This is a genomic window from Comamonadaceae bacterium OTU4NAUVB1 (assembly GCA_024372625.1).
Lineage (GTDB): Bacteria > Pseudomonadota > Gammaproteobacteria > Burkholderiales > Burkholderiaceae_C > Variovorax.
The window spans coordinates 3005001-3227556 of the sequence record CP099605.1; the positions used below are offsets into that span (position 1 = coordinate 3005001).

Sequence of the window (222556 nt, forward strand, 5' to 3'; positions counted from 1 at the left end):
GGTGCTGGAGCGATGGGACGTCCTGAGCGCCGGCCGCTGAGGCCCTGAAGCACGCGCGCCCACGAACGCCGGTCGCGCGAAACGGGTGACCGACCCGGTCGACCCGGCATGTCGCGTCCATCCGACCGCGCGGCAGACCGGGATCGCACCGGCGCGACCGGCCGGCATCGCCGTCGATCAGCCAGAGCCGACGACGGGCCGTGACCGAATTCACGTCGCGGGCAGGCGCGACAGGCGAAGCCGCACATCCCTGCGCAATGCATGGCCGGACGGGCGCCGCGCCTGACATCCTTGGCCTCCTTTTTCACCCCGGCAGCGTTCCAATGTCTCCACGTCTTTCCCTGGCCCGGTCCACTTCCGCGTTGCGTCGCCTGCTGGTGACCCTGACGCTGACTGCCGCCACCGCCGTCGTCGTCGGCTGCGCGCAGCTGCCCACCGATGTCCAGCGGCCCGTTTCAACGGCGCCGGCGCCCATGGCCGACACGCCGCTGGCCACGCTCGTGCAGGCGAAGCGGCAGGCGGCCGGGGCGCGCGTGGGATCGGGCTTCCTGCTCCTGGGCACGCCTCAGAGCGGTTACGGCAGCCGGCTGGCGCTCGTCGACATGGCACGCCGGACGCTCGATCTTCAGTATTACGCGATCCATGCCGATGCCAGTTCCTCTCGCTTGCTCGGGGCCGTGCGCGGCGCGGCGCGGCGCGGGGTGCGCGTGCGCATCCTGCTCGACGACTTCCACAGCACCGGTCGCAATGCGCTGGTGATGGGCCTGGCCTTCGAGCCGAACGTCGAGATGCGGATGTTCAACCCGCTCGCCGGGGCACGCGGCTCGGCCCTGGGACGCCTGTTCAATTCGATCAGCGACTTCGACCGCGTGCAGCAACGCATGCACAACAAGCTGTTCGTCGCCGACAACGTGATGGCCGTGACCGGCGGGCGCAACCTGGGCGACGCCTACTTCGGCATCGCGCAGAACAGCAACTTCATCGACCTGGACGTGCTCGCCGCCGGACCGGTGGTGCGCGAGCTGTCCGCGAGCTTCGACGGCTACTGGAACGATGAACGCGCCTATCCGGTGCAATCGCTGGTCTCGCAGGCGGAACTCCGCGAGATCCACGAACGCACGGTGGCCGCCGATGTCGAGCGGCGCGCGGACACGTCCCGGATGGCCGCCGGCGAGGCCGGCGCCGTGCCGGCCCAACAGGAGCCCTCCGGCGGCGCGCCCAAGCTCCCCGACGGCGAGCCGCGTCCGAGCGATGCCGGACCGACCGACGCCCAGTTCGCCGCCGCCTGGGACCAGCAGCCGATGGACCTCGCGAACGTCACGTTCACCTGGGCACCCGCCGTCGTGCTGGCCGACAAGCCAGCGAAGATCGCTGCCGAATCCGGTGGCGTCGACGGCGGCAACGGCAGCGCGACGGCGGATTCCGGGGCCACGCCGCCCGCTCCGGCCATCCCCGGCGGCGGTGGCGACACCGCCAGCGCGCCGTCGGACGGTGCCGGGGAGACCGTCGTCGACGGCCTGCTGCAGCTCATCGGCCAGGCGCGGCACGACCTGCTCGTGATCTCCCCCTACTTCGTGCCCGGCCCCGACATGAAGGCGGCGTTCTCGGCGGCCCGCGCACGCGGCGTGCGGGTTCGCGTGCTGACCAACTCGCTGGCCTCCAACGACGCGCCGGTCGCCCACGTCGGCTACGCGCGCCATCGCGAGGAACTCCTGGCGATGGGCATCGAGCTCTACGAGATGCGCAGCCGGCAGGCCGGACTCGGCAGCGTCCTCGGCGCGTCGGGCAGCGGCAGCGCGGGAAGCGAATCCGGCGGTGCCTCGCGCGCCATGCTGCACTCCAAGGCGCTGGTCCTCGACGGCCGGCTGTTCGTCATCGGCTCGATGAACCTCGACCTGCGCTCGCAGCTTCAGAACACCGAGATCGCCCTGCTGATCCGCAGCCCCGAACTCTCCACGCTCGTCACCGACCGGATCGGCACCGTGCTGCGCGAAGGCGCCTGGCGCGTCGAGCGGGAGGACGGGCGGCTCGTCTGGCGCGCGCCGCAGGGCAGCGGCCTGACCGACGCGCGCACCGAACCCGACACGAGCGCCGGCCTTCGCCTGCTGCTGAAGGTCTTCGGACCGCTGGCGCCGGACGAACTGCTGTGAGCCCGACGATGGCGACCCGCCCCGGCATGGTTCACCGGCCGAACAGCTGCGTCACGGCGTGGATCAGCAGTCCCACCAGCCCGCCCACCAGCGTGCCGTTGATGCGGATGAACTGCAGGTCGCGCCCGATGTTGCGCTCGAGCTCGCGCGTCATCTCGTCGGCGTTCCACTGGCCCACCCGCTCGACGATGTAGCGGCGGATGTCCTCGCGGTAGCGCTCGATGGCGCGCGGCGCGGCGTCCATGACCTGCTCGTTGATCCAGCGGCGCATCGCCTCGTCCTGTGCCAGGCGCTCGCCCAGCGCACCGGCCATGTCGACGATGCGCTGACGCACGCTGGAGTCGGCGCGCGCGAGGTCGTCGCCGAGCCAGTCGCGCAGCTGGCCCCAGAGCCCGTGGAGGTACTCGCCGAGCGCCGGATGCGTCTGCAGCTCGGCGCGGATGCGTTCGCCGCGCTCGCGGAACGCCGGGTCGTGCTTGAGCTTGTCGACGAACTCGACGACGAAGACGTCGAAGCGCTGGCGCAGCGGATGGCCGGGCTCGTCGGCCAGCTCGCCGATGGTGCGCGCCACCGCGGCGACGATCTTGCGCGTGGCCGCGCGCGCGGCGACCTGGTCGAGCCCCACGTAGCGCAGCGTCTTCACCTCGCGGGCGATGGCCTCGGTGATGCGCGCCTGCACCTCCTCGCCCTCGACCACGTGCGCGACCTGCGCCAGCACGTCGTCCAGGAGCGCCTGATGGCGACCGTCCGCCGTGAGCGCGTCGAGCGCCTGGCCGAGCAGGCGCGAGAGGTCGATCCGCGCCAGTCCGGCGGTCGCGGCGCGGGCCAGGAAGGCGCGCACGCGCTCGTCGTCGAAGGCGGCGAGCCCGTGGCGCGCCACCGCCACCGCGTGGTCGCCCAGCGTGGCCGCCCGCGCCGGATCGGACAGCCAGCGCGCGAGCCGCGCCGCCGGGTCGAACTGCGCGAGCTTGGCGAGCACCTGCTGGGTGCTCAGGAAGTTGTCGACGATGAAGCCGGCGAGCTTGGCGCCGATGCGGTCCTTGTTGGCCGGGATGATCGCCGTGTGCGGGATCGGCAGGCCCAGCGGATGGCGGAACAGCGCCGTCACGGCGAACCAGTCGGCGATGGCGCCGACCATCGCCGCCTCGGCGAAGGCGGCCGCGTAGCCCCAGGCCGGATGCCGCCCTTCCAGCGCGCTCGCCACGCCGTAGAGCAATGCCGCGCCGCCGAGCAGCCCGAGCGCGATGCGCTTCATGGTGGTCAGCGCGCGGACCTGGGACGCGGCGGAAGTGGAGGATTCGGGCGATGCGGACATGGGGCCGCATTGTCCGGGAAGCCCCGTGGGCGCGACGCCAGGCCTAGACTGTGCCGCATGAAACTCATCGATTCGATCCTCACCCAGGCCGCGGGCATCGCATCCATCCGCCGCGATCTGCATGCCCACCCCGAACTCTGCTTCCAGGAGGTGCGCACGGCCGACGTGGTCGCGGCGCGGCTGGCCGAATGGGGCATCCCGGTGCACCGCGGGCTGGCGACGACGGGCGTGGTCGGCATCGTGAAGAACGGCACCAGCACGCGCGCCATCGGCCTGCGCGCCGACATGGACGCGCTGCCCGTGACCGAGCTCAACACTTTCTCCCACGCCAGCACGCACCCCGGCCGGATGCACGCCTGCGGCCACGACGGCCACACCGCGATGCTGCTGGCCGCGGCCCAGCACCTGGCGAAGCACCGCGATTTCGACGGCACGGTCTACCTGATCTTCCAGCCGGCCGAGGAAGGCGGCGGCGGCGCGCGCGAGATGGTCAAGGAAGGCCTGTTCGAGCGGTTCCCGATGGACGCGGTCTTCGGCATGCACAACTGGCCGGGCATGAAGGCCGGGCAGTTCGCCGTCAGTCCGGGCCCGGCGATGGCGTCGAGCAACGAGTTCAGGCTCACGGTGCGCGGCAAGGGCGGCCACGCGGCGCTGCCCCACACGACCATCGACCCCGTCCCGGTCGCGTGCGAGATGGTGCAGGCCTTCCAGACCATCCTCACGCGCGGCAAGAAGCCGACCGACGCGGGGGTCGTCTCGGTGACGATGATCCATGCGGGCGAGGCCGTGAACGTCATCCCCGATCGCTGCGAACTGCGCGGCACGGTGCGCACCTTCTCCCTGGAAGTGCTCGACCTGATCGAGTCGCGCATGGCGACGATCGCCGAGCACGTCGCGGCCGCCCACGGCGCCCAGTGCGACTTCCAGTTCATCCGCAACTACCCCCCGACCATCAACAGCGCGGCCGAGGCGAACTTCGCGCGCGGCGTGATGGCCGGCATCGTGGGGGAGGAAAACGTGCTCGCGCAGGAGGCGGCCATGACCGCCGAGGACTTTTCCTTCATGCTCCTGGAGCGGCCCGGCGCCTACGCCTTCATCGGCAACGGCGACGGCACCCACCGCGCGCCGCTGCACGGCGGTGGTCCGTGCACGCTGCACAACGCGAGCTACGACTTCAACGACGACCTGATTCCGCTGGGCGCGACCTGCTGGGTGCGGCTGGCCGAGGAGTTCCTGAAGCCGTCGAACGGCGCGCCGGCCTGACGGGCAAGGAACGCGGCGGGCCTCAGCCCCGCGCGGCCACGGCCCGCGCCGCGGCGATCACCAGCAACCCGTCCATGACGAGCCCGTCGACCAGCTCGAACGGGGTGACCATCGAAGGCGCCATCTTCCAGCCCGCGCCACCGGTCATGTAGCAGGCCGGCTCCGCGCCACAGTGGTGCATGACGTGCTGGCGCATGCGCTCGACCGCGCCCGCGATGGCGTAGGTGCCGCCGCTGGTGAGCGCGTCGCTGGTGTTGGTGGGAAATTCGCAGACCTCGCCGGTGGGCACGTGCAGCCCGGCGGTGCCCGACTCCAGGGCGCGCAGCATGATCCCGTGACCCGGCAGGATCAGTCCGCCCAGGAATCGTCCGTCGCCGTCGATGGCCTCCACGGTGACGGCCGTGCCGATCATCACCACCACCATCGGACGCGCCGGTCCCTGCGACAGCATGCGGTGGCGCGCGCCGATCATCGCCACCCAGCGGTCCGATCCCAGCCGGGTGGGGTGGTCGTAACCGTTGACCAGCCCCGCTTCCGCCGCGCTCGGCACGACCCAGCGCGGCGTGCAGTCGAAACACTCCTCGATCTGCTCCTCGGCGCGGCGGCGCACCGCATCGCCGGCCACCACGCAGCCCAGCATCGCGTCCGGCGACGGAAATCCGGCCAGTTCGGCCCAGGGCCCTTCGGCCAGCCGCTCGACGTGATCGAGGAACTCGGCGCCCTGCGCGAGCAAGGCGGCGTCCGGGCCCGGCAGGTCGTAGAGCGCCCATTTGAGGCGTGTGTTGCCGATGTCGATGGCCAGGAAAGTCATCGCCGGATTATTGCGATGTTGTCGGTACTTTCGTTGTATTCAGACGACCGGCATTTCACGGACCCGCCACATTTCTCCGGGCTGCCCACACAGGCACACGCGCTCACAACCTACGTCGTCGGCGTCCGGCCGCCCCTAGAAATGCGGGTACCGACCCGGACCCGCAGCGGTCCTTCGGTCTTCATCAACATCATCGAAGGAGTGAATCATGGGATTGCTGAGTTTCATCAAGGAAGCGGGCGAAAAACTGTTCGGCGGCTCGTCGGCCCACGCGGCCGAAGCGGCACCCGGCGCCGCCACCGACCCGAACGCGGCCAACACCGCCGCGGCCAATGCCATCAAGACGTACATCGAGACCCAGAACCTGGGCCTGACCAACCTGCAGGTGGGCTACGTCGCATCGACCGGCGTGGTCACGTTGTCGGGCAGCGCGCCGTCGCAGGAAGCCAGCGAGAAAGCCGGCCTGGCCGCCGGCAACGTGGCCAACGTGACGAGCGTGGACAACAACCTGGAAGCACCGGCCGCCGCCGCGGCCCAGTACCACGACGTGGTCAGCGGCGACACGCTGTCGGCGATCTCCAAGAAGTACTACGGCGACGCCAACAAGTACAACGCGATCTTCGAGGCCAACAAGCCCATGCTCACGAGCCCCGACAAGATCTACCCCGGCCAGAAACTGCGCATTCCCGCGCTCTGATGCCCTCGGGGACCTCGAGCGGGACACGCCTCCATGCCTGTCCCGCCCGAAGTTCCTTGTGTCTTCTTCCGGTCAGCCCTGCGTCCAGGGCAGACCACGAAAACGCCATCCACCCGTGCGGTTGCGATGGCGTTGTGCATCGGGGTCTCCCTCGAAACCTTCGAGGATGTTGTAGGCCTCCAGGCCCAGTTCCGTCGCCCGCTTCGCCGCGGCGACCGAACGAACCCCGCTTCGGCACAGCAGCGCGACCTTCCTGCCCGGCGGCACCGCCGCCCGCAATTGCGCGTCGAACACCGGATTGAGTTCCATGCCCGGCCACTGCTTCCAGGCCACCGGGATGGCACCCGGCACACGCCCCACCCATTCGCGTTCGGCATCCGTGCGGACGTCGACCAGCACGGCCTCTTCCGTCTCCATCCATCGAAGCGCCTGCTCGGGCGTGATGTCGCCGGCATAGCCGTGGGCGCCGACGGCGTCCGGGGAGATCGGCAGCGCGGCCGAAGGGTCTGTGGACATGGCGGGTCTCCTGTCGTGAATCGATGACGGATTCTCGCGGCTTCACCGGCTCATTCTCCCTACCAGCCTGTAGACATCCAACAGCCATCCATTGACCATCCACATGGATGGTAATAAGATCTGGGCATGGAAACGAAAACCGTCACGCCCCTCGCCCGCATCAAGCCGTCGGACGCCGAGAAGATCACCATCAACCTCGGTTACGTCGACCTCGGGCAGATCGATCTGCTGGTGACCGAGAGCTTCTATTCCAATCGCACCGACTTCATCCGCACCGCCATCCGCAACCAGCTCGCCGTGCATGGCGAGGTGGTCAAGCAGGCCGTGGCCCGCAAGATGCTGGTGCTGGGCCTGCAGCAATTCACCGCCGCCGATCTCGAGGCCGTGCGCCGCGCCGGCGACCGCCTGGAGATCCGCGTGCTGGGCCTCGCCGCCATCGCCGCCGACGTGAGCGTCGAACTCGCGCTCGCGACGATCGGCTCCATCACCGTGCTGGGCGCGCTGCACGCCAGTCCGGCGGTCAAGAACGCGCTGGCCTCGCGCATCCACTAGCGCGTCGCGCCCTCTCCGACGCGCCGGTCCGCAGGCCCTGCGCGCCTCGCCCCTCCTTACCTTTTCACTCTCCTTGTCCTTGCTTCCGATTCCTTCCACGACGTCACGACGCCCCACTTCACTTCCGCCTCACCGAAAGCCCCTCATGAACTCCCTCCTCCAACGCCTGATGACCGACGCCTCCCGCATGACCCAGGACGGCCAGCTGCAGGCCGCGACCGAGGCGATCCAGCGTGCGCTGCGCGCGGCCCGTCTCGACGGCCCGGACGCCGCCGTTCCTCCGGCGATGTCGGGCACGCTCGACCCGATGGCCCAGTTCGAGTCGTTCATGCAGCGTGCCACCAGCGCGACGGGCCAGACGGGCTTCGCGCCCGGCGCCTTCCCGGCCGGCTTCCCCACGGGTTTCGCGGCCGGCGCTCCGGCAACCCCTCCGGCGTCCCCGGTCGTGATCGACGGCTGCGTGCGCGTGATCGACGAGGAGCGCGCCCAACCGCAGGCGACGCCCACCGAACCGTCCACGCCCCGCGCACCCGACGGCGCCCGCCCCGAACGCTGGACCGACGCCAGCTTCACCCACCAGGGCCGCACCCTGGCCTACAAGCTCTTCGTGCCGGCCCGCGCGGCCGATGCCCCGGCACCGCCCCTGGTGCTCATGCTCCACGGCTGCACCCAGAACCCGGCCGACTTCGCCGCCGGCACCCGCATGAACGACCTCGCGCGCCAGGCCGGTGTGGTGGTCGTCTACCCGGCACAGACGCAGCACGCCAACTCGCAGAAGTGCTGGAACTGGTTCAAGTCGCAGCACCAGCAGCGCGGCCGCGGCGAGCCGGCCCTGCTGGCGGCGCTCACGCAGTCGATCGTCGCGGCCGAGCAGGTCGATCCGGCACGCGTCTACGTGGCGGGCCTGTCGGCCGGCGGCGCGATGGCCGACATCCTGGGGCACGTCTACCCGGACGTCTTCGCGGCGGTCGGCGTGCATTCGGGCCTGCCCGCGGGCGCGGCCACCGACCTGGTGTCGGCGCTGTCGGCGATGCGCGGCGCACCCTCGGCGGCACCGGTGGCCGTGCGCGCGCCCGGCACGCGCCGCGCGCCGGTGATCGTGTTCCACGGCGATGCCGATGCCACGGTGAGTCCGTCCAACGCGGCCGCCGTCGTCAAGGCCGCGCTCGACGGCGCCGGCGCGCCGGCGAAGGCCGTCGAGGGACGCTCGCCCCAGGGGCAGTCGTTCACGCGCACCGAACACGCCGGTGCCGACGGCCGGATCGCGGTCGAATCCTGGACGCTGCGCGGTGCCGGCCACGCCTGGTCGGGCGGCAGCGCGAGCGGCACCTACACCGACCCGCGCGGCGTCGATGCCAGCGCCGAGATGCTGCGCTTCTTCCTCGCGAACCCCCGCGCCCTGTAACCGGCGAGAGACACCGCCGCACTACCATCGAACGGATCCGGAGATCCGTTCATTCTTTCCTGCAAGGGCCCATGACGACGACCTACGACTTCGACCTTTTCGTGATCGGCGGCGGCAGCGGCGGGGTGCGCGCCGCGCGCATGGCCGCCCGGCGCGGCGTGCGCGTGGCGCTGGCCGAGGCCGCCGAGCTCGGCGGCACCTGCGTCAACGTCGGCTGCATTCCCAAGAAGCTCTACAGCTACGCGGCCGGCTATGCCGAGGCCTTCGAGGAGGCGCATGGCTACGGCTGGGACCTGCCGACGGCGCCGAGCTTCGACTGGGAACGCCTGAAATCCCGGCGCGCCCACGAGATCCATCGCCTCAACGGCGTCTACCAGGGGCTGCTCGACGCCACCGGGGTGACCCTGATCCGCGGCTGGGCGCAGGTGGCCGACGCCCACACCGTCACCGTCGGCGACCGGCGCCACACCGCGCGCCACATCCTCGTGGCCACTGGCGGCATGCCGTTCGTGCCCGACGTGCCGGGCCGCGACCTCGTGGCGGTGTCGGACGACATGTTCGACCTGGCGACGTTCCCGAAGCGCCTGGTGGTGGTGGGCGGCGGCTACATCGCCTGCGAGTTCGCCTCGATCTTCAACGGCCTGGGCACGCAGGTCACCCTGCTGCAGCGCCAGGCGCACATCCTCAGCAGCTTCGACGAGAACGTGCGCGAGTTCCTCGCGCGCGAGATGGGCAAGGCGGGCGTCGACATCCGGCTCAACGCCCGGGTGGCGTCCGTGGTGGCGTCGTCCCTGGAGGACGCCGAAGCTGCGCCGCTCGAGGTCGTGCTGGAAAGCGGCACGCGCATCCCGGCCGACGTCGTGCTCTACGCCACCGGGCGCCGTCCCTGCACGCAGGGCCTGGGACTGGAGGCGGCCGGCGTCGAACTCGACGCGCAAGGGGCGGTGGTGGTCGATGCGCACTACCGCAGTTCGGTGCCGTCGATCCACGCGCTGGGCGACGTCTCCACCCGCGTGCAGCTCACGCCGGTGGCGCTGGCCGAGGCCATGGCGCTGGTCGACCGGCTGTTCGGCGACGGCCGGCGCGAGGTCGACTACGAGTTCATCCCCACGGCCGTCTTCACCCACCCGAACGTCGGCACCTGCGGTCTGACCGAGGCGGCCGCGCGCAAGAAGTTCGACGACGACGTGACGGTCTTCGCCAGCGAGTTCAAGACCCTGCGCCACACGCTCTCCGGGCGCGACGAGCGCACCTTCCTCAAACTGCTGGTCCACACGTCGAGCGACCGCGTGGTGGGCCTGCACATGGTCGGCCCGGACGCCGGCGAGGTGGTGCAGGGCTTCGCGGTGGCGATGCGCGCGGGCGCGACCAAGGCGCAGTTCGACACCACCATCGGCGTGCACCCGACCGTGGCGGAGGAATTCGTGTCGATGCGCGAAGCCCTGCCGGACTGACGACGGCCGGGGGCGCGTTGGCACAATGGCCGCATGCCCTACATGCCGCCTTTCGTCGCCCCCGCCCGCTTCAACGACGCCGCCGCGGCGCTGGAACACGTCCAGAAGATCTACCAGGATGCGATCGCGCACCTGCGCGAATCGATGCTGCGCTTCGTCGCCGGCGACACCCTGCCCGGGCGCGTGCGGGCCTGCTACCCGTTCGTGCGGGTGCACACGCACACCGTCTCGCTGTCGCGCCCGACCGCGCCCACCACCGCCGGCCTGAGCTACGGCTTCGTCGCCGGCCCGGGCCGCTACGAGACCACGCTCACGCGGCCCGACCTGTTCAGCCGCTACTACCTCGAACAGTTCCGCCTGCTGCTGGAGAACCACGGCGTCGAGCTGGAGGTCGGCATCGCCAGCCAGCCGATCCCGATCCATTTCTCCTTCGCCGAGAACGACCACATCGAGGGCACCATGAGCGCCGAGCGCCGCGCCCTGATGCGCGACGTGTTCGACCTGCCCGACCTCGCCGCCATGGACGACGGCATCGCCAACGGCACCCACGTGCCGCGCCAGGGCGACGCCGAGCCGCTGGCGCTCTTCACGGCCGCGCGCGTGGACTATTCGCTGCATCGCCTGCGCCACTACACCGGCACCGCGCCGGAGTGGTTCCAGAATTTCGTGCTGTTCACCAACTACCAGTTCTACATCGACGAGTTCATCGCGCTCGGGCGCGAGGCGATGGCCGATCCCGACAGTCCCTACGTCGCCTTCATCGAGCCGGGCAACGTGACGAACTACCGCGTCGGCTACGCGGGCCCCGAGGGCGGCGTCGCACCGCCGCGCCTGCCGCAGATGCCCGCCTACCACCTGGTGCGCGCCGACCGCACCGGCATCACCATGGTCAACATCGGCGTCGGCCCGTCCAACGCCAAGACCATCACCGACCACATCGCCGTGCTGCGCCCGCACGCCTGGATGATGCTGGGCCACTGCGCCGGTCTGCGCAACAGCCAGCAGCTGGGCGACTACGTGCTGGCCCACGCCTACGTGCGCGAGGACCACGTGCTCGACGAGGAACTGCCGCTGTGGGTGCCGATCCCTGCGTTGGCGGAAATCCAGCTGGCCCTGGAGAAGGCGGTGGCCGACGTGACCCGCCTGGACGGCACCGAACTCAAGACCATCATGCGCACCGGCACCGTCGCGAGCACCGACAACCGCAACTGGGAACTGCTGCCGCAGAACGAACCCCAGCGCCGCTTCAGCCAGAGCCGCGCCGTGGCGCTGGACATGGAGAGCGCCACCATCGCGGCCAACGGCTTCCGCTTCCGGGTGCCCTACGGCACGCTGCTGTGCGTCTCCGACAAGCCGTTGCACGGCGAGATCAAGCTGCCGGGCATGGCCAACCACTTCTACCGGGAACGCGTCGAGCAGCACCTGCGCATCGGCATGCGCGCCATCGAGATCCTGCGCGCCGAGGGCTCCAGCCGGCTGCACAGCCGCAAGCTGCGCAGCTTCGCGGAAGTCGCCTTCCAGTGAGGCGGACACGGCCGTCCGTTGAAGACGTCGGCATACGTTCCGACATCCGCAGCCGATGAATTCCGAAGACCTGCAGCGCCTGGTCACGCTGGAGATGCCCTTCGGCAAGTACAAGGGCACCCTCATCGCCGACCTGCCCGGCGCCTACCTGACGTGGTTCGCCCGCACGGGGTTTCCGAAGGGCGAGATCGGGCGACTGCTGCAGCTGATGCACGAGATCGACCACAACGGGCTCAAGGACCTGCTGGCGCCCCTGCGCCGGCGCTGACATCGGGAACGGCCGAGACCCGGCACGGCGGGCAGGAGGCGTGGCGGGCGTGACCCGCATGGACGATCCCCTCCAGGGCGCCACGGGCAAGCTGCCGGCGCGCATCGACACGCCCGACGGTCCGGGTCGGTTCCCCATGGTCGTTGACGTCCACGGCGGCGGCCGGGTCATCGTCGACGAGCAGGTCCACGACGGTGGCGCGCGCGGCATCGCCAAGGAAGCCGACGCGGTCGTCATCTCGGTCGACCATCGGCGTGCGCCGGAAGCCAAGTCCCAGGCCGCGTGGGACGACACCCCGGCCTCGTGCGAGTGCACGCTCGCCGACGCGGCGAAGCACAAGGGCGACCGCAAGCGCGTGGCACGGGCCGGCAAGGATGCCGATGGCAACCTGGCCGTCGTCGCGGCCGTCGTGGCCAAGGCCAAGGGAGCCCAGGCCTGCGCCGGCCAGCGTCTGAAGGGTGCCTTCGGTTCCTGATGCGTCCCGACGCGCTGACGTCCTGGCGCCCCGACGGTCCGCGCCCCGATCGGGTCCGGCGTTGCGGGCCCGGCGCACCGCGCCGGAAGCCGTCAGCCGCCCTGCTGCGTCTGCGCCGCGCGCAGCTTGTCCTTCTTGCTCGGCCGCCGGCCCTTCACGCCGCCCGTGCCGGCCGCCGCCTCGGCGATGGCCGCGGCCCCGACCGCCGCCCCCGTACCGGTGGCCCCCGTCCCGATCGGCTCGAAACCCGTGATCCGCTCGCGCGGCACCGGCTGCCCCTGGCGCTTCTCGATCAGGCGGAAATGCGCTTCGGTCGAAGCGTCGACGAAGCTCACCGCCAGACCACGCTCGCCCGCGCGGCCGGTGCGCCCGATGCGGTGCACATGATCGATCGCCGAGCGCGGGAGGTCGTAGTTCACCACCACCGGCAACGCGGTCACGTCGATGCCGCGCGCGGCCAGGTCGGTCGCCACGACCACCTGCACGCGTGACGCCTTGAGGTCGGCCAGCACCTGGCTGCGCTTGCCCTGGCTGAGGACGCCATGGAACGGTTCGGCCGCCAGCCCGGTCTTGCGCAGCTTGTCGGCCACGGTCTCGGCGGCATGCTTCGTGGCGACGAAGACCAGCACGCGCGTCCAACCCTCCTCCCGCACCAGCCGCGCGAGCAGTTGCGTGCGCCGAGGCGCATCGACCTCGATGGCGCGCTGAAGGATGTCGGGCGCCGTGGCCGGCACGCTTTCCACGTCGATGCGCAGCGCCTCGTGCAGCACCCGGCCGGCGAGCTTCTCGATGGCTGGCGCGAAGGTGGCCGAGAACAGCAGGGTCTGGCGCCGCGCGGGCACCAGGGCCAGGATGCGCTGGAGTTCCGCATCGAAGCCCAGGTCGAGCAGCCGGTCGGCCTCGTCGAGCACCAGCATCGACACGGTGCCCAGGTCGATCGCGTGGTGGTCCACCAGGTCGAGCAGCCGGCCGGGCGTCGCGACCATGACGTCGGCACCGCCGCGCAGCGCCATCAGCTGGGGATTGATCGACACCCCGCCGAAGGCCACGGCGATGCGCGCGGGCTCCGGCAGCGCGCGGGCGAGGTCGCGCAGCGTGTCGCCCACCTGCGCGGCGAGCTCCCGCGTGGGCACCAGCACCAGGGCCTGCAGGCTGCGACGCCCGGCTCCGGGGAGCCGGCCCGACAGACGCTGCAGCAACGGCAGCGAGAAGGCGGCGGTCTTGCCCGAGCCCGTCTGCGCCGTCGCCAGCACGTCGCGGCCCGCGAGCACGGCGGGAATCGCGTCGCGCTGGATCGCGGTGGGCGTGGCATGGCCGAGATCGGCGAAGGCTTTCGCGAGGGAAGGGATGAGACCCAGGCTGGTGAATGGCATGCGACGCTCGCTGACGGATTTGGGGTCGGGCACCGTGTCTGCGCGAGAGGACGCGAAGGCGAGCGGTGCATCGACATGGAAGGGGGAACAGGACGGGACGCGGACCGCCGCGGCCCGCCAGAACTCAGGAAATACCCTGAATCGACACGATTTCAGCACGAACGGTGAAAGCATTTCCCCCAAAGCCGCCAGAGTGGACGACAATGCGCAAGTGTTTCGGTGATCTTTCACCCGACACGAATCGGTGATCCGGTAGTTTCGCGCCACAGCGCTCTTCAAGTCAGTTGTGATTCTGGGACTCCATCGCTTTGTTATTTTGGTTTGAATTAGGAGTCCCTCCATGGGCAAGAAACTCTACGTAGGCAACCTGTCCTACTCCATCCGTGACAACGACCTCGAACAAGCCTTCGGCGAGTTCGGTGCAGTGGCCAGCGCCAAGGTCATGATGGAACGTGAAACCGGCCGCTCCAAGGGCTTCGGTTTCGTCGAAATGGGCACCGACGCTGAAGCGCAGGCTGCCATCGAAGGCCTGAATGGCCACACCCTCGACGGCCGTGCGCTCACGGTGAACGAAGCCCGCCCGATGGAACCCCGTCCGGCCGGTGGTGGCTACGGTGGTGGTGGCCGCAGCGGTGGCGGCGGCGGCTACGGTGGTGGCGGCAACAGCGGCGGTGGCGGTGGCTACGGCGGCGGTGGTGGCGGCTACGGTGGTGGTGGCGGTGGCCGCAGCGGTGGCGGCGGCGGCGGTGGTTACGGCGGTGGCGGTGGCGGCAGCCGCGGCGGCTACTAAGCCCTCGCTTCCCGCATCCAAGATGCCTTCACCAGGACTTCGACGGTCGTGGTGAAGCAGAGAAAAGCTCCTTCGGGAGCTTTTTTCGTTTCCAGCGACAGCGCGGCACCCTGCCCGGCCAGCGTTCAGTCCCGCGTGGCCTTTGCCGATGGGGCGCTCGACAGGGCCCGCCGAAGTTCGACGGCGCATAGCGCGACCGCCGTGTGTGCCTCGTCCAGCACGCGCCCCATGGTGATGAAACCGTGGATCTGCCGCTCGAAGCAGACATAACTCACGCGGTTGCCGGCCCCGGAGAGCCGTCGCGCGAGGTCCGCGCCCTCGTCCACCAGCGGGTCGTGTCCGGCCGTGATCACCAGGGCCGGCGGAAGGCCGGCGAAGTCGTCCGCCAGCAGCGGTGAGGCACGCCAGTCGAGGTCGTGCCGTGGATCGTCGATGTAATGGTCGTGGTAGTAGGCCATCGACTCGTGGGTCAGCAGATACCCCTGGCCGTTGCGCGTGTGCGAGGAATGCCCACGACGCATGTCGGTGGCCGGATAGATCAGCAGCTGGAACGCGATGGGCAGGTCCCCGGCGGCGCGCGCGGCCAGCGCCACCACGGCGGCGAGGTTGCCGCCGGCGCTGTCGCCGCCCACGGCCAAGCGCGCCGCGTCGACGCCCAGGGCGGTGGCCTCGTGGCGCACCCAGCGCGTGGCGGCCAGCGCGTCGTCGACGGCGGCGGGAAAGCGGTGCTCCGGACCCATGCGGTAGTCCACGGAGACGACCGCGCAGCCGGAACCGTTGGCGAGTTCGCGGCACAGCGTGTCGTGCGTGTCCAGATCCCCGATGGTCCAGCCGCCGCCATGGAAATACACCAGCACCGGCGTCACGGCGCCAGCGCTGCCCAGCGGACGGTAGAAGCGCAGGGCGATGGGGCCGTTCGGGCCTTGGGCCTGAAGTTCGCGCACCTCGTCGACTTCGGGCGCATCGGGTTGCGTGAAGTGGCGCCGCTCGCGGTAGACCGCGCGCGCGTCGGTCGGGCTCAGCGTGTGGGTGGCGGGCAGGCCACGCTGCTCGATCAGGTCGAGCAGCGCGCGGGCTTGGGGATGCAGCATGGATCGATCCTTCGTCTTGGGAAAAAACACGCGCCACGACGCGCCGTGCCGGACCGTCGGGCGCCTGACCGCGTCAGGCCCGACGCGGCTTCACGCGCGAGGCGGCCTCCTTGGCGTTGCGACGCGCGGTGTCGACATCGCCCGCGTGGGCCAGCGCGACGCCCATGCGACGCTTCTCGAAACTCTCGGGCTTGCCGAACAGGCGCACGTCGGTGCCCGGCACGGCCAGTGCGTTGGCAACGCCCTCGAAGACGATTCCGGCCGCGTCCACGCCGCCGTAGATCACGGCGCTCGCCCCGGCGCTCTTGAGCGTGGTGTCCACCGGCAGGCCCAGGATGGCGCGCGCGTGCAGCTCGAACTCGTTCTGCCACTGGGTCGCCATCGTGACCATGCCGGTGTCGTGCGGCCTCGGGCTCACCTCGCTGAACCAGACGTCGTCGCCCTTGACGAACAGCTCGACGCCGAAAAGCCCTTGTCCGCCCAGGTCGTCGGTGACGGTGCGGGCGATGCGTCGCGCCCGCTCCAGCGCCAGCGGTGCCATCGGCTGCGGCTGCCAGCTCTCGACATAGTCGCCGCCGACCTGCACGTGGCCGATGGGCTCGCAGAAGCAGGTCTCGACCGCGCCGCCGGCGCCGCGCGCGCGCACGGTCAGCAGCGTGATCTCGTAGTCGAAGTCGACGAAGCCCTCGACGATGACCCGGCCATGGCTCACGCGGCCGCCCGCCATGGCGTGGTCCCAGGCCGCCTGGACGTCGCCGGGCCCGTCGATGCGGCTCTGGCCCTTGCCGGAACTGCTCATCACCGGCTTGACGATGCACGGATAACCGATGCCGCCGCCGCCCGCGTCGATGGCTGTCCGCAGCGCGTCGAGCGAATCGCAGAAGACGTAGGGACTGGTCGGCAGGCCCAGCGTCTCGGCCGCGAGGCGGCGGATGCCTTCACGGTCCATGGTCAGCCGGGCCGCGCGGGCGGTGGGGACGACACGCACCAAGCCGGCGTCCTCCAGCGCCTGCAGCTCGCCGGTGGCGATGGCCTCGATCTCGGGCACGACCAGGTCGGGCCGCTCGGCCTCGATCAGCGCGCGCAGCTGCGTCGCGTCGCTCATGGCCAGGGTGCGGGCGTGGTGCGCGACCTGCTGGCCGGGCGCGTGGTCGTAGCGGTCGACGGCGAGGGTCTCCACGCCAAGGCGCTGGAGCGCGATCAGCACCTCCTTGCCGAGCTCGCCCGAGCCCAGGAGCATCACGCGGGTGGCGTGGGGTGACAGCGGGGTGCCGAGGACGGTGGTCATGGAGGCGTTCTTTCAGGGCGGGGGACGAAGCGGGCGACAAGGAACTTTAATTCACAATCTTCAGGGTGCGCGGCCGGTCGATCCTGGCTTGCGCGACCTCGTCTCGAACTTCCATTCCACCTGTCTTTCCCTTCAAGGAGCATTTCCCATGAGCATCCAGACCGTCGGCATCATTGGCGCCGGAACGATGGGCAACGGCATCGCCCAGGCCTGCGCGGTCGTCGGCGTGAACGTCGTGATGGTCGACATCTCGCAGGCGGCCGTCGACAAGGGCCTCGGCGCCGTCGGCGCCAGCCTCGACCGGCTGATCAAGAAGGAGAAACTCACCGGCGCGCAGAAGGACGCGGCGCTCGCCCTCATCAGGGGCTCGACGGACTACGACGACCTCAAGGGCGCGCAGCTGGTCATCGAGGCGGCCACCGAGAACCACGCCCTCAAGGTGAAGATCCTCCAGCAGCTCGACGCGATCCTGCCGCCGGAGGTCATCGTGGCGTCGAACACCTCGTCGATCTCCATCACGCAGCTCGCCGCGGCCACCTCGCGCCCCGACCGCTTCATCGGCATGCACTTCTTCAATCCCGTGCCGATGATGGCGCTGGTGGAGATCATCCGCGGCTACCTGACCAGCGACGCCACGCACGACGCGGTCAAGGCGCTGTCCGAGACCCTGGGCAAGTCGCCCATCACGGTGAAGAACGCGCCGGGCTTCGTGGTCAACCGCATCCTGGTGCCGATGATCAACGAAGCCTTCTTCGTGCTGTCCGAGGGCATCGCCACGGCCGAGGACATCGACGCGGGCATGAAGCTGGGCTGCAACCAGCCGATCGGCCCCCTGGCGCTGGCCGACATGATCGGCCTGGACGTGTGTCTGGCGGTGATGGAGGTCTACCTGCACGAGTTCGGCGACTCCAAGTACCGGCCCTGCCCGCTGCTGCGCGAGATGGTCGCGGCCGGGCAGCTCGGACGCAAGACGAAACGCGGCGTCTACGCCTACTGACGACGGCCACCGGACCGACGCGCCCACACGGCCCCCGGCCCTGCCGGACCGGCGCGAAAGCCCTCCGCGCCACCCGGGCAGCGGGCACCGAAACCCCAAGACCCCAAAGGTCATGGCGCAATTCAATTTTACACAATTGAATTGTTCGATAAGCTTGAGGCCATGCCTTCCAAAGCCGCTCTCGACCCGTTGCTCCATCTGGACAACCAGTTGTGTTTCGCGGTCTATTCGACCTCGCTGGCGATGACGCGGCTCTACAAGCCCCTGCTCGACCAGCTCGGCATCACCTATCCCCAGTACCTGGTCATGCTGGCCCTGTGGGAGCGCGACGGCACCACGGTGTCCGAACTGGGCGAGCGGCTCTCGCTCGATTCAGGCACCCTCACGCCGCTGCTCAAGCGCCTGGAAGCGAGCGGTTTCGTGACGCGGCTGCGCGACGCGGCCGACGAACGCCGCGTGCGCATCACCCTGACGCCGGCCGGTCGCAAGCTGCGGCTGCGCGCGGTCGACGTGCCCGCCTGCATGCTGACGGCCAGCGAATGCTCGATCGACGAACTCGTCGCCCTCACGCGGCAGCTGCAGGACCTGCGTGACCGGCTCAAGGCCGCCGCCTGACCCGCAACGCGTCCTCCTCCGACGGCCCATCCACTTTCCCCGCCGCCTTCGTCCGAAGGCATTTCCCTCCCAACCCAACCCGCAACCACCAAGGAAACACCATGGCCCACACCCTCGAAAAAGTCCTCTACACCGCCGAAGCCACCGCCGTCGGCGGCCGCGAAGGCACTGGCAAGAGCAGCGACGGCGCGCTCGACGTCACGCTGAGCGCCCCGGGTTCCAACAAGCCGGGCACCAACCCCGAGCAGCTGTTCGCCGTCGGCTACGCCGCGTGCTTCGTCGGCGCGCTGAAGGCCGTCAGCTCGAAGATCGGCGTGAAGGTGCCCGACGACGTGTCGATCGACTCCAAGGTCTCGCTCGGCCCGATCAAGGGTGGCGTCGCCTACGGCATCGCCGTCAAGCTGGCGGTGAACCTGCCGGGCCTGGACGACGCGCAGAAGAAGCAACTGGTCGACGCAGCCCATGAGGTGTGCCCGTACTCGAACGCCACGCGCGGCAACATCGACGTCGATCTGACGATCGTCTGATCGGCCGGCACGCCCTGCGCGTGCCCCGGCGCGAAAGGCGCCGTCCCCGAGGGAGGGATGGCGACAATGGCCGCATGACCTCCTCCTCCAGCGCGCCGCCCGACACCCACCCCTACGAGAGCCTCACGCCGGACGTGGTGCTCGACGCGCTGTCCGCGCTGGGCCTGCACGGCGATGGTCGCCTGACCGCCCTCAACTCCTACGAGAACCGCGTCTACCAGGTCTTCCTGGAAGACGCGCACCCGCATCCGGCGGTGGTCGTCAAGTTCTACCGGCCGGGCCGCTGGAGCGACGCGGAAATCCTCGAGGAGCACGACTTCGCACTCGAACTCGCCGCCGCCGAAGTACCCGCCGTCGCGCCCCTGAAGCTCGATGGCCGGACGCTGCACCACCACGACGGCTTCGCCTTCAGCGTGAGTCCCTACCGTGGCGGACGCGGGCCGGAACTGGAGGATTTCGAGGTGCTCGAATGGGTCGGGCGCTTCCTGGCCCGCATCCATGCCATCGGCGCCGCACGGCCTTTCACGCACCGCCCGGCGCTCGACCTGCACACCTTCGGCATCGCCTCGCGCGACTGGCTGCTGGCCAACGACAAGATCCCGCTGGACGTGCAGCGCGATTGGGAAACCGCCTGCAACGCCGCGCTCGAGCGCATCGCCGCGACGCCGCTCGACCCCGCCGCATCGGCCGGCTCGCCATTGCGGCGACTGCGCCTGCACGGCGACGTGCATCCCGGCAACATCCTGTGGACGCCCACCGACCGACCGCTCGGCGGCCCGCATTTCGTCGATCTCGACGACGCGCGCACCGGCTTCGCGGTGCAGGACCTGTGGATGCTGCTGTCGGGCGAACGCGCCCAGCGGACGGCGCAGTTGAGCGGCCTGCTCGACGGCTACGAGCAGTTCCGTGCGTTCGACCGGCGCGAACTGGCGCTCGTCGAGCCCCTGCGCACCCTGCGCCTGATCCACTACAGCGCCTGGCTGGCGCGCCGTTTCGAGGACCCGATCTTCCCGATCAACTTCCCGTGGTTCGGGTCGAGCGACTACTGGAAGGGACAGATCCTGGTGCTGCAGGACCAGTGCGAGCGGATGGAGGAAGAACCGCTGTATGCGTGAGCCGGCCTGCCATCGAAATCGATTCATCACCTTGTATCGACATGGCCCTCCGTCCGGGGGCATCGGGATCGCCTGAATAGCGAAAACGCTCTGCCAGCCAAAAACAAGTGAAAGCACATGCCAGCGTGCACAGAGCAACGCGCCGCAGAAATCGACGTTCAACAGGTTTCTTTCGCACCATCCACCAGCACACGATGTTCACGGCCTGCGCGACCACAACGGCCAGAAGTGCATAGAAGGCATATGTGACGCTAGGTCCGACCATGCGGTCCTTGTATTGGGCGAACCAGATCACGAAGATGGCGAAACGAACGCACATGACGATGACCAGCAGGTTGGTCGCGAGGATCACGATGCGCACGGGCCGTCTCATCAGCGAAGTCCTTGGTCGACGAGTTCCCGTGCCAGAGACTGCCAGCGCTGCGGACTGTCCTGCACGACGTGCGCGTAGTGGAAGTGCCCTTCGCCGAGCTTGCGATTCTGTTGACGTTGCAAATCAGGAATGGCAAGGATCAGTTCTCGCTGGGAAAGACCAGCGTAGATTGGGTCGCCGAATTTCCGCAGGTCCTTCACGATCACTTTCCTGATCGTCGATGTCGCCCGGAGCTCCGCCAGGAAATCGCCATCGATCGGCGAACCGATCAGGACCAAGTGATCGACGACATGCCGCTGTCGCGCATACCAGTATGCGGTTTGCGCGGCCAGTAGCGAACCGTATGAGTAGCCGATGAGATTGAATTGTGGCGCGCCGTCTGACATGCCACTCGAAATCGTCCATTCGGCATCGTCCTTGTATCGAATCAAGGTACCTGCGCGCGCAGCATCCAGGAGGAGTCCGGTTTCCTGGCCAAAACTCGTGACAGCCGTATTCGTCAAACCGACACGGACGTGTTCCATGCCTGCTTTACGGAATGCTTCCAACTGCGGCTGGATGTACGGCCCATCCAGCCCCGCACCACCCCAATACAGCGTGCCCCGGGGCTTCTTCACATAGACCGTCGCGGGACGCGTGTCGCTCTTCAAGGTGAGGATCGCGCTCGCCATGGCGACCGGGGCCAGCAGGGGAATGGGCATCACGCGCCCTCCCCGAAGATCTCGATGCGGATCTGGCTGCCACCCGTGCCCGTCACGCGCTCGGTGTGGCCCTGAGCGTCCGTGCGCCCCTGCAGCATGCCGCCCGGATGACGCAGGCGGTAGAGCCGGTGCGCGAGCGGCGTGCCGTCGGCTTCGTCGCGCAGCAGGAAGCGTTGATCGCAGCTGTCGGGCGCATGGCCTTCTTTCGTGACGGCTTGCGGTGGCATTCCCACGTGCCAGGCATCGGCGCTGATCGTCGGATGCATCGCGCCGCCCTCCGCCATGTCGCCTTCGACCCAGGACGTCTGCTGCGATGCGACCAGCTGCGGTGGCGGCGTGCAACGACACAGGCAGAGATCGCCGCCGAGGGCCTCCTGCCTGCCATGCGGGCCGGTGGACGAGATGCGCGTGCCGACCGCCACGATGTGCCCGGTGGTGCCGCAGGCCGGACATTCGACCTGATCGCCTTCGAAAGCCAGCGCATGGCCGTGCCAGGTCACCGTCGACAGACCGGTCGCTACCCTGCCGCCACGCGTCGTCATGTCACCGACGCGGATGTGAAAACGCCTTCCCATGGAAACTCCCTGCTATTTTTGGCGGGGATTCTAGGAAGGCGTCGAGGGAATCGATGGATGCCGGCGCGGCCATGCGCCGGGTGGTCGCCCGGACCCTGACGGACGGATCAGTAGGGACTGTCGGACTGCCCCGGCCCGCCGGATGGGCGCGCGGGCTGCGGGTAAGGCGCAGCCGGGTACGCCGAGGACGGCACGACGACCCCCCGCTCCACCCCACGGTTCGATGGGGCCGGCGGCGGCGGCGCCGACGACCGCGGCGCGTTCGGGTCGTACAGCACGGTGCCCGTGCCGACGCCAGCGCCCAGCCGCGCGCTGCCCCCGATGCCCGTGGAAGCCCCGACCCCGGCACCGCCGTAGACCTGTCCGCCACCATTGACTCCGACGCCCACGCCCAGCGGCCCGATGCCGGTGCCCAGGCCGATGCTCGGTCCGCCCGAACCGACGCCCACGCCCAGCGAGACGCCCGGCACCAGCGGAATGCCGATGCCCACGCCCGCCGCGCAACCGGCGAGCCCGCCCAGGGCCATGGCCACGGCCGCGAGGACGGCCGCGACACGCGGCGCGCGGCGCATCGGCACGGGCCTGGCGATCACACCAGCAGGGCGTTCACGCGCCGCACATAGGCCGCCGGATCGGCCGGCAGGCCGCCCTCGGCCAGCAGGGCCTGGTCGAACAGGATGTGGGCCAAGTCGTCGAAGTGCCCGGTCTCGCCTTCGAGCTTGCGCACCAGCGGATGCTCGGCGTTGACCTCCAGCACCGGCTTGAGGTCGGGCGCGGGCTGGCCGGCCTGGCGCAGCATGCGGGCGAGCTGCGTGCTCATGCCGCCGTCCTTGACCACCAGGCACGCCGGCGAGTCGACCAGGCGCGTGGTCACGCGCACGTCCTCGGCCTTGTCCTTCAGGGCGTCCTTGAGGCGCTCCAGCACCGGCTTGAAGCTCTCGGCGGCTTCCTCCGCCGCCTTCTTCTCGGCCTCGTCCTGCAGGCCGCCGAGGTCGACCGCGCCCTTGGCCACGCTCTGCAGCGGCGTGCCGTCGAACTCGTGGAGGTAGTTCAGCGCCCACTCGTCGACGCGGTCCGTCATCAGCAGCACCTCGATGCCCTTCTTGCGGAAGAGTTCGAGCTGCGGGCTGTTCTTGGCGGCGGCCAGCGTGTCGGCGGTGATGTAGTAGATGGCCTCCTGGCCCTCCTTCATGCGCGCCTTGTAGTCGGCGAAGCTCACGGCGACGGCGTCGCTGGTGGTGGAGGCGAAGCGCAGCAGCTTGGCGATGCGCTCGCTGTTGGCCATGTCCTCGCCCAGGCCTTCCTTGAGGACGGCACCGAACTCGGCATAGAAGGCCGCGTACTTGCCGGCGTCGGCGTCGGCCGCGAACTCGGCGGCCGTCTCGGCGGCGGGCGTGGCCGCCTTCTTGTCGGCCACGTCGGTGACGCCGTCGATCGGCTCGGTGGGCTCCGGGGCGGGCACCGATTCACCGGAACCGACGTCGATCTTGGCCGCGGCGCTCTCGACGGCGGCCTTCTGCTTCTTCGCCAGGTCCTCCAGCATGGACAGCACGCGCTTGGTGCTGCCCTCGCGGATCGCCTTGACGTCGCGGCTCTCCTGGAGCAGTTCGCGGCTGACGTTGAGCGGCAGGTCGGCCGAGTCGATCACGCCCTTGACGAAGCGCAGGTAGCTGGGCATCAGCGCCTCGGCGTCGTCCATGATGAAGACGCGCTTGACGTAGAGCTTCACGCCGGCGGTCTTGTCGCGGTTGAACAGGTCCATCGGCGCCTTGGACGGGATGAACAGCAGCTGCGTGTACTCGGTGCTGCCCTCGACGCGGTTGTGGCTCCAGGTCAGCGGATCGGCGTGGTCGTGCGAGATGTTCTTGTAGAACTCGGCGTACTGCTCGTCGGTGATGTCCTTCTTCGGGCGCGTCCACAGGGCGCTGGCCTTGTTCACGGGCTCCCACTCGCCGGTCTTGACCATGTCGCCGGGCTGGTCGTTCTCGCCTTCCTTCCACTCCTCCTTCTCCATCAGGATGGGCAGGGAAATGTGGTCGGAGTACTTGCCGATGACCGACTTGAGCTTCCAGGCGTTGAGGTATTCCTCGGCGTCCTCGCGCAGGTGCAGCGTGACGCTGGTGCCGCGCTGCGGACGCTCGATGTCGTCGACCTCGAAGTCGCCCGCGCCGGTGCTCGCCCAGCGCACGCCCTGGCCGGTGGGCAGGCCCGCGCGGCGCGACTCGACCACGATGCGGTCGGCCACGATGAAGCCCGAATAGAAGCCCACGCCGAACTGGCCGATGAGCTGGGCGTCGGACTTCTGGTCGCCCGAGAGCTTGCTCATGAAGTCCTTGGTGCCGCTCTTGGCGATGGTGCCCAGGTTGTCGATCGCCTCCTGGCGCGACAGGCCGATGCCGTTGTCGGTGAAGGTCAGGGTCCGCGCGGCCTTGTCGAAGGACACGCGCACCTCGAGGTTGGGCGCGTCCTCGTAGAGCGCGGCATCGTTGATGGCCTCGAAGCGCAGCTTGTCGCACGCGTCCGAAGCGTTCGAGATCAGCTCGCGCAGGAAGATCTCCTTGTTCGAGTAGAGCGAATGCGTGACGAGGTGCAGGAGCTGGGCGACTTCGGCCTGGAAGGGAAGTTTGGTCGGTGCGGGAGTGGTCATGGTGTTCGTCGGTTCGTTCGTCGTTCGTTCGCCGCGACCCGGCGATGCCGGTGCGGACGATGACGCCGGAGCCCGGAGGGCCGCCGGCGCGGTCGCGAGGGACATGGTGGCGCCCCGCGAGATTTTCAATGCCCCCCGGACGCGACCGGTGTCGGGGCGACGGCGGTGGCCGCGCGCTGCGCCGCCACCGCCGCGTCGCGCAGGTGGGCGGCCAGCAACGCCGCCGCCGGCGAGGGCCGCGCGCCACGCCGCGTGACGATGCCGAAGCCCTCGTGGCGCGCGCCGATCGACAGCGGCAGGCGGCAGGCGATGCGGTGCCGCTCGCAGAAATCCATCGTGCCCGAGGACATCAGCGCCACCAGCTGGGGGTCCTCCTGCAGCATCAGCATGGTCGCGAAGGTCGAGGCGGTCTCGCTCGGATAGGCCGGCAGCGGCAGCCCGGCCTCGCGGAACTCGCGCTCGAGCAGGTGGCGCAGCGGCATCTGGGCCGGATAGCACAGCCACCGGTAGCCCGCGAGCTGCGCCAGCGTGACGTTCGGCGCGCCGGCCAGCGGATGGCGCGTCCCCACCGCGATGGCGACCTGCTCGTCCATCAGCGGCTCGTAGTCGAACTGGTCGGGCCGGGCGGCGACGGTGGTGCGGCAGACCGCCAGGTCGAGCCGGCCTTCGTCGACGAGCGTGAGCAGCTCGATGCTGGTGGCCTCGCGCACCTCGACCGACAGCGCCGGCTGCTGCGCGCGCAGCCGCGTCAGCGCGCCCACCAGCACCGAATGCAGCGCCCCGGCGATGGCGCCCACCGCCAGGCGCGCGCCGGTGCCGCGCAGCACGCCGTCGATCTCCTCGCGCAGGTGCGCCAGGTCGGCCTCCACGAGCCGCGCGTAGCGCACCACGCAGCGCCCCAGCTCGTTGGCGTGCACGCCCTGCGGCGAGCGGGTGAACAGCTCGGCGCCGAAGGTGGTCTCGATCTCGCGCAGGGCCTTGGTCAGGCCCGGCTGGGTCATGCCCGTGCGCTCGGCCGCCCGGTGCAGCGAGCCGTGCTCGTCGAGCGCCACGAGCAGCGTCAGCTGGCGAAAGCGCAGGCGCGAGGCGATGGCGGATGAACTCGGCAGCATGGGCGGGGTTGCGGGATGGCGTGGAAAGACGGTGGCCGGAGGGCAGCGAGGGAATTCCCGGAGAGTCCGGAAAGTTATCGGCGGATCAGAAGGCCTCACTATGCAGCACCCCGGCCGGCTTCCACAATGCCGCCGCGACAGAGCGCGCCCCCCAGACACCCACCTCAGGAGACACACGGATGAAATTGCTGCGTTACGGCCCCGCGGGCCAGGAAAAACCGGGCCTCCTCGACGCCGGCGGCACGCTGCGCGACCTCTCGGCCCACGTCGCCGACATCGACGGCGCGGCGCTGTCGGCCCAGACGCTCGCCACCCTGCGCGCGCTCGACCCCGCCACGCTGCCCGCCGTCGAGGGCTCGCCGCGCCTGGGCGCCTGCGTCGGGCGCATCGGCAAGTTCATCTGCATCGGCCTGAACTACGCCGACCACGCCGCCGAGTCGGGGCTGGCCGTGCCGTCCGAGCCGGTGGTGTTCAACAAGTGGCTCTCGGCCGTGGTCGGCCCCAACGACGACGTGCGCATCCCGCGCGGCTCGAAGAAGACCGACTGGGAGGTCGAACTCGGCGTGGTGATCGGCAAGACCGCCAGCTACATCGAGGAGGCCGACGCCCTGGACCACGTGGCGGGCTACTGCGTGATCAACGACGTCTCCGAGCGCGAGTACCAGATCGAGCGCGGCGGCACCTGGGACAAGGGCAAGGGCTGCGACACCTTCGGCCCCACCGGCCCGTGGCTGGTGACCGCCGACGAGGTGCCCGACCCGCAGGCGCTGCGCCTGTGGCTGGAGGTCGACGGCCACCGCTACCAGGACGGCAACACCCGCACGATGGTCTTCGGCGTGGCGCACCTGGTGGCCTACCTCAGCCGCTTCATGACGCTGCACCCCGGCGACGTGATCTCCACCGGCACGCCGCCGGGCGTGGGGATGGGCTGCAAGCCCGAACCCATCTACCTGCGCCCCGGCCAGACCATGCGCCTGGGCATCGACGGCCTGGGCGAGCAATGCCAGCGCACGGTCGCGGCCTGAGGACGTGACCACCATGATCACGTACGACTTCGAGGGCCGCGTCGCGGTCGTCACCGGCGGTGCCCAGGGCATCGGTTTCGCGGTGGTCCGCCGGCTGCTGGCCGGCGGCGCCCGCGTCGCGATCTGGGACGCCGACACGCGCGCCCTGGACGCGGCCCGCGCCGAACTGGCCAGCGACGCCGTGCAGACGGTGCGGGTCGACATCACCTCAATCGCCGAGGTCGAGGCGGCCGTGCGGGAGACCGAGGGCGCGAGCGGGCCCATCGCCATGCTGGTCCACAGCGCCGGCATCGCGGGCGCCAACGCGCCGGTGGCCGATTACGCGCCGGCCGAATGGCAGAAGGTGCTGGACGTCAACCTCACCGGCGCCTTCCACGTCAACCGCGCGGTGGTCGCGGGCATGGTGGCGCGCGACTACGGCCGCATCGTCAACGTGGCGTCCATCGCCGGCAAGGAAGGCAATCCCAACGCCGCCGCCTACAGCGCCTCCAAGGCCGGCGTGATCGCGCTGACCAAGAGCCTGGGTAAGGAGACGGCCGGGCGCAACGTGGCCGTCAACGCCATCACGCCGGCGGCCGCGCGCACCAAGATCTTCGAGCAGATGTCGCAGCAGCACATCGACTACATGCTCTCGAAGATCCCGCGCGGGCGTTTCGTCGAGGTCGACGAGATCGCGGCGATGGTGACCTGGCTGGTGTCGGCGGAGAACTCGTTCACCACCGGGGCGGTCTTCGACCTCTCGGGCGGCCGGGCCACCTACTAGCCCGCACCCGGTCCGCGCGCGGCGCGGTGCCATCGACCGATCCGCCGGCGACACGACAACCACAACGACAACGACGAGACATCCTCAGGAGACTTCCCCATGCAGCCCAACCGCCGCCACGTCATCGCCGCCGCCTGCGCCTTCGCGCTCGCGGGCACTTCGCTCGCCAGCAGCGCGTCCGACTATCCCAGCCGGCCGATCGAGATCATCGTGCCGGTGGCCGCGGGAGGCGGCACCGACATGGTGGGCCGCGCCTTCGCCGAGGCGGCGAAGAAGTACCTGCCGCAGCAGCCGATGATCGTCAACAACAAGCCCGGCGCGAGCGGCGCCATCGGCATGGGCGAACTGATCGCGGCCAAGCCCGACGGCTACAAGATCGGCATCATCATCGTGGAGCTGACGATCATCCCGAACCTGGGCATCGCCAAGTTCACCGCCGCCGACCTGCGCCCGGTCGCCCGCCTCAACGCCGACCCGTCGGCCATCACCGTGCGCGCCGACGCGCCGTGGAAGACGGTCGAGGAATTCATGGCCGATTCCAAGGCGCGCAAGGAGCCCGTGTCCATCGGCAACGCGGGCATCGGCTCGATCTGGCACATGGCCGCCGCCGCGTTCTCCGACAAGACCGGCATCGCCTACAACCACGTGCCCTTCCTGGGCGCGGCACCGGCCGTGGTGGCGCTGCTCGGCGGCCACGTCGACGCGGTCGCCGTGAGCCCCGGGGAGGTGGCCCAGCACGTGGCCGCCGGCAAGCTGCGCACCCTGGCGGTCATGGCCGACCAGCGCGTGGCCGGACCGATCTTCGAGAAGGTGCCCACGCTCAAGGAGCGCGGCGTCGACCTGTCGGTGGCCGTCTGGCGCGGCCTGGCGGTGCCCAAGGCGACGCCCCAGGACGTGGTCGACCTCCTGGGCGACGTGGCGAGGAAGGCGGCCGACGACGCCTTCTTCCGCGAGGCCCTGGCCAAGGCCAACCTGGGCTGGTCGTACGCCGACGCGCCGACCTTCCAGGCCGTGATCGACAAGGACCGCGCGTTCTACAAGGCGCTGATCCCCAAGCTGGACATGGCGGCCAAGTAGGCCGATCCACCACCGGCCCCGGGACGTCGCCGCGACCCCTCAGAAGCGTTCGTTCTCGCCCAGGTAGCGCCACTGCCCGGCGGGCAGCGCGCCCAGCACCACGTGGCCGATGCGGATGCGCTTCAGGCCCACCACCTTCAGCCCGACCTGCTCGCACATGCGGCGGATCTGGCGCTTCTTGCCCTCGGTGAGCACGAAGCGCAGCTGCTCGGGGTTCTGCCAATCGACCCGGGCCGGCTTGAGGGGCTGCCCGTCCAGGCTCAGGCCATGGCGCAGGCGCGCGAGCATCGCCGGCGGAAAGACCGCCTGCACGTTGGTCGTGACGGGATCGTCGTCGTCGATGCGCACCAGCTGTCCCGGGGGCGCCAGGCGGCCCGGGCCGTGATAGGCCACCCGCACCAGGTATTCCTTCTCGATGCCCGAGTCCTCGCCGATCAGCTGGCGCGCCACGCGGCCATCCTGCGTCAGCACCAGCAGGCCCACCGAGTCGATGTCCAGCCGCCCCGCCGGCGCCAGGCCACGCAGTTGCGGCGGCGAGAAACGGTGCGTGCTGGTGTCCTCGCGCCAGTGGGTGCGGGGGTTGACGAGGACCACGGCGGGTTCGTGGCCGTCCTCGGCCTGCCCGCTCACGTAACCCATCGGCTTGTGCAGAAGGATGGTGACCCGCGTCGCCTGCTGGCCCTGCGCCGCCTTGTCGATCTCCACGCGGTCGGCCGGCGTCACCTTGACGCCCATCGGCGCCACCTCGCCGTTGACCTTCACCCAGCCGCGATCGATCCAGTCGTCGGCCTCGCGGCGCGAGCACAGGCCGAGTTCGGCCATGCGCTTGTTGAGCCGGACGGGACCGCCCGGCGATGCCGGCGGCGGGGACGCGGCGTTCGGCCGCCGGGCGGTGGAAGCGTCCTCGGGACGCGGTCGGGAGAAACGGGGCGGCGGCTGGTTCATCGTGGCGCGATTGTCCCCTCGCCGGCCCCCGCGTTGCCAGCCGGCCCCGGGACCGTCAGGCCTGCTGGCGCTGGACGTGTGCCGGGCGCGGCGCGGACGACCACGCGCCGGTGGCCGGCTCGGTCGCGGCGGTGTCGCCGCACAGGTACTGACGCACCGCCGGCGTCGCGTCGCCGGCCGCGCTGATGGCGCGGCGCAGCCGGGACTCGCTCACGAGCAGCGCCCGCGCCCAGTAGCGCACCTGGCTGGGCTCCTCGAGGTTGATGCGGCCCCGGTCGCGGGGGACGTGGTGGAAGGGAACGTCGGTCATCTCGGGTCTCCGTTGATTCGTCTCGCGCATGAATCTCGGAAGCCGCCGATGCGCTCCGGGCCAGTCATGTCCGACGGACACTGCAGGACCGGTCCTGCAAAAGCGTGACATCGTTCACATGCCCGGGGCCCGCCGGCGACCCCGGGGCGGTCACGGGCTCAGGGTCGCGAACACGCGCTCGCCACCGCCCGGCACGGCTCGGTCGGCAGGTGGGCGTCGCATTGCGCGAGGGCGGCTTTCATGGCGGCGTCCTTGTCGGTGCCGACGGCGGCACCCCATTCGCCGAAGCTGCCCGTCGCCAGGGCACCGCAACCGCGCTCGAACCAGACCCGGACCTCGCACGCGCGCACGGCACCCGCCAGGCCCGGTGGCGAGGACGGCACCGGCGGGCTCGCCGCGCCGCCCGGACGCTCGCACTGGGCGCGCGCCACCCGCTCGGCGGTCGCGCGCGACGGCTGGTCGAACGCGTAGCCGTAGCCGTCGGGACGCGCGGCGATCGCGCCCCACGCGCCCGTGGCCGGACGACCCGCCGGCGGCGCGGCGCCCGGTGGGGCGGCGACGCCCGTGGCGGCGACGGCGCACAGGCCGGCCAGGGCGATCGCGCGACCGGCCAGGCGCCGTCGCAGCGACGGCTTCGATGCGTCGGGGACACGCGTGGACGGGCTCATCGCCTCGACGCCGGAAGGTGCCGCAAGGGACTCATGGAAAGACGACCGCCGCCCCACCGTCGGCCTTCCACGGCGCATGACGTCGCATGACGGTGGCGAAGGCGTCGCTGGCCTGCCAGGCGGCCAGCGCCGCGCGCAGGCGTGGCCAGGGTCGGGTCGCGAACCAGGCGGGATCGACGCCGGCGAACTGGCGCACGAAGGGCAGGATGGCGGCATCGGCCAGCGTGGCGTGGTCGCCCGCCAGGTGCGGGTGGCGCGCCAGGCGCTCCTCGAGCCCCAGCAGGAAGGCGGCGCCGCGATCGCGGTAGACGTTCGTCACGTCCACGTCCACGTCCACGTCCATGTCCACGCCCCGGTCCCGCGTGGCCGGGTGGCGGTCGGGGTATTTGTAGCGGTCGAGGTCGGCCTTGAAGCCGGTGTCGCACGCGTCGATCAGCGCCAGCAGGTCGGCCAGCGTGCCGGTGCCGGGGGCCAGCCAGCCGAGCGGGTCGTGGCGGCGCAAGGTCCACCGCATGATGTCCAGGCTGTGGACGATCACCCGGCCCGGCGCGGCGGCGGTGGCGCTCAGGACCAGCACCGGCACGGTCGCCGCGGGGGACACGGCGAGCAGTTCGGGCGGCTTGTCGCGCAGCACCACCTCGCGCAGTTCGCAGCGCTGTCCGCTCGCGAGCAGCGCCAGCCGCGCCCGCATCGCGTACGGGCAGCGGCGGAACGAATAGAGCACCGGCAGCGGCGCGTCGTCGGGCATCGCGAGGGAATCGGCCACGGGCCTGGATCGCCGGGCTCAGTCGGGCACGAACTTCGACTTGAACTTCGCCTCGTCGGCGGCGTCCTCGAAGGTCGCGAGCTGGCCGGCCTTGTTGTCGGCCAGGCGATGCGCGGCGAACAGGCTGTAGCGGCCCTTGAGGTAGTAGCTCTCCATGTCGATGAGCATGTACGGATGCGGCACGAAGACCTGGTGCTCGAAGACGACGCGGTGGACGTTGCGCGGCGACGGGAAGAGCTTGTAGTCGGGGGTGGTGAGGGCTTGGGCGAGGGCCATGGATGCAGGACTGGGAAGGGATTGCGGTGGAAAGGAACGCGGAGGCGCGGAGGCGCGGGGGCGGCGGGACGGGGCGCGGATCAGGCCATGGCGCGCTGCGCGGGCGCGGGCGCGGGTCCCGCCCCGGCCGAACTGCGCAGCGCCCCCGGGTCGAGCACGCGCAGGCCGCCGTACTCGATGCGCAGGGTGCCGCTCGCCTGCAGCCGCAGCAGCGCCTGGTTCACGCGCTGGCGCGACAGGCCCACCAGGTAGGCCAGCTCCTGCTGCGTGATGCGCAGCAGGTCGCCGACGCCGGGGAACAGCACCGGGTTGAACAGCGCGGCCAGGTTGCGCGCCACGCGCACGTCGGGGTCGTTGAGGCGATCGGCCTCGCGCGCGGCGATGAACTGCGCCAGGCGCTCGTTGAGCTGGTCCATGACGAAGCGGTTGAAGCCGATCGAATGGTCGAGCAGCCAGTGGAATTCGTCGGTCGGCAGGCCGGCGACCACGCTGCGCCGCAGGGCCTGGATGTTGTAGCGGTAGGGTTCGCGCTTGAGCACCGTGCCCTCGCCGAACCAGCCGCCCGGGGGCAGGCCGCTGTAGGTCATGGAGGTGCCGTCGGCGTTGTCCTTGCTCATCTTGAGCAGCCCCTGGACCACGCCGAACCAGTAGGTCGGCGCGCGGCCCACGCGGCACACCAGGTCGCCGGGTTCCGCCTCGCCGACCACCACCACCGCCTCGGCACGGCGGCGCTCGGGCGGCTGCAGGGCATCGAGCCAGGGGATGTTGCGCAGCTCGTCGGCGGAGGCGGGTCGCACGCGATCGCGGATCGACGCGGGGCGCGGGGCGGTGGGCGTCATGGTTGGCGTGCGGGAAAGTCCGGGGGAGTGGTGTCCCTAGGATTGTCGTTGGAACGACAGATGGGCGTCAAAGCCGGTCCTAAAGTGGGCGCACCGTGACACCCGACACCGCCCGCCCTCCCCTCCACGCGACCACCGCCGCCATCGGCGATGCGCTGCCGCCGGCCCTGCGCGAGGCCACCTTCCCGCGCCTGCTGCAGGGCCACGCGGCCACTCGGCCCGACGCGCCGGCCGTGCGCGAGAAGGACCTGGGCATCTGGCAGACGTGGACCTGGCGCGACGCGGCGCGGGAGGTGCGCGAGATCGCCTGCGGGCTGGCGAGCCTGGGCTTCGCGGCCGGCGACCACCTGGCCATCGTCGGCGCCAACCGGCCGCACCTGTACTTCGCGGTGCTCGCGGCGCAGAGCCTGCGCGGCGTGCCGGTGCCGCTCTACCAGGACGCGGTGGCCGCCGAGATGGTCTTCATGCTCGACGACGCGCGCATCGGGTTCGTGATCGCCGAGGACCAGGAGCAGGTCGACAAGCTGCTCGAATGCCGCGCGCTGCAGCGCGCGCGGCCCGACGGTGCCACCGCCGTGCGCCACATCGTCTACGACGACCCGCGCGGCCTGCGCCACTACGACGCGCCGGGCCTGCTGGGCTGGGACGCGCTGCGCGAACTCGGCCGGGCCTGGGACGCGGCGCATCCGGGCGCCTTCGACGCGGACGTCGCCGCGGGCCGGCCGGAGGACGTCGGCGTGATCCTCTACACCTCCGGCACCACCGGACGGCCCAAGGGCGTGTGCCAGACGCACGCGAGCTTCGTCGCCTCGGCCCACGGCGGCGTGGCGACCGACCGGCTCGGCCCGGGCGACGACATCATGAGCTACCTGCCGATGGCCTGGGTCGGCGACCACCTGTTCTCGGTGGCGCAGTGGCTGGTGGGCGGCTTCACGCTCAACTGCCCCGAGTCGGCCGCGACGGTGATGAACGACATGCGCGAGATCGGGCCGAGCTACTACTTCGGCCCGCCGCGCACCTTCGAGGGCCTGCTGACGGCCGTGTCGATCCGCATGGAGGACGCGGCCGCGCCGAAGCGCTGGATGTACGCGCGCTGCATGGCGCTGGCCCGCCGCGTGGGCGCCGACCTGCTCAACGGCGCGCCGGTGGGCGCGCTCGACCGGCTCAAGTACCGCGTCGGCGACCTGCTGGTCTACGGGCCGCTGCGCAACGTGCTGGGCATGAGCCGCATCCGCGTGGCCTACACGGCCGGCGCGGCGATCGGGCCGGACCTGTTCCGCTTCTACCGCTCCATCGGCGTCAACCTCAAGCAGTTCTACGGCCAGACCGAGACCTGCGCCTACGTCTGCCTGCAGCGCGACGGCCAGGTCCGCCTGCAGACGGTGGGCACCGCCGCCCCGGGCATCGAACTCAAGATCGCCGCCGACGGCGAAGTGCTGGTGCGCGGCGTGTCGGTGCTCCAGGGCTATCACAACCGGCCCGACGCGACGGCCGAGGTGCTCGACGCCGAGGGCTATTTCCACACCGGCGACGCCGGCGTGCTCGACGCCGAGGGCCACCTGCGCATCATCGACCGCGCCAAGGACGTCGGGCGCATGGCCGGCGGCGCGATGTTCGCGCCCAACTACATCGAGAACAAGCTGAAGTTCTTCCCGCAGATCAAGGAGGCGGTGTGCTTCGGCGACGGCCGCGGGGAGGTCTGCGCCTTCGTCAACATCGACTTCGAGGCCGTGGGCAACTGGGCCGAGCGGCGCGGCCTGGCCTACGGCGGCTACGTGGACCTGGCGGGCAAGCCCGAGGTGCTGGCGCTGGTGGCCGAGTGCATCGGCCAGGTCAACGCCGACCTCGCCACCGAGCCCGGCATGGCCGACACGCAGGTCGCGCGCTTCATCGTGCTGCACAAGGAGCTCGACCCGGACGACGACGAGCTCACCCGCACGCGCAAGGTGCGACGCGGCTTCATCGCGCAGAAGTACGCGGTGCTGGTCGACGCCCTCTACGGCGGGCGCACCGAGCAGTTCATCGAGACGCAGGTGAAGTTCGAGGACGGTCGCACGGGCACGGTCAGCGCGACGCTGGGCGTGGTCGAGGCGAAGCGCTTTCCGGCGGCGGCGGGGGTGGCGGCATGAGCGCGCGACGCACCGGCGACGTCATCCTCGACGTGCGCAACATCTCGCTGGGCTTCGGCGGCGTCAAGGCGCTCACCGACATCAGCTTCGACGTGCGCGAGCACGAGGTGCGCGCCATCATCGGCCCGAACGGCGCGGGCAAGAGCTCGATGCTCAACTGCATCAACGGCGTCTACGCGCCGCAGCAGGGCGCGATCACCTTCCGCGGCAAGACCTTCAGGCACATGAACTCGCGCCAGGTCGCGGAGATGGGCGTGGCGCGCACGTTCCAGAACCTGGCCCTGTTCAAGGGCATGAGCGTGCTCGACAACCTGATGGCCGGGCGCAACCTGAAGATGAGGAGCGGCATCCTGGCGCAGGCCTTTCGCAACCCCTTCGGCTGGGGCGGCGCCGAGCGCGAGGAGATCGCGCAGCGCGAGGTGGTCGAGCGCATCATCGATTTCCTGGAGATCCAGCCGCAGCGCAAGACGCCCGTGGGCCAGCTGCCCTACGGCCTGCAGAAGCGCGTGGACCTCGGCCGCGCGCTGGCGATGGAGCCGCAGGTGCTGCTGCTCGACGAGCCCATGGCCGGCATGAACGTCGAGGAGAAGCAGGACATGAGCCGCTTCATCCTCGACGTCAACGACGAGTTCGGCACCACCATCGTGCTGATCGAGCACGACATGGGCGTGGTGATGGACATCTCCGACCGCATCGTCGTGCTCGACTACGGCAAGAAGATCGGCGACGGCACGCCCGACGAGGTCCGAAACAACGAAGACGTGATCCGGGCCTACCTCGGAGCGGAGCACTGACATGGGCTTTTTCCTCGAAACCGTCTTCGGCGGCCTGATGGCCGGCATGCTGTACGCGCTGGTGGCGCTGGGGTTCGTGCTGATCTTCAAGGCCTCGGGCGTCTTCAACTTCGCGCAGGGGGCGATGGTGCTGTTCGCGGCGCTGGCGATGGCGCGTTTCTCCGAATGGATCCCGCGCTGGCTGGGCTTCGACAGCCTGCTGCTGGCCAACCTGCTGGCCTTCGTCGCCGCCGGCGCGTGCATGGTGGCGGTGGCCTGGCTGGTCGAGCGTCTGGCCCTGCGCCACCTGGTCAACCAGGAGGGGATCACGCTGCTGATGGCGACCCTGGGCATCGCCCACGTGCTCGACGGCGCCGGCCAGCTGCTCTTCGGCAGCGCGACCTACAAGATCGACGTGGGCATGCCCAAGGACCCGTTCATCGTGCTGGAGAACACCTTCGAGGGCGGCCTGCTGCTGAGCAAGGAGGACCTCTACGCCGCCGTCGCCGCCGGCGCGCTGGTCGCGCTGCTGACGCTGTTCTTCCAGAAGACGCGCACCGGCCGGGCACTGCGGGCGGTGGCCGACGACCACCAGGCGGCGCAGTCGATCGGCATTCCGCTCGGACGCATCTGGGTCATCGTGTGGTCGGTCGGCGGGCTGGTGGCGCTGGTCGCGGGCGTGATCTGGGGCAGCAAGCTGGGCGTGCAGTTCTCGATCTCGTTGGTCGCGCTCAAGGCCTTCCCGGTGGTGATCCTGGGCGGCCTGACCTCGGTGCCCGGCGCGATCCTGGGCGGGCTGATCATCGGCGTGGGGGAGAAGCTCTCGGAGATCTACCTGGGGCCCTTCCTGGGCGGCGGGATCGAGAACTGGTTCGCCTACGCGCTGGCGCTGGCCGTGCTGCTGATCCGCCCTCAGGGCCTGTTCGGCGACAAGATCATCGACCGCGTCTGACGGAGCCGACACCATGTTCTATCGCGAAAACGGCCAGTTCAAGAGCAGCTACCGCGCCGACCTCGGGCTGTTCCCGATCGCGCAGGACCGCTGGGCGATGGTGGCGCTGGCGGTGGTCGCCTTCGTCGCGGTGCCCTTGCTGGCGAGCGACTACGCCTTCCGCGCCGTGCTCATCCCGTTCCTGATCCTGTCGCTGGCGGCCGTCGGGCTGAACATCCTGGTGGGCTACTGCGGACAGATCTCGCTGGGCACGGGCGCCTTCATGGCCATCGGCGCCTACGCGGCCTACAACCTGCAGGTGCGCATCGAGGGCATGCCGCTGCTGCTGTCGATCCTGGGTGGCGGCCTGGCCGCGACGGTGCTGGGCGTGCTGTTCGGCATTCCTAGCCTGCGCATCCGCGGCCTCTACCTGGCGGTGGCGACGCTGGCCGCGCAGTTCTTCACCGACTGGTTCACCAACCGCGTGAAGTGGGTCACCAACGATTCGTCCTCGGGCTCGGTGAGCGTGAATTCGCTGCAGATCCTGGGGTATTCGTTCACCTCGCCGGCCGAGCGCTACCTGCTGTGCCTGGCCCTGGTGGTGGTGTTCGGCCTGCTGGCCAAGAACCTGGTGCGCGGGGCCATCGGCCGCGAGTGGATGGCGATCCGCGACATGGACGTGGCCGCCGCCGTGATCGGCATCCGCCCGGTCTACGCCAAGCTGACGGCCTTCGCGGTCAGCAGCTTCATCGTCGGCATCGCCGGGGCGCTGTGGGGCTTCGTCCACCTGGGGGCCTGGGAGCCGGCGGCCTTCGGCATCGACAAGTCGCTGCAGTTGCTGTTCATGATCATCATCGGCGGACTGGGCTCGATCGCCGGCGCGTTCTTCGGCGCCGCCTTCATCGTGCTGCTGCCGCTCTTGCTCAACCACGTGCCGCACTGGCTGGGCCTGCCGCTGTCCACCGCCACCGCCTCGCACCTGGAGCACATGATCTTCGGCGCGCTGATCGTGTTCTTCCTGATCGTCGAGCCGCACGGCCTGGCCAAGCTGTGGTCGACCGCGCGCCAGAAGCTGCGCCTCTGGCCCTTCCCGCATTAGCCCGACCGGCTCGACGGTCGTCGTTCCTTTCCCGTGATCCGATCAACCGAAGGAGACAAGACAATGAAATTCCAGATGCAATGCGCCGCCATGGCGATGGCCGTGGCTTCCGCCGTCGGAGGCATGTCGATCGCCTCGGCCCAGACGGCCGAGCAGTTCGTGCCGCTGCTGGTCTACCGCACCGGCCAGTTCGCGCCCCTGGGCATTCCGTGGGCCGACGGCAAGCAGGACTACCTCAAGCTGGTGAACGCGCGCGACGGCGGCGTCAACGGCGTCAAGCTGACCTACGAGGAATGCGAGACCGCCTACGACGCGGCCAAGGGCGTGGAGTGCTACGAGCGCCTGAAGGGCAAGGGCTCGGGGGCCTCGGGCTTCGACACGCAGTCCACCGGCATCACCTTCGCCGTGACCGACAAGGCCTTCGTCGACAAGGTGGTGGTGGAGACGCCCGGCTATGGCCTGTCGCAGTCGGTCGACGGCACGGTGTTCGAGTGGAACTTCCCGCTGCTGGGGACCTACTGGACCGCCGCCGACGTGATGATCCAGGACATCACGAAGAAGGAGAAGGGCAGCCTCAAGGGCAAGAAGATCGCGCTGGTCTATCACGACTCGCCCTACGGCAAGGAGCCGATCCCGCTGCTGCAGAAACGCGCGGCGGCCGACGGCTTCGAGCTGTCGCTGTTCCCCGTGACGCCTCCGGGCGTCGAGCAGAAATCCACCTGGCTGCAGATCCGCCAGCAGAAGCCCGACTACGTGCTGTTCTGGTCGGCCGGCGTGATGACGCCCGCGGGCATCCGCGAGGCGCAGGCCAGCGGCTATCCGCGCGAGAAGCTCTATGCGATCTGGTGGGCCGGCTCGGACCACGACGTGAAGGACATCGGCGCCGGCGCCAAGGGCTACAACGCCATCACCATCCACAACAGCGCCGCCAAGGACAAGGTCCACGACGACCTGCGCAAGTTCGTCTACGACAAGGGCCAGGGCACCGGCGCGCCGACCGGCATCGGCTCGCTCGCGCACACGCGCGGGATGATGATCTCGATGCTGCAGGTCGAGGCCATCCGCGCCGCGCAGGACAAGTACGGCAAGGGCAAGCCGCTCACGCCCGAGCAGGTGCGCTGGGGTTTCGAGAACCTGGACCTGAGCGCCGACAAGTTGAAGGCGCTCGGCTTCGGCGAGGTCATGCGGCCGGTGAAGACCTCGTGCGCCAACCACATGGGCGACGACTGGGCGCGCATCGTGCAGTGGGACGGCGGCAAGTGGGAGGTGAAGTCCGACTGGTACCAGTCGGACAAGAAGTTCATCGACCCGCTGGTCAAGGAGTACGCGGCGAAGTACGCCAAGGACAAGAACATCAAGACCCGGGCCTGCTGAACGCCCGTCGCGAAAGCCGTCGTCCCATGAGCACGCCCAACCTCCTCCTCGAAGTCAACGGCATCGAGGTCATCTACAACCACGTCATCCTCGTGCTCAAGGGCGTCTCGCTGTCGGTGCCCGAAGGGGGCATCGTGGCGCTGCTGGGCGGCAACGGCGCGGGCAAGACGACCACGCTGCGCGCGGTGAGCAACCTGCTGGCCGGCGAGCGCGGCGCGGTCACCAAGGGCACGATCGAGCTGCGCGGGGAGCGCATCGAATCGCTCACGCCCTCGGCGCTGGTACGGCGCGGGCTGGTGCAGGTGATGGAGGGCCGCCACTGCTTCGCCCACCTGAGCATCGAGGACAACCTCATGACCGGCGCCTACACCCGCACCGACGGCAAGGCCGCCATCGCCCGCACGCTGGAGAAGGTCTACGCGTACTTCCCGCGCCTGAAGACGCGCCGGACCTCCCAGGCGGCCTACACCTCCGGCGGCGAGCAGCAGATGTGCGCCATCGGCCGCGCGCTGATGGCCAACCCGTCCATGGTGCTGCTCGACGAACCGTCGATGGGCCTGGCGCCGCAGATCGTCGAGGAGGTCTTCGCCATCGTGAAGGACCTGAACGAGAAGGAACGCGTCACCTTCCTGCTGGCCGAGCAGAACACCGCCATGGCGCTGCGCTTCGCCGACCACGGCTACATCCTGGAGAGCGGTCGCGTGGTGCTCGACGGTCCGGCCGCGAGCCTGCGGGAGAACGAGGACGTCAAGGAGTTCTACCTCGGCATGGGCGGTGCCGATCGCAAGAGCTTCCGCGACGCCAAGAGCTACAAGCGCAGGAAACGGTGGCTGGCATGAGGGACCACGACACGTCCGGCGATTTCCACGACGCCCTGGAGACACGCGATCCGGCCGCGCGCGAGGCCGCGCTGCTCGCGGCGCTGCCCGCCCAGCTGACCCATGCGATGTCGGCGACGTCGGCTTTCGCGGAAATCCTGGCGGGCGTCGATTGCGCCGCGATCACCACGCGCGCCGCGCTCGCCAGCCTGCCGGTCACGCGCAAGTCCGACCTTCTGGAGCGACAGCGCCGCCTGCGCGCGAGCGACCCGTTCGGCGGCTTCGCCGCCGTCGGGCGCGGTGCGGCGATGCCACGCGTGTTCGCGAGTCCCGGCACCATCTACGAGCCCGAGGGCGCCGGCCCCGACCCCTGGCGCACCGCGCGCGCGTTGCACGCGGCGGGATTCCGCGCCGGCGACCTGGTCCACAACGGCTTCAGCTACCACCTGACGCCCGCCGGCTCGATCATGGAGAGCGGCGCGCACGCGCTGGGCTGCAGCGTCTTCCCCGGTGGCACCGGCCAGACCGAGCAGCAACTCGAAGCCATGGCCGACCTCCATCCGGCCGGCTACATGGGCACGCCCAGCCTGCTGCGCATCCTGATCGAGAAGGCCACCGCCGCGAACCTTGCGTTGCCGGGATTCGACAAGGCGCTGGTCTCGGGCGAGGCCTTTCCGCCGAGCCTGCGCGACTGGCTCGCCGAGCGCGGCGTGGCCGCACTGCAGTGCTACGCCACGGCCGACCTGGGCCTCGTCGCCTACGAGACCCCCGCGCGCGAGGGCCTGGTGCTCGACGAAGGCGTGCTGCTGGAGATCGTGCGGCCCGGCACCGGCGACCCGGTGGCCGACGGCGAGGTCGGCGAGGTCGTCGTCACCACCTTCAATCGCGCCTATCCGCTGGTGCGCTTCGGCACCGGCGACCTGTCGGCGGTGCTGCCGGGCCCCTGCCCGACCGGGCGCACCAACGTGCGCATCCGTGGCTGGCTCGGTCGCGCCGACCAGACCACCAAGGTGCGTGGCATGTTCGTCCATCCGGGCCAGGTGGCGGCGGTGCTGCGACGCTTCCCGGGATTGGCGACATGCCGGGCACGGCTGGTGGTCGAAGGCGAGATGGCCGACGACCGCATGACCCTGAGGATCGAGACGGCGCCGGACCGGGACCTGGCGCAACGCGTGGCCGACGCCGTGCGCGAGGTGACGCGGCTGCGGTGCGCGATCGAATGCGTCGCCCCCGGCAGCCTGCCCAACGACGGACGGGTGATCGAGGACGCGCGTCGCTACGAATGAGGGGTCGCGTGCCGAAGGACCGACCGGACGGCCGTCCGGTCCGTTCGGACAGGCGCCGGCAGGCCCCATGACCCGCGGGTTCGACCTTGCGCCATCCGGGGTCTTCCTAGGGACTTATCTGGAGCTACGGCGACCGCACGGCCCACTAAGATCGCCGCCTTTTATCCCCGGAACCGTCATGAAAAAACTGCTCGCCCTCGCCATGATCGCCGCCGCTGCCGCCGGCGCCCAAGCGCAGGACTTCCCCGGCAAGGACAAGATCATCACCATCGTCGTGCCCTTCGCCGCCGGCGGTCCGACCGATCGCGTGGCACGCGACCTGGCTGAAGCGATCCGCAAGCCGCTCGGCGGCATCAGCATCGTGGTCGACAACGCGGCCGGCGCGGGCAGCACCATCGGCAACGCCAAGGTCGCGCGCGCGCGCAACGATGGCTACACCCTGCTGCTCACGCACGTCGGCATGGCCACCACGCCGGTGCTGTTCCGCAAGCTGCCCTACAACTACGAGACCGATTTCGAGTACCTCGGCATGATCAACGACGTGCCGATGACGCTCATCGGCAAGCCGACGCTCGAGGCCAAGAACATCAGCGAGCTGCGCGACTGGATCGCCAAGACCGGCAGCAAGGTCAACCTCGGCAACGCGGGCGTCGGCTCGGCCTCGCACCTGTGCGGCCTGCTCTTCCAGAGCGAACTCAAGACCGAGATGACGACCGTTCCCTACAAGGGAACGGCGCCGGCGATCGCCGACCTGCTCGGCGGCCAGATCGACCTGCTGTGCGACCAGACCACCAACACCACGAGCCAGATCGAGGGCAAGAAGGTCAAGCCCTACGCCGTCACGACGCTCAAGCGCCTGACCACGCCGGCGCTCAAGGACATCCCGACGCTGGACGAATCCGGCATGAAGAACTTCCAGGTCACGATCTGGCACGGCCTCTATGCCCCCAAGGGAACACCGCCTGCCGTGCTCAAGACCATCAACGACGCGCTCAAGGTCGCCCTGAAGGATCCGGAGTTCATCAAGAAGGAAGAAGCACTCGGTGCGGTGGTCGTGACCGACAAGCGCATGGAGCCGGCCGAGCACAAGAAATTCGTTCAATCCGAGGTCGCCCGGTTCGGTCCGGTGGTCAAGGCCGCCGGCGCCTACGCCGACTGACACGGCGCCCTGCCCTCGCGGCAAGGCTCACGAGCCGGGAGAAACGGGACACCGTTTCCCCGGCTTTTTTCTGTTTCGCCCGGCTCAGACGCCCCAGACCACGTCGCGACCTTCGGCATGCGAGCGCTTGAGCATGTCCAGAAAGGGCGTCGCGCGCTGGTGCAGGCCGACGTGCTCGCGCTCGGCGACCTCGTCGTGGTTCTCGGCGGCCATGGCGTCATGATTGTGCTTGCCGTTCTCGAGTTCCCGGTGGATGGCGGTCTCGAGGGCGGAGATGGCCGCCGGAATCTGGTCGACCGTGACGATGCCCTGCGGACTCGGGGTCTTGCCGATCACATCGAGCAACTGGCGAGCGTTGGGCTCGAGCATGACCACGTCGGCGGTCGCCTGGGACTTGAATCGGTAAAGCATGTCTGGGTTCTTCGAAGAAAAATCGAGAACCGAGGGTACACGCATTGCGCGCCTGGCCGTGCAGGCCCAGGCCGAGTCCGCCTGAAGCATTTCGGATGTCCCGGATGACGGAGGACGCAGTGGACGAGCGTCTTCGATCTCAGGCATCCAAGTTTCCGGAAGTGGCGCCAGGACGGCACCGACCTGTACTGGAAAGCCGGAGACCAAAGAAAAAGGGCCCTGTTGAAAACAGGGCCCTTCAATTGGTTGCGCGAGCAAGATTTGAACTTGCGACCTTTGGGTTATGAGCCCAACGAGCTACCAGGCTGCTCCATCGCGCGGCAAGATGGAATTATATCTTATTCTGCAGCGTCTTGCTGATTATTTTCTTCTTCCGACACTTCAGGACGATCGACCAGTTCGACGAGCGCCATCGGAGCATTGTCGCCCACACGGAAGCCCATCTTCAGAATGCGGGTGTAGCCGCCCGGACGCGCCTGGTAGCGCGGGCCGAGTTCGCCGAACAGCTTGACGACGCTGTCGCGGCTGCGCAGGCGATCGAACGCAAGACGCTTGTTGGCGAGCGTCGGATTCTTCGCCAGCGTGATCATCGGTTCGATGACGCGGCGCAGTTCCTTGGCCTTGGGGACGGTCGTCTTGATGACCTCGTGCTCGATGAGCGAGTTCATCATGTTCTGCAGCATCGCGAGGCGGTGCGAGCTGGTGCGGTTGAGTTTGCGAAGTCCGTGTCCGTGACGCATGGTGCTTTCCTTTACTTTATAAAAACAGGCAGCCGTATCAGGTACTGCCCGGTGCACTGCGGCCCTCGCGGGCCGTCAAAAAATCAACGCTTGTCGAGGCCGGCCGGCGGCCAGCTTTCGAGCTTCATGCCCAAGGTCAGGCCGCGCGAAGCAAGCACTTCCTTGATCTCGTTCAACGACTTGCGACCCAGGTTGGGGGTCTTGAGCAGTTCGTTCTCGGTGCGCTGGATCAGATCGCCGATGTAGTAGATGTTCTCGGCCTTGAGGCAGTTCGCCGAACGCACGGTGAGTTCGAGCTCGTCCACGGGACGCAGCAGGATCGGATCGAACTGCTGGGCGCTGCGCGGTGCGGGCGCATCGAATGCGGCGAGTTCGCCACCCTCGAGCTGCGCGAACACGGCGAGCTGTTCCACCAGGATCTTCGCCGAGGCACGCACCGCGTCCTCCGCGGTGATCGCACCGTTGGTCTCGATTTCGATGAGCAGCTTGTCCAGATCGGTGCGTTGTTCAACGCGCGCGCTCTCGACGGTATAGCTCACGCGCTTGACTGGCGAGAACGAGGCGTCGAGAACGATGCGACCGATCGACTTGGTCGGCTCGTCCGCATAACGGCGCATCGTGCCCGGCACATAGCCACGGCCCTTCTCGACCTTGATCTGCATGTCGAGCTTGCCGCCTTGCGACAGGTGGGCGATCACATGGTCGGGATTGATGATCTCGACGTCGTGCGGCGTCTGGATGTCGGACGCCGTGACGGCACCTTCACCGTCCTTGCGCAGGCTGAGGGTGACTTCATCGCGGTTGTGGAGCTTGAAGACCACGCCCTTGAGGTTCAGCAGGATGTTGACGACGTCTTCCTGGACGCCATCGATCGACGAGTACTCGTGGAGCACACCGGCGATGGTCACTTCGGTGGCGGAATAACCCACCATCGACGACAGCAGCACGCGACGCAGCGCATTGCCCAGCGTGTGGCCGTAGCCACGCTCGAACGGCTCCAGCGTCACCTTGGCCTTGTTGGCGGCAAGTTGCTCGACCTGGATGGTCTTGGGTTTCAGAAGGGTGGTTTGCATGCGGACTTCCTCTCAATACCCCCGGTTCGTTACACCGGTAAGGCTGGCGAAGCGCCCGACGCACGCCGTGCGTGCGCCAGGAACGAAACAGAAACAAAAACACGACGCACCGATCGGTGCGTGTTGCAGCAAATCAGCGCGAATACAGTTCGACGATCAGCGATTCATTGATGTCGGCACCGAACTCGTCGCGATCCGGGACCTTCTTGAAGGTGCCTTCGCCCTTGTCGGCATTGACCTCGACCCAGGCCGGGATGCCGACCTGCTGTGCCAGTTGCAGGGCTTCGACGATGCGGTTCTGCTTCTTCGACTTGTCGCGCACGGCAACGACGTCGCCGGTCTTGACCAAGTACGAAGGAATGTTCACCGACTGGCCATTGACCGTGATGGCCTTGTGCGAGACGAGCTGGCGCGCTTCGGCGCGGGTCGAACCGAAACCCATGCGGAAGACGACGTTGTCCAGGCGCGATTCCAGCAGGAACAGCAGATTGGCGCCGGTGTTGCCACGGCGGCGATCCGCTTCCTCGAAATAACGACGGAACTGCTTCTCCAGCACGCCGTACATGCGCTTGACCTTCTGCTTCTCGCGCAGCTGCAGGCCGTAGTCGGACGTGCGCTGACCGGAAGTGCGGCCATGCTGGCCTGGCTTCGAATCGAACTTGGCCTTGTCCTGGATGGAGCGACGAGCGCTCTTGAGGAACAGGTCCGTGCCTTCGCGGCGGGAGAGTTTGGCCTTGGGGCCGAGATAGCGTGCCACTTGATCTTCCTTCTATGTCATCTGCCGCATTGCCTGCGGGAGCCATCGGCGGCGTGCCAATGGCGGTGGGCTTGTCGTTGAAAACAAAATGCGCAGCCGCGGTGACGCGGGCTGCGCGGCACGTCAGGCGCTTAGATGCGACGACGCTTCTGCGGACGGCAACCGTTGTGCGGCACGGGCGTCACGTCAGCGATCGAATTGATGCGGATGCCGAGCGCGGCCAGCGCACGCACCGACGATTCCCGGCCCGGGCCGGGGCCCTTGATCTCGACGTCGAGGTTCTTGATGCCTTGTTCGACAGCGGCACGACCTGCGACTTCCGAAGCGACCTGGGCGGCGAAGGGCGTCGACTTGCGCGAGCCCTTGAAACCCTGACCACCCGAGGACGCCCACGACAGGGCATTGCCCTGACGGTCCGTGATCGTGATGATCGTGTTGTTGAACGAAGCGTGCACGTGGGCGATGCCGTCCGCGACGTTCTTGCGAACCTTCTTGCGAACGCGCTGTGCGGCGTTATTGGCAGGAGCTTTAGCCATGCTGTTTCAATCCTTATTTCTTCAGGGACTGCGCAGCCTTGCGCGGACCCTTGCGGGTACGGGCATTGGTGCGCGTGCGCTGGCCGCGCATCGGCAGGCCACGGCGATGACGGAACCCACGATAGCAACCGATGTCCATCAAGCGCTTGATGTTCATCGTCGTTTCGCGGCGCAGGTCGCCCTCGATCGTGAAGAGAGCGATCTGGTCGCGGATCTTCTCGAGATCGGCGTCCGTCAGATCCTTGATCTTCTTGGAATATTCGATGCCGCTCGCTTCGCAGATCTGACGGGCGCGGGTGCGACCGATGCCGAAGATGGCCGTCAGGCCGATCTCAGCGTGCTTGTGCGGCGGGATGTTGATGCCAGCAATACGTGCCATGTTCGTCCTCTAATTACGTCTCAATCAACCCTGGCGCTGTTTGTGGCGCGGGTCGGTGCAAATCACACGCACCACGCCCTTACGACGGATGACCTTGCAATTACGGCAGATGGGTTTGACCGAAGCCGAAACTCTCATTTCATTCTCCTAAAACTGTTTAACGTGACCGCCTGTCCGCAGCCTCGGAATCAATGACAACAACCGGTCCTAAGAAGGCTTGAAATTCGCCTTCTTGAGCAGCGACTCGTACTGCTGCGACATCATGTAGTTCTGCACCTGGGCCATGAAATCCATCGTGACCACCACGATGATCAACAAGGACGTCCCACCGAAATAAAACGGCACGTTGTACTTCAGTATCAGGAACTCCGGCAGCAGGCACACGAACGTGATGTACACGGCGCCCGCCAGCGTCAGCCGAACCAGGATCTTGTCGATGTAGCGTGCGGTCTGGTCACCCGGACGAATGCCCGGAATGAACGCACCGCTCTTCTTCAGGTTGTCCGCAGTCTCCTTGCTGTTGAACACGAGGGCCGTGTAGAAAAAGCAGAAGAACACGATGGCGGCCGCATAGAGCAGCACATAGATCGGCTGTCCCGGCGTCAATGCACCGGCGATGTCCTTGATCCAGCGCATGCCCTCGCCCGCGCTGAACCAGCCGACCACCGTGGCCGGCAGCAGGATGATGGACGACGCGAAGATGGGCGGGATCACGCCGGCCATGTTGAGCTTCAAGGGCAGGTGCGACGACTGGCCACCATAGACCTTGTTGCCGACCTGGCGCCGCGCGTAGTTCACGAGGATCTTGCGTTGTCCGCGTTCCACGAAAACCACGAAATAGGTCACCAGGATCACCACCGCGACGATGAAGATCGCCACGAGCACGTTCATCGCTCCCGTGCGGACCAGCTCAAGCAGCCCACCGATCGCACTGGGCAGCCCGGCCGCGATGCCCGAAAAGATCAGGATCGAGATGCCATTGCCCAAGCCGCGCTCGGTGATCTGCTCGCCCAGCCACATCAGGAAGATCGAACCGGCCGTCAGGCTGATCATCGCCGTGATGCGGAAGCCGAAGCCCGGCGAGATCACGAGGCCAGCGGAGGATTCCAATGCCACGGCGATGCTGAACGACTGGAACAGCGCCAGACCCAACGCGCCATAACGCGTGTACTGCGTGATCTTCCGGCGTCCCGACTCACCTTCCTTCTTCAATTGCTCGAAGGTGGGAAGCACATAGGTCATCAATTGCATGATGATCGATGCGGAGATGTACGGCATGATCCCCAACGCGAACACGGTGAAGCGCGACAGCGCTCCGCCCGAGAACATGTTGAACAGGCTCAGGATGCCACCTTGCTGACCCTGGAACAGCTGCGCGAGCTGATCGGGGTTGATGCCGGGCACCGGGATGTGCGCACCGATCCGGTAGACCACGAGCGCGAGCAGCAAGAAGACCAGTCGACGACGCAGGTCGCCGAACTTGCCTGTCTTCGCGAGCGTTGCTGCGTTGGTTGCCACGGAAACTTTCCTTCAGTCCAGGATCAGACGACGCTGCCGCCAGCGGCTTCGATCACCGCCTTGGCGCCGGCCGTCGCGCCGATGCCGGTCAACTTGACGGCTTTCGTCAGTTCACCGGTCTTGATGATCTTCACGACCTTCGCCATCTGACCCACCAGGCCAGCCTGCTTGAGCGCCAGCATGTCGACTTCGGCCAAGCCGAGGTTCTCCAGCGCGGTCAGGGTGACTTCGGCGTTGTACTTCAGCGTCTGCGACTTGAAGCCGCGCTTGGGCAGGCGGCGCTGCAGCGGCATCTGACCGCCTTCGAAGCCAACCTTGTGAAAGCCGCCCGAACGCGACTTCTGACCCTTGTGACCACGACCGGCGGTCTTGCCCAGACCCGAACCGATACCGCGGCCGACCCGGCGCTTGGCGTGCTTGGCGCCGGCTGCCGGCTTGATGCCATTGAGTTCCATATGCGTCTTTCCGGTGACTCTTGTCAGAGCACTTTGACCAGGTAACTGATCTTGTTGATCATGCCGCGCACGGCGGGGGTGTCCTGCAGTTCGCTCACGCTGTTGAGCTTGCGCAGACCCAGGCCGCGCACCGTCGCGCGATGCGATTCCTTGGTGCCGATCGGGCTCTTCACGAGCTGCACCTTGAGGGTTTGTTCTTGCGTCGTCATTTCGATGCTTCCGTGTACTTGATCGCCGTTCAGGCGAAGATCTCTTCGACGGTGAGGCCGCGCTTGGCAGCGACTTCGGAGGCCGTCGTGGAGTTCTTCAGGCCGTCGAGCGTGGCGCGAACCATGTTGTAGGGATTCGACGAACCATGGCTCTTGGCCACGATGTCGGTGATGCCCATGACTTCGAACACGGCGCGCATCGGGCCGCCGGCGATGATGCCGGTGCCCTTCGGGGCCGGGATCATGACGACCGAGGCGGCGCCGTGGTGACCCGTCACGCGATGGTGCAGCGTGCCGTTCTTGATGGAGATCTTCGCCAGATTGCGACGTGCCTCTTCCATCGCCTTCTGCACGGCGGCGGGCACTTCCTTGGACTTGCCCTTGCCCATGCCGACGCGACCGTCGCCGTCACCGACGACCGTCAGTGCCGCGAAACCGAGGATGCGACCGCCCTTCACCACCTTGGTGACACGGTTGATCGCGATCATCTTCTCGCGCAGACCGTCTTCGGGTCCTTCGTTCTGCGTTCTTGCCTGAATCTTTGCCATTTTGTATCTCGTGTCCGGTTAGAACTGCAGGCCGGCTTCGCGGGCCGCTTCGGCCAGGGCCTTGACACGGCCGTGGTACGCGAAACCTGCGCGGTCGAACGCCACCTTCTCGACGCCGGCCGCCTTGGCCTTCTCGGCGATGCGCTTGCCCACCGCGGTGGCGGCAGCGGCGTTGCCGCCCTTGCCCGACCCGCCCAGCGACGTGCGCAGTTCGGCTTCGGCCGTCGATGCCGTGGCGATCACCTTGGTGCCGTCGTCGGAGATGACGGTGGCATAGATGTGCAGGTTGGTGCGGTTCACCGTGAGACGGGCCACGCCCTGGGTCGCGATGCGGATGCGGGTCTGACGCGAGCGGCGCAGACGCTGTGCTTTTTTGGTCAACGTTGTCATGGCTGCCCTTACTTCTTCTTGGTCTCTTTGATCACGATCTTCTCGTCCGAGTACCGGATGCCCTTGCCCTTGTAGGGCTCGGGCGGACGGACGGCGCGAATCTCGGCGGCGATCTGACCGACACGTTGACGATCCGCGCCTTTGATCACGACTTCGGTCGCGGTCGGCGTGGTCACCGTGATGCCCTGCGGCATGTCGATGTTGACCGGGTGGGAGTACCCCACTTGCAGGTTCAGCTTGGTGCCTTGTGCAGCAGCCTTGTAGCCGACGCCCACGAGGTTGAGCTTCTTCTCGAAGCCCTTCGTGACGCCGACCACCATGTTGTTGACCAGCTGGCGCAGCGTGCCGCTCATCGCGTTCGCTTCACGCGAATCGTTGGCGGGCTCGAAGCTCAGCTTGCCGTCGTTGCTGACGACATTGACCAGGGCATTGCGGGCCAGGTTGAGCGTGCCGCCCGCACCCTTGACGCTGATCTGGTCTTCCTTGACCGACACATCCACGCCTGCGGGGATGGCGACCGGCATTTTTCCTACTCGGGACATTTCAGTTACTCCTCGATGTCTCGGTCAGGCGACGTAGCACAGGACTTCGCCGCCGACGCCATTGGCGCGGGCCTTGCGGTCCGTCATCACGCCTTGAGGGGTGGTGACGATGGCGACACCGAGTCCGTTCTGGACTTGCGGGATCGTCGTGCTGGACTTGTAGACGCGCAGGCCGGGGCGGCTCACGCGTTCGATGCGCTCGATGACGGGGCGACCGGCATAGTACTTCAGGTCGATGACGAGTTCGGACTTGCCGTCTTCGGTCTTGACCTGGAATCCGTCGATGTAGCCTTCGTCCTTCAGCACCTGTGCGATCGCGACCTTCACCTTGGAAGACGGGATCGACACGGTGGGCTTCGCCACCATCTGCGCATTGCGGATGCGCGTCAGCAGGTCGGCGATGGGATCACTCATGCTCATGTTGTTTGCTCCTGCCTGGCTTACCAGCTGGCCTTGGTGACACCGGGGATGTCGCCATTGAAAGCCAGTTCGCGGATCTTGGCGCGGGCCAGACCGAACTGACGGAACGTGCCACGCGGGCGACCGGTGATCTCGCAGCGGTTGCGCTGGCGGGTCGGGTTCGCGTTGCGGGGCAGCTTCTGCAGGCCGAGACGGGCCTGGGCGCGCTCTTCGTCGCTCTTGCTCATGTCGTTGGAGGCAGCCTTGAGCTCGGCATGCTTGGCGGCGTACTTGGCGACGAGCTTGTCGCGCTTGAGTTCGCGCTGGATCAGGGATTGTTTGGCCACGGTTCGCCTCAGTTCTTGAACGGGAAACGGAAGCCGGCGAGAAGCGCCTTGGCTTCCTCGTCGTTCTTGGCCGTCGTCGTGATGCTGATGTTGAGACCGCGCAGGGCATCGACCTTGTCGTATTCGATCTCGGGGAAAATGATCTGTTCCTTGACGCCGATGTTGTAGTTGCCACGGCCGTCGAAGGCGCGACCGGAAATACCACGGAAGTCACGCACCCGCGGCAGGGCCACGGTCACGAAACGGTCCAGGAATTCATACATCTGCACGCCGCGCAGCGTGACCATGCAGCCGATGGGCTGGTTCTCGCGGATCTTGAAACCGGCGATGGCCTTCTTCGACTTGGTGACCACGGGCTTCTGGCCGGCGATCTTGGTGAGGTCGGCGACGGCGTTGTCGAGGACCTTCTTGTCGGCGACCGCTTCGCCCACACCCATGTTGAGCGTGATCTTGGTCAGACGCGGGACCTGCATCGGCGAGGTGTAGCCGAACTTCTCGGTCAGGTCTTTCGCGATCTTCTCGCGGTAGATTTGTTGGAGACGTGCCATGTGAGTCTTTCCTTAGGCGATCTTGATTTCGTCGCCGCTGGACTTGAAAACGCGCACGCGCTTGCCGTCCGTGATCTTGATGCCCACGCGATCGGCCTTGCCGGTCGCGGCATTGAAGATCGCCACGTTCGATTGATGGATCGGCATGGTCTTCTCGACGATGCCACCGGTCGTGCCCTTGAGGGGGTTCGGCTTGGTGTGCTTCTTGACGGTATTGATGCCGTCGACGATCAGGTGCGAGTCGTCCTTGCGCAGCGAAACGGTGCCGCGCTTGCCCTTGTCGCGTCCGGTCAGCACGATGACCTGGTCGCCCTTGCGAATCTTGTTCATGACGGGGTTGTCCTTACAGAACTTCGGGTGCCAGCGACACGATCTTCATGAACTTCTCGGTGCGCAGTTCGCGCGTGACCGGTCCGAAGATGCGGGTGCCGATGGGCTCCAGCTTGGCGTTGAGCAGAACGGCGGCGTTGCCGTCGAACTTGACGAGCGAGCCGTCGGCGCGACGGATGCCCTTGGCGGTGCGAACCACCACTGCGCTGTAGATCTCGCCCTTCTTGACGCGACCCCGCGGAGCGGCTTCCTTGATGCTCACCTTGATGACGTCGCCCACGCTGGCATAGCGCCGCTTGGAACCGCCGAGCACCTTGATGCACAGGACGGATTTCGCGCCTGTGTTGTCGGCCACTTCGAGCCTGGATTCAGTTTGGATCATTTCGATTGGTTCCCAACTTGTACCGGGCGCCGCCTGCTGGCGATGATCCCGATCAGTCTTGGGCCCGTCGTCCGCACCCCAAACCACTTGGGGCGCTTCCGCTGGGCAGAAGCTTCGCCTTTTTGAAGCGAAGCCCGCGATTTTGACAGGTCCGAAACACCTTGTCAACCGCTGCTTCGCGAGTCGATCCGTGGGCCGTCGCGGCGCGGCGACAATCAAGGCTCGCTCCGTTCGCCTTCCTCGTCGCCTGCCAAGGAACCTCCGCCATGCCATCGCCCGCTCCCGCGCCAACCGCTTCGTCGACCGCTTCCCCGTCCGCCGCATCGCTGCCGCCGATCGCCTTCATCGGCGGGGGCAACATGGCCAGCGCCATCCTGGGCGGCCTGATCCGTGAGGGCCTGCCGACCGGGTCGGTCGAGGTCGTCGAACCGTTCGAGGAGGCGCGGGCGCGCCTCGCGCGCCAGTTCGGCGTCACCGCCCGGGCGTCCGCCGGTCCGGCGCTCGGACGCTGCGCGCTGGTCGTCTGGGCCGTGAAGCCCCAGAGCTTCGCCGAGGCCGCGGCCGCGGCCGGTCCCCACGCCCGGGACGCGCTGCACCTCAGCGTGGCCGCGGGCATTCCGTCGGCGAGCATCGCGCGCTGGCTGGGCACGGAGGCGATCGTGCGCGCCATGCCGAACACGCCGGCGCTGGTCGGCCAGGGCATGACCGGCCTCTTCGCGCGCGCCGACGTGCCCGCCGAGGGACGCGCGCGGGTCGAACACGTGCTGGCGCCGACGGGCGAACTCATGTGGGTCGACGCCGAACCGGCGCTCGACGCCGTGACGGCGATGTCGGGTTCGGGTCCGGCCTACGTGTTCTATTTCATCGAGGCCATGACCGAGGCCGGCGTCGAGATGGGACTGACGCCGGCGCAGGCGCGGCGTCTGGCCATCGGCACGTTCACGGGCGCGTCGGCGCTGGCGCGGTCGGCCGACGAGCCGCCCGAGGTGCTGCGCGCGCGCGTCACGTCCAAGGGCGGCACGACCTACGCGGCCCTGCAGTCCATGGAAGCGGCCGAGGTCAAGGCACGTTTCAAGACGGCGATCCGTGCCGCCGAACAACGGGCGGGCGAACTGGCGCAGGAGTTCGGCCGCGCCTGAGAAGGCCGTCGGGACGTCCTGGCGCACCCGCGCCGTTCGGTCAGCGCGACGCGAAAGCGGCCACGATGCCCGCGAACACCGCGAACCCCAGCCAGTGATTGAGGCGAAAGGCCTTGAAGCAGCCGTCGCGCGTGCGGTCGTGGATCAGCCGCCAGTGCCAGAGCGCCTGGACCGCCGCTAAGGCGATGCCGGCCCAGAACGGCATGCCCAGGCCGGCACGCAGGCCGCAGACACCCCAGAGCAGCAGGAAGGCGCCGTAGCACAGCATCACCGCCGCGACGTCGAAACGGCCGAAAGTGATGGCCGAGGTCTTCATGCCGATCCTCAGGTCGTCGTCGCGGTCGACCATGGCGTATTCGGTGTCGTAGGCCAGCACCCAGGCCAGGTTGCCGGCCAGCAGCAGCCAGCCTTGCGCCGGCACCCGGGCCAGGGCGTCGCGCATCGGCACGTCCGCGCCCCCCGCCGCGCAGAAGGCCATCGGGATGCCGATCGAGAACGCCACGCCCAGCACCGCCTGAGGCAGCGACACGAAGCGCTTGGCGAACGGATACGCCAGCGTCACCGCCAGCCCGGCGAAGGACCAAGCGATCACCGCCGCGTTCGTGGTCAGCGCGAGTCCGAAGGCTGCCAGCGCCAGCACGGCGCCCAGCCCCAGCGCCTCGCGGGTGGAGACGGCGCCACTCGTCACCGGCCGCTGCGCCGTGCGCTTGACGTGGCGATCGAAGTCGCGGTCGGCGACGTCGTTGACGCAGCAGCCGGCGCTGCGCATCAGGATCGTGCCGAGCACGAACACCACCAGCAGGTGCCAGCCCGGCCACCCACCCGCGGCGAACCACAGCGCCCCCAGCGTCGGCCACAGCAGCAGCAGCCACCCGGCCGGCCGGTTCCAGCGGATCAGATCGAGGTACAGCGCCACGCGGCCGCGAGCCATGGTCGAAGCTCCCAATGAAAAGAGCGGCATTGTGCCGCTCGTGGATCCGCCGACGTCCGCCGTGCGCGCCCTGCGGCGCGCGGCGGGACCGGGCTCACTCCTCCAGGAGGGAGCGCAGCATCCAGGCGGTCTGGTCGTGGACCGTGCAGCGCGCGGTCAGCATGTCGGCCGTCGGGTCGTCGCCGGCCTCCTCGGCCACGGGGATGAACTCGCGCGCGATGCGCGAGACGGTCTCGTGGCCCTTGACCAGGATGCGCACCATCTCCATCGCCCTGGGCGGGTTCTGGGGGACGTCGGGCACGGTGGCGATCTTGCTGAACTCGGCATACGAGCCGGGCGCGTAGTGGCCCAGGGCGCGGATGCGCTCGGCGATGACGTCGGTCGAGTTCCACAGTTCGGTGTACTGGTCCATGAACATCGCGTGGAGCGAGTTGAAGTGCGGCCCGGTGACGTTCCAGTGGAAGTTGTGGGTCGTGAGGTAGAGCGTGTAGGTGTCGGCCAGCACACGGCTCAGGCCCTCGGCGATCGCCGCGCGGTCCTGCCGCTCGATGCCGATGTTGATGATGGGCGCGTTGCGGCCACCCGATTCCTGCGCGACCGGCACCTCGCCCTTGGTGGGCACGGTGCCTTCGCCGGCGTCGGGCGCCTCGAAGGTCGACTTGATCTTCTTCACGGATTTACCATTTTCCTTGGCCATGACGGGGTCCTTTTGACTGGGTGGGTGACGTTGGGTGGGAAGGGGTCCGGATCGCCACCGGCCCTGCGGGGACGGGCGACGCTCGAGACCGGACGACCGATGGTGGCAGCTTCGACGCGCGTCGCGTGTCGGCCAATCACGAAAGCCGCATCACGCCCGGGAGTTCGCAGGCGTAGATCGCGTTGCGCAGCGCCGCGATGGCTTCGTAGCGGGTGAAGCTGCGGCGCCAGGCCAGCACCACGCGCCGGGTCGGCGGCGGGCGGTCCTTGCCGTCGTCCACGGGCAGGTAGCGCACCATCGCCGGCTCGGCATCGCCACGCCCCCCCGACGCCGGCGTCATGGCCTCGGGCGGCACCGACAGGCGTGGCACCAGCGTCACGCCCATGCCCGAGGCCACCATGTGCTTGATGGTCTCCAGCGACGACCCCTCGAAGCTCTTGCGGATGCCCTCGGCGTTGCTGGAAAAGCGCGCGAACTCGGGGCAGACCTCCAGCACGTGGTCGCGGAAGCAGTGACCGGTGCCCAGCAGCAGCATGGTCTCGCTCTTGAGTTCCTCGGAGGTGATGGACCGGCGCGCCGCCAGCGGATGACCCACCGGCACCACGGCGACGAAGGGCTCGTCGTAGAGCGGCGCGAGCGCCAGGTTGGTGTCGGGAAAGGGCTCGGCCATGATGGCGCAGTCGATCTCGCCGGCGCGCAGCATCTCCAGCAGCCGGGTGGTGAAATGCTCCTGCAGCATCAGCGGCATCTGGGGCGTGCGAGCGATGTTCTGGCGCACCAGGTCGGGCAGCAGGTAAGGACCGATGGTGTAGATGATCCCGAGGTTCAGGGGACCGGAGAGCGGGTCCTTTCCCCGCTTGGCGATCTCCCTGATGCTGGCGGCCTGTTCCAGGACGCTCTGGGCCTGCTGCACGATCTGGCCGCCCAGCGGCGTGACCGTGACCTCGGTGGCGCTGCGCTCGAACAGCTTCACCTCCAGCTCGTCCTCCAGCTTCTTGATCGCCACGGACAGCGTCGGCTGGGAGACGTGGCAGGCTTCCGCCGCCTTGCCGAAATGTCGCTCCCGCGCGACCGCGACGATGTATTTGAGTTCGGTGAGGGTCATAGGGTCGGCAGAATTATGCGCAGGCCGGCGGCACCCGCGGGGAGCGTCCCGCGATGGGCCTTCACGCTTCCCGTCTCTTCGTTCCACCGCCCCGCCATCCATCACGCCATGACCCTGTCCACCTACCTGCTCTACCTGCCGGCGTGTTTCGCGCTGAACCTGGCCTTCGGTCCCAACAACCTGCTGTCGGTCACCAATGGCGCGCGCCACGGCGTGGGCGTCGCGGTGCGGGCCGCGTCGGGCCGGCTGGCGGCCTTCGCGCTGATGATCGCCATCGCCGGCCTGGGCATGGGCGCCGTGCTGGCGGCCTCCGAGATCGCCTTCGGCGCCCTCAAGTGGCTGGGTGCGGCCTACCTGGTGTGGCTCGGCGTGCGACTGCTGCGCGCGCCGGCTCCGACCATGGGGGACGCCGCCGCGGCCGGCCCGGCGTCGCCGCCGTCGCGCCGGGCGCTGGCCCGCCAGGAATTCACCGTCGCCATGAGCAATCCGAAGGCGATCCTGATCTTCACCGCCTTCCTGCCGCAGTTCGTCGCGCCCGACGCCTACGCCACGAGCTACCTGCTACTGGGCACGACCTTCCTGGTGCTGGAGACGGTCGCGATCGCGCTCTACGCGCTCCTGGGCGCCCGGATGCGCACGCTGGCGCGCAGCGGTGGCGCGATGCGCGGGTTCAACCGCGCGAGCGGCGCGATGATGATCGGCTTCGGCCTGCTGCTGGCCTTCGCCCGCCGGCCGTCCTGAGGCCCTCACGCCTTCAGGTACTGCGACTTGCCCCCGAGCCAGCGCTCGACGTGGCGTTCGGCCAGTTCCGGGTGCCGCTCCAGCATCCTCGGCGCCAGCTCGCGCGCCCAGTCGAGCAGCAGCGCGTCCTCCTCGAGGTCGGCGAACCGCAGCAGCGGCGCGCCCGACTGCTTGGCGCCCAGGAATTCACCGGGCCCGCGGATCTCCAGGTCGCGCCGGGCGATCTCGAAGCCGTCGCCGGTCTCGGCCATCGCCTTCAGGCGCGCGCGCGCCGTCTCGCCGACCCGGCCGGCCTCGTTGGGCGCGTAGAGCAGCACGCAGGCCGACGCCGCCGCGCCGCGACCGACGCGCCCGCGCAGCTGGTGGAGCTGCGACAGGCCGAAGCGCTCGGCATGCTCGATGACCATCAGCGAAGCGTTGGGCACGTCCACGCCGACCTCGATCACGGTGGTGCTGACCAGCACCTGGACCGCGTTGGCGGTGAAGCGCGCCATGACGTCCTGCTTCTCGGGCGTGGGCATGCGCGAGTGGAGCAGGCCGACCTCGACGCCCGCTCCCAGCATCCCGGCGAGCTCGTCGCGCGTCTCGGTGGCGTTGCGCAGGTCGACGGCCTCGCTCTCCTCGATCAGCGGACAGACCCAGTAGACCTGCCGGCCCTGCGCGAGCTGGGAGCGGATGCGCCCGACGACCTCGTCGCGCCGGTGCTCGGCCACCAGCTTGGTGACGATGGGCGTGCGCCCGGGCGGCAGCTCGTCCAGCGTGGAGACGTCGAGGTCGGCGTAGTAGCTCATCGCCAGGGTGCGCGGGATGGGCGTGGCGGTCATCATCAGCAGGTGCGGCTCCAGCGCGACGGCGCCGGCGCCGGGGGCCGCGCCCGGCACGGATTCGAGGGCCGCCTTGCCACGCAGGGCCAGGCGCTGGGCGACGCCGAAGCGGTGCTGCTCGTCGATGATCGCCAGCCCCAGCCGACGGAAGCGCGTCTTCTCCGAGATCACGGCGTGCGTGCCGATCACCAGCGCCGCCTCGCCGCTCTCGACGGCGGCCGACATGTGGTCGCGCTCCTTCTTCTTCTGGCTGCCGGTGAGCCAGGCCACGCGCTGGCCGCGCGCGGCCAGCAGGGGGTCGAGCCAGCCGACGAGCTTGCCGAAGTGCTGGGCCGCGAGGATCTCGGTGGGCGCCATCAGCGCGCACTGGAAGCCCGCGTCGATGGCGCGCGCCGCCGCCAGCGCCGCCACCACCGTCTTGCCCGAGCCGACGTCGCCCTGGAGCAGCCGATGCATCGGCACCTCGCGCGCCAGGTCGGCCGTGATCTCCGCTCCCACGCGCCGCTGCGCGCCGGTCAGGCCGAACGGCAGCACGGCCAGCAGCCGCGCGTGCAGGCTGTCGCCGGCCGCCGACGGCGCCAGCACCGGGGCGCGCTGCGCCGCGCGTTCGCGCCGGGCCTGCATCTGCGAGAGCTGCTGGGCCAGCAGTTCCTCGGCCTTCAGGCGCTGCCAGGCCGGATGGCTGCGGTCCTCCAGCGCGGCGATGGAGACGTCGGGCGCCGGGTAGTGCAGGAAGTGCAGGGCCTGGCGCAGGTCCCAGGCGCCTTCCAGCGCCGCCTCGGGCGGCACCGTCTCGTCGAGGCGCGCGCGCGCCAGCCCGGCGCGCACCTCGCGCCGCAGCATCGGCTGCGCGAGGCCGGCGACGGTCGGGTAGACCGGCGTGAGCGCCTCGGGCAGTTCGGTGCCGGCCGCCTTCACGGCCGGATGCATCATCTGCCGCCCGAGGAAGCCGCCACGCACCTCCCCGCGCACCCGCACCCGGGCGCCGACGGCGAGCTGGGCCTGCATCGACGGATAGAAGTTGAAGAACCGCAGCTGGCAGGTGTCGCTGCCGTCGTCGACCATCACGACCAGCTGCCGGCGCGGCCGCCAGCCGACCTCGCTCTGGGTGACCACGGCCTCGATCTGCGCCACGTCGCCGTCATGGACGTCGGCCAGGCGGACGATGCGCGTCTCGTCCTCGTAGCGCATCGGCAGGTAGAGCGCGAAGTCGATGTCGCGCACCAGGCCGAGCTTGCGCAGGGCGCGCTGGGCGAGGCTCGGGCCGGTGCCGGGCGGCGTCGGGCGCGCGGCGGGGGCGGCCGGCGCGGGACCTGCGGCGGCGGCCGGTGACCGGGCCGCGCCGGGGGCGGTGGAAGCGGAGGCGCGTGGCACGGTCAGCGCAGGTCCTGCAAGGCGGCGCGCGCGTCGGGGAAGCGGAAGCGGAACCCGGTCGCCAGGAGGCGCGTGGGCGCGACGCGCTGGCCCTCGAGCAGGATGTCGGCCTGCTCGCCGAGCGCGAGGCGCACCGGCGCCGCCGGGGTCGGCAGCCAGAACGGCCGGTGCAGCACGTCTGCGGCCGTCCGCATGAAATCCTCCTGCGACAACGCCCCCGGCGCCGTGAAGTTCCAGGCCTGGGGCGAGGCCGCGTCGTCCGCCCGCGCGGCGGCGCGGCACCAGACGTGCGCCATGCCGCGCACGACGTCCCGCACGTGCACCCACGACAGCGTCTGGCGGCCGCTGCCCAGGCGCCCGCCCACGCCCAGGCGCACCGGCAGCAGCAGCCGGGGCAGCGAGCCCCCGTGGCCCATGACGAAACCGAAGCGCGCGAGCGCCACGTGCACGCCCAGCCGGCTCGCGGCGCCGGCGGCGGCCTCCCAGCGCTGGCACAGCCGCGACATGAAGATCGCCTGCGACGGGCTCGACTCGGTCAGCACCGCCGGATCGCCCTGGCGCTGCACGCCGTAGTAGCCGATGGCCGAGCCGGAGATCAGCAGCCAGGGCCGCTGCGCCAGCGTCCCGATCCAGGCCACCAGCGTGGTCGTCAGGCCTTCGCGGCTGCGCAGGAGCTCGGTCTTGCGCCGCTCGCTCCAGCGCGGCCCGACGATCGGCGAGCCCGCCAGGTTGACGACCACGTCGATGCCCGGCGCCGCGCCGAGGTCCTCCAGCCGCGCCACGCAGCGCACGGCCGCCTCGAAGCGCGCGGCGCCGGGGTCGCGCGTCCACACGCTGACCGCATGGCCGTCGGCGCGCAGGGCGGCGACGAGTTCGCGGCCGATGAAGCCGGTGCCGCCGGTGACCAGCACGTGCTGCGCCCGGTCGCCGAAGCGCGGCGGCGCGTCCGGATCCTGCGGCGAGAAGGCCGGCGCAAGGGCCGGACGAGGATCGGGTGACGGACTCATGGATCGATTCTGCCGCCATGGGAGAATCGCGGCCGCTTTTTCCGCCCCCGCCGACCGGCACGCCGGCCGCCCCTTCCCTTCCCTTCCGCCACCTTGGCACGGGCCCGTCCGGCCCTCAAGCACCATGCGCGCCTTCACGCTCTCCGATTTCGACTTCGTCCTGCCCCCCGACCTGGTGGCGCAGCATCCCGCCGCCGAACGCACCTCCTCACGCCTGCTCGACGGCACGCGCGACGCCCCGGTCGACCGCATCTTCCGCGACCTCCCGGACCTGCTGCGCGCGGGCGACCTGCTGGTCTTCAACGACACCCGCGTCGTCAAGGCACGGCTCTTCGGCGAGAAGCCCACCGGCGGCCGGCTCGAGCTGCTGGTCGAGCGCGTGCTCGCCGACGGCGAGGTCGTCGCCCACATGAAGGTCAGCAAGAAGCCGCCCGTGGGCACGGTGCTGGCGATGGTCGGCGGCTTCACGGCGACCCTGCTCGGGCGCTGGCCGACCGACGACGGCGCCCTGTTCCGCTTCGCCTTCGCGAGCGAGGCGGGCGAGGACGCCTACGCCCTGATGGCGCGCTGCGGTCACGTGCCGCTGCCGCCCTACATCGAGCACACCGACTCGGCCGACGACGAACGCCGCTACCAGACCGTGTTCGCGCGCGTGCCCGGCGCCGTGGCGGCGCCCACCGCCGCCCTGCACTTCGACGAGGCCCTGCTGGCGCGGCTCGAAGCCGGCGGCGTGCGGCGCGCCAGCGTCACGCTGCACGTGGGCGCGGGCACCTTCCAGCCGGTGAAGACCGAGAACATCGCCGAGCACACCATGCACGCCGAGCGCTATGACGTGCCCGAGGCCACGCAGCGCGCCATCGCCGAGTGCAAGGCGCGCGGCGGCCGCGTCGTCGCCGTGGGTACGACCACCGTGCGCACCCTGGAATCTTGGGCGGCGAGCGGCGAGGCCGCCGGCGACACCCGCATCTTCATCACGCCGGGCTTCGCCTTCCGCCACGTCGACCTGCTGCTGACCAACTTCCACCTGCCCAAGAGCACCCTGATGATGCTGGTCAGCGCCCTGGCGGGGTACGAGCGCGTGATGGCGCTCTACGCCCACGCCATCGCCCACCGCTACCGGTTCTTCAGCTATGGCGACGCCATGCTGCTGGAACGCACCTCCGGAGACGCCACATGCTGAATTTCGACCTCCTCGCCACCGACCCCACGAGCCACGCCCGGCGCGGCACGCTCACGCTCAACCACGGCGTGGTGCAGACGCCGATCTTCATGCCCGTGGGCACCTACGGCACCGTCAAGGGCGTGATGCCGCGCAGCCTGGAGGAGATGGGCGCGCAGATCATCCTGGGCAACACCTTCCACCTGTGGATGCGCCCCGGCCTCGACGTCATGGCGGGCTTCGGCGGGCTGCACGCGTTCGAGAAATGGCGCAAGCCCATCCTGACCGACTCGGGCGGCTTCCAGGTCTGGTCGCTCGGCGCGATGCGCAAGATCAGCGAGGAAGGCGTGAAGTTCGCCTCGCCCGTCAACGGCGACAAGCTCTTCCTCACGCCCGAGGTCTCGATGCAGATCCAGACCATCCTGGACAGCGACATCGTCATGCAGTTCGACGAATGCACGCCCTACGACACCGCCGGCCACATCACGACCGAGGCCGAGGCGCGCACGTCGATGGAACTGAGCCTGCGCTGGGCCAGGCGCTGCCGCACGGAGTTCGCGCGCCTCGAGAACCGCAACGCGCTCTTCGGCATCGTGCAGGGCGGCATGTTCGAGGGCCTGCGCGAGGAATCCCTGGCGCAGCTCGTCGAGATGGATTTCCCCGGCTACGCCATCGGCGGCGTGAGCGTGGGCGAGCCCAAGGACGAGATGCTGCGCATCATGGCCCACACGCCGCACAAGCTGCCCGCGCACAAGCCGCGCTACCTCATGGGCGTGGGCACGCCCGAGGACCTGGTGCAGGGCGTGGCCGACGGCGTCGACATGTTCGACTGCGTGATGCCGACGCGCAACGCGCGCAACGGCACGATGTTCACGCGCTTCGGCGACCTGAAGATGCGCAACGCCCGCCACAAGACCGATCCGCGACCGGTCGACCCGAGCTGCACCTGCCACGCCTGCGCGGGCACGTCGGGCGTCAGCTGGGACGACGGCGGCCGCGAGGGCTTCAGCCGCGCCTACCTGCACCACCTCGACCGCTGCGGCGAGATGCTCGGCCCGATGCTGTGCACCATCCACAACCTGCACTACTACCTCAACCTGATGCGCGAGGTCCGCGAGGCGCTCGACGCCGGGGGCTTCGCCGAGTTCCGCCTGCGCTTCAGGCAGGACCGGGCGCGAGGGGTCTGACGCCTGCGGCGGCGCCGCAGGCGTGGCAGAACTTCGAGAACGCGCTCTTGCGCGTGCCGCAGGCGCCGCAACGGTCGTGCAGCCCGATGCCGCAATGCGGGCAGAAGTCGATCGCCGGGTTCTTCAGGTCGACCGGGCGCTCGCAGCCCGGACACGCGCCCTGGGCCAGCCGCACCAGCGCGGTGTCGTAGCTCAGGGCCTCGCGCCGCGCCACGTCGGGCCGGGTCTCGGCCAGGCGCTGCCGCTCCAGGTAGCGGTTGAGCGCCACGATGGCGTACCGCCCGACCAGCACCGTCACCACGATGCCGACCGCGTAGCGCACGTAGCCGCCATAGCTCGGCAGGTAGGGCACCAGCTCGACGAAGAACGCGAACAGCGCGAAGAAGACGAAGCCCCAGACGAAGGGCCACCACGTGCTCCTGCGCTTCCTCGCGAACAGCCAGCCGGCGGCGACCAGCAGCGGCAGCGTCAGCGCGAGCCGGTAGCCGAACACACGCAGCTCGGCACTGCGCCCGGCGGCGTCGAGCTGCTGCTGCGCCGCCTGCTCCAGCACGTCCAGGCGCTGCCGGGCCGCCTCCCCGGCCTGCTGCGCATCGAGCGCGGCCTGGCGCGGCGCGGCGACGCGCTGCTGGGCGGCCTCCTCGGCATCCTTGAGCGCGTCGAGCGCGCGGGTGCGCTCGATCAGCTCCGCGTCCTGCCCGGGCAGCGCGGTGGCGCGTCGTGTCGCCAGCCAGTTGCCGAAGGTCTCGCGCGCGTTGGTGCTGGCCTGCGCGGCGGCGTCCTGGGCGAGCTGCGCCTGCGCCTCGTCGCGCGCCGCGCGTTGCGCGGTGGCGTCGGCCTCTCGGATCGCGGCACGCAGCGGCTCGGCGGCGTCGCGATCGAGGAAGTCGTCGAGCTGCAGCGTGCCCTCGACCTGCGGCAGGTCGCCCACCACGGTGCCGCCCAGGCCGATCAGGAAGCCGGCGAACACCACCGCCACCGCCCACAGGCCACGGCGGAACCATGTCTCCGACAGACGCAAGGACCTGCTCATCGATCGCTCCCTTCCTTCAACCTCGGACCGGCGCGCCGGCGCTTCATGGATCGCGCGGCGACAAGGCCTCCGGCGTGCCGGTGCCGCGCGTGCCGCCGCGCTCGGGACCGAACAGGTCCATGCGCTTGAACGGCCGATCGATGCCCGCCATGCGCATGGCGATGCGCTCGAGCAGCTGGTGCGTGGGCGCCGGCGCGTTCGGCCCGAAAAAGACCAGCGGCACCAGCAGGACCAGCAGCAGCGCCGGGTGCGCGCGCGGCGGCCGGGTGCTGCGCCACGCGATGGCGAGGAAGGCCGTGCTCGCGAGGGCACCGACCAGGAAGCCGGCGACGACCTCGGAGACGGAATGCGCACGCAGCGCGAGGCGCGAGATGCCGATCGCCGCGCCCAGGGCCCAGCCGGCCAGCACGGCGGCGCGGCGCAGCCGGTCGTCGCCCCGGTCCGTGCCGGGGACGCCAGTGGCGAGACGCGCCCCGACGCCCGGCGAAGCACGCCGCAGCGCCGGCGCCGCACCCACGGGCTGCGGATGACGCCGCTGCCAGGCCGTCGCCATCAGCCACAGCGCGACCGGCCACAGCGCGGTGCCGATGGCGGTGTGGCCACTGAAGCCGGTGAAGTTGAGGCGCGCGCTGCCGATGCCCCAGCCCATGAAGGCCAGCTTCGAGGCCATCACCGCGAGCCCGCACAACCCGAACACCACGCACCACGTCAATGCCGGGCGGCGCAGGCCATGGCCCACGCGCAGCAGCACCAGCGCGATGAACACCGCGACCGGCAACAGCAGACCGCTGTCGCCCAGCCACGTGAAGGTCCGCCAGGCGCTCCTGGGCAGCAGACCGAACACATTCTGTAGAGCACTTCCCAAACCATCCGTCCTTTTCTTCGTCAGGTCGCGAGCAGATCGGCCACGCGGGCCCGCAGCGATTCCGGCTGCGCGTCCCGGGCACGCACGGGCATGCCGACATGGAGTCCGACACGGCTGCACAGCCCGCGCCGGAACGGCCTGGCCATGGCGACGTGCCGGCCGCCGCGCACCTCCACGCGACTGAAATACGAGCCCCACAGGCCGATGAGCGCCATCGGCACCACGGGCACGTCCAGGCCGTCGGCGCGCGCGGCGGCCAGGATCTTCATCACGCCGCCCCTGAACGGCTGCAGCGCGCCGTCGGACGTGATGGCGCCCTCGGGAAAGATGGCCAGCAGGTCGCCCTCGCGCAGCACCTGGGCGGCCTGGACGAAGGCGCGATCGTAGGCCACTGCGTCTTCGTGCCGGGAAGCCACCGGAATGGCCTTGGCCAGCCGGAACAGCGTCCCCAGCACCGGCACGTTGAAGATGCGGTGGTCCATGACGAAGCGGATCGGCCGCGGGCTCGCCGCCATCAGCAGCACGGCGTCGACGAAGCTCACGTGGTTGCACACCAGCACCGCCGGCCCGTGGGCCGGGATGTGTTCCGCGCCGCGGATGCGGAAGCGGTAGACCCCGCGCGAGGCCACCCACGCGACGAAGCGCAGCAGGTATTCCGGCACCAGCATGAAGATGTAGAGCGCCACCACCGCGTTGGCGATGCCGGTGAACAGGAACACCTGCGCGATGCCGAAGCCCGCCGCGAGCAGCGCGCCGGCGGCGAGCGCGCTGGCGATCATGAACAGCGCGTTGAGGATGTTGTTGGCGGCGATGACCCGCGAGCGGTGCGTCGGCGGGCTGCGCAGCTGGATCAGCGCGTACATCGGCACGCTGTAGAGGCCGGCGGACAGCGACAGCAGCGCCAGGTCGGCCATCACGCGCCAGTGCGCCGGCCGGGCGACGAAGTCGAGCAGGCCGAAGGTGGCGTGCGGCGGCAGACCGCGCGCGGCGAGATACAGGTCGACCGCGAACACGCTCATGCCGATGGCGCCCAGCGGCACCAGACCGATCTCCACCTGCCTGCGGCCCAGGACCTCGCACAGCAGCGCGCCGGCGCCGACGCCCACCGAGAACAGCACCAGCAGCAGCGAGGCGACCCGCTCGTCGCCGTGCAGGACGTCCCTGGCGAAACTGGGGAACTGGCTGAGGAAGACGGCGCCGAAGAACCACATCCAGGAGATGCCCAGCAGCGAGCGGAACACCACCACGTCGCGCCGCGCGAAGGCCAGGTTGCGCCAGGTCTCGACGAAGGGGTTCCAGTTGACGACCAGTCCGGGATCGGTCGCCGGCGAGCGCGGAATCCGCTGCGCCACCGCGCGGCCGGCCAGCGCCAGCAGCACGCACGCCGCCGCCACGGCGCCATGCCCGACCCGTGGCAGCGCCACCAGCAGGCCACCGGCGACCTGGCCGAGCAGGATGGCGACGAAGGTCCCCATCTCCACCATGCCGTTGCCGCCGGTCAGCTCGCGTTCGTCGAGCACCTGCGGCAGGTAGGCGAATTTGACCGGGCCGAACAACGTCGAGTGCAGGCCCATCAGGAACACGCAGCCCAGCAGCACGGCGGCGTCGGCGCGCAGGAAGCCCCAGGCCGCCAGCACCATGATCGCGATCTCCAGGTCCTTCACGCGCCGCATCAGGCGGGTCTTGTCGTGCTTGTCGGCGAGCTGGCCGGCGGTGGCCGAGAACAGCAGGAACGGCAGGATGAACAGCGCGCCGATGGTCAGGCCCGCCATCGCCGGGGGCATCCAGGCCAGCTGGAGCTGGTAGGTCACCATCACGGTGAAGGCGAACTTGAACAGGTTGTCGTTGGCCGCGCCGGTGAACTGGGTCCAGAAGAACGGAGCGAAACGCCGCTCGCGCAGGAGCGCGAACTGGCCGGCGTGCGGCGCTGGATCGGCGGTGTCCGTGGCGACCGGCTTCGTGTGAAAAGGCCCGAGGCCGAAGCGATCGGCGGGAGCGGGGCGGGAGGAGTCGGGCGGCATCACGGGCATGTCGTTCCGGAACGAGGGCAAAGCGAAGGGAAGCACCGTCAGCGACGCCGACGGCCGCTGAATTCTGCCTGCCGCGCCAACGCCTCAATCGCCGACGAACACCGTCAGAACGCCCGTGTAGCCATAGATGTGGTGCCGCGCGATCTCGCCGGCGGCGAAGAAGCCGACCAGGGGCACGTCGCCCAGCGCGTGGCGCACGATCTGCATCTCGGCGTTGGGCGCGCCGAAGTGCGGCCCGCCACGCCCTGAACAGCTCACGTAGACCGCACCGGCGATGCGCCGTGCCGGATGGGGCGCCGCCTCGGCCTCGCCGGCGGCGACGGCGCGTGCCGTCGCCAGGGTCTGCTCCTCGGGCTCGAGTTCCTCGCGGATCTCGGCGCAGATGCGCATCAGGTCGGCGCGCGCGGCCTGCGGGCTGCGACGCACGAAGCTCAGGCGCATGCCGGCCTCCGCGACATTGGCGATGGCCACCCCGTGGCGGTTCGGATCCAGGCCGATGATGTGGCGCACCAGCACGTCGGCGCCCAGGTCGCCCGTGCGCCGGATGCCGTCGCTGCCGGCATCGACCAGGCCCACCAGCGTCGCGCGCACGGCGTCGACCGCCTGCTGCGGCTCGTCGAGGCTGACATTCAAGTCGGCCAAAAGCACATCGAGCGCGGGTTCGCCGTCGAGTCCGAGCAGCAGGTTGCCGTCGGCCTCGGTGATGGTGCGCTCGCGCGAGACCGGTTGGCAGCCCTGCGTCACGCGCGAGATCAGGCGCACCGATTCGCCGAAGACCACGCCCGAGAGACCGCCGGAGAACACCCCGCCGGCCGCGCCGTGGCCGCGGATGTTGCCGTTGCCGCCGACGGCGAACTGCAGCGTGTCGCCCCGGCCGGAGGACAGCCCGCCGAACAGGTAGCCGGTGTCGGTGCGCGCGGCCATCTCGCCGACCAGCTCGGCCAGCTCGGGCGTGGCCGGGTCGGCGTGGACCAGCGCGGTGTGCGACTCGAAGCCCGTCATCTCGGAGTTGCCCAGCGGCGCGACGCCGGAGAACACGCGGTACTGGTCGCTCGGCAGCGCGCACAGCATCAGGCTGAGGGCCGGCTCGTCGAAATACTCGGCGTTGTTGGCCGCCACGCCCACGCCCACGGTGCCCGACCAGTCGGTGACCTCGGGCAGTTCGGCGCCCAGGTGGTCGAGGATCTCCTGTGCGTCGGCGGCGTAGTGGTCGGTGATGTAGAGCAGGCCCAGCGTGGGCGCCTGGGCGTAGTCGGGCAGCACCATCTGCGCGCGCAGCTGCGCGAGGACGAGGCCGGCGGCCATGCGCCACTGGGGATGGGTGGCGTGGCCGGTGGGGAAAAGCTTCATGCGCGGGCGGTCCGTGGAGGGCGTGAGGGTCGGTCGAACGAGGAGGGGCGGCGTTTCGGCGGGGTGGTCGGTGCGAACGCGGCGCGCCCGCTGCCGGTTCAGCCGCGCGAGCGGCGCCTGGACGCGGGCGCGGCGGGCTTGGGCGCCGGCGCGGCGGACCTGCGCGGTGCGGCCTTGGGCGCGGCAGCCGTGGAGCGGGCACCCGCCGCGGGCGCGGACGCCTTCGAACGCGTGGCGCCCGCGCCGGTCCCGGCGGCCTTCTTCGCCGCCCCGGCCGTGCCCGTGGCCTTCACCCTGGCGGACCGCGTGGCCTTGGCCGGGGGCGAGGCGGACAGGCCCGGCATCTGCGGCATGACCGGCATCTGGAGCTGCGCGGCGTCCTTCATGGCCGATTCGGCGATGTGCTGGAACTGCTGCGTGAGCGAGCCCCACCATTTCAGCGGATCGACCACGCCGGCGCCCAGCGCGCCTGCGTCGCCCTGCGTGTCCTGCGTGTCCTGCGCACCGCCTGCACCGGCGTCGACCGGGGTCGCGCGCGCATCGGCGGCGGACTCGGCGGGTGCGGGCTCGGCGGCCCTGTCGCCTTCTCCGGACGCCGTCGGCTGCATCGCCTCGGCCATCCGGTTAAAGAACGACGTCATGGGCGTCCCCAGCGCCGCCGCCGCGGGCGGGGCCGACGGCGCGGGTGGTGGCGCGGCCGGCGCGGCCGCCTGGGGCATCACGGCGGCGCTGGCGGCGTTGGCGTTGCGGGTGAAGGCGTTGGCGAGGTCCTCCATGCGCACGTTCATTCCGCGCAGCGTGGACAGCGTCATCTTCTGGACCTCCAGCGCCTGGATGGTGGCCTTGAGCGCATGACCGTTCTGCTCGAGCCAGTACTGGACGGTCTTGAGCTCCTGGATGCGCTTGTCCACCTCCTCCACGCTGAGGGTGGGCGCCACCCAGCTCGACAGGCTCGGCAGGCCGGGCACCGAGCCGGCGCCCTGGCCGGGCGCGGCAGCGCCGGCCGCGAGGTTCTTCAGAAAATCGAAGCCGGGCACGAACTGGCTGAAATCGAAGGCGGGGGTGGCGTCGCTCATGGGCATGTCTCCATCGGGATTGTGTCGTCAGCTTACTCCAGGGCCGGCCGCGCCGAGGGCAAATCCGGGCCCGGGACGGGGCAGATAATCGGGCGCCATGCACAGCCTCTTCCACCTCGCCTTCCATGTCCGCGACCTCGACGTCGCCCGCCGCTTCTACGGCGACACGCTCGGTTGCGCCGAAGGGCGCAGCACCGACACCTGGGTCGACTTCGACTTCTTCGGCCACCAGATCTCGCTGCACCTGGGCGAACCCTTCGCCACCACGCGCACCGGCCGCGTCGACGACGTCATGGTGCCGATGCCGCACTTCGGCGTCGTGCTCGAACTGCCCGACTGGCAGGCACTGGCCGATCGCCTGCGCGCGGCCGGCACCGAATTCCTGTTCGCGCCCCAGGTGCGCTTCGAGGGCCGCCCCGGCGAGCAGTGGACAATGTTCTTCCTCGATCCGTTCGGCAACCCGATCGAGGTCAAGGGTCTGCGCTCCTTCGAGACCGTCTACGCGAAGCAGCCCGTCGTGCCGTGACCTACACCTTCGCCTCGGCGACCATCCTGCTGCTGCTCATCTGCGATCCGCTGGGCAACATCCCGATCTTCGCCAACGCGCTGCGCCACGTGGCGCCCGAGCGGCGCGCCCGGGTCATCCTGCGCGAGGTGTCGATCGCCTTCGGGCTGCTGCTGACCTTCATGTTCGTGGGCGACCGCTTCCTGCGCGTGATGGGTCTGTCGGGGCTTTCGCTGCAGATCGCCGGGGCGGTGGTGCTGTTCCTGATCGCGTTGCGCATGATCTTCCCGAACCGCGCGGCCGCCCCGCTCGAGGACGAACGCGAGCCGCTGATCGTGCCGCTGGCGATCCCGGCGCTGGCGGGACCGTCGGCACTGGCCACCGTGATGCTGCTGGTCTCGCAGGCCCCCGAGCGCCGCGCCGAATGGATCGCCGCGCTCAGCGTGACGATGGCCGTCTGCGCCCTGGTGCTGGTGCTGGCCGACCGCATCCAGCGCGTCATCGGCGACCGCGTGGTGCTGGCCCTGGAGCGCCTCATGGGGCTGATCCTGGTGGCGGTGTCGGTGGAGATGATGATCCGGGGAGTGAAGTCCCTCGCGCTCGAGCTGGGACGCTAGGCGCGGCGCGCCGGACCGCCGCTGACTAAACTGGACGCTTCCCGGGATGCGCGTCGAAGCGGCGCGATCGATCGCCGCGAAGTCGTCCTGCCCCGAGCCGCCATGACGCCCTCCACCGCCCTGCCCGTGACCACCGACGCGTCCGCCGGATCGACCTCCGTTGCGAAGCGCGTCCGCGCGCGCCGTGCGCCGTGGCTCGCCCTGGCGGCGCTGACGGCGGCGGTGGGGGTCGCGCACCTGCTGCTGCTCGGCGCGGTGCCCCTGACCGGCGCAGCGACGCCCTCGCCGGTGACTGCGCGCTTCGTCGTGCGGACGATCGAAGCGCCCGCCCTGCCAGCGCCGACACCGCCGTCCGTGACGCCACGCCCGGTCGCCGCGGCGACGCCGCGCGAACCGGTGCCGAAGCGGCCGGCGGTGCCACGGGTGCGCACCCCCACCCCCGCCGCACCGGCCATCCCGGCCGTGCCGGCGACGGCATCGCTTCCCGCGCCGCCCATCGCGACGCCGGCACCCACGTCCGAGCCGCCTCCCCCGGTGACCGGAGCCCCACCGGACACTCCGGTCGACGCCGTCACGGCTGAGGCAGCGCCCGCGCCGGCCGACGCGGCGGTCCCGGACCCGTCCACGCCCGACACGCCGGCGCCCGCGCCCGCGCCGGTCGCCCCCGCCCCGTCGTCCGGTCCGGTGGCGGAGACCGCGCCGCTGAACGTGCCGGCGTCGGTGCGCCTGAAATTCACCGTCATCGGCCAGCAGGGCACGGTGCCGTTGCAGGGCGTGTTCGGCGAACTCGCGTGGTCCCAGGACGGGCGCGCCTACGAGGCGGACCTCACCCTGCGCTTCCTGTTCAAGACCCTGCGCCGACAGCACAGCCAGGGCGCCATCGGCCCGACGGGGATCGAGCCGGCGCGCTTCTCCGACACCCGCAAGGTCGAGGTGGCGTCGCATTTCGTGCGCGATCGCGGCGAGGTGGTGTTCAGCAACAACGCGCCCACCGTCGCGTTGCTGCCCGGTGCCCAGGACCGCCTGAGCGTGATGCTGCAGCTCGGTGCCCTGCTCGCGGGCGATCCGGCGCGCTACCCGGAGGACGGCGCCATCGCGGTGCAGACGGTGGGCCCGCGCGACGCCGACATCTGGCTCTTCAAGGTCGGCCCCGAGGAGCGGCTGACCCTGCCGATGGGCGATGTCGTGGCTCGCCGTCTCACGCGCAATGCCCGCCAGCCGTTCGACGACACGGTCGAGCTGTGGCTGGCGCCCGCCCTGGGTCACCTGCCGGTGCGCATCCGTCTGACGCAGCCCAACGGCGACTTCGCCGACATGCAGTTGCGCGAAGCGCCGCCAAGCGCCGCCCCGCGCTGAGGTGCACGGTGGTTTCTTGCCGTTTGCTGCGCGATGTCCATCGCGCGACGGCACGGCGCCTTGAAACCGGCGCATCGACAGCCACCTACTCCGTCATGAACGCCATCGACATCCTCACCGGTCCCGCCATGAACATGCTCTACGACTCCGACTCGTACGTCGTCGTGCATGTGCAGCCCACCGAGGGCGAGGCGCCGATCGAGCCGCACCTGCCGGTGCTCGCCCGCCACGGTTTCGAGATCGTGGACAAGCGCTCCGGCAAGGAGGTCTACCTCGACGGCTCCTGGGCCGAACTCTTCCAGCAGCAGATCGCCGCCTGGCAACTCAACACGCCGACCCAGGAAGAGGTCGAGGACACGCTGGAAGGCTACGCCGAGCTGGCGCAGAACCCGGTCCTGGTCCACTGAGCTGCCGCGCGTGCCTCGCGTCGCGTGGCGACCGGCGCGAACCGGTCGCGATCCGGTCCTCCGCCTCGCCGCTTTCCTCGTGCTGCCGCTGACATTGCTTCTCAGCGGTTGCATGTCGCCGATGTTCCCGGGTGGTTCGGGCGGACCGGACGACCACGCACCGTTCGTGCGTGGCCTGTCGACCCTGCTGCCCGTCGACATCCTGCTGATCGGCGAGCAGCACGACGCGCCGGCGCACCATGTCCTGGAGCGCGACGCGGTGACGGCCCTGGCTGCCCGCTCGCAACTCGCCGCCCTCGTCCTCGAGATGGCCGAGGACGGTCGGGACACCACCGCCCTTTCGACCGACGCGACGCAAGCCCAGGTCCGCACCGCGCTGCGTTGGGACGAGGCCGCCTGGCCCTGGGAGGATTACGCCCCGGCCGTGATGGCCGCCGTGCGCGCGAGCGTGCCGGTGCTGGGCGCCAACCTGCCGCGTGCGCGCATGAAGGACGCCATGGCCGATGTTTCGCTCGACGCCCAGTTGTCCGCGGCCGCCCTGACCGCCCAGCGGACCGCCGTGCGCGACGGTCATTGCGGCTTGCTGCCGGAAACGCAGATCGTGCCGATGACGCGCATCCAGGTGGCGCGCGACCGCGCCATGGCGCAGGTCGCGTTCAAGGCCCGCCGACCCGGTCGCACGGTGCTGCTGATCGCCGGCGCCGCGCACGTCGACCGGCGCCAGGGCGTGCCGCAGCACCTGCCCAGCGATGCCAGCGTCAGGAGCCTGCGGCTGCTCGCCACGGCCGATGCCGACGACGTGATCGAGTCGCCGGTCCGCCACGACGCCACGTGGCGCACGCCGCCGCTGCCGGCGAAGGACTACTGCGCCGGGGTCCGACCACCGTCGCGCTGAGCCGTCCGGCCTTCCGCGATCCGACGGCGGCCCCCCCGCGCCACATGGCGCTCAGGCGTGCTTGCGGATCGATTCGGCCAGCGTGCCCACCAGCGTGTCGATGTGCGACTTCTCGACGATGTAGGGCGGCGCGAGGACGATCACGTCACCGGCCGGGCGCACCAGCGCGCCGCGATGGAAACAGTCCACGAAGGTGTCGTAGGCGCGCTTGCCCGGGGCGCCGGCGATCGGCGCCAGTTCCACCGCCGCCGCCAGGCCCAGGCTGCGGATGCCGATGACGTTGGGCAGTCCCGTGAGGGCGCCGTGGAAAGCGTCGCCGAGCACCGGGCCCATCTCGCCGGCGCGCGCGAAAAGCTGCTCCTTCTCGAACAGGTCGAGCGTGGCGACGGCCGCCGCGCACGCCACCGGGTGACCCGAATAGGTGTAGCCGTGGAAGAACTCGACCGCGTGCTCGGGCGCGTCGGTCTTCATCATCGCGTCGTAGAGCTTGTCGCGGCAGATCACGCCCCCCAGGGGGATCACGCCGTTGGTCACGCACTTGGCGAAGTTCAGCATGTCGGGCACCACGCCGTAGAAATCGGCGGCGAAGTTGGTGCCCATGCGGCCGAAGCCGGTGATGACCTCGTCGAAGATCAGCAGGATGCCGTGCTTGTCGCAGATCTCGCGCAGGCGCTGGAGGTAGCCCTGGGGCGGCAGGTACCAGCCGGCCGATCCCGCCACGGGCTCGACGATGATCGCCGCGACGTTGCTCGGGTCGTGCAGCGGCAGGATGCGGCGCTCCAGTTCGATCAGCGGGTCCTCGGCCCACACCGGCTCGCGGTTGTGGATGTAGGCGTGGTCGACCGGGTCGTGGATGAAGCGCATGTGGTCCACGCGCGGCAGGAAGGCCGAGCCGAACGCCTTGCGGTTGCCCGGGATGCCGCCGACCGACATGCCGCCGAAACCCACGCCGTGATAGCCGCGCTCCCGGCCGATGAAGACGTTGCGGTGGCCCTCGCCACGCGCGCGGTGGTAGGCCAGCGCCACCTTCAGGGAGGTGTCGGCGGCCTCGCTGCCGGAGTTGCAGAACAGCACCCGGTTCAGGTCGCCCGGCGCCAGCGCGGCGATGCGCGTGGCGGCTTCGAACGCGCGGTCGTTGCTGACCTGGAAGGCCGTGGCGTAGTCGAGCGTGTCGAGCTGGGCCTTGATCGCCTCGTTGATCCCTGCCCGGTTGTGACCCGCGCCCACGCACCACAGCGACGAGATGCCGTCGACGACCGTGCGGCCGTCGTGCGTGGTGAATTCCATGCCGTCGGCGGCGACGAAGACGCGCGGGTCCTTGCGGAAGGCCCGGTTGGGCGTGAAGGGCAACCACTGGTTGTCCAGGTTGAAGTCGTGGGCCATGTCGGCGCTCCTGTGCGGTTGGATGGGGTCGGGACGGTCGGACGAACGGTCATTCTGGCATCCGCGACAATCGCCCGCGCCATGACATCCGCCTACATCCTGACCCTTTCCTGCCCCGATCGCACCGGCATCGTGCACGCCGTCTCGGGCTTCCTGCTCGAACGCGGCGGCAACATCGAGGAGGCCGCGCAATACAACGACCATGGCACCGGCCTGTTCTTCATGCGCGTGCGCTTCGCCTGCGACGCCCACGACCACGCGCAGCTGAGCGCGCAGATGACCGAGCTCGGCCGCACCTTCGGCATGGACTGGAAGCTGCACGACGCCGCCCAGCCGATGAAGACGGTGATCCTGGTGAGCCGCGACGGCCATTGCCTCAACGACCTGCTGTTCCGCTGGAAGAGCGGCCTGCTGGCCATCGACGTGCGCGCCATCGTGTCCAACCACCGCGACTTCTACCAGCTCGCCGCCAGCTACAACGTGCCCTTCCACCACATCCCGGTGACGGCGCAGACCAAGCCCCAGGCCGAGGCGAAGCAGTTGGAGATCGTCGAGGCCGAGGGCGCCGAGCTGGTCGTGCTCGCGCGCTACATGCAGGTGCTGAGCAACGACCTGTGCGCGAAGCTGGCCGGGCGCGCCATCAACATCCATCACTCGTTCCTGCCCAGCTTCAAGGGCGCCAAGCCCTACTACCAGGCGCACGACCGGGGCGTGAAGCTGATCGGCGCCACGGCGCACTACGTGACGGCCGACCTCGACGAGGGTCCCATCATCGAGCAGGACGTGGCGCGCGCCGACCACACCGACACGGTCGAGGACCTCACCGCGCGCGGCCGCGACACCGAGAGCCAGGTGCTCGCCCGCGCCGTCAAGTGGCACAGCGAACGCCGCGTGCTGATGAACGGCCACAAGACGGTGATCTTCAAGTAGCACCACCCATGGCGAGGGCGCGCGGGGCGGCTTAAAGTGTCGTCACCATGAACGCCCCCGTCCCGCCCGAACAGCACGCGCTCCTGCAGCGCTCCGAACGCCAGTCGCAGGTCGTCGCGGCCCTGCGACCGCACCTGCCCGCGCATGCCCTCATCTGGCACGAGGAGGACACCACCCCTTACGAGTGCGACGGCCTGACGGCCTACCGCGCGCGGCCGCTGGTGGTCGTCCTGCCCGAGACCGAGGCGCAGGTCGCCGCCGTGCTGGCGACCTGCCACGGCCTGGGCGTTCCCGTGGTGGCGCGCGGCGCCGGCACGGGCCTGTCCGGCGGCGCGATGCCCGACCCGACGGGCGTGACGATGTCGCTGGCCAAGTTCAACCGCATCCTGAAGGTCGACCCGGTCAGCCGCACGGCGGTGGTGCAGTGCGGCGTGCGCAACCTCGCCATCAGCGAGGCGGCGGCGCCCTTCAACCTCTACTACGCGCCCGATCCGTCGAGTCAGATCGCCTGCACCATCGGGGGCAACGTGGCGGAGAACTCCGGTGGCGTGCACTGCCTGAAGTACGGCCTGACGCTGCACAACGTGATGCGCGTGCGCGGCTTCACGGCCGAGGGCGAGGCGATCGAGTTCGGCGGCGAGGCGCTCGACAGCCCCGGACTCGACCTGCTGGCGCTGGTGGTGGGCAGCGAGGGCATGCTGGCCGTCACGCTGGAGGTCACCGTGAAGCTGGTGCCCAAGCCCCAGCTCGCGCGCTGCATCATGGCCAGCTTCGACGACGTGCGGAAGGCCGGCGACGCGGTCGCCGCCGTGATCGCCGCGGGCATCATCCCGGCCGGCCTGGAGATGATGGACAAGCCCATGACCGCCGCCGTCGAGGACTTCGTGCGCGCCGGCTACGACCTCGACGCCGCGGCCATCCTGCTGTGCGAGTCCGACGGCACACCCGAGGAGGTTGAGGAGGAGATCGGCCGCATGACCGCCGTGCTGCGCGGCTGCGGCGCCACCGCCATCGCGGTCAGCCAGAGCGAGGACGAGCGCCTGAAGTTCTGGAGCGGGCGCAAGAACGCGTTCCCGGCCTCGGGCCGCATCAGCCCCGACTACATGTGCCTGGACTCGACCATCCCGCGCAAGCGCCTGGCCGACATCCTGCTGGCCATCGCCGAGATGGAGAAGAAGTACGACCTGCGCTGCTGCAACGTGTTCCACGCCGGCGACGGCAACCTGCATCCGCTGGTGCTGTTCGACGCCAACGACCCCGACGAGCTGCACCGCTGCGAGCTCTTCGGCGCGGACATCCTGGAGACCAGCGTGGCCATGGGCGGCACCGTCTCGGGCGAGCACGGCGTGGGCGTGGAGAAGCTCAACAGCATGTGCGTGCAGTTCACCGCGACCGAGAACGAGGCCATGTTCGGCGTCAAGCGCGCCTTCGACCCCGCCGGGATGCTCAATCCGGGCAAGGTGATCCCGACCCTGCAGCGCTGCGCCGAGTACGGCCGGCAGGTCTTCCGCGCCGGCGCGACGCAGCCGTTCGCCGACCTGCCGCGCTTCTGAGGCACCGGCGTCCATGAACGGCTTGCGCGGCCTGGCCTGGCTGCTGGTCTTCCAGTCGGTGGGCGAGCTGCTGTCGCGCGGCTTCTCCCTGCCCTTGCCCGGGCCGGTCCTGGGGCTGGTGCTGCTGCTGGGCGGACTGCGCTTTCGGGTCGTGCGCGACCCGGTGGGCGAGTGCGCGCAGTTCCTGCTGTCGCACCTGTCGCTGCTGTTCATCCCGGTGGGCGTGGGCGTGATGACGCACCTGTCGCTGCTGAGCGAGTACGGCGGCCGCATGCTGCTGGTGATCGTGCTGTCGACCTGGATCGGCCTGGGCGTGACGGCGCTGGTCCTGTACGGACCGGCCCGCGGCCGCGCCGGGTCCGCCACCGGCGCGGACGCCGACCCCGACGCCACCACGCCCGACCCGCGGCCCTGATGCCATGCCGCGCTTCGTCGAACTCTGGGTCTACCTCTCCGCCACGCCGCTGTTCGGGCTGACGGCGACGCTGGTGGTCTACATCGTGGCCCAGGCGCTCTACGCGCGGCTGGACAACGCGCCGTGGGCCAACCCGGTGATGTGGTCGGTGGTGGCCATCGCGGGCGGGCTGCTGGCCACCGGCGTGGACTACCCGACCTACTTCGCCGGGGCGCAGTTCATCCACTTCCTGCTCGGGCCGGCGGTGGTGGCGCTGGCCTGGCCGCTGTGGCTGCGCCGCGCGGAACTGCGCCGGCGCCTGGGACGGGTGCTGCTGGCCTCGCTGCTGGGAGGCGCGGCGGCGTCGCTGTCGGCGCTGGGACTCGCCTGGGCGCTGGGCCTGCCGCACGACGTGGTCCTGTCGCTCGCCCCGAAGTCGGTGACGGCGCCCGTGGCGATGGGCATCGCCGAGAAGATCGGCGGCATCCCGGCGCTTTCGGCGGTGTTCGCGGTGCTCACCGGGATGGTCGGCGCGCTCTCGGGCAAATACCTCTTCGACCTGCTGCGCATCGGCACCACGCCCGAGGGCTGGGCCGCGCGCGGCTTCGCGCTGGGCACGGCCGCGCACGGCATCGGCGCGGCGCGCGCGCTGCACGTGAACGCCGACGCCGGCGCCTACGCCGGGCTGGCGCTGGGCCTGCAGGTGGTCCTGGCGGCGCTGCTGATGCCGCTGGTGTTCCGGCTGTTCTGAGCCGTCCGGTGTCGGGCGCCACGCCGACCCGGGCCGTCGCGACCGGCTGTTAGGCTCATCGCATGACGATCCCGCCCTCGCCCCCGACCGCCACGAACGCCGCGACCGCGATGCCCACCACCCTCGAACTCATCGGCGCGCCGACCGACATCGGCGCCAGCGTGCGCGGCGCGGGCATGGGCCCCGACGCGCTGCGCGTGGCCGACATCGCCGGCACGCTGGCCCGGCTGGGCTTCGGGGTGGTGGACGCGGGCAACCTCGCCGGTCCGGCCACGCCCTGGGCGAAGCCGGCCGACGGCCTGCGCCACCTCGAGGAAACCGTGGCCTGGAACCGCGCGGTGCACGACGCGGTCGATGCCGCCCTGGCCGCCGGCCGCCTGCCGGTCATGATGGGTGGCGACCACTGCCTGGCGGTGGGCTCGATCAGCGCGGTGGCCCGGCATGCGCGCCAGCGCGGCCAGAAGCTGCGCGTGCTGTGGCTCGACGCCCACACCGACGTCAACACCGAGACCACCAGCCCCAGCGGCAACCTGCACGGCATGCCGGTGGCCTGCCTGCTGGGCCACGGCCCGGCCGCGCTCACCGGCTGGAGCGGTCCACGCGCCACGCTGGCGCCCGGGGACATCCGCTTCATCGGCATCCGCAGCGTCGACGCCGACGAGAAGCAGGCGATCCGGCAGCTCGGCCTGACCGTCTTCGACATGCGCCACATCGACGAGCACGGCATGCGCAACACCCTGACCGAGGCGCTGCAGGACATCGACGAGGACACCCACCTGCACGTGAGCTTCGACGTCGACTGCCTCGACCCGGCCGACGCCCCCGGGGTCGGCACCGGCGTGCGCGGCGGGCCGACCTATCGCGAGATGCAGCTGTGCATGGAGATGATCGCCGACACCGGACGGCTGCGCTCGCTCGACGTGGTGGAGGTCAACCCGGCGCTCGACGTGCGCAACCGCACCGGCGAGGTGGCGGTGGAGCTGATCGAGAGCATGCTGGGCAAGTCGACGCTGCAGCGCTGACCGCGCGCTTCCTACGCCCGCAGCGGCGCGGGCGGACAGCGCATCGCGCCCGCGGCGAGTAGATTCCGCACCATGCCAACCACGACCCTCACCCACCCGGAAGACCACGGGGACTCCTCGGCACAGGCGCTGCGCGTGCTGGTCGTCGAGGACGATCCGGCCGTGCTCGCCGCCACGGTGGACATGCTGCAGCTGCTCGGCCACTGGGCCGCGGGCGTCAGGAGCGCCGAGGTGGCGCGCGACCGCTTCATCGATGGCGCCTTCGACGTGCTCATGACCGACATCGGCCTGCCCGCCCTCTCGGGCATCGACCTCGTGGAGATCCTGCAGGCCCAGCGCAAGCTGCGCGTGATCTTCGCCACCGGCCGGCCACCCCCGAGCGAGCCGATCCCCGGCACCTTCTGGCTGCAGAAGCCTTTCGGCATCGACGAACTCAGCGAGGCGCTCCAGGGCGCCGGGCGCACCGACGACCAGCCGGCCTAGGGCGCCACGGGCCCGGTGGGCACGACCGGCGCGGCCGGGACGGCCGGCGTGGCGATCGGTACCGGATCGATCCGGGGCGGGACCGGCGGCGCCGGGGCCTCCAGCGCCTGGGTGACCGGTTCGACCGGCGCGGCGACCGGCGCGGTGACGGCCATGCCGGAGGCCGGTGCCACCGTCGGCGGCTCGCGCTGCGGCTCGACGGCTCCGACCGTGTCGGCGGTGGCGCCCCGGGTCAGGAAGCGATCGAGCAGCGCGAAGAAACGGTCGTAGAAGCGCTCGTCGGTCAGGGTCTCGCTCGCCAGCTTGACCATCGCGTCGTCGCTCGAGGAGAACGGCAGCGACACCGAACCCAGCACGCCGACGCCCAGCGTGGCCGAATTGTTGGTCTTCTTGATGCCGTAGCGGTCCTGCAGGGCGGTGACGAAGGCGATCGAGCGTGGTGCCACGCCGTTGCCGCGCGCTTCCGGCGCCGTCCTCGCCGCGCGCTCCGGGACGCCCTCGTGCGCGCAGACCACGCGGAACTCGACCTCGACGTGAACCTCGGGCGCGGGCTGGAAGCTCTTGCGCCCGGTCACGAGGTCGGCGTTGGCCGCGCTGATGAGGTAGCCCTGGCTGAGCAGGGCCCGGCGCGCGGCCTCGCAGGTCTGCGCCTCGGTCGCCGGGTAACTGCGCGCGTGGGTGGTGGTGGAGTCGAACTCCTCCGGGTCGTAGTTCACGCGCTTGGCGGTGGCGCCGCAGCCGGCGAGGACCAGGGCGACGGCGGCCCCGCAGAGCGGTGCGGCGCGCGCGGGGACGGGAAAGGAACGGGCAAGGAGAAAGGCCATCGGCGGTGAATGAGGTCCGGGTGCGACGTTGAGGGGGTCCGGCGGGAAGCCGGGTCCCTCTGCGAGCCGGCCGCCGCGCCAATGTTCCCATGCGGCGCAGGCCGCCCGCGCCGCTCGAGCGGTCCGCACCGCCCGCCCGTCCCGCGCGCGGCGCGCCGGACCGGCCTCAGGGGTACAGGCCGCGCTCGGCCCGCGCCGTCAGGATGCGCTCGCAGGCGACCGCGTAGGTGGCCGTGCGAAGGCTGATCTTGTGCTTGTCGGCCGTGTCCCAGATCTGGTTGAGGGCGTTCATCATGATGCGGTCGAGCCGCACGTTGATCTCGTCCTCGTCCCAGAAGAACGACGAGAAGTCCTGCACCCACTCGAAGTAGCTCACCGTCACGCCGCCGGCGTTGCAGATCACGTCGGGCACCACCAGCACGCCGCGCTCGGCCAGGATGTCGTCGGCCGAGGGCACGGTCGGACCGTTGGCGCCTTCGAGCACCAGGCGGGCGGTCGTGCGCTGCGCGCGCTCGGCGGTCAGCTGGCCTTCGAGCGCCGCCGGGATCAGGATGTCGCAGGCGACGTCCCAGAAATCCTCGTTGTCGATCACCTCGCCGTCGCTGAAGCCGACCACGCCGTCGGTGCGCGACAGCGGGATCAGCGTTTCCAGGTTCAGGCCGTTCTCGTTGACGATGGTGCCGGTGTGGTCCTGCACCGCGACGATCTTTGCGCCGGCCTCGGCGAAGAGTTCGGCCGCGACCGAGCCGACGTTGCCGAAGCCCTGCACCGCCACCCGCGCGCCGCGCAGGTCGAGCCCCAGGCGCCGCGCCGCCTCGCGCCCGGTGACGAACACCCCGCGCCCGGTGGCCTTCACGCGCCCGAGCGAGCCGCCCAGGTGCAGCGGCTTGCCGGTGACCACCCCGGTGGCGGTGCCGCCGACGTTCATCGAGTAGGTGTCCATCATCCAGGCCATGATCTGGCCGTTGGTGTTGACGTCGGGCGCCGGGATGTCCTGCTGCGGGCCGATGATGATGCCGATCTCGCTGGTGTAGCGGCGCGTGATCTTCTCCAGTTCCTTCTGGGAAAGCTGCTTGGGGTCGACGCGGATGCCGCCCTTGGCGCCGCCGTAGGGCAGGTTCACCGCCGCGCACTTGACGGTCATCCAGGCCGACAGCGCCATCACCTCCTCCAGCGTCACGTCCGGGTGGAAGCGCACGCCGCCCTTGCCGGGACCGCGCGAGAGGTTGTGCTGCACGCGGTAGCCCTCGTAGTGCGCGATGCGGCCGTCGTCCATCTCGATGGGCACGTCCACGATCAGGGCGCGCTTGGGACGCTTCAGCGTCTCGGCCCAGCGCGCGAGGTTGCCCAGGTAGGGGATGACCCGGTCGACCTGCGACAGGTAGGTGCCCCACGGGCTGTTGGCGGTGGGATGGACGAAGGACAGCTTCTCGCTCATGACGGTGTTCCCGTGGTGGTGATGCGCCCGACGATAGTCCCGCCCGCCGGCCGGCGCCACCCGTCATGCGCGGGACGGCGCACGTTATGCGTGCGCGGCACGGCCGGCGGCGCGGGCGCCTCAGGCGGGCGCGCCGCTCCGGTCGGCCGACCGGGCGCCGAACAGCGCCGAGCCCACCCGCACCATCGTGCTGCCCGCCGCGATGGCCGCCTCCAGGTCGGCGCTCATGCCCATCGACAGCGTGTCCAGCGCGAGGCCGTCGGCGCGCAGGCGCTCGAACACCGTCGCCGCCCGCAGGAAGAGCGCGCGCTGCGCCTCGAAGTCCGGTGCCGGCTCCGGGATCGCCATGACGCCGCGCAGCGCGAGGCGCGGCAGCGTCGCCACCGCGCGCGCCAGTGCCGGCGCCTCCTCGACGCCCACGCCCGACTTGTTCGCGCCGCCGTCGACGTCGACCTGCAGGCACACCTGCAGGGGCGGCAGGTGCGCCGGTCGCTGTTCGGACAGCCGCTGGGCGATCTTGAGCCGGTCGATGCCGTGGACCCAGTCGAAGTGCTCGGCCACGGCACGCGTCTTGTTGCTCTGCAACGGACCGATGCAGTGCCACTCGATGCGCCCGCGCAGATCGGCCAGCGCCTCGATCTTGGCCACGCCCTCCTGCACGTAGTTCTCGCCGAACGCCGTGAGGCCCGCCTCGAAAGCCGCGCGCACCGTCGGGGCGTCGAAAGTCTTGGACACTGCCAGCAGGCGCACGGCATCGCCGGGCCGGCCGGCGTCGCGCGACGCCGCGGCGATGCGAGTGCAAACTTGGTGGAGGTTGGCGGCAATCATCGTCATAATCTGTCAACTCGTATCAAAACGTCACAAGGAATCGCGTGGACATCACCCAGCTGCTGGCTTTCAGCGTGAAGAACAAGGCCTCCGACCTGCACCTGTCGGCCGGTCTGCCGCCGATGATCCGCGTCCATGGCGACGTGCGGCGCATCAACGTGGAAGCGCTGGACCACAAGGCGGTGCACGCCATGGTGTACGACATCATGAGCGACACGCACCGCAAGCACTACGAGGAGTTCCTGGAGGTCGACTTCTCCTTCGAGATCGACGGCCTGGCGCGCTTCCGCGTCAACGCCTTCAACCAGGGACGCGGCGCGGCGGCGGTGTTCCGCACCATCCCGTCGAAGATCCTGACGCTGGAGCAGCTCGGCGCGCCGCGCATCTTCGCCGACCTCGCCCTCAAGCCTCGCGGGCTGGTGCTGGTGACCGGGCCGACGGGCTCGGGCAAGTCGACCACGCTGGCGGCGATGGTCAACTACCTCAACGAGACCGAGTACGGCCACATCCTCACGGTGGAGGACCCGATCGAGTTCGTGCACGAGTCCAAGAAGTGCCTGATCAACCAGCGCGAGGTCGGGCCGATGACGCTGTCGTTCGCCGCCGCGCTGCGCTCGGCCCTGCGCGAGGACCCCGACGCCATCCTGGTGGGCGAGATGCGCGACCTGGAGACCATCCGCCTGGCCATGACGGCGGCCGAGACCGGCCACCTGGTCTTCGGCACCCTGCACACGTCCTCGGCCGCCAAGACCATCGACCGGATCATCGACGTGTTCCCGGGCGAGGAGAAGGACATGATCCGGGCCATGCTGTCCGAATCGCTGCAGGCCGTGATCTCCCAGACGCTGTGCAAGACCAAGGACGGCCAGGGCCGCGTGGCGGCGCACGAGATCATGCTGGGCACCTCCGCCATCCGCAACCTGATCCGCGAGGGCAAGGTGGCCCAGATGTACTCGACGATCCAGACCGGCCAGGGACTGGGCATGCAGACGCTCGACCAGAACCTCGCCGACCTGGTGCGCCGCGGCCTGATCTCGGCGGCCGAGGCGCGCGGCAAGGCCAAGACGCCGGAAAACTTCCCGGGCTGAGCCGCCGCCTTCCCGCCACCCCGTCACGCCACCCGCCACAGCCGGAGATCCCCGCATGGAACGCGATCAAGCCAGCCAGTTCATCAACGACCTGCTGCGCCTCATGGTGAGCCGCAAGGGCAGCGACATGTTCATCACCGCGGACTTTCCGCCGGCCATCAAGGTCGACGGCCGCATCGTGAAGGTCTCGGCCCAGTCGCTGGGCGCCAACCACACGCTGGCCCTGACGCGCTCGATCATGAACGACCGGCAGATGGCCGAGTTCGAGCGCACGAAGGAGTGCAACTTCGCCATCTCGCCCACGGGCATCGGGCGTTTCCGCGTCAACGCCTTCATGCAGCAGGGTCGCGTGGGCATGGTGCTGCGCACCATCCCGAGCACCATCCCGACGGTGGACGACATGGGCATGCCGCAGGTGCTCAAGGACGTGGCGATGACCAAGCGCGGCCTGGTCATCCTGGCCGGCGCGACCGGTTCGGGCAAGTCGACCACCCTGGCGGCGATGGTCGACTGGCGCAACCAGAACTCGTACGGCCACATCGTGACGGTCGAGGACCCGATCGAGTTCGTGCATCCGCACAAGAACTGCGTGGTGACGCAGCGCGAGGTCGGCATCGACACCGACAGCTGGGAGGCCGCGCTCAAGAACACCCTGCGCCAGGCGCCCGACGTGATCCTGATGGGCGAGATCCGCGACCGCGAGACCATGGATCACGCCGTCGCCTTCGCCGAGACCGGCCACCTGTGCATGGCCACGCTGCACGCCAACAGCGCCAACCAGGCGCTCGACCGCATCATCAACTTCTTCCCCGAGGAGCGCCGCACGCAGCTGCTGATGGACCTGTCGCTCAACCTGCGCGCCATGGTCTCCCAGCGGCTCGTCCCCACCGAGGACGGCCTGGGACGCGTGGCCGCCTACGAGGTGCTGTTGAACACGCCGCTGATCTCCGACCTGGTCATGAAGGCCGAAGTGGGCGAGATCAAGGAGATCATGAAGAAGAGCCGCAACCTGGGCATGCAGACCTTCGACCAGGCCCTGTTCGACCTGTTCGAGGCCGAGTCGATCTCGCTGGACGAGGCCGTGCGCAACGCCGATTCGGCCAACGACCTGCGCCTGCAGGTCAAGCTCAACAGCCGCCGCGCCCGTTCCAAGGACCTGTGCGCGGGCACCGAGCATTTCTCGATCGTCTAGTGCCGCCGTCTCCGACCCTCGCCGCCGACCGGTCCGTCGCGGTCCCGCGCCCCTGCCGTGCCGAGTGGGCCGGCGAGGCCGTCGACCTCCTGCCCGAGCGCGCCCTGTGGTGGCCCGCGCGCGGCCTGCTGTTCTTGGCCGACCTGCACATCGGCAAAGCCGCCACGTACCGCGCGTTGGGTCAGCCCGTGCCGGGCGGCACCACGCAGGAGAACCTGGCGCGGCTCGACACGCTGATCGCCCGCCACGCGCCGTCGGGGATCGTCTTCCTGGGCGACTTCCTGCACGCCGCGCAGGCGCGCACGCCGCAGGTGCTGGCCACGCTCGACGCCTGGCGCGCGCGGCACGCGGGCCTCGCCCTGACCCTGGTGCGCGGCAACCACGACAGCCGCGCGGGCGATCCGCCGGCCGCGCTGGGCATCGAGGTGGTCGACGAGCCGCACCGCATCGGCCCGTTCGCCTGCTGCCACCATCCGCAGACGCACCCCGGGCTGTTCGTGCTGGCCGGCCACGTGCATCCGGTGTGCGGCCTGAGCGGTCCGGGGCGCGACCGGATGCGCCTGCCGTGCTTCGTGCAGGACGGCGAACAGGCCATCCTGCCGGCGTTCGGCGAATTCACGGGCGGCTGGCACGTGCCGCCGGGCGGCGGGCGGCGTTTCCACGCCGTGGGCGGCGGCGCCGTCTGGCGGCTGCCGCCGGGCTGAGGCACCGACGGCGGCGCCCTCGGCACCCTCGGTGCCGGCCTGCCTACACCACCACGGGCGCGTCGGGCAGTTCGTTGCGTTCGGGCTCGTCCGCGGTGCGGGGGAAATGCGCGACCAGCAGGGCCGACACCTCCTCCAGTGCCTGGGTCAGGCCGTCCTCGAAGCGGCCGTCCCGGAAGGCCGCTCCCATGCGCCCGGCCATCGCGGTCCACTCGGCGGCGTCGACATGGCGGTCGATGCCGCGATCCGCGACGATCTCGATGGCGTGCTCGGCCAGCAGCAGGTAGACCAGCACGCCATTGTTGTGCTCGGTGTCCCAGACGCGCAGCTTGCCGAACATCGACAGCGCCCGCTCGCGCGCCGGCGCATCGCGCCACAGGTAGCTCGAAGGCAGGGCGGCCTCCACGCAGATGCGGACCTCGCCGTGATGGCGTCGCTCGCTGGCGCCGACGCGGCGTCCGAGCCGCTCCAGCGCGTCGTCGCTCAGCATGCGGCGCACCGCCGCTTCGTCGGTCCAGCGGTGGCGCCACAGGCGGGCGAGGCGGGCGAACAGCCCGGGATGTCGTTGCTGCATGCCTACCATCCTCCCGAGGCGCCGCCGCCGCCGAAATTGCCGCCGCCGCCGGAACCGAAGCCGCCACCGCCGCCCGACGATCCCCCGCCCCAGCCGCCGGAGCCCAGACCGCCGCCGAGCGCGCCACCCAGGCCGCCTCCCAGACCGCCGCCGAACCCGCCGCCCCGGCCACCGCCGCGCCCGCCGCCGCCTGGAAATCCGCCGGCGCCCGCGAGCAGCGTCACCACCAGCGCCACCACGCCCGCGAGCACCGCCACCACCAGCGTCGCCGTGATGGCCATCGCGATCGCGCCGGCCCCCACGCCCATCACCACCGGCGCGAGCTTGGCGCCGAAGATGCGGCGGGCGATGGGCGCGCCGACCAGCACGCCGAAGAACAGGAAGATCGCCAGGCTCTCCCAGTCGAACCCCGCGGCCCCCTGCGCGCCCCGGCTGGACCGCGGCGCCTCGACCGCCGGCAGGGCCTCGCCGTCGATGCGCGCGATCAGCTGGTCGACCGCGCCGTCGAGGCCACCGGCGTAGTCGTCGCCGCGAAAGCGCGGCTTCATGACGTCGTCGATGATGCGCGCCGCCGCCAGATCGGGCACCGCACCCTCGAGCGTCTTGGCGACCTCGATGCGCATGCGCCGGTCGTCCTTGGCGACGATCACCAGCACGCCGTCGCCCACCGCCCTGCGCCCGATCTTCCAGTCGTTGGCGACGCGGTTGGCGTACGACGCGATGTCCTCGGGCTGCGTCGTGGGCACCATCAGCACCACGATCTGGCTGCCCTTCTTCTGCTCGAAGGCGGCGAGCTTGGCCTCCAGCGCCTGGCGCCGCGCGGCGTCGAGCGTGCCGGTGGCATCGATCACGCGCGCGCTCAGGGGCGGCACGGGCAGCACGCCCTGCGCCCGCGCGCCGAATGCCAGCAAGCCGAGGCCCAGCCAAAGGCACAGCCCCGTCGCCACCCGGGCGAGGAAGCCGCGCGAAGCCCACGGCACGTTCATGGCGCGGTCATTTCTTGTTGAAGTCGACGGCCGGGGGCGTCGAGATCTGGGCTTCGTTCTGCACGCTGAAGTTGGACTTCGGCGCATAGCTGAAGACCTTGGCCGTCAGGTTGGTCGGAAAGCTGCGCGCGAGCACGTTGTATTCCTGCACCGTCTGGATGTAGCGGTTGCGCGCCACGGTGATGCGGTTCTCGGTGCCTTCGAGCGTCACGCGCAGATCGCGGAAGCCCTGGTTGGCCTGCAGCGTCGGGTAGCGCTCGGACACCGCCATCAACCGCGACAGCGCGCTGGACAGTTCGCCCTGGGCCTGCTGGAACCTGCTGAAGGCCTCGGGGTTGTTGAGCGTCTCGGGCGTGACCTGGATCGACGTCGCCTTGGCGCGCGCCTCGATCACGCGCGTCAGCGTCTCCTGCTCGAAGGCGGCTTCGCCCTTGACGGTGGCCACGATGTTGGGCACCAGGTCGGCACGGCGCTGGTACTGGTTGAGCACTTCGCTCCAGGCCGACTTGCTGGACTCGTCCAGGCGCTGGAAATCGTTGTAGCCGCAGCCGGTCAGCGCGGTCAGCGAGAAAGCGGTGAGGAGTGAGAGGAGCCAGCGTTTCATGGTGATTGTTTCCCTTGGTCGGCGGATCGCCGCCCGGCAGCATAGCCCCCGCGCCCGGGCACCGAAGAGGCAGAATCCGATTTTCGTGCCGGACATGCCCTTCCATTCCCCTGGTCCACCCCCCTCGATCGACCTGCGCTACGCCGCGCCGCGCTGGCTGCCCGGCGGGCACCTGCAGACGATCTGGCCGGCACTGTTCTCGCGCCATTCGGCCGGGGCGCCGCCGGTCTTCCTGCGCGAGCGCTGGACCGCACCGGACGGCGACTTCATCGACGTCGACTTCATGGCGCGGGTCGGCGGCGACGCCGCCGCCGGGGCCGCCGGGGCCACCGAAGCCCGTGCGCTGCTGGTGATGTTCCACGGCCTGGAGGGGTCGTCGGCCAGCCATTACGCGCAGGCGATGGCCGCCTGGGCGGCGGCGCGCGGCTGGGACTTCGCGGTGCCGCATTTCCGCGGTTGCAGCGGCGAGATCAACCTCGCGCCGCGTGCCTACCACTCGGGCGATCACGAGGAGATCGGCTGGATCCTGGAACGCTTCGCCGCCCGGCTGCCACGCCCCGACGGCGGGTCGACCGCGCCGCGCCTGCGGGCGCTGGGCGTGTCCCTCGGCGGCAACGCGCTGCTGCGCTGGGCCGAGGAGGCGGGCGCCACGGCCGGGCGCACGGTCCGCGCGCTCGCCGCGGTCTCGGCGCCGCTCGATCTTCTGGCCGGCGGCGCGGCGATGGGGCGTGGCTTCAACCGGCACGTCTACACCCGCATGTTCCTCGCCACCATGAAGCCCAAGGCGCTGGCCAAGCTGGCGCAGCACCCGGGACTGTTCGACCGCGATCGCCTGCTGGCGGCGCGCGACCTGCGCGATTTCGACAACGCCTTCACCGCGCCGCTGCATGGCTTTCGCGACACCGACGACTACTGGTCGCGTGGCTCGGCCGGACCCCACCTGCACGCCATCCGCGTGCCGACGCTGGTCGTCAACGCGACCAACGACCCCTTCGTGCCGGCGGCCAGCCTGCCGCGCCCGGCTGCGGTCGGTCCGTGCGTCACGCTGTGGCAACCGCGCCAGGGCGGACACGTCGGCTTTCCGCTGGGTCCCCCGCCGGGACACGTGCATGGCCTCCCCGAGCGTGTGGGCGACTGGCTCGCGCGCCACGGTCCCGCGCCGGACGGCGCGCACAATGGCCGCCATGGATGACATCGTCAGGAAGGCCCTCGCGAAGTGGCCCAACGTCCCGCACTGCCACGGCTGGCTCGGGCTCGACGCGCGCGGCAACTGGTACCTGCGCGACGACCGCACGCAGGCCGCCGGCCCCTTCCCGGCCGAGAAGGGCTCGCTGCTGCAGCACGACAAGCTCATCGACTTCATCCACCGCAACTACGCCGCCGACGACGAAGGCCAGTGGTTCTTCCAGAACGGTCCGCAACGGGTGTACGTCGAACTCGAGGCCGCGCCCTGGACCTGGCGCGTGGGCGAGGACTTCGGGCTCGTCTCGCACACCGGCGTGGCGGTGGGGCCGGTGACGAGCGACGCCGGCGCCACGGTGCTGCTCGACGAGGCAGGCCGGCTCTACGTCGCCGCGCCGCTCGGCCTGGGCCTCGTGCACACCCAGGACGTGGGGCTGGCCGCCGAAGCCATCGAGCAGGGCCGATGGCCCGCGCCGCAGGACGTGCGGGCGGCGGAGCTGCAGGCGCGCTTCGGTCACGTCCTGAGTCCGTCGGCGCGACGCGCCGCATCGGGCGCCTGAAACGAAAAAGCCGGCACGAAGGCCGGCTTTTCGAGGAGGTTGAATCGATCGGCGAGGGCGCATCGCCCTCCCGCGACCTGTGCGCGCCCGGCCTACTTGGCCGGAGCGGCCGCTGCGGCGGGCGTCGCGGCGGTGGTGGGCACCGATGACGTCGATGCCGCCGTCGGCGCCGTGCCGGCCGCCGCGGGAACCGGCGCGGCGGCGCCCGGCATGGCGGAGGCGGCGTCCGAACCCTGCGCGGGCGCCATCGCACCGTCGGCCGCAGCGCCAGCAGCCGGGCGCTCGGGCACCGGGAACTTGGCGCCGCCGGCGTTGGCCAGGTAGACCACCGCACGGCCGATCTCCAGGTCCTCGTAGTCGCCGCCGCCCTGCGGCGGCATCGCGCCCTTGCCCTTGAGCGCGTGCTCCAGCAGCGTCGCGTAGCCCTGGCCGATGCGCGGGCTCCAGGCGGCGGCATCGTTCAGGTGCGGCGCGCCGGGGATGCCCGGGCTGCCGTGGCAGGCGACGCACTGGGTCTTGAAGACGGTCTCGCCGGCCGCAAGGGCGCGGTTCGCATCGCGGATCTCGATGCTGCCCACGCGCTGGAGGCGGTCGGCCAGTTCGCGGTCACGGGCATCCTGCGACACGCCGTACAGCGCCATGTTGTCGCCCGTGGCCGAGCCGGCGGGCTTGTTGCCGGAGGTCACGTAGGCGACCAGGGCGACGATGACGAGGATGGGAACGATGAACGAGATGCCCACCGCGAGCAGGAGCTGCTTGGGGTTCTTGATCGGGCCGGTGTGGGCTTCTTGTGCGGCCTGGTAGTGCGGTTCTGCGCTCATGGCGTCCTCAAATCAAGCGTGGGGGCTGGGATTTTCCGGGACCAGACGCCTGGGCCGGGAAGCACCGTCGAATCGACCGGCGATTATAGGGAGCCCCCCGCCGCCTCCGGTGACGCGGCCGCGGGCCCGGCCTCCTACCGGCCCGTCCAGCCGCCGCCGAGCGCCTGGTAGAGCGTGACCTGGTTCTGCAGTTCGAGCAGCCTCACCTGCACCGCCTGTTGCTGCGCCGTGAACAGCGAGCGCTGCGCGTCGAGCAGATCGAGCGCGCTGGAGATGCCGTTGCGATAGCGCAGGTCCTGCAGCCGGAAGCGCGCCGCCTCGGCGTCGGACTGAGCCCGCTGGGCGCGCACCTGCTCGCCCAGCGTCTCGCGCCCGGCCAGCGCGTTGGCGACGTCGCGGAAGGCCGCCTGGATCGATTTCTCGTACTGCGCCACGGCGATGTCGCGACCGGCGACGGCCGAGTCGAGCGCGGCCCGGTTGGCGCCGGCGTTGAAGATCGGCAGGGCCAGCTGGGGCGCGAAAGTGAACGCGCTGGTGCCGGCCTTGAACAGGCCCGAGAGTTCGTTGCTCACCGAGCCCGCCGTCGCGGTCAGCGAGATGCGCGGGAAGAACGCCGCGCGCGCCGCGCCGATGTTGGCGTTGGCCGCGATCAACTGCTGTTCGGCGGCGCGGATGTCCGGACGCTCGATGAGCAGGTCCGAGGGCAGGCCCACCGGCAGGTCGGGCAGCGCACGGGCGTTGTCCAGGCGCCCCAGCCCCTGGGGCGCGGCCAAGGCCGAGGCCGGCACCGGCGCGCCCAGCAGCAGCGCCAGGGCGTTCTCGTCCTGCAGGCGCGTGCGCCGTTGCTGGGCGTACGACGCGCGGGCGGTCTCGGCGAGCGAGTTCGCGAGCTGGAAGTCGATCTCCGAGGACACGCCGTTCTCCAGGCGCAGCTTGGTCAGGCGGACGGAGTCGTCGCGCGTGGCGAGCGTCTGGCGCGTGATCTCCAGCAGTTCGTCGTCGGCCAGCAGCGTGTACCAGCCGGTGGCGACCGCGCCGATCAGGCTGATCTGCGCGCTGCGCTGGGCTTCCTCGGTGGCGAGGTAGCGCGCCAGGGCGACCTGCTTCAGGCTGTCGAGGCGGCCGAAGAAGTCGAGCTCCCAGGCCGTGATCCCCAGCCCCACCTGGAAGGTGTTGTAGAGCTCGCCGTTGAGCACCGACGGCTGGCGCGTGCCCGCCACGATGCCGTTGACCGCCGGGAACTGGGCCGCGCGGCTGATCCGGAACTGCGCGCGCGCCTGCTCGATGTTGAGCGCCGTGACGCGCAGGTCGCGGTTGTTGGCCAGCGCCGTCGACAACAGGCCCTGCAGCCGCGGGTCGCCGAAGAAGTCCTGCCACGGCACCGTCGCCGCCGCCGGCCCGGCGGGCTGCGCCGGGTCGCCGGGGAAGGTCGTGGGCACGGGCGCGGCGGGGCGTTCGTACGTGGGGATCAGCGAGCAGCCGGCCAGCGCGAGGCTGGCGGCCAGCGCGCCGAACGTGGCGCGAAGGGACGCGAGGGACTTCATCGATGGCTTATTGGTCATTGCTTTGCTCGATTCCGGCCGCCTCGGCATGGCGGCGGTTGACTTCCTGCTGCCGTTTGCTGCCCTTGAAGAGCCCGCGCACGACGACGAAGAACACCGGCACGAAGAACACGGCCAGCACGGTGCCCGTCACCATGCCGCCCAGCACGCCGGTGCCGATGGCGCGCTGGCTGGCCGAGCCCGCGCCCGAGGCGATCACCAGCGGCAGCACGCCCAGGCCGAAGGCCAGCGAGGTCATGACGATCGGGCGGAAGCGCAGGTGCGCCGCCTCCAGCGCCGCCTGGACGACGCCCTTGCCCTGGGCCTGCAGGTCCTTGGCGAACTCGATGATCAGGATCGCGTTCTTCGCCGACAGGCCGATGATGGTGATCAGTCCGACCTGGAAGTACACGTCGTTGGAATAGGAGCGCAGCATCGTCGCGAGCAGCACGCCCAGCACGCCGCAGGGCACGACCAGGATCACCGCCAGCGGGATCGACCAGCTCTCGTAGAGCGCGGCCAGGCACAGGAACACCGCCAGGATGGCGAAGCCGTACAGGATGATGGCCTGCGAGCCGGCGAGCTTTTCTTCGCGCGACTGGCCTGTCCACTCGAAGCCGAAGCCTGCGGGCAGCTGCGAGGCCAGCTTCTCCATCTCCGCCATCGCGGCGCCCGAACTGGAGCCCGGCGCCGCCGAGCCCGAGATGCGCACCGCGCCGTAGCCGTTGTAGCGCACCGTCTGCTGCGCGCCGGAGACCCAGCGCGTCGAGGCGAAGGCCGACAGCGGCACCGGCGTGCCCTGCGAGTTCGTGGCGTTGAGCTTGAGCAGGTCCTGCGGCTGCATGCGCGAGGGCGCATCGGCCTGCACCACCACCCGCTGCAGGCGACCCTGGTTGGGGAAGTCGTTGATGTAGCTCGAACCCAGCGCCGTCGACAGCGTCGTGTTGATGGCGTCGAAGGTCACGCCCAGGGCGCTGGCCTTCTCGCGGTCGATGTCGATGCGCAGCTGCGGCGCGTCCTCCAGGCCTTCGGGTCGCACCTGCGCGAGCAGCGGGCTCTTGGACGCCATGCCCAGGAGCTGGTTGCGCGCGGCGATGAGGGCGTCGTGCCCGGCGCCGGCACGGTCCTGCAGGCGGAAGGTGAAGCCGCTGGCGTTGCCCAGCTCGGGGATCGGCGGCGGGCTCAGCGGATAGATGAAGGCGTCGCGGATGCCCGACAGCGCGCCGAAGGCCCGGCCGGCCAGCCCCGCGGCATCGCTGCCGGCTTCCTTTCGTTCGTCCCAGTCCTTGAGCGTGACGAAGGCGAGGCCCGCGTTCTGGCCCTGGCCGGAGAAGCTGAAGCCCAGCACGCCGACCATGCTCTGCACCTCGGGCTGCTTCAGGATGAAGCCCTCGACCTGCTGCATGACCGACAGCGTGCGCTCCTGCGTGGCGCCCGGAGGCAGCTGCACGTTCACGATGATGTTGCCCTGGTCCTCCTGCGGCAGGAAGGACGTCGGCAGGCCGCGGAACAGCACCACCACCGCGGCGCAGATCGCCACGTAGATGATCAGCCAGCGCGCGGCGCGCTTGAGCATGCGCGAGACGAAGCTCTCGTAGCCCTTGGCCGTGCGCGTGAAGCGGCGGTTGAACCAGCCGAAGAAGCCGCGCTTCTCGTGGTGGCCCTCGTCCACCGGCTTGAGCAGCGTCGCGCACAGCGCCGGCGTGAGCGACAGCGCCAGGAAGGCCGAGAAGGCGATCGACGACACCATCACGGCGGAGAACTGGCGGTAGATGTTGCCGGTCGAGCCGGCGAAGAACGCCAGCGGCACGAACACCGAGATCAGCACCACGGTCACGCCGATGATGGCGCCCGAGATCTGCTTCATCGCCTTGCGCGTGGCCTCCAGCGGCGAGAGCTTCTCCTCGACCATGATGCGCTCGACGTTCTCCACCACGACGATGGCGTCGTCCACCACGATGCCGATCACCAGCACCATGCCGAACATGGTGAGCACGTTGATCGAGAAACCGAGCGCCGAGAGCACGGCGAAGGTGCCCAGCAGCGCGATGGGCACCACGATGGTCGGGATGACCGTGTAGCGCCAGTTCTGCAGGAACACGAACATCACGACGAACACCAGCGCCACAGCCTCGAACAGCGTCTTGACCACCTCGGTGATGGAGATCTTCACGAAGCGCGAGCTGTCGTAGGGGATGTCCCATTTGACGCCCTGCGGGAAGTACTTCGCGAGGTCGGTCATCTTGGCGCGGACGGCCTCTGCCGCCTGCAGCGCATTGCCCGTGGGCGAGAGCTGGACGCCGATGCCCACGGCGGGCTGGCCGTTCAGGCGCGCCGAGGTCGCGTACGACTGGCCGCCGAGCTCGATGCGCGCGACGTCCTTCAGGCGCACGGTGGAGCCGTCGACGTTGGCGCGCAGCACGATGTTGCCGAACTGCTCGACGCTGCTGAGCTGGCCCGTGACCACCACCGTGGCGGCGATGCTCTGGCCCGTGATGTTGGGCAGATCGCCGATGGAGCCGGAGGACACCTGGGCGTTCTGCGCCCGGATGGCCGCGCTCACGTCGGCCGGCGACAGGTTGTAGCCCTGCAGCTTGGTCGGGTCGATCCAGATGCGCATCGCGCTCTCCGTGCCGAACAGCTGGGCCTGGCCGATGCCGGGCACGCGCTGGAGTTCGGGCAGCACGTTGCGCGAGGCGTAGTCGCCCAGCCTGACGGTGCTGATCGACGGGTCGTCCGACGACAGGATCGCGAACAGCAGGAAGTTGTTGCGCGACTTGTCCACGCGCACGCCCTGCTGCGTCACCGCGGCCGGCAGGCGCGGGGTGGCGCGAGACAGCCGGTTCTGCACGTCGACCTGGGCCAGGTCGGGGTTGGTGCCGGTCTCGAAGGTCACCGTGATGGTGCCGGTGCCGTCGGCCTGCGCGACCGATTCGATGTAGATGAGGCCGGGCGAGCCGTTCAGCTCGCGCTCGATCACGGACAGCACGCTGTCCTCCAGCGTCTGGGCCGAGGCGCCCGGGTAGGCGGTGTTGATGACGATGGCGGGCGGCGCCACCGGCGGGTATTGCGCGATGGGCAGCTGCGTGATCGCCAGCCCCCCCATCACGATGATGAACAGCGCGATCACCCACGCGAAGATGGGTCGATCGATGAAGAACTTGGCCATGCGGGGACGCTCCTTACTTGGCGGCCGACGCGGCGGGGGCCGCCGCCGTCGTGGCCGGTGCCGAGGCGGCCGGTGCCGCCGCCGGGGCCGCGGCGGGCGCGGTGCCCGGCTTGGTCCACGGCACGGCCTTCACCGGGCTGCCCGGGGGCATCATCTGCAGCTTCTGGAAGCCGTCGACCATCACCTGCTCGCCGGCCTGCAGGCCCTCGAGCACCACCCACTGGTTGTCCTTGGCGGTGCCGACCTTGACGGTGCGCTTGCTCAGCTTGCCGTCGGCGCCCACCACCGTCACCGTGTCGCCCTGCTGCGTGCGCGTGACCGCCTGCTGCGGCAGCGCGATGGCGTTGTCGACCTGCGCCTGCTCGATGCGCACCCGCACGTACAGGCCCGGGAGCAGTTCGCCCTTGGGATTGGGTACCTCGGCGCGCAGGGTGACCTGGCCGGTGGTCGGGTCGACCGTGAGGTCGGTGAACAGCAGCTTGCCCGGCAGGGCGTATTCGCTGCCGCCTTCGAGCACCACGCGCACGCTGGCCGCGCCGGCGCCGTCGGCGCGCTTGAGCTTGCCTTCGGCCATCGCGCGGCGCAGCGCCAGCGCGTCGTTGGCCGACTGCGTGAAGTTGACGTAGAGCGGATTGATCTGCTGGATGACCGCCAGCTGCGTGACGTCGGCCTGGCCCACCAGCGCGCCTTCGGTCACGAGCGAGCGGCCGATGCGCCCGGAGATCGGCGCGGTCACGGTCGCGTAGCCGAGGTTGATGCGGGAGGTGGCGACCGAGGCGCGGCCCACGGCCACGTCGGCCTCGGCGGCCTTCTGCGCGGCCACCGCGTTGGCGTATTCCTGCTTGCTGACCGCGTTGGCCTCGACCAGCGGCTTGTAGCGCTCCGCGAGGGCCTTGGCCTGGGCGGCGTTGGCTTCGGCGCGCGCCAGGCCGGCCTGGGCGCTCTGCGCGGCGGCCGTGTAGGGCGCGGCATCGATGCGATAGAGCGGCTGTCCGGCCTTGACGTCGCTGCCCTCCTTGAACAGACGCTCCTGCAGGATGCCGGCCGCGCGGGCACGGACCTGGGCGATGCGCGAGGCTTCGAGCCGGCCGGGCAACTCGGTCACGAGGCCGATGTCGCCGGGCGTGGCGACCACCACGCCGACTTCGGGCGGCGGCGGCGCGGCGCCCGCCGGTGCGGCGGCGGCCTTGTCGGGGCCCTTGCCGCAACCCGACAGCACGGCGGCCGCCAGCACGGCGGCGAGAACGGCGCTGCCGGCGACACGGCGGGAAGCCGGCGAGCGGCCACGCGAAGAGACATGCAGTTGCGGCATGTGATTCCTTAGAAAACGACGAACTCGGAGGCCGAACCTGCGACACGGGGCACCGCCGGGGCGGCACGGTCGCAAAGGCCATTGCGAAGGCGGCTAGTTTACATACATTCGCGAATGTATAGGGGTATATTCGGATTCTCACGAAACCTGTATGGCCGCAGACACCGGCGACGACCCAAGGAGACAAGCACAGTGGCCCGTTCCACGAAACAGGAAGCGCTCGCGACGCGCAACCGGCTGCTCGACGCCGCCGAGGTGCTGTTCCAGGCGCAGGGTGTCTCGCAGACCTCGCTGCAGCAGATCGCCCAGCAGGCCGGCGCGACGCGCGGCGCCATCTACTGGCACTTCAAGGACAAGGCCGACCTCTTCAACGCCATGATGGAGCGCGTCAAGCTCCCGCTGGAAGCCGCCGGCCAGGCCGCCGGCGCCACCCCCGGCGACCCGCTCGGCGAAATCGTGCACCGGCTGGTGGCGGCGCTGAACCTCATGACCTCCGACGCGCAGGTCCGCCGCGTGCTGGAGGTGGCGACCCACCAAGTGGAATACACGTCGGAGATGGCGACGGTGCGACAGCGCCACCTGAGCGTGCGCAACGAGTGCATCCACGATTTCCAGAAGGCGTTCCGGCTCGCCGCGCGGCGCCAGCATCTGCGCCTGCCGGTACCCGCGAGCGTGGCGGCGCAGGGCATGCACGCGCTCATCACCGGCGTGATCCAGAACTGGCTGCTCGACCCGACGGCGTTCGATCTGGTGCACACCGGACGGCAAGCCTTCGGGGTGTATGTGGCGGGGCTGGGGTTCAAGGTGGACGACATGGCACAGGCAGCACCGCCAGCAATCGACATGCCCACGACCGGGAGTGCGACCGGAGGTGCGACCGGAATCACCAGCGCCCCGACGGACGGCGCGTCGGTCGCCACGGCCATCGCGGCGGTGGTGTCCTGACGGCCGCCGAATCGGTCATAATCGCGGGCTGCCGGCCTTGTCGGCACACCCTCCCTCGCTGTATTTCAACGGATAGAATTCGGCCCTCCGAAGGCTGAGATCCAGGTTCGATTCCTGGCGGCGGGACCAGTTGGCCATCTCAAGGCTGCTCACTTCGCATCAAGACCCGCACGTTTTCCAAGCGTGGCGGGTTTTTTATTGCGCCTTAGAAAGTCTTTCGCCCTGTCGCTGCGTCACGATGCTTCCCGCATCAAGGCGATCAAATCGACGTGCTGGTGCTCGGTTGCGAAATCGAGTGCGGTCTTGCCATCGGCATCTTTGAGGTTCTTTGTCGCGCCACCAGCGAGCAGGCGACGCACTGTTTCGTAATGGCCGGCACTGGCCGCAAGCATCAGCGCGGTGCGTCCACGGGCATCGCGAGCATCCGGATTCGCACCTCGGGCCAAGAAGGCCGAGACAGCGTCAGCTTGGCCGGCGCTTGCAGCCTGCGACATGGATGCGACATTCCCACCTTGGGCGTGTGCCACTGGCACTAGCAATGAGGCTGATACGCAGACCAAGGTCAGGGTGGAGCGAAGAAGAAAGTTTTTCATGGAATGTCCTTGGTGGACTTCAAACGAAAACGGACAACATCGGCAAAACGATTCGATGTGGAATTGATGGCTGTGCGATGCAGCAAAACGCGTACCAAGACAGGCTTGTCGCGGCAATCGAGTTCGGGCACGAGACTTGCGCATCTGTAAGCCTTACTCAGCTCTTGAACACATCCTTCCATGTCGGCTCGCTCTTCAATAGTGTCATCCCGTCGCCGCGTGCTGCGGTTCTCATCATCGCTTATCGCCTGCGCCGTACTGGTCGCGTGTGGCGGGGGAGGCAATGACAGCGGAAGTGGTGGAGGCATCTTTTTGCAGCCCAACCGTAAACCGTTCCCACTGGTCGAGGCCACGGTGAGTGATTTCCACGAGGCCATGCGCAAGGGTGAAGTGTCATGCCGCGACGTGGTCCAGGGCTATCTCCAGCGCATCGCTGCGTACGACGCCGATCCCGGCGCCGCCTACCCCGCCAGTCCCGCTCTGCGCAGCGTCATAACCGTCAATGCCGCAGCCTCGCTCGCAAAGGCCGACGAACTCGATCGCCAGTTCTTTTCCACAGGCACGCTGGTCGGTCCGATGCATTGCGTGACCGTACTAGCCAAAGACAATTACGACACCGCAGACATGAAGACCACTGCCGGCTCGGTGGTGCTTCGCAATAATCAGCCGCCCGACGACGCCTACACGGTGAGACGAATCCGCGAAGCGGGAGGCATCATCATTGGCAAGGCCAATCTCGACGAGTTCGCATTTGGCTTTACGGGCAGTTCGTCGGTCGGCGGCAAGACCCGCAACGCCTATGTGCCCGACAACAGCGCGGGCGGTTCATCGTCGGGCACCGGTACGTCAATCGCTGCCAGCTTGGCAATGGTCGGTTTGGGCACAGACACCGGCGGTTCGGTGCGCGTGCCGGCCGCTGTTGAGGGGTTATATGGCCTACGACCAACGCTGCGGCTGGTCAGCCAAGACGGCATCGTGCCGCTCGCACATGGTCAAGATACTGGCGGCCCACTGTGCCGCTCGCTGCCGGACTGTGCTCTGACCCTGTACGCGATGGTCGGTTTCGATGCTGCCGGTACCAGCGGCCAGCGCACGGCCAAGGCATGGGATGCGCCTCTCGTGGCGAGTGCCACGGCTTATGACGCGATGACCTCACGCCCCGCGAGCTACACAACGGCACTGACCATCGATGGTTTGAAGGGCGCACGCATTGGGGTAGTGCGCGCCATGTTTCCGGCTGCCACCCCGGCCAACCAGCTATTCCTTGACACGCTCGACACCGCGCTCGTCCGCATGCGCGCCGCCGGCGCCACGGTCGAGGACGTGACAATTCCCGATCGTGCAGCCATCCTCACCAGCTATGCGAGCCTGTCGAGTTACGAGTTTCGAGACGACCTGACGACCTATCTCAGCAGTTGGAGTTCGTCGGCTGACGGCCATCCGCGCACCACCGAAGAGGTAGGCGCGCTAATGGCCTCACTCGAGCCCACTCGCTCGGCCAATTTCAATGTCTACATCGCCACAGGCACCAATAGACTGACAAATCCGATCTATCAAAACAACCTCAAGCCACGTGACGAATTCGTGATTCCACGTGTTCAGGCAGCATTGGACAACCGGAATTTCGTAACTGGGGTATCTCAGGGCGCAGCCTACGACGTGCTGGTGTACCCGGTGCTACAGGGATTCAACAGCACCAGCGTGAACGCTGGCAGCAACAACCGGCTGAGTGCATTCACTGGCTTTCCGGCACTGGCTTTCCCAGCCGGCTTTGTGAAAGCCAGCAGTACATCGCCGTCGGTAGAACCAGTCACTCTGGAGATGATTGGCCGCGCTTTCGCGGAGCCCACGCTGCTGCGATTGGGCTTTGGCTGGCAGTCCGTCACTGCAGCGCGGGTGCCGAGCCCACTGGCACCGGAACTGGCGCGCTAGCGAGCCGGGCGCGCGCAGGCAAAGACGTCGAGATCGACCGCCGGGGTTTCGCGGTTGGCAGCAACCCCGTGTCTGCCTAGACTCGTTCGTTCGTCGCTGGCTTACCAGCCTGCCTGCCCATTCATTTAGCTCACGCCTCCGTCCGCACGCCATGACTGCCACCCCCGCCTCCATTCCCCACTTCATCGCCGGCCGCCGCGCCGACGGCGCCTCCACCCGCACGCAGGACGTCACCAACCCCGCCACCGGCGCGGTCACGGGCCGGGTGCATCTGGCGGAAGCGTCCGATGTCGAGGCCGCCGTGGCCGCCGCCAAGGCCGCCTTTCCGGCCTGGGCCGACACCCCGCCGATCCGCCGCGCGCGGGTGATGTTCAAGTTCCTGGAGCTGCTCAACCGCCACAAGGACGAGCTCGCCCACCTCATCACCGCCGAACACGGCAAGGTCTTCACCGACGCCCAGGGCGAGGTCAGCCGTGGCATCGACATCGTGGAGTTCGCCTGCGGCATCCCGCAGCTGCTCAAGGGCGACTTCACCGACCAGGTCTCCACCGGCATCGACAACTGGACGCTGCGCCAGCCCCTGGGCGTGGTCGCGGGCATCACGCCGTTCAACTTCCCCGTCATGGTGCCGATGTGGATGTTCCCGGTGGCCATCGCCGCGGGCAACGCCTTCATCCTCAAGCCCAGCCCGACCGACCCGAGCCCGTCGCTGCGCATGGCCGAGCTGCTCAAGGAGGCCGGCCTGCCCGACGGCATCTTCAACGTCGTGCAGGGCGACAAGGCGGCGGTGGACGCGCTGCTGGAGCACCCCGACGTCAAGGCGATCAGCTTCGTGGGCTCCACCCCCATCGCCAACTACATCTACGAGACGGGCGCGCGCCACGGCAAGCGCGTGCAGGCCCTGGGCGGTGCCAAGAACCACATGGTGGTCATGCCCGACGCGGACATCGACCAGGCGGTGGACGCGCTCATCGGCGCGGGCTACGGCTCGGCCGGCGAGCGCTGCATGGCGATCTCGGTGGCGGTGCTGGTGGGCGAGGCGGCCGAGCGCGTGATCCCGAAGCTGGTCGAGCGCGCCAGGACGCTCAAGGTGCTCGACGGGGAGAACCTCGCCGCCGAGATGGGCCCGATCGTCACGCGCGCCGCGCACGAGCGCATCACCGGCTACATCGCCCTGGGCGAGCAGGAGGGCGCGCAGCTGCTGGTCGACGGCCGGGGCTTCGACGCGGCGACGGCGGGCGCGGACAACGGCGCCGACACGGCCGGCGGCTTCTGGATGGGCGGCACCTTGTTCGACCACGTCACGCCGGAGATGCGCATCTACAAGGAAGAGATCTTCGGCCCGGTGCTCGGCTGCGTGCGGGTACCCGACCTGGCCGCGGCGGTGGACCTGATCAACGCGCACGAGTTCGGCAACGGCGTCTCGTGCTTCACGCGCGACGGCCACGTGGCGCGCGAGTTCGGCCGGCGCATCGAGGTCGGCATGGTGGGCATCAACGTGCCGATTCCGGTGCCCATGGCCTGGCACGGCTTCGGCGGCTGGAAGCGCTCGCTGTTCGGCGACATGCACGCCTACGGCGAGGAAGGCGTGCGCTTCTACACCAAGCAGAAGTCGATCATGCAGCGCTGGCCGGAGAGCACGCCCAAGGGCGCCGAGTTCGTGATGCCGACGGCCAAGTAGCGCCCGGAGGCGGCATGGCGACCTACCGGCTCCACTACTGGCCCACGATCCAGGGGCGCGGCGAATTCGTCCGCCTCGCGCTGGAGGCGGCCGGCGCCGACTACGTCGACGTCGCGCGCGAACCGCCCGCGCACGGCGGCGGCGAGGCGGCGCTCGTGCGCGACCTGAAGGACGCGCGCCACCCGCGCCCGCCCTTCGCCCCGCCGTTCCTGGTCGACGGCGACCTCGTCGTCGGCCAGACGGCGGCGATCCTGCTGCACCTCGGTGCGCGCCTGGACCTGGCCGGCCATGGCGAGGCCGACGCGCTGTGGACGCACCAGCTCCAGCTCACCATCGCCGACGCGGTGGCCGAGGCGCACGACACGCACCACCCGGTCTCCGTGGGCCTCGCCTACGAGGACCAGCGCGAGCCGGCCCTGGAACGCGCCCGGGCGTTCCGCGACGAGCGCATCCCGAAGTTCCTCGGCTGGTTCGAGGACGTGCTGCGGCGCAACCCGGCCGGCGACGCGCACCTGGTGGGCGACGCCCTCACCTACGCCGACCTGTCGCTGTTCCAGCTGGTCGCCGGCCTGCGCCATGCCTTCCCGAAGGCCACGGCCCGCGCCCTGGCCGACACGCCGGCGGTGGTCCGGCTGCACGCCGGCGTCGCGCGCCGCCCGCGCATCCACGACTACCTCCACGGTCCCCGCCGCATCGCCTTCAACGAGGAAGGCATCTTCCGCCACTACCCCGAGCTCGACAGCTGAGGACGCCGCCCTCAGGCGTTGCGGATGGCGAGGGCGGCGTCGTAGAGCGCGTTGCGCGAGGCACCGGTGATCTCGGCCGCCAGGCGCACGGCGCCCTTCACGGGCAGCCCCTCGGCCAGCAGCAGGCGCAGCACGCGGTCGGACTCGGCGTCGTCGTCGGCCCGCGCGGCGACCGGGTGCAACGCCAGGGCGAACTCCCCGCGCGTGCGGTCGCGCCCGGCGGCGAACCATTCGGGCAGCGCGCGGGCCTCGACGGTGGCGATCTCCTCGAACTGCTTGGTCAGTTCGCGCCCGACGGTCACGCGGCGCCCGCCCAGCACCGCCAGCGCGCGCGCCAGGGCCTCGATGCGGTGCGGGGCCTCCAGCAGCACCACGCTGCGGGGCTCGACCGCCAGGGCCTGCACGGCGGCATCGCGCTCGCCCGCCTTGCTCGGCAGGAAACCGGCGAAGACGAAGGCGCTGCCCTCGTCGCCCGGCGCCGCCACCAGCCCGGCCGCGCCCAGCAGCGTGGTGACGCTGCTCGCGCCGGGCAGTGGCAGCACGCGATGGCCGGCCTCGCGCACCGCCGCCACCAGCCGCGCGCCGGGGTCGCTGACGCCGGGCGTGCCGGCGTCGCTCACGTAGGCCACGCGCTGGCCCTGCGCCAGCCGCGCGACCACCGCCTGCGCCGCCTCGGCCTCGTTGTGCTGGTGCACCGCCATCAGCTGCGCGCCGGGACGATCGATGCCGTAGGCGCGCAGCAGGCCCTGCGTGTGGCGCGTGTCCTCGCAGGCGACGACATCGGCCAGCTGCAGCACGTGCAGCGCGCGCAGGGTGATGTCGGCCAGGTTGCCGATGGGCGTGGCCACGACATAGAGGGTGGCCTGCGGATAATGCTGCGCGCCCGCGGCATCGCGCGCGGCCGCCAGGGCGGCGCCGAAGGCCGGGGCGAGGGTGTTGGACAAGCGGGTTCTCCGGTGCGACGGACGCACAGACCAAAAGACGGGACGGACGAGGCGATGGCGACGATCACGACGACCAAGCAGCGCGGCGACGCGGCCGAGGACCTGGCGCTGGCGCACCTGGAGGCGGCGGGCCTGCGGCTGGTGACGCGCAATTATCGGACGCCCGGTCGCGGCGGCGGCGAGATCGACCTGATCGTGGAGGACCCGCGCGATCCGCGCGATCCCACGCTGGTCTTCGTCGAGGTGCGCCAGCGCGCCGGCGCCACGCACGGCGGCGCGGGCGGCAGCATCACCCACGGCAAGCAGCGCCGCGTCGTCTTCGCCGCCCGCCACTACCTGTCGGGCCTGCGCACGCTGCCGCCGTGCCGCTTCGACGTCGTGCTGATCGAGGCCGGCACCGTCGAGTGGCTGCAGGGCGCCTTCGACGCCGGTTGACAACAGGCTCGAGCCCGCTTCGACGCCGGTCGGGGCCGGCCGGACGGGACGCCGAAGCCCCTGGGGCGCGACCACCCTGGAAGGCGGGGCCGTATCATCGCCAGCCCATGCTCGAGCAACGAATCCAGCAGCACTTCATCGACAGTGCCGATCTCAAGTACCAGGCCGGCCCGGCGCTCGGCAAACCGATCTCCCAGGCCATGCAGGCGCTGCTGGCCTGCGTGACCAGCGGCGGCAAGATCCTGGCGTGCGGGGCCGGCGTGTCCGGCCTGCTGGCGCAGCAGTTCGCGGCGCAGTTCGTCGGCCGCTTCGAGCGCGAGCGCCCCGGCCTGGCCGCGCTGGCGCTGGCGGGCGGCGATGCCAGCGACCCGGCCGCCGACACGCCCGAGGCCACCGATGCCGGCCACTTCGCGCGCCAGGTCCATGCCCTGGGCCAGGCCGGCGACGTGCTGCTGGCCCTGAGCGCGAGCGGCCAGTCGGCGGGCGTGCTCGCCGCCATCGAGGCCGCCCATGCACGCGACATGACGGTCGTGGCGCTGCTCGGCGCGAGCGGCGGGGCCGCCGGACGCGCGCTGCGCGAGACCGACGTCCAGATCCGCGTGCCGCACGAGCGCGCCGCCCGCATCCATGAAGTCCACCTCGTCGCGCTGCACTGCCTGTGCGACGGCGTGGACGCCCAGCTACTCGGAGAACAGGAAGCCTTCACATGACGATCCGCACCATTTCCCCCACGTCCCTGCGCCGCTTCGCGCTGACGCTCCTCGCGGGCGCCGCGCTGGCGGGCTCGCTCACGGCCTGCGTGCCTCTGGTGGTCGGCGGCGCGGCCGCGGGCGCCGGCCTGGTCGCGACCGACCGGCGCACCTCGGGCGCGCAGCTCGACGACCAGGGCATCGAGCTGCGCGGCGCCGCCCGCATCCGCGACATCGCCAACGACCAGATGTACGTGAGCATCACCAGCTACAACCGCCAGGTGCTGCTGACCGGCACGGTGGGCGCGGAGGCCGACCGCCGGCGCGTGGAGGAGATCGCGCGCGGCCTGGACAACGTGCGCAACGTGGTCAACGAGGTCGCCGTCGGGTCGGCCAGCGGCTTCCAGCAGCGCTCCAACGACACGTTCATCACCGGCAAGGTCAAGGCCTCGCTGCTGGACGCCAAGGACATCTTCGCCACCTCGTTCAAGGTGGTGACCGAGCGCAACGTGGTCTACCTGATGGGCCTGGCGACGCGCCGCGAGACCGATCGCGCCACCGACATCACGCGCGGCGTGGCCGGCGTCGAGAAGGTGGTGCGCGTGGTGGAGATCCTCAGCGAGGCCGAGCTCGCGAGCCAGACCCGCCAGGGCGGCACCGGGCCCTCGCCCAACACCGTCAACAGCGTGGCGCCCGCGGCCCGCTCCAGCGTGCCCCTGCCGCCGATGGAGCCGCTGCCCGCCGGTGGCGCCACCGTCACCCCGGTGCGCTGAGGCACCGAGGCGCGGCGGACCCGGCGGGCGTCCCTCAGCCCAGCCGGGTGATCAGACTGGAGGTGTCCCAGCGGGCGCCGCCGGCCTGCTGCACGTCGGCGTAGAACTGGTCGACCAGCGCCGTCACCGGCAGCCGCGCGCCGTTGCGCTTGGCCTCGTCGAGCACCAGCCCCAGGTCCTTGCGCATCCAGTCGACCGCGAAGCCGAAGTCGAACTTGCCCTCGACCATCGTCTTGCCGCGGTTCTCCATCTGCCAGCTCTGCGCGGCGCCCTTGGAGATCACGCCCAGCACGGCGTTCATGTCCAGGCCGGCGCGCTGGCCGAAGGCGACCGCCTCGCTCAGCCCCTGCACCAGCCCGGCGATGCAGATCTGGTTGACCATCTTGGCGAGCTGGCCCGAGCCGCTCTCGCCCAGCAGGGTGATGGCGCGCGAGAACGCGGCGGCCACTGGACGGATCGCTTCGAAGGTGGCCGCGTCGCCGCCGCACATCACCGTCAGGGCGCCGTTCTGCGCGCCGGCCTGGCCGCCGGAGACCGGGGCGTCGATGAACTGGAAGCCGCGCTCCAGCGCCAGCGCCGACAGTTCGCGCGCCACGTCGGCCGACGCGGTCGTGTGGTCGACGAACACCGCGCCCGGGGCCATGCCGGCGAAGGCGCCGTCGTCGCCCAGCACCACGGAGCGCAGGTCGTCGTCGTTGCCGACGCAGCAGAACACGATCTCGGCGCCGGCGGCGGCCTCGCGCGGGGTCGCGGCATGGGCCGGCGTGCCGCCGCCGTCGGCGAACTCGGCCGTCCAGGCGGCCGACTTGGCCGGCGAGCGGTTGTAGACCGTGACGTGGTGGCCGGCCTTCGCCAGGTGGCCGGCCATGGGATAGCCCATCACGCCGAGGCCGAGGAAGGCCACCTTGCGGGAGGGAACGGGGTCGTAGGTGCGGGGGTTGATGCTGCTCATGGCGGGCAGCTTAAACGACACGTCCGGCGTGCCGTGTGACGATCTGCTGCAGCCCGCCCGCCCGCGCCGCGTCACAGCGGCGGCAGCGGCCGCGACGGCTTGCGGTCGCGTCGGCGCGACCGGTCGCGCGCCGCGCGGGCGGCCGCCGCGGTGCCGGGTGCCGGCGCCGGTTCGTCCGTGGCGCCGTCCGACGATGCCGCCGCCGCCCGCCGGTCGTCACCGCTTTCCTGGCCGAACGCCAGCCCGGCCTTCACGCGGTCCGCGCGGCCCACGGCGTCCAGCGCGATGGGCGCGTCCATCGCCGCGCGCGAACCCGCGTCGCCCACGCCGGCCTCGCCGCCGGCGGCCAGTTCGAGCTGGTCGACCATGCGCGCGATGCGGTCGGCCACGCTCTCGCTGGAGAGCTGTTCGCGGTAGCGCTCGATCATCAGCGGGAAGGCGAAGGGCGTCGGACGCGCCAGGGCGTGCAGCGACAGCGTCTGCGCGTTCATGCGCGCGAGGCTGGCGCGCAGGCGGCCGATCTCCAGCTCCTGCGCCAGCAGCTCCTGCTCGGCCTGCAGCAGCAACCGGTTTTCCGGGTCGTACTTGCGGAACACCTCCCAGAACAGCGAGGACGACGCCTGCAGCTGCTTGTTGCCGCGCTTCTCGCCCGGATAGCCCTGGAAGATCAGGCCGGAGACGCGCGCGATCTCGCGGAAGCGCCGCCGAGCCAGCTCGCCCGCGTTCAGGCTCTCCAGCACCTCGTGCAGCAGCGCCTGGCGCTCGCCGGCCTCGGCATCGGGCTGCGCCAGGGCCTGCCGGGCGCGCTCGTCGTGGCCGGCGTGCAGCATGCGCGGGAGCATGTCGGCCCAGTCGACCTCGGTGGCGCTCAGCAGCTCGAAGCCGTAGTCGTTGACCGCGATGGAGAAGGTGCGCGGCGCGTGCTGGGCGACGCGCCAGGCCAGCAGGCTGGCCAGCCCCAGGTGGACGTGGCGGCCGGCGAACGGGTAGAGGAAGAGGTGCCAGCCCTCGCGCGTCTTCAGCGTCTCGGCCAGCAGCGTGCGCGGCGTGGGCAGGGCCGACCAGCGCTGCTGCACGTCGAGCAGCGGGCGCACGCAGCGCAGCTCGGGCGTGTCGTAGCGGCCGGCCTCGGCCGCGGCGAGCTGGTCGAGCACGGCGGCCGCCAGGGTCACCGACAGGGGCACGCGCGTGCCGGCCCAGCGCGGCACGGCGTGGCGCCGGCCGGTCGCGCGCTTCACCCAGGCCGTCATCTCGCGGATGCGCACCAGCTCCAGCAGCCGGCCGCCGAAGAGGAAACACTCGCCCGGCTTCATGCGCGCGACGAAGCCCTCGTCGACGTGGCCCACGCGCGCCCCGCCGACGTACTGCACGCTCATGCTGGATTCGCTGACGATGGTGCCGATGTTGATGCGGTGCCGCCGCGCGAGGCGCGCATCGGGCACGCGCCAGACGCCGTGCGCGTCGGGCACGGCGCGCCGGTAGTCCGGGTACGCCTCCAGCGAGCGGCCGCCCTGGCGCACGAAGTCCAGGCACCATTCCCAGCTGTCGCGCGAGAGGTGGGCGAAGGCGGCGGTGCCGCGCACCTCGTCGTAGAGGTCGTCGGCGACGAAGCCGCCGCCCAGCGCCACCGTGACCAGGTGCTGCACCAGCACGTCGAGCGGGTGGTCGGGCGTGGCGCGCGACTCGATGTGCCCGGCCGCCACCGCCACCCGTGCCGCCGCGCCCTCGACGATCTCCAGGCTGTGCGTGGGCACCAGCGTGATGCGCGACGGCCGCCCCGGCGCGTGGCCCGAACGCCCGGCGCGCTGCAGCAGCCGCGCCACGCCCTTGGGCGAGCCGATCTGCAGCACGCGCTCCACCGGCAGGAAGTCCACGCCCAGGTCGAGGCTGGAGGTGCAGACCACCGCGCGCAGGTCGCCGCTCTTGAGTCCCGCCTCGACCCACTCGCGCGCCGCGCGGTCGAGCGAGCCGTGGTGCAGGGCGATCACGCCGGCCCATTCCGGACGCGCCTCCAGCAGGGCGCGATACCAGATCTCCGACTGGGCGCGCGTGTTGGCGAACACCAGCGTGGTCGCGCTGGTCTCGATCTCGCGCACCACCTGCGGCAGCATCGCCATGCCGAGGTGGCCGCCCCACGGAAAGCGCTCGGTGTAGGCCGGCAGCAGCGAATCGACGACCAGGTCCTTCTTCACCTGGCCCTGGACCATCGTGCCGCCGTCGTGGCCCAGCAGGGTGCGCATGCCCTCGGCCAGGTTGCCCAGCGTGGCCGACATGCCCCAGACGCACAGCGCCGGGTTCCAGCGCCGCAGCCGCGCCACGGCCAGCTGCACCTGCACGCCGCGCTTGTTGCCCATCAGCTCGTGCCACTCGTCCACCACCACCATCCGCACCGTGCCCAGCACCTCGGCCGCATCGGAGCGCGAGAGCAGCACCGACAGGCTCTCGGGCGTGGTGACCAGCACGGTGGGCAACTGGCGGTTCTGCGCGCTGCGCTCGGTCGCGGCGGTGTCGCCGCTGCGCGCCCCCGAGGTCCAGTCCGGCGCCAGCACCTCCAGCGGCTGGCGCAGGGCGCGCAACGTGTCGGCGGCGAGGGCGCGCATCGGCGTGATCCACAGCACCGTGAGCGGCGGCGCGACGAGCTTCGCGTTCGCGCGCGCGCTCGACGGCGTCGCCTTCAGCGGAAACGCGCGCAGCGCCCCCAGCCAGACCGCGTAGGTCTTGCCCGAACCGGTGGTGGCGTGCAGCAGGCCGGATTCGCCTTCGGCGATGGCCTTCCAGACCTCCTTCTGGAACTTGAAGGGCTTCCAGCCACGGTCGGTGAACCAGCCGGCGAGGTCGGCCAGCGTCAGCTTCATGGCGAGGCCGGCAGCAGCGCCGCCAGCGTCTCCAGCGAATCGGCCTCCTCCACCGGCTTGTCCTCGCGCCAGCGCAGCATGCGCGGAAAGCGCACGGCGATGCCGCTCTTGTGGCGCGTGCTGCGCGCGATGCCCTCGAAACCCAGCTCGAAGACCAGCGTCGGTTTCACGCTGCGCACCGGGCCGAAACTCTCGACGGTGGTCTTGCGCACGACGGCGTCGACGCGGCCCATCTCGGCGTCGGTGAGGCCGGAATACGCCTTGGCGAAGGGCACCAGCCGGCGCTCCGCGCTGCCGGGCGGTCCGTCCCAGACGGCGAAGGTGTAGTCGCTGTAGAGGCTCGCGCGCCGGCCGTGGCCGCGCTGGGCGTAGATCAGCACCGCGTCGATCGACAGCGGGTCGATCTTCCATTTCCACCAGGTGCCGACGTCCTTGGTGCGCCCGACGCCGTAGTGGGCGTCGCGCTGCTTGAGCATCATCCCCTCGACGCCCATCGCGCGCGCCGCCTCGCGCTGGCGCGCCAGGTCGGCCCAGTCGGTGCCGGTGAGCATCGGGCTCTCCAGCAGGCTCGGATGGCGCAGGTCGAGGATCAGCCGGTCGAGCAGCGCGCGGCGCGCGTGCTGCGGCATGGCGCGCAGGTCGCGGCCCTCCCATTCGAGCAGGTCGTAGCCCAGCAGCACCACCGGGAGTTCGCGCAGCAGCTTCGGCCCGAGCGTCTTGCGCCCGAGCCGGCGCTGCAGTTCGGCGAAGGGCTGCACGCGGCCCGCGCCGATGCCCTCCTTCATCTCCTCGTTGAATTCCGAGCTGGCCGCGTCGAGCTCGGCATCGACGCCGTCGGCCACCGGAACGTCGCCACGCCAGACGACGATCTCGCCGTCGATCACGGTGCCCTCGGGCAGCGCCTCGCCCATGGTGGCGAGTTCGGGAAAGCGGTCGGTCACCAGTTCCTCGCCACGCGACCACACCGACACCACGCCGGCGCGCCGCACGACCTGCGCGCGGATGCCGTCCCACTTCCATTCGACGATCCAGTCGGCCGGCGACCCGAGCACGGCGTCGAACTGCGCGACCGGCAACGCGAACGGATGGGCGAGGAAGAAGGGATAGGGCTGGCCGCTGGTCTTGCCGTCGCGTTCGCCCTCGCTCTCCGGCGCGATCAGCATGGCGTAGTCGGCCGCCGTGGGCTGGCCGGCGATGTGCGTGTAGCCCATGAGCCGCTGCGCCACGCGCTTGGCGTCGACCTCGCCGACCGCCGCCAGCGCCTGGGTCACCTGCAAGCGCGAGACGCCGACGCGGAAGCTGCCGGTCATCAGCTTGAAGTACACCAGGCGCTCGTCGGCGGCGAGCTGGCGCCACTGGGCGCGCAGCACCTCGGGCAAAGTCTCGGGCGCGGTTTTGCCGAGCGCGCGCAGTGGCAGCAGGTGCCGCTCGATCCAGACCGCCAGGCCCAGGTCGTGCCCCTCGGAGGGCGGCGGCAGCAGCAGCGCGAGCGTCTCGGCCAGGTCGCCGACGGCGTCGTAGCTTTCGTCGAACAGCCATTCGGGCAGGCCGGCGGCCTCCTGCGCCAGCGCGCGCAGGAGCTTGGTGGGCACCAGCTGGCGCGGCTTGCCGCCGGCGAGGAAGTACACGGCCCAGGCGGCGTCGGCCGGCGCGGCGTCGCGCAGGTACGCGCGCAGGGCCGACTGCTTGGCGAGGTTGGAGGTCGTCGAATCGAGTTCGCGGTACAGCGCGGCGAAGGCCTTCATGCGGTCGCGCCTCCCACCTCGGCGGGCAGGTCCGGCAATGGATCGGCGGCCTCGTCGGCGGCGGCCGCCGGCGCCTTCTCCGCGCCGCCGTCGGCCGGCGCCGCGGCACGATCGGCCACGTCGTCGTCGCCGTATTCGGTCTTGAAGCCCTGCGCCTCCAGTCCGTTCTCGTTGAGCCAGCGCACCAGGATCGCCACGCTGCCGTGGGTCACGAAGATGCGTTCGGCGCCGGTGCCGGCGATGGCCTTCTGCAGGCCGGGCCAGTCGGCGTGGTCGGACATCACGAAGCCCCGGTCGACGCCGCGCCGCCGGCGCGTGCCGCGCAGCTGCATCCAGCCGCTCGCGAAGGCATCGACGTAGTTGCCGAAGCGCTTCATCCACGGCGTGCCCTGCGCCGAGGGTGGCGCCAGCACCAGGGCGCGCTTGAGCATCTGCGCGTCGACGCCGGGGTCGCTGACACGGAAGGTCGGCGGCAGCGCCACGCCGGCGGCACGGTAGACGGCGTTGAGCGGCTCGACCGCGCCATGCACCACGATCGGCCCGATGGAGGCGTCGACGCCGTGCAGGATGCGCTGGGCCTTGCCGAAGGCATAGCACAGCAGCACCGAGGCGCGGCCCTCGTCGGCATTGCGCCGCCACCAGGCGTCGATGTCGACGATCAGTTCGGCCTGGGTCGGCCAGCGGTAGATGGGCAGGCCGAACGTGGATTCGGTGATGAAGGTGTCGCAGCGCACCGGCTCGAACGGCGCGCAGGTGCCGTCGGCGTCGGTCTTGTAGTCGCCCGAGGCGACCCACACGCGCCCGCCGTGTTCCAGCCGCACCTGCGCCGAGCCCAGCACGTGGCCGGCCGGATGCAGCGAGATGCGCACGCCGTTCTGCTCGATGGCCTCGCCATAGGCCAGGGTCTGCAGGTCGATGCCCGCGCCCAGGCGCGTGCGCAGGGTGCCTTCGCTGTCGGTGTGCGCGAGGTAGTGCGTGTGGCCGGTGCGCGCGTGGTCGGAGTGCGCGTGGGTGATGACGGCCCGATCGACCGGACGCCAGGGGTCGATGTAGAAGTCGCCGGCCGGGCAGTACAGGCCCTCCGGGCGGGCGACGACGAGGTCGCCGGGGCGCGACGCGGTGGAGACGGCAGGCGCTTCGGTCATGGCCGAGCATCGTAGGGCGCGGGTCGCCCCCATGCCCGATGCGGAAGCGCGAACCACTGTGGGCGACGGCCTACGGGTCTCTACGACTTAAGTATTCAGTTGGGAAATGGTTTCAGAATGCGCCCTGCCCATCGCGCCGTCCGGCGCACGACCCCGGCTCGCCGTCGCCGCGGCCGATCCTTTTTCCCCGGCCTCGAATGCACCTCCAGGACCCGTCGCCTTCCCCGTGGTCCGCGCTGTCGCGGCGGCTGCGCGACGCCGGCGGCTCGCTCAAGCTGCGCATCACGCTCGGCGGCATCGCGGCGCTGGGCCTGAGCATCGCGCTGACCTCGCTGCTGCTGGTGAGCCGGGCCGAGCGCGCCACGCTCGCGACCGAGCGCGAGCACGAGCTGACCGAGTCGGTGCGCACGGCGGCGTTGCTGTCGCGCCGCGTGATCGAGCTCCAGCGCGCGTTGGCCTCCGTCGTGCCCCAGCTCGATGCGGCCACGCTGGCGAGCGAGCCGGCGCTGGCGCGGTTCGCGAAGAACCAGCCATTCCTGCGGCGTCTCTTCGAGATGCTGTTCATCGCCGATCGCGAGGGCCGCGTCCGCATGTATGCCGACGAACAGGGCATCGGCCCCCAGAACGGCGACGTGGCCGACCGCGAATACTTCCGGCGTGCCGTGGCCGAAGGCCGCTCACAGATCTCCGGCGTGGTGCGCAACAAGCGCTCGGGCGAGCCGGTGGTCGTCTTCGCGCAGCCGGTGGTCGAGGCCGGCGTCGTGCGGGCCGTGGTCAGCGGCATCCTGCGCCTGACCGACCGCGATCTGCTCGATGGTCTGGTGGAAGTCCAGGAAGGCAACGCCGTCTCGGCCATGCTGATCGTGACCGACGCGGCGGGCCTGGTGCTGGCGCATCCCGATCGCGCGCGGGTGATGGGCAGCCTTGTGGACGAGCCAAGGTTGTCCCGGGCCTTCGCCGACTGGCAGCGCCTCGGCGCGCCGGTCGAGCCGCAAGGCCTGGCGGTCGAGCAGCCCGGCGAACTGGTCAGCGTGACCGGGGTGCCCGGACCCGACTGGCTGGTCTGGCGCGTGCGCAGCGAGGCGCTGCTGCTCGCGCCGCTGCACGAGGCGCGCCAGGACGCCCTGCGCGCGGCGGCGGGCCTCGTCGCGCTGTTCTCCGCCGGCCTGCTGCTGATGCTGGGCTGGCTGCTGCGGCCGCTCGGCCGCCTGCAGGACCGTGCGCTGCACCTCTTCGACGGCACCCTGGCCCCGCAGGACGGCTGGCCCGTGGCCGGTGGCGAGATCGGTGACCTGGCCCGCGTGCTGCGGCGCGTGGGCAGCGATCGCAACCACCTGGAACTGCGCAATGCCGAGGTGCTGGGCCAGCTGCGCTCGGTCATGCGCGCGGCACCGGCAGGCATCGCCATCGTGCGCGACGGGCGCTTCGAACTGGTGGGCACCGCCTTGCGCCGGTTGCTGGGATTCGATGCCGAGCCGTCCCCGGACCCGTCCGGGGATCCGTTGCTCGGTCATCCCGTGCAGCGCATCTTTTCGTCGCACCTCGACCATCCCCGCTTCGCCATCCTGGAGACGCAGGCCTTCGCGCGGCGCTGCGCCTACATGGGCGAATGGCGCCTGCGGCGTGACGACGGCACCCGCTTCTGGGCGCGGCTGCACAGCAAGCCGGTCGACGCCGACGATCCGTCGCGGGGAGCGATCTGGATCGTCGACGACATCGACGAGGCCCACGCGGCGCACGAGCACCTCAAGTGGACGGCCACGCACGACCCCCTGACCGGACTGGCCAATCGCGGCGTCCTCACGCAACGCGCCGAGGCGCTGATCGCGACCCTGCCGCACGCACGGCCCGCGGTCATCGTGTTCATCGACCTCGACCACTTCAAGCCGGTCAACGACCTCGCGGGCCACGGCGCGGGCGACCTCATGCTGCTGGCGGTGGCCAGGGCCATGACGACGCGCGTGCGCGGCGACGATCTGGTGGCGCGCCTGGGTGGCGACGAGTTCGCGCTGCTGCTCGAGGACTGCAGCCACGACACCGCCCTGCGCATCGCCCGGGATGTGCGCGAGGGCATCGCGCGGATCGCGATGCCCTGGGAAGGCGGAACGCTGACCGTGGGCGCCAGCCTGGGCGTGGCCAGCCTGACGGCGCGGACGCGGGACATCGCCCAATGGCTGGACGCCGCCGATGCGGCCTGCTACGCGGCCAAGCGCGCCGGGCGCGGCGGCGTGCGCTCGGCATCAAGCCCGCAGACGTCGGCGCCATCGGACCGGCGTCCGGTCTGAGCGATGCGGGCGGACGATCAGCCCGCGTCCTTCAAGGCCTTCTTGGCCTTGTCGGCCGAACGCTGCGACCGGTTCTTGTGATAACCCGACTTGACGTTGTTGACGGCCTTGCCGACCGGGCCGCTCTTCCTGGCCTCGCTGTCCGCACGCTTTTCGTCGATCTTGTGTTTGGCCGCATCGGTGGCCTCGGAGGCGGCCTTGCCGATCTGGGCACTGGCGGTCATGACGGCGAGCGAGGCGGCGAGCGCCACGAGGATCTTGTGCATCGGGTCTTCCTGAAGTTGGGTGTCGGATCGAAAGGATGGTGACGCCACGGGATCGATGCCGGCGTCAGCCGGCGCCCTCATCGCGCCTGCCGGCCTGCGCCACGCCGACGAACCGGTCGGGACGACGACCGATCCGGCCATGAAAAAACCGCCCGAAGGCGGTTGTTGCGACAAGACTGGCGACACTGGGGACGGGTCGGAGACCACCGCCCGTCGCGCACCGGCCGTTGCCCGGGATCACTTCTTCTGGCGGAACTTCCGCAGGGCCGCCAGTTGCGCGGCCATCACGGCCAGTTCGGACTGCGCCATGGCGATGTCGATGTCGCTCTTGGCGTTCTTCAGCGCTTCCTCGGCGGCCGCCTTGGCCTTGCTCGCCTTCTCGTCGTCGAGGTCCTTGCCGCGGATGGCGGTGTCGGACAGCACGGTGACGGTATCGGGCTGCACCTCCAGGATGCCGCCGGCGACGAAGACGAACTCCTCGCCGCCATCGGCCATCTCGATGCGCACGGCACCGGGACGGATGCGCGTGATGAGGGGCGTGTGGCGCGGGTAGATGCCCAACTCGCCGGCTTCGCCGGGCAGCGCAACGAATTTAGCTTCGCCGGAGAAGATCGACTCCTCCGCGCTGACCACGTCGACGTGAATGGTGTTGGCCATCAGGCGACCTTCTTGGCCTTCTCGAAGGCTTCGTCGATGGTGCCGACCATGTAGAACGCCTGCTCGGGCAGATGGTCGGCCTCGCCGTTGACGATCATCTTGAAGCCGCGGATGGTCTCGGACAGCGGCACGTACTTGCCAGGCGAACCGGTGAACACCTCGGCGACGTGGAACGGCTGCGACAGGAAACGCTGGATCTTGCGGGCGCGGGCCACGGCGAGCTTGTCGTCGGGCGCCAGTTCGTCCATGCCCAGGATGGCGATGATGTCGCGCAGTTCCTTGTAGCGCTGCAGCGTGTTCTGCACCGAGCGGGCCACGTTGTAGTGCTCCTCGCCGACCACGTTCGGGTCGAGCTGGCGCGACGTCGAGTCCAGCGGGTCCACGGCGGGGTAGATGCCGAGCGAGGCGATGTCGCGCGACAGCACCACGGTCGAGTCCAGGTGGGCGAAGGTGGTGGCGGGGGACGGGTCGGTCAGGTCGTCCGCGGGAACGTACACGGCCTGGATCGAGGTGATCGAGCCGACCTTGGTCGACGTGATGCGCTCCTGCAGGCGGCCCATTTCCTCGGCCAGCGTCGGCTGGTAGCCCACGGCCGAAGGCATGCGGCCCAGCAGTGCCGACACTTCGGTGCCGGCCAGGGTGTAGCGATAGATGTTGTCCACGAAGAACAGCACGTCGCGGCCTTCGTCGCGGAACGATTCGGCGATGGTCAGACCCGTCAGGGCCACGCGCAGGCGGTTGCCCGGGGGCTCGTTCATCTGGCCGTAGACCATGGCGACCTTCGAGTCCTCGAGCTTGTCGAGGTTCACGACGCCGGAGTCGGCCATCTCGTGATAGAAGTCGTTGCCTTCGCGGGTCCGCTCGCCCACGCCGGCGAACACCGACAGACCCGAGTGGGCCTTGGCGATGTTGTTGATGAGTTCCATCATGTTCACGGTCTTGCCCACGCCGGCACCGCCGAACAGGCCCACCTTGCCGCCCTTGGCGAACGGACACACCAGGTCGATCACCTTGATGCCGGTCTCCAGCAGGTCGGTCGACGGCGAGAGTTCGTCATAGGCCGGCGCCTTGCGGTGGATCGAGGCGGTCAGCTCCTGGCTCACCGGGCCGCGTTCGTCGATGGGCGAACCCAGCACGTCCATGATCCGGCCCAGCGTCGCCTTGCCCACGGGCACGGTGATCGGTGCCTGGGTGTTGGTGACCACCAGACCACGGCGCAGGCCGTCGGACGAGCCCAGCGCGATGGTGCGCACCACGCCGTCGCCGAGCTGCTGCTGCACCTCGAGCGTCAGCGCGCTGCCCTCGAACTTGAGGGCGTCGTAGATCTTGGGCATGCGGTCGCGTGGGAATTCCACGTCGACCACGGCACCGATGCATTGAACGATCCTGCCTTGCACTGCATTGTCTTGAGCCATCATCTGCTCCAATTGATTTTTGAATCTGGTTGAGGGCGTCTGGGATTCAGACGCCAGCGGCCGCTGCGGCGCCCGAAACGATTTCCGACAGCTCTTTGGTGATCCCGGCCTGACGCGTCTTGTTGTAGACGAGCTTCAGTTCGCTGATCACGTTGCCGGCGTTGTCGGTGGCCGACTTCATCGCCACCATGCGCGCCGACTGCTCCGACGCCATGTTCTCGGCCACCGCCTGGTAGACCAGCGACTCGACGTACCGCACGAGCAGTTCGTCGATCACGCTGGGCGCATCGGGCTCGTAGATGTAGTCCCACGACATCTGGCCGGCTTCGACCTTCATCGAGTCCGCGGCCAGCGGCAGCAGTTGCTCGACGACCGATTCCTGCTTCATCGTGTTGATGAACTTGGTGTAGCAGACGTAGACGGCGCCGAGCTTGCCTTCGGCATAGGCGTCGAGCAGCACCTTGACGGGCCCGATGAGCTTGTCCAGGTGGGGCGTGTCGCCGAGCTGCGTCACGTGCGACACCACGCGGGCGCCGACACGATTGAGGAAGCCCAGGCCCTTATTGCCGATCGCCACCGCCTCGATGCCCATGCCGGCCGCCTGATGCTCGCGCAGCTTGATGGTCAGCGCGCGCAGCACGTTGGTGTTCATGCCGCCGCACAGGCCCTTGTCGGTCGTCACCAGGATGAAGCCCGCGGCCTTGGCCTCGTTGGTCTTCATGAAGGCGTGCGTGTATTCCGGATTGGCCTGGCCGAGGTTGGCCGCCACGTGACGGATCTTCTCGCTGTACGGACGCGCGGCGCGCATGCGTTCCTGCGCCTTGCGCATCTTCGACGCGGCCACCATTTCCATGGCCTTGGTGATCTTCTTGGTGTTCTCCACCGATTTGATCTTGCCGCGAATTTCCTTGCCGGCTGCCATAGATGCTCCTTAGGCGGGGGTGGTCACGAATGCCATCGACGATGCCGACGGCATCAGGCGAACGACTTCTTGAAGGTCGTGATGGCGGTGGTCAGTTCGGCTTCGGCGTCCTTGTCGAGCGCCTTGGCCTTCTCGATCTTGTCGAGCAGCGCGGCATGGCTGGTCTTCAGGAACTGGTGCAGGCCGTGTTCGAAGGACAAGACCTTCTTGACGTCGATGTCGTCCATGAAACCCTTGTTCACCGCGAACAGCGTGGCACCCATCAGCGAGATCGACAGCGGGCTGTATTGCGCCTGCTTGAGCAGTTCGGTCACGCGGGCGCCGCGGTCGAGCTGCTTGCGGGTGGCTTCGTCCAGGTCCGAGGCGAACTGCGCGAACGCGGCCAGCTCACGGTACTGGGCGAGGTCGGTACGGATACCGCCCGACAGGCTCTTGATGATCTTCGTCTGGGCCGACGAACCCACGCGCGACACCGAGATGCCGGCGTTGATGGCGGGGCGGATGCCGGCGTTGAACAGCGAGGTCTCCAGGAAGATCTGACCGTCGGTGATCGAGATCACGTTGGTGGGCACGAAGGCGGACACGTCGCCCGCTTGCGTCTCGATGATCGGCAGCGCGGTCAGCGAGCCGGTCTTGCCCTTGACCGCGCCCTTGGTGAAGGCCTCGACGTAGTCGGCGTTCACGCGCGCGGCGCGCTCGAGCAGGCGGCTGTGGAGATAGAACACGTCGCCGGGATAGGCTTCGCGGCCCGGCGGGCGGCGCAGCAGCAGCGAGACCTGGCGGTAGGCGACGGCCTGCTTGGACAGGTCGTCATAGACGATCAGCGCGTCCTCGCCGCGATCGCGGAAGTACTCGCCCATCGTGCAACCCGAATAGGCCGACACGTACTGCATGGCGGCCGACTCGGACGCCGAGGCGGCGACGACAATCGTGTAGTCCATCGCACCTGCCTGTTCCAGCGCGCGCACGACGTTCTTGATCGACGAGGCCTTCTGGCCGATGGCGACGTAGACGCAGGTGACGCCCTGGCCCTTCTGGTTGATGATGGCGTCGATCGCCACGGCGGTCTTGCCGGTCTGGCGGTCGCCGATGATCAGTTCGCGCTGGCCGCGACCGACGGGGACCATCGAGTCGATCGACTTCAGGCCGGTCTGCAGGGGCTGGTCGACGGACTTCCGTGCGATCACGCCGGGCGCGACCTTCTCGATGACGTCGGTCATCTTGGCGTTGATCGGACCCTTGCCGTCGATCGGCTGGCCCAGCGCATTGACGACGCGGCCGATGAGCTCGGGGCCGACAGGCACTTCCAGGATGCGGCCCGTGCACTTGACGGTCGAGCCTTCGGAGATGTGCTCGTACTCGCCCAGGATCACGGCGCCGACGGAGTCGCGCTCGAGGTTCAGTGCCAGGCCGTACGACGGCGTGCCGTCGGCGGTGGCCGTGAACTCGAGCATTTCACCCTGCATCGCGTCCGACAGGCCGTGCACGCGCACGATGCCGTCGGTCACGGAGACCACGGTGCCCTGGTTGCGGATGTCGGAGCTGGCGCCGAGGCCTTCGATGCGGCTCTTGATGAGTTCGGAAATCTCTGCGGGATTGAGTTGCATGACTCTTTCCTTCTTTCAATAAATGGGGCCGACCGCCTCGCCGCATCAAGCGGTGAGCGCTGCTTTCATTTGCTCGAGACGCGCCTTCACGGAGGTGTCGAGGACTTCATCGCCCACGACGACACGGATGCCGCCGATGAGCGAAGGATCGCTTTCCACACGCGTGGTCAGCTTGCGGCCGAAACGGCGTTCGAGCGCACTGCCGATGTCGCGCAAGGTGGCGTCGTCGATCGGGAAGGCGCTGTGGATCACCGCGTCCGACGAGCCGCTCTGCGCGTTCTGGAGCATGCGGTACTGGGCGGCGACTTCGGGCAGCGCGGCGATCCGGCCGTTGTCGATCACCGTGCGCAGGAAGTTCTTGCCGTGATCGGGCAGCACGTGGGACGTGAGGCCGGAGACGAGGTCGAAGACCTGGTCGGAAGTGACCTTCGGATCGGACGCGAACTGCAGCAGCTGCGGCGTCGCGGCGATCGTCGCGAGTTGCTCCAGCCAGCCGGCCGTGCCTTCGAGGTCGTTCGAGGACGCCTGGAAGAGGGCATCGGCGTACGGACGGGCGATGGTGGCGAGTTCGGCCATGTCGTCCTCAGAGCTCGGTCTTCAGGCGGGCGAGCAGGTCGGCATGGACGCCGGCGTCGACTTCCTTGCGGAGAATCTGCTCGGCGCCCTTGACGGCCAGCGCGGCGACCTGCTCGCGCAGGACCTCGCGGGCACGCACGGACTGCTGCTCGGCTTCGGCGTGGGCGGCGGTCACGATCTTGTTGGCTTCCAGCGTCGCGCGGCCCTTGGCCTCCTCGACGATCTGCTGGGCACGGCGCTCGGCGTCGGCCAGGAGGCTGGTCGTCTCGTTGCGGGACTTCACCAGCTCTTGCTCGACACGCTGGTTGGCCGAGGCGAGCTCGGCCTTGGCCTTGTCGGAGGCCGCCAGGCCCGCGGCGATCTTTTGTGCGCGTTCGTCCAGCGCCTTCGCGATGGGCGGCCACACGAACTTCATCGTGAACAGCACCAGCAGCAGGAAGACGATGGCCTGAACGAACAGGGTCGCGTTGATACTCACGGCAACACCTTTCTAGAGTGGCGTTGAACGGACTTAACGGGGAAGGTTGGCCAGGAACGTCGCGGCGAACGGGTTGGCGAAAGCGAACAGCAGGGCGATGGCCACGCCGATCAGGAACGCGGCGTCGATCAGACCGGCCAAGATGAACATCTTGGTTTGCAGGTCGTTCATGAGTTCGGGCTGACGCGCCGATGCCTCGAGGAACTTGCCGCCCATCAGAGCGATGCCGATGGAAGCACCGATCGCGCCGAGACCGACGATCAAACCACTAGCCAGAGCGACGAGACCGAGAATGTTTTCCATGATGACTCCTTAGATTACAGATTGAAAGCGAAAGAAAAAACGAGAGCAGGCAAGGGAACGGGCGAGCAACGAGGCTCAGTGACCTTCATGCGCCTGGCCCAGATAGATGAGCGTCAGCATCATGAAAATGAACGCCTGAAGCGTGATCACCAGGATGTGGAAGATCGCCCAGACAGTTCCGGCAATGATGTGCCCGATGGGCAACAGCACTCCCGAGAACGAAGCCGCCATCGCACCGCCCATGAGCGCGATCAGCATGAAGACCAGTTCGCCGGCATACATGTTGCCGAACAGCCGCATGCCGTGCGAGACGGTCTTGGCGAGGTATTCGATGACCTGCATCAGGAAGTTGATGGGCCAGAGCACGGGGTGCGCACCGAAGGGTGCGGTGATGAGTTCGTGGCCCCAGCCGCCCAGGCCCTTGATCTTGATGCTGTAGAAGAGGCACAGCAGCAGCACGGAAGTCGACAGACCCAGCGTGGTGGAAAGGTCGGCCGTGGGCACGACGCGCATGTATGCGTGGGCCGGATCGCCACCGGTGGCGCCATGGAACTTGGCCCAGAGCGCAGGCAGCAGGTCGACCGGCAGCATGTCCATCGCGTTCAGCAGGAAGATCCACACGAACACGGTGAGCGCGAGCGGTGCGATGAACTTGCGGCTCTTGGCGTTGTGGATGTTGGCACGCGCCTGGTTGTCCACCATCTCGACCAGGATCTCCACCGCGGCCTGGAAGCGCCCCGGCACGCCGGCGGTCGCCTTGCGGGCGGCCAGCCACAGCACGAAGCAGCCGATCACACCGATCACCAGCGCATAGAGCACCGAGTCGAGGTTGATGACGTTGAAGTCGACGATCGCCTTCTGGGTGACGGGCTCGAGGCCCCAATTCACCTGCCAATGCTGCAAGTGGTGAACGATGTATTCACTCGCGGTCGGTGCGTGTCCTTCAGCGGCCATCTTTACGCGTCTCTCTAAAGAATCAAATACGGTTCAACAACTTGGGCCGTACCACGAGGGCGACCCAATACATCTTCATCGCGGCCACCACCCCGGCGAGCAGCGCCAGCCAGTTCAGGCCACCGACCACCCAGGGCGCCGCCGCCAGAAAGGCCACGGTGAGCACGAGTTTGGTCATCTCCCAGACAGCGAACCTCAGCATGGCGGCAGCGGGAGCACCCGCCTGCGAACCCAGCCTGGTTCCTCTGACGAGACCCCGGACGAACAACGCCGCCGGGATCGCCACTGCCAGCGCTCCATAGAGTGCCGACGCACCGGCCACCGGCCGACCCGTCCAGACCCATGCGATTCCCGCCACGACCAGCCCTGCGACCACTTGGGCCACGATCACCCACCAGGGGGAAGGTTCGGGATGGGTTTGACGCAGCTGTTGCGCCTCCTGGGCGCTCAGCGGCTTGAAATCGGAGTCTTCGACATCCACATCGACATTCGTCCGGTTTTCAAGGGTGCTGGTTGTCATTGGAATGCGCACCGCAGGTTTACAGAGAACTGCCGAATTTTACAAAGCCATTGATTATAAGTAAAAACCCCCGCGATCCGACCATGACCGAGCAGGTGCATGGGGAACTTTATATCTTCGTGCTTACACGCCATGACTCAAACCCCGCCCTTTCCCTCTGAAGACCCGTCGTCGCCCACGCCCTCGCTGATCGAATATCCGTCGCTTTTTCCCATCAAGGTGATGGGCGCGAAGGTGGACGGCTTCGTCCACGCGGTGACGCAGATCGCCGAGCGCTTCGATCCGGGATTCGACGCGAGCAACATCGAACTGCGTCCGAGCAAGGGCAGCAACTACCTCGGCGTGACGATCACCGTCACGGCCACGAGCCGCGAACAGCTCGACGAGCTCTACCGCACGCTGTCTTCGCACCCCCTGGTCAAGGTGGTGCTTTGACGCCATCGACCGGTGGGTCGGCGGCGATGGCAGCGCCGAGGATCGTCCTGCGCGGCCGGGTCGACTACCGCGCGACCTACGATGCCATGCGCGCCTTCGCCGCCGCGCGCGACCCCGAGACGCCCGACGAACTGTGGCTTTGCGAACATCCCCCCGTCTATACGCAGGGACTCGCGGGCAAGCCCGAGCATGTGCTGGAGCCGGGCGACGTTCCCGTGGTGCAGACCGACCGTGGTGGACAGGTCACGTTCCACGGACCGGGCCAGGTCGTCGCCTACCCGCTTCTCGACCTGAGGCGCGCTGGCTATTTCGTCAAGGAGTACGTCTTCCGCATCGAGAGTTCGGTGATCGCCACGCTGGCGCATTTCGGTGTGACGGGACATCGCGTGCCGGGTTCGCCGGGCATCTACGTGCGGCTCGACGATCCGTTCTCCCATGCGGCGCTGACCGGGCCGTTCCCGGCCCTGGAGCCTTTCCGGGGCCTGGGCAAGATCGCCGCGCTGGGCATCAAGGTCTCGCGTCACGGTACCTACCACGGCGTGTCGCTCAACGTCGACATGGACCTCGGACCCTTCTCGCGCATCAACCCCTGTGGCCATGCGGGGCTGAAAACGATCGATCTTTCTACAATCGACGTCCACATCCCCTGGGAAGAAGCCGCACGCGTGCTGGGCGACAAGCTCTGCGCGTACCTGGCGCCTTGAAAGTCGAAAGCCCCATGAACCTCCCCGAAGCCGTCCTCGCTCCCGTTCCGCCCCCGGCCACGCCGTCGCCCGTCGTGCGCGAGAGCCAGAGCGCCGAGCACTACAACCCGCTGGCCAAGCAGAAGGCCGCGGCCAAGCTCTCGCGCATCCCGGTGAAGGTGGTGCAGGCCGAGACGCTGAAGAAGCCCGACTGGATCCGCGTGAAGGCCGGCTCGCCGACCACGCGCTTCTACGAGATCAAGCAGATCCTGCGCGAGAACCACCTGCACACCGTGTGCGAGGAAGCCTCGTGCCCCAACATCGGCGAGTGCTTCGGCAAGGGCACGGCGACCTTCATGATCATGGGCGACAAGTGCACGCGGCGCTGCCCGTTCTGCGATGTCGGCCACGGCCGGCCCGACCCGCTCGACAAGGACGAGCCACTGAACCTGGCGCGTACCATCGCCAAGCTGCGCCTGAAGTACGTGGTGATCACCAGCGTCGACCGCGACGATCTGCGCGACGGCGGCAGCGGCCATTTCGTCGAATGCATCCGCCTCATCCGCGAGCTGTCGCCGACGACGCAGATCGAGATCCTGGTGCCCGACTTCCGCGGCCGCGACGACCGCGCGCTCGAGATCCTGAAGGCCGCCCCCCCGGACGTGATGAACCACAACCTGGAAACCGCGCCGCGCCTCTACAAGGAGGCGCGCCCGGGCAGCGACTACCAGTTCAGCCTGAACCTGCTGAAGAAGTTCAAGGCGCTGCACCCGGACGTGCCGACCAAGAGCGGCATCATGGTCGGCCTCGGCGAGACCGACGAGGAGATCCTGCAGGTCATGCGCGACATGCGGGCGCACGACATCGACATGCTGACCATCGGCCAATACCTGTCGCCGTCGAACTCGCACCTGCCGGTGCGCCGCTACGTGCATCCCGACACGTTCAAGATGTTTGAGGAGAAGGCCTACGAGATGGGCTTCAGCCACGCGGCCGTCGGCGCCATGGTGCGCAGCAGCTACCACGCCGACGAACAGGCCCACGCCGCAGGCGTGTGAGCCGGGGCGGTCCCGCGATCGGCCGGATCGGTCAAGCGGGCGACCGGCACGATGGACGGGCTGCGGCACACTGACGGGCGGCGCCCGACACGGCGTCACTTCCGTTCCACTCTCCGTCGCTCGCCCATGACCGTCTCCCTTTCCTCCCTTCAAGACGTGCTGGCGCAGGATTTCGGCACGATCTGCGACCTGATCCGCATCCATGCACGCGCGCGTCCCGGCAGCCTCGCCCTGCGCGACCCGGTGACCACGCTCACCTATGCCGAGCTCGACGCCGCGATGGACCGCGTCGCGGCCGCCCTGCAACGCGACGGCCTGGGCGTGGGCGACGCCATCGCGGTCTGCGCGGCCTCGTCCGCCGCCTACGCCACCGTTTTCCTGGGCGCCCTGCGCGCGGGGCTCGCGGTGGCGCCGCTCGCACCCGGGTCGACCTCCGCGAGCCTGCGCCGGATGCAGCAGGACGCCGAGGCCAGGCTGCTGTTCGTCGATGCGGCGGCGGCGCAGGCGTTCGGCCCGGCCCTGGCGGGCGATCCGCCGCGCGTCGCCATGGACGCCTCGGCGGCGGGCACGCCGCTTGACACGTGGCTGGCGCTGCCGGGAGCGCGGCCCGCCGCGGCGGCCCTGGTGGCGGCCTCGCCGTTCAACATCATCTATTCGTCGGGCACCACGGGCGAGCCCAAGGGCATCGTGCAGGGCCACGGCATGCGCTGGGCACACGTCAAGCGGGGCGCGCGCTATGGCTATGGCCCGGACACGGTCACGCTGCTGTCGACGCCGCTCTACTCCAACACGACGCTGGTGGTCTTCTTCCCGACGATCGCGTTCGGCGGCTGCGTGATCCTGATGCCCAAGTTCGACGCCGCGGGTTATCTGTCGCTGGCACAGTCGCACCGCGTCACGCACACGATGCTCGTGCCCGTGCAGTACCAGCGCCTCATGGCGCACCCGGCCTTCGACACCCACGACCTCGCTTCCTTCCGCTACAAGTTCAGCACCAGCGCACCCTTCCACGCGGCGCTCAAGGCCGACGTGCTCGCGCGCTGGCCCGGTGGCCTCGTCGAGTTCTACGGGATGACCGAAGGTGGCGGCACCTGCATCCTGGAGGCGCACCTGCACCCCGACAAGCTCCACACCGTCGGCCAGCCGGCCGAGGGCAGCGACATCCGCCTGATCGACGAGGACGGCCGCGAGGTCGCACGCGGTGGGGACGGCGAGGTGGTGGGCCATTCGGCGGGGATGATGGTGGGCTACCACCGCCAGCCCGAGAAGACGCGCGAGGCCGAATGGTTCGCGCCCGACGGCCGGCGCTTCATCCGCACCGGCGATGTCGGCCGCTTCGACGGCGACGGCTTCCTCACGCTGTTCGACCGCCGCAAGGACCTCGTCATCAGCGGCGGCTTCAACATCTATCCGAGCGACCTGGAAGCGGTATTGCGCGCGCATCCCGGGGTGGCGGACGTGGCGGTGGTGGGCGTGCCCTCGACCGAATGGGGCGAGACGCCGGTCGCGTTCGTGGTGCCGGCGACGGGCGACGCGACCGCCGGCGACGTGCTGCTGGCGTGGGCCAACGCGCAGCTCGGCAAGACGCAGCGCCTGGCGCAGCTGCACTTCATCGACGAGTTGCCGCGCAGCGCCATCGGCAAGGTGCTCAAGCGCGAACTGCGCGACCTGCTGCGCCGCTGAACGGCGCTCCCGCCCGCAGGACGCGGCGCGGCGCCGTGCGAGGATGGCTGGCACCGAAATCGCTTGGTCCCCCGGACCTCCTCCACTCTCCAATGAAGACCATGGCCAAGATTCCTCCCGGCGTCGGTCCGCGCTTTCCCCAGGCCGTGGTGCTGGTGGGCGCCACCGGCGACCTGGCGCGGCGCAAGCTGCTGCCCGGCCTGTTCCACCTGTGCAGCACCGGCTTCATCCCGGCCTGCCGGATCATCGGGGTGTCGCTCGACGAACTCGACGCCGACGGCTTCCGCGCGATCGCGCGCACGGCGCTCGACGAGTTCGGCAGCCGGGACGTGGGGCCGGAGGCGTGGGACGCCTTCGCCGCCACGCTCGACTACGTGCCGCTGTCCGGTGGAGCCGATGCCCTGCGCGCGGCCGTCGAGCGGGCGGAGGCCTCGCTGGGCACCGAATGCCGTCGCCTGCACTACCTGAGCGTGCCGCCCAACGCGGCCCTGCCGGTGGTGCGCATGCTGGGCGAAGCCGGGCTGGTGGAGCGCGCGCGCATCGTCATGGAGAAGCCCTTCGGCACCGACCTGGCCAGCTCGGTGGCGCTCAACCGCCGGCTGCACGAGGTGTTCCAGGAAGAGCAGATCTTCCGCATCGACCACTTCCTGGGCAAGGAAGCGGCGCAGAACATCCTGGCCTTCCGCTTCGCCAACGGCCTGTTCGAGCCCATCTGGAACCGCAACTTCATCGACCACGTGCAGATCGACGTGCCCGAGACGCTCGGCCTGGGCAAGCGCGCGGGCTTCTACGAGCAGACCGGCGCCTACCGCGACATGGTGGTGACGCACCTGCTGCAGATCGTCGGCTTCATGGCCATGGAGCCGCCCACCTCGCTGGACCCGCAGCCCATCGGCGAGGAGAAGAACAAGGTGTTCCGCAGCATGGTGCCGATCCAGCCGGGCGACGTGGTGCGCGGGCAGTACAGCGGCTATCGCAACGAGGAAGGCGTCGATCCGGATTCCGACACCGAGACCTTCATCGCCCTGAAATGCCACATCGACAACTGGCGCTGGGCGGGCGTGCCGTTCTACCTGCGCACCGGCAAGCGCCTGGCCGAGGGCCAGCGGATCATCTCGATCGCTTTCCGGGAGCCGCCCAAGAGCATGTTCCCGCCCGGCTCGGGCGTCGGCGCGCAAGGGCCGGATCACCTGACCTTCGACCTCGCCGACGCCTCCAAGATGTCGCTGTCGTTCTACGGCAAGCGCCCCGGTCCCGGCATGCGGCTGGACAAGCTCAGCCTGCAGTTCGCCATGCACGACACCGGCCTCGCCGGCGAGGTGCTGGAAGCCTACGAACGCCTGATCCTGGACGCCATGCGCGGCGACAGCACGCTCTTCACCACGGCCGAGGGCATCGAGCGGCTGTGGCAGGTGTCGTCCCAGCTGCTTGAATCGCCGCCGCCCGTGCGCCTCTACGAACCCGGCTCCTGGGGACCGAAGGCGGTGCATCAGCTGATCGCGCCGCACGCCTGGCGCCTGCCGTTCGAGCGGGCCTGGCGCGCGCCGAACAAGGTGGGCGGCTGAGTCCCGAACGGCGCTTGCGCGACGCTGCTTCCGGCCTCAGGCCTGGACGCTCGGGAGCAGCGCTTCGGCCGGGTCGTCCGCCACCAGCACCGCCTGCGCCCAGGGCGCGAGCTTGGTCGTGTCCGCGCGCAGCACCTCCTGCTTCACGGCCAGGATGCGCGAGGGGTGCATGGAAAAGCTGCGCAGGCCCAGCCCCAGCAGCAGCCGCGTGAAGGTCACGTCGCCGGCCATCTCGCCGCACACGCTCACGCTCTTGCCCTGGCGGCGGCACTCGGCGATGGTGTCGGCCACCAGACGCAGCACCGCCGGGTGGGCCGGGTCGTAGAGGTGCGCGACCGATTCGTCGGTGCGGTCGATGGCCAGCGTGTACTGGATCAGGTCGTTGGTGCCGATCGACAGGAAGTCGAAGTGCCGGAGAAACGTTCCGACCATCAGCGCCGCGGCCGGGATCTCGATCATCGCGCCGAGCTTCACCGGCCCGTGCGCCATGCCCCGGCGGTCCAGCTGGGCGCGCGCCTCGTCGATGAGCACCAGCGTCTGGCGGATCTCGAAGGCGTGCGCGAGCATCGGGATGAGCAGGTGGACGCCGCCGTGCGCGGCCGCGCGCAGGATGGCGCGCAGCTGCGTGAGGAACATCGCCGGATCGGCCAGGCTCCAGCGGATCGCGCGCAGGCCCAGCGCCGGGTTCAGGTGCTCCTGGCGTGCCGTCTTGCCGTCGAGTGGCTTGTCGGCGCCGATGTCGATGGTGCGGATCGTGACCGGCATGCCCTGCATGCCTTCGATCGCGCGTCGGTAGGCGAGGTACTGCTCCTCCTCGTCGGGCAGCCGGGTGAGGTGCTGCGCCTCGCGCCCCATGAACAGGAACTCGCTGCGGAACAGCCCGACGCCGGCGGCACCGGCCCTGACCGCCCCGGCCGTGTCGTCGGGCAGCTCGATGTTGGCCAGCAGTTCGACGCGCTCGCCGTCGAGCGTGACGGCGGGCTTGTGGCGCAGGCGCGAGAGCCGGCCGCGTTCGAGGTCGCCCTGGCGCTGCTTGAAGCCGTACTCGGCCAGGATGATGGGCGAGGGATCGACGATCACCACGCCGGCATCGCCGTCGATGATGACCCAGTCGTCCTGGCGCACCAGCTGGCTCGCCGTGCGCGCGCCCACCACCGCCGGGATGTCCATGCTGCGCGCGACGATCGCCGTGTGCGAGGTGCGTCCGCCCACGTCGGTGACGAAGCCGGCGAACACGCTCTTCTTGAACTGCAGCATGTCGGCCGGCGAGAGGTCGTGCGCGATCAGCACCAGCGGCACGTCGACGCCGTCGATCGAGGTCGGGTCGTGCGGGGTGTCGTCGTCGTCCTCGTGCGCGGCCAGGGCCGCGCGCTTCCTGCGCGGCGGCGGCGACGGCGCCAGCACGGCGGCAGTGCCCTTCATGCGGTGCAGCATGCGCTCGACGACCTGTTCGAGGTCGGCCTTGCGCTCGCGCAGGTACTCGTCCTCCATCTCGTCGAACTGGCGGGCGATGACCTCCAGCTGGGTCGTCAGCGCCCATTCGGCGTTGTAGAGGCGGCCCGTGATCCACTGCTTGACGCCGCCGGCGAGGGCCTCGTCCTGCAGCAGCATCTGGTGCACCTCCAGCAACGCCGCGAGTTCGTGCGGCGCGTCGTTCGGGCCCATCAGCGCCACGCTGCCCTGCAGCCGCGTCAGCTCGTCGGCGACGGCGTTGCGCGCGGTGCGCACGCGGTCGATCTCGGCCTCGACCTCCTCGGGCTTGATGAAGTAGTGGGCGACGTCGATGCGGCTGGACACCACCAGCACCGCCCGCCCGATGGCGATGCCGCGCGCGACCGGAAGGCCGTGGATGGAGAAGGTCATGCGCCCACCGCCGAAGTCCCCGGGCGGCGATCGGCCATCACTCGCCTTCGCCGAACTTGTCGTTGACCAGGGCCACCAGCGCGTCCATGGCCTGCTGCGCCTGGTCGCCCTCGGTGTCGAACTGCACCACGGTCCCCATGCCCGCGGCCAGCATCATGACGCCCATGATGCTCTTGGCGTTGACCCGGCGCTCGCCACGCGAGATCCAGACTTCGCACGGAAAGCTGCCGGCGAGCTTGGTGAGCTTGGCCGACGCGCGCGCGTGCAGGCCCAGCTTATTGCTGATGGTCACGGATGTCTTGATCACTGGGTTTTCTCTTGGACTGGTTCTGGGGCGCGGTCGCCGCCACCGTCATGACGCCATCCTGACCGCCACGCATCGCGCGTTCCACCAGCACGTCGAACGCGATGTCGGGCTTGTTCGCCACGCACATCAGCATGGGCAGGTTCACGCCGACCACCATCCTCATGTGCTCGCCGGCGACCAGCTTCTGCGCCACGTTGCAGGGCGTCGCGCCGAAGACGTCGGCCAGCACCAGCACGTTGTGGCTCGGGGTCCGCTTCATCTGATCGACCATGATGCGCGCGGTGGCAAGCGTCTCCTCCGGCGACACGTGGGGCAGCACATCGAGCGCGGAGACGATCGAGGCGTCGGGAAAGACATGCAGCGCGCACGCCCGCAAGGCACTGGCCAGCGGCGCGTGGGCGATGATGAGGATGCTGTTCATGCGGGACGAATGGGTGGGAGGTCGATTATGCGAGCTTGTCGCACCGGCCCGGCACACCGCGGCACATCCCTCACGGCAGGCGCAGGCCTTCGAAGAACGTGTCCAGCGCCTCGGGCGACGAGGGGCGTCCGACGGCCGTGGCCTGGTAGAGCGACACGCCTCGCGCGTGCTGGCGCGCGAACCACAGGACCCGCGTGGGAGGGGACCGGACGGCGTCCTCCCCAGCCGCCGCCTCCAGCCGCAGCGGCGCCGGCGCGGCTGCCGCGCGCGGCAGCGAAGCGACGCTTTCGGTCGCTGCGCGATCCGCGAGCCGGCCGCGCGTCGACTGGCGCCAGGCGTCGAGCCAGGCCGAGGCCTGCGCCGGCCCGGAAGCCTCGGCATGCGCGACCGCGAAGGTGACGCCGCCGGCTTCGCAGCCGGCCATGTCGATGCGCACCGATTCGGCCCCGAGCGGCAACATGCGTTCGGCACGATCGGGCTTGCACGGCAGCAGCACGGTCAGGTCACCGTCGCCCACGGGCACTTCGCGCCAGTTGAAGGTGGGCGTGCAGGCCGTGGCCAGGCACGCCAGGGCGATCGCGACGATGGCGCGGCGACGGTGCATGCGAAACGGCGACATGGCGGCAGGCAGCCTCTCAACGCAGTGCGCCGAACACCTTCTGCAGGATCGCGCTGCCGCTGCCCACCGGGTCCTGCCGGAGCTTGCGCTCCTCGTCGCCGATGATCAGATAGAGCCCGTCGAGCGACTTGCCCGTGACGTAGCGCTGGACGTTGGCGTCCTCCGATTTCATCAGGCCCAGGCCGGAGGCCTTGGCGGCGATCGCGTTGTACTTGTCGGCCAGCTGCACGCGGGCGGTGGCGGTGGTCACGATGGGCAGGAAACGCTCGGTCAGCGGCGCGCGCGTCTTGCCGACGAAGAACTGCGTGACCGAGGTGTCGCCGCCCGTCAGGATGCCCTTGGCGTCGGACACGCTCATGCCGCGCACGGCGGCGATCAGCAGGTCCTTCGACGCCGGCACCGCCTGTTCGGCAGCGCGGTTCATGGCGGTCACCAGCTCGTCGATGCGTCCGCCCTGTCCCACCATGCGCAGCATCTGGGTCGCCTTCTCAAGGTAGCCTGGCAGCGGAATGCGCACGCGCGGATTGCCCAGGAAGCCATCGGGCCGGCCCAGCAGTCCCACCGCCACCGTGGCGCCTTTCTCCAGCGCCGCCTTGATGCCGCTGGCGGCCTCGCCGCCGCTCAGGTCGCCCAGCGACAGCGCATGGGCCTGCTGCAGGGTCATCCATGCCAACCCCCCTGGAAGGGCCAGGATGGCGGAATTAAAATTTCGTCGCTTCATCGATCGGTCCCCATGAAAAAAATGTTTCCTGTCGTTGCCCTCGCGATCGCCTTGGCGGGCGGAGCGGCCGTCTACCTGGGCACGGGCGCGTCCGCGGCACCGGCGTCGACCTTCGTGCTGCTCGACGGTCGCACGACATCGACCGAGGACCTCAAGGGCAAGGTCACGCTCGTGAACTTCTGGGCCACCAGCTGCGTGACCTGCGTGGCGGAGATGCCCCGCATTATTGCCACCCACGACAAGTACAAGGCCCGAGGCTATGACACCTTGGCCGTCGCCATGAGCTACGACCCGCCGAGCTACGTGGTGAACTTTGCCGAAACGCGCAAGCTGCCGTTCGGCGTCGCCATCGACAACACCGGCGCCGTCGCCAAGGCATGGGGCGACGTGGCGCTCACGCCGACGACCTACATCGTGGACAAGCGCGGCCGGATCGTGAAACGCTATGTCGGCGAGCCCGATTTCGCGGAATTGCATCGGCTCATCGAAAGACTGCTCGCCGAAGCCTGAGCATCACTGGCGCGACGGGGGTTGCATCGATGTGGCCGACGATCCGGTGTCCGACATGAACGTCACCCACTCCCGTCCCCTGCCCCGGTCGGACGCTCCCTTCGTGGTGCTCTTCCAGCCGGTCGAGGCACACGAACTGGAGGCGACCCGCCGCCTGTTCCGCGACTATGCCGATGCCGTGGGCATCGATCTCGGCTTCCAGGATTTCGAGGAAGAGCTCGCCTCGCTGCCGGGAGACTACGCCGAACCGCGCGGCAGGCTGTTCCTGGCGTTGGTGGAGGTTGACCGGAAAGGCCACGCGGAAGGCGCAGCGACCGACCCCCGAGACGCGATGCCGCACGACGGGTTGACGATCGCGGGTGGCCGGACGGCCTGGATCGCGGGCTGTTGCGCCCTGCGCCCGCTCGATGCCGTGGACTACCCGAACGCGGCGGAGATGAAGCGCCTCTACGTCAGGCCGGCGTTCCGCGGTCTTGGCCTGGGACGGCAACTGGCCGAGGCCGTCCTGGACGCCGCCCGGCATGTCGGCTACGGCTGCGTGTTGCTCGACACGCTCGACGACATGGAGTCCGCGCGCGCACTCTACGAGGACCTCGGCTTCGAGGCCGTGCCGCCCTACTACCACAACCCGATCGCCGGCTCGCACTACCTCAAGGCCGATCTCTAGACCTCAGGGGAAACCGGCGGGGCCGGACGCACGAACCTCAGTCCCGGGCCTGTGCGAGCAGGGTCTCGGCGTTGCTGATCTCGAACTTTCCGGGCGCTTCGACGTTGAGCGTGGCGACCTTTCCATCCTTCACCAGCATCGAATAGCGCGTGCTGCGCACGCCCATCCCGCGCGCCGACAGGTCGAGCGTCAACCCGGTCGCCCGTGCGAATTCGCCGCTGCCGTCCGCCAGCATGCGCACCTTCGTTCCCGTCTGCTGATCGCGCGCCCAAGCACCCATGACGAAGGCGTCGTTGACGCTCAGACACCAGATCTCGTCCACGCCGGCCGCCTTGAAATCATCGAAATGCTTGACGTAACCCGGCACGTGCTTGGCCGAACAGGTCGGCGTGAACGCGCCCGGCAAGGCAAACAACGCGATGGTCTTTCCCGCTGCGGCGGCCGTCACGTCGACCGGGTTGGGGCCGATGCTGCAGGCCTCTCCATCGACCTCCGAGTATTCCTGCAACGTGACGGACGGAAGGGATTCACCGATCTTGATCATGGTTGGACTCCGAAGAAATGAGAAGGGAAGCTTGAGAACCGTAGAAACGAAAACGGCCCACATTGTGGGCCGTTTGCGAAGAGGCGACAGGCGCCAGGATCAGACCAGTGCGGCCTTCTCGACCAGACGGGTCACGACCCAGTTCTTGGTCTTGGAGATCGGCCGGCTTTCGGTGATCTCGATGGTATCGCCGAGATGGTATTCACCATTTTCGTCGTGCGCGTGGTACTTGCTCGTCTTGGCCACGATCTTGCCGTAGAGCTCGTGCTTCACACGACGCTCGACCAGCACGGTCACGGTCTTCTCACGCTTGTCGCTGACCACCTTGCCGATCAAGGTGCGCTTGAGGGATTTTTTAGCTTCCGTCATGTTCACTCCTTACTTGGCGGCTTGGGTTTCTTGCTGCTTCTGAGCAAGAATGGTCTTGGCGCGCGCGATGTCGCGGCGCGTGACACGCAGCGTCGACGTGTTCGTCAGCTGTTGCGTGGCCTTCTGCATGCGCAGGCCGAAATGGGCCTTCTGCAGATCCTTGATTTCCGTCGTGAGACCGGCGACGTCCTTGTCGCGCAGCGCGGCGGCCTTCGACACCTTGGCCGGCTGGGCCGCGGCGTCCTTCTTCTTGCGTAGTGCCATGAGTTTTCTCCTCGATCAGGTGCCGAGCTGGCGCGCGACGAAGGTGGTACGCAGAGGCAGCTTGGCAGCCGCCAGGCGGAAGGCTTCGCGAGCGAGTTCCTCGGGGACGCCGACGATCTCGAACACGATCTTGCCCGGCTGGATTTCCGCGACGTAGTACTCGGGGTTGCCCTTGCCGTTACCCATCCGCACTTCGGCGGGCTTGGTGGAGATCGGCTTGTCGGGGAACACGCGAATCCAGATGCGACCACCGCGCTTGACGTGACGCGAAATCGCGCGACGCGCGGCTTCGAGCTGACGTGCCGTCAGGCGGCCGCGATCGGTGCATTTGAGGCCGAAATCGCCGAAGGCGACCGAATTGCCAGTCGTCGCAACACCGGTGTTGCGACCCTTTTGTTCCTTGCGGAACTTTCTGCGTGCAGGTTGCAGCATGTTGTTTACTCCGTAGTTCTAAGACCGATCACTCGGTCTTGGCACCGTCAGCTGCTGCAGCTGGCGCGGCTTTGCGGACGCGCTTAACGGCGGGTTTCGAGTCTGCACCGAGGGAAGGCGCGCCACCGGTGGCTTCGGCAGGCTTGTCGCTGCCGTCGGCCGGGGCATGGTTGCCACCCATGGGTCCACGGGCACCGGCACGCGGGCCGGGGCCGCGGCGGTCCGAACCCGGACGATCGCCACCCGGGCGACCATCACGGCGCGGACCACGGGGACGACGCTCGTCGTCGGGACGCGGCGTCTCCACGGCGGGCAGGTCGTTGCGACCCAGCGTGTCGCCCTTGTAGACCCAGACCTTGACGCCGATGACGCCGTAGGTCGTCTTCGCTTCCGAAGTGCCGTAGTCGATGTCGGCGCGCAGGGTGTGAAGCGGCACGCGACCTTCGCGGTACCACTCGCAACGCGCGATCTCGATGCCGTTCAGGCGGCCCGACGACATGATCTTGATGCCCTGGGCACCCAGACGCATGGCGTTCTGCATCGCACGCTTCATGGCGCGACGGAACATGATCCGCTTCTCGAGCTGTTGCGTGATGCTGTCGGCGATCAGCTTGGCATCGATTTCAGGCTTGCGCACTTCCTCGATGTTGACCGCGACCGGCACGCCCAGCTGCTTGCCGAGTTCGCGCTTGAGGTTCTCGATGTCTTCGCCCTTCTTGCCGATCACCACGCCCGGACGTGCCGAGTAGATGGTGATGCGCGCATTCTTGGCGGGACGCTCGATCAGCACGCGGGAAACCGATGCGTTCTTGAGCTTCTTCTTCAGGTACTCGCGCACCTTGATGTCTTCGGCCAGCATGCCGGCGAAGTCCTTGTTGCTGGCATACCAGCGGCTGGACCAATTGCGGCTGACCGCAAGGCGGAAGCCGGTGGGGTGGATTTTCTGTCCCATAGTCTTCCGGCCTTTTAGTTGCCAACCGTCACGTACACATGGCACGTGGGCTTGCTGATGCGGTTGCCGCGACCCTTGGCGCGAGCAGTGAAGCGCTTGAGCGTGGCACCTTGCTCGACGTAGATGGTCTTGACCTTCAGTTCGTCGATGTCGGCACCGTCGTTGTGCTCGGCATTGGCGATGGCCGACTCGAGCACCTTCTTGATGATCACAGCGGCCTTCTTCTGCGTGAACTGCAGGACGTTGAGCGCTTGATCGACCTTCTTGCCGCGGATCAGATCGGCCACCAGACGGCCCTTGTCGACCGAGAGGCGGACACCGCGGAGGACTGCACGTGTTTCAGACATGGTCGTTCCTTACTTCTTCTGGACTTTCTTGTCCGCGGGGTGCCCCTTGAACGTGCGCGTGAGCGCAAATTCGCCGAGCTTGTGACCGACCATCTGGTCGGTGATGTACACGGGCACGTGCTGCTTGCCGTTGTGCACGGCAATGGTCAGTCCGATGAACTCGGGCAGGACCATCGAGCGACGCGACCAGGTCTTGATCGGCTTCTTGTCCTTGTTCGTCACGGCCTTGTCGGCCTTGGCCACCAGGTGGTGATCGACGAAAGGACCCTTCTTGAGAGAGCGAGTCATGTGCTATCCCCTTATTTCTTGCGACGCGACACGATGAAGACCTGCGTGCGCTTGTTGTTACGGGTGCGATAGCCCTTGGTGAGGTTGCCCCACGGGTCGACCGGATGACGGCCTTCGCCGGTCTTGCCCTCGCCACCACCGTGCGGGTGGTCGACCGGGTTCATCACCACACCGCGAACGGTCGGACGGATGCCCATGTGACGCTTCACACCGGCCTTGCCCAACTGGCGCAGGCTGTGCTCTTCGTTGGCCACTTCACCGATCGTGGCGCGGCATTCGACGTGGATGCGGCGCACTTCACCCGAGCGCATGCGCACCTGGGCATAGACGCCTTCGCGTGCCAGCAGCGTCGCCGAGGTACCGGCCGAACGAGCGATCTGCGCGCCCTTGCCGGGCTGCAGTTCGATGCAATGGATGGTCGAACCCACGGGGATGTTGCGGATGGGCAGCGTGTTGCCGGCGCGGATCGGGGCTTCCGAACCGCTCAGCAGCGTCGCACCGGCTTCCAGACCGCGCGGGGCGATGATGTAGCGGCGCTCGCCATCGGCGTAGCACACCAGCGCGATGTGCGCGGTGCGGTTCGGGTCGTACTCGATGCGCTCGACCTTGGCCGGGATGCCGTCCTTGTTGCGCACGAAATCGACCACGCGGTAGTGGTGCTTGTGACCACCGCCCCGGTGACGGGTCGTGATGTGGCCATTGTTGTTGCGGCCTGCCTTCTGGAACTGGGGTTCCAGCAGCGCCGCGTGCGGAGCACCCTTGAACAGGTGGTCGCGCGACACCTTCACCGTGCCGCGTTGGCCCGGCGAAGTGGGTTTCAGCTTGATGACAGCCATGATTAAGCGCCTTCCCCGACGAGGTTGAGCTCCTGGCCCGGCTTCAGCGTGACATAGGCCTTGCGAACGTTGTCGCGACGACCCATGGACTTGCCGAAACGCTTGGCCTTGCCCTTGGTGTTGAGCACCGAGACACCCTGGACTTCGACCTTGAACATCAGTTCGACGGCGGCCTTGATCTCGGGCTTGGTGGCGTCCTGCAGCACCTTGAAGGTGACGGCATTGGACTTCTCGCCGACCATCGTGGCCTTTTCGGACACGATCGGCGCGACCAGCACGGCCATCAGACGCCCTTCGGCGAACTGTGAACGGAAGGCCGGCGTAGGATTCATGCGGCTCATGCGAACATCTCCTTGAGCTTGTCGACGGCACCCTTGGTGACGATCACCTTCTTGTAGTGCACCAACGACACCGGATCGGCGTAGCGCGGCTCGACCACCAGAACGTTCACCAGGTTGCGCGAGGCGAGGTACAGGTTCTCGTCGACTTCCTCGGCGATCACGAGCACGGACTCGAGATTGAGCGCCTTGAACTTTGCCGCGAGCGGCTTGGTCTTGGGCGAGTCCACCTTGAAGGAATCGACCACGGCCAGACGGCCTTCGCGAGCGAGCTGCGAGAAGATGGCGGCCATGCCGGCGCGGTACATCTTCTTGTTGATCTTCTGCGCGAAATTCTCGTCGGGCATGTTCGGGAAGATCCGGCCGCCGCCACGCCACAGGGGCGAGGAGGTCATGCCGGCGCGGGCACGGCCCGTTCCCTTTTGCTTGAAAGGCTTCTTGGTCGAGTGATGGACCTGTTCGCGGTCCTTCTGGGCGCGAGTGCCCTGGCGCGCATTCGCCTGGAAGGCGACGACGATCTGGTGGACCAGATCTTCGTTGTAGTCACGACCGAACACGGTTTCGGGAGCGTCGTACTTGGACGCGGCCTGGCCTTGGTCGTTCAGGAGTTCGAGTTCCATTACTTCGCTCCTTCAGCCGCTTGCGGCTTGGCCTTGACAGCGGGGCGAACGGTGACGAAGCCACCCTTCGAACCCGGAATCGCGCCCTTGATCAACAGCAGTTGACGTGCTTCGTCGATGCGGAAGACGTCGAGGTTCTGCGTGGTCACGGTGACGTCGCCGAGGTGGCCCGTCATCCGCTTGCCAGGGAACACACGACCCGGATCCTGCGCCATGCCGATCGAACCCGGCACGTTGTGCGAACGGCTGTTGCCGTGCGACGCGCGCTGCGAGCTCATGTTGTGGCGCTTGATGGTGCCCGCGAATCCCTTGCCGATGGAGGTGCCTTGCACGTCCACCTTCTGACCGACCGCGAACACGCTGCCTGCGGCGATCACGCCACCGGCCTTGTGCTGACCGGCCGTGTCGGCGGTCACGCGGAATTCCTGGATGATTTCACCGGCTTCCACGCCCGCCTTGGCGAGATGGCCAGCCTGCGGCTTGGTCACGCGCGATGCCTTGCGCGAGCCGAACGTCACCTGAAGTGCGTCGTAGCCGTCGGTTTCTTGCGATTTGATCTGGGTCACGCGGTTGTTGGACACATCCACCACCGTGACAGGAACTGCGTCCCCGTCATCGGTGAAGAGACGCATCATCCCCACCTTGCGGCCCAGCAACCCGAGGGAGTTGCTCAGACTCATTTGTTTTCTCCAAAAAATGGAAGACTTGCCTCGCCGCTGCCACTTCAATTGGCGACAGCGTTTGGTGTGCGAGGAAAGGTTGATTTAAGACCCAGCCAGAAAAGCGCCGTGGAGGCGCAAATCGGGCGGAGCCGATGATTATATGCTGCAAGCATGCAGCGGCGCAAGGCAACAAAAAGCCCGCCGGCTTGGAAGCCGGCGGGCGCTGAGGGGCTCCGGACGCCCGGCGCGCTTACTGCAGCTTGATCTCGACGTCGACGCCAGCCGGCAGATCGAGCTTCATCAGCGCGTCGACGGTCTTGTCGGTCGGGTCGACGATGTCCATCAGACGCTGGTGCGTGCGGATCTCGAGCTGGTCGCGCGACGTCTTGTTGACGTGCGGCGAACGCAGGATGTCGAAACGCTTCATGCGCGTCGGCAAAGGCACGGGGCCCTTGACGATGGCGCCGGTGCGCTTGGCGGTGTCGACGATCTCGGCGGCGGATTGATCGATCAGCTTGTAATCGAAGGCCTTGAGACGGATGCGGATCTTTTGCTTGGTTGCCATGATGTGTGTCCTTCGCGATGCGGTCAGGCGAGGATCTTGGCGACGACGCCCGAACCCACGGTGCGGCCACCCTCGCGGATGGCGAAGCGCAGGCCTTCTTCCATGGCGATGGGGTTGATGAGCTTGACGGTGATGCTGACGTTGTCGCCGGGCATGACCATCTCCTTGTCCTGGGGCAGCTCGATCGCGCCGGTCACGTCCGTCGTGCGGAAGTAGAACTGCGGGCGGTAGTTGTTGAAGAACGGCGTGTGACGGCCACCCTCGTCCTTGCTCAGCACGTACACCTCGGCGGTGAAGTGCGTGTGCGGCTTGATCGAGCCGGGCTTGCACAGCACCTGGCCGCGCTCGACTTCTTCGCGCTTCGTGCCGCGCAGCAGCACGCCCACGTTGTCGCCGGCCTGACCCTGGTCGAGCAGCTTGCGGAACATCTCCACGCCCGTGCAGATGGTCTTGACCGTCGGGCGGATGCCCACGATCTCGATTTCCTCGCCCACCTTGATCACGCCGCGCTCCACCGCGCCGGTGACCACCGTGCCACGACCCGAGATCGAGAACACGTCCTCCACCGGCATCAGGAACGTGCCGTCCACGGCGCGCTCGGGCGTCGGGATGTAGGTGTCCAGCGCCTCGGCCAGCTTCATGATGGCCTCCTCGCCCAGCTTGCCCTTGTCGCCTTCCAGGGCGAGCTTGGCCGAGCCGTGGATGATCGGGGTGTCGTCGCCGGGGAAGTCGTACTTGTCCAGCAGCTCGCGCACTTCCATCTCGACGAGCTCGAGCAGCTCGGCATCGTCGACCATGTCGCACTTGTTCAGGAACACGATGATGTAGCCCACGCCCACCTGGCGCGCCAGCAGGATGTGCTCGCGCGTCTGGGGCATCGGGCCGTCGGCCGCCGAGCACACCAGGATCGCACCGTCCATCTGGGCGGCGCCGGTGATCATGTTCTTCACGTAGTCGGCGTGGCCCGGGCAGTCCACGTGCGCGTAGTGACGGTTGGCCGTCTCGTACTCGACGTGCGCGGTGTTGATCGTGATGCCGCGCGCCTTCTCCTCGGGCGCCGCGTCGATCTGGTCGTAGGCCTTGGCCTCACCGCCGAACTTCGCCGACAGCACCGTCGCGATCGCCGCCGTCAGCGTCGTCTTGCCATGGTCCACGTGGCCGATCGTGCCCACGTTCACGTGGGGCTTGGTGCGGGTGAATTTACCTTTTGCCATTTTTCAAATCCTTGGAAAGAGCAGTTCCCGTGTATTGGTTTTACGTCTGCATCCGGTTGCTGATTCACCTCGCACGGGAACAAGGTGGCACCGGATCGCAGACAAAAGGAGAGGTCGCCCGCAGGTGCGAGCGACCTGGGACGAGCCTTACTTGGCGCGCGCGGCGACGATCGCCTCGGCGACGTTGCGCGGCGCTTCGGCGTAGTGCTTGAACTCCATCGTGTACGTGGCGCGGCCTTGCGACATCGAACGCAGCGTGGTGGAGTAGCCGAACATCTCCGACAGCGGCACTTCGGCCTTGATGGCCTTGCCGCCACCGATCATGTCGTCCATGCCCTGCACCATGCCGCGACGGCTGGACAGGTCGCCCATCACGTTACCGGCGTAGTCTTCGGGCGTCTCGACTTCCACGGCCATCATCGGCTCCAGGATCACGGGGCTGGCCTTGCGGGCGCCTTCCTTGAAACCGAAGATCGCGGCCATCTTGAACGCCATTTCGTTCGAGTCCACGTCGTGGTACGAACCGAAGTGCAGCGTGACCTTGACGTCGACCACCGGGTAGCCGGCGAGCACGCCCTGGCCCAGTGCCTCGATCACGCCCTTCTCCACCGCGGGGATGTACTCGCGCGGCACCACGCCGCCCTTGATGGCGTCGACGAACTCGAAGCCCTTGCCCATTTCCTGCGGTTCGAGCTTCAGGATGACGTGGCCGTACTGGCCCTTGCCGCCCGACTGGCGCACGAACTTGCCTTCGGCGTCTTCCACCGTCTTGCGGATGGTTTCGCGATAGGCCACCTGCGGCTTGCCAACGTTGGCTTCCACGCCGAACTCGCGCTTCATGCGATCGACGATGATTTCCAGGTGAAGCTCGCCCATGCCCGAGATGATGGTCTGGCCGGACTCCTCGTCGGTCTTCACGCGGAAGGACGGATCTTCCTGGGCCAAACGCTGCAGCGCGATGCCCATCTTTTCCTGGTCGACCTTGGTCTTGGGCTCGACGGCCTGGGAGATCACCGATTCCGGGAACACCATGCGCTCGAGCGTGACGACCGCAGCCGGATCGCACAGGGTCTCGCCCGTGGTCACTTCCTTCAGGCCCACGCAGGCGGCGATGTCGCCCGCGCGGATCTCGCTGACTTCCTCGCGATTGTTGGCGTGCATCTGCACGATCCGGCCGATGCGCTCCTTCTTGCCGCGCACCGGGTTGTAGACGCTGTCGCCCTTCTTGAGCACGCCGGAGTAGACGCGCACGAAGGTCAGCTGACCGACGAACGGGTCGGTCATCAGCTTGAACGCGAGGGCCGAGAACTTCTCACCGTCGTCGGCCTGGCGAACCACGGGCGCCTCGTCCTCGTCGGTGCCGCCCACGGGCGGAATGTCGGTCGGGGCGGGCATGTATTCGATGACCGCGTCGAGCATGGCCTGCACGCCCTTGTTCTTGAAGGCCGAGCCGCACAGCATCGGCTGGATCTCGCCGGCGATGGTGCGCTGGCGGATGCCGGTCTTGATCTCTGCCTCGGTCAGCGTCTCGCCTTCGAGGTACTTGTTCATCAGCTCTTCGCTGGACTCGGCGGCGGCCTCGACGAGCTTCTCGTGGTATTCGTTGCAGACGTCCACCAGATCGGCCGGGATCTCGCCGTACTGGAAGGTCACGCCCTTGTCCTCGTCCCAGATGATGGCCTTCATCTTCACGAGATCGACGATGCCCTGGAACCGCTCCTCGGCACCGATCGGGATCTGGATCACGACCGGATTGGCCTTCAGGCGGTCGATCATCATCTGGCGCACGCGCAGGAAGTTCGCGCCGGTGCGGTCCATCTTGTTGACGAACGCGAGACGGGGCACCTTGTACTTGTTGGCCTGGCGCCAGACGGTTTCCGACTGGGGCTGCACGCCGCCGACGGCGTCGTAGACCATGACGGCGCCGTCGAGAACGCGCATCGAGCGCTCGACTTCGATGGTGAAGTCGACGTGGCCGGGGGTGTCGATGATGTTGATGCGGTGTTCGGGGAACGTGCCGGCCATGCCCTTCCAGAAACAGGTGGTGGCGGCGGAGGTGATCGTGATGCCACGCTCCTGCTCCTGCTCCATCCAGTCCATGGTGGCCGCGCCATCGTGCACTTCGCCGATCTTGTGGTTCACGCCCGTGTAGAACAGGATGCGCTCGGTCGTCGTGGTCTTGCCGGCGTCGATGTGCGCCGAGATGCCGATGTTGCGGTAGCGCTCGATGGGGGTGTTGCGTGCCATGAAAAATTACTCCATTAACGGATGAAAGCCCGCCCGCCACATGGCAGGTCGGGCTTCCAGCCAGTCTGTTTTAAGACGGTTCTTTAGAAGCGGAAGTGGCTGAAGGCCTTGTTGGCCTCGGCCATGCGATGGACTTCATCGCGCTTCTTCATGGCACCGCCACGGCCTTCCGTGGCTTCCATGAGTTCGTTGGCCAGGCGCATGGCCATCGACTTCTCGCCGCGCTTGCGGGCGGCTTCCTTGATCCAGCGCATCGACAGCGCCAGACGACGGACCGGACGCACCTCGACGGGCACCTGGTAGTTCGCGCCGCCGACGCGGCGCGACTTCACTTCGACCATCGGCTTGACGTTGTTGATCGCCATGGTGAAGGCTTCGACCGGGTCCTTGCCCGGGTTCTTCTTCTCGATCTGCTCCAGCGCGCCATAGATGATGCGCTCGGCCACAGCCTTCTTGCCGCCTTCCATGATCACGTTCATGAATTTGGACAGCTCGATGTTGCCGAACTTCGGGTCCGGCAGGATTTCACGTTTGGGGACTTCGCGACGACGTGGCATGTTACTAACCTCTTTGCTTCAGTTGGCGCCTGATTCGGCACCGCGAGAGACGACATCGATCTCTCACTTACTCGACCCAGGATCGGGTCACTTCGTTCGATGCACCCGCCAAGGCACGCCGAACACCGCTGAATGGAAACGGAAGGACTTAAGCCTTCTTGGGGCGCTTCGCGCCGTACTTGGAACGCGACTGCTTGCGGTCTTTCACGCCTTGCAGGTCGAGCGAACCGCGCACGATGTGGTAGCGCACGCCGGGCAGGTCCTTGACACGACCGCCGCGGACCAGCACCACGCTGTGTTCCTGCAGGTTGTGGCCTTCACCGCCGATGTAGGAGATGACTTCGAAGCCGTTGGTCAGGCGGACCTTGGCGACCTTGCGGAGCGCCGAGTTGGGCTTCTTGGGCGTCGTGGTGTAGACGCGGGTGCAGACACCGCGACGTTGCGGCGAGTTCTGCATGGCAGGGCTCTTCGAGTTGATCTTTTCGACCGTTCGACCCTGACGCACCAGTTGATTGATGGTTGGCATGAATGAATGAATCCCAAAACGATCCCGGCGTCGACCCTCACCGTGACATGAGGAACCGGGAAATGACAAGAACGTGAAACCCTTCGGAATTTTTCCGAAAAGCCCGCGAGTATAGCAGCCGCGCGCGGGCGGCTCGCCTGTTTCGCGTTCCTCTACTTGATCCAGAGGCGGATGGCGTCCCACGCGCGGCCCAGGATGCCGGCCTGTTCGACGGCGTCGAGCGCGACCAGGGGCACCTCGGTGACCGGCTCCTCACCCAGCATCACCTTGAGCGTGCCGACGCTCTGGTTCTTGGCGAACGGCGCGACCAGCGGATCCGGCCGGGCGATCTGGGTCTTGATGCGGGCGGCGGTGCCGGCCGGAACGGCCACGACGATGGCTTCGGGCCGGCCGAGCTTGAGCGTGTCGGCCTTGCCCTTCCACACGGCCGGCGTCGCCGCCGGCTGGCCGGCTTCGAACAGGCGCACGGCGTCGTAGGCGGTGTAGCCCCAGTTCAGGAGCTTCTGCGATTCGTTGGCGCGCGCGTTCTCGCTCGACGTGCCCAGCACGATGGTCAGCAGGCGGCGGCCGCCCGTGCCCAGGTTGGGGAAGTCGCGCTTGGCCGTGACGATCATGCAGTAGCCCGCGGCATCGGTGTGGCCGGTCTTCAGGCCGTCGACCGTCGGGTCGCGGAACAGCAGCAGGTTGCGGTTGGTGTCGTTGGTCGACGGCGTGCCGGGATAGCGGTACTTCTTGATCGCGTAGTAGTGGACGTATTCGGGGAAGTCGCGCATCAGCCGGGTCGCGAGGATGCTCAGGTCGCGCGCCGTGGTCGTGTGGCCGGGGGCCGTGAGGCCTTCGGGGTTCTTGTAGCCCGTGTTCTTCATGCCCAGTACCTTGGCCTGGTCGTTCATGAGTTCCACGAAGCGCTCGACCGAGCCGGCCACGCCCTCGGCCAGCGCCACGGTCGCGTCGTTGCCCGACTGCACGATCAGCCCCTTGATGAGGTCCTCGACCGGCACCTGCATCTTCGGGTCGATGAACATGCGCGAGCCGGGCATCTTCCAGGCCCGCTGGCTCACGGGCAGCGTCTGCGCGAGCGTCAGCTTCTTGGCCTTGAGGGCGTCGAACACCAGATAGGCCGACATCAGCTTGGTCAGCGAAGCGGGCTCGACCGGGCTGTCGATGTCCTTCTGCGCGAGCAGCTGGTTGGCCGTGACGTCCATCAGCAGGTAGCTGCGTGCGGCGACCTCGGGCGGCACGGGCACGGTCTGCGCATGGGCGGCCAGCATGCAGAGGGACGCGGCGACGGCCAGCATCAGCGCGCGCAGCGCGTCGGAAAAACGATTCATGGGGATGCGGGGAGAAACCGGAAAAGCTAGCCCGCGCGGAGATGGCGGGCGACGAGATTCTTGAGGAGCGGCAATTGTCCGTGAAAGAAATGACCGCCCCCGGGGACGACTGTGACAGGAAGTGACTGCGGGCGCGCCCAGTCCATGAGGGCCGACAGCGCGACCGTGTCGTCGGCCTCGCCGTGCACGGCCAGCGTGCGCTCCAGCGCGTCGGCCGGCAGCGGCGGCGGGACCACGCGCGCGACGCTGGCGCCCACCAGCGCGATCTGGCGCACCTCGCGCGCGTCCCACAGCGTCTGCAGGGCGTTGATCGCGACGAAGGCGCCGAAGGAGAAGCCGGCGATGGCCAGCGCGCCGTCCGGCGCGACCTGCGCGACGACGCCACGGTAGTCCTCGGTCTCGCCGCGCCCCTCGTCGTGCGTGCCTGCGCTGGCGCCGACGCCCCGGAAGTTGAAGCGCACCGCCGTCCAGCCGGTGGACACGAAGGCGCGCGCCAGGGTCTGCACGACCTTGTTGTCCATCGTGCCGCCGAACAGCGGATGCGGATGGGCGATGACGGCGACGCCGCGCGAGGGCGTGCCCTCGGGCGGCCGGTCGCGCAGCGCCTCGATGACGCCGGCGGCGCCGTCGAGGCGAAGTTTCTCGGTCTGGGAATTCATGGGCGTCGTCCGTCGCAGCGTGGGGTCCTGGCCGTTGCCGCCGGCTTCACCGGCCCACGTCCGGTGGCAGCACGAGCCGCTCCACGACGCGGCCGTGCTTCAGGTGCGACTCGACGATCTCGTCGATGTCGTCCCCGTCGACGAAGGTGTACCAGACCGCCTCCGGATAGACCACGGCGACCGGGCCGCCCGCGCAGCGGTCCAGGCAACCGGCCTTGTTGACGCGCACCTTGCCCGCGCCCGACAGGCCCGCTTCCTTGACGCGCGACTTGCAGCGGTCGAAACCGTTCTGCGCGTCGTGCAGGGCGCACGAGTCCTCGCCACCCTTGCGCTCGTTCAGGCAGAAGAAGATGTGGCGCTCGTAATAGCCGGGCGCGCCGGGCGTCGGCGCGGTGGCCACGGGGGAAGAGGCGGGAGTGGAAGGCATCGATCGATTCTAGGTTTGGCGCGGACGCCGGGACAGCGCCGCGAGGACGTAGCCCAGCGTCGCGAAGGGCCAGAGCCAGCCGACCCACTGGGCCAGGCCGTGGAAGCGGATGAAGCGCCCCTGCTCCCAGCGGGCCAGCGTTTCGGCGAAGTAGGCGCTCTCGGGCGCCTGGTTGAGCAGGCCCAGGTGCAGCGCCAGGGCCAGCAGCAGCAGGGCCGCGCAGAGTCGGCGCGGGGCACCCAGCAGCGCCGCGCCCGCCAGCGCCGCGGCGGCGATGCCGACCTGCACCGGCGGACTGAGCCAGGCCCAGGCGTGCTCGGGCCCGTAGCTCAGCGCCGCCGACAGCGCGCTCGCGGCGACCCCGGCCGACAGCGTCAGTGCCAGCACGACCGCGCGGCGCGACGCCGAGCGCGTCACCATGAACGCGAGCAGGCACGGCACCAGCGCGCCCAGCATCACGCACAGCAGTTCCACGCCCGGCACCAGTGGCTCCAGCTCGAACTGGCGCACCGGCAGCCAGTCGATGAACGGCGTGTCGAGCAGCCACTCCGCGATCGCCGTCTCCAGCCGCTCGAAGACCTGGCCCAGCCCGAAGGTCACCGCCGCCGGGAACAGCAGCGCGACCGGCCACAGCGCCAGCAGCACCAGCGCACCGCTGGCGTCCGGGACGAACCAGTGCGAGCGCACGCGGCTCCAGCGCGCGACGGCGCCGGCGCGCTCCAGCCCGGCGGCCAGCGCCGCGCCGGCGAAGGTGCCGGCGGCGTTGAGCGCCAGGTCGACGTTGGAGGGAATGCGCACCGGCAGGTAGCTCTGCAGCGTCTCCATGGCGAAGGACACCGCGGCGCCGGCGAGGGTGGCGCGCAGCACCGCCTGCGACACGCCGGCGTGCGGGCGCGTGCGCAGCACCGTCAGCGCGGCGAGGAACCCCATCGGCACGTAGCCCGCGACGTTGATGCCGAAGTCGAAGCCGGTCCAGTACCGGGGCCACGGCGCCGCCAGGTAGGCCCAGGGAGCGATGCCCTGGTCACGCCAGTCCGCGAACGGGTAGAGACTCGCATAGGCGATCAGCGCCGCGTAGGCGAGCGTCAGTGGCAATGCGGCGGAGACGAGGCGCGGCAGCTTCACGCGGGAGGATCCGGGACGGACACGGCGCCGTCCCCGTGAGGGTCAGGACTTCCTTGGCATCAGAACGGCTTGACGACCACCAGCACGACGATGGCCAGCAGCAGCACCACCGGCACCTCGTTGTACCAGCGGAACCAGCGCTCGCTGCGCTGGCTGGTGCCGTTGGAGAAGCGCCGCAGCAGCACGCCGCAGCTGTGGTGATAGCCCACCACCAGCAGCACCAGCGCGAGCTTGGCATGCATCCAGCCGCTGCCCGGCCCGCGCCCGATGCCGTAGACGCCCCACAGCCACAGGCCGAGTCCCAGGGCGGGCACGGCGAGGACGGTCGTGAAGCGCAGCAGCCGGCGCGCCATCAGCAGCAGACGCGCGCGCTCGGCGACGGAGCCGGCGGGCACCTGCGCCAGATTGACGAAGATGCGCGGCAGGTAGAACAGGCCGGCGAACCAGCTGGCGATGAAAACGATGTGAAGCGACTTGATCCAGAGCATCGCGGCAGTTTAGTGGGCCGACGTGACGCTTCCCCGCACCCGTCGACGGCCCCGGCCGATGGGCAAAAAAAAAGCCCGACGCAGACACGTCGGGCTGGGAAGCCCTTTTGCTGTCACACATCAAGGCACCCGCTCAGGGAGGAAAAGCGGGGAGCGGCAAGCCGCCCGGCGCGGAATTTAACAAATACTTCAGGTTCGATCAACCGTGTTTGTAAGCGTTCATCCGTACAGGATGTCGCCACGCTCGCGGCCGTTGGAACTTCCGTAGTGCATTGATGATGCAGCGCGTCCGGGACCCGCGAACGCCGGGGCGGCGATCACATGGGGCACAATTTTCGGCATGACCTTCCATGCCTCCTTTCCCGCCGGGCGTCCCCGGCGCCTGCGCCGCGACGCCTTCACGCGCAACCTCGTGCGCGAGCACGCGCTGACCACGCACGACCTGATCTATCCGGTGTTCGTGCAGGAAGGCGAACGCCGCCGCGACGCCATCGCCTCGATGCCGGGCGTGGCGCGGCTGAGCCTGGACACGCTGCTGCCGGTGGCCGAGGAGTGCGTCGCGCTGGGCATCCCGGTGATGGCGCTGTTTCCGGTCATCGACCCGGCGCTCAAGACCCCGTCGGGCGACGAGGCCTTCAACCCCGACGGCCTGATCCCGCGCGTGGTCGCCGCGCTCAAGCAGCGCTTTCCGGCGCTGGGTGTGCTCACCGACGTCGCCCTCGACCCCTACACCAGCCACGGCCAGGACGGTCTGCTCGACGACGACGGCTACGTGATCAACGACGCCACCGTCGAGGTCCTGGCGCAGCAGGCGCTGGCCCAGGCCGCCGCCGGCGTCGACATCGTGGCGCCGAGCGACATGATGGACGGGCGCATCGGCGCCATCCGCGACGCGCTCGAGGCCAACGGCGACATCCACACGCGGATCATGGCCTACAGCGCCAAGTACGCGAGCGCCTTCTACGGCCCGTTCCGCGATGCCGTGGGCTCGGCCGGCAACCTCGGCAAGAGCAACAAGAAGGTCTACCAGATGGACCCGGGCAACACCGACGAGGCCCTGCGCGAGGTCGCCATCGACATCGCCGAAGGCGCCGACATGGTGATGGTTAAGCCCGGGATGCCCTACCTGGACATCGTGCGCCGCGTGAAGGACGAGTTCCGCGTGCCCACCTTCGCCTATCAGGTCAGCGGCGAGTACGCGATGCTGATGGCGGCGGCGCAGAACGGCTGGCTCGACCGCGAGGCCGTGATGATGGAGAGCCTGCTGGCCTTCAAGCGCGCCGGCGCAGACGGCGTGCTGACGTACTTCGCGCTCGACGCGGCGCGCCTGCTGCGTCGCCAGCAGGCCTGAGCCGACGCGGCGCGCACCGTGCGGATCTTCGAAATCCACGGCGCCCGGGTCGACGAGCATCCGACGCTGGCACCGCTCGCCCGGCCCGGCGCCTGCCAGGGCGGGTACCTGTGGCTGTCGCTCACGCGCTCTGAACTGCGCGCCGAGCTGGCCCGGGTGCAGCCGGTGCTCGAAGCCCTGTGCGGCACGCAGCTGCTCGACCTGCACGTGAGCGACCTGCTCAACGACCAGCTCCCCTCGCATTACGACTACACCTCGCTCTACGACGTGCTGGTGCTGCGCCGGCTGGCGGCCGGGGCGCTGGCGGGCACGGGCACCGACGCGACCGGCGACGCGCCCGCCGCGGCCACCCCGCCGGCGCGTGGCGGCGGCCCGCCCGTGCTGCGGCGCGTGGACACCCGGCCGGTCGGCTTCGCGGTGTTCGATCGCGTGCTGCTGTCGGTGCACCCGGAGGACGGCGCGGTGCGCGACGCCTACGCGCAGAAGCTGCTGGCCGCCGTGCGCGGCAGCGGCAACGGCGTCCGCGAGGGCGCCGTGACGCCGGCGCTCGACGCCCGGGCCGTCAGCACGCGCATTCCCACCAGCCCGGCCGACCTCATGCTGCGCCTGGCCAACCAGATCGTCGACGGCTACCTCGACCTGCGGCGCCAGCTGACCCGGCAGCTCGACCACTGGCAGGCCGAACTCATCGACCCCAAGAGCCGCTTCACCAACTGGAGCGCCCTGATGGACGCGCGCCAGTCGCTGCACCACCTCGACGAGATCTGCGAGGACCAGCGCGCCGCGTTGCAGGACTGGATCGACGCCCTGGAGACCCTGCCCCAGCCCGACTCGCCCGGCGACGCGCGCGAGCGCGAACTGGTGCTGGTGCGCAGCCGCGACGTGCTCGAGCACATCGAGCGCGTCGTCCACCACGTGCGCCGGCTCGAGCAGAACGCCGAGACCGCCGTGCAGATGCACTTCAGCGTCCAGAGCCACCGCACCAATGACATCATGCGGGTGCTCACCGTGCTGACGGCCGTCTTCCTGCCGCTCAACCTGATCGCCGGCATCTTCGGGATGAACTTCGAGTTCATTCCGCTGGTGCACAAGGCCGATGGGTTCTGGATCGCGATGGGGTCGATGGGCGTGACCGCGTTCGGGCTGGTGGCGCTGTTCTGGCGCAAGCGCTACCTGGCGCGCACGGCACGCTGAGCGGCGACGCGCCACCACGCCGCATGGACACGCTCGAACTGCTGAAGACCTTCCGCGACGTCGCCGAACAGGGCAGCTTCTCGCGCGCCGCCACACGCCTGGGCCTGGCCCGGGCGACCGTGAGCAAGTACGTGGCCGAGCTGGAGACGCGCCTGGGCGTGCGGCTGCTCAACCGGTCGACGCGCTCGGTCAGCCTGACCGATGCCGGCGCGCTGCTGCTCGAGCGCAGCGGCCCGGTCATGGAGATGCTGAGCCTGACGCGCGACGAACTCCAGGCGCACGCGAGCCGCCCGACCGGGCGGCTGCGCATCTCGGCGCCGCACGGCATGGGCCAGGGCGACCTGCCGCGCCTGCTGGCCCGCTTCATGGGCCACTACCCGGAGGTGCACCTGAGCCTGCACCTGAGCAACCGCACGGTCGACATGGCCGAGGAGGCGGTGGACCTGGCCCTGCGCTTCGGCCCGGTCGCCGACGAGAACCTGATCGTGCGCAAGCTCCGGCAGGTGCCGCTGGTGGTGTGCGCCTCGCCCCGGTACTGGAAGCAGCACGGCGTGCCGACGCAGCCGGACGACCTGGCGCGGCACGACGCGCTCACCTACTCGCGCCTGGGGCCGAATCCGCACTGGCGCTTCGAGGTCGACGGCCGGCCCGTCGACGTGCCGCTGAGAAGCCGCATGGACGCCACCGAGCTCGCCCCGCTCATCCAGGTGGCGATGCAGGGCTTCGGCGTGCTCTACGTGCCGTCGATGCTGGTGCGCTCGCAGATCGACCACGGCGAACTGGTGGCCGTGTTGCAGGGCCACGCGCGCCGCGACATCTGGCTGTCGGCGGCCTACCTCCAGCGCCGGCACAACAGCGCCGCCCTGCGCGCGCTGCTGGACTTCCTGCAGACCCACCTCGGCGACGCGCCGGCCGCCGCGCGCCCCCGCTGAAAGCACGAAGCCGGACGGCGCAGGGCGCGCCGTCCGGCTTCGTGGACATCCCGTGTCCCGGGACGGGATGCACCCGGTCCGGGAGGGTCTCGATCAGAACACGGAGAAACCGTTGCCGCGACCGGCCGGCACACGGCTGTTCACGAACGACGAGGTCTGCATGTTCTGGTAGGGCGCGTGCGCCGCGGCCACGGCACCGGCACGGACGGCCACGCGGTCCTGGGCCGACGTGCGGGTCGGCACCACGCCGGACATGGCGCTCTGGCGGTAGACGTCCGCGCCATGGGCGGCGGCGATGGCCTGGGCCTGGGTCTCCGAACGCGACACCACGCTGGTGGTCGGAACGTTGGGCACGTAGTCGTAGACGTCCGCGTGTGCGCCGGCGGTGGCGAGCAGGGCGAATGCGGCGGTGGCGATGATCTGGGCGGTCTTCATGTTCGGCTCTCTTCTTTGGGGTTTGTCAGGCTTGCCTCGGATGCCAGCCTGTGCATGGAATTCTGAGCGCGATCGACGTCGCCAACCGCCCCGGAGCGCGACCACGGTGTTCACGAAACACGAACAATCCGCCGCCGCTGCGGCCCCCCCGATCAGCCGACGTGCCGACGGAAGAACGCCAGGGTGCGCTCCCCGGCGAGCGTCGCCGCCTCGGCATCGTGCGAGCCGCGCTGGTCGCAGTTGAAGCCGTGGTCGGCGGCGTAGACGTGCACCTCGACCTCCGGATGCGCCACCTTGAAGGCCTCGACCGTGTCGACGGGAATCCAGTGGTCGCGTTCGCCGAAGTGCGCCAGCACCGGCACCTTCGGCTGGCGCGCCGATTCCTCGGGCGTGGTCATGCCGCCACCGTAGTAGGGCACGGCCGCCGCCAGGCCCGACACCGACGCCGCGGCGCGCCAGGTCAGCAGGCCGCCCCAGCAGAAACCCACGATGCCGACCTTGCCCGCGCGCGCCGCGTAGTCGACGGCCGCCTGCACGTCCTGCAGCACGCCGGGCGCGGGCAGCGCCTCGACGGCCGCCTTCAGGGCGGAGCCGGCCTGCATGTCGTCGCCGGTGTAGCCGAGCTCGACGCCGGGCTTCACGCGGTGGAACGTGGCCGGCGCCACCGCCAGGTAGCCCGCGGCCGCGTAGCCGTCGGCCACCGAGCGGATGTGCGAATTGACGCCGAAGATCTCCTGCAGCACGACGATCGCACCCCGGGGCTGCCCGGCCGGTTCGGCCACGTAGGCGGGGAATCGGTGGCCGTCCTTGGCGTCGAGGTCGATGGATTGGCTCATGGTCTTGGGTCTCCTGGAAGATGGGGAAGGAAGGGCGTCGGAAAGAAGGAAGAGGTGCATGGAAGGAGCCTCCGGGCGCCGGCGTTCAGGCCCGCGCCCGGAGCGCCCGCTCGACGAAGTCGAGCCGGTCCTGGCCCCAGAAGATCTCGCCCTCGACCACGTAGCTCGGCGCGCCGAACACCTTGGCCTCGATGGCCTGGCGGGTGTAGTCGTCGTAGCGCTCCTGCACGGCCTGGCTGTGCGCCTGCTCGGTGCGGCGCGCGTCGAGGCCGCACTCCGCGGCGATGGCCTCGAGCACCGCCGGGTCGCCGATGTTGCGCTCCTGCACCCACACGGCGGCGAAGATCGCCCCGCACAGCGCCATCGCGGCCTCGGTGCCGTCGTGCAGGTCGGCGGCGATGATGAGCCTGGAGGCGTCGTCGCCGGCGACCGGGAAGAACTTGGGCTGCGGGTTGATCGGCAGGTCCAGGTGCCGCGAGAAGCGCGCCATCTCGACCAGGCGGTAGGCCTGGCGCTGCGGCGCGCGCTTGCCCAGCGGCAGCCCGCCCGACACCGGGAACACGGCGCCCAGGTCGACCGGCCGCACGCGCACCTCGGCGCCGGCGCGCCGCGCGATGTCGGCGAAGCGCGCGTGGCCCAGGTAGGTCCAGGGGCTCTGCGGCGTGAAGTAGTAGTCGACGGTGGTGCGTGTCATGCGATCGCTCCTCGGGTGATGTAATCCGGACGGGGTTTTTAACTGACGCGCAGTTTCTGTGCAGGAGGTGGGCTTTGGAGACTTCAGGACCGAAAGTGCTTCTGGTGACCGGCGCGAGCCGCGGGATCGGCGCCGCCACCGCGCGGCTCGCCGCGCGCCGGGGCTGGGCCGTGGCGGTGAACTACGCCAGCAACTCCCTGGCCGCCGACGAGGTCGTGCGCGCCATCCGCGCCGAGGGCGGCACGGCCATCGCGGTGGCGGCGGACGTCGGCGACGAGGCGCAGGTGATGGCCATGTACGAGCGGATCGACGCCAAGCTCGGCCCGCTGGGCGGGCTGGTCAACAACGCCGGCGTGGTCGATCGCACGTCGCGCGTCGACGCCATGGACGTGGCGCGCCTGGAACGCATGCTGCGCATCAACGTCGTGGGCAGCTTCGTCTGCGCGCGCGAGGCGGTGCGGCGCATGAGCACCGCGCACGGCGGCGCGGGCGGCTCGATCGTCAACCTCTCCAGCGTCGCGGCGCGCCTGGGCGCTCCCGGGCAGTACGTCGACTACGCCGCCAGCAAGGGCGCGATCGACACCTTCACCGTCGGCCTGGCCAAGGAGGTGGCCGACGAGGGCATCCGCGTGAACGCCGTGCGTCCCGGCCTCATCGACACCGAGATCCACGCCTCGGGCGGCCTGCCCCGGCGCGCCTTCGACCTGGCGCCCACCGTGCCGATGAAGCGCGTCGGCCGCGCCGAGGAGATCGCCACGGCGATCGTCTGGCTGCTCTCGGACGAGGCGAGCTACACCACGGGCACCCTCCTCGACGTGACCGGAGGCCGCTGAGGACGCGCCGTCGATGGCCACCATGGACCTCATCAAGCCGCTGATCACGCTGCTGGCGATCGTCAATCCGCTGGCCATCGTGCCGTTCTTCATCCACTACACGCAGGGCTACACCGAGCGCCAGCGACGGCGCACGGCGTGGGTGTCGGCGTTCAGCGCCTTCATGGTGATCGCGGTGAGCGCGCTGCTGGGGCTGCAGCTGCTGGGCTTCTTCGGCATCACCATCGCGAGCTTCCAGGTCGGCGGCGGCATGCTGCTGCTCATCAGCTCGCTCAACATGCTCAACGCCCAGCCGGCCGAGGCCAAGACCAGCAAGGAGGAGATCCGCGCGACCGAGGTGAAGGCCTCGCTGGGCGCCTCGATCGCGGTGGTGCCCCTGACCATTCCGCTGCTGACCGGCCCGGCCACGATGTCCACCGTGGTCATCTACGCCGAGAAGACGCAGCACGTCTGGCAGCTGGCGACGCTGGTGGGCTACGGCGTGGTGATCGGGCTGGCCACCGGCGTGGCGTTCTCGCTGGCGGTGCCCATCGCGCGCGTGCTGGGCAAGACCGGCATCAACGTGATGACGCGGCTGATGGGTCTGATCCTCGCCGCCCTGGCCGTCGAGGTCATGGCCGACGGACTGGGCAAGCTGTTCCCGATCCTGGGGCGCTCGACGGCGGGCTGAGGCGTCCGGCGCCGGCGCCGGGCGGGCGGCTCAGCGCGTGGCGTCGACCCACGCGACCAGCTCGGCGATCGCCGCATCGCTCGCCGCGGCCAGGGCCCTGACACCGCCGGGGGCGTCGGCGCTGGGCGCCGGACGCCGCGCCGCGAACGCGCGCTGCGCCAGCACGCGCTCGCCGGCGGGCGTGCTCTGGACCAGCGTGGCGCGCAGGCGCACCAGGCCCGAACTGGCCGAGGGCGCCTCGAAGTAATGGGTGAACTCCTCCAGCGACACGCGCAGCGTGTTCGGGCGCTGGCCCTGGGTGCGCGCGAGCGTGGCGCTCTCGCCGGTGGTGAGCACGGTGCGGTTGCCCGCCAGCGCGTCGCGCAGGCGGTGCTGCACCAGCTGCACCGGCGTCACGCTCCAGCGCGCCTGGGCATAGGGACGCAGCTCGTTGGCATCGGCATAGCCCAGGCGGTAGAGCACCTGGGTGCTCTCCAGGCGCGTGGTGGATTCGATCTCCGCCAGCGCCAGGGCCGGCTGGGCGGCGGCCGGGGCCGGGCCGGGCGCCACCGCATCCGGCGACGGGCCGACCGGGCCGGGGCCGAAGTCGTAGAGCACGGCGCGCGCCGGCCGGTCGGGCAGCGCGCCGCAACCGGACAGCGCCAGCAGCGCCGCCAGGCCCAGCGCGGCGGCGGCCGGGGCGGAGAACGGGATGCGGGACGGGGCGGAGCGTGTCATGGTGGTCGTCGCCTCGGTGGGGCTGGGTGCTTGGAAAAAGGGCTCAGGGCCGCGCGGCCGCCGGCGCGGCGAAGCCCGGCTCGCCCGGTCCCGCCGCCGTGCCGCCATTGCCGAACAGCAGCGACTGCGGGTTGTCGTTGATGCCGTCGGCCGCGCGGCCCAGGCGGCGCACGGCGCGCGAGGTGTCCTCGGCGACGCGGTTGAGGCGCGGCAGGGTCGCGTTGTTGAACGAGTCGACCGCCTGCGCCAGGCCCTGCGTGCCGGTACCCAGCCGGTCGAGCGGGCCGTCGGCGGCGGTGATGCGCCCGACCGTGGCGTTGAGGTTGTTGGCCACGCGCGAGATGTCGCCGGCGGCCGTGCGCACCGTGCCCATCGTGTCGCCGGCGCGCGCCATGAGCGGCGGCAGCGCGGCGAGCGCGGGCTGCACGCCGGTCTTCATCGTCGTGTCGAGCTGCTTCGTGAGCTGGGCGACGCTGGCGGTGGACTGCGCGACGTTCTCCAGCGCGTCGGCGATGCGCTTCTGGTTGTCGTCGCCCATCAGCGTGTTGGCGCGCCGGGTGACCTGCTCGACCTGGTCGAGGATGGCCTGGCCACGGTCCTGGAGCTGCGCCATCATCGACTGGCGCAGCGGCAGGCGCGGCGGGTCGGCCTCGTCGGGCACCAGCGCGACCTGCGATTCGCCCTTGTCGTCCAGCGCGATGAAGGCCAGTCCCGTGACGCCCTGGTAGCTCAGGGTGGCGAAGCTCGACCGCGTGAGCGGCACGCGGCGGTCGACCGTCAGGCGCACGCGCACGTTGCCGCGCACCTTGGGGTCGAAGTCGATCGACGTCACCTTGCCCACGCCGATGCCGCGGAAGCGCACCATCGCCTGCGGCTGCAGGCCGCTGACGGCGTCGCGCGTGGACAGCTCGTAGGTGTCGCGCACGGTGTCGTCGCGCGTGAGCCAGACCACCAGCGCGACCAGCACGGCGAGCAGCCCGAGCACGAAGGCACCGGCGGCGAGGGCGTGGGCCTTGTTTTCCATGACGTCGATTCCTTAGCTGTGGGCGGCGCCGGGGGGCGCCTCGTGCAGGGCTTCCAGCGCGCGCCGGCCGCGGCCGCCGAGGAAGTACTCGCGGATGAACGGGTGCGGATGCGCGATCACCTCGCGCGGCCGGCCCGCGACGATCACGCGCCGGTCGGCCAGCACGGCGATGCGCGTGCTCAGGTCGAACAGGGTGTCGAGGTCGTGCGTGACCATCACCACCGTGAGGCCGAGCTCGCGGTGCAGGCCGCGCAACAGGTCGCAGAAGCCGTCGGAACTCTCCGGGTCGAGCCCGGCGGTGGGCTCGTCGAGCAGCAGCAGCGGCGGGTCCATGATGAGCGCGCGCGCCAGCGCCACGCGCTTGATCATGCCGCCCGAGAGGTCCGAGGGCCGCTTGCCGGCGTGCTCCGGGCCGAGGCCCACCATCTGCAGCTTGACCAGCGCGGCGTCGCGGATGAGCGCGTCGGGCAGCAGGCGCAGTTCGCGCAGGGGGAAGGCGATGTTCTCCAGCACGCTGAAGGCCGAGAACAGCGCGCCGCGCTGGAACAGCATGCCGACCTTCGCCGCCCCGCCCGCGCCGTGCTGGCCGGGCTTCTGACCGAGCACGCGCACCTCGCCGCGCGCCGGGTGCTCCAGCCCCAGGATCTGGCGCAGCAGCACCGTCTTGCCGGTGCCCGAACCGCCCACCAGCGACAGCACCTCGCCGCGGCGGATGTCCAGGTCCAGGTCCTGGTGCACCACCTGCTCGTCGCCGTCGGGGGACTCGAAGACCGTCCACAGCCGGCGGATCTCGACCAGGTGCGGCGCGTCGGGCGTCGGCGTGTCGGTCATCGGAATCCCGTGCCCCGGAACAGCACCGCGAACAATGCGTCGATCAGGATCACGACGGTGATGGAGGTCACGACCGAGGACGTGGTGCGGCGCCCCAGGCTCTCGGTGTTGGGCTGCACGCGCATGCCGAAGTGGCAGGCCACCAGCGCGATCATGATGCCGAAGACCGCCGACTTCGCCAGCGCCAGCCACAGGTTGGTCATGGCCACGGCGCGCGGCAGCGCCTGCAGGAAGAACGCCGGCGAGATCCCCAGCGACAGGTCGGCCACGATCATGCCGCCGAACAGCGCCGCCATCGAGGTCCACAGGCTGATCAGCGGCATCGCGACGGCCAGGGCCAGCACGCGTGGCATCACCAGGCGGAAGCCGTGCGGGATGCCCATCACGCGCATGGCGTCGAGTTCCTCGGTCACGCGCATGACGCCGATCTGCGCCGTGATGGCCGAGCCCGAGCGCCCGGCCACCAGCACGGCGGCGAGCACCGGCCCCAGCTCGCGCACCAGCGCCAGGCCGAGGATGTTGACGATGAAGGTCTCGGCGCCGTACTGGCGCAGCTGCTGCGAGGTCAGGTAGGCCAGCACGACGCCGATCAGCAGCCCCACCAGCGCCGTGATCGGCAGCGCCGTGGCACCGAACTGGTAGAGCTGGCCGGAGATGTCGCGCCAGGGTCCGCGATGGGGCGCGCGGACCAGCGTGCCGATGTCGAGCGCGAACTGGCCGATCAGCCGCACGAAGTCGCGCACGACGATCGCCAGCCGCGTGCCGGTGTGCGCGAACGACTTCAGGCGCTCGGCCGTCGTCGGCGGCACCTCGGGCGGCAGGCTGCAGGTGAACTGCGCGCACTGGTCGAGCACGGCCTTGTGCGGCGCGTCCATGGCCAGGCGCGGCGGCCAGGCCTGTCCCCAGTGGTTCCACAGCAGCTGCGCGCCGATGTGGTCGAGCCGTTCGATGCCGCGCAGGTCCCAGCCCCGGCCGTCCCGGGCGGGCACGCGCTGCAAGGCGCCCGACAGCGCGGTCCAGGTCGCGCGCGAGGACAGCGCCGCCGCCGTCCAGCGGCCGCTGGCCATCGCCCAGGCGACGCCGTCGACGTCGCGCGATCCGACCGTCGGCACGGCGGCCGGCGGCGCACCGGGCGCGTCGGACGGACCGGAGGCGCCGGTGTCGGGCGCGTCGGCGAGCGGCGGTGCGGGTGGCATGGCGCGTGGCATCGGTCGGTTAACGAAAGCGTTCATCCTAACGCCCGACCCGGCGGCCGGGCCGCGCCGGATCCCCGGCCTCGCGGCGTCGGCCTGACGCCTGCACGACATCGCCCGGCCACCCCGGTGCTACCCTCGCCGCAACCACAAGGCCGCCGACCGTCGAAGAACGGCGGGACGCGCCATCCGAGCGGAGACAACGCGTTGAACGACACCACGACCTTCGACTACCTCGTCATCGGCGGCGGCACCGCCGGCGCGCTGATGGCCAACCGCCTGACCCAGGACGGCCGCCACCGCGTGCTGCTCCTGGAGGCGGGGCGGCGCGACGACTACCACTGGATCCACATCCCGGTGGGCTACCTCTACTGCATCGGCAACCCGCGCACCGACTGGCTCTACAGCACCGAGGCCGACGCCGGGCTGAACGGTCGCGTGCTGCGTTATCCGCGTGGCAAGACGCTGGGCGGCTGTTCCAGCATCAACGGGATGATCTACATGCGCGGCCAGGCGCGCGACTACGACGGCTGGGCCAGGCTCACCGGCGACGACGCCTGGCGCTGGGACCAGGTCCTGCAGGCCTTCAAGCGGCACGAGGACCACTACCTCGGCGATCCGGCCGCCGTCGCGGCGGCGGGAGCGCGCGGCCCCGACCCCGACTTCGCCACCTTCCACGCCACGGGCGGCGAATGGCGGGTGGAGAAGCAGCGCCTGCGCTGGGACATCCTGGACGCGTTCGCGCTCGCCGCGCAGGAAGCGGGCATTCCGCATTCGAGCGACTTCAACCGCGGCGACAACGAGGGCGTGGGCTACTTCCAGGTCAACCAGAAGGACGGCTGGCGCTGGAACACCGCCAAGGCCTTCCTGCGGCCGACCTGCGCCAAGCGCGCCAACTTCACGATGTGGACCGGCGCCCAGGTCGCCCGGCTGGTCGTCGAGACCCTGCCCGACGGTCGCCTGCGCTGCGCCGGCGCGGAGGTCTGGAACGGCCGCGAGACGGTCACGGTGCGCGCCGCGCGCGAGGTGGTGCTGTGCGCGGGCAGCATCGGCTCGCCGCAGATCCTGCAGCTCTCGGGCATCGGTCCCGCCGCGCTGCTGCGCGACCACGGCATCGACGTCGTGGCCGATCTCCCCGGCGTCGGCGCCAACCTGCAGGACCACCTGCAGATCCGCGCCGTCTACAAGATCTCCGACGCACCCACCCTCAACGTCCTGGCCTCCACGCTCTACGGCAAGGCGAAGATCGGCCTCGAATACCTGCTCAAGCGCAGCGGCCCGATGAGCATGGCGCCCTCGCAGCTGGGCGCCTTCACGCGCAGTTCGCCCGATCGCCCGTGGTCCAACCTGCAGTACCACGTGCAGCCGCTCTCGCTCGACGCCTTCGGCGAGCCGCTGCACCGCTTCCCGGCCTTCACCGCGAGCGTGTGCAACCTCAACCCGACCAGCCGCGGCACCGTGCGCATCCGCAGCCCGCGCTTCGCCGACGCGCCGGCCATCGCGCCCAACTACCTCAGCACCGACGAGGACCGGCAGGTCGCCGCCGACTCGCTGCGGGTCACGCGCCGCATCGCCGCCCAGCCCGCGCTGGCCAAGTACCGCCCCGAGGAATGGAAACCCGGCGTGCAGTACCAGAGCGACACGGACCTGGCCCGGCTCGCGGGCGACATCGCCACCACCATCTTCCACCCGGTGGGCACCACGAAGATGGGCGCCGATGGCGATCCGATGGCGGTGCTGGATTCGCGCCTGCGCGTGCGCGACGGCCGGGGCGGCCGGATCGCCGGCCTGCGCGTGGTCGACGCCGGTGCGATGCCCACCATCACCAGCGGCAACACCAACAGCCCGACGCTGATGATGGCCGAGCAGGCCGCCGCCTGGATACGGGCCGACGCCGCGACGCAGGCCCCTTTCGATGTACAGACATCCACTAAAACCAAAGCTTTCGCCAGCGGGTAATTCCTGATGCACTGCCACGGTGCATGCCTTTAAAGTCCTGCCACTCGCAATCGGGCCTCCCCCGTCGCGCGAGGGTTCCGAGGAGACACTCGACCAGTCCATTCGAAGAAGATCCATTCACAGGCGTCCATCAAGAGATGCCCGGTTTTTCACAAAGCGCCGCTTCGTCGGCGCTTTTTTTTGGCACGTGACAATCCAGCCCCATGGAATGGCTGCTCCTCCCCCTCGCATCGGCTTTCGCCGGCTTCATCGACTCCATCGTGGGCGGCGGTGGCCTCATTCTGGTGCCCGTGCTCTTCGGCATGTTTCCGGGCGCGGCGCCGGCCACGCTGCTGGGCACCAACAAGAGCGCCTCGGTCTGGGGCACGGCGGCGGCCACCGTGCAGTTCAGCCGCAAGGTCGAGATGCGCTGGCGCGCCCTGGGCGTGGCCGCGGCGCTGGCCTTCGGCGGCTCGCTCGCCGGGGCCTGGGCGGTGACGCAGGTGTCGGGCGACTTCCTGCGCCGCCTGCTGCCCTTCATCCTGATCGCCCTGCTGGCCTACACGCTCGTCCGCAAGGACATGGGACGCCACCACGCGCCGCGCTTCACCGGCCGCGCCGAACTCGCGGCGACCGGCGCCGTCGGGCTGGCGCTGGGCTTCTACGACGGCTTCTTCGGCCCGGGGACCGGCAGCTTCTTCGTCTTCCTGTTCGTGCGCTGGCTGGGCTACGACTTCCTCAACGCCTCGGCCTCGGCCAAGCTGCTCAACACCATGACCAACCTGGGCGCGCTGCTGCTGTTCGCGGCCAAGGGGCACGTGTGGTGGCATTTCGGCCTGGCGATGGCGGTGGCGAACGTCGCGGGCAGCCTGATCGGCGCGCGCGTCGCGCTGCGCCACGGCGCGGGCTTCGTGCGCGGCGTGTTCATCCTCGTGGTCGGCGCGCTGATCCTGAAGACCGGGTACGACGCGTTCCTGCGCTAGGCGCCGGGCCCCGGTTCAGGGCGCCGTGGCGGGCGTGGCCGGACCGGTCGCCGCCGCCGACACCGGGGCCGGCCCGGCGACCTCGCCGGCCGCGCGCGGCTTGCCGATGGGCGCGGTCGCCTTGCCGACCCGGATGGCCGCCATGTCGGCCTCGCTCGGGTATTGGCCGAGCAGCCAGTAGTCCATGACGCGGCGTGCGATGGGCGCGGCGGCGCCGGCGCCCCAGCCGGCGTTCTCGACGATCACGGCCAGCGCGATCTTGGGCGCGTTGGCCGGCGCGAAGCCCATGAACAGGGCGTGGTCGCGCTGGTGCTCCTCGAGCGCGCGGGCGTTGTAGCGCGTGTTCTGCGCCTGCGTCACGGCCTGCGCGGTGCCGGTCTTGCCGGCGGCGACGTAGCCCGCGCCGGCGAACACGCCGCGCGCGGTGCCGGCGGACACCACGCTCATCAGGCCCTCGCGCACCACCGCCACGTTGGCGGGCGAGTAGCCCAGGCTCTCGGCCGGCGGCTGCACCACCGACTTGACCTGGCCGCTGACCGTGTCGCGGATCGACAGCGCGACGTGCGGGCGGTGGCGCATGCCGACGTCGGCCACGATCGCGGTCGCCTGCGCGAGCTGCAGCATCGTGAAAGTGTTGTAGCCCTGGCCGATGCCCAGCGAGATGGTCTCGCCCGCATACCACTTCTTCTGCTCGGGCCGGCGGTAGGCGTTGCGCTTCCATTCGGTGCTCGGCAGCACGCCGCGCACCTCGCCGCCGAGGTCGATGCCGGTGATCTGGCCGAAGCCCAGCGGCTTCATGAAGTCGTGGATGCGGTCGACGCCCATCTCGTTGGCCAGCGAGTAGTAGTAGATGTTGCTCGACAGCTGGATCGAGCGGCGCATGTCGACGCCGCCGATGTTGCCCTCGGGGCTGCCGAAGCGGTGGCCGCCGAAGTTGAAGAAGCCGGGGTCGTTGACCACCACGTTGGGCCCGCGCGTGCGCGTCTCCAGCGCGCCGAGCGCCATGAACGGCTTGTAGGTCGAGCCCGGCGGGTAGGTGCCGCGCAGGGCCCGGTTCAACAGCGGCTTGTCCGGCGACTCGTTGAGCTCCTTCCAGCTCTCCGAGTCGATGCCCTCGACGAACAGGTTGGGGTCGAAGGTCGGCTTGCTGACGAAGGCCAGCACCTCGCCCGTGCGCGGATCGAGCGCCACCAAGGCGCCGCGCCGGTTGCCGAACATGTCCTCGATCAGCTTCTGCAGCTTGATGTCGATCGACAGCATCACCGTGTCCCCGGGCGTGGCCGGATGGCTGGCGAGGCGGCGCACCGCGCGCCCGCCGGCGGAGGTCTCCATCTGCTCGACGCCGGTCTGGCCGTGCAGCGTGCGCTCGTAGCTCTGCTCGACACCGAGCTTGCCGATGTGGTCGGTGCCCTTGTAGTTGGCGATCTCCTCGTCCTCCCACTCCTCCATCGCCGCCTTCTCGCGCTGGCTGATGCGTCCGATGTAGCCCAGCACGTGGCTGGCCGTCTCGCCCAGGGGATAGTTGCGGAACAGCCGCGCCTTGATCTCGATGCCCGGGAAGCGGTAGCGCTGGGCCGCGAAGCGGGCGACCTCCTCGTCGCTCAGGCGCGTGCGGATGGGCACCGAGTCGAAGCTGCGCGAGTCCTCGCGCAGGCGTTTGAAGCGGCGCCGGTCGCGCGGCGTGACGTCGACCACGCCCGCCAGCGCGTCGATCGCCGCCTCCACGTCGCCGGCCTTCGACGGCGTGATCTCCAGCGTGTAGGCCGAGTAGTTGGTGGCCAGCACGACGCCGTTGCGGTCGAGGATCAGCCCGCGGTTGGGCACCACCGGCACGATGGCGGTGCGGTTGCTCTCGGCCTGCTCGGCCAGGTCGGCGTGGCGCACCACCTGCAGGTAGACCAGGCGCGAGCACAGCAGGCCGAAGGCGCCCAGCACCACCAGACCGATCACGACCACGCGCCGCTTGAAGCGGGTCAGGTCGGCGGCGACGTTGCGCAGTTCGGTCGACATCCTCGGGGCTTCCTGGGCTCGGTCTCAGAGGGGACGGTTCGCGTCCGGGTCGGGCGTGCGGCGCTGGGGCGCCAGCAGCAGCGCGCTGGCCAGCGGCCACAGCGCGGCTTCCAGCAGCGGCGCCACCAGCATTGTCCAGCCGGGGAAGATGCCCCCACCGATCATGCGGATGGCCAGCTCGATGACGTGAGACAGCAGGAACAAGGGCAGCACCTGCGGCGCCTGCGACAGCACCGGATACCAGGTCAGGCGGCGGTGCATCATGATCGCCAGGAAGCTCAGCGTGGTGTAGGAGAGCGCATGCTGGCCCAGCATGGCCGACTGGTGCACGTCCATGCACAGGCCGAAGAAGAAGGCCGCGCCCATGCCCACGCGCGCGGGCTGGTGCACGCTCCAGAACACGATCACCAGGGCCAGCACGTCGGGCACCCACGCGGCGCGCCCGAGCGGCAGCATGGCCAGCAGCAGCGCCACCACCAGGCTCGACCACATGAAGAAGGGGCTGACGGGCAGCAGGAGCTGCTGCTGGCCGGGACGCATGATCATGGGGCGGTGCGCCTGTCGGCGGGGTTGGCGGGCCGCGCGGCGCCCGTGCGCGGTGCGGCGGGCGCGGCGGTGGCCGGCCGGGCGGCCGGCGACGCCGTCGCGGCCGGGCGCGGGGTCGCGGACGACGGGGCGACGGGCCGGGTGGGCGGCGCGGCCGGTCGGGCGACGGGCGGCGCGGCGGCGGCGGGCCGGACGCCCGACGACGCCGTCGCGGCCGCCGTCGGACCGGCGGCGCGGGACGGCGCCGATGCGGGCGCCGGTGCGGGTGTCGATGTCGGCGCCGGGACCGCGCCGCGCACGGCCGCCCGGCCGGTGGCCGGCGGCGTGGCCGGGACGCCCGTGGCGGTTCCCGATGCCGCGGCGGATGCCTTGGCGGTGGCGGCGGCGGCCGCAGGAGCGCCGGCACCGGCGGCGGACGCCCCCGCCGACGATGGCGTCGCCGGGGCCGGGCCCTGGCCGCCCACCGGCGTCAGCACCAGCACGTAGCGCGCCGCGTTCACGTCGCCCAGCGGCTGGCAGTAGATGCGGGCGAAACCGGAATCGGCGCGGCGCTCGATGCGCTCGATGCGCGCCACTGGCAGACCGGGCGGGTAGACGCCGTCGACCCCGCTGGTGGCGAGCATGTCGCCCTCCTGCACGTCGGAGTTCGCGGCCATGAAGCGCAGTTCCAGCCCGCCGCCGTGCGCGCTGGCGTCGCCGAAGGCCACGCTGCGCGCGCCGGTGCGCATGTTCTGCACCGGGATCGCCTGATCGCGATCGACCAGCAGGGTGACTTCGCTGGTGAGCGGCTGTACCAGCGTGACCTGGCCGACCACGCCGTTCGGATCGATCACCGGCGAGCCCGCGACCACCCCCTGCGCGACGCCCTGGTCGATGATGACCTTGCGGGTGTACGGGTCGGCCGAGTCGTAGAGCACCTCGGCCGCGCGGCCGGGGGTGGAGGTGGTCTGGCGCAGTTCCAGCAGGGCGCGCAGGCGCGCGTTCTCGCTGGCCAGGACGTCGGCCTGGCCGGCGCGCTCGGACTGCAGGGCCAGCGCGCGGCGGGCCTCGGCCTCCTTGCGCTGCGCGAGCTGCAGCTCCTCCAGGTAGCGCCCGCCCTCGGCCACCGCCTGCACCGGCTTGAGCGCGAGCCACTGCACCGGATAGAGCACCGTGCCGATCGCCAGGCGGATCGGCCGCACGACCCCGAAACGCGCGTCCGCCACCATCAGGAACAGCGCCAGCGCGCTGAAGAAGATCAGCCTGCTCAGCGCCGAGGGCCCCTGGCTGAACAGCGGCGGCGTGGAACGATCGAGCGTGCCCAGCGGCATGGACCCAACGACCCGTCAGGGATGGGGAAGGTGTGTCGCGGCCGCAGGGCGGGCGGTCATTCGCTCGTGAAGATGCTGCCCAGCCGGTCCATGCGCTCGAGCGCCATGCCGCAGCCGCGCACCACGCAGGTCAGCGGCTCCTCGGCCACCAGCACCGGCAGGCCGGTTTCCTCGGCCAGCAGGCGGTCCAGGTCGCGCAGCAGCGCGCCGCCGCCGGTCAGCATCATGCCGCGGTCGGCGATGTCGGCGCCGAGTTCGGGCGGCGTCTGCTCCAGCGCGTTCTTGACGGCCGAGACGATGTTGTTGAGCGGGTCGGTCAGCGCCTCCAGCACCTCGTTGCTGCTGATGGTGAAGCTGCGCGGCACGCCCTCGCTGAGGTTGCGGCCCTTGACCTCCATCTCCTTGATCTCGGAGCCCGGGAAGGCCGAGCCGATGGTCTTCTTGATGACCTCGGCCGTCGGCTCGCCGATCAGCATGCCGTAGTTGCGGCGGATGTAGTTGATGATGGCCTCGTCGAAGCGGTCGCCGCCCACGCGCACGCTGCCCTTGTAGACCATGCCGCCCAGCGAGATCACGCCCACCTCGGTCGTGCCGCCGCCGATGTCCACCACCATCGAGCCGCTCGCCTCGCTCACCGGCAGGCCCGCGCCGATCGCCGCCGCCATCGGCTCCTCGATCAGGTAGACCGCCGTGGCGCCGGCGGCCTCGGCCGCGTCCTTGATGGCGCGGCGCTCGACCTGGGTCGAGCCGCAGGGCACGCAGATGATGATGCGCGGGCTGGGCGCGAGCAGCGAGCGCGGATGCACCATCCGGATGAACTGCTTGATCATCTGTTCGGTGATGACGAAGTCCGCGATCACACCGTCCTTCATGGGACGGATGGCCTCGATGTTGCCGGGCACCTTGCCGAGCATCGCCTTGGCCTCCCGCCCGACCGCCTGGATCACCTTCTTGCCGTGCGGGCCGCCTTCGTGACGGATCGCGACGACGGACGGCTCGTCCAGGACGATGCCCTTGTTGCGGGCGAATATCAGGGTGTTGGCGGTGCCGAGATCGATCGCGAGGTCGGTCGAAAAGTACCGACGGAAAGCTCCGAACATGTGGGATTCCTCTGGGGCACGGCACGCGCTTCGGGCATGGCGCCGCCCTCTATCTGGGTCGTCTGACGGGGTGGATGGATCGCTCTTGCGGCAAAAACCGGCGCGTTCGCGGGGGGTGCGGCAAAGGCGGGATAATACCCGAATCCCCCCGGCGACCCCTTGCCGCGACCCCCGAAGGACGCGGCTTCCATGCCTCGCCGGCGCCCTCCCGCAGGGTGCCCGGCGGGCGGCTCCGGAGGCGTGTGTCGACCTGTCCTGGACCCCCCTTCTCCGGCCCTTCTCCCGCCCTTTCCCGTCCTCTCCCATGCCGCTCCAATCCTCCGACATCGCCCGCATCGCCGCGCTCGCGCGACTGCGGCTGGCCCCCGACGAAAGCACCCGCATGCTCGGCCAGCTCAACGGCTTCTTCGACCTGGTCGAGACCATGCGCGCCGTCGACACCACCGGCGTCGAGCCCCTGGCGCACCCGGTGGCCGCGATCGGCGACATCGCGCTGCGGCTGCGCGACGACGTCGCCAGCGAGCCCGATGCGCGCGACGCCAACCAGCGCAGCGCGCCGGCCGTCGAGCGCGGCCTGTTCCTCGTGCCGAAGGTGATCGAATGAGCGACATTCAGACCAAACCCGAACTGCATGCGATGAGCGTGGCCGGGCTGGCGAGGGCGCTGGCCGCGCGCGAGGTCTCGGCGGTCGAGGCGGCCGGCCACTTCCTCGCGCGCATCCACGCCGACGAGGCCCTGGGCGCCTTCGTGGCCGTCGACGACGAAGCCACGCTCGCCCAGGCGCGCGCCGCCGACGCGCGCATCGCCGCCGGCGACGCACCGGCGCTCGCCGGCGTGCCGATCGCGCACAAGGACATCTTCGCCACCACCGGCTTCCCCACCACCGCCGGCTCGAGGATGCTCGCGGGCTACCGCTCGCCGTTCGACGCCACCGTGGTGCGCCGCCTGGCCGAGGCCGGGACCGTCACGCTGGGCAAGCTCAGCTGCGACGAGTTCGCCATGGGCTCGGCCAACGAGAACGTCGCGGTGCCCGCCGCCGGCCACGACCGCGCCGTGCCGGTGAGGAACCCCTGGGACCGCGACCGCATCCCCGGCGGCTCCTCGGGGGGCAGCGCCGCCGCCGTCGCCGCGCGCCTCGCGCCGGCGGCCACCGGCACCGACACCGGCGGCTCGATCCGCCAGCCGGCGTCGTTCTGCGGCATCACCGGCATCAAGCCGACCTACGGCCGGGCCTCGCGCTACGGCATGGTCGCCTTCGCCTCCAGCCTCGACCAGGCCGGCCCGATGGCGCGCTCGGCCGAGGACTGCGCGCTCTTGCTGTCGGCCATGTGCGGACCCGACCCGGACCGCGACTCGACCTCGCTCGACCGGCCGGCCGAGGACTTCTCGCGCGCGCTCGGCGACTCGCTCGACGGCCTGCGCATCGGCGTGCCGGCGGAGTTCCTGGGCGAGGGCGTCGCCCCCGGCGTGCGCGCGGCCGTCGACGCCGCGCTGGCCGCGTACGAGCGCCTGGGCGCGAAGCGCGTGGCCGTCACGCTGCCGCGCACCGAGCTGTCGATCCCCGTCTACTACATCCTGGCCGCGGCCGAGGCGTCGAGCAACCTGAGCCGCTTCGACGGCGTCAAGTTCGGCCACCGCGCGGCGCAGTACAAGGACCTGGCCGACATGTACGCCCGCACGCGCGAGGAAGGCTTCGGCGACGAGGTCAAGCGCCGCATCATGATCGGCACCTACGTGCTCTCCCACGGCTACTACGACGCCTACTACCTGCAGGCGCAGAAGGTACGCCGCCTGATCGCCGACGACTTCCAGCAGGCCTTCGCGCAGTGCGACGTGATCGCCGGCCCGGTCGCGCCGACGGTGGCCTGGAAACTCGGCGAGCACGGCGACGACCCCGTGGCCGACTACCTGGCCGACATCTTCACCCTGCCCGCCTCGCTCGCCGGCCTGCCCGGCATGAGCGTGCCGGCGGGCTTCGCCGAGCACGGCATGCCCGTGGGCCTGCAGCTCATCGGCGACTACTTCGGCGAATCGCGGCTGCTCAACGCGGCCCACCGCTTCCAGCAGGCGACCGACTGGCACACCCGCGCCCCGAAGGGCGTCTGACGACCCTCCGACCGACATGACCGATTCCTCCCTGAACACCTTCGAAGCGCAGCAGCAGGGCCGGCCGACCGGCCCCCTGGTGCGCGGCTACGAAGTCGTCATCGGCTTCGAGACACACGCCCAGCTCTCCACCGCCAGCAAGATCTTCAGCCGCGCGTCCACCGCCTTCGGCGCCGAACCCAACACGCAGGCCTGCGCCGTCGACATGGCGCTGCCGGGCACGCTGCCGGTGATGAACCGGGGGGCGGTCGAACGCGCGATCCGGCTCGGCCTCGCGCTGGGCTCGACCATCGCGCCGCGCAGCGTCTTCGCGCGCAAGAACTACTTCTATCCCGACCTGCCCAAGGGCTACCAGATCAGCCAGTTCGAAATTCCCGTGGTGCAGGGCGGCGCGGTGAGCTTCTTCGTCGGCGACGAGCCCCGGACCGTGCGCCTGGTGCGCGCGCACCTGGAGGAGGACGCGGGCAAGTCGCTGCACGAGGACTTCGTCGGCCAGTCGGGCATCGACCTGAACCGCGCCGGCACGCCGCTGCTGGAGATCGTGACCGAGCCCGACATGCGCTCCACCGCCGAGGCCGTGGCCTATGCGCGCGAACTGCACAAGCTCGTGACCTGGATCGGCATCTGCGACGGCAACATGCAGGAAGGCAGCTTCCGCTGCGACGCCAACGTGTCGGTGCGCAAGCCCGGCGAGCGGCTGGGCACGCGCCGCGAGATCAAGAACCTCAACAGCTTCAAGTTCATGCAGCAGGCGATCGACTACGAGATCCGCTGGCAGATCGAGGAACTGGAGGACGGCCGCGCCGTCCAGCAGGCCACCGTGCTGTTCGACCCCGACACGGGCGAGACGCGCGCCATGCGCACCAAGGAGGACGCGGCCGACTACCGCTACTTCCCCGACCCGGACCTGCCGCCGCTGGTGATCGCGCCGGAATGGATCGAGCGCGTGCGCGGCGAGATGCCGGAACTCCCCCGGGCGATGGCCGAGCGCTACGTGCAATCCCACGGCCTGTCCGCGTACGACGCGGCGCAGCTCACGCAGAGCGTCGCGCTGGCGCGCTATTTCGATGCCGTGGTGGACGCCGGCGCGACGCCCAAGCTGGCGAGCAACTGGATCCAGGGCGAGATCTCCAAACGGCTCAACGCGCAGGAGATCGGCATCGAACGGACGCCGGTGAGCGCCGACCAGCTGGCCGGGCTCATCGGTCGCATCGCCGACGGCACCATTTCCAACAATGCCGCGCGCCAGCTGCTCGACGCGCTCTGGAAGGCGGGCTCGGTGACCACCGCCTCAGCCCATGTCGCAGACAGCGACGACGTTCTGGTGGCCACTGCCAACATCGAATCGATCGACGCCATGATCGACCGCCTCGGCCTGCGGCAGATGAACGACAGCAGCGCCCTCGAATCGATCGTCGACGAGGTGCTCGCGAAGAACGAGAAGAACATCGCCGAGTACCGCGCCGGCAAGGACAAGGCCTTCAACGCGCTGGTCGGCCAGGTCATGAAGGCCAGCCAGGGCAAGGCCAATCCGGCGCAGGTCAATGCGCTGCTGAAGGCGCGGCTGGACGGTTGAGGCGCCGGGCCCGGCCGCGACGGCCGGCCGGCGGAGGTCAGCGCGCCGTCAGCGCGCCGGCGGCGACGCGGCCTCGGCCGCGGGCCAGAACAGCCGCAGCCGCTCGCGCTCCTCGTCGAAGCGCGCGTTGACGCGCCGCTTCTCCTCCTGCTGCCCCGCCAGCAGGTCGACCTGCGTCTTCATGCTGGCGGTGTTGTCCTCCAGCCGGCGACGCACCGCCATCGGGGCGCGGCTGACGTCGCGGCGATAGAACTCCAGCTCGTCGTCCAGCGGCTTGCGCTCGGCGGTGATCTCGGCCATGCGCTTGCGCGTCATCTCGATCACCGCGTCGACCTGCGCCACGGCCACGCCGCGCTCGCGCTCGTGCGAGGCGGGATTCGGATAGCGCGCGAGCAACGCGCGGTCGCGGCGGCGCTCCTCCATCAGCCGCGCGGCCTTCTGCGACGCCAGGCGGGCGCGCTCGTCGCGCTCGGACTGCTCGCGCGACGTGTAGGTGGGCTCCAGGGTGCGGCGCACCACGCCGCTCGGGCCGAGTTCGCGCTGCTCGCGGTCGGCGCAGTCGGCGATGGGCCGGTCGGCGGTGAGGGTGCGCCCGCGCGCGTCGGTGCAGGTGAAGATGCCGGCCTCGTTGGCCGTCTGCGGCCTGGCTTGCGACCACGCGCCGCAGGACCACGACGCGGCCAGCAGCGCGAGGGCGACGACGATGGACGGTGGACTTCTTCGCAGGGGCATCCAGGCTCTTTCTCGGTGATGGACGTCAGGCGGCGGCGCCGTACCTCGCGCGGTAGGCCAGCACGCCTTCGCGGTGGACCGCCAGTTCGGCGTCCCCGCTCCGGCCGAGATATTGCAACAAATCGTCAAGATTGGCGATCGCCGTTACACCCAGACCCAGCGCATCCCGGACGTATTGAACGGCGCTGTAGGGCACGTCGGCACCGTTCTCTGTCGCCTTCTCCTGCCGGTCGAGGGCGATCGCCACCGCGTGGGGCTGCGCGCCGGCGGCGCGGATGGCCGCGATCGACTCGCGCACGGCCGTGCCGGCGGACATGACGTCGTCGACGATCAGCACCCGGCCGCGCAGGGGGGCGCCCACCAGCGTGCCGCCCTCGCCGTGGTCCTTGGCTTCCTTGCGGTTGTAGGCGAAGGGCACGTTGCGACCGCGCCGCGCGAGTTCCGCCGCGACGGTCGCGCCCAGCGGAATGCCCTTGTAGGCCGGGCCGAAGATCATGTCGAACGCGACGGCCTCGTCGATCAGGAGGTCTGCATAGAATTCCGCCAGCCGCAGCATGCGCGCGCCGTCGTCGAACAGGCCGGCGTTGAAGAAGTAGGGGCTCGTGCGGCCGGCCTTGGTCTGGAAGCTGCCGAAGCGCAGCACCCCGGCGTCGATCGCGAAGCGCACGAAATCCTGGGCGCGCGCCTGGCGCCGGTCGCCGGCGGCCGACCCGCTCGCATCGCCGTCCCCGCCGCCGCGACCGCCCTGGTCGCCCCGGTCTCCCCTGCCCCCCGTCACTTCAGCCATTGGAATTCCTCGTGTTCAAACTGACCAGCCTCAACCTCAACGGTCTTCGCTCGGCCGCCACCAAGGGCGTCGCGGACTGGGTCGCCGAAGCGGCGCCGGATTGTATTTGCATGCAGGAGACGCGCGTCCAGGCCAGCGACATCGAGGGCCGCTTCGAGCGCATGGCCGGCCTGCAGGGGCATTTCCACTTCGCCGAGAAGAAGGGCTACTCGGGCACCGCCATCTACACGAAGCACGCGCCCAGCGCCGTCGTCATCGGCTGGGGCGACGCCGAGTTCGACGCCGAGGGCCGCTACATCGAACTGCGCTTCGACACGCCCGCGCGCAAGCTGTCGATCATCAGCTGCTACTTCCCGAGCGGCTCGTCGGGCGAGGAGCGCCAGGCGGCCAAGTTCCGCTTCCTCAAGGGCTTCTTCCCGCACCTGCGGGCCCTGAAGCGCGAGCGCGAGTTCGTGCTGTGCGGCGACATCAACATCGCCCACCAGGAGATCGACCTGATGAACTGGAAGGGCAACCGCAAGAACAGCGGCTTCCTGCCCGAGGAGCGCGCCTGGATGACGAACCTGCTCGACGCCGGCGCCGAGGGCGCGGGCCTGGTGGACGTCTACCGGCTGCTCAAGCCCGAGGCCACCGGGGACGCCTACACCTGGTGGAGCAACCGGGGGCAGGCGTACGCGAAGAACGTGGGGTGGCGGCTGGACTACCACCTGGCGACGCCGGCCATCGCCGAACTGGCGCGCAGCGAGCACATCTACAAGACGGTGAAGTTCTCGGACCACGCGCCGATCACGGTGGATTACGACTTCGTGCTCTGATCGATCGTCATCGCCGGCAATTCCATGACGCTTCATACCGCCTGGGTTGCACGCTTCAAGGCAGAAGATCCAGACCCAGTTCCTTCAGGAACGCGTTGTGCTTTTCCTTGGCCGCCGCGATGTCCTTTTCGATCCGGACCAGTTCGGCGTGCGTCGCCGCCAGATCGATCTCCGCCTCGCCCACCGACGTGCTGATGTAGCGCGAGATGTTCAGGTTGAAATCGTTCTTCTCGATCTCCGTCATCTCCACGCGACGCGAATAGCGGGTCTCCTGCTCACGGAACTGATACGTCTTGATGATCTTGGCGATGTGCTCGTCGGTCAGCTGGTTCTGGCGCTTGCCTTTGACAAAATGTTCGGCGGCATTGATGAAAAGCACGTCGTCCGGCTTCTTGCACTTCTTCAACACCAGGATGCACACCGGAATGCCGGTCGAATAGAACAGGTTCGACGGCAGGCCGATCACCGTGTCGATGTGGCCGTCCTTCAGCAGCTTGGTGCGGATGCGTTCTTCCGCGCCGCCCCGGAACAGCACGCCGTGCGGCAGGATGATCGCCATCACGCCCTCTTCCTTCAGGAAATGGAAGCCGTGCAGCAGGAAGGCGAAGTCCGCCGCCGACTTGGGCGCCAAACCGTGGTTCTTGAAACGCACGTCTTCCGCCAGCGCGTCGGTGGGCTCCCAGCGGTAGCTGAACGGCGGATTGGCCACGATGGCGTCGAACGACGGCTTCTTGGCCGGGTTCGACTCGCGCAGCATGTCCCAGTCGTTGGTCAGCGTGTCGCCGTGGTAGATCTCGAATTCGGTGTCCTTCACCCCGTGCAGCAGCATGTTCATGCGCGCCAGGTTGAAGGTGGTGATGTTCTTTTCCTGGCCGTGGATCTTGCCGATGCCGTGCGGCCCCATGCGCTTGCGCACGTTCAGCAGCAGCGAGCCCGACCCGCAGGCGAAGTCCATCACGCTTTCCAGGCGCTCCTTCCTGCCGGTGGCGGGTTCCTGGCTGTCGAGCGTGACGATGGTGGACAGGATGTCGGAGATCTGCTGCGGCGTGTAGAACTCGCCCGCCTTCTTTCCCGAGCCGGCGGCGAACTGGCCAATGAGGTATTCGTAGGCATCGCCCAATGCATCCACGCTGGTCGAGAACTCAGCCAGTCCTTCGGCGATCTTCTGGATGACGGTGCAGAGCTTGGCATTGCGCTCGACGTACGTCCGTCCCAGCTTGGACGAGCCGAGGTCGATCTCGGAGAACAGACCGCCGAAGGTGCTCTGAAACGATTCGGTTTCGATGTAGTTGAAGCCCTGTTGCAGCGTGCGCAGCAGTTCACCGTCCTGCGTGCGGGCCATCCGCGCGATGCTGCTCCACAAATGCTGGGGCTCGATCACGTAATGCACCTTGCGGCGCATCTGTTTCTCGAACTCCGGCACATCGTCCGGGTTGTTCTCGTACCAGCGTTGCAAGGGCGTCGACACCGATTGGTCGACCTGCGTGGGGTAGTCCGGACCCAGTTCTCTTTTGGCCGCGGCTTCGTAGTTGTCCGACAGATAGCGCAGGAACAGGAACGACAGCATGTAGTCGCGGAAATCGTCCGCGTCCATGGCGCCGCGCAATTGGTCGGCGATGGCCCAGAGGGTCTTGCCCAGTTGTTTTTGGTTGTGTTCGGTCATGTCTTCTTGATTTTCTCGTCGTCTTCATCACGAAGCCGCTTATGAGCTTCTATGGCTTCCCGGTCGCGCTGCAACTCCAGCCGCAACTCTTCTTCGCTGGGCAGGACCAGCCGGTACTTGCTGGCGAAAAGCTGTTCGCTGCCGTTCAGCACCGAATAGCGCACCACCGACTGGTCCTTGCTGCCGCACAGCAGGATGCCCACGGTCGGGTTGTCGCCCTCGCCCCGGCGCAGGTCGTCGTACATGCGCACGTACATGTCCATCTGCCCCACGTCCTGGTGCGTGAGAGGCCCGGTCTTCAGGTCGATCAGCACGAAGCACTTGAGCAGGTAGTTGTAGAACACCAGGTCGATGTAGAAATCCTGCGTTTCGGTGCTGATGCGCTGCTGACGCGCCACGAAGGCGAAGCCTTTTCCCAGCTCCATCAGGAACTGCTGCAGCTTGTCCATCAGCGCGGTTTCCAGCGTGGCCTCCAGCAGGCGGCCCGCACCGGGCAAGCCCAGGAACTCCAGCATCACCGGGTCGCGCACGAACGCGCGGGGCGACGGCGCCAGCGCATCCAGCTGGGCCTGCGCCTCGGCGGAAACCGCTGCCTTGTCCTGGCTCAGCAGCAGGCGGTCGTAGTACAGGCTGCCGATCTGGCGCTCCAGCGCCCGCGTGCTCCAGTTATGCGCTGCTGCCTCTTGCACGTACCACTGGCGCGCCTGGGCACTGTCCACCCGCAGCAGCAGGCGGTAGTGCGTCCAGCTCAATTCGTGGCGCAGTGCGTCACAAATTGGAAACGCTTGGTAGAACAGCCGCATGTATCGAAGGTTGGAAGCATCGAAACCCCGGCCGAATTCTGTTGTCAGCGCTTGGCCCAACTCCGACAGCAAACGCTGCCCATACGCCGCGCGCTGCGCCCCACCCTGCTCGAACTCCACGATATGCCGGCCGATGTGCCAGTAGGTCTGCACTTGGACGGCATCCACCGCCCGCATTACCTGCTGACGCGAATCATCGATGAGCTGGCGCAAGCTGCCTAGCAACGGCGCCAAGCCTTCTGACATAGCGCGACCGCCGCTGATGCCCTTGCTCAATGGCTTCTTGCTTTGTTCAGTCATAGGCTCTTGCTCACTGTTTTGCCGAGCCGGGTGAATGAAGGTAATTCTCTGCACAGCGTGAAGAGAATTGAAAACGACCCAATGGCGCTCATGCCTCCACCGCTTCTGAAGAGGGGAAAAGCTGCTGCATCAACCCCTTCTTGTGGGTCTTGAGGGTTTCGAGCTCTTGCGTCTGAACACTAATGAAATGATCAAGCCCAGTCAAACAGTCAGCAATGCGGCGCTGCTCATCAAGTTCAGGAAAAACTATTGGTATCGTCCGCAGGATTCCCAGAGAAATTTCTTGAAATGTGCTTCCTTTACTGGCAGCCAATATTCTGTCGCTAATACGCTGGCTTTGAATAAGTTGGAGCAAAAACTTAGCCGACCCTTTGGCTCTTAACCTCGCGGTACCTTGAGTAAGGTTTGCACAAGATATTTCATCGGGAACAATTCTGCATATTCCAATATTTCCCCTGAGAGAAAACACAATATCCCCTGGCAATACCTCTGATCTGCGGTATTTTTCTGCAATCAATTCCGATGTGCAAGAAAGCGTTTCAAGACAAATATCCGAATTCAAATCCGAGCTCTTTATATAAGGCATCCCGCCAGGAACGTGAGGACCGGCTTGCACTATTCCATAGGATATTTTCGCGCTGCACAAGTTTTCCAGCGCATCAAGCATCCATTTACTCGAATTTTGAAATTCAGGAAAACGCAGGCGCGGTTGGATTTCGCCTTCGCGGGGGAAAAGCTGCTGCATCAGCCCTTTTTTATGGGTCTTGAGCACGTCCAATTTGCGGGCTTGCGCGGCGATCAGCTCGTCCAAGGAACTCAGGCAGTCGGCTATTTTTTGTTGTTCTGGAAAAGACGGAAGCGTAAGTCCAATGCGGGCGATGTCTTTGTAATGAATGCGGACACGCACGCTGCCATCACCGCCTTCCGTCACGAATTGTTCCCAGGCTTTGATCTGCCGAAAGTGATCCAGATAGTCGGGAGCTATACCCAATCCACCATTTTTGATGCATTTGAAGACGACATAGTCGGGACTGACTAGTATTTCGCTATCACCCTTCCATCGAGCGATAGAACCAATGTTGAGTCGCATTGGGTTATAGGCGAACCAATCTCTTTCGACGAGTTTGTAGCGCGCAATATCTGGCGAGATAAGCCGCGCTTCCATCGGAACGATACCGTCGGCCTTGGTCACTCCCATTACTGACGTGACCGAGTGCTTGTTGCCGTTGCGGCTCCGACATTCTTCTGTCACGTCGCCCAGCAACACGCTTTGTAACGCCGCGTCCCCAAACTCCGGAAACCTTAGTCTTGGAACCAGTGCCGCCTCGCTCTTATTACTCATATGCACTCAAGCCCGAGATTTCCCGCCCTTGCGCGCGCTTATTCAGTAACAGCATTAGCTCTTTCATCAACTTAGTCTCAGCTAAAGCGCGAGCCTTCCAGCCCAGCCCCAGCGGCGCCATCAGATCACTCAGCGCCTCTCCATCAAAAATCATCCGCTGCAAGATGCCCTCTACAAAAGACTGCAGCGCCGCAGGTGCCAACCCGTGTCGAGCAGCCATCTCAGCCAGCTCCACACCATCTTTCTCCTTCTTGAACCGCGCATAGCCCTCGCGAATAGCCTGCTCGCTCAAGCCCTCGCCCGTTTTCAACGTACCGATGTACGCGGCAATGTCGTCCCGCTCATCCATGAACTTGGCATCGCTCTGGATCAGGCCAATGAGTTCCTCACGACTCATCTTCTGCTTGCCCGGCCCCTGCTGCGTGTAGCGCGACATCAGCCCCATGATGTAGTCGTAGTCGATGACCGCACTGGCGAACAGCACGAACTCGAAGTCGAGCTGGTTCACCGCTGCCGAGTCCTTGCCTTGGTCATCGCCTGCCACACCATCCTTGTCCTGCCGCGCCTGCTGCTGCTTGAGGCGCTGGGCCGTTTCCAGGTAAACGCCGCGAAAGCCCTGCAGGTTCTCGGTCGGCAAGATCTCCTCGATGGCGGTGGCGTTGTCATCGGTCAGGTCGGTGTACTGGTCCAGCTGGGTCTTCAGGCGCTGCACTTCCTTGAAGTTCTGGATGAAGGCCACGCGGGCGGCGTCGCCCTTGAGCTGGGGCACCGACTCGGGCGTGCAGTCCAACCCCTGGGACTGCATGAAGTCGGCCAGCTTCCGCACCGCGGCATCCAGCTTCTCGATGACCACGGGGGCCTTGTCCACCAGCCAGATCCTGCGGGCTTCCTCGCCCGACTTCTCGCCGGAGAACAGGGCGATGGCCGCATCCACGCTGCTTTGCTGCTGACGGAAGTCGAGGATGTTGCCGTAGGGCTTGGTGCCGTTGAGCACGCGGTTCGTGCGCGAGAACGCCTGGATCAGGCCGTGGTGCTTGAGGTTCTTGTCCACGTACAAGGTGTTGAGGTACTTGCTGTCGAAGCCAGTGAGCAGCATGTCCACCACGATGGTGATGTCGATCTTCTGCGCCGCCGGGTGGTCGGCGTTGGGCCACTGCTGGTCCTTGATGCGCTTCTGCACGTCCTGGTAGTACAGGTCGAACTCGCCGATGGTGTGGTTGGTGCCGTAGCGCCCGTTGTAGCTGGCGAGGATGGATTTGAGGGCCGTCTTCTTGCCCTCGGGGTCCTGCTGGTTGTCGGCCTTTTCCTGCGGCAGGTCTTCCTGGATCTGCCTGACGTCGGCATCGCCCTCGGCGGGCGGCGAGAACACGCAGGCGATGTTCAGCGGCACGAAGGCCGGGTCGGCCGCCTGCCGGGCCGCCTGCAGTTCGCCGAAGAGGCGGTGGTATTCGATGGCGTCGTTGATGCTGGCGGTGGCCAGCACCGCATTGAAGCGGCGGCCGGCGGTGGCGGTGTCGTGCTTGGCCAGGATGGCGTCGATCACGGCCTTCTTGGCCAGGGCCTCGCCGGGCCTGGGCAGGGAGGACTGGGAGTTTTGGCCCTCGGGCTTGAAATAGTCCACATGGAAGCGCAGCACGTTGGCGTCTTCGATGGCGTGGGTGATGGTGTAGGCGTGCAGTCGCTGCTGGAACAGGTCTTCGGTGGTCCGGAACTGGCCCTCTTCGCCCTCGAACTGCTTGGCGGTGGCGTTCGCCTCGAAGATGGGCGTGCCGGTGAAGCCGAAGAGCTGCGCCTTGGGGAAGAACGCCTTGATGGCGTCGTGGTTGGCGCCGAACTGCGAGCGGTGGCATTCGTCGAAGATGAAGACGATGCGCTTGTCCTGCAGGGGCGCCAGCTGCTGCTTGAAGGTGGCCTGGCCGTCCCGCTTCTGCTGCTGGTTGCGCGAGCTGCGCTCGTCCAGCGCCAGGCCCAGCTTCTGGATGGTGGTGACGATCACCTTGTCGGCATGGTCGTCCGACAGCAGGCGGCGCACCAGCGTGGCGGTGTTGGTGTTCTCCTCCACGCAGTTTTCCTGGAAGCGGTTGAATTCCTCGCGGGTCTGGCGGTCGAGGTCCTTGCGGTCCACCACGAACAGGCATTTCTCGATGTCGGGGTTGTCCTTGAGCAGCGTGGACGCCTTGAAGGACGTGAGCGTCTTGCCGCTGCCGGTGGTGTGCCAGACGAAGCCGTTGCCGCTGTTCTGGTGGATGCACTCGACGATGTGCTTGACGGCGTACACCTGGTAGGGCCGCATCATCAGCAGCTTCTGCTCGGCGGCCATCAGCACCATGTAGCGGCTGATCGTCTGGCCCAGGGTGCATTTGACGAGGAAGGTCTCGGCGAAGCTGTCGAGGTGGGTGATCTTGTGGTTGGCCTCGTCCGCGAACTGGTAGATGGGCAGGAACCGCTCGTCGGCGTTGAACGCGAAGTGGCGCGTGTTGTTGTTGGCGAAGTAGTACGTGTTGGTGCGGTTGCTGACGATGAACAACTGCAGGAAGCACAGGAGCGTCTTGGTGTAGCCGTTGCCGGGGTCGTTCTTGTAATCGACGATCTGCTCCATCGCCCGGCGCGGGTTGATGTCCAGCGTCTTCAACTCGACCTGCACGCAGGGCACGCCGTTGATCAGGATGAGCACGTCGTACCGGTGATGGCTGTTGTCGGTGTTGATGCGCAGCTGGTTGACCACCTCGAACGTGTTCTTGCACCAGTCCTTGATGTTGACCAGCGTGTAGTTCAGCGGCGTGCCGTCGTCACGGGCGAAGGCATTGATGTTCCTCAAGGTGCGGGAGGCGGTGAAGACGTCGGGGGTGACGATGTCGTCCAGCAGCCGCTTGAATTCCCCATCGGTCAGCGTGACGCGGTTCAGGGCCTCGAACTTCTCGCGGAAGTTGCGTTCCAGCGCGGCGCGGTCGCGGATGTCGTCCCTGTATTCGTACTTGAGGCTCTGCAGCTTGCCGATGAAACCGTATTCGACTTGCGCTTCCTTGACGACGTGCTTGGTCGCGCCGGACGTCGGGTCGTAGGGGGTCTTGGATGAGAGCATTTCGGAGCAAAAAATAGGGTTTGCTCATTGTCACTGCCCGGCCCGCCAGCCCTCGCGCCACTTGCGAAAACCAGAAAGCGCGACCCTCGACCGGCCAGATCCACGCTCGCCTTCTGCGCATCGATGTCGTGGCCGATCGTCCACGTCGGAACGATTCTGTCGTCCACGGTGGTCGTGATCTTCTTGCGCACTTCCCTCGATGTCCGACCGCGTTCAGTCCCGCGAGAACCGGACCCGCACGGCGCCCGGGCCGAGCGCCCGCGCCAGGCCGTCCGGATCGTCCACCCGGCCGAGGCGCGTGTACGCGTAGGCGGAGTCGAAGCCCAGGTAGAACAGGACCACCGTGTTCGTCCCGTACAGCATGAGGTCGCCATGGCGGATCGTTCCCGGCCGGCTCGGACGCGCGGGCAGCCCGTCGGGCAGGTCGAACTTCTTCTCGTTGCCGTTGAGATCGGTCATGTCGAGCGTCAGCGGCAGGCGCGCGGCGAAGGCGCGGGCGGCGTCCGTGTCGGCCGGCGTGACGGCCAGGCGTCGCTCGCCGACGGTCATCCACAGGCGCGACTCGGCATGGCCGACCCCGAACGCGAGCAGGCCGGCGCACAGGGCCGCGAGGCGCAGGCGCCATGGCCGGCGCGCGAGGGCCTGCATCGCGGCGGGTGCGCGGCCGGGGGTCATGGGGTGGCCGCGCGGTCCGCGCGCGCCGTCAGGACCACCAGGAACGCGCCGACCAGCAGCAGGCCGGCGCTGACGGCGAAGGTGCTCCGGTGGCCGCCGCCGTCGTACAGCAGCCCGCCCACCGTCGAGCCGATGGCGATGGCGAGCTGGACCACGGCGACCATGAGCCCGCCACCGGCCTCCGCGTCGTGCGGGAGCGTGCGCGCGATCCACAGCCACCAGCCCACCGGCGCGGCGGTGGCCACCAGGCCCCAGACGCCCAGCAGCGCGGTGGTGGCGGCCACCGAGGTGCCGACGGCGATCAGCGCCACCGCGATCGCGGCCATCAGCACCGGAATGATCGTCAGCGTGGGGTAGAAGCCGATCCTCAGGAACCGGCCGATGACCAGGGTGCCCGCCACGCCCGCGACCCCCAGCGTCAGCAGCACCAGCGACAGGGTCGACACGTCCACGCGCGTCACCGTCTCCAGGAAGGGCCGCAGGTAGGTGAACAGGGCGAACTGCCCCATGAAGAAGACGCCCACCGCCAGCATGCCCGTCAGCACCCGGCGGTCCCGCAACAGCGCGAGGACGTTGCCCGAGCCTTTCGCGCGCGGCTGCGCCTTCATCGCCGGCAGGCTGAGCCACTGCCAGGCTAAGGCGATCACCGCGATGGGCACCAGGCACAAGAAGGCGCCGCGCCAACCGACGATCGAGGCCAGGTGGCTGCCCAGCGGCGGCGCCACGACCGTCGCCAGCGCATTGCCGCCGTTGAAGATCGCCAGCGCCCGCGGCACTTGCGAAGGCGGCACGAGCTGCATGGCCGTGGCCGCCGACAGGGACCAGAAGCCGCCGACGACGACACCGATCAGCGCACGCCCGGCCATGTACGTCGGGTAGTCGGGCGCCATCGCGACGATGGCGCCGGAGAGGCACATCGTGGCCGTCAGCGCCAGCAGCAGCGCCTTGCGCTCGACCCTGCGCGCGATCGCCGGGATCGACAGGCTCGCGAGCACCGCGAAGACGCCGGAGATGGCCAGGCCCTGCCCCGCCATGCCTTCGGTGACCCGGAGGTCGGACGCCAGCGGCGTGAGCAGGCTGACCGGCATGAACTCCGAGGCGATCAGCGCGAAGACGCACAGCGTCATGGCGAAGACGCCGCCCCAGTGCGCCGGCCGCGCGTCGGCCGGGTCGTCGAACGCGTCGACGCCGGCGGGTGCGCCCATGGCCCGCGCCGTCATCGGATGCTCGTCCATGCGCAGTGGTCGGTGGTGTTCATCGGGGTTCCCCTTCAGTGCCCGGGAAGTCTGCCGAGCGGCCGGCGAATTGACTAGGTAATGAACGCTTAATACATTCATTAGCCTGGCTGATCAGTGATGCCGGAAGGAAAAGACCATGCCCAGACGCAACCTCAACGACCTGCTGGCCTTCGTGACGGTGGCGCGCGAATGCAGCTTCACCCGGGCGGCCGGCACGCTCGGGGTGACCCAGTCGGCGCTCAGCCAGGCCATCCGCGGACTCGAGGAGCGGCTGGAGATCCGCCTGCTCACGCGCACCACGCGCAGCGTCGCGCCCACCTCGGCCGGCGAACGGCTGATGAAGGCCATCGGCCACCGCTTCGACGAGATCGAGGCCGAGCTCGAGGCGCTGACCGACCTGCGCGACAAGCCCGCCGGCACGGTCCGCATCACCTGCGGCGACAACGTGCTGCACACGGTGCTGCTGCCCCGGCTCGCGCCGCTGCTGCGCGAGTACCCGGACATCAAGCTGGAGTTCGACGTGAACTACGGCTTCCGCGACATCGTGGCCGACCGCTTCGATGCGGGCGTGCGCCTGGGCGACACGATCGACAACGACATGATCGCCGTGCCCATCGGTGCGCCGCTGCGGATGGCGGTGGTGGCGTCGCCCGGCTATTTCGCCGTCCACCCGGTGCCCCGGACACCGGCCGAGCTGACCGCGCACCGGTGCATCAACCAGCGCATGCCGACCTCGGGCGGGCTCTACGTCTGGGACTTCGAGAAGCGCGGGCGCAAGGTCAACGTGCGCGTGGACGGGCCGCTGACCTTCAACACCACGGCGCCGCAGGTGGAGGCGGCCCTGGCGGGGCTGGGCATCGCGCTGCTGCCGGAGGACGAACCGATGCCGCACATCGAATCGGGGCGACTCGTGCGCGTGCTGCACGACTGGTGCCCCCGGTTCGCCGGCTACCACCTGTACTACCCGAGCAAGTGCCAGCCGTCGCCGGCCTTTTCGCTGGTCGCGAAGGCGCTGCGCCTCGGCGGGTCCCGGTGAGCGGCGGGCGCTCCGCGCCGCGATGCCCCGGCGCCTCGATCACCCGTGCCAGCGCCTGCGCCGGCGCGATCTGGCGCCGCTTCGCGTGGTACGGGTGCGGCCTCAGAGAATGCCGGCGATCAGCTTCCTCTTCAGTGCTTCCGCGTCGGAGACATACCAGTCGGACCGGCTGATCCGTTCCATCAGTTCGTCCAGGCCGACGTCCGAGCCCGCGACGAGGAATCCGAAGGCGGTGCGCTCCATCCGCAGGGCGCTCTCGATCTCCGCCAGCGTGTCCTTCACGAGCGCTTCCATGCCGCGCATGGCGCCCTTGAGTTCCAGGGTCTTGTTGAGCCGGCGCTCGTGGATGAGGAGCATGCAGTCCTGGGTCAGGAAGCGCTTCCCGGCCGGAAAGCCCGACATGATGGAGACGCCGGCCGAATAGACGACGGACTTGCCCAGGAAGGCGAGGTCGAGGCCGAGGCGATCACGCGCGATCATGACGTCCGTCGCGATGCGGCGACCGATCTCCGCGTCGCCGCCGGTGGTCGTCAGTTCCAGCAGCATGGGACCGGTGCCGTCGACGGCCGTGGCCATCTGCGCCAGGAATTGGTCGAGCATGTCGTCGTCCACCTTGCCGTGGAGACGGATCGTGGGGTGCTTGAGGAGGTCGTTGGAAATCATGGCGATGCAGGGGGTGAATGGAAGCGATGCGTGGCACTCGGGGCCGCGCGCGACGTCGGCACCCTTCCCGATGGCGGAATGTCGCGAGGGTCGAGCGCGCGGTTCAGCCTCGTCCGGCGGCGGCGCGGTACAGCCCGTCGACCTTGGGCACGTTGGCCTCCAGGATGCGGATGCGATCGCTGCCGCTCGGGTGGGTCGACAGGAAGCCGATGCCGCCCTGGTTCTTGGAGGCGGTGGCCATCTTGCGCCAGAGCGACACCGACGCGCGCGGGTCGTAGCCGGCGCGCGCGGCGAGTTCGAGGCCGACCAGATCGGCGTCGGTCTCGTCGCTGCGGCTGAACTTGAGCGTGATGAGTTCGGTGCCGGCGCGCGCGGCGAGGTTGCCGACCTCGCCCAGGCCGAGGATCTGGGCGCCGAGCGACAGCGCCGCGCCGGTGCCGGCGTTCTTGGCCACGCGCGCGCGGGCGTGCTCGCGCAGGGCGTGGGCCATCTCGTGGCCCATCACCATCGCGACCTCGTCGTCGGTGAGCTTGAGCTGCGCGAGGATGCCGGTGTAGAAGGCGATCTTGCCGCCGGGCAGGCAGAAGGCGTTGATCTGCGGGCTCTCGATCAGGTTGACCTCCCACTTCCACTGCGCGGCGCGCGAGTTCCACTGGGCCGCGAACGGGATCAGACGCGCCGCGATGCCGCGCAGGCGCTGCACCTGCGGCTGGTCGTCCGGCAGCAGCGCGCCCTTGCCCCGGGCCTCGGCCGTCAGCTGGGTGTATTGCTGGGCGCCGGCCTGCTCGATGTCGTCGGCCGGCACGATGTTGCGCGCCACCGAGGACCTGCCCACGCTGACCTGCGCCAGCGCGGGCGCGGCGGCCAGCACGGACGCCGCCCCGCCGGCGGCCAGCAGCAGAAAGGAACGGCGGTCTCGCCAGGGCCCGGACGCGGGCATGCAGTTGGAACACATGCGGGAATAATAAGCAGCCGTCCGAGGGCGGCGCGATCCGGCGCATCCACCGTCCTCGTGCGGGAATGGACGCCGTCGCGGCCGCCGCGCGCCGCCGATCGGGAGCCTTCATCCCCCGCCGCGCCGCCCGGCCACCCCGGTCCCGTCCTTTTTCCAGTCACGCCCGCCCATGTCCTCCCCCTCCCCGGTCGCCGCCGCCGACCCCGTCGCCTCCCCCGCGCCCGCCGCGCCGGTTTCCTGGCGCGAGGCGCTGCGCGTCTACCTGGAGCCGGCCACGCTGCGCATGCTGGCGCTGGGGTTCTCCGCCGGCCTGCCGCTGCTGCTGGTGCTGGGGACGCTGAGCTTCCGCCTGCGCGAGGCCGGCATCGACCGCACCACCATCGGCTACCTGAGCTGGGTCGGCCTGGCGTATGGCTTCAAGTGGGTCTGGGCGCCGCTGGTGGACCGGCTGCCGGTGCCACCCTTGACCACGCTGCTGGGCCAGCGCCGCGGCTGGCTGCTGCTGTCGCAGGGCATGGTGGTGGCGGGCCTGATCGGCATGGCGCTGACCGATCCGGGCGCGGGCGCCGGGCTGGGGCCGATCGTGGGTTTCGCGGTGCTGGTGGCCTTCGGCTCGGCGACGCAGGACATCGCGCTGGACGCCTTCCGCATCGAGTCGGCCGAGACGCGCAAGCAGGCCGCGCTGGCCGCCGCCTACCAGACCGGCTACCGCCTGGCCATGATCTGGGCCGGCGCCGGGGTGCTGTGGATCGCCGCCTGGGCCGAACTCGCCGGTGCCACCGGCTACCAGAACGCCGGCTGGCGCGCCGCCTACCTCGCCATGGCGGCGTCGATGGCCGTCGGCGTGCTGACGGTGCTCGTGTCGGCCGAGCCGGCGCGCCGCGCGCTGCCGCGCGCGCGCAACGCCGCCGCCTGGCTGCACGACGTGCTGGTCGCGCCCTTCGCCGACTTCTTCGGGCGCTACGGCTGGCAGGCCGCGATGATCCTCGCGCTGATCGCCGTCTACCGCATCAGCGACGTGGTGATGGGCATCATGGCCAACCCGTTCTACGTCGACATGGGCTTCACCAAGGAGCAGGTGGCCTCGGTGAGCAAGGTCTTCGGCGTGATCATGACGCTGGTGGGCGCCTTCGTGGGCGGGGTGCTGTCGATGCGCCTGGGCGTGATGCGCGTGCTGATGCTGGGCGCGGTGCTCAGCGCGGCGAGCAACCTGCTGTTCGCGCTGCTGGCCACGCGCGGACACGACGTGACGATGCTGGTGATGGTGGTGTCGGCCGACAACCTCGCCGGCGGCATCGCCTCGGCGGCCTTCATCGCCTACCTCTCCAGCCTGACCAACGTCACCTACTCGGCCACCCAGTACGCCCTGTTCAGCTCGCTGATGCTGCTGCTGCCCAAGTTCATCGCCGGCTATTCGGGCCGCTTCGTCGACGCCTACGGCTACGTGCCGTTCTTCGTCGGCACCGCCGCGCTGGGACTGCCGGTGCTGGTGCTGGTGGCGCTGGCCGCGCGCTCCGGGCGCGGCGGGCGCGGCGGGCGCGGGTCCTGAGGGCGCCCGCCAGCGCGCCAGGTCCATTGCCCCTGCTGTAGGCTGCGGAACTTTCCACGTCCGCCACCCGTCCTCACACACCGTGCCCAACCGAATCACCCCCCTACGGATCAGCGCCTACACCGCCACGTCGGCCGTCGGCATCGGCAAGGCGTCGCTGCTCGCGGCGCTCGAACAGTCGCGCAGCGGCCTGCGCGCCAACGATTTCGTCGACGAGACGTCCGGGCACGCCCCACCGCCGCCGCTGCCGACCTGGATCGGCCGGGTCGACGGCCTGGAGGCGCTGCGCCTGCCCGAGGCGCTCGCCGCCTGGGACTGCCGCAACAACCGGCTGGCCTGGCTGGGCCTGGAGGCCGACGGCTTCCGCGACGCCGTGGCCGCGGCGCGCGAGAAGCACGGTCCCGCGCGCGTCGCCGTGATCCTGGGCACGTCCACCTCGAGCATCGGCGAGACCGAGGCCGCCTACACCCGGCTCGACGCCGAGGGCGCCTTCCCCGCCGACCAGCGCCGCCCCCGCGTGCACACGCCGCACTCGCTGTCGCTGTTCGTGCAGGAGGCGCTGGGCCTGGAGGGCCCCAACGAGACCATCTCCACCGCCTGCTCGTCGAGCGCCAAGGCCTTCGCCTCGGCCGAGCGGCTGATCCGGCTCGGGCTGATCGACGCGGCGGTGGTGGGCGGCGTCGACACGCTGTGCGGCAGCGTGCTCTACGGCTTCAACTCGCTCGAACTGGTGTCCACGCGCCCCTGCCGCCCGTTCGACGCCGAACGCGACGGCATCAGCCTGGGCGAGGCGGCCGGCTTCGCGCTGCTCGAACGCGCGGACGAAGGAGAGGTCGGCGGCACCGACGCCCGGCTGCTGCTGCTGGGCTATGGCGAGGCGAGCGACGCGCACCACATGTCGACCCCGCACCCGCAGGGGCTGGGCGCCGAGCGCGCGCTCGACGACGCCCTGGCGCGCGCGGGCGTGGCACCGGCGGACATCGGCTACATCAACATGCACGGCACGGCCAGCACCAAGAACGACGAGGTCGAGGGCGCGCTGGTCAAGCGCCGCTTTCCCGCCACTACCCACGCCAGCTCCACCAAGGGCTTCACCGGCCACACGCTGGGCGCGGCGGGCATCGTCGAGGCGGTGGTCAGCCTGCTGGCGCTGGAGACCGGTCTCCTGCCCGGCACCATCAACACCACCGCGCTGGACGCCGAGTGCGGCCCGCAGATCCGGCTCGAACCCGCGCGCGCCGACGTGCGTCTGGCGCTGTCGAACTCGTTCGGCTTCGGCGGCAACAACTGCTCCCTCATCTTCGGCAAGGACATCCCGGCATGAGCGCGACCCCGAACCGCACGCCCACGCTCTACATCGAGGGCCCGGCCCTGTGGGCGCCGACCCTGCCGGGCTGGGACATCGCCCGCGCGGCCTTCACCGGCCGGGGCGAGCCGGTCGATCCGCCGGCCAAGCGGCCGTCGCCGCAGGTGCTGGCGCCGGCGGAGCGCCGCCGCGCGCCCGACACCGTGGCGCTGTCGCTGGAGGTGGCGGCGCAGGCCATCGCCGCCTCCGGGCGCGAGGCGCGCGACCTGCCGTGCGTGTTCGCCTCGGCGCACGGCGACCTGGGCATCAACGACTACATGTGCGGGACGCTGGCCAACGACCCGACGCTGCTCTCGCCGATCAAGTTCCACAACTCGGTGCACAACGCCGCCGTGGGCTACTGGACCATCGGCACGGGCTGCATGGCGGCGAGCAACTCGCTCGCGGCCTACGAGTCCACCTTCGCCGCCGCGCTGCTGGAGACCGCCGCGCAGTGCGCCGCCGATGCGCAGGCGGTGCTGCTGGTGGGCTACGACATGCCGGCGGTCGGCGCGCTGGCCTCGGTGACGACCAGCCGCGGCCTGCTGGCCGTGGCGCTGGTGGTCGCGCCCGAGCGCACCGAGCGCACGGTGGCCGCCTTCGACTGGTCGCTCGTGTCCGGCGAGGCGCCGGCCGCCGCGCCGCGTTCGGCCGCCGCGCGGACGCTGGCGGGCAACGCCATGGCCGATGCGCTACCGCTGTTCGAGGCGCTGGCGGACACCGGCGCCTTCCCGGCGACGGTATCGCTGCCGCTGGCGCCCCGCCTTTCGCTGCGGCTGCAACTCCACGGACTCTGAGACGACCCCATGCCGAACGTTTCCCTCTCGCCCGCCCGCCCCGAAGACACCGTCACGCACGACGTGGTCGTCATGGGTGGCGGCCTCGCCGGCCTGACGCTGGCCCTGCAGCTCAAGCGGCAGTTCGGCGACATCGACGTGCTGGTGCTGGAGCGCCGCGCGCACCCGGTGCCGCACGCGACGCACAAGGTGGGCGAGTCGTCGGTCGAGATCGGGGCGCACTACTTCGACACCGTGCTGGGGCTCAAGCCGCACCTGCAGGGCGAGCAGTTGCGCAAGTTCGGCTTCCGCTTCTTCTTCAGCGAAGGCCGGCGCGACATCGACCGCGTGACCGAGGTCGGCGCGAGCCGCTACATGTCGGTGCCCAGCTACCAGATCGACCGCGGCATCTTCGAGAACTACCTCGCCGAGGAAGCCGCGCGGCGCGGCGTGAAGTTCATCGACCATGCGATGGTCCGCCAGCTCGACCTGGCCGGGGACGCCCACACGCCGCACCGCCTGAGCTGGACGCAGGACGGCGCCACGCACGCCATCGAGGCGCGCTGGGTGGTCGACGCCTGCGGGCGCGCCGGCATCATCAAGCGCAAGCTGGGGCTGGCCGAGCCCAACGCGCACGACGTCAACGCCGTGTGGTTCCGCATCGGCGCGCGCATCACGCTGGACGAATGGAGCGACGACGCGCAATGGCGCGCGCGCTGCGAGCCGCAGGCGCGCTGGCTCTCGACCAACCACCTGGTCGGGGCGGGCTACTGGGTGTGGCTGATCCCGCTGGCCTCGGGTTCGCATTCGGTGGGCATCGTGGCCGACCCGAAATACCACCCGCTGGAACACATGGACACGTTCGACAAGGCGATGGACTGGCTCGCGACCTACCAGCCGCGCCTGTTCGACGAACTCGACGGCCAGCGCGAGAACCTCCAGGACTTCGCCTTCTTCCGCAAGTTCTCCTATGGCTGCAAGCAGGTGTTCTCGGGCGACCGCTGGGCGCTCACGGGCGAGGCGGGCCTGTTCCTGGATCCCTTCTACTCGCCGGGCAGCGATTTCATCGCCATCGGCAACACCTACATCTGCGACCTGATCGCGCACGACCGCGCCGGCCATTCGGTGGCCGCGCGCGCCCAGCTCTACGACCAGATCTACCACTCGTTCTACGAGAGCACCCTGGCCCTCTACCAGGACCAGTACGGCCTCTTCGGCGACCCCGAGGTGCTGCCGGTGAAGGTCATCTGGGACTACACCTACTACTGGGCCGTGCTCTCGCGGCTGTTCTTCCACGACCGCCTGACCGACCTCGCCCTGCTGGGCCGCGTGAAGGACGAGATGCTCCAGTGCCAGCACCTCAACGTCGCCGTGCAGGATTTCCTGCGCGACTGGTCGGTCGTGAGCGAGAAGCGCAACCCGGCCGTGATGCTCGACCAGTCGAAGCTGCCGTGGTTCGCCGAACTCAACCGCAGCCTCAACGACACCCTGGACGACGAGGCCTTCGTCGAACGCATGCGCGCGGCGCTCGCGCAGTTGCGGGCCCTCGCCGTCGAACTCCTGGCGCGGGCGCGCGAGACCCATCCCGGCCTCGCCGCCGAGGCGCTCGACGCGTTGCTGGCGCCGACGGACGCGCGCCCGGCGCGGGCCGGCGCCGCCGGATCGCGGCCCATGCTCTTCGGCATGGACGCCATCGCCGAGCCGGCCTGAGCCGTCCGCGGAGTGCCGGGGTGCCCCGGGCGCCCGGCCACGCCGTTTACCCCATCTTTACGGAGCATTCAAGCCGGCTTGCCGGCCGCGACCCATCATGGCCCGCATGAGCACCCCCCAACTCCTGATGATCGAAGACGACGCCCGCCTCGCGCAGATGGTGAGCGAGTACCTGACGCAGTCGGGCTTCGCCTTCGCGCACGCGGCCGACGGCGCGAGCGGCATCGAACAGCTGCAGCAGCGTTCGCCCGACCTGGTCATCCTCGACCTCATGCTGCCCGACATCGACGGCCTGGAGGTGTGCCGCCGCATCCGCGCCCTGCCGGGGGCGCTGTCGCGCGTGGCGATCCTGATGCTGACGGCCAAGGGCGATCCGATGGACCGGATCATCGGCCTGGAGATCGGCGCCGACGACTACCTGCCCAAGCCGTTCGAGCCGCGCGAGCTGCTCGCGCGCATCCGCGCCGTGCTGCGCCGGCGCGGCGAGGGCGGCCTGCATGGCGGCAACGCCACCGACGCGGCCGCCGCCGAGAACCTGCTGATGCGCTTCGGCTCGCTGGAGATCGACCGCAACAGCCGCACCGTGACGGTCGCGGGCACGCCGGCCGAACTCACCTCCTACCAGTTCGACCTGCTGGTGGCGATGGCCGAGCGCGCCGGCCGCGTTCTCACGCGCGACCAGATCATGGAGGCCGTGCGCGGGCGCGAGCTGGAGGCCTTCGACCGTTCGATCGACGTCCACATGGGCCGCATCCGCGCGGCCATCGAGGCCGATGCCAAGAACCCCAAGCGCATCCTGACCGTGCGCGGCGTGGGCTATGTCTTCGCCAGGCAGCAGGATTGAGCCCGTGGTCGGGCTCTTCACGCGGCACCTGTACGTGCGCATCTGGCTGGCGGTGCTCGCCGGCGTGGCGGTGGTCGCGCTGGCGGCGGGCTGGGCCTGGCAGATCGCCGACGAGCAGCGCGCCGCGCCGCTGCCGCGCGAGGTGGTCCTGCGCGACGCGCAGGACCGCGTGATCGGCACCGGCGCGTCGCTGCGCACCAGCCGGCCGGGCGAGCCGCTGGAATTCACCATCACGCTCAAGGACGGGCAGGTCTTCCAGATGCAGTTCGGCCCGCGCCCCGACCGTGGCGGCGGGCCGCCGCCGTGGGTGCGCCCGCAGACCGGCTTCCTCTGGCTCATGGGGCTGGTCGGCCTGGCCGTGGCGATCGGGCTGTTCCCGATCGTGCGGCGCCTCACGCAGCGCCTGGAGACCCTGCAGCGCGGCGTGCAGCGCTGGGGCGAGGGCGACCTCGCCGCGCGCGTGCCCGAGGACGGCCAGGACGAGGTCGCCGACCTCGCGCGCCGCTTCAACGCCGCCGCCGCGCGCATCGAGACCCTGGTGCGCTCGCACAAGTCGCTGCTGGCCAACGCCTCCCACGAACTGCGCTCGCCGCTCACGCGCATCCGCATGGGACTGGAACTGATGGGCGGCGGGCGGCCCCATCCCGGCGCGCGCGAGGAGATCGCGCGCAACATCGGCGAACTCGACCAGCTCATCGACGAGATCCTGCTGTCGAGCCGGCTCGACGCCCACGAGGCCGACATGGGCACGGTCGAGGGGGTGGACCTGACCGGACTGGCCGCCGAGGAGTGCGCCCGCATGGACGCCGAACTGGAGGTGACCGAGGGCACCGACAACGCCGCGCTCACGGTGGACGGCGTGCCGCGCCTGCTGCGCCGCGCCATCCGCAATCTGCTGGAGAACGCGCGGCGCTACGGCGCGGGCGACATCTCCGTGCGGCTCGACGCCGCCGGGGGCTTCGCGCGCATCCACGTCGACGATCGCGGCCCCGGCGTGCCGGCCGCCCTGCGCGAGCGCATCTTCGAGCCCTTCTACCGCCTGCCCGGCGCCAGCGAGCGCGAGGGCGGGGTCGGCCTGGGGCTGGCGCTGGTCAAGTCGATCGTCGAGCGCCACGGCGGCACGGTCGCCTGCGAGGACCGCCCCGGCGGCGGCGCGAGCTTCGTGATCGCGCTGCCGCGTCCGATCTGAGGCCGCCACGCGGCGCCATCCACACCCACCCAAACCGACAAAGTCCCCTGCCAGAAACATCTTGGAACCGGCTCTGCCGGGCCACCGGTGTTGCCCCTGCGAGAGGGTTGGCGAGGCGCGCGAAGACTGGGGCGGTTTTGGTCACTCCCCCAGGTAGCGGCCCACGATGCTGTCGGGCAGGAAGCATCCTCGCGACAGGTAGTCGTCGAGCCGCTTGCGGTCGGGACTGCGCAGCTTGACCAGCGGCGGCAACGCGCCGCGGATGCGGGAGAACATCAGCCGCAGCTTCAGCGGCGTGCGGCGCCACCGTCCGAGCACGTGATAGAAGTACGGCCCCGCCTCGGCCTCGGCCAAGTGCAGGCGATAGCGTCCTCCGGCGCGCAGGATGCGCTGGAGGGCCAGGTGCATGCTCAGATACGACGGCATGTCGATGCGCTGCACCAGCGCGTCGTACAGCCCCAGCGCCTGCAGGTGGCCCACGTAGCCTTCGCCGCTGCGGGGGATCACCTCGGTGGTGAATTCGTGCTGCAGGTCGTTGATGAAGGGGCTGTTCGGGGGCGCTGCCATGAACCAGTTCTCGACCACCGGCCAGGCCGGATCGGCGGTGTAGAGCGCCAGCCGGTAGCCAATGAAGTCGCTTCGTGAAGCCCGTTGCAACGCCAGTACCCAGTCCAGCGGCTGCGTGAGGATGATGCTGGCATCCAGCCAGATGCCGCCATGACGCCGCAGCACTTCGAGCCGCAGCCAGTCCGCGCGCCGCGTGGGCGACTGCGCGGCGAGGGCCGGCGGCCATTCGATGCCATGAACCGCCGCGCTCCGGTCGTCGAGCACCCGGATATCGAAGCCCGGGTTCAACAGCCGCCACCGCGCGACGCAGCGCCGCACCACAAGGGGCGGCTCGGCACCCGTCCAATAGGTCCAGACGAGCGCGGGGATGTCGCGCCCGTTGGGGCGGGCATCATCGCCGAACACGTGCGACGCGAACGCGGGCTCCGGCGCGATCTCCAGGGATCGCCGCCGCAGCGCGTAATAACGACGCAGCCAGCCCGCCAGCCAGAGTTCGCCGTAATGCCGCAGGCGCCGCAGGCGTGGGTTGCTCAGGCCCGCCATGGGGCGAAGCCTCGATGGAACCGAAGGCAGCGCAGCCACCAGCCGCGCTGGAGGTAGACGCGCTCGAGCTGGCGCGGCGACAGGGGCGAGAATTCGCGGAAATCCTGGCGGACGCGCTCGGCGACGCTGGCGGCAGCGTCGTGCGAGCGGAGGAAGCGCATGGCGCCGATCAGATTGCGCGCGCTCTGGTGGGCCATGGCCAGGCGAACACGTGCATCGTCACGGCAGACGCCATCGCCAGACGCGAGCGCCCGGGCCAGGCCGTCCAGGGCACGCGACTGGTCCAGGCACTTCCGCAGGGTCATGGTGCCCAGGATGCTGTCACCACGCTGGCGGTAAGCCACCCACGGGCGGGGCTGGTAGTAGAAACTGTCCGCGCGAAGCGCCAGCAGGGGCATGGTGGCCATGTCCTCGAAAAAGCGCCCCGGCGGAAAACGCAGATCGTCGGCCCAGAGCGTGCGCCGGCCGATCTTCGACCACGCATGCAACTGGCCGGTCATGAGCATGCCAGCCAGTGCCGCGCAGCAATCGCGCGAGGGTTGCCTCGCCGGGCCGTCGAAGGTCCGGCAATGCAGCTCTCCACGCAGGCGGTGCTTGAGTCGGGTGCGCTCGCGCCACACGCGGAAGTCGCACAGGACGAGGTCCGGGGCATGGCGCTCGACGATGTCGCACAGTTCGGCGAGCGCCCCGGGCAGCAGCTTGTCGTCGGCGTCGAGGAACCAGAGGTAGTCGCCCGACGCGGCATCGATCAGGGTGTTGCGCGCGGCGCTCAACCCGCGGTTGCGTTCATGCCGCAGCACGCGCAGGCGCCCATCGAAGCGTGCCGCGAGCCCGAGCAGCAGGGCATGCGATGCGTCGGTGGAACGATCGTCCAGGGCGATGACCTCGACGCCCTCGCCAGCTTGTCGCATCACGGAATCAATGCATTCCTCCAGGTAGCAGGCCACGTCGTACACCGGAATCAGGATGCTGACCCACGGCGTCCTCGCGACGGCGCGGGCCTCCGGTGCCGTCATGGGGGCACGGGCCGTTCGGCCGGCCACCCACGCCCGTCGTCACGCTCGACGCCGACGAGCGCCGACCAGTTCACGATCACCGCGAACAGGTAGAACATGATGCCGCTGTTGTGCGCGAAGAAGACCTGCGTCAGGCCGAAGCCGATGTAGAGCACCGGGATGGCCAGGCCGCTCAGGCGCAGGGCCAGGATCTGGTCGCGCTTGGCGGTGTCGGCATGCCGGGCCAGGCGCCCGCGTGTCGGCCAGAACATGAAGACCGGAATCGCATAGAAGGACAGGAGCGCGAGCAGCCCGATCACGCCGCGCTTGACGAGCACGTCCAGCACCTCGTTGTGGACGAACTTGTACTCGACGATGGCCGGGTGGTATTTGCCCGCGGCGGCGCGTTCGGCCTTCTGTTCCATGTACGGCGCGAATCCCCAGCCCAGCAGCGGCTTCTCCTTGATCATGTCGACGGCGAAGCGCCAGTGCTCCATGCGCTGCCCGACTGAACTGCTCGCGTCGCGCGCGGTGTCGTAGGTCTGCACTTCCTGCTCCATGATGTGAAAGCGCTGGGCCACCACCTGGTAGTTCATCACACCGACCAGCGCGATCAGCGCGGCCAGGCCGGCCATGGCCTTGAGGACCGCCCGCCGGTCGATCCGGTAGAGCAGCAGCAGCCCAACCGGAATGGCCAGCAGCAGTGCTAGCCAGCCGCCCCGGGACTGCGACAGGACGGAGCCGTGCAGGCCCGCCAGCACCGCGACCCCCGCCAGCAGCTTGCCCCGCCCGTCGAGGCGCTTGCGCATGCAGAGGGCCTGCACCAGCAGCATCACCGCCATGAGCAGCGCGAGGTTGCCCCACTGGATGGCGTTGGTGTGCTTGGTCGGGAAACCCGAGGCCCGCGGCGCGCCCTCGACGTGCACCTGCCACAGGGCCACGGCGCCAGCGCCCAGGCAGCCCGCGACCAGTCCCCAGTAGAACAATCTGGGGCGCGGCGGATGGACGGTGGCGAACAGGAGGCAGATCGCGCCCGCCACGAACTTGGCGGGCCGGTCCCATTGGCCGGCGCGCTCCGAGGGGTCGGCGATCGACATCCAGAGCACGGCCATCGCGAGCATGGACGCGAACATCAGCCAGGTGACACGGTCGTGGGGGGACCTGATCCACTTGTGCACCGAGGCGATCGCCGCGATAAAAAGCAGCGCCGCACCGTAGGAGTAGCCGGACTGCAGGACCAACGCCACGCCCGGCAGCAGGAAGGCGGCCCCCGTGCTCACGGATCGAAGGCCCGGAATGTGCTTCGTCGGGGAAAGGAAATGACTCATCGATTGGCCCGAGGCGAGCAGAAAACGGCAATGGTATCGCCTGCCCATGCACCGGTTCGCCACGTGCCGGTTGCAGGCGCGGCGGCGGGACGCGGCTACGACGTCGCTGGCGGCAGCCCGGCATGCACGCCGCGCAGCAGGGTCTCGTAGCGCGCGTGCATTCGCGAGACGTCGAATTCGAGTTCCGCCTGCTTGCGGGCCGCGCGACCCAGGGCCTCGGCATGGCCGGGTTGCGTGAGCAGGGTTTCGAGCGCCTCGGCCAACGCCTGGACGTCGCCCTCGGGCACCAGCAGGCCGGTGCGGCCATGGGCGATCACCTCGCGCACGCCCACCACGTCGCTGCCGATACAGGCGCAGCCGGCAGCCATGGCCTCTAGCAACGCGAGCGGCATGCCCTCGTAATGGGTGGCGAGCACGAAGATGCGATGCTGCGCCAGCAGCGCGGGCATGTCGGCCACCTGGCCCAGGAAGCGCACCTGCGCATCCAGACCGAGCTGGTGGACCAACCCCTGCATCGCCTTGCGCTGGCGCTGCTTGCCGCCGCCGGCCAACGCCAGGGGCGGCGCGAGGCCTCCGGACCCCAGCAGCGCCAGCGCGCGCACCAGGGTCGCGTGGTCTTTCTGGCGGCCGAAGCGGGAGGCCATGAGGATGGCGTTCTCACGTGCCTGCCACGGCAGTGCCGGTACGGCGTGAATGCGCGCCAGGTCGACGCCGTTGGGAATGGCGATGCAGCGCTCCGCCGGAAAGCCGAGCTCCAGCAGGTGGTCCCGCACTCCCAGTGAGACCCCGACCGTCGCTGCCGAGCGGCGGGCGAGCCACAGCGCCTGAGCGAGCCGCCAGCGGGTGTAGCGCTCGCGCGAGTTGTGCTCGACATGCACCAGGTGCGGCACGCCGGCCAGCAGGCCCGCGTAGCGTCCCCACAGATGCTCGCTGAAGCCATGCGCGACGAGGATGTCCGGCCGCCAAGCGCGGGCCAGGCTGCGCAGCGTCCAGATGGTGGCCGCGTGCGACCAGCCCGGGACGACGCGCACGTCGAGCCCTTCGTCGCGCAGCGCGGCCACCCGGTCCGGATCGGTGCTCGGCTTGCGCCGCAGGACCAGCACCGTGTCCATGGCCTGAGCGCGACGGGCGGCGCGGCAGAGGTCGACCGCCACTTGGTTGGCACCGGAGAAGCCTCCGGTGACGAAATGCATCACGCGCACCGGATCTCGCAGAAGAGGACGGCGAAGGGTGCGCGCGATTGGTGCGCCGACTTCAATGACCGTGGCCGAAGGACTCGCCGGCCTTCAGGCGATAGACGGTGCCGCAGTAGGAGCAGCGTGCCTCGCCCGTGCGGGCGATGTCGAGGTAGACCTTGGGATGCGTGTTCCAGAGCTTCATGTCGGCCAGGGGGCTCGGGCAGAAGACGAGACCCTGGTGGTTGAGGTCGCTGGCGCGCACCTCGACGACGGCGACGGGCTTGGCGTTGCTGGCGCTGGCCGCCGAGATAGGGGGGAGGTTGCTCATGATGTTCAGACCTTCGCGAGCCAGTGGGCGTACTTGGGATTCCTGCCGTTGACGATGTCGAAGAAGGCGCTCTGCACCTTCTCGGTCACCGGTCCGCGCGAGCCGCCGTCGCCGCGGTTGCCGATCTCCACGCGGTCGAGTTCGCGGATCGGCGTGACCTCGGCGGCGGTGCCGGTGAAGAAGGCTTCGTCGGCGATGTAGACCTCGTCGCGCGTGATTCGTTTCTGCACCACCTCGATGCCGAGGTCCTTGGCGATGTGCAGGATGGTGTTGCGCGTGATGCCGTTGAGGGCGCCGGCCGACAGGTCGGGCGTGTAGATGGTGTCGCCCTTGACGATGAAGACGTTCTCGCCCGCGCCCTCGGAGACGAACCCGCTGGCGTCGAGCAGCAGCGCCTCGTCGTAGCCGTCGTCCAGCGCTTCCATGTTGGCCAGGATCGAGTTGCTGTAGTTGCTCACGGCCTTGGCCTGCGTCATCGTGATGTTGACGTGGTGGCGCGTGTAGCTGGAGGTCTTCACGCGGATGCCGCGCTTCAGGCCTTCCTCGCCGAGGTAGGCGCCCCAGGCCCAGGCCGCGACCATCGCGTGGATGGTGTTGCCGCGCGGGCTGACGCCCAGCTTCTCGGAGCCGATCCACACCAGTGGGCGCAGGTAGCAGCTCTCCAGGTGGTTCTCGCGCACGACCTGCTTCTGCGCCTCCATCAGTTCCTCGCGCGTGAAGGGCAGCTTCATGCGCAGGATCTTGGCGCTGTTGAACAGGCGCTCGGTGTGCTCCTCCAGGCGGAAGATGGCGGTGCCGTCGACCGTCTTGTAGGCCCGCACGCCCTCGAAGGCGCCGCAGCCGTAGTGCAGCGTGTGGCTGAGGACATGGATCTTGGCGTCGCGCCACTCCACGAGTTGGCCATCCATCCAGATCTTGCCGTCGCGGTCGTCCAGCGAGGGGGGGAGCACGCTCATTTCTTGTCCTTTGGGGGGAGGGCGACGGGGCGTCGCAAAGCCCGCGATTTTACGGCGGGCGTGCGCCGACGCGCTGGCGACGGGCCGCACGGGCGCGACGACAATGACCCGTTTCGTTCATCGCCAGATAAAGGTTGCATCCCGTGTCCGTATTCAAGAACGTCATCGTCTATCGCATCGAGGCGCCCTGGTCGCAGTCGCTCTCGGAAGCCGAGGAGGCGCTCGCGGCCCAGCGCTTCGTGCCCTGCACGCCGTCGCAGGAGAAGTCCGCCGGCTGGGTCGGCCCGCGCGGCGACGAGCACGGCCTGCTGATCGAGTCGGTGGGCGGCCAGTGGATCCTGGAGTTCATGGTCGAGTCCAAGACCCTGCCGGGCTCGGTGGTGCGCCGCAAGGTCGACGAGCGCTGCGCGCAGATCGAGGCCACCACCGGCCGCAAGCCCGGCAAGAAGGAGAAGAAGGAGCTCAAGGAGGACATCACCCACGAGCTGCTGCCGATGGCCTTCACGCGCCACGCGCGCATCGCGGTCTGGATCGACCCCGCCGAGCGCCGGCTGGTCGTCAACGTCGCCAACGCGGCGCGCGCCGACGAGGTCGTGACCAGCCTGGTCAAGGCGTTCGAGGGCTTCGCGGTGACGCAGATCAACACGCTGGTCGAACCGGCCGCCGCGATGGCGAACTGGCTCTCGACGCAGGAGCCGCCGGCGGGTTTCACCATCGACCGCGAGTGCGAGCTGCGCGCCACGGACGAGTCGAAGTCGGTCGTGCGCTATGCCAAGCACGCCCTGGACATCGAGGAGGTGCGCCAGCACATCGCCGCCGGCAAGCGGCCCACGCGCCTGGCCATGACCTGGGACGACCGCGTGTCCTTCGAGCTGACCGAGGGCATGCAGATCCGCAAGATCGCCTTCCTGGAGAGCACCGACCGCGCGGCGGACGGCAAGAAGGAGGACAACTTCGACGCCGACGCGGCCATCGCCACCGGCGAGCTCGGCCAGCTGGTGCCGGAGCTGCTGGAGGCGCTCGGCGGCGAGGCGGCGCTGGGCCTGTCGGCGGCCGACCTGCCGTCGGTGGCGAAGGATGCGAACGACACGATCGGCGCTCCGGCCAAGGCCGCGGCGACCGGCCCGGCGGCACCGACGGACGCGGCGACCGAAGCGGAAGACGCGCCGTTCTGAGCCGTCCGGGCCGGTGCAGCGACCGGCCGGTGGGCGCGTGTCAGTCGGTCGTCCCGGGCCGCACCAGCGTCCACTCGCGCAGCTTGCCGCCTGCGAACACGCCGTCGACATGCGACTCGCCGCCGTCCTTCCAGCGGTAGGTCTCGGGCTGCGTGTCCGGGGGCGAGCGCAGTTCGCCGAGCGAGCGCGTCATCGCCACCACGTGCAGCAGGGTCATGCCCGGCTTGAGCTTGGCGTTGAGCATCACGGCGCTGGCGACGTAGCCGATCGGCCGGCTCGAGGCGCGCTTGAGCACGGTCATCGTGCGCGTGAAATGCAGCAGCAGGAACATCACGATGCCGCCGGCGACCACCGCCACGCCGGGCCAGCCGTACTGGCGCCAGGCGAAGCCGAGCACGACCAGACCCACGACCGGAACGAAGACTTTCTGAAGATTCATGGCGCGCATTGTCGGTGCGCCATGGCGCGCGCCGATGAGGGATGACCACATGCCGAGGCTCAGGACTGCAGCCGCCGCACCACCTCCATCGCCTCCTCCACGCGCTCGACGGCATGGATCTCCAGCCCCTCGACCGGCTTCTTCGGCGCGTTCGCCTTGGGCACCACGGCGACGCTGAAGCCGAGCTTGGCGGCCTCCTTCAGCCGCTCCTGGCCGCGCGGCGCGGGCCGCACCTCGCCGGCCAGGCCGACCTCGCCGAAGGCGATGAAGCCCTTGGGCAGCGGCTTGCCGCGCAGGCTCGACGTGATCGACAGCATCACCGCCAGATCGGCCGCCGGCTCGGTGATGCGCACGCCGCCCACCGCGTTGACGAACACGTCCTGGTCCATGCACGCGATGCCGGCGTGGCGGTGCAGCACGGCCAGCAGCATCGCCAGGCGGTCGCGGTCCAGGCCCACCGACAGGCGCCGAGGGCTCGGCCCGCCGCTGTCGACCAGCGCCTGGACCTCCACCAGCATCGGCCGCGTGCCCTCCAGCGTGACCAGCACGACGCTGCCGGGCACCGGCTCGGCGTGCTGGCTCAGGAAGATCGCGCTCGGGTTGGCCACGCCCTTCAGGCCGCGTTCGGTCATGGCGAAGACGCCGATCTCGTTGACCGCGCCGAAGCGGTTCTTGATGGCGCGCACGAGGCGGAAGCTCGAGTGCGTGTCGCCCTCGAAGTACAGCACCGTGTCGACCATGTGCTCCAGCACGCGCGGGCCGGCCAGGGCGCCCTCCTTGGTCACGTGGCCCACCAGCACGATCGCCGTGCCGCTGGCCTTCGCGAAGCGCGTGAGGTGCGCCGCGCACTCGCGCACCTGCGCCACCGAGCCGGGCGCGGAGGTGAGCTGGTCGGAGTAGACGGTCTGGATCGAGTCGATCACCGCGATGGCCGGGCGGTTGGCGTCCAGCGTGGCGATGATCTTCTCCAGCTGGATCTCCGGCAGCACCTGGACCTGCGAGTGCTCCAGCCCGAGCCGCCGCGAGCGCAATGCGACCTGCGCGCCGCTCTCCTCGCCGGTGACGTAGAGGGCGTTCTGTCCGGCGCGCTGCAGCGCGTCGACCGCCTGCAGCAGCAGCGTGGACTTGCCGATGCCCGGGTCGCCGCCGATGAGCGTCACGCCCCCGGGCACGATGCCGCCGCCGAGCACGCGGTCGAGTTCGTCGATGCCCGTGGGCGTGCGGTCGACGTCGCTGGCCTGGATCTCCGAGAGCACCGCGATCTCGCTGGTGCCGGCCAGCGCCGCGAACGGCGCGCTGAAGCGGTTGTTGGCCGGCCCGCCCCCGGCGGCCTGGGCCACCTGCTCGACGAGGGTGTTCCAGGCGCCGCAATGCGGGCACTTGCCCAGCCATTTCGCGCTCGTGCCGCCGCAGGTGCTGCAGACGTAGTTGGTTTTTTCCTTGGCCATCGGGGGAGTGTAGGGAGGCACGAAGACCGGCGCCGGGTCGCGCCGGGGTATGCCGCCGCAGCAAGGCAGACGTGGCGTAAACGTGGGGGCGGCCCCACGCGGCTTGCCGGAAAATCCGTGCCATCCACCGATTCCAACCATCCCGACGGAGACACCCCCCCATGACCTTCACCCGCCGCCAACTGCTGCAGACCACCGGGGCCGGTGGCGCCGCCGCCCTGCTCGCCGGCATCGGCCGGACGGCGTTCGCCCAGACGCCGAACGCGCACATCGAGACCGCCTCCATCATCACCGGCTTCGCCGCCGGCGGCACCTCCGACAACATCTGCCGGCGCATCGCCCTCAAGCTGGCGCCCGACTTCGCCAAGACGGTCGTGGTGGAGAACCGCACCGGCGCCGGCGGCCAGATCGCCATCGGCTACGTCAAGGGCCGCCCGGCCGACGGCACGGCGATCCTGCAGACGCCGACCTCGATGCTCACGATCTATCCGCACATCTACAAGAAGCTGCCCTACGACTTCGCCACCGACCTGACGCCGGTCTCGCTGGGCTGCTCGTTCGACTTCGGCTTCGCGGTCGGACCGTCGGTGCCCGCGAGCGTGAAGACCGTGCCGGACTTCCTGGCCTGGGCCAAGGCGAACCCGACGGGCGCCAACTTCGGCTCGCCGGCCGCGGGCTCGACGCCGCACTTCATCGGCGCGCTGCTGGGCAAGGGCGCCGGCGTCGAACTCAAGCACGCGGCCTACCGCGGCACGCAGCCGGCCATGCTCGACCTGCTGGGGGGCAACGTCTCGGCCGTCTCCGGGCCCGTGGGCGACATCACCCAGCACCTGGCCAGCGGCAAGGTGCGCATCCTGGGCGTCTCGGGCGAGAAGCGCAGCCGCTTCGCGCCGGACGTGCCGACCTTCGGCGAGCAGGGCATCCCCGACATGGCGCACAGCGAGTGGTTCGCCTTCTTCCTGCCGGCCAAGGCATCGCCCGAACTGGTCGCGCGCCTGAACGCGTCGATGCGCGCCGCGCTGGCCTCGAAGGACGTGATCGACGGCCTGGGCACCTTCGGCCTGGAGGCGATGTCGTCCTCGCCCGAGGAGCTCATGGCGCTGCTGAAGAAGGACACGGCCAAGTGGGGCCCGATCGTGAAGAAGGTCGGCTTCACCGCCGAGGCGTGACCGGGGCGCGCGCATGAAGGCCTGCATCTACGGCGCCGGCGCCATCGGCGGCTGGATCGGCGCGGCGCTGGCGCGCGCGGGCGTGACGCCGAGCGTGGTCGCGCGCGGGGCGACGCTCGGGGCGCTGCGCCACGAAGGGCTCTCGCTGGTGCGCGGCGCGCCCGGCGGCACGGACGAGGACGGGACGCGCGAGCGTTTCGCCGTCGAGGCGGTGGACGATCCGGCCGCGCTCGGCGTGCAGGACCTGGTCGTGGTCGCGGTGAAGGCCCCGGCGCTCGCGGGCGTGGCCGAGCGCATCGCGCCGCTGCTGGGCACCGACACCGTGGTGTTGACGGCCATGAACGGCGTGCCCTGGTGGTTCCTCGACGGCGGCTTCGGCGGCGCGCTGGCCGGCACGCGGCTGGCGGCGGTCGACCCCGACGGCGCCATCGCGGCGGCGATCCCCGCGCGCCACGTGGTCGGCGGCGTGGTGCACGCGAGCTGCTCGCTCGACGCGCCGGGCGTGGTGCGACACCACTTCGGCAACGGCCTGCTGCTGGGCGAACCTTCGGGCGAGGCGACGCCGCGCGTGCGCGACCTCGCGGCGCTGCTGGCGCGCGGCGGCATCGAGGCACGCGTCTCCCCGCAGATCCAGAAGGACGTCTGGTTCAAGCTCTGGGGCAACATGACCGTCAACCCGGTCAGCGCCCTCACCGGCGCCACCACCGACCTCATCATGGACGACGCGCTGGTGCGCGGCTTCATCTCCGCGGTGATGCGGGAGGCGCGCGAGATCGGCGCGCGCATCGGTCTGCCGATCGCCGACAGCCCGGAGGACCGCCACGCCGTGACGCGCCGGCTCGGTGCCTTCAAGACCTCGATGCTGCAGGACGTGGAGGCCGGCCGCGCGGTCGAACTCGACGCGCTGGTGGGCGCGGTGCGCGAACTCGGCCGGCTCACGGACGTCGCGACGCCGTTCACCGACGCGCTGTTCGGGCTCGCCCGGCTGCAGGCCCGGCAGCGCGGGCTGTACTGACCGGGCCCGCGGGCCGACGCCGGGCGACGTCCCGGCCGCGCCGCCGGCGCGCGCGCTCAGTCGTCCACGGCCACCGGCACGCGCGGCGCCACCGCGCACATCAGTTCGTAACCGACCGTGCCGGCCGCCCGCGCCACCTCGTCGATGCACAGCACGGTGCCGTCGGCGGCACGGCCCCACAGCGTGACCTCGCTGCCGATGCCCGGCGCCCGCGCCGCGCCGGCGCCGCCGCGCGCGCGCAGCACGGGTTCGAGGTCGATCGTCACCATGTCCATGCTCACGCGCCCGACCACCCGCGTGCGCACGCCGTCGACCAGCACCGGCGTCCCGGTGGGCGCGTGACGCGGGTAGCCGTCCGCGTAGCCGATCGCGGCGACGCCGAGGGTCATCGCCGCGTCGGCGACGAAGTTCGACCCGTAGCCGACCGTCGCGCCGGGCGCGAGCGACTGCACGCCGATGAGCCTCGTCGCGAGCGTCATGCCGGGGCGCAGCCGCCAGTGGGCGGCGTCGTGCTCGGGATGGTCGGGCGCGCTGCCGTAGAGCACGATGCCCGGGCGCACCCAGTCGGCGCGCGTGCGCTCGGCATGGCGCAGCACGGCGGCGCTGTTGGCCAGCGAGCGTTCGCCCGGCAGGTCCTGCGTGACCCGCTCGAAGGTGGACAGCGCCGCATCGATGCCACGCTCGCCGTCGGCGTCGCTGAAGTGCGTCATCAGCGAGATCTCGTCGACCTGGGGCAGGGCGTTCAGGCGTGTCCAGGCGGCGCGGTAGCGCTCGGGCGCGAAGCCCAGGCGGTTCATGCCGGAATTCATCTTCAGGAACACCCGGTGCGGCACCTGCGTCTTGTGCGCGGCCAGCATGTCGATCTGCGCGTCGGAGTGCACCGTGTGCCACAGGCCCAGGCGCGAGCAGAGTTCGAGGTCGCGCGGTTCGAAGACGCCCTCGAGCAGCAGCACCGGCCCGCGCCAGCCCAGAGCGCGCACGCGCTCGGCCTCGCCCAGGTCGAGCAGCGCGAAGCCGTCGGCGGCCCGCAGGCCGTCGAACGCGCGCTCGATGCCGTGGCCGTAAGCGTCGGCCTTGACCACCGCCCACACGCGCGCGTCGAGCGCGAAACGGCGCACGCACGCGAGGTTGTGGCGCAAGGCATCGCGATGAACGGTGGCGAGGATGGGACGGGGCACGGGCGGACGACCTTTTCACGGAGATGGCGAGACCCGTGAATTCCTGCACGCAAGGCGCAGGAAACCTGGGGTTTTGCGCCAGATTTTGGCATTTCACCCCATGCTATAACCGCGCTCACGAACGTGCGTTCTTTTTACTTAAGACGCCTTTTTTCCCCGCCCCACACGCCAGTCCACTGGCCAGCCAGCCCATCGATGAAGCGCGGTTTCTACACCATCATGTCGGCCCAGTTCTTCTCGTCGCTGGCCGACAACGCGCTCTTCGTGGCTGCCGTCGAACTGATGCGAACCTCGGGCGCGCCCGAGTGGCAACGCGCCGCGCTGGTGCCCATCTTCACGCTCTTCTATGTCGCGCTGGCGCCGCTGGTGGGAGCCTTCGCCGACGCCTTTCCCAAGGGCAAGGTCATGTTCGCCAGCAACGCCATCAAGGTGGCGGGCTGCCTGATGATGCTGTTCGGCTCGCACCCCCTGCTGGCCTACGCGGTGGTCGGGCTCGGGGCCGCGGCGTACTCGCCGGCCAAGTACGGCATCCTCACCGAGCTGCTGCCCTCGTCGCAGCTGGTCAAGGCCAACGGCTGGATCGAGGGCCTCACCATCGCCTCGATCATCCTGGGCATCGTGCTGGGCGGCCAGCTCGTGGGGCACATGGTGTCGAGCCACCTGCTGGCGCTGGACTTTCCGGTCCTCGACACCGCCATCGACACGCCGCCCGAGGCGGCGATCTCGATGCTGATCTTCATCTACGCGCTGGCGGCCTGGTTCAACACGCGCATCCCGCACACCGGCGTCGAGATGCGCCCGGTGCGCGCCAACCCGCAGCACGGCATGGCGCGCAACGTCGCCGCCCTGCTGCCGGACTTCTGGCAGTGCAACATGCGCCTGTGGCGCGACAAGCTCGGCCAGATCTCGCTGGCGACCACCACGCTCTTCTGGGGCGCGGGCGGCAACCTCAAGTACATCGTGCTGGCCTGGGCCTCGCTCGCGCTGGGCTACAACACGGCGCAGGCTTCGTCGCTGACCGGCGTGGTGGCCATCGGCACTGCCGTGGGCGCCATCGTCGCGTCGATGCGCATGCGCCTGGACATGGCCACCCGCGTGATCCCGCTGGGCATCGGCATGGGACTCCTGGTGATCGGCATGAACTTCATCGGCAACATCTGGGTGGCGGTGCCGTTCCTGATCCTGCTGGGTGGGTTCGGCGGTTTCCTGGTGGTGCCGATGAACGCCCTGCTGCAGCACCGCGGCCACAACCTGATGGGCGCGGGCCGGTCGATCGCGGTGCAGAACTTCAACGAGCAGGCCTGCATCCTGGTGCTGGGCGCGTTCTACACCGCCTGCACGGGCCTGGGACTGTCGGCCTACACGGCCATCACCGCCTTCGGCATCGTGGTCGCGGGCTTCATGTGGCTGATCCGTCGCTGGCATCAGAACAACCTCAGGCGCTACCCGGAGGAGGTCGAGCACCTGCTGGCCATCGCGCGCAGCGACAAGCACCACTGAGCCGGCGCATGGAGACGATCTACGACTTCGAGGCCGACGACATCGACGGCGGGCGGGTGGCGTTCGATGCGTTCCGCGGCCGGGTGCTGCTGATTGTCAACACGGCCAGCCGCTGCGGCTTCACGCCCCAGTTCGACGGCCTGGAGGCGCTGCACCGCGCTCATGCCGGGCAGGGGCTGGTGGTGCTGGGTTTCCCGTCGAACCAGTTCGGGGCCCAGGACCCGGGCAGCGACGCCGAGATCGGTGCCTTCTGCCGGACCCACCACGGCGTGAGCTTCCGGATGATGCGCAAGATCGATGTCAACGGCGAGCGCGCGAGCCCGCTCTACCGCTGGCTGACGCACGAGAAGCCGGGCGTGCTGGGCACCGAGGCCATCAAGTGGAACTTCACGAAGTTCCTGGTCGGGCGCGACGGCCGGGTGATCCGGCGCTACGCGCCGCTGGACAAGCCGGCCTCGCTGACCGCCGACATCCAGGCGGCGCTGGCGGTGCCGCCCCCGGGCGCCTAGGCGCCGGGGTGCCCGGGCGCGTGCCGGCTCATGCCGGCGCCAGCGCCGCGTCCAGCACCTCCACCCAGTGGCGCACCGGCACCGCGCTGCCGCTCTGCAGGTGCGTGATGCAGCCGATGTTGGCCGAGGCGATGGTGGCCGGCTGGAGCTGGTTCAGGTGCCCGAGCTTGCGGTCGCGCAGCGGGTAGGCGAGCTCGGGCTGCAGCACCGAGTACGTGCCGGCCGAGCCGCAGCACAGGTGCGCCTCGCTCCGGGCGACCTGCACGTCGAAACCCAGCGCGCGCAGGTTCACCTCGACGCCGCCGCGCAGCTTCTGGCCGTGCTGCAGCGTGCAGGGCGGGTGGTAGGCGACGACGCCCTCGGGCGCGCGCACGCGCGCCTTGAGCGCCGGCACGAGCTCGGGCAGCAGCTCGCTCAGGTCGCGCGTGAGTTCGCCGATGCGCTTGGCCTTGGCCGCGTAGGCCGCGTCGTCCTTGAGGATGTGGCCGTAGTCGCGCACCGTGACGCCGCAGCCCGAAGCGTTCATGACGATCGCCTCGACCTCGCCACGGTCCACGTACGGCCACCAGGCGTCGATGTTGGCGCGCATGTGGGCCCGGCCGCCTTCGTGGTCGTTGAGGTGGAACTTCACCGCGCCGCAGCAGCCGGCCTCGGGCGCGATCACGGCCTGGATGCCGGCGGCGTCGAGCACGCGCGCGGTGGCGCCGTTGATGTTGGGCATCATCGACGGCTGCACGCAGCCCGCGAGCATCAGCACCTTGCGCGCGTGCGTGGCCGTCGGCCAGCGCCCGGCGTCCTGGCGCGCCGGCACCTTCGCCTTGAGCTTCTCCGGCAGCAGCCCGCGCACCGATTGCCCGAGCTTCATGGCCGGGGCGAACAGCGGCGAGGTCAGGCCTTCCTTGAGCAGCCAGCGCGTCGCCCGCTCGGCGGCCGGGCGCGGCACCTTCTCGTCGACGATCCGGCGGCCGATGTCGACCAGGTTGCCGTACTGCACGCCGCTCGGACAGGTGGTCTCGCAGTTGCGGCAGGTCAGGCAGCGGTCGAGGTGCAGCTGGGTGGCGCGCGTGGGCTGCTTGCCTTCGAGCACCTGCTTCATGAGGTAGATGCGACCGCGCGGGCCGTCGAGCTCGTCGCCCAGCAGCTGGTAGGTCGGGCAGGTGGCGGTGCAGAAGCCGCAGTGCACGCACTTGCGCAGGATGGCCTCGGCTTCGCGGCCGTCGGGCGTGCCCTGGAATTCGGGGGCGAGTTCGGTTTGCATCGTGGAGCGTCTCGTGTTCTGTTCGATGGGGAAGGCAGAGGATCGCAGCCGCGGGCGTTCCCGTCAGGCCGAGGGGAATGAGGGCGGTGGCGCGGCGGGCGCGGGCGGGGCGGAGGCCGGCGGGTCGAAGGACGGCCCGTCCGCGTCCGGCGAGCGCACGGGCGAGGGGGGTGGACGGGAACGAACGACGCGTCGCCGGAACGACGCCAGCCGATGACGCAGGTAGGCCGAGCGCCGCAGGTCGCGGCGCAGCGGCGGCAGCGACAGCGCCAGCAGCAGCGCGGCCAGCGGCATCACCCAGACGAAGCCGACGTACTTGAAGCCCGCCGCGCCGACGATGCCGCCCGCGATGAACATGGCCAGCAGGCCGCCGTGGAAACGCAGGGCCGGACGGCTGGCGCGCACGCGCTCGTCGGCCGCCAGGCCACGCGGGTTGCGATAGAGCAGCCGACCGAGCTCCAGCCCCAGGTCGGTGACGTGGCCGGTCATGTGGGTGGTGCGCAGGCGGCCGTGCGACATGCTCGAGCTCAGCGCGTTCTGCAGGCCCATGATGTAGGACAGCAGCAGCACCGTCAGCGGCACCGAGAACGGCGTCGGCCAGGTCAGCGTGAGGGCACCGAGCAGGCCGAACACCAGCAGCAGCCCGGCCTCCAGCAGCAGCGGCATGGCATAGGCGCTGCGCAGGTGGTGACGCTGCGCCCAGTGGACGATCACCGCCGTGCTGGCCGCGCCACCCATGAAGGCCAGCAGCGCGCCGACCGCGCCCAGGATCAGCGTCGCATGGCCCAGCACCAGGCCGTCGGCCACCTGCGAGGCGAAACCCGACATGTGCGAGGTGTACATGTGCACCACCAGCAGACCACCGGCATTCACCGCGCCGGCGTTGAACGCCAGCAGCAGCCCCAGCAGGTTGTCGATCGACGCCGTCCGGTGCCGACCGGAGAGGTGGAGCAGGCGGCGCATGGAGAGGCGGAGCGCTGGACGTAGGCGGGACGAAGGAGCGGCCGTGCGGTCGGGAAGCCCGCGACCGCTAGAGGCTGGCCGGCGCGGCGGAACGCTCGAACAGGCCGGCCGGATCGAATTCCCGCTGCAGCGCCGCCTGGATGCGCGCCAGGGCCGGAGACGGCGGCTCGCCACGCTGGGCCGCCACGCCGTTCGTCCGGCTGGCCACGGCGTCCCGGAAGCGCGTCGCGTGCCCGCCCACGGATCGCGCCGCCGCGCGCCAGTGGTCGTCCTGGCCGGCTGGGGCGCGGTACCAGCGCTGGCCGCCGTGCCACTCGACCAGCGGACCGGCGTCCTCGCGGGCACCGGCCGGCGGCGCGATCACCGGCGCGGTCTGCGGCACCGACAGCCGCCAGAGGTCGCGTGCCTCGCCGCGCTCGGCGAACCACGGCAGGCCCTGGTCGCGGCACAGCGTCCAGTCGGCCGGGGCATCGGGACACGGTTCGCCGCCCAGGTGCGAGCAGGCGGCCTCCACCGCCGCCACGGCACCGCGCAGGCGCAGGTAGAGCACGCCACGGCCCGCGTCCTCGACCCAGCAGCTGGCGTTGAGCGGCAACGGCCGCCCGCCCCAGCCGTTGAGCAGGTCGAGCGCCTCGGCCTGGCCGCACTCGAAGCGCAGCGTGGCCTCGGCCGGGGCGATGGGGAGCACCTTCAGGCTGACCTCGGCGATCACGCCGAGCGTGCCGAAGGAGCCGGCCAGCACGCGCGAGACGTCGTAGCCCGCGACGTTCTTCATCACCTGGCCACCGAAGCTCAGCACCTCGCCGCGCCCGTCGATCAGCTTGACGCCGAGCACGTAGTCGCGCACCGCGCCGACGCTGGCGCGCGCCGGACCCGACCAGCCGGCGGCGACCATGCCGCCGACCGTGCCCGCCTCGCCCGTCGCGTCGAAATGCGGCGGCTCGAACGGCAGGCACTGCCCCTCGGCCGCCAGCGCCGCCTCCAGCTCGGCCAGCGGCGTGCCGGCCCGGGCGGTGACGACCAGTTCGCTGGGCTCGTAGGCGGTGATGCCCGCGAGGGCACGGGTGTCGAGCACCTGGGTCCCGTCGCGGGCGGGGACGTCGTGGAAGTCCTTGGTGCCGCCGCCGCGGATGCGCAGCGGGGTGGCGGCGGCGGCGGCGGCGCGGATGCGCTCGACGAGAGGTTGGAACGGGGAATCCATGCGGTCGATGGTACCGCCGGAGGGCCGGCGGAGCGGTCGCGCCGGAGGCTCGCCGAGGACGCCCGTCAGTCCTCGAAGAACCGCACCGGCAGCCCCGGCGTCGCGACGCGGGTTGCGAGCACGCGGCCCGACTCGGGCAGGCGCGCCAGCTCCTCGGCCGGACGGCCTTTGGAGGCGGTCGTGACGAAGAGCGTGCGCAGGTCGGCACCGCCGAGGCAGGGCATGGTCGGGCATCGCGCCGGCACGGCCAGGGCCTCGACCCGTTCGCCCGCCGGCGAGAAGCGCAACAGCTGGGCGCCCTCGAACATCGCCACCCAGTAGTGGCCCTGGCGGTCGACGGTGGCGCCGTCGGGCCGGCCGTCGTAGCGCGCCGGCGGAGCGGACGACCCGCCCTCGGACCGGGTGTCGAAGCGGGCGAAGGTGCGCTCGCCCGTGAGCGTGTTGGCCTCGGCGTCCCAGTCCCAGGCGCGCACGCGGTGCGCCGGGGTGTCGGCCCAGTAGACGGTGCGGGCATCGGGCGAGAAGGCCAGGCCGTTGGCGGTGGTGACCTGTCCGGCCATCGTGGCGAAGCGCGGCGCATCCGACGGCCGGCCGGGGCGCAGGTCGAGGCAGTGCAGCGCGGCGGTGGCGCCGTCCTTGGCCTCGTTGATCGTGCCGGCCCAGAAGCGGCCGAGCGCATCGCACTTGCCGTCGTTGAAGCGCATCGTGCGGGGGTCGTGAATGGCCGGTTCGAGGAGTTCCAGCGCGCCGCCCCAGGCGCGCGCGCGATGGATGCCTTCGCGCAGGGCGATCACCAGGCCGCCGCTGCGCGCGGGGGCCATGCAGCCGGGCTCGCTCGGCAGGGTCCAGCGCTCCACCGCGCGGGCGCGCGGCGGACCGTCGCCCTCGTGCAAGGTGGCGCGCAGCACGGTGCGCCCGGGAATGTCGAGCCAGTAGAGGGCGTGCTCGAGGGGGTGCCAGAACGGGGATTCGCCGAGCTGACAGAAGCTGTCTTCGAGGGAGGTCCAGGTCATGAAGACGATTGTGTCGCGCTCCGGCGCGCCCGTGCCAAAAAAACAGCCCGCGGGCGCTGGGCGCCGGCGGGCTGAACATCCATCCAAGGAGACACTCGCTGAAGAACTCGGTCCGTCCGGATGAGGGGAAAGGTGAATGCGGTGCGACGGGTCCGGGCCGCCCGATCGGGGCGGCACCGGACGCGGGCTCAGCGGTTGTAGGCCGTCTCGCCGTGCGACGAGATATCGAGGCCTTCGCGCTCTTCCTCTTCGGTCACGCGCAGGCCGATGGTCAGGTCGGCGATCTTGAAGGCGATGAACGAGACGACGCCCGACCACACCATCGTGAACAGCACGCTCTTGACCTGGATCCAGACCTGGCCGCCCATCGTGAAGGTGTCGGGGGTCAGGCCGCCGGTGCCGCCCAGGCTCTGCGAGGCGAACACGCCCGTCAGGATGGCGCCCAGGATGCCGCCCACGCCGTGCACGCCGAAGACGTCGAACGCGTCGTCGACCTTGAGCATGCGCTTGAGGCCGCTGACACCCCACAGGCAGACGATGCCCGCCAGCAGGCCCAGCACGATCGAGCCCATCGGGCCGACGAAGCCCGCCGCGGGCGTCACCGCGACCAGGCCGCCGACCGCGCCGGAGGCGGCGCCGAGCATCGACGCCTTGCCGCGGTGCAGGCTCTCGCCCAGGCTCCACGACAGGGTGGCGGCAGCGGTGGCGAGCACCGTGTTGATGAACGCGAGGCCGGCCGAGGCATTGGCCGCGCCGGCCGAACCGGCGTTGAAGCCGAACCAGCCGACCCACAGCAGCGAGGCACCGACCATCGTGAGCGTCAGCGAGTGCGGCGTGAACGCCTCCTTGCCGAAGCCCAGGCGCTTGCCCACCATGTAGGCACCCACCAGGCCGGCGACGCCGGCGTTGATGTGCACCACCGTGCCACCGGCGAAGTCGAGCGCGCCGTCCTTGCCCAGCAGGCCGCCGCCCCAGACGATGTGCGCCATCGGCACGTAGCTGAAGGTGAACCACAGCACCGAGAACAGGATGATCGCGGAGAACTTCGCCCGCTCGGCGAAGGCGCCCACGATCAGCGCCACGGTGATGGCCGCGAAGGTGCTCTGGAACGAGACGAACACGTACTCGGGGATGGTCGTGAGCGCGCCGAAGGTCTCGGTGGTGACGCCCTTCAGGAACATCTTGTCGAGCCCGCCGAAGAAGTTGCCCTCGCCGGTGAACGCCAGGCTGTAGCCGTAGATGGCCCACAGGATGCTGATGAGCGAGAAGATCACGAAGACCTGCATCAGCACCGACAGCATGTTCTTGGAGCGTCCGAGGCCGCCGTAGAACAGCGCCAGACCCGGCAGGACCATCAGGATCACCAGCAGCGTGGAGGTCAGCATCCAGGCGGTGTCGCCGGAATCGATCTTGGGCGCGGGCGCGGCGGCCGGCGCCGAGGCGGCGGCAGCGGTGGCGGGCGCGGCGGAGGCGGCGACGGAAGCCGACGCGGGCGCCTCGGCGGCCGTGGCCGCCGGTGCGGTGGCCGGGGCGGGCTGCGCGAAACCGGTGATGCCGGCGGTCAGGACGCTCAGTCCGAACGCCAGTGAGACAAGCAGTTTTTTCATTTGTATCGTTCTTTCGTGCCGTGTCGGGTCATCGCGCTCAGAGGGCTTCGCGACCGGTCTCGCCGGTGCGGATGCGAACGACCTGCTCCAGGTCGTAGACGAAGACCTTGCCGTCGCCGATCTTGCCGGTGCGCGCGGCGCTCTCGACCGCCTCGATGACGCGCTCGACCAGGTCGTCGGAGACGGCCGCCTCGATCTTCACCTTCGGCAGGAAGTCGACGACGTACTCGGCGCCGCGGTAGAGCTCGGTGTGGCCCTTCTGGCGTCCGAAGCCCTTGACCTCGGTGACCGTGATGCCCTGGACGCCGATGGTCGACAGGGCCTCGCGCACCTCGTCGAGCTTGAAGGGTTTGATGATGGCCGTGACCAGCTTCATTTGAAATTTCTCCTGGAATGGAATGGCGAAGGCGCGGCAGCAAGGCCCGCGCCCTCCTGGAGGCTCAGAGTGCCTTGCTCACCGTGACGATGGCGCGTGCCTTGTTGATGTCGCCGAAGTAGTTCTTCTTGGTGGCGCCCTGCACGCCGCCGTACAGCGCCAGGCCGTTGCCGAAGTCGTAGGACACGCCCACGGCGTAGTCGACGTAGCTGGGCACGCCGCTGCCACGGATGTCGCTGGAGAAGCGCGTGTAGTTCACGGCGCCCTTGAGGGTCAGCGAAGGGGCGATCTCCTGGGCCACGATCAGGCTCAGGTAGCCGGTGCCCGTGCCCTTGAGGCCGGAGTCGTTGCGGTAGTTGGCGTAGCCGAAGTAGTCCTTGGACACGGTGGCCGCGTACTTCAGGGTCACGGGGCCCAGGGTGCCCGCGCCGTACAGTTCGGTCGTGTTGCCGGTGCTGTTGCCGGGGTAGACGTAGGTCAGCGCGCCCACGTCCCAGGCGATGCCGCCGGCGGCGAACTTGTAGCCGCCGTAGAAGTCGCTCTCGATGCTGTTGCCCGGCAGCCAGTTGACGCTGGAGTTCCAGTTGCCCACGTACCAGCCGGTCTCGCCGAACGCATAGTCCAGACCGCCCTGGATCGCCGGCTTGAACGCGCGGTTCTTGCTGGTGTCCTGGTCCTGGCCACGGAACTTGTAGTTGCTCGTCAACGCGACGTTGCCCGTGAACTGGGCGGCGGCGAGCATGGGCAGCGACGCCAGGGCGGCGACGGCCAGGGCCTGGGCGGTCTTGCGGTGCATCATCGGGTGACTCCTCGAGTATTTAATAGGTTGGGAAGTCCTTCAAAGCAGGGAGCGTGCCAAAGGCGTCGAACCGCGTGTCACCGCGTTTCGTCCGTCCCTCGGCCCGGGCGCACCAAAAGAGCGGCCCGGCTGGCACTGGAAGATTGACGCACCATGTTGGTGATTAAAAGCAAGCAGGGAGAAGAAAATGAGTCTGTCTTTGGTGCAGAGCCGGGCGCTGCTCGGCCTGGAGGCGCCATCGGTCACCGTCGAGGTGCATCTGGCCAACGGCCTGCCGAGCTTCACGCTGGTCGGCCTGGTCGATGTGGAGGTCAAGGAAGCGCGCGAGCGGGTGCGCTCGGCCATCCAGAACGCCGGGCTGGAGTTTCCCAACAACAAGCGCATCACGGTCAACCTCGCGCCGGCCGACCTGCCCAAGGACTCCGGCCGCTTCGACCTGCCCATCGCCCTGGGCATCCTGGCGGCGAGCGGACAGATCGAGGCGGCGCGGCTGGCCGGCCACGAGTTCGCGGGCGAGCTGTCACTCTCGGGCGAATTGCGTCCCGTGCGCGGGGCCTGGCGATGGCGTTGGCGCTGCTCATGCACGGCGTCGCGACCCGGCTGGTGCTGCCCCCGGACAGTGCGCGCGAGGCCGCGCTGGTGCCCGGCGCCGAGGTCTATGGTGCGCGCCACCTGCTCGACGTGGTCGACCGGTTCCGCCCGCCGCCGGCCGAGGGCGCCGCCCCGTCCGAACCCGCCACCGGCGCCGGGCCCGGGACCGGCTGGACGCGCCTGCACCCCGCCACCGGTGCAGCCGAGGCCGTGGCCTATCCCGACCTCGCCGATGTCAAGGGTCACGCGGGGGCCAAGCGCGTGCTGGAGATCGCGGCGGCCGGCGGCCACAGCCTGCTGATGGTCGGCCCGCCGGGATCGGGCAAGTCGATGCTGGCGCAGCGCTTCGCCGGCCTGCTGCCGGCCATGACGGTGGACGAGGCGCTGCAGAGCGCGGCCGTCGCCAGCCTGGCCGGACGTTTCTCGCCGGCGCACTGGATGCGCCGCCCGACCTGTGGGCCGCACCACACCGCCAGCGCCGTCGCGCTGGTGGGCGGCGGCTCGCCGCCGCGCCCGGGCGAGATCTCGCTGGCGCACCACGGCGTGCTGTTCCTCGACGAATTCCCGGAGTTCTCCCGCGCCGCGCTCGAGGCCCTGCGCGAGCCCCTGGAGACGGGCACCATCACCATCGCGCGCGCCGCCCGGCGCGCCGAGTTCCCGGCCCGCTTCCAGCTCGTCGCGGCGATGAACCCCTGCCCCTGCGGCCACCTGGGCGCGGCGCGTCACGCCTGCCGCTGCACGCCCGATCAGGTGCTGCGCTACCAGGGGAAGCTCAGCGGCCCGCTGCTCGACCGCATCGACCTGCACATCGAGGTGCCGGCGATCCCCGCCCAGGAACTGCTCGACACCGCCCTGGAGGGCGAATCCACCGCCGTCATCCGCGCGCGCGTCGTGGCCGCGCGCGACCTCGCCCTGGCGCGCCAGGGCCGGACCAACCAGGCGCTGCAGGGCGCCGACATCGACCGCCACGCCGCGCTCGAGCCCGCCGCCCTGACGTTCATGCACGCCGCCGCCGCCAAGCTGGGCTGGTCGGCGCGCGGCACGCACCGCGTGCTGAAGGTGGCGCGCACCGTGGCCGACCTGGCCGGCGCGGCCGGGGTGCAGGTCGCGCACGTCGCCGAGGCGGTGCAGTACCGGCGGGCCTTGCGCGCGGCGGGGTGAGGGCGGTGAGGGCGGTGAGGGCGGCGTGGGGGGTGCGGACGGCCGCCGGCGCCGCGTCGCCTCAGAGCAGCCCGCGCCCGGCCAGGTTCTTCATCAGCGCGCCGATGCCGAAGGTCCAGCGCGGTGCCTGATCGGCGTGCACCACGCGATTGATCAGCGCACCGAGCTCGGGCGCGGCGATGCGCACGCGGTCGCCCACGACGTGGGTGAAGCCCTGGCCGGGACCGTGGCGGTCCTGCGTCGGCGCGAACATGGTGCCCAGGAACAGCATCAGGCCGTCGGGGTAGGCGTGGTGCGCGCCGATGGCCTGGCCCACGAGATCGAGCGGATCGCGGCTGATCCGCGCGAGCGAGCTCGATCCCTCCATCACGAAGCCTTCGGGGCCGTCCACGCGCAGGGCCACCGTGATGCGGCGCACGTCGTCGATGCCGAAGTGATCGTCGAACAGGCGGATGAACGGCCCGATGGCGCAGGAGGCGTTGTTGTCCTTGGCCTTGCCCAGCAGCAGGGCGCTGCGGCCCTCGAAGTCGCGCAGGTTGACGTCGTTGCCCAGCGCGGCGCCCTTCGTGCGGCCCTGGCTGTCGACGGCCAGCACGACTTCCGGCTCGGGGTTGTTCCAGACCGAGCCCGAATGGATGCCGACCTGCGCGCCGGTGCCCACGGCCGCCAGCACGGGCGCCTTGGTGAAGATCTCGGCGTCCGGGCCGATGCCGACCTCCAGGTACTGCGACCAGGCCCCCTGGGCGATCAGCACCTCCTTCACGCGCGCCGCCTCGGGCGAGCCCGGCACGATCCCGTGCAGGTTGTCGCCCAGCACGTCGCCCAGGGCCGCGCGGGTGGCCTCGGCGCGCGAGGCGTCGCCCCGGGCCTGCTCCTCGATCACGCGCTCGAGCAGGCTCTCGATGAAGGTCACGCCGCTGGCCTTCACGGCCTGCAGGTCGCACGGGGCGAGCAGGTGGGGCGTCGCGTCGCCGCCGGCCTCGGCGGCCGTGGCCAGCACGTCGTCGAGCGAGGCGATGCGCGGCGCCGTGCCGGCCGCCAGCGCGGCGCGCACGGCGGCGGCGGGGTCCTGGCCCTCGAGCAGCGCGCTGGCGGTGGGCGCCAGGCGCGAGAGGTCGTGCAGTCCGCCCTCGTGCACCGCCACCAGCACCGGCCCGACGCCCGGCTGCCAACAGCGGCCCACGAGCGTCGCGCGCTGGACGTCGCGGGGCAGCGTCATCGCCGCGTCGAGCCCGAGGGAGGGCGACGCAGCGGAATCGAAAACGGCGTGGTCGGCGGTCGTGGAAGGCATGGTGCGTGTCTCTCGATGCAGGGTCGTTGGAAGGCCTGGAGCGGCATGGGATTCTCGGCCGCTTCGGCGGCCGGACAATGCGCGGTTGTCCTCACCCTTCCCGCTCCTCCCATGCTCGGCTTCCTTCCTCCCGTCGTCCGCGGCGTCGTCGCGTTCCTGCTGCTGGTGATCAACACGCTGTTCTGGTGCGCGTTGCTCTTCGTGTGCGCGCTGGTGAAGCTGGCGCTGCCGTTCGCGGCGGTGCGGCGGCGCATCGATCCGCTGCTCAACGCCATCGCCACGGCCTGGATCGCCTGCAACGGCGCCTGGATGCGGCTGACCCAGCGCACCGCGTGGGACGTGGCGGGCGTGGACACGCTGGCCTACCGGGGCTGGTACCTGGTCAACGCCAACCATCAGTCGTGGGTCGACATCTTCGTGCTGCAGCGCGTGCTCAACCGGCGCATCCCGCTGTTGAAGTTCTTCCTGAAGCAGCAGCTGATCTACGTGCCGGTGATCGGTCTGGCGTGGTGGGCGCTCGACTTTCCGTTCATGAAGCGCCACGGCAAGGCCGACCTGCGCAGGAACCCAGCGCTGCGCCAGCAGGACCGCGAGACCACGCGCCGCGCCTGCGAGAAGTTCGCGCTGGTGCCCACCAGCGTGATGAACTTCGCCGAGGGCACGCGCTTCACGCCGGCCAAGCACCGCGCCCAGTCCTCGCCCTACCGCCACCTGCTCAAGCCCAAGGCCGGCGCCCTGGCACTGGCGCTCGACGCCATGGACGGCAAGTTCCAGTCGCTGGTCGACGTGACGATCGTCTACCCGGACGGCGTGCCGAGCTTCTGGGATTTCCTGTGCGGGCGCACCACCCGCGTGGTGCTGCGCGCGCGCGAGGTGCCGATCCCCGCGGCCTTCGGCCACGGCGACTACGAAGGCGATGCGGCCTACCGCGGCGACTTCCACCGCTGGCTGGCGGAGGTCTGGGCGTTCAAGGACGCGCAGATCGAACGGCTGCTGCGCCCGGGCCCAAGCGCCTGATCGGGGCCGGCGGCCGGCCGGCCCGTCAGGTTCCCAGGATGTCGGTCGACCGGATGCGCCTGACCCCTTGGGCCGTCATCCGCTTCCACGCCGCCGCCAGCGAGCTGTTCAGGTCGATGGCGCGCGTGGCGTCCTCGATCACGCAGGCCTCGAAGCCGGCCTTGCGGGCATCGAGCGCCGTCCAGGCGACGCAGAAGTCGGTCGCCAGCCCGGTGACGAACACGGTCCTGATGCCGCGCTGCTTCAGGTAGCCCCCCAGGCCGGTGGCGGTCTTGCGGTCGGCCTCCTCGAAGGCGGAGTAGCTGTCGACGTCCTTGTGGAAGCCCTTGCGCACGATGACCTGCGCGGTGGGCAGCTTCAGGTCCCGGTGCAGCGCGGCGTCCTCGGTGCCCTGCACGCAGTGGTCGGGCCACAGCACCTGCGTGCCATAACTCAGCGTCGTGGTCTCGAAGGGCTTGGCGCCGGCGTGCGCGGTGGCGAAGGACGCGTGGCCGGGCGTGTGCCAGTCCTGCGTGACGACGATGTTCTCGAAGGCCGCGGCAAGCCGGTTGATGACCGGCACGACCTCGGCGCCGCCCTTGACCGGCAGCGTGCCGCCCTCGACGAAGCAGTTCTGGACGTCGACGACGATCAGCGCGGCCTTCGCGCCCGGCACGATCCGGGTCGCGGCGAACGCGACGCCGGCGAAATGCGTCGACAGGCCGGCGAGCCCGAGCGCGGCGCCGGCGTGGAGGAAGGTTCTGCGATGCATCGGCACTCCTTGGAACGGGATGGAAAAGAGGGAACGCGGAGCGACCGGGTGGCGGTTCGGCACGCGGGGGCGCCGGGCCGGTCGCTGCAGGCCCGGGAACCGGCACCGGACCTCGGCGTTCACCGCCAGTTCGGCCATCGAGCCCCGGAAGCGGACCTCGCCCTTCTGCAGCACGCAGGCCCGCGCGGCGAAGTGCGTGTTCTGCTCCGACAGCAGGATGCCCACGCCCTCGGCCTTGAGCGCAAGGATCATGCCGGCCATCCGCTCGACGATCACCGGCGCGATGACTTAGACCCCGCTGGCGGTGCCGGCTCGCGGGTCGAAGACAATCGGAGGCCTTCGACCGGTTGACGCCGCCAGCCCTTGCGCCAAGCATCCGTCGCCGCCATCCCGTCAACTTCTCCCTTCGAGTCTTTCCTTTCATGAGTGCATTCAGCGAAGAACGCGTCCTGTCAGTCCACCACTGGACCGACCGCCTGTTCACCTTCACCACCACGCGCGACCCGGCACTGCGCTTCTCCAACGGCCACTTCACCATGATCGGGCTGCGGGTCAACGACAAGCCGCTGCTGCGCGCCTACAGCATCGCCAGCCCCAACTACGAGGAATACCTCGAGTTCCTGAGCATCAAGGTCGACGACGGCCCGCTGACCTCGCGCCTGCAGCACATCCAGGTCGGCGACACCGTCATCGTCGGGCGCAAGCCCACGGGCACGCTGCTGATCGACTACACCCTGCCCGGCAAGCGGCTCTACCTGTTCGGCACCGGCACCGGCCTCGCGCCCTTCATGAGCATCATTCGCGACCCGGAGACCTACGAGAAGTTCGAGAAGGTGATCCTGGTGCACGGCGTGCGCCAGATCGACGAGCTGGCCTACCACGACCTGGTGGTGGACCATCTCCCGCGCCACGAGATCCTGGGCGAGATGATCGAGAAGCAGCTGCTGTACTACCCGACGGTGACGCGCGAGGAATACCGCAACATGGGCCGCATCACCGAACTGGTGGAGAGCAACAAGCTCACCGACGACCTCGGCCTGCCCCCCATCGACCCCGCCGAGGACCGCGTGATGCTGTGCGGCAGCCCCGGCATGCTGGTCGACCTGAAGCACATGCTGGAAGGCCGCGGCTTCAAGGAAGGCAACACCTCCACCCCCGGCGATTTCGTCGTCGAGCGGGCCTTCGCCGAGAAGTGACGCGGCCTCCGCGCGGGGCGGTCCGGACGCAGCGCCCGGCCCGATGGCGGGGCGCCCGGCCGCTCAGGCCGTCAGGTGCTTGCCGACGATGCCGGCGAGTTCGAACATCGTCACCTGGTCCTTGCCGAACACCGCCCTGAGCTTGGCGTCGGCGTTGATGGCGCGCTTGTTGGCCGCGTCCTGCAGGCCCTGGGCCTTGATGTAGTCCCACAGCTTCTTGATGACCTCGGTGCGCGCCACGGGCTCGGCGCCGATCACCGCGGCCAGGGCCTCGCTCGGCTTCAGTCCGGCGCCGGGCGTCGTCTTGCGCGGCGCCTTCGGGGCGGCGGCCTTCTTGGCGGCGGCGGTGGCCGTCTTCTTCGCCGCGGCGGCCGTGGCGGTCTTCTTGGCGGGCGCGGCCTTGGCGAAGGTCTTGCGCGGCGGGAATTTGCTCCCCCCCTCGCGCGGCGCGAACTCGAAGACCACCTTGCCCTCGTCCTTGCTCCACGCCAGGAAGGCCTTGAAGGCGCGGCGCGTGCGCATCGAGACGAACTTGTCGAGCAGGTCGGTCTTGCCGGTGGCCAGCAGCTTCTCCATCTGTTCGCGCTCGACCGGCTGCGTCAGGATGATCTTGCCGGTCTTGAAGGTGCAGTTCGGCGTGGGCTGCGCCAGCGTGGGCACCGACTTCTCGCAGACGTAGTTGGCGCCGTGCTCGAACACCGGCGCGCCACACACCGGGCAGGGGCCCAGCGTGTCCTGCGGGCCGAAGTCGACGAGCTCGCCGGACTCGGCGTTCTTGTCGTCGCCGAAATCGAATTCGAGCTTGAAGTTCTTCGCCTCCTCGTCGTACTTGATGACGATCTCGGAGGTGAACGGCCAGCCGGCCTTGGAGCGGAAGCCCTCGAGCGGGCCGATGCGCCGCTCGGCCAGCAGCCGCTCGGCCTCGGCCACCTCGAAGGTGCGCCCGGCGGGCGACTTGCCGAACGAGAAGCCGCAGCCCTCGGGCGCGCCGGGCTTGCCGACGCAGGTGTAGCGGCGGTAGTTCTCGCGCACCACGCCGCCGCAGTTCGGGCAGGGCGCCTGCAGCGTCGCGTAGTCGCCCGGCACGGTGTCGCGGTCGTACTCCTTCGCCTTGCGCACGATGTGCTGCGTCATCTCGGCGATCTCGTGCATGAAGGTCTCGCGGCTGAGCGCGCCGCGTTCCATCTGCGCGAGCTTGTATTCCCAGTCGCCGGTCAGCTCGGCCTTGGAGAGTTCCTCCACGCCCAGGCCGCGCAGCAGCGTCATGAGCTGGAACGCCTTGGCCGTCGGGATCAGCTCGCGGCCCTCGCGCAGCATGTACTTCTCGGCGATCAGGCCCTCGATGATGGCCGCGCGCGTGGCGGGCGTGCCCAGGCCCTTCTCCTGCATGGCCTCGCGCAGTTCGTCGTCGTCGATGGTCTTGCCCGCGCCTTCCATGGCGCCCAGCAGCGTGGCCTCGGAGTAGCGCGCGGGCGGACGGGTCCTGAGCGCCTTCGGATCGGCCGCGACGGTCTTCACGACCTCGCCCGGCTTCACCGGGACGAGGTTCTTGCCGTCCTTCTCGTCGTCGTCGCTCGCGGCCTCCTTGCCGTAGATGGCCAGCCAGCCCGGCTTGACCAGCACCTTGCCGTCGCTGCGGAACGGGTATTTCCTGCCGTTCGCCTCCACCGTGCTGATGCGGGTGGTGACCTGGAATTCGGCGCTCGGGAAGAACACCGACAGGAAGCGGCGCACGACGAAGTCGTAGAGCTTCTGTTCGGCCTCGGACAGGCCGCTGGGCGCCTGCAGCGTCGGGATGATCGCGAAGTGGTCGGACACCTTGGCGTTGTCGAAGATGCGCTTGTTGGGCTTGACGTAGTTGCCCTCGACGGCCTGCCTGGCGAACGGCGCGAGGTGGCGCATGCCGCTGTCGGCGAGCATCGCCATCGTGTCCTTGACCACCGGCAGGTAGTCCTCGGGCAGGGCGCGCGAGTCGGTGCGGGGATAGGTCAGCGCCTTGTGGCGCTCGTAGAGGCTCTGCGCCAGCGCCAGCGTGGTCTTGGCCGAGAAGCCGAAGCGGCCGTTGGCTTCGCGCTGCAGCGAGGTCAGGTCGAACAGCCCCGCGGAGGCCTGCGTGGTGGGCTTGCTCTCCTCGGTGACGGTGGCGGGCTTGCCGCGCGCGGCCTCGGCGATCTCGCGCGCCTCGCGTTCGCTCCAGACGCGGTCGGCGCGCTGCTCGGGATCGGCCACGCCGTCCGGCCCGGGCGGCGGCTTCCTGAACTGCGGGTCGAACCATTTGCCCGGGTAGGTGCCGGCCTGGGCCTCGAAGCTGCCGTGCACCTCCCAGTAGTCGCGCACGACGAACTTGCGGATCTTCTCCTCGCGCTCGACCACCACCGACAGCGTGGGCGTCTGCACGCGCCCCACGGTGGTCAGGAAGAAGCCGCCGTCGCGCGAGTTGAACGCCGTCATGGCGCGCGTGCCGTTGATGCCCACGAGCCAGTCGGCCTCCGAGCGCGAGCGCGCGGCGTCGGCCAGGCCCTGCATCTGGGCTTCGGTGCGCAGGTGCTCGAAGCCGTCGCGGATGGCCTGGGGGGTCATCGACTGCAGCCACAGGCGCCGCACCGGCTTGCCCAGCGGCTTGGCGCCACCGGCGTACTGCTCGATCAGGCGGAAGATGAGTTCGCCCTCGCGCCCGGCGTCGCAGGCGTTGATGATCTGCGTCACGTCCTTGCGCTTGGCCTGCTTGACCACCGCGTTCAGGCGCGTCTTGGTCTTGTCCACCGGCTTCAGGTCGAAGCGCGGTGGGATCACCGGCAGGTTGGCGAAGCTCCACTTGCCGCGCTTGACGTCGAACTCCTCCGGCGCCTGGATCTCGACCAGATGGCCGACCGCGCTGGTGACGACGTAGCCGTCGCTTTCGAAATACTCGTCGTGCTTCTCGAACTTGCCGGCCGTGGGCGTGAGCGCACGGACGATGTCCTGCGCCACCGAGGGCTTTTCTGCAATTACCAAGGTCTTCATGGATCCGTCATTCAAGGTGGGGGCGGGGTCGGCGCCGGAACGCCCGGCGGGGCCGGAATCGCGTCCTTACAATGCGCCGCTCTCGCGGGCGCACGCATGCACGCGCATGTGTGCCTATTCAAACTAACAGACTTCGGCGATGCCTTCAAAACCCCCACCGGCCGCCGGCCGCCGCATCCAGACCCGCCGATCGGGCGTGCACGGCAAGGGCGTGTTCGCGCTGCGCGACATCGCCGCGGGCGAGATGCTGATCGAATACAAGGGCGAGGTCATCAGCTGGAAGGAGGCCCTGCGCCGCCATCCGCACGACCCCTCGCAGCCCCAGCACACCTTCTACTTCCACATCGACGACAAGCACGTGATCGACGGCCGCGTCGATGGCAACGCCGCGCGCTGGATCAACCACGCCTGCGACCCCAACTGCGAGACCGACGAGGTCGACGGGCGCATCTTCATCAAGGCGGCCCGCGACATCGCCGCCGGCGAGGAGCTCAACTACGACTACGGGCTGGTCATCGACCTGCCCTACACGCCCGAGCTGCTGGCCGAATTCCCGTGCTGGTGCGGTGCCGACACCTGCCGCGGCACGCTGCTCGCGCCCAAGCCGGAAGCGGAGAAGAAGAAAAACAAAAAGAAGAAGAAGAAGGATCGGAAAAAGGACAGGAAAGGCAGGAAGGACGGAAAACGCAAGGACGCCGCAAAGACCCGGGACGAGGACGCGGGGACATCCGGCGCGGCCGGCGACCCCTCGCGCGACTGACATGCCGCACGCCTGGCCCGTCACCGACCTGTCGGCCGCCCTGGCGCCGCTGCTGCCGGGCCTGGGCGTCGAGGTCGTCGCCGAGATCGATTCCACCAACACCGAACTCATGCGCCGCGCCCGCGCCGGCGACACCGCCCCGGTGCTGCTGGTGGCCGAGCGCCAGACCGCCGGACGCGGCCGGCTCGGCCGGTCCTGGAGCATCCAGGGCATCGAGCCCGGCACGCAGGCCGTCTCCCTGATGTTCTCCCTCGGGCTGCCGTTCGCGCCCAGGGACTGGTCGGGCCTGTCGCTGGCGGTCGGCGTCAGCGTGGCCGACGGCATCGACCCCGGCGGCGCGGCGGGCGTGCGCCTGAAGTGGCCCAACGACCTGTGGATGGCCGACGACCGCAAGCTCGCCGGCATCCTCATCGAGACCGCCTCGGCGGTCGCCGGCAACGGGACCGGCGCCGGTGCACCGCGCCAGCTCGTGATCGGCATCGGCATCAACATCGGTCCACGCGACGCGCAGGGCCTGCGCGCGCCGCCGGCCTGGGTGCGCGAATGGCGGCCCGACGCCAGCGCCGCCGACGTGCTGCGCGACATCGCGGTGCCGCTGGTGCGCGACGTGCAGTCGTTCGGCGCCCGGGGCCTGGCGCCGTTTGCCGAGCGCTTCGCCGCGCGCGACGCCCTGCGCGGGCGCGAGGTCGACCTGAGCGACGGCACCACCGGGCAGTGCGAAGGCATCGGCTGGGACGGCGAGCTGCGCGTGCGCACGGCCGACGGCCTGCGCTCGATCGTCAGTTCCGACATCAGCGTGCGGCCGCGCCGCGCCGGGGACTGAACGGCCATGGGGCGCGCGGCGATCCTCGTGCTGGCGCTCGCGAACCTCGGGTATTTCGCCTGGCGCACGGGCGCGCTGGCGGCCTTCGACCTCGTGCCGGCGGATCTCGCGGCGCGCGAGCCGCAACGCCTGGTCCGGCAGATCTTTCCCGAGCGGCTGCGCGTCGTGACGACGGAACGGATGCGGGAGGAAGCCAGCGCGCGGGCACGGGCGGAGGCCGACGCCGACGCTCAGGTCCGGATCCGGGCCCAGACACGGGAGATCCGCACCACCGCCACGGCGACGCTGGCGGGGTCCGGCACGGTGATCGGGGCGTCCGAGCCGGTCGTCCTGTCGGTAGCGCCCGAGGCGCCGGCGTCGATGCCACCGGCCTCGGCCGCGGCCGCGTCCGCGTCCGCATCGGAACGCGCCCCCGAACCGTCCCGGCCGGCATCGGCGGCCCCGTAGCGTCGCTGGCGTCAGCCCGGCTCGGGCCGCGACCAGAGCCAGCCCAGCACCGTGGCCATCACGCCCAGGACCAGTCCCGCCACCCACATCGTGCGGATGCCGTGCCAGACCAGGACGGCGCTCGCGCCCATGGTGAGCGTGGCGACCCACTTGGCGCGGCGCGAGACCTTGCCGCCGTCGTCCCAGTCGCGCAGCAGCGGGCCGAACAGCCGGTGCGCGTAGAGCCAGGCATGCATGCGCGGCGAGCTGCGCGCCGCGGCCCAGGCGGCCATCAGGATGAAGATCGTGGTCGGCATGCCCGGCACGATCGCGCCGATCACGCCCAGCACCACGCAGAGGCCCGCGAACGCCATCAGCAGCCAGCGCGCGAGGCG

At 69.6% G+C, this 222556-nt stretch carries 227 protein-coding genes, 2 tRNA genes and 2 pseudogenes (2 of these 231 only partly in view); 91 read left to right on the forward strand and 140 right to left on the reverse strand.

The features are described from left to right. Positions 1-40 carry the end of an ATP-binding cassette domain-containing protein gene (locus NF681_17455; GenBank protein ID UST54037.1) on the forward strand. The gene continues 1877 nt to the left of window position 1, outside the view, so the window shows 40 of its 1917 coding nt (coding positions 1878-1917); the start codon falls outside the window, past its left edge; it ends in the stop codon at positions 38-40. A gap of 283 nt (positions 41-323) precedes the next feature. Further along, a complete protein-coding gene (locus NF681_17460) occupies positions 324-2150 on the forward strand; it encodes a phospholipase D family protein (protein UST54038.1) in 1827 nt (608 codons plus the stop codon). Between the two features lie 31 nt (positions 2151-2181). Here the strand turns inward: NF681_17460 and NF681_17465 are convergent, their stop codons facing one another. Continuing rightward, the gene (locus tag NF681_17465; protein UST54039.1) at positions 2182-3465 is read right to left on the reverse strand and encodes a DUF445 domain-containing protein; all 1284 of its coding nucleotides are present in this window, start codon (positions 3463-3465) and stop codon (positions 2182-2184) included. Between the two features lie 57 nt (positions 3466-3522). Between NF681_17465 and NF681_17470 the strand changes: the two genes are divergently transcribed. Continuing rightward, positions 3523-4728, forward strand: coding sequence for a M20 family metallopeptidase (locus NF681_17470; protein ID UST54040.1), 1206 nt, complete (start codon positions 3523-3525; stop codon positions 4726-4728). 22 nt (positions 4729-4750) lie between these two features. Here NF681_17470 and NF681_17475 read toward each other — a convergent pair whose 3' ends face one another. Continuing rightward, positions 4751-5539 carry a type III pantothenate kinase gene (locus tag NF681_17475; GenBank protein UST54041.1) on the reverse strand — a complete coding sequence of 263 codons (789 nt, stop codon included), beginning with the start codon at positions 5537-5539 and terminating at the stop codon, positions 4751-4753. Between the two features lie 208 nt (positions 5540-5747). On the opposite strand from NF681_17475, the gene lysM reads away from it, so the two are divergent. After that, positions 5748-6236, forward strand: coding sequence for a peptidoglycan-binding protein LysM (gene lysM / locus NF681_17480; protein UST54042.1), 489 nt, complete (start codon positions 5748-5750; stop codon positions 6234-6236). Positions 6237-6308: 72 nt separating this feature from the next. Here the strand turns inward: lysM and NF681_17485 are convergent, their stop codons facing one another. Beyond that, entirely contained in the window at positions 6309-6752 is a 444-nt protein-coding gene (locus NF681_17485; GenBank protein UST54043.1) for a rhodanese-like domain-containing protein, read from the reverse strand. Between the two features lie 126 nt (positions 6753-6878). On the opposite strand from NF681_17485, the gene NF681_17490 reads away from it, so the two are divergent. The 6 genes from NF681_17490 to NF681_17515 all read left to right on the forward strand — a co-directional run bounded on the left by NF681_17490 (position 6879) and on the right by NF681_17515 (position 12430). Continuing rightward, positions 6879-7304, forward strand: a complete 426-nt coding sequence (locus NF681_17490; protein UST54044.1) for a CopG family transcriptional regulator — start codon at positions 6879-6881, stop codon at positions 7302-7304. A 145-nt stretch (positions 7305-7449) separates the two neighbouring features. Beyond that, positions 7450-8709, forward strand: coding sequence for a PHB depolymerase family esterase (locus tag NF681_17495; GenBank protein ID UST54045.1), 1260 nt, complete (start codon positions 7450-7452; stop codon positions 8707-8709). A gap of 71 nt (positions 8710-8780) precedes the next feature. After that, positions 8781-10163 (forward strand): glutathione-disulfide reductase, encoded by a 1383-nt coding sequence (gene gorA / locus NF681_17500; GenBank protein ID UST54046.1) that lies wholly within the window; start codon positions 8781-8783, stop codon positions 10161-10163. Positions 10164-10196: 33 nt separating this feature from the next. Further along, positions 10197-11687 carry an AMP nucleosidase gene (locus NF681_17505; protein UST54047.1) on the forward strand — a complete coding sequence of 497 codons (1491 nt, stop codon included), beginning with the start codon at positions 10197-10199 and terminating at the stop codon, positions 11685-11687. 55 nt (positions 11688-11742) lie between these two features. After that, positions 11743-11955, forward strand: coding sequence for a DUF3820 family protein (locus NF681_17510; GenBank protein UST54048.1), 213 nt, complete (start codon positions 11743-11745; stop codon positions 11953-11955). A 58-nt stretch (positions 11956-12013) separates the two neighbouring features. Then, entirely contained in the window at positions 12014-12430 is a 417-nt protein-coding gene (locus NF681_17515) for an alpha/beta hydrolase (GenBank protein ID UST54049.1), read from the forward strand. Positions 12431-12522: 92 nt separating this feature from the next. Here the strand turns inward: NF681_17515 and NF681_17520 are convergent, their stop codons facing one another. Continuing rightward, positions 12523-13803 (reverse strand): DEAD/DEAH box helicase, encoded by a 1281-nt coding sequence (locus tag NF681_17520; protein UST54050.1) that lies wholly within the window; start codon positions 13801-13803, stop codon positions 12523-12525. Between the two features lie 340 nt (positions 13804-14143). Here NF681_17520 and NF681_17525 point away from each other — a divergent pair, with 340 nt between their 5' ends. Next, on the forward strand, positions 14144-14593 hold the full coding sequence (locus NF681_17525; protein ID UST54051.1) for an RNA-binding protein: 450 nt from the start codon (positions 14144-14146) through the stop codon (positions 14591-14593). 125 nt (positions 14594-14718) lie between these two features. Here the strand turns inward: NF681_17525 and NF681_17530 are convergent, their stop codons facing one another. Together NF681_17530 and purT are read right to left on the reverse strand one after the other, a co-directional pair. After that, entirely contained in the window at positions 14719-15684 is a 966-nt protein-coding gene (locus tag NF681_17530; GenBank protein UST54052.1) for an alpha/beta hydrolase, read from the reverse strand. Positions 15685-15757: 73 nt separating this feature from the next. Beyond that, the gene (gene purT / locus NF681_17535) at positions 15758-16972 is read right to left on the reverse strand and encodes a formate-dependent phosphoribosylglycinamide formyltransferase (GenBank protein UST54053.1); all 1215 of its coding nucleotides are present in this window, start codon (positions 16970-16972) and stop codon (positions 15758-15760) included. 148 nt (positions 16973-17120) lie between these two features. Here purT and NF681_17540 point away from each other — a divergent pair, with 148 nt between their 5' ends. The 4 genes from NF681_17540 to NF681_17555 all read left to right on the forward strand — a co-directional run bounded on the left by NF681_17540 (position 17121) and on the right by NF681_17555 (position 20226). Next, the gene (locus NF681_17540; GenBank protein ID UST54054.1) at positions 17121-17969 is read left to right on the forward strand and encodes a 3-hydroxybutyryl-CoA dehydrogenase; all 849 of its coding nucleotides are present in this window, start codon (positions 17121-17123) and stop codon (positions 17967-17969) included. Positions 17970-18131: 162 nt separating this feature from the next. Then, the gene (locus NF681_17545) at positions 18132-18584 is read left to right on the forward strand and encodes a MarR family transcriptional regulator (protein UST54055.1); all 453 of its coding nucleotides are present in this window, start codon (positions 18132-18134) and stop codon (positions 18582-18584) included. Between the two features lie 101 nt (positions 18585-18685). After that, positions 18686-19111: an organic hydroperoxide resistance protein gene (locus NF681_17550; protein UST54056.1), complete on the forward strand. Its 426-nt coding sequence runs from the start codon at positions 18686-18688 to the stop codon at positions 19109-19111. Between the two features lie 74 nt (positions 19112-19185). Next, positions 19186-20226, forward strand: a complete 1041-nt coding sequence (locus tag NF681_17555) for a serine/threonine protein kinase (protein ID UST54057.1) — start codon at positions 19186-19188, stop codon at positions 20224-20226. A 372-nt stretch (positions 20227-20598) separates the two neighbouring features. Here the strand turns inward: NF681_17555 and NF681_17560 are convergent, their stop codons facing one another. The 5 genes from NF681_17560 to NF681_17580 all read right to left on the reverse strand — a co-directional run bounded on the left by NF681_17560 (position 20599) and on the right by NF681_17580 (position 25634). Continuing rightward, positions 20599-21300, reverse strand: a complete 702-nt coding sequence (locus NF681_17560; protein UST54058.1) for a hypothetical protein — start codon at positions 21298-21300, stop codon at positions 20599-20601. Next, positions 21300-21842, reverse strand: coding sequence for a PAAR domain-containing protein (locus NF681_17565; protein ID UST54059.1), 543 nt, complete (start codon positions 21840-21842; stop codon positions 21300-21302). The genes NF681_17560 and NF681_17565 overlap by 1 nt, the downstream gene beginning before the upstream one ends. Positions 21843-21982: 140 nt before the next feature. Continuing rightward, positions 21983-22402: a hypothetical protein gene (locus tag NF681_17570; protein UST55827.1), complete on the reverse strand. Its 420-nt coding sequence runs from the start codon at positions 22400-22402 to the stop codon at positions 21983-21985. A gap of 62 nt (positions 22403-22464) precedes the next feature. Continuing rightward, positions 22465-24522, reverse strand: coding sequence for a molecular chaperone HtpG (gene htpG / locus NF681_17575; GenBank protein ID UST54060.1), 2058 nt, complete (start codon positions 24520-24522; stop codon positions 22465-22467). A 125-nt stretch (positions 24523-24647) separates the two neighbouring features. Further along, positions 24648-25634: a LysR family transcriptional regulator gene (locus NF681_17580; protein ID UST54061.1), complete on the reverse strand. Its 987-nt coding sequence runs from the start codon at positions 25632-25634 to the stop codon at positions 24648-24650. A gap of 179 nt (positions 25635-25813) precedes the next feature. Here NF681_17580 and NF681_17585 point away from each other — a divergent pair, with 179 nt between their 5' ends. From NF681_17585 to NF681_17595, 3 genes are all read left to right on the forward strand, one after another. After that, positions 25814-26659 (forward strand): ureidoglycolate lyase, encoded by an 846-nt coding sequence (locus NF681_17585; protein ID UST54062.1) that lies wholly within the window; start codon positions 25814-25816, stop codon positions 26657-26659. 13 nt (positions 26660-26672) lie between these two features. Beyond that, positions 26673-27422, forward strand: a complete 750-nt coding sequence (locus NF681_17590; protein UST54063.1) for an SDR family oxidoreductase — start codon at positions 26673-26675, stop codon at positions 27420-27422. Positions 27423-27521: 99 nt separating this feature from the next. Further along, on the forward strand, positions 27522-28499 hold the full coding sequence (locus tag NF681_17595) for a tripartite tricarboxylate transporter substrate binding protein (protein ID UST54064.1): 978 nt from the start codon (positions 27522-27524) through the stop codon (positions 28497-28499). Positions 28500-28538: 39 nt separating this feature from the next. Here the strand turns inward: NF681_17595 and NF681_17600 are convergent, their stop codons facing one another. The 6 genes from NF681_17600 to NF681_17625 all read right to left on the reverse strand — a co-directional run bounded on the left by NF681_17600 (position 28539) and on the right by NF681_17625 (position 32303). Continuing rightward, the gene (locus NF681_17600) at positions 28539-29321 is read right to left on the reverse strand and encodes an rRNA pseudouridine synthase (protein UST55828.1); all 783 of its coding nucleotides are present in this window, start codon (positions 29319-29321) and stop codon (positions 28539-28541) included. A 178-nt stretch (positions 29322-29499) separates the two neighbouring features. Next, positions 29500-29754: a DUF3606 domain-containing protein gene (locus tag NF681_17605; protein UST54065.1), complete on the reverse strand. Its 255-nt coding sequence runs from the start codon at positions 29752-29754 to the stop codon at positions 29500-29502. 158 nt (positions 29755-29912) lie between these two features. After that, positions 29913-30422: a DUF4189 domain-containing protein gene (locus NF681_17610; GenBank protein UST54066.1), complete on the reverse strand. Its 510-nt coding sequence runs from the start codon at positions 30420-30422 to the stop codon at positions 29913-29915. Positions 30423-30453: 31 nt separating this feature from the next. Further along, entirely contained in the window at positions 30454-31170 is a 717-nt protein-coding gene (locus tag NF681_17615) for a glutathione S-transferase (protein ID UST55829.1), read from the reverse strand. Positions 31171-31206: 36 nt separating this feature from the next. Beyond that, entirely contained in the window at positions 31207-31464 is a 258-nt protein-coding gene (locus NF681_17620; GenBank protein ID UST54067.1) for a hypothetical protein, read from the reverse strand. A gap of 80 nt (positions 31465-31544) precedes the next feature. Then, on the reverse strand, positions 31545-32303 hold the full coding sequence (locus tag NF681_17625) for a Crp/Fnr family transcriptional regulator (GenBank protein UST54068.1): 759 nt from the start codon (positions 32301-32303) through the stop codon (positions 31545-31547). A gap of 167 nt (positions 32304-32470) precedes the next feature. Between NF681_17625 and NF681_17630 the strand changes: the two genes are divergently transcribed. The 8 genes from NF681_17630 (at position 32471) to NF681_17665 (ending at position 41872) form a co-directional block, all read left to right on the forward strand. Further along, a complete protein-coding gene (locus NF681_17630; protein UST55830.1) occupies positions 32471-34432 on the forward strand; it encodes an AMP-binding protein in 1962 nt (653 codons plus the stop codon). Beyond that, positions 34429-35226: an ABC transporter ATP-binding protein gene (locus NF681_17635; protein ID UST54069.1), complete on the forward strand. Its 798-nt coding sequence runs from the start codon at positions 34429-34431 to the stop codon at positions 35224-35226. The genes NF681_17630 and NF681_17635 overlap by 4 nt, the downstream gene beginning before the upstream one ends. Position 35227: 1 nt before the next feature. Continuing rightward, complete coding sequence (locus tag NF681_17640) at positions 35228-36157, forward strand: branched-chain amino acid ABC transporter permease (GenBank protein UST54070.1); 930 nt, start codon at positions 35228-35230, stop codon at positions 36155-36157. 13 nt (positions 36158-36170) lie between these two features. Then, the gene (locus NF681_17645) at positions 36171-37235 is read left to right on the forward strand and encodes a branched-chain amino acid ABC transporter permease (GenBank protein ID UST54071.1); all 1065 of its coding nucleotides are present in this window, start codon (positions 36171-36173) and stop codon (positions 37233-37235) included. A 63-nt stretch (positions 37236-37298) separates the two neighbouring features. Then, on the forward strand, positions 37299-38609 hold the full coding sequence (locus tag NF681_17650; GenBank protein UST54072.1) for an ABC transporter substrate-binding protein: 1311 nt from the start codon (positions 37299-37301) through the stop codon (positions 38607-38609). Positions 38610-38635: 26 nt separating this feature from the next. After that, positions 38636-39448, forward strand: a complete 813-nt coding sequence (locus tag NF681_17655; GenBank protein ID UST54073.1) for an ABC transporter ATP-binding protein — start codon at positions 38636-38638, stop codon at positions 39446-39448. Beyond that, positions 39445-40713: an AMP-binding protein gene (locus NF681_17660; GenBank protein ID UST54074.1), complete on the forward strand. Its 1269-nt coding sequence runs from the start codon at positions 39445-39447 to the stop codon at positions 40711-40713. Before NF681_17655 ends, NF681_17660 begins: the two co-directional genes overlap by 4 nt. 178 nt (positions 40714-40891) lie before the next feature. Beyond that, the gene (locus tag NF681_17665; GenBank protein ID UST54075.1) at positions 40892-41872 is read left to right on the forward strand and encodes a tripartite tricarboxylate transporter substrate-binding protein; all 981 of its coding nucleotides are present in this window, start codon (positions 40892-40894) and stop codon (positions 41870-41872) included. A gap of 84 nt (positions 41873-41956) precedes the next feature. Here the strand turns inward: NF681_17665 and NF681_17670 are convergent, their stop codons facing one another. The 19 genes from NF681_17670 to rplN form a co-directional block, all read right to left on the reverse strand. Then, positions 41957-42283, reverse strand: coding sequence for a DUF1840 domain-containing protein (locus tag NF681_17670; GenBank protein ID UST54076.1), 327 nt, complete (start codon positions 42281-42283; stop codon positions 41957-41959). Between the two features lie 243 nt (positions 42284-42526). Then, positions 42527-42603: transfer RNA gene (locus NF681_17675), tRNA-Met, on the reverse strand. Positions 42604-42621: 18 nt separating this feature from the next. After that, on the reverse strand, positions 42622-43023 hold the full coding sequence (gene rplQ / locus NF681_17680; protein ID UST54077.1) for a 50S ribosomal protein L17: 402 nt from the start codon (positions 43021-43023) through the stop codon (positions 42622-42624). A gap of 83 nt (positions 43024-43106) precedes the next feature. Next, entirely contained in the window at positions 43107-44096 is a 990-nt protein-coding gene (gene rpoA / locus NF681_17685; GenBank protein ID UST54078.1) for a DNA-directed RNA polymerase subunit alpha, read from the reverse strand. 133 nt (positions 44097-44229) lie between these two features. Then, a complete protein-coding gene (rpsD, locus tag NF681_17690) occupies positions 44230-44853 on the reverse strand; it encodes a 30S ribosomal protein S4 (protein UST54079.1) in 624 nt (207 codons plus the stop codon). Between the two features lie 131 nt (positions 44854-44984). Next, entirely contained in the window at positions 44985-45389 is a 405-nt protein-coding gene (gene rpsK, locus NF681_17695; GenBank protein ID UST54080.1) for a 30S ribosomal protein S11, read from the reverse strand. A 13-nt stretch (positions 45390-45402) separates the two neighbouring features. Continuing rightward, positions 45403-45768, reverse strand: a complete 366-nt coding sequence (gene rpsM, locus NF681_17700) for a 30S ribosomal protein S13 (protein ID UST54081.1) — start codon at positions 45766-45768, stop codon at positions 45403-45405. A gap of 24 nt (positions 45769-45792) precedes the next feature. Then, positions 45793-45906: a 50S ribosomal protein L36 gene (gene rpmJ, locus NF681_17705; protein ID UST54082.1), complete on the reverse strand. Its 114-nt coding sequence runs from the start codon at positions 45904-45906 to the stop codon at positions 45793-45795. A gap of 69 nt (positions 45907-45975) precedes the next feature. Further along, positions 45976-47286 carry a preprotein translocase subunit SecY gene (gene secY / locus NF681_17710; protein ID UST54083.1) on the reverse strand — a complete coding sequence of 437 codons (1311 nt, stop codon included), beginning with the start codon at positions 47284-47286 and terminating at the stop codon, positions 45976-45978. A 23-nt stretch (positions 47287-47309) separates the two neighbouring features. Next, complete coding sequence (gene rplO / locus NF681_17715; GenBank protein ID UST54084.1) at positions 47310-47741, reverse strand: 50S ribosomal protein L15; 432 nt, start codon at positions 47739-47741, stop codon at positions 47310-47312. A gap of 23 nt (positions 47742-47764) precedes the next feature. Further along, positions 47765-47950 carry a 50S ribosomal protein L30 gene (rpmD, locus tag NF681_17720; GenBank protein UST54085.1) on the reverse strand — a complete coding sequence of 62 codons (186 nt, stop codon included), beginning with the start codon at positions 47948-47950 and terminating at the stop codon, positions 47765-47767. 29 nt (positions 47951-47979) lie between these two features. After that, positions 47980-48498, reverse strand: a complete 519-nt coding sequence (gene rpsE / locus NF681_17725; GenBank protein ID UST54086.1) for a 30S ribosomal protein S5 — start codon at positions 48496-48498, stop codon at positions 47980-47982. A gap of 18 nt (positions 48499-48516) precedes the next feature. After that, on the reverse strand, positions 48517-48888 hold the full coding sequence (gene rplR / locus NF681_17730; protein ID UST54087.1) for a 50S ribosomal protein L18: 372 nt from the start codon (positions 48886-48888) through the stop codon (positions 48517-48519). Positions 48889-48896: 8 nt separating this feature from the next. Then, the gene (gene rplF, locus NF681_17735) at positions 48897-49430 is read right to left on the reverse strand and encodes a 50S ribosomal protein L6 (GenBank protein ID UST54088.1); all 534 of its coding nucleotides are present in this window, start codon (positions 49428-49430) and stop codon (positions 48897-48899) included. A gap of 24 nt (positions 49431-49454) precedes the next feature. Continuing rightward, positions 49455-49850 (reverse strand): 30S ribosomal protein S8, encoded by a 396-nt coding sequence (gene rpsH, locus NF681_17740; GenBank protein ID UST54089.1) that lies wholly within the window; start codon positions 49848-49850, stop codon positions 49455-49457. A 20-nt stretch (positions 49851-49870) separates the two neighbouring features. Beyond that, a complete protein-coding gene (gene rpsN, locus NF681_17745; GenBank protein ID UST54090.1) occupies positions 49871-50176 on the reverse strand; it encodes a 30S ribosomal protein S14 in 306 nt (101 codons plus the stop codon). Between the two features lie 8 nt (positions 50177-50184). After that, entirely contained in the window at positions 50185-50724 is a 540-nt protein-coding gene (rplE, locus tag NF681_17750) for a 50S ribosomal protein L5 (protein ID UST54091.1), read from the reverse strand. Positions 50725-50736: 12 nt separating this feature from the next. Further along, positions 50737-51054: a 50S ribosomal protein L24 gene (gene rplX / locus NF681_17755; protein ID UST54092.1), complete on the reverse strand. Its 318-nt coding sequence runs from the start codon at positions 51052-51054 to the stop codon at positions 50737-50739. 13 nt (positions 51055-51067) lie between these two features. After that, positions 51068-51436, reverse strand: a complete 369-nt coding sequence (gene rplN, locus NF681_17760; protein UST54093.1) for a 50S ribosomal protein L14 — start codon at positions 51434-51436, stop codon at positions 51068-51070. A gap of 266 nt (positions 51437-51702) precedes the next feature. Here rplN and proC point away from each other — a divergent pair, with 266 nt between their 5' ends. After that, positions 51703-52575, forward strand: coding sequence for a pyrroline-5-carboxylate reductase (gene proC / locus NF681_17765; protein ID UST54094.1), 873 nt, complete (start codon positions 51703-51705; stop codon positions 52573-52575). Between the two features lie 40 nt (positions 52576-52615). On the opposite strand, the gene ubiA is transcribed toward proC, so the two are convergent. From ubiA to NF681_17780, 3 genes are all read right to left on the reverse strand, one after another. Next, on the reverse strand, positions 52616-53506 hold the full coding sequence (ubiA, locus tag NF681_17770; GenBank protein ID UST54095.1) for a 4-hydroxybenzoate octaprenyltransferase: 891 nt from the start codon (positions 53504-53506) through the stop codon (positions 52616-52618). 94 nt (positions 53507-53600) lie between these two features. Next, complete coding sequence (locus NF681_17775; protein ID UST54096.1) at positions 53601-54203, reverse strand: DNA starvation/stationary phase protection protein; 603 nt, start codon at positions 54201-54203, stop codon at positions 53601-53603. Positions 54204-54339: 136 nt separating this feature from the next. After that, positions 54340-55308: a LysR substrate-binding domain-containing protein gene (locus NF681_17780; GenBank protein UST54097.1), complete on the reverse strand. Its 969-nt coding sequence runs from the start codon at positions 55306-55308 to the stop codon at positions 54340-54342. A 108-nt stretch (positions 55309-55416) separates the two neighbouring features. On the opposite strand from NF681_17780, the gene NF681_17785 reads away from it, so the two are divergent. Further along, positions 55417-56049, forward strand: a complete 633-nt coding sequence (locus NF681_17785) for a LysE family translocator (protein UST54098.1) — start codon at positions 55417-55419, stop codon at positions 56047-56049. A 5-nt stretch (positions 56050-56054) separates the two neighbouring features. On the opposite strand, the gene recG is transcribed toward NF681_17785, so the two are convergent. Beyond that, the gene (gene recG / locus NF681_17790) at positions 56055-58115 is read right to left on the reverse strand and encodes an ATP-dependent DNA helicase RecG (GenBank protein UST55831.1); all 2061 of its coding nucleotides are present in this window, start codon (positions 58113-58115) and stop codon (positions 56055-56057) included. Between the two features lie 134 nt (positions 58116-58249). Next, positions 58250-59254, reverse strand: a complete 1005-nt coding sequence (locus NF681_17795) for a TIGR01777 family oxidoreductase (protein UST54099.1) — start codon at positions 59252-59254, stop codon at positions 58250-58252. A gap of 124 nt (positions 59255-59378) precedes the next feature. On the opposite strand from NF681_17795, the gene queA reads away from it, so the two are divergent. Together queA and tgt are read left to right on the forward strand one after the other, a co-directional pair. Further along, complete coding sequence (queA, locus tag NF681_17800; protein UST54100.1) at positions 59379-60434, forward strand: tRNA preQ1(34) S-adenosylmethionine ribosyltransferase-isomerase QueA; 1056 nt, start codon at positions 59379-59381, stop codon at positions 60432-60434. Then, positions 60428-61600, forward strand: a complete 1173-nt coding sequence (gene tgt / locus NF681_17805) for a tRNA guanosine(34) transglycosylase Tgt (GenBank protein ID UST54101.1) — start codon at positions 60428-60430, stop codon at positions 61598-61600. The genes queA and tgt overlap by 7 nt, the downstream gene beginning before the upstream one ends. Here tgt and NF681_17810 read toward each other — a convergent pair. The 5 genes from NF681_17810 to NF681_17830 all read right to left on the reverse strand — a co-directional run bounded on the left by NF681_17810 (position 61572) and on the right by NF681_17830 (position 67954). Further along, entirely contained in the window at positions 61572-62633 is a 1062-nt protein-coding gene (locus tag NF681_17810) for a zinc ribbon domain-containing protein (GenBank protein UST54102.1), read from the reverse strand. The genes tgt and NF681_17810 overlap by 29 nt on opposite strands. A gap of 43 nt (positions 62634-62676) precedes the next feature. Further along, positions 62677-63477, reverse strand: a complete 801-nt coding sequence (locus tag NF681_17815) for a phosphatase PAP2 family protein (GenBank protein ID UST54103.1) — start codon at positions 63475-63477, stop codon at positions 62677-62679. Between the two features lie 41 nt (positions 63478-63518). After that, complete coding sequence (locus NF681_17820) at positions 63519-65519, reverse strand: MFS transporter (GenBank protein ID UST54104.1); 2001 nt, start codon at positions 65517-65519, stop codon at positions 63519-63521. 93 nt (positions 65520-65612) lie between these two features. Then, entirely contained in the window at positions 65613-66878 is a 1266-nt protein-coding gene (locus NF681_17825; protein UST54105.1) for an FIST C-terminal domain-containing protein, read from the reverse strand. A 98-nt stretch (positions 66879-66976) separates the two neighbouring features. Continuing rightward, entirely contained in the window at positions 66977-67954 is a 978-nt protein-coding gene (locus NF681_17830) for a hypothetical protein (GenBank protein ID UST54106.1), read from the reverse strand. Positions 67955-68051: 97 nt separating this feature from the next. On the opposite strand from NF681_17830, the gene NF681_17835 reads away from it, so the two are divergent. The 5 genes from NF681_17835 to NF681_17855 all read left to right on the forward strand — a co-directional run bounded on the left by NF681_17835 (position 68052) and on the right by NF681_17855 (position 71734). Beyond that, positions 68052-68480: a VOC family protein gene (locus NF681_17835; GenBank protein UST54107.1), complete on the forward strand. Its 429-nt coding sequence runs from the start codon at positions 68052-68054 to the stop codon at positions 68478-68480. Then, positions 68477-69076, forward strand: coding sequence for a MarC family protein (locus tag NF681_17840; GenBank protein ID UST54108.1), 600 nt, complete (start codon positions 68477-68479; stop codon positions 69074-69076). The genes NF681_17835 and NF681_17840 overlap by 4 nt, the downstream gene beginning before the upstream one ends. A gap of 102 nt (positions 69077-69178) precedes the next feature. Beyond that, positions 69179-70432, forward strand: a complete 1254-nt coding sequence (locus tag NF681_17845; protein UST54109.1) for a DUF3108 domain-containing protein — start codon at positions 69179-69181, stop codon at positions 70430-70432. A 95-nt stretch (positions 70433-70527) separates the two neighbouring features. Then, complete coding sequence (locus NF681_17850; protein UST54110.1) at positions 70528-70839, forward strand: DUF3567 domain-containing protein; 312 nt, start codon at positions 70528-70530, stop codon at positions 70837-70839. 112 nt (positions 70840-70951) lie between these two features. Next, the gene (locus tag NF681_17855) at positions 70952-71734 is read left to right on the forward strand and encodes a ChaN family lipoprotein (protein ID UST54111.1); all 783 of its coding nucleotides are present in this window, start codon (positions 70952-70954) and stop codon (positions 71732-71734) included. Positions 71735-71785: 51 nt separating this feature from the next. On the opposite strand, the gene NF681_17860 is transcribed toward NF681_17855, so the two are convergent. Continuing rightward, on the reverse strand, positions 71786-73117 hold the full coding sequence (locus tag NF681_17860) for an aminotransferase class III-fold pyridoxal phosphate-dependent enzyme (protein ID UST54112.1): 1332 nt from the start codon (positions 73115-73117) through the stop codon (positions 71786-71788). 81 nt (positions 73118-73198) lie between these two features. On the opposite strand from NF681_17860, the gene purU reads away from it, so the two are divergent. From purU to NF681_17890, 6 genes are all read left to right on the forward strand, one after another. Next, the gene (purU, locus tag NF681_17865) at positions 73199-74047 is read left to right on the forward strand and encodes a formyltetrahydrofolate deformylase (GenBank protein ID UST54113.1); all 849 of its coding nucleotides are present in this window, start codon (positions 73199-73201) and stop codon (positions 74045-74047) included. A 47-nt stretch (positions 74048-74094) separates the two neighbouring features. Further along, positions 74095-75600 (forward strand): FAD-binding protein, encoded by a 1506-nt coding sequence (locus NF681_17870; protein ID UST54114.1) that lies wholly within the window; start codon positions 74095-74097, stop codon positions 75598-75600. A gap of 13 nt (positions 75601-75613) precedes the next feature. Next, on the forward strand, positions 75614-76015 hold the full coding sequence (locus tag NF681_17875; protein UST54115.1) for a CidA/LrgA family protein: 402 nt from the start codon (positions 75614-75616) through the stop codon (positions 76013-76015). A gap of 4 nt (positions 76016-76019) precedes the next feature. Next, the gene (locus NF681_17880) at positions 76020-76745 is read left to right on the forward strand and encodes an LrgB family protein (GenBank protein ID UST54116.1); all 726 of its coding nucleotides are present in this window, start codon (positions 76020-76022) and stop codon (positions 76743-76745) included. A 110-nt stretch (positions 76746-76855) separates the two neighbouring features. After that, positions 76856-77767: an arginase gene (rocF, locus tag NF681_17885; GenBank protein ID UST55832.1), complete on the forward strand. Its 912-nt coding sequence runs from the start codon at positions 76856-76858 to the stop codon at positions 77765-77767. Between the two features lie 72 nt (positions 77768-77839). Then, positions 77840-78250, forward strand: coding sequence for a response regulator (locus NF681_17890; GenBank protein ID UST54117.1), 411 nt, complete (start codon positions 77840-77842; stop codon positions 78248-78250). Here the strand turns inward: NF681_17890 and NF681_17895 are convergent. The 3 genes from NF681_17895 to NF681_17905 form a co-directional block, all read right to left on the reverse strand. Further along, a complete protein-coding gene (locus NF681_17895) occupies positions 78247-79074 on the reverse strand; it encodes a DUF2242 domain-containing protein (GenBank protein ID UST54118.1) in 828 nt (275 codons plus the stop codon). The genes NF681_17890 and NF681_17895 overlap by 4 nt on opposite strands. 166 nt (positions 79075-79240) lie before the next feature. Beyond that, complete coding sequence (locus NF681_17900; GenBank protein ID UST54119.1) at positions 79241-80512, reverse strand: Glu/Leu/Phe/Val dehydrogenase; 1272 nt, start codon at positions 80510-80512, stop codon at positions 79241-79243. Between the two features lie 120 nt (positions 80513-80632). Continuing rightward, on the reverse strand, positions 80633-81346 hold the full coding sequence (locus tag NF681_17905; protein ID UST54120.1) for a YggS family pyridoxal phosphate-dependent enzyme: 714 nt from the start codon (positions 81344-81346) through the stop codon (positions 80633-80635). Between the two features lie 38 nt (positions 81347-81384). On the opposite strand from NF681_17905, the gene NF681_17910 reads away from it, so the two are divergent. From NF681_17910 to pdeM, 3 genes are all read left to right on the forward strand, one after another. Then, the gene (locus tag NF681_17910; GenBank protein ID UST54121.1) at positions 81385-82428 is read left to right on the forward strand and encodes a type IV pilus twitching motility protein PilT; all 1044 of its coding nucleotides are present in this window, start codon (positions 81385-81387) and stop codon (positions 82426-82428) included. A gap of 55 nt (positions 82429-82483) precedes the next feature. Continuing rightward, positions 82484-83620, forward strand: coding sequence for a PilT/PilU family type 4a pilus ATPase (locus NF681_17915; protein ID UST54122.1), 1137 nt, complete (start codon positions 82484-82486; stop codon positions 83618-83620). 89 nt (positions 83621-83709) lie between these two features. Beyond that, a complete protein-coding gene (gene pdeM / locus NF681_17920) occupies positions 83710-84324 on the forward strand; it encodes a ligase-associated DNA damage response endonuclease PdeM (protein UST55833.1) in 615 nt (204 codons plus the stop codon). Positions 84325-84367: 43 nt separating this feature from the next. On the opposite strand, the gene NF681_17925 is transcribed toward pdeM, so the two are convergent. The 3 genes from NF681_17925 to NF681_17935 are packed head-to-tail and all read right to left on the reverse strand — an operon-like array spanning position 84368 to position 86488. Continuing rightward, positions 84368-84898: a TPM domain-containing protein gene (locus NF681_17925; GenBank protein ID UST54123.1), complete on the reverse strand. Its 531-nt coding sequence runs from the start codon at positions 84896-84898 to the stop codon at positions 84368-84370. A 2-nt stretch (positions 84899-84900) separates the two neighbouring features. Further along, positions 84901-85884: a TPM domain-containing protein gene (locus NF681_17930; GenBank protein ID UST54124.1), complete on the reverse strand. Its 984-nt coding sequence runs from the start codon at positions 85882-85884 to the stop codon at positions 84901-84903. Positions 85885-85891: 7 nt separating this feature from the next. Next, positions 85892-86488, reverse strand: a complete 597-nt coding sequence (locus NF681_17935) for a LemA family protein (protein UST54125.1) — start codon at positions 86486-86488, stop codon at positions 85892-85894. A gap of 133 nt (positions 86489-86621) precedes the next feature. Here NF681_17935 and NF681_17940 point away from each other — a divergent pair, with 133 nt between their 5' ends. Both NF681_17940 and NF681_17945 read left to right on the forward strand, forming a co-directional pair. Beyond that, the gene (locus tag NF681_17940; GenBank protein UST55834.1) at positions 86622-87680 is read left to right on the forward strand and encodes an alpha/beta fold hydrolase; all 1059 of its coding nucleotides are present in this window, start codon (positions 86622-86624) and stop codon (positions 87678-87680) included. Then, on the forward strand, positions 87673-88230 hold the full coding sequence (locus NF681_17945) for a DUF2946 family protein (GenBank protein UST54126.1): 558 nt from the start codon (positions 87673-87675) through the stop codon (positions 88228-88230). The genes NF681_17940 and NF681_17945 overlap by 8 nt, the downstream gene beginning before the upstream one ends. A gap of 92 nt (positions 88231-88322) precedes the next feature. On the opposite strand, the gene NF681_17950 is transcribed toward NF681_17945, so the two are convergent. The 4 genes from NF681_17950 to NF681_17965 form a co-directional block, all read right to left on the reverse strand. Further along, a complete protein-coding gene (locus NF681_17950; GenBank protein UST54127.1) occupies positions 88323-89051 on the reverse strand; it encodes a c-type cytochrome in 729 nt (242 codons plus the stop codon). Positions 89052-89185: 134 nt separating this feature from the next. Beyond that, positions 89186-90595 carry an efflux transporter outer membrane subunit gene (locus tag NF681_17955; GenBank protein UST54128.1) on the reverse strand — a complete coding sequence of 470 codons (1410 nt, stop codon included), beginning with the start codon at positions 90593-90595 and terminating at the stop codon, positions 89186-89188. 7 nt (positions 90596-90602) lie between these two features. Next, the gene (locus NF681_17960) at positions 90603-93761 is read right to left on the reverse strand and encodes an efflux RND transporter permease subunit (GenBank protein UST54129.1); all 3159 of its coding nucleotides are present in this window, start codon (positions 93759-93761) and stop codon (positions 90603-90605) included. A gap of 13 nt (positions 93762-93774) precedes the next feature. Then, the gene (locus tag NF681_17965) at positions 93775-95073 is read right to left on the reverse strand and encodes an efflux RND transporter periplasmic adaptor subunit (protein ID UST54130.1); all 1299 of its coding nucleotides are present in this window, start codon (positions 95071-95073) and stop codon (positions 93775-93777) included. A gap of 192 nt (positions 95074-95265) precedes the next feature. Here NF681_17965 and NF681_17970 point away from each other — a divergent pair, with 192 nt between their 5' ends. Together NF681_17970 and NF681_17975 are read left to right on the forward strand one after the other, a co-directional pair. After that, positions 95266-96018, forward strand: coding sequence for a TetR family transcriptional regulator (locus NF681_17970; protein ID UST54131.1), 753 nt, complete (start codon positions 95266-95268; stop codon positions 96016-96018). Positions 96019-96072: 54 nt separating this feature from the next. Further along, positions 96073-96147: transfer RNA gene (locus tag NF681_17975), tRNA-Arg, on the forward strand. A gap of 104 nt (positions 96148-96251) precedes the next feature. Here the strand turns inward: NF681_17975 and NF681_17980 are convergent. After that, complete coding sequence (locus NF681_17980; GenBank protein UST54132.1) at positions 96252-96611, reverse strand: ankyrin repeat domain-containing protein; 360 nt, start codon at positions 96609-96611, stop codon at positions 96252-96254. 180 nt (positions 96612-96791) lie between these two features. Between NF681_17980 and NF681_17985 the strand changes: the two genes are divergently transcribed. From NF681_17985 to NF681_17995, 3 genes are all read left to right on the forward strand, one after another. Next, the gene (locus tag NF681_17985; protein ID UST54133.1) at positions 96792-98543 is read left to right on the forward strand and encodes an amidase family protein; all 1752 of its coding nucleotides are present in this window, start codon (positions 96792-96794) and stop codon (positions 98541-98543) included. Between the two features lie 151 nt (positions 98544-98694). Further along, complete coding sequence (locus NF681_17990; protein UST54134.1) at positions 98695-100224, forward strand: CoA-acylating methylmalonate-semialdehyde dehydrogenase; 1530 nt, start codon at positions 98695-98697, stop codon at positions 100222-100224. Positions 100225-100238: 14 nt separating this feature from the next. Beyond that, entirely contained in the window at positions 100239-100970 is a 732-nt protein-coding gene (locus NF681_17995; GenBank protein ID UST54135.1) for a glutathione S-transferase, read from the forward strand. 11 nt (positions 100971-100981) lie between these two features. Here the strand turns inward: NF681_17995 and rsmI are convergent, their stop codons facing one another. Beyond that, positions 100982-101914 carry a 16S rRNA (cytidine(1402)-2'-O)-methyltransferase gene (gene rsmI / locus NF681_18000; GenBank protein UST54136.1) on the reverse strand — a complete coding sequence of 311 codons (933 nt, stop codon included), beginning with the start codon at positions 101912-101914 and terminating at the stop codon, positions 100982-100984. A 54-nt stretch (positions 101915-101968) separates the two neighbouring features. Between rsmI and NF681_18005 the strand changes: the two genes are divergently transcribed. From NF681_18005 to NF681_18015, 3 genes are all read left to right on the forward strand, one after another. After that, positions 101969-102349, forward strand: coding sequence for a YraN family protein (locus NF681_18005; protein UST54137.1), 381 nt, complete (start codon positions 101969-101971; stop codon positions 102347-102349). A gap of 107 nt (positions 102350-102456) precedes the next feature. Further along, positions 102457-103059, forward strand: coding sequence for an SIS domain-containing protein (locus NF681_18010; protein ID UST54138.1), 603 nt, complete (start codon positions 102457-102459; stop codon positions 103057-103059). Further along, entirely contained in the window at positions 103056-103811 is a 756-nt protein-coding gene (locus tag NF681_18015) for a BON domain-containing protein (protein UST54139.1), read from the forward strand. Before NF681_18010 ends, NF681_18015 begins: the two co-directional genes overlap by 4 nt. A 34-nt stretch (positions 103812-103845) precedes the next feature. Here NF681_18015 and NF681_18020 read toward each other — a convergent pair whose 3' ends face one another. From NF681_18020 to NF681_18035, 4 genes are all read right to left on the reverse strand, one after another. Then, positions 103846-104763: an NAD(P)-dependent oxidoreductase gene (locus tag NF681_18020; GenBank protein UST54140.1), complete on the reverse strand. Its 918-nt coding sequence runs from the start codon at positions 104761-104763 to the stop codon at positions 103846-103848. A 71-nt stretch (positions 104764-104834) separates the two neighbouring features. Then, complete coding sequence (locus NF681_18025) at positions 104835-107618, reverse strand: ligase-associated DNA damage response DEXH box helicase (GenBank protein UST54141.1); 2784 nt, start codon at positions 107616-107618, stop codon at positions 104835-104837. Next, positions 107615-109363 carry an ATP-dependent DNA ligase gene (locus NF681_18030; protein ID UST54142.1) on the reverse strand — a complete coding sequence of 583 codons (1749 nt, stop codon included), beginning with the start codon at positions 109361-109363 and terminating at the stop codon, positions 107615-107617. Before NF681_18030 ends, NF681_18025 begins: the two co-directional genes overlap by 4 nt. Beyond that, positions 109360-110508, reverse strand: coding sequence for a ligase-associated DNA damage response exonuclease (locus tag NF681_18035; protein UST54143.1), 1149 nt, complete (start codon positions 110506-110508; stop codon positions 109360-109362). The genes NF681_18030 and NF681_18035 overlap by 4 nt, the downstream gene beginning before the upstream one ends. A gap of 197 nt (positions 110509-110705) precedes the next feature. Between NF681_18035 and NF681_18040 the strand changes: the two genes are divergently transcribed. Next, complete coding sequence (locus NF681_18040; GenBank protein UST54144.1) at positions 110706-112793, forward strand: diguanylate cyclase; 2088 nt, start codon at positions 110706-110708, stop codon at positions 112791-112793. Between the two features lie 17 nt (positions 112794-112810). On the opposite strand, the gene NF681_18045 is transcribed toward NF681_18040, so the two are convergent. From NF681_18045 to NF681_18090, 10 genes are all read right to left on the reverse strand, one after another. After that, positions 112811-113059 carry a hypothetical protein gene (locus NF681_18045; protein ID UST54145.1) on the reverse strand — a complete coding sequence of 83 codons (249 nt, stop codon included), beginning with the start codon at positions 113057-113059 and terminating at the stop codon, positions 112811-112813. Between the two features lie 237 nt (positions 113060-113296). After that, on the reverse strand, positions 113297-113716 hold the full coding sequence (locus NF681_18050) for a F0F1 ATP synthase subunit epsilon (protein UST54146.1): 420 nt from the start codon (positions 113714-113716) through the stop codon (positions 113297-113299). Further along, positions 113716-115131, reverse strand: coding sequence for a F0F1 ATP synthase subunit beta (atpD, locus tag NF681_18055; GenBank protein UST54147.1), 1416 nt, complete (start codon positions 115129-115131; stop codon positions 113716-113718). Before atpD ends, NF681_18050 begins: the two co-directional genes overlap by 1 nt. A 46-nt stretch (positions 115132-115177) precedes the next feature. After that, entirely contained in the window at positions 115178-116053 is an 876-nt protein-coding gene (gene atpG, locus NF681_18060) for a F0F1 ATP synthase subunit gamma (GenBank protein UST54148.1), read from the reverse strand. Between the two features lie 53 nt (positions 116054-116106). Then, positions 116107-117660: a F0F1 ATP synthase subunit alpha gene (atpA, locus tag NF681_18065; GenBank protein ID UST54149.1), complete on the reverse strand. Its 1554-nt coding sequence runs from the start codon at positions 117658-117660 to the stop codon at positions 116107-116109. Positions 117661-117705: 45 nt separating this feature from the next. Then, positions 117706-118236, reverse strand: a complete 531-nt coding sequence (locus tag NF681_18070; protein ID UST54150.1) for a F0F1 ATP synthase subunit delta — start codon at positions 118234-118236, stop codon at positions 117706-117708. Between the two features lie 7 nt (positions 118237-118243). Continuing rightward, positions 118244-118714, reverse strand: a complete 471-nt coding sequence (locus NF681_18075) for a F0F1 ATP synthase subunit B (GenBank protein UST54151.1) — start codon at positions 118712-118714, stop codon at positions 118244-118246. A 33-nt stretch (positions 118715-118747) separates the two neighbouring features. Next, complete coding sequence (gene atpE, locus NF681_18080) at positions 118748-119017, reverse strand: F0F1 ATP synthase subunit C (protein ID UST54152.1); 270 nt, start codon at positions 119015-119017, stop codon at positions 118748-118750. Between the two features lie 75 nt (positions 119018-119092). After that, a complete protein-coding gene (gene atpB, locus NF681_18085) occupies positions 119093-119971 on the reverse strand; it encodes a F0F1 ATP synthase subunit A (protein UST54153.1) in 879 nt (292 codons plus the stop codon). 22 nt (positions 119972-119993) lie between these two features. Continuing rightward, complete coding sequence (locus NF681_18090; GenBank protein UST54154.1) at positions 119994-120491, reverse strand: ATP synthase subunit I; 498 nt, start codon at positions 120489-120491, stop codon at positions 119994-119996. Positions 120492-120623: 132 nt separating this feature from the next. Here NF681_18090 and NF681_18095 point away from each other — a divergent pair, with 132 nt between their 5' ends. The 5 genes from NF681_18095 to zwf all read left to right on the forward strand — a co-directional run bounded on the left by NF681_18095 (position 120624) and on the right by zwf (position 125915). Beyond that, entirely contained in the window at positions 120624-120926 is a 303-nt protein-coding gene (locus tag NF681_18095) for a DUF493 family protein (protein ID UST54155.1), read from the forward strand. A gap of 26 nt (positions 120927-120952) precedes the next feature. Continuing rightward, positions 120953-121630 carry a lipoyl(octanoyl) transferase LipB gene (gene lipB, locus NF681_18100; protein UST54156.1) on the forward strand — a complete coding sequence of 226 codons (678 nt, stop codon included), beginning with the start codon at positions 120953-120955 and terminating at the stop codon, positions 121628-121630. Between the two features lie 14 nt (positions 121631-121644). Then, positions 121645-122667, forward strand: a complete 1023-nt coding sequence (lipA, locus tag NF681_18105; GenBank protein UST54157.1) for a lipoyl synthase — start codon at positions 121645-121647, stop codon at positions 122665-122667. A 126-nt stretch (positions 122668-122793) separates the two neighbouring features. Further along, positions 122794-124350: an acyl--CoA ligase gene (locus NF681_18110; GenBank protein ID UST54158.1), complete on the forward strand. Its 1557-nt coding sequence runs from the start codon at positions 122794-122796 to the stop codon at positions 124348-124350. A gap of 101 nt (positions 124351-124451) precedes the next feature. Further along, on the forward strand, positions 124452-125915 hold the full coding sequence (gene zwf / locus NF681_18115; GenBank protein UST54159.1) for a glucose-6-phosphate dehydrogenase: 1464 nt from the start codon (positions 124452-124454) through the stop codon (positions 125913-125915). A 36-nt stretch (positions 125916-125951) separates the two neighbouring features. Here zwf and ptsP read toward each other — a convergent pair whose 3' ends face one another. From ptsP to NF681_18140, 5 genes are all read right to left on the reverse strand, one after another. Next, complete coding sequence (gene ptsP, locus NF681_18120; GenBank protein ID UST54160.1) at positions 125952-127778, reverse strand: phosphoenolpyruvate--protein phosphotransferase; 1827 nt, start codon at positions 127776-127778, stop codon at positions 125952-125954. A 37-nt stretch (positions 127779-127815) separates the two neighbouring features. Then, a complete protein-coding gene (locus tag NF681_18125; protein UST54161.1) occupies positions 127816-128085 on the reverse strand; it encodes an HPr family phosphocarrier protein in 270 nt (89 codons plus the stop codon). Next, positions 128054-128506: a PTS fructose transporter subunit IIA gene (locus NF681_18130; protein ID UST54162.1), complete on the reverse strand. Its 453-nt coding sequence runs from the start codon at positions 128504-128506 to the stop codon at positions 128054-128056. Before NF681_18130 ends, NF681_18125 begins: the two co-directional genes overlap by 32 nt. Before the next feature lie 70 nt (positions 128507-128576). Next, positions 128577-129125: a hypothetical protein gene (locus NF681_18135; GenBank protein UST54163.1), complete on the reverse strand. Its 549-nt coding sequence runs from the start codon at positions 129123-129125 to the stop codon at positions 128577-128579. 16 nt (positions 129126-129141) lie between these two features. Beyond that, positions 129142-129846 (reverse strand): DUF4197 domain-containing protein, encoded by a 705-nt coding sequence (locus tag NF681_18140; protein UST54164.1) that lies wholly within the window; start codon positions 129844-129846, stop codon positions 129142-129144. 12 nt (positions 129847-129858) lie between these two features. Between NF681_18140 and NF681_18145 the strand changes: the two genes are divergently transcribed. Both NF681_18145 and NF681_18150 read left to right on the forward strand, forming a co-directional pair. Further along, entirely contained in the window at positions 129859-130356 is a 498-nt protein-coding gene (locus NF681_18145; GenBank protein ID UST54165.1) for a TlpA family protein disulfide reductase, read from the forward strand. Positions 130357-130411: 55 nt separating this feature from the next. Then, on the forward strand, positions 130412-131023 hold the full coding sequence (locus NF681_18150; GenBank protein ID UST54166.1) for a GNAT family N-acetyltransferase: 612 nt from the start codon (positions 130412-130414) through the stop codon (positions 131021-131023). A gap of 37 nt (positions 131024-131060) precedes the next feature. On the opposite strand, the gene NF681_18155 is transcribed toward NF681_18150, so the two are convergent. The 21 genes from NF681_18155 to NF681_18255 form a co-directional block, all read right to left on the reverse strand. Continuing rightward, on the reverse strand, positions 131061-131567 hold the full coding sequence (locus tag NF681_18155; GenBank protein UST55835.1) for a peroxiredoxin: 507 nt from the start codon (positions 131565-131567) through the stop codon (positions 131061-131063). Between the two features lie 99 nt (positions 131568-131666). Next, a complete protein-coding gene (rpsQ, locus tag NF681_18160; protein ID UST54167.1) occupies positions 131667-131936 on the reverse strand; it encodes a 30S ribosomal protein S17 in 270 nt (89 codons plus the stop codon). 9 nt (positions 131937-131945) lie between these two features. Continuing rightward, a complete protein-coding gene (gene rpmC, locus NF681_18165) occupies positions 131946-132155 on the reverse strand; it encodes a 50S ribosomal protein L29 (GenBank protein UST55836.1) in 210 nt (69 codons plus the stop codon). A gap of 60 nt (positions 132156-132215) precedes the next feature. Next, on the reverse strand, positions 132216-132632 hold the full coding sequence (gene rplP / locus NF681_18170) for a 50S ribosomal protein L16 (GenBank protein UST54168.1): 417 nt from the start codon (positions 132630-132632) through the stop codon (positions 132216-132218). Positions 132633-132660: 28 nt separating this feature from the next. After that, entirely contained in the window at positions 132661-133584 is a 924-nt protein-coding gene (rpsC, locus tag NF681_18175) for a 30S ribosomal protein S3 (GenBank protein ID UST55837.1), read from the reverse strand. A gap of 14 nt (positions 133585-133598) precedes the next feature. Beyond that, the gene (gene rplV / locus NF681_18180; protein ID UST54169.1) at positions 133599-133931 is read right to left on the reverse strand and encodes a 50S ribosomal protein L22; all 333 of its coding nucleotides are present in this window, start codon (positions 133929-133931) and stop codon (positions 133599-133601) included. A gap of 9 nt (positions 133932-133940) precedes the next feature. After that, a complete protein-coding gene (gene rpsS, locus NF681_18185) occupies positions 133941-134219 on the reverse strand; it encodes a 30S ribosomal protein S19 (GenBank protein UST54170.1) in 279 nt (92 codons plus the stop codon). Positions 134220-134230: 11 nt separating this feature from the next. After that, a complete protein-coding gene (gene rplB / locus NF681_18190; GenBank protein UST54171.1) occupies positions 134231-135055 on the reverse strand; it encodes a 50S ribosomal protein L2 in 825 nt (274 codons plus the stop codon). A 2-nt stretch (positions 135056-135057) separates the two neighbouring features. Next, positions 135058-135396: a 50S ribosomal protein L23 gene (gene rplW / locus NF681_18195; GenBank protein UST54172.1), complete on the reverse strand. Its 339-nt coding sequence runs from the start codon at positions 135394-135396 to the stop codon at positions 135058-135060. Beyond that, positions 135393-136013, reverse strand: coding sequence for a 50S ribosomal protein L4 (gene rplD, locus NF681_18200; GenBank protein ID UST54173.1), 621 nt, complete (start codon positions 136011-136013; stop codon positions 135393-135395). The genes rplW and rplD overlap by 4 nt, the downstream gene beginning before the upstream one ends. Continuing rightward, a complete protein-coding gene (gene rplC, locus NF681_18205) occupies positions 136013-136693 on the reverse strand; it encodes a 50S ribosomal protein L3 (GenBank protein ID UST54174.1) in 681 nt (226 codons plus the stop codon). The genes rplD and rplC overlap by 1 nt, the downstream gene beginning before the upstream one ends. Positions 136694-136925: 232 nt before the next feature. Continuing rightward, the gene (rpsJ, locus tag NF681_18210) at positions 136926-137240 is read right to left on the reverse strand and encodes a 30S ribosomal protein S10 (GenBank protein ID UST54175.1); all 315 of its coding nucleotides are present in this window, start codon (positions 137238-137240) and stop codon (positions 136926-136928) included. 23 nt (positions 137241-137263) lie between these two features. Continuing rightward, entirely contained in the window at positions 137264-138454 is a 1191-nt protein-coding gene (tuf, locus tag NF681_18215; protein ID UST54176.1) for an elongation factor Tu, read from the reverse strand. A 147-nt stretch (positions 138455-138601) separates the two neighbouring features. Next, positions 138602-140701 carry an elongation factor G gene (gene fusA / locus NF681_18220; protein UST54177.1) on the reverse strand — a complete coding sequence of 700 codons (2100 nt, stop codon included), beginning with the start codon at positions 140699-140701 and terminating at the stop codon, positions 138602-138604. An 83-nt stretch (positions 140702-140784) separates the two neighbouring features. Further along, entirely contained in the window at positions 140785-141258 is a 474-nt protein-coding gene (gene rpsG / locus NF681_18225) for a 30S ribosomal protein S7 (protein ID UST54178.1), read from the reverse strand. A 148-nt stretch (positions 141259-141406) separates the two neighbouring features. After that, positions 141407-141784 (reverse strand): 30S ribosomal protein S12, encoded by a 378-nt coding sequence (rpsL, locus tag NF681_18230; GenBank protein ID UST54179.1) that lies wholly within the window; start codon positions 141782-141784, stop codon positions 141407-141409. A gap of 152 nt (positions 141785-141936) precedes the next feature. Beyond that, positions 141937-143115: a D-alanyl-D-alanine carboxypeptidase gene (locus NF681_18235; GenBank protein ID UST54180.1), complete on the reverse strand. Its 1179-nt coding sequence runs from the start codon at positions 143113-143115 to the stop codon at positions 141937-141939. 26 nt (positions 143116-143141) lie between these two features. Further along, entirely contained in the window at positions 143142-143774 is a 633-nt protein-coding gene (locus tag NF681_18240; GenBank protein ID UST54181.1) for an alpha/beta hydrolase, read from the reverse strand. Positions 143775-143820: 46 nt separating this feature from the next. Beyond that, positions 143821-144201 (reverse strand): (2Fe-2S) ferredoxin domain-containing protein, encoded by a 381-nt coding sequence (locus NF681_18245; GenBank protein UST54182.1) that lies wholly within the window; start codon positions 144199-144201, stop codon positions 143821-143823. Positions 144202-144210: 9 nt separating this feature from the next. Next, a complete protein-coding gene (locus NF681_18250; protein ID UST54183.1) occupies positions 144211-145326 on the reverse strand; it encodes a VanZ family protein in 1116 nt (371 codons plus the stop codon). A gap of 59 nt (positions 145327-145385) precedes the next feature. After that, on the reverse strand, positions 145386-145814 hold the full coding sequence (locus tag NF681_18255) for a CopD family protein (protein ID UST54184.1): 429 nt from the start codon (positions 145812-145814) through the stop codon (positions 145386-145388). A gap of 340 nt (positions 145815-146154) precedes the next feature. Between NF681_18255 and hemB the strand changes: the two genes are divergently transcribed. The 3 genes from hemB to NF681_18270 are packed head-to-tail and all read left to right on the forward strand — an operon-like array spanning position 146155 to position 149291. Beyond that, a complete protein-coding gene (gene hemB / locus NF681_18260) occupies positions 146155-147165 on the forward strand; it encodes a porphobilinogen synthase (protein UST54185.1) in 1011 nt (336 codons plus the stop codon). An 18-nt stretch (positions 147166-147183) separates the two neighbouring features. Then, a complete protein-coding gene (locus NF681_18265) occupies positions 147184-148359 on the forward strand; it encodes a magnesium transporter CorA family protein (protein UST54186.1) in 1176 nt (391 codons plus the stop codon). A gap of 23 nt (positions 148360-148382) precedes the next feature. Beyond that, entirely contained in the window at positions 148383-149291 is a 909-nt protein-coding gene (locus NF681_18270) for a LysR family transcriptional regulator (protein UST54187.1), read from the forward strand. Positions 149292-149384: 93 nt separating this feature from the next. On the opposite strand, the gene NF681_18275 is transcribed toward NF681_18270, so the two are convergent. The 3 genes from NF681_18275 to NF681_18285 form a co-directional block, all read right to left on the reverse strand. After that, positions 149385-149726, reverse strand: coding sequence for an alpha/beta hydrolase (locus tag NF681_18275; GenBank protein UST54188.1), 342 nt, complete (start codon positions 149724-149726; stop codon positions 149385-149387). 152 nt (positions 149727-149878) lie between these two features. Next, positions 149879-150562 carry a dienelactone hydrolase family protein gene (locus NF681_18280; protein ID UST54189.1) on the reverse strand — a complete coding sequence of 228 codons (684 nt, stop codon included), beginning with the start codon at positions 150560-150562 and terminating at the stop codon, positions 149879-149881. An 85-nt stretch (positions 150563-150647) separates the two neighbouring features. After that, on the reverse strand, positions 150648-151256 hold the full coding sequence (locus tag NF681_18285) for a 2-hydroxychromene-2-carboxylate isomerase (GenBank protein ID UST54190.1): 609 nt from the start codon (positions 151254-151256) through the stop codon (positions 150648-150650). 101 nt (positions 151257-151357) lie between these two features. On the opposite strand from NF681_18285, the gene NF681_18290 reads away from it, so the two are divergent. Further along, entirely contained in the window at positions 151358-152089 is a 732-nt protein-coding gene (locus tag NF681_18290; protein ID UST55838.1) for an SDR family oxidoreductase, read from the forward strand. 22 nt (positions 152090-152111) lie between these two features. Next, positions 152112-152759 (forward strand): NAAT family transporter, encoded by a 648-nt coding sequence (locus NF681_18295; GenBank protein UST55839.1) that lies wholly within the window; start codon positions 152112-152114, stop codon positions 152757-152759. A 30-nt stretch (positions 152760-152789) separates the two neighbouring features. Here the strand turns inward: NF681_18295 and NF681_18300 are convergent, their stop codons facing one another. From NF681_18300 to NF681_18315, 4 genes are read right to left on the reverse strand one after another with little or no spacing between them, the layout of a single operon-like run. Then, complete coding sequence (locus tag NF681_18300) at positions 152790-153476, reverse strand: PqiC family protein (GenBank protein UST54191.1); 687 nt, start codon at positions 153474-153476, stop codon at positions 152790-152792. Between the two features lie 43 nt (positions 153477-153519). Next, the gene (locus NF681_18305; GenBank protein ID UST54192.1) at positions 153520-154500 is read right to left on the reverse strand and encodes an MlaD family protein; all 981 of its coding nucleotides are present in this window, start codon (positions 154498-154500) and stop codon (positions 153520-153522) included. A gap of 12 nt (positions 154501-154512) precedes the next feature. After that, positions 154513-155331, reverse strand: coding sequence for an ATP-binding cassette domain-containing protein (locus NF681_18310; protein UST54193.1), 819 nt, complete (start codon positions 155329-155331; stop codon positions 154513-154515). Next, a complete protein-coding gene (locus tag NF681_18315) occupies positions 155328-156527 on the reverse strand; it encodes an ABC transporter permease (GenBank protein ID UST54194.1) in 1200 nt (399 codons plus the stop codon). Before NF681_18315 ends, NF681_18310 begins: the two co-directional genes overlap by 4 nt. Before the next feature lie 204 nt (positions 156528-156731). Here NF681_18315 and NF681_18320 point away from each other — a divergent pair, with 204 nt between their 5' ends. Further along, positions 156732-158483 (forward strand): GMC family oxidoreductase N-terminal domain-containing protein, encoded by a 1752-nt coding sequence (locus NF681_18320; GenBank protein ID UST54195.1) that lies wholly within the window; start codon positions 156732-156734, stop codon positions 158481-158483. A 203-nt stretch (positions 158484-158686) separates the two neighbouring features. Beyond that, positions 158687-159445 carry a TSUP family transporter gene (locus tag NF681_18325; protein UST54196.1) on the forward strand — a complete coding sequence of 253 codons (759 nt, stop codon included), beginning with the start codon at positions 158687-158689 and terminating at the stop codon, positions 159443-159445. Positions 159446-159460: 15 nt separating this feature from the next. Here NF681_18325 and mrdA read toward each other — a convergent pair whose 3' ends face one another. The 4 genes and pseudogenes from mrdA to NF681_18345 form a co-directional block, all read right to left on the reverse strand. Next, positions 159461-161455, reverse strand: coding sequence for a penicillin-binding protein 2 (gene mrdA, locus NF681_18330; GenBank protein UST54197.1), 1995 nt, complete (start codon positions 161453-161455; stop codon positions 159461-159463). Positions 161456-161479: 24 nt separating this feature from the next. Then, a complete protein-coding gene (mreD, locus tag NF681_18335; protein ID UST54198.1) occupies positions 161480-162001 on the reverse strand; it encodes a rod shape-determining protein MreD in 522 nt (173 codons plus the stop codon). Positions 162002-162462: 461 nt separating this feature from the next. After that, a pseudogene (mreC, locus tag NF681_18340) lies at positions 162463-163311 on the reverse strand (rod shape-determining protein MreC). Positions 163312-163367: 56 nt separating this feature from the next. Further along, on the reverse strand, positions 163368-164411 hold the full coding sequence (locus tag NF681_18345; protein ID UST54199.1) for a rod shape-determining protein: 1044 nt from the start codon (positions 164409-164411) through the stop codon (positions 163368-163370). A 304-nt stretch (positions 164412-164715) separates the two neighbouring features. On the opposite strand from NF681_18345, the gene gatC reads away from it, so the two are divergent. Genes gatC through gatB form a run of 3 tightly spaced genes read left to right on the forward strand, consistent with a single transcriptional unit; the run spans position 164716 to position 168093 of the window. Beyond that, a complete protein-coding gene (gene gatC, locus NF681_18350; protein ID UST54200.1) occupies positions 164716-165015 on the forward strand; it encodes an Asp-tRNA(Asn)/Glu-tRNA(Gln) amidotransferase subunit GatC in 300 nt (99 codons plus the stop codon). Further along, complete coding sequence (gene gatA, locus NF681_18355) at positions 165012-166517, forward strand: Asp-tRNA(Asn)/Glu-tRNA(Gln) amidotransferase subunit GatA (GenBank protein UST54201.1); 1506 nt, start codon at positions 165012-165014, stop codon at positions 166515-166517. The genes gatC and gatA overlap by 4 nt, the downstream gene beginning before the upstream one ends. Positions 166518-166533: 16 nt before the next feature. After that, complete coding sequence (gene gatB, locus NF681_18360) at positions 166534-168093, forward strand: Asp-tRNA(Asn)/Glu-tRNA(Gln) amidotransferase subunit GatB (protein UST54202.1); 1560 nt, start codon at positions 166534-166536, stop codon at positions 168091-168093. A gap of 48 nt (positions 168094-168141) precedes the next feature. On the opposite strand, the gene NF681_18365 is transcribed toward gatB, so the two are convergent. Then, positions 168142-168825, reverse strand: a complete 684-nt coding sequence (locus NF681_18365) for a DUF4124 domain-containing protein (GenBank protein UST54203.1) — start codon at positions 168823-168825, stop codon at positions 168142-168144. A 25-nt stretch (positions 168826-168850) separates the two neighbouring features. Then, the gene (gene pyrE, locus NF681_18370) at positions 168851-169612 is read right to left on the reverse strand and encodes an orotate phosphoribosyltransferase (protein ID UST54204.1); all 762 of its coding nucleotides are present in this window, start codon (positions 169610-169612) and stop codon (positions 168851-168853) included. Between the two features lie 11 nt (positions 169613-169623). Here pyrE and NF681_18375 point away from each other — a divergent pair, with 11 nt between their 5' ends. Next, a complete protein-coding gene (locus NF681_18375; GenBank protein ID UST54205.1) occupies positions 169624-170427 on the forward strand; it encodes an exodeoxyribonuclease III in 804 nt (267 codons plus the stop codon). A 55-nt stretch (positions 170428-170482) separates the two neighbouring features. On the opposite strand, the gene NF681_18380 is transcribed toward NF681_18375, so the two are convergent. The 6 genes from NF681_18380 to NF681_18405 all read right to left on the reverse strand — a co-directional run bounded on the left by NF681_18380 (position 170483) and on the right by NF681_18405 (position 179419). Then, positions 170483-172090 carry a type I restriction-modification system subunit M gene (locus tag NF681_18380; protein ID UST54206.1) on the reverse strand — a complete coding sequence of 536 codons (1608 nt, stop codon included), beginning with the start codon at positions 172088-172090 and terminating at the stop codon, positions 170483-170485. Next, positions 172087-173169 carry a PDDEXK nuclease domain-containing protein gene (locus tag NF681_18385; protein ID UST54207.1) on the reverse strand — a complete coding sequence of 361 codons (1083 nt, stop codon included), beginning with the start codon at positions 173167-173169 and terminating at the stop codon, positions 172087-172089. Before NF681_18385 ends, NF681_18380 begins: the two co-directional genes overlap by 4 nt. 112 nt (positions 173170-173281) lie before the next feature. Then, positions 173282-174535: a restriction endonuclease subunit S gene (locus NF681_18390; protein UST54208.1), complete on the reverse strand. Its 1254-nt coding sequence runs from the start codon at positions 174533-174535 to the stop codon at positions 173282-173284. Continuing rightward, positions 174528-177617, reverse strand: coding sequence for a type I restriction endonuclease subunit R (locus tag NF681_18395; GenBank protein UST54209.1), 3090 nt, complete (start codon positions 177615-177617; stop codon positions 174528-174530). Before NF681_18395 ends, NF681_18390 begins: the two co-directional genes overlap by 8 nt. Before the next feature lie 213 nt (positions 177618-177830). Next, positions 177831-178292 carry a cyclophilin-like fold protein gene (locus NF681_18400; protein UST54210.1) on the reverse strand — a complete coding sequence of 154 codons (462 nt, stop codon included), beginning with the start codon at positions 178290-178292 and terminating at the stop codon, positions 177831-177833. After that, positions 178289-179419: an MFS transporter gene (locus NF681_18405; GenBank protein UST55840.1), complete on the reverse strand. Its 1131-nt coding sequence runs from the start codon at positions 179417-179419 to the stop codon at positions 178289-178291. The genes NF681_18400 and NF681_18405 overlap by 4 nt, the downstream gene beginning before the upstream one ends. Before the next feature lie 247 nt (positions 179420-179666). Between NF681_18405 and NF681_18410 the strand changes: the two genes are divergently transcribed. Further along, on the forward strand, positions 179667-180566 hold the full coding sequence (locus tag NF681_18410; GenBank protein ID UST54211.1) for a LysR family transcriptional regulator: 900 nt from the start codon (positions 179667-179669) through the stop codon (positions 180564-180566). 102 nt (positions 180567-180668) lie between these two features. Here NF681_18410 and NF681_18415 read toward each other — a convergent pair whose 3' ends face one another. Both NF681_18415 and NF681_18420 read right to left on the reverse strand, forming a co-directional pair. Then, on the reverse strand, positions 180669-181229 hold the full coding sequence (locus tag NF681_18415; protein ID UST54212.1) for an ATP-dependent Clp protease proteolytic subunit: 561 nt from the start codon (positions 181227-181229) through the stop codon (positions 180669-180671). A 103-nt stretch (positions 181230-181332) separates the two neighbouring features. Next, positions 181333-182169, reverse strand: coding sequence for a M48 family metallopeptidase (locus tag NF681_18420; protein ID UST54213.1), 837 nt, complete (start codon positions 182167-182169; stop codon positions 181333-181335). 184 nt (positions 182170-182353) lie between these two features. Here NF681_18420 and NF681_18425 point away from each other — a divergent pair, with 184 nt between their 5' ends. From NF681_18425 to NF681_18450, 6 genes are all read left to right on the forward strand, one after another. Then, positions 182354-183733, forward strand: coding sequence for an MFS transporter (locus NF681_18425; GenBank protein ID UST54214.1), 1380 nt, complete (start codon positions 182354-182356; stop codon positions 183731-183733). Positions 183734-183815: 82 nt separating this feature from the next. Further along, positions 183816-185057 carry a beta-ketoacyl-[acyl-carrier-protein] synthase family protein gene (locus NF681_18430; GenBank protein ID UST54215.1) on the forward strand — a complete coding sequence of 414 codons (1242 nt, stop codon included), beginning with the start codon at positions 183816-183818 and terminating at the stop codon, positions 185055-185057. After that, positions 185054-185875, forward strand: coding sequence for a beta-ketoacyl synthase chain length factor (locus NF681_18435; GenBank protein UST54216.1), 822 nt, complete (start codon positions 185054-185056; stop codon positions 185873-185875). The genes NF681_18430 and NF681_18435 overlap by 4 nt, the downstream gene beginning before the upstream one ends. 9 nt (positions 185876-185884) lie before the next feature. Continuing rightward, positions 185885-187564: an NAD(P)/FAD-dependent oxidoreductase gene (locus tag NF681_18440; GenBank protein ID UST54217.1), complete on the forward strand. Its 1680-nt coding sequence runs from the start codon at positions 185885-185887 to the stop codon at positions 187562-187564. Between the two features lie 97 nt (positions 187565-187661). Further along, on the forward strand, positions 187662-188408 hold the full coding sequence (locus NF681_18445) for a response regulator transcription factor (protein ID UST54218.1): 747 nt from the start codon (positions 187662-187664) through the stop codon (positions 188406-188408). Positions 188409-188412: 4 nt separating this feature from the next. Then, positions 188413-189597 carry an ATP-binding protein gene (locus NF681_18450; protein ID UST54219.1) on the forward strand — a complete coding sequence of 395 codons (1185 nt, stop codon included), beginning with the start codon at positions 188413-188415 and terminating at the stop codon, positions 189595-189597. 141 nt (positions 189598-189738) lie between these two features. Here the strand turns inward: NF681_18450 and NF681_18455 are convergent, their stop codons facing one another. The 6 genes from NF681_18455 to NF681_18480 all read right to left on the reverse strand — a co-directional run bounded on the left by NF681_18455 (position 189739) and on the right by NF681_18480 (position 195492). Continuing rightward, positions 189739-190707, reverse strand: coding sequence for a capsular polysaccharide synthesis protein (locus tag NF681_18455; GenBank protein UST54220.1), 969 nt, complete (start codon positions 190705-190707; stop codon positions 189739-189741). Next, the gene (locus tag NF681_18460; GenBank protein ID UST54221.1) at positions 190695-191723 is read right to left on the reverse strand and encodes a glycosyltransferase; all 1029 of its coding nucleotides are present in this window, start codon (positions 191721-191723) and stop codon (positions 190695-190697) included. The genes NF681_18455 and NF681_18460 overlap by 13 nt, the downstream gene beginning before the upstream one ends. After that, the gene (locus NF681_18465) at positions 191720-192982 is read right to left on the reverse strand and encodes an O-antigen ligase family protein (protein UST54222.1); all 1263 of its coding nucleotides are present in this window, start codon (positions 192980-192982) and stop codon (positions 191720-191722) included. Before NF681_18465 ends, NF681_18460 begins: the two co-directional genes overlap by 4 nt. Positions 192983-193125: 143 nt before the next feature. Next, positions 193126-194223, reverse strand: coding sequence for a glycosyltransferase (locus NF681_18470; GenBank protein UST54223.1), 1098 nt, complete (start codon positions 194221-194223; stop codon positions 193126-193128). A gap of 61 nt (positions 194224-194284) precedes the next feature. Beyond that, positions 194285-194536 (reverse strand): zinc-finger domain-containing protein, encoded by a 252-nt coding sequence (locus NF681_18475; GenBank protein UST54224.1) that lies wholly within the window; start codon positions 194534-194536, stop codon positions 194285-194287. Between the two features lie 5 nt (positions 194537-194541). Next, positions 194542-195492: a branched-chain amino acid transaminase gene (locus NF681_18480; protein UST54225.1), complete on the reverse strand. Its 951-nt coding sequence runs from the start codon at positions 195490-195492 to the stop codon at positions 194542-194544. A 143-nt stretch (positions 195493-195635) separates the two neighbouring features. On the opposite strand from NF681_18480, the gene NF681_18485 reads away from it, so the two are divergent. Beyond that, positions 195636-196667 carry a recombination-associated protein RdgC gene (locus NF681_18485; protein UST54226.1) on the forward strand — a complete coding sequence of 344 codons (1032 nt, stop codon included), beginning with the start codon at positions 195636-195638 and terminating at the stop codon, positions 196665-196667. 40 nt (positions 196668-196707) lie between these two features. Here the strand turns inward: NF681_18485 and NF681_18490 are convergent, their stop codons facing one another. Both NF681_18490 and radA read right to left on the reverse strand, forming a co-directional pair. After that, complete coding sequence (locus NF681_18490; protein ID UST55841.1) at positions 196708-197115, reverse strand: glycerate kinase; 408 nt, start codon at positions 197113-197115, stop codon at positions 196708-196710. Positions 197116-197165: 50 nt separating this feature from the next. Continuing rightward, the gene (gene radA / locus NF681_18495; protein ID UST54227.1) at positions 197166-198554 is read right to left on the reverse strand and encodes a DNA repair protein RadA; all 1389 of its coding nucleotides are present in this window, start codon (positions 198552-198554) and stop codon (positions 197166-197168) included. A gap of 161 nt (positions 198555-198715) precedes the next feature. Between radA and NF681_18500 the strand changes: the two genes are divergently transcribed. Both NF681_18500 and NF681_18505 read left to right on the forward strand, forming a co-directional pair. Beyond that, complete coding sequence (locus tag NF681_18500; GenBank protein UST54228.1) at positions 198716-199723, forward strand: Bug family tripartite tricarboxylate transporter substrate binding protein; 1008 nt, start codon at positions 198716-198718, stop codon at positions 199721-199723. A 13-nt stretch (positions 199724-199736) separates the two neighbouring features. Next, positions 199737-200738, forward strand: a complete 1002-nt coding sequence (locus tag NF681_18505) for a 2-dehydropantoate 2-reductase (GenBank protein UST54229.1) — start codon at positions 199737-199739, stop codon at positions 200736-200738. Between the two features lie 56 nt (positions 200739-200794). On the opposite strand, the gene alr is transcribed toward NF681_18505, so the two are convergent. Then, positions 200795-201916, reverse strand: a complete 1122-nt coding sequence (alr, locus tag NF681_18510) for an alanine racemase (GenBank protein UST54230.1) — start codon at positions 201914-201916, stop codon at positions 200795-200797. 195 nt (positions 201917-202111) lie between these two features. Here alr and lplT point away from each other — a divergent pair, with 195 nt between their 5' ends. Both lplT and NF681_18520 read left to right on the forward strand, forming a co-directional pair. Continuing rightward, positions 202112-203416 carry a lysophospholipid transporter LplT gene (gene lplT, locus NF681_18515; protein ID UST54231.1) on the forward strand — a complete coding sequence of 435 codons (1305 nt, stop codon included), beginning with the start codon at positions 202112-202114 and terminating at the stop codon, positions 203414-203416. An 8-nt stretch (positions 203417-203424) separates the two neighbouring features. Next, entirely contained in the window at positions 203425-203925 is a 501-nt protein-coding gene (locus NF681_18520; protein UST54232.1) for a glutathione peroxidase, read from the forward strand. A gap of 28 nt (positions 203926-203953) precedes the next feature. Here NF681_18520 and glcF read toward each other — a convergent pair whose 3' ends face one another. From glcF to NF681_18555, 7 genes are all read right to left on the reverse strand, one after another. Beyond that, the gene (glcF, locus tag NF681_18525) at positions 203954-205183 is read right to left on the reverse strand and encodes a glycolate oxidase subunit GlcF (protein ID UST54233.1); all 1230 of its coding nucleotides are present in this window, start codon (positions 205181-205183) and stop codon (positions 203954-203956) included. Between the two features lie 63 nt (positions 205184-205246). Continuing rightward, a complete protein-coding gene (locus NF681_18530) occupies positions 205247-206146 on the reverse strand; it encodes a DUF1275 domain-containing protein (GenBank protein UST54234.1) in 900 nt (299 codons plus the stop codon). A 67-nt stretch (positions 206147-206213) separates the two neighbouring features. Then, positions 206214-207347, reverse strand: coding sequence for a glycolate oxidase subunit GlcE (gene glcE / locus NF681_18535; GenBank protein UST54235.1), 1134 nt, complete (start codon positions 207345-207347; stop codon positions 206214-206216). A 65-nt stretch (positions 207348-207412) separates the two neighbouring features. Further along, positions 207413-208360, reverse strand: coding sequence for an SMP-30/gluconolactonase/LRE family protein (locus tag NF681_18540; protein UST54236.1), 948 nt, complete (start codon positions 208358-208360; stop codon positions 207413-207415). 188 nt (positions 208361-208548) lie between these two features. Continuing rightward, positions 208549-209769 (reverse strand): ammonium transporter, encoded by a 1221-nt coding sequence (gene amt, locus NF681_18545; GenBank protein UST55842.1) that lies wholly within the window; start codon positions 209767-209769, stop codon positions 208549-208551. A 235-nt stretch (positions 209770-210004) separates the two neighbouring features. Continuing rightward, a complete protein-coding gene (glnK, locus tag NF681_18550) occupies positions 210005-210343 on the reverse strand; it encodes a P-II family nitrogen regulator (GenBank protein ID UST54237.1) in 339 nt (112 codons plus the stop codon). Positions 210344-210407: 64 nt separating this feature from the next. Beyond that, on the reverse strand, positions 210408-211139 hold the full coding sequence (locus NF681_18555; protein UST55843.1) for a TorF family putative porin: 732 nt from the start codon (positions 211137-211139) through the stop codon (positions 210408-210410). Between the two features lie 190 nt (positions 211140-211329). Between NF681_18555 and NF681_18560 the strand changes: the two are divergent. After that, positions 211330-212894: pseudogene (locus tag NF681_18560) on the forward strand (YifB family Mg chelatase-like AAA ATPase). A 61-nt stretch (positions 212895-212955) separates the two neighbouring features. Here the strand turns inward: NF681_18560 and NF681_18565 are convergent. Next, positions 212956-214113 carry a fumarylacetoacetate hydrolase family protein gene (locus tag NF681_18565; GenBank protein ID UST55844.1) on the reverse strand — a complete coding sequence of 386 codons (1158 nt, stop codon included), beginning with the start codon at positions 214111-214113 and terminating at the stop codon, positions 212956-212958. Positions 214114-214296: 183 nt separating this feature from the next. Between NF681_18565 and NF681_18570 the strand changes: the two genes are divergently transcribed. Continuing rightward, the gene (locus NF681_18570; protein ID UST54238.1) at positions 214297-215202 is read left to right on the forward strand and encodes an acyltransferase; all 906 of its coding nucleotides are present in this window, start codon (positions 214297-214299) and stop codon (positions 215200-215202) included. A 25-nt stretch (positions 215203-215227) separates the two neighbouring features. Here NF681_18570 and pncA read toward each other — a convergent pair whose 3' ends face one another. Then, complete coding sequence (gene pncA, locus NF681_18575) at positions 215228-215953, reverse strand: bifunctional nicotinamidase/pyrazinamidase (GenBank protein ID UST55845.1); 726 nt, start codon at positions 215951-215953, stop codon at positions 215228-215230. Positions 215954-216375: 422 nt separating this feature from the next. On the opposite strand from pncA, the gene NF681_18580 reads away from it, so the two are divergent. Continuing rightward, positions 216376-217149 (forward strand): ferredoxin--NADP reductase, encoded by a 774-nt coding sequence (locus NF681_18580; GenBank protein ID UST54239.1) that lies wholly within the window; start codon positions 216376-216378, stop codon positions 217147-217149. A 63-nt stretch (positions 217150-217212) separates the two neighbouring features. Here the strand turns inward: NF681_18580 and NF681_18585 are convergent, their stop codons facing one another. Continuing rightward, positions 217213-220152 (reverse strand): DNA topoisomerase III, encoded by a 2940-nt coding sequence (locus NF681_18585; GenBank protein UST54240.1) that lies wholly within the window; start codon positions 220150-220152, stop codon positions 217213-217215. Between the two features lie 139 nt (positions 220153-220291). Between NF681_18585 and NF681_18590 the strand changes: the two genes are divergently transcribed. Genes NF681_18590 through NF681_18600 form a run of 3 tightly spaced genes read left to right on the forward strand, consistent with a single transcriptional unit; the run spans position 220292 to position 222182 of the window. Continuing rightward, positions 220292-220912: an SET domain-containing protein-lysine N-methyltransferase gene (locus NF681_18590; protein ID UST54241.1), complete on the forward strand. Its 621-nt coding sequence runs from the start codon at positions 220292-220294 to the stop codon at positions 220910-220912. 1 nt (position 220913) lies between these two features. After that, positions 220914-221735, forward strand: coding sequence for a biotin--[acetyl-CoA-carboxylase] ligase (locus tag NF681_18595; protein UST54242.1), 822 nt, complete (start codon positions 220914-220916; stop codon positions 221733-221735). A 6-nt stretch (positions 221736-221741) separates the two neighbouring features. Then, positions 221742-222182 (forward strand): hypothetical protein, encoded by a 441-nt coding sequence (locus NF681_18600; GenBank protein ID UST54243.1) that lies wholly within the window; start codon positions 221742-221744, stop codon positions 222180-222182. An 11-nt stretch (positions 222183-222193) separates the two neighbouring features. Here the strand turns inward: NF681_18600 and NF681_18605 are convergent, their stop codons facing one another. After that, a protein-coding gene (locus NF681_18605; protein ID UST54244.1) for a YbaN family protein crosses the window boundary here: on the reverse strand, positions 222194-222556 show its 3' portion. It continues 57 nt past the right edge of the window; 363 of the gene's 420 nt are visible here — the last part of the coding sequence; its start codon lies off the right edge, out of view — the gene reads right to left on this strand; it ends in the stop codon at positions 222194-222196.

Excerpts from the sequence above, each read along its gene's own strand:
- NF681_18565 (UST55844.1), bottom strand. The coding sequence starts at position 214,113 with ATGACGCTGCCCCGCGACGTCCAGCGCGCGACGCTCGTGGGCCGCTGT.
- rplP (UST54168.1), bottom strand. The coding sequence starts at position 132,632 with ATGCTGCAACCTGCACGCAGAAAGTTCCGCAAGGAACAAAAGGGTCGC.
- queA (UST54100.1), top strand. The coding sequence starts at position 59,379 with ATGCGCGCCTTCACGCTCTCCGATTTCGACTTCGTCCTGCCCCCCGAC.
- NF681_18035 (UST54143.1), bottom strand. The coding sequence starts at position 110,508 with ATGACCGAAGCGCCTGCCGTCTCCACCGCGTCGCGCCCCGGCGACCTC.
- rpoA (UST54078.1), bottom strand. The coding sequence starts at position 44,096 with ATGCAAACCACCCTTCTGAAACCCAAGACCATCCAGGTCGAGCAACTT.
- NF681_18460 (UST54221.1), bottom strand. The coding sequence starts at position 191,723 with ATGACGGCACCGGAGGCCCGCGCCGTCGCGAGGACGCCGTGGGTCAGC.
- NF681_17930 (UST54124.1), bottom strand. The coding sequence starts at position 85,884 with ATGAACGTGCCGTGGGCTTCGCGCGGCTTCCTCGCCCGGGTGGCGACG.
- NF681_17825 (UST54105.1), bottom strand. The coding sequence starts at position 66,878 with ATGAAGCTTTTCCCCACCGGCCACGCCACCCATCCCCAGTGGCGCATG.
- NF681_18045 (UST54145.1), bottom strand. The coding sequence starts at position 113,059 with ATGCACAAGATCCTCGTGGCGCTCGCCGCCTCGCTCGCCGTCATGACC.
- ptsP (UST54160.1), bottom strand. The coding sequence starts at position 127,778 with ATGACCTTCTCCATCCACGGCCTTCCGGTCGCGCGCGGCATCGCCATC.
- NF681_17945 (UST54126.1), top strand. The coding sequence starts at position 87,673 with ATGGATGACATCGTCAGGAAGGCCCTCGCGAAGTGGCCCAACGTCCCG.
- NF681_17470 (UST54040.1), top strand. The coding sequence starts at position 3,523 with ATGAAACTCATCGATTCGATCCTCACCCAGGCCGCGGGCATCGCATCC.
- NF681_17995 (UST54135.1), top strand. The coding sequence starts at position 100,239 with ATGGCGACCTACCGGCTCCACTACTGGCCCACGATCCAGGGGCGCGGC.
- NF681_18145 (UST54165.1), top strand. The coding sequence starts at position 129,859 with ATGAAAAAAATGTTTCCTGTCGTTGCCCTCGCGATCGCCTTGGCGGGC.
- atpG (UST54148.1), bottom strand. The coding sequence starts at position 116,053 with ATGGCAGCCGGCAAGGAAATTCGCGGCAAGATCAAATCGGTGGAGAAC.
- NF681_17960 (UST54129.1), bottom strand. The coding sequence starts at position 93,761 with ATGGCCAAGTTCTTCATCGATCGACCCATCTTCGCGTGGGTGATCGCG.
- NF681_18300 (UST54191.1), bottom strand. The coding sequence starts at position 153,476 with ATGACACGCTCCGCCCCGTCCCGCATCCCGTTCTCCGCCCCGGCCGCC.
- NF681_18480 (UST54225.1), bottom strand. The coding sequence starts at position 195,492 with ATGAGCGTGCTCCCCCCCTCGCTGGACGACCGCGACGGCAAGATCTGG.
- NF681_18255 (UST54184.1), bottom strand. The coding sequence starts at position 145,814 with ATGCTCTGGATCAAGTCGCTTCACATCGTTTTCATCGCCAGCTGGTTC.
- fusA (UST54177.1), bottom strand. The coding sequence starts at position 140,701 with ATGGCACGCAACACCCCCATCGAGCGCTACCGCAACATCGGCATCTCG.
- NF681_18310 (UST54193.1), bottom strand. The coding sequence starts at position 155,331 with ATGACCGACACGCCGACGCCCGACGCGCCGCACCTGGTCGAGATCCGC.
- NF681_18435 (UST54216.1), top strand. The coding sequence starts at position 185,054 with ATGAGCGCGACCCCGAACCGCACGCCCACGCTCTACATCGAGGGCCCG.
- rplF (UST54088.1), bottom strand. The coding sequence starts at position 49,430 with ATGTCCCGAGTAGGAAAAATGCCGGTCGCCATCCCCGCAGGCGTGGAT.
- NF681_17645 (UST54071.1), top strand. The coding sequence starts at position 36,171 with ATGTTCTATCGCGAAAACGGCCAGTTCAAGAGCAGCTACCGCGCCGAC.
- NF681_17625 (UST54068.1), bottom strand. The coding sequence starts at position 32,303 with ATGACGCCCACCGCCCCGCGCCCCGCGTCGATCCGCGATCGCGTGCGA.
- zwf (UST54159.1), top strand. The coding sequence starts at position 124,452 with ATGGCCAAGATTCCTCCCGGCGTCGGTCCGCGCTTTCCCCAGGCCGTG.
- NF681_18030 (UST54142.1), bottom strand. The coding sequence starts at position 109,363 with ATGAAGGCCTTCGCCGCGCTGTACCGCGAACTCGATTCGACGACCTCC.
- glcF (UST54233.1), bottom strand. The coding sequence starts at position 205,183 with ATGCAAACCGAACTCGCCCCCGAATTCCAGGGCACGCCCGACGGCCGC.
- NF681_18015 (UST54139.1), top strand. The coding sequence starts at position 103,056 with ATGACGATCCGCACCATTTCCCCCACGTCCCTGCGCCGCTTCGCGCTG.
- NF681_17605 (UST54065.1), bottom strand. The coding sequence starts at position 29,754 with ATGACCGACGTTCCCTTCCACCACGTCCCCCGCGACCGGGGCCGCATC.
- NF681_18470 (UST54223.1), bottom strand. The coding sequence starts at position 194,223 with ATGCATTTCGTCACCGGAGGCTTCTCCGGTGCCAACCAAGTGGCGGTC.
- rpsL (UST54179.1), bottom strand. The coding sequence starts at position 141,784 with ATGCCAACCATCAATCAACTGGTGCGTCAGGGTCGAACGGTCGAAAAG.
- NF681_17640 (UST54070.1), top strand. The coding sequence starts at position 35,228 with ATGGGCTTTTTCCTCGAAACCGTCTTCGGCGGCCTGATGGCCGGCATG.
- NF681_18570 (UST54238.1), top strand. The coding sequence starts at position 214,297 with ATGCTCGGCTTCCTTCCTCCCGTCGTCCGCGGCGTCGTCGCGTTCCTG.
- NF681_17915 (UST54122.1), top strand. The coding sequence starts at position 82,484 with ATGGAACGCGATCAAGCCAGCCAGTTCATCAACGACCTGCTGCGCCTC.
- NF681_18520 (UST54232.1), top strand. The coding sequence starts at position 203,425 with ATGGAGACGATCTACGACTTCGAGGCCGACGACATCGACGGCGGGCGG.
- NF681_18270 (UST54187.1), top strand. The coding sequence starts at position 148,383 with ATGGACACGCTCGAACTGCTGAAGACCTTCCGCGACGTCGCCGAACAG.
- NF681_18130 (UST54162.1), bottom strand. The coding sequence starts at position 128,506 with ATGAACAGCATCCTCATCATCGCCCACGCGCCGCTGGCCAGTGCCTTG.
- NF681_17660 (UST54074.1), top strand. The coding sequence starts at position 39,445 with ATGAGGGACCACGACACGTCCGGCGATTTCCACGACGCCCTGGAGACA.
- rpmJ (UST54082.1), bottom strand. The coding sequence starts at position 45,906 with ATGAGAGTTTCGGCTTCGGTCAAACCCATCTGCCGTAATTGCAAGGTC.
- NF681_17980 (UST54132.1), bottom strand. The coding sequence starts at position 96,611 with ATGAAAAACTTTCTTCTTCGCTCCACCCTGACCTTGGTCTGCGTATCA.
- NF681_17650 (UST54072.1), top strand. The coding sequence starts at position 37,299 with ATGAAATTCCAGATGCAATGCGCCGCCATGGCGATGGCCGTGGCTTCC.
- NF681_18600 (UST54243.1), top strand. The coding sequence starts at position 221,742 with ATGGGGCGCGCGGCGATCCTCGTGCTGGCGCTCGCGAACCTCGGGTAT.
- glnK (UST54237.1), bottom strand. The coding sequence starts at position 210,343 with ATGAAGCTGGTCACGGCCATCATCAAACCCTTCAAGCTCGACGAGGTG.
- NF681_17495 (UST54045.1), top strand. The coding sequence starts at position 7,450 with ATGAACTCCCTCCTCCAACGCCTGATGACCGACGCCTCCCGCATGACC.
- gorA (UST54046.1), top strand. The coding sequence starts at position 8,781 with ATGACGACGACCTACGACTTCGACCTTTTCGTGATCGGCGGCGGCAGC.
- NF681_18235 (UST54180.1), bottom strand. The coding sequence starts at position 143,115 with ATGAATCGTTTTTCCGACGCGCTGCGCGCGCTGATGCTGGCCGTCGCC.
- NF681_17785 (UST54098.1), top strand. The coding sequence starts at position 55,417 with ATGACCCTGTCCACCTACCTGCTCTACCTGCCGGCGTGTTTCGCGCTG.
- NF681_18590 (UST54241.1), top strand. The coding sequence starts at position 220,292 with ATGCCTTCAAAACCCCCACCGGCCGCCGGCCGCCGCATCCAGACCCGC.
- rplC (UST54174.1), bottom strand. The coding sequence starts at position 136,693 with ATGAGTCTGAGCAACTCCCTCGGGTTGCTGGGCCGCAAGGTGGGGATG.
- rpmD (UST54085.1), bottom strand. The coding sequence starts at position 47,950 with ATGACGACGCAAGAACAAACCCTCAAGGTGCAGCTCGTGAAGAGCCCG.
- NF681_17875 (UST54115.1), top strand. The coding sequence starts at position 75,614 with ATGAACGGCTTGCGCGGCCTGGCCTGGCTGCTGGTCTTCCAGTCGGTG.
- NF681_18155 (UST55835.1), bottom strand. The coding sequence starts at position 131,567 with ATGATCAAGATCGGTGAATCCCTTCCGTCCGTCACGTTGCAGGAATAC.
- NF681_18005 (UST54137.1), top strand. The coding sequence starts at position 101,969 with ATGGCGACGATCACGACGACCAAGCAGCGCGGCGACGCGGCCGAGGAC.
- NF681_18365 (UST54203.1), bottom strand. The coding sequence starts at position 168,825 with ATGCCCCTGCGAAGAAGTCCACCGTCCATCGTCGTCGCCCTCGCGCTG.
- lipA (UST54157.1), top strand. The coding sequence starts at position 121,645 with ATGAACCTCCCCGAAGCCGTCCTCGCTCCCGTTCCGCCCCCGGCCACG.
- NF681_17600 (UST55828.1), bottom strand. The coding sequence starts at position 29,321 with ATGGCCGAACTCGGCCTGTGCTCGCGCCGCGAGGCCGACGACTGGATC.
- NF681_18595 (UST54242.1), top strand. The coding sequence starts at position 220,914 with ATGCCGCACGCCTGGCCCGTCACCGACCTGTCGGCCGCCCTGGCGCCG.
- NF681_18305 (UST54192.1), bottom strand. The coding sequence starts at position 154,500 with ATGGAAAACAAGGCCCACGCCCTCGCCGCCGGTGCCTTCGTGCTCGGG.
- NF681_17595 (UST54064.1), top strand. The coding sequence starts at position 27,522 with ATGCAGCCCAACCGCCGCCACGTCATCGCCGCCGCCTGCGCCTTCGCG.
- NF681_18475 (UST54224.1), bottom strand. The coding sequence starts at position 194,536 with ATGAGCAACCTCCCCCCTATCTCGGCGGCCAGCGCCAGCAACGCCAAG.
- NF681_17460 (UST54038.1), top strand. The coding sequence starts at position 324 with ATGTCTCCACGTCTTTCCCTGGCCCGGTCCACTTCCGCGTTGCGTCGC.
- NF681_17890 (UST54117.1), top strand. The coding sequence starts at position 77,840 with ATGCCAACCACGACCCTCACCCACCCGGAAGACCACGGGGACTCCTCG.
- gatB (UST54202.1), top strand. The coding sequence starts at position 166,534 with ATGACCGATTCCTCCCTGAACACCTTCGAAGCGCAGCAGCAGGGCCGG.
- rplX (UST54092.1), bottom strand. The coding sequence starts at position 51,054 with ATGAACAAGATTCGCAAGGGCGACCAGGTCATCGTGCTGACCGGACGC.
- radA (UST54227.1), bottom strand. The coding sequence starts at position 198,554 with ATGGCCAAGGAAAAAACCAACTACGTCTGCAGCACCTGCGGCGGCACG.
- NF681_17985 (UST54133.1), top strand. The coding sequence starts at position 96,792 with ATGTCGGCTCGCTCTTCAATAGTGTCATCCCGTCGCCGCGTGCTGCGG.
- NF681_18280 (UST54189.1), bottom strand. The coding sequence starts at position 150,562 with ATGAGCCAATCCATCGACCTCGACGCCAAGGACGGCCACCGATTCCCC.
- pyrE (UST54204.1), bottom strand. The coding sequence starts at position 169,612 with ATGGCTGAAGTGACGGGGGGCAGGGGAGACCGGGGCGACCAGGGCGGT.
- NF681_18025 (UST54141.1), bottom strand. The coding sequence starts at position 107,618 with ATGAAGCTGACGCTGGCCGACCTCGCCGGCTGGTTCACCGACCGTGGC.
- NF681_17965 (UST54130.1), bottom strand. The coding sequence starts at position 95,073 with ATGCCGCAACTGCATGTCTCTTCGCGTGGCCGCTCGCCGGCTTCCCGC.
- NF681_17510 (UST54048.1), top strand. The coding sequence starts at position 11,743 with ATGAATTCCGAAGACCTGCAGCGCCTGGTCACGCTGGAGATGCCCTTC.
- NF681_18295 (UST55839.1), top strand. The coding sequence starts at position 152,112 with ATGGACCTCATCAAGCCGCTGATCACGCTGCTGGCGATCGTCAATCCG.
- NF681_17585 (UST54062.1), top strand. The coding sequence starts at position 25,814 with ATGAAATTGCTGCGTTACGGCCCCGCGGGCCAGGAAAAACCGGGCCTC.
- NF681_18010 (UST54138.1), top strand. The coding sequence starts at position 102,457 with ATGCTCGAGCAACGAATCCAGCAGCACTTCATCGACAGTGCCGATCTC.
- NF681_18050 (UST54146.1), bottom strand. The coding sequence starts at position 113,716 with ATGGCCAACACCATTCACGTCGACGTGGTCAGCGCGGAGGAGTCGATC.
- NF681_17835 (UST54107.1), top strand. The coding sequence starts at position 68,052 with ATGCACAGCCTCTTCCACCTCGCCTTCCATGTCCGCGACCTCGACGTC.
- NF681_17830 (UST54106.1), bottom strand. The coding sequence starts at position 67,954 with ATGAGCGACGCCACCCCCGCCTTCGATTTCAGCCAGTTCGTGCCCGGC.
- NF681_17580 (UST54061.1), bottom strand. The coding sequence starts at position 25,634 with ATGCTGCCGAGTTCATCCGCCATCGCCTCGCGCCTGCGCTTTCGCCAG.
- NF681_18110 (UST54158.1), top strand. The coding sequence starts at position 122,794 with ATGACCGTCTCCCTTTCCTCCCTTCAAGACGTGCTGGCGCAGGATTTC.
- lipB (UST54156.1), top strand. The coding sequence starts at position 120,953 with ATGGCAGCGCCGAGGATCGTCCTGCGCGGCCGGGTCGACTACCGCGCG.
- gatA (UST54201.1), top strand. The coding sequence starts at position 165,012 with ATGAGCGACATTCAGACCAAACCCGAACTGCATGCGATGAGCGTGGCC.
- NF681_17925 (UST54123.1), bottom strand. The coding sequence starts at position 84,898 with ATGCAGCAACGACATCCCGGGCTGTTCGCCCGCCTCGCCCGCCTGTGG.
- hemB (UST54185.1), top strand. The coding sequence starts at position 146,155 with ATGACCTTCCATGCCTCCTTTCCCGCCGGGCGTCCCCGGCGCCTGCGC.
- atpD (UST54147.1), bottom strand. The coding sequence starts at position 115,131 with ATGGCTCAAGACAATGCAGTGCAAGGCAGGATCGTTCAATGCATCGGT.
- NF681_18585 (UST54240.1), bottom strand. The coding sequence starts at position 220,152 with ATGAAGACCTTGGTAATTGCAGAAAAGCCCTCGGTGGCGCAGGACATC.
- NF681_17490 (UST54044.1), top strand. The coding sequence starts at position 6,879 with ATGGAAACGAAAACCGTCACGCCCCTCGCCCGCATCAAGCCGTCGGAC.
- NF681_17505 (UST54047.1), top strand. The coding sequence starts at position 10,197 with ATGCCCTACATGCCGCCTTTCGTCGCCCCCGCCCGCTTCAACGACGCC.
- NF681_18095 (UST54155.1), top strand. The coding sequence starts at position 120,624 with ATGACTCAAACCCCGCCCTTTCCCTCTGAAGACCCGTCGTCGCCCACG.
- rpsH (UST54089.1), bottom strand. The coding sequence starts at position 49,850 with ATGAGCATGAGTGATCCCATCGCCGACCTGCTGACGCGCATCCGCAAT.
- NF681_17905 (UST54120.1), bottom strand. The coding sequence starts at position 81,346 with ATGACGATGATTGCCGCCAACCTCCACCAAGTTTGCACTCGCATCGCC.
- rplV (UST54169.1), bottom strand. The coding sequence starts at position 133,931 with ATGTCTGAAACACGTGCAGTCCTCCGCGGTGTCCGCCTCTCGGTCGAC.
- rplN (UST54093.1), bottom strand. The coding sequence starts at position 51,436 with ATGATCCAAACTGAATCCAGGCTCGAAGTGGCCGACAACACAGGCGCG.
- NF681_17465 (UST54039.1), bottom strand. The coding sequence starts at position 3,465 with ATGTCCGCATCGCCCGAATCCTCCACTTCCGCCGCGTCCCAGGTCCGC.
- NF681_18315 (UST54194.1), bottom strand. The coding sequence starts at position 156,527 with ATGCCACCCGCACCGCCGCTCGCCGACGCGCCCGACACCGGCGCCTCC.
- gatC (UST54200.1), top strand. The coding sequence starts at position 164,716 with ATGCCGCTCCAATCCTCCGACATCGCCCGCATCGCCGCGCTCGCGCGA.
- NF681_17850 (UST54110.1), top strand. The coding sequence starts at position 70,528 with ATGAACGCCATCGACATCCTCACCGGTCCCGCCATGAACATGCTCTAC.
- NF681_18490 (UST55841.1), bottom strand. The coding sequence starts at position 197,115 with ATGCGCGCCATGAATCTTCAGAAAGTCTTCGTTCCGGTCGTGGGTCTG.
- rplD (UST54173.1), bottom strand. The coding sequence starts at position 136,013 with ATGGAACTCGAACTCCTGAACGACCAAGGCCAGGCCGCGTCCAAGTAC.
- purU (UST54113.1), top strand. The coding sequence starts at position 73,199 with ATGACATCCGCCTACATCCTGACCCTTTCCTGCCCCGATCGCACCGGC.
- NF681_18505 (UST54229.1), top strand. The coding sequence starts at position 199,737 with ATGAAGGCCTGCATCTACGGCGCCGGCGCCATCGGCGGCTGGATCGGC.
- NF681_17780 (UST54097.1), bottom strand. The coding sequence starts at position 55,308 with ATGACCCTCACCGAACTCAAATACATCGTCGCGGTCGCGCGGGAGCGA.
- NF681_17900 (UST54119.1), bottom strand. The coding sequence starts at position 80,512 with ATGAGCGAGAAGCTGTCCTTCGTCCATCCCACCGCCAACAGCCCGTGG.
- NF681_17550 (UST54056.1), top strand. The coding sequence starts at position 18,686 with ATGGCCCACACCCTCGAAAAAGTCCTCTACACCGCCGAAGCCACCGCC.
- lplT (UST54231.1), top strand. The coding sequence starts at position 202,112 with ATGAAGCGCGGTTTCTACACCATCATGTCGGCCCAGTTCTTCTCGTCG.
- NF681_17665 (UST54075.1), top strand. The coding sequence starts at position 40,892 with ATGAAAAAACTGCTCGCCCTCGCCATGATCGCCGCCGCTGCCGCCGGC.
- atpB (UST54153.1), bottom strand. The coding sequence starts at position 119,971 with ATGGCCGCTGAAGGACACGCACCGACCGCGAGTGAATACATCGTTCAC.
- NF681_18400 (UST54210.1), bottom strand. The coding sequence starts at position 178,292 with ATGACCCCCGGCCGCGCACCCGCCGCGATGCAGGCCCTCGCGCGCCGG.
- NF681_17475 (UST54041.1), bottom strand. The coding sequence starts at position 5,539 with ATGACTTTCCTGGCCATCGACATCGGCAACACACGCCTCAAATGGGCG.
- NF681_17525 (UST54051.1), top strand. The coding sequence starts at position 14,144 with ATGGGCAAGAAACTCTACGTAGGCAACCTGTCCTACTCCATCCGTGAC.
- NF681_18390 (UST54208.1), bottom strand. The coding sequence starts at position 174,535 with ATGAGTAATAAGAGCGAGGCGGCACTGGTTCCAAGACTAAGGTTTCCG.
- NF681_18500 (UST54228.1), top strand. The coding sequence starts at position 198,716 with ATGACCTTCACCCGCCGCCAACTGCTGCAGACCACCGGGGCCGGTGGC.
- rpsK (UST54080.1), bottom strand. The coding sequence starts at position 45,389 with ATGGCTAAAGCTCCTGCCAATAACGCCGCACAGCGCGTTCGCAAGAAG.
- NF681_17540 (UST54054.1), top strand. The coding sequence starts at position 17,121 with ATGAGCATCCAGACCGTCGGCATCATTGGCGCCGGAACGATGGGCAAC.
- NF681_18285 (UST54190.1), bottom strand. The coding sequence starts at position 151,256 with ATGACACGCACCACCGTCGACTACTACTTCACGCCGCAGAGCCCCTGG.
- NF681_17545 (UST54055.1), top strand. The coding sequence starts at position 18,132 with ATGCCTTCCAAAGCCGCTCTCGACCCGTTGCTCCATCTGGACAACCAG.
- proC (UST54094.1), top strand. The coding sequence starts at position 51,703 with ATGCCATCGCCCGCTCCCGCGCCAACCGCTTCGTCGACCGCTTCCCCG.
- rplW (UST54172.1), bottom strand. The coding sequence starts at position 135,396 with ATGAGCCGCATGAATCCTACGCCGGCCTTCCGTTCACAGTTCGCCGAA.
- NF681_18245 (UST54182.1), bottom strand. The coding sequence starts at position 144,201 with ATGCCTTCCACTCCCGCCTCTTCCCCCGTGGCCACCGCGCCGACGCCC.
- NF681_17620 (UST54067.1), bottom strand. The coding sequence starts at position 31,464 with ATGGCCCTCGCCCAAGCCCTCACCACCCCCGACTACAAGCTCTTCCCG.
- ubiA (UST54095.1), bottom strand. The coding sequence starts at position 53,506 with ATGGCTCGCGGCCGCGTGGCGCTGTACCTCGATCTGATCCGCTGGAAC.
- NF681_18405 (UST55840.1), bottom strand. The coding sequence starts at position 179,419 with ATGACGCTGTGCGTCTTCGCGCTGATCGCCTCGGAGTTCATGCCGGTC.
- NF681_17655 (UST54073.1), top strand. The coding sequence starts at position 38,636 with ATGAGCACGCCCAACCTCCTCCTCGAAGTCAACGGCATCGAGGTCATC.
- NF681_18415 (UST54212.1), bottom strand. The coding sequence starts at position 181,229 with ATGATTTCCAACGACCTCCTCAAGCACCCCACGATCCGTCTCCACGGC.
- NF681_17530 (UST54052.1), bottom strand. The coding sequence starts at position 15,684 with ATGCTGCATCCCCAAGCCCGCGCGCTGCTCGACCTGATCGAGCAGCGT.
- NF681_17935 (UST54125.1), bottom strand. The coding sequence starts at position 86,488 with ATGAAACGCTGGCTCCTCTCACTCCTCACCGCTTTCTCGCTGACCGCG.
- NF681_18420 (UST54213.1), bottom strand. The coding sequence starts at position 182,169 with ATGCCCGCGTCCGGGCCCTGGCGAGACCGCCGTTCCTTTCTGCTGCTG.
- NF681_17820 (UST54104.1), bottom strand. The coding sequence starts at position 65,519 with ATGCCGCCCGACTCCTCCCGCCCCGCTCCCGCCGATCGCTTCGGCCTC.
- NF681_17845 (UST54109.1), top strand. The coding sequence starts at position 69,179 with ATGACGCCCTCCACCGCCCTGCCCGTGACCACCGACGCGTCCGCCGGA.
- rpsE (UST54086.1), bottom strand. The coding sequence starts at position 48,498 with ATGGCAAAGATTCAGGCAAGAACGCAGAACGAAGGACCCGAAGACGGT.
- NF681_18455 (UST54220.1), bottom strand. The coding sequence starts at position 190,707 with ATGGCGGGCCTGAGCAACCCACGCCTGCGGCGCCTGCGGCATTACGGC.
- NF681_18150 (UST54166.1), top strand. The coding sequence starts at position 130,412 with ATGAACGTCACCCACTCCCGTCCCCTGCCCCGGTCGGACGCTCCCTTC.
- mrdA (UST54197.1), bottom strand. The coding sequence starts at position 161,455 with ATGTCGACCGAACTGCGCAACGTCGCCGCCGACCTGACCCGCTTCAAG.
- NF681_17870 (UST54114.1), top strand. The coding sequence starts at position 74,095 with ATGAACGCCCCCGTCCCGCCCGAACAGCACGCGCTCCTGCAGCGCTCC.
- lysM (UST54042.1), top strand. The coding sequence starts at position 5,748 with ATGGGATTGCTGAGTTTCATCAAGGAAGCGGGCGAAAAACTGTTCGGC.
- rpsJ (UST54175.1), bottom strand. The coding sequence starts at position 137,240 with ATGGCAACCAAGCAAAAGATCCGCATCCGTCTCAAGGCCTTCGATTAC.
- NF681_17855 (UST54111.1), top strand. The coding sequence starts at position 70,952 with ATGTCGCCGATGTTCCCGGGTGGTTCGGGCGGACCGGACGACCACGCA.
- NF681_18425 (UST54214.1), top strand. The coding sequence starts at position 182,354 with ATGTCCTCCCCCTCCCCGGTCGCCGCCGCCGACCCCGTCGCCTCCCCC.
- atpE (UST54152.1), bottom strand. The coding sequence starts at position 119,017 with ATGGAAAACATTCTCGGTCTCGTCGCTCTGGCTAGTGGTTTGATCGTC.
- mreD (UST54198.1), bottom strand. The coding sequence starts at position 162,001 with ATGATCATGCGTCCCGGCCAGCAGCAGCTCCTGCTGCCCGTCAGCCCC.
- NF681_17895 (UST54118.1), bottom strand. The coding sequence starts at position 79,074 with ATGGCCTTTCTCCTTGCCCGTTCCTTTCCCGTCCCCGCGCGCGCCGCA.
- htpG (UST54060.1), bottom strand. The coding sequence starts at position 24,522 with ATGACCACTCCCGCACCGACCAAACTTCCCTTCCAGGCCGAAGTCGCC.
- NF681_18395 (UST54209.1), bottom strand. The coding sequence starts at position 177,617 with ATGCTCTCATCCAAGACCCCCTACGACCCGACGTCCGGCGCGACCAAG.
- NF681_17590 (UST54063.1), top strand. The coding sequence starts at position 26,673 with ATGATCACGTACGACTTCGAGGGCCGCGTCGCGGTCGTCACCGGCGGT.
- NF681_17795 (UST54099.1), bottom strand. The coding sequence starts at position 59,254 with ATGAGTCCGTCACCCGATCCTCGTCCGGCCCTTGCGCCGGCCTTCTCG.
- NF681_18070 (UST54150.1), bottom strand. The coding sequence starts at position 118,236 with ATGGCCGAACTCGCCACCATCGCCCGTCCGTACGCCGATGCCCTCTTC.
- rpsS (UST54170.1), bottom strand. The coding sequence starts at position 134,219 with ATGACTCGCTCTCTCAAGAAGGGTCCTTTCGTCGATCACCACCTGGTG.
- rpsG (UST54178.1), bottom strand. The coding sequence starts at position 141,258 with ATGCCACGTCGTCGCGAAGTCCCCAAACGTGAAATCCTGCCGGACCCG.
- NF681_18240 (UST54181.1), bottom strand. The coding sequence starts at position 143,774 with ATGAATTCCCAGACCGAGAAACTTCGCCTCGACGGCGCCGCCGGCGTC.
- rpsQ (UST54167.1), bottom strand. The coding sequence starts at position 131,936 with ATGACGGAAGCTAAAAAATCCCTCAAGCGCACCTTGATCGGCAAGGTG.
- NF681_18580 (UST54239.1), top strand. The coding sequence starts at position 216,376 with ATGAGTGCATTCAGCGAAGAACGCGTCCTGTCAGTCCACCACTGGACC.
- rplB (UST54171.1), bottom strand. The coding sequence starts at position 135,055 with ATGGCTGTCATCAAGCTGAAACCCACTTCGCCGGGCCAACGCGGCACG.
- NF681_18090 (UST54154.1), bottom strand. The coding sequence starts at position 120,491 with ATGACAACCAGCACCCTTGAAAACCGGACGAATGTCGATGTGGATGTC.
- NF681_17570 (UST55827.1), bottom strand. The coding sequence starts at position 22,402 with ATGGCCCTGGGCGGGCTCGCCGGTTGCGCGGCGGGCGTGGGCATCGGC.
- NF681_17880 (UST54116.1), top strand. The coding sequence starts at position 76,020 with ATGCCGCGCTTCGTCGAACTCTGGGTCTACCTCTCCGCCACGCCGCTG.
- pncA (UST55845.1), bottom strand. The coding sequence starts at position 215,953 with ATGCATCGCAGAACCTTCCTCCACGCCGGCGCCGCGCTCGGGCTCGCC.
- rplE (UST54091.1), bottom strand. The coding sequence starts at position 50,724 with ATGGCACGTCTCCAACAAATCTACCGCGAGAAGATCGCGAAAGACCTG.
- NF681_17565 (UST54059.1), bottom strand. The coding sequence starts at position 21,842 with ATGACGACGCGTGGCGGCAGGGTAGCGACCGGTCTGTCGACGGTGACC.
- purT (UST54053.1), bottom strand. The coding sequence starts at position 16,972 with ATGACCACCGTCCTCGGCACCCCGCTGTCACCCCACGCCACCCGCGTG.
- rpsC (UST55837.1), bottom strand. The coding sequence starts at position 133,584 with ATGGGACAGAAAATCCACCCCACCGGCTTCCGCCTTGCGGTCAGCCGC.
- NF681_18040 (UST54144.1), top strand. The coding sequence starts at position 110,706 with ATGCACCTCCAGGACCCGTCGCCTTCCCCGTGGTCCGCGCTGTCGCGG.
- NF681_17990 (UST54134.1), top strand. The coding sequence starts at position 98,695 with ATGACTGCCACCCCCGCCTCCATTCCCCACTTCATCGCCGGCCGCCGC.
- NF681_17560 (UST54058.1), bottom strand. The coding sequence starts at position 21,300 with ATGCCCATTCCCCTGCTGGCCCCGGTCGCCATGGCGAGCGCGATCCTC.
- NF681_18325 (UST54196.1), top strand. The coding sequence starts at position 158,687 with ATGGAATGGCTGCTCCTCCCCCTCGCATCGGCTTTCGCCGGCTTCATC.
- NF681_17955 (UST54128.1), bottom strand. The coding sequence starts at position 90,595 with ATGAAGTCCCTCGCGTCCCTTCGCGCCACGTTCGGCGCGCTGGCCGCC.
- tgt (UST54101.1), top strand. The coding sequence starts at position 60,428 with ATGCTGAATTTCGACCTCCTCGCCACCGACCCCACGAGCCACGCCCGG.
- NF681_17485 (UST54043.1), bottom strand. The coding sequence starts at position 6,752 with ATGTCCACAGACCCTTCGGCCGCGCTGCCGATCTCCCCGGACGCCGTC.
- atpA (UST54149.1), bottom strand. The coding sequence starts at position 117,660 with ATGCAACTCAATCCCGCAGAGATTTCCGAACTCATCAAGAGCCGCATC.
- NF681_18135 (UST54163.1), bottom strand. The coding sequence starts at position 129,125 with ATGTCGCCGTTTCGCATGCACCGTCGCCGCGCCATCGTCGCGATCGCC.
- NF681_17520 (UST54050.1), bottom strand. The coding sequence starts at position 13,803 with ATGCCATTCACCAGCCTGGGTCTCATCCCTTCCCTCGCGAAAGCCTTC.
- rpsM (UST54081.1), bottom strand. The coding sequence starts at position 45,768 with ATGGCACGTATTGCTGGCATCAACATCCCGCCGCACAAGCACGCTGAG.
- NF681_18275 (UST54188.1), bottom strand. The coding sequence starts at position 149,726 with ATGAAGACCGCCCAGATCATCGCCACCGCCGCATTCGCCCTGCTCGCC.
- NF681_17635 (UST54069.1), top strand. The coding sequence starts at position 34,429 with ATGAGCGCGCGACGCACCGGCGACGTCATCCTCGACGTGCGCAACATC.
- rocF (UST55832.1), top strand. The coding sequence starts at position 76,856 with ATGCCCACCACCCTCGAACTCATCGGCGCGCCGACCGACATCGGCGCC.
- NF681_18380 (UST54206.1), bottom strand. The coding sequence starts at position 172,090 with ATGACCGAACACAACCAAAAACAACTGGGCAAGACCCTCTGGGCCATC.
- NF681_18020 (UST54140.1), bottom strand. The coding sequence starts at position 104,763 with ATGAGCAGCATCAACCCCCGCACCTACGACCCCGTTCCCTCCCGCAAG.
- NF681_17615 (UST55829.1), bottom strand. The coding sequence starts at position 31,170 with ATGCCCGACGACGCGCCGCTGCCGGTGCTCTATTCGTTCCGCCGCTGC.
- NF681_18555 (UST55843.1), bottom strand. The coding sequence starts at position 211,139 with ATGCACCGCAAGACCGCCCAGGCCCTGGCCGTCGCCGCCCTGGCGTCG.
- NF681_17555 (UST54057.1), top strand. The coding sequence starts at position 19,186 with ATGACCTCCTCCTCCAGCGCGCCGCCCGACACCCACCCCTACGAGAGC.
- NF681_18410 (UST54211.1), top strand. The coding sequence starts at position 179,667 with ATGCCCAGACGCAACCTCAACGACCTGCTGGCCTTCGTGACGGTGGCG.
- tuf (UST54176.1), bottom strand. The coding sequence starts at position 138,454 with ATGGCAAAAGGTAAATTCACCCGCACCAAGCCCCACGTGAACGTGGGC.
- glcE (UST54235.1), bottom strand. The coding sequence starts at position 207,347 with ATGGATTCCCCGTTCCAACCTCTCGTCGAGCGCATCCGCGCCGCCGCC.
- NF681_17670 (UST54076.1), bottom strand. The coding sequence starts at position 42,283 with ATGCTTTACCGATTCAAGTCCCAGGCGACCGCCGACGTGGTCATGCTC.
- NF681_17810 (UST54102.1), bottom strand. The coding sequence starts at position 62,633 with ATGAGCAGGTCCTTGCGTCTGTCGGAGACATGGTTCCGCCGTGGCCTG.
- NF681_18445 (UST54218.1), top strand. The coding sequence starts at position 187,662 with ATGGCCCGCATGAGCACCCCCCAACTCCTGATGATCGAAGACGACGCC.
- NF681_17950 (UST54127.1), bottom strand. The coding sequence starts at position 89,051 with ATGAGCGCAGAACCGCACTACCAGGCCGCACAAGAAGCCCACACCGGC.
- NF681_18440 (UST54217.1), top strand. The coding sequence starts at position 185,885 with ATGCCGAACGTTTCCCTCTCGCCCGCCCGCCCCGAAGACACCGTCACG.
- NF681_18540 (UST54236.1), bottom strand. The coding sequence starts at position 208,360 with ATGACCTGGACCTCCCTCGAAGACAGCTTCTGTCAGCTCGGCGAATCC.
- NF681_18140 (UST54164.1), bottom strand. The coding sequence starts at position 129,846 with ATGAAGCGACGAAATTTTAATTCCGCCATCCTGGCCCTTCCAGGGGGG.
- NF681_17860 (UST54112.1), bottom strand. The coding sequence starts at position 73,117 with ATGGCCCACGACTTCAACCTGGACAACCAGTGGTTGCCCTTCACGCCC.
- NF681_18345 (UST54199.1), bottom strand. The coding sequence starts at position 164,411 with ATGTTCGGAGCTTTCCGTCGGTACTTTTCGACCGACCTCGCGATCGAT.
- NF681_17610 (UST54066.1), bottom strand. The coding sequence starts at position 30,422 with ATGAGCCCGTCCACGCGTGTCCCCGACGCATCGAAGCCGTCGCTGCGA.
- rplQ (UST54077.1), bottom strand. The coding sequence starts at position 43,023 with ATGCGTCACGGACACGGACTTCGCAAACTCAACCGCACCAGCTCGCAC.
- NF681_18530 (UST54234.1), bottom strand. The coding sequence starts at position 206,146 with ATGCGCCGCCTGCTCCACCTCTCCGGTCGGCACCGGACGGCGTCGATC.
- rplR (UST54087.1), bottom strand. The coding sequence starts at position 48,888 with ATGACAACGTTGACCAAAAAAGCACAGCGTCTGCGCCGCTCGCGTCAG.
- NF681_17775 (UST54096.1), bottom strand. The coding sequence starts at position 54,203 with ATGGCCAAGGAAAATGGTAAATCCGTGAAGAAGATCAAGTCGACCTTC.
- rplO (UST54084.1), bottom strand. The coding sequence starts at position 47,741 with ATGGAACTCAATGGCATCAAGCCGGCAGCCGGCGCCAAGCACGCCAAG.
- NF681_17515 (UST54049.1), top strand. The coding sequence starts at position 12,014 with ATGGACGATCCCCTCCAGGGCGCCACGGGCAAGCTGCCGGCGCGCATC.